A 212,349-nucleotide genomic window follows, 5' to 3' on the forward strand; every position below is an offset into this window, starting at 1 on the left:
AATGACGAAAGCAGGTATGCCTGAAAGTGTGCGTATTGCCTGAAAACACAACCCGCTACGGGGGAGACTTACCCGAAATCTGATTTATTCAACAAAGCCACTGCTGTTGCGTAATCGTAATATTGCTGTCGGTTATTATTCATGCTCGCTCACCGGGCACCCAGGAAAATAATACCGGCTATGTGACGAATATAACAATAACAGGTACCCGTATATGGAAAGGTCGCAACAATTATCCGCAGGTTATGTTGTTATCGATGCCAGAGAGAAAATAGGTTATGGTCTGGGTGATTTTGCTTCGAATCTCTCCTTTGGTTTCGTATCGTTATTTTTACTATTTTTCTATACCGATATTTATGGCCTTAGCGCCACCCAGGCGAGTATTATTTTTGTTATCGCCAGAGTAGTTGATGCACTATTTAATATAGTGGTGGGGTTTTGGGTAGACAAAACCCGCAGCCGCCATGGAAAACTGCGTGCCTGGTTGCGTTATGGCGCGATCCCGCTGGGTTTTTTAACGGTGCTGTGCTTTGTTGCCCCGGACGGTGATGCCAAATTCTATTATGCCTTAACCAGCTATACTCTTTATTGCCTGGCCTATACGGCGGTGAATACGCCTTATTCGGCAATGACCAATCGCCTTACCCAGCATGAGGGCTCCCGGGCGTCGCTGTCGGTATATCGCTTTGTATTGGCGGTGTTGGGCTATTTACTGGTGTCGACCACCGCCAGTTTGCTGATAGCCCCTTTCGATAATCCGCGCCACGGCTATATCTTTGCCGTCGGCTGTTTTTCCCTGCTGGCCACGCTATTATTTCTCGTGTGTTTTGCGATGACCCGTGAGCGGGTGGGTGATGAGCCAGATTGTCCTCCCCCGGGGATAAAAGCGATGTTAAAAGCGGTATCCGGGAATCCCCCTTTGCTTCACCTGTCGTTATTTACGATATTTTTCTATATTGCCTATACGCTGTGGATGGCCATTGCCGTCTATTTTATTAAATATATTATTGGCGATGAAAAATTTACCACGTCATTTTTTCTGATTCAGTCGGCGGCATATATTTTTGGCTCGGTTATTTCGGAAAAAGCAATTGCCGTGATGGGGAAAAAGCGCATGGCGCTACTGGCGCTGGCCATTGGTATCGCCGGTCTGCTGATGCAGTATTTCCTCGCCGATAATAACCTGTGGCTTATCATGACCGGGGTCTGCCTGTTCAGTATCACCCTCGGTATGGGGTTTGTTGCCATGTGGTCAATGATAGCGGACACCGTGGAATACGCGGAATGGCACCATGGCGTACGCAGTGAGGGCGCGATATATGGATTCTTTAATTTTGTCACCAAAATTGCCATGGCCATCGGCGGCGGGTGCGCGGGCTGGCTGCTTGATTTCTACCAGTATGACGCCGCCCGTATCAGCAGCGGGGCCATGAATGGGATCACGCTGATGATGACCCTGTTCCCGGCGGCGATGCTCGCCATCAGCGGCCTGTTTGTCTGGTATTACACCCTTGATGAGCGCCACTACCGGGATATTGTGCGCCGTATTGCCCAGCGTAAAAACGCCCCCTCTGAACCTGCCCAGGAGTACTGAAAAGATGACCACCAATTTTACCGGCCTGATTAGCGCGCTGAGTATAGCGGAGAAGGTTGAGTTGCTCAGCGGAAGTGGGTTATGGCGTACCGCGACCATTGCGCGGCTGGGGATCCCGGGCCTGGTCATGACCGACGGCACCTACGGTGTGCGCTACAGCCGCGCACAGATCGACGGTGACGAAAAGTGGAGCATGGATGATTTTCTGAATGTGGTGGGCCAGCACGCCGGGGAGGTCACTGGTGAAGAGGCTACCCGCGGCGGCAGCGAGGCGCTGTTCAGCCCGTCTCTACCGGCCACCTGCTTCCCGAACGGTTCGAGCCTGGCCTGCTGCTGGGACACGGAGCTGGTCTACCGCATGGGCGAGGCGCTGGGCCGTGAATGTCAGCATATGGGGGTGGGTGTTTTACTCGGCCCAGGGATCAATATCCGCCGTACGCCGCTGGCCGGCCGGGGGTATGAATATTATGCGGAAGATCCGGTGGTCAGCGGGGAGATTGCCGCGGCGTTGATCAATGGGCTACAGGACCAGGGGGTGGGCGCCTGCCTGAAACATTTTGCCGCCAATAACTCAGAATACCGGCGCACTGAAATGGACTCTGTTATTGCACCGCGCGCCCTGCACGAAATTTATCTCGCCGGGTTTTGGCGCGCCATCCGCAAATCAGCCCCCTGGACGCTGATGTCCTCTTATAACCGGCTTAACGGCGTTCAGACCTCGCAGGATCCCGGTTTGCTGACGGATATTCTGCGCAACCAATGGGGGTATGACGGGCTGGTGATGTCTGACTGGTACGGCATTAAGGATAGGCCCGCCTCGCTGCTGGCCGGCAATGATCTGGCCATGCCCGAGGAGCACACCGGGAAAGCGGCACTGCGGGATGCTATTGCGCGGGGAGAGGTCCCCGTTGAGGCCGTTGACCAGGCTTGCCTGCGGATGCTGAAGCTGGTTGATAAAGTCGAACGCCAGCGCAGGCCAGACACCCGGGCCGATTTTCAGGCGCACCACCGACTGGCCCAGACCCTGGCGGCAGAGTCGATTGTGCTGTTGAAAAATGACAGTGATGTGCTGCCACTGACCGCCGAAAAGGTGAAAACGATCGCCGTCTGCGGCAAACCGGCTCAGTATCCGGTTATTCAGGGCTCGGGATGTGCGACCACCGTCCCCTGGTTGCTCGACCGGCCCCTGGATGAAATAGTGGATGTTGCCGGTGAGGCATTCGAGATTCACTATGCGGTAGGGACGCCCCGGGATGATGCCGATGACGAGCAGGCGCTGGCCCAGGCGGTGGCGCAGGCCCGGACGGCGGACGTGGCGATTGTGTTTGTCAGCACCGCCGTGGGGGAGGATGGTGAAAATGGCGATCGTAAAGATCTTGATATCTTGCCCAGCCACCGGCGGCTGATCGACGCGGTGGCCGCGGTACAGCCGAAGGTGGTGGTGGTGCTGGCCAATAGCGATGCCGTTGTAATGCCGTGGCTGGGGAAATGCAGTGCGCTGCTGGAGACGTTTTTTGCCGGCCAGGGGATGGGGCGTGCCGTCGCGGAATTGCTGTTCGGGTTACGTAACCCCTGCGGGCGGTTGACGGTCACTGTTCCTAATACCCTTGAGGAGACTCCCGCCTGGCTAAATTACCCCGGGGAGGGGCTGCGCCACTATTATGGTGAAGGGCTGTTTGTCGGCTACCGCTACTATGATAAACGGCAGATAACGCCCCAGTTTCCGTTTGGTTTTGGGCTGAGCTATAGCCACTTCAGCTGGGGCGATCTGCAGGTTACCCCCCAGCAGGCGGATGCGCAGGGTCGGCTGGACATCAGCCTGACGGTGACTAATCAGGGGCCGATGGCGGGCAAAGAGATTGTCCAGCTGTACGTTACTCCGCCGTCCGGCGAGCTGATCCGCGAGGTGCAGGCGCTTAAAGCGTTTGCCTGCATCCGCCTGGCGCCAGGCGAGAGCGGAATGGTGACGCTCAGCATACCGGTCAGCGAGCTGGCCTGCTATCATCCGGCGCTTGAAGACTGGGTTGTCGAGCCGGGCATTTACCGGCTGCGGCTGGGGAAATCCTCGCGGGATAGTCAACTGGAGGCGGCGGTCAGCATTACCGCGGCGCCGCACTTTGTGCCGCTGCGTGATGATAATTCGCTCCAGCAGTTGATTCAGCAACCGGGGCCTTTTTCCCGGGTGGTGGCGCTGGTGGCCCGGCACAGCCAACTGCCCGAGGCGCAAATTCGCGCCAGGCTGCAGGCACTGGCACCGGATATGTTCTGCGGCCTGTATGTGGCGCTGACGGCGTTCCTCGGGCTGGAGATTGACCGCGGCGCGCTAAATGCGGCCCTGGCCGCCAGCCCGGAGGATCACCCCTGACAGGAGAAGCCGGTGTTTCCATTTGCCCTGACCCGCCAGCAACATTGCCCCTCACAGCCCTCCGGCCAGGGGGGCTGTGAACTGATAGCTTTTGATGCGGATAAACTTAATCTGTTTGCTGCCCAGGTGGCGTATTGTGAGCCGCACTGGCATCCGGCCCCGGAGCTTATCACGGTACTCAGCGGTGCGTTTTGGGTGGTGGCGGACCAGCAGGAATACCTGCTCACTGCCGGCGATAGGCTGTATCTCAGTGCCGAAACGGTACATACCCTCAGCGCCCGGCAGCCGGACAGCCGCCTGATAACTGTGCAGTTTTCCCCGGCGTTGTTTGATGCCCTGCATCCAGCACCACGGCTGGATTATTGCACTGCCGGGCGGCCGCTGGGCACCGGGGATGAACAGGTGGCCCGCTGTCTGGGGCAACTACTGGAGAGTGTCGTTGCGGGCAACGCGCCTTTTATGCGCATTGCGACAACTTATCTGCTGCTGAATGCGTTGCAACACGCCGGGAAAATGCTGCCACAGGCCGGGGTCAGCACCAGGGATATGGGGAAAATTAAGCGCGGCATTGGGTTTATCAATGGGCATTTTGACGGGCCGCTGACCCTGCAACAGGTGGCCGACCATGTCGGGATGAGCTACGGGGGATTCTCGCGGTTGTTTGCCCGTATCAGCCGGTGCACGTTCCGGGAATATCTGACAGTCGTGCGGCTCAATAAAGCACGGATGCTGCTGCGTGATACCCGGATCCCGATTACCGATATTGCGCTGATGAGCGGCTTCCGGCAGCATAAACTGCTGATTGCCGCTTTTAATAAACACCACGGGGTTACCCCTACCGGTTACCGTAAACAGGCATTGTCCCCCGCTGACCCTACCGCCCACGGCGGTGAGTGTGTGTATCTGGCGCTGAACGATAGCCTGCGCCAGGCACTGGCCAGCGGGCTGGCCCAGCGCCAGCAGCAGGATACTCAGTAATCAATCCCCAACTGGGCTTTTACCCCGGCCTCAAAGGCGTGTTTGACCGGGCGCAGTTCGCTAACGGTATCCGCCAGCGCCAGAATATCCCGATGGCAGCCTCGTCCGGTGATGATCACCGTCTGGGTTGCCGGGCGGTTTTGCAGGGTGCTGAGCACGTCATCCAGGGCCAGATAATCGTAAGCCACCATATAGGTCAGCTCATCAAGGATAACCATATCCAGCGACGGGTCCGCCAGCATGCGTTTGGCGTGTTGCCATACGGCCAGACAGGCGGCGGTATCGCTTTCCCGGTTCTGGGTTTCCCAGGTAAAACCGGTCGCCATCACCTGAAATTCGACCCCCAGCGGCTCCAGCAGGTTACGTTCGCCATTTGGCCAGGTGCCTTTAATAAACTGGATCGCGCCGACGTTTTTACCGTGGCCCACGGCCCGGGTCGCGGTACCGAAAGCGGCGGTGGTTTTCCCTTTGCCATTCCCGGTAAATACCATGATTATCCCGCGCTCCTGCTGTGCGGCGGCCACCCGGGAGTCGACTTTTTCTTTCACCCGCTGCTGGCGCTCGCGGTAACGTTGTTCACTCATTCGGCAATCCCTGGTTTACGGTTGGGTTGGGCATCAAAACTCATGCCGGTTTTACGGCGGCTGTCGTCGCCCATTAACCACAAGTAGAGCGGCATAATATCCTGTGGGGTCTTGAGCTTACGTGGATCTTCTGTGGGGAAGGCGCTGGCGCGCATGTCGGTACGGGTGCCGCCTGGGTTGATACAGTTAACCCGCAGGTTGTGCTGGCGGTACTCGTCGGCCAGCACTTGCATCATTCCTTCGGTGGCAAACTTGGATACCGCATAGGCCCCCCAGCCGGCGCGCCCCTGGCGGCCAACGCTGGAGCTGGTAAACACCAGGGAGCCGGCATCTGACAGCAGTAATAAAGGAAGCAATGCCTGGGTGAGCATAAAGGTGGCGTTGACATTGACCTGCATCACCGCCATCCAGCGCTGGGGATCCTGTTGGGCCATGGGCAAGATCTCGCCGAGGATGCCAGCATTATGCAGCACCCCGTCCAGACGCGGCACGAGCTGGCTAATTTGCCGGGCCAGCTGCTGGCAGCTTTCCGGGGTGGCGCTCAGTAAGTCAAGAATAAAGCAGTGGGGCTGTATTGGGCTAATCCGGGCAATTTGATCCGCCGTTGCCTGAAGTTTCTCCTCATTGCGCCCCAGCAGTACCAGACGGGCACCGTAGCGTGCGTAGGTCAGCGCGGCCTCGCGGCCGATACCGTCGCTGGCGCCGGTGACCAGGATAATCCGGTTTTGTAATAAATCGCGCTTTGGCTGATAGTGCATGTCAATTCCTCGCACTGGATGGACAACACCGCCTGTTAAAGACTCATCCATATAATATTCATGGTTATAACCGGAGATGTTTCAAATTCGTTTCAGGGTTTATGCCTGAAAGTGATGCTAATTTCAATCAGCCCAGGGATGACAATCTCCGCTACTCACATTTTGTAATGATTTCATCAGTATCCGGGTGGCGGTATCGCAACGGGCCGCAACGGCGGGGCAGGACGGCGCGGCGGCATTCGGGTACAATGACGCAACGTAAACTGGCTGAAAACGAGGCTATATCGTGGATGTGATTGCTGATTATGGATTATTCCTCGCCAAAATTGCCACGATAGTGGTGGCTATCGCGGTGCTGGCAGTAGTAATGGTGAATGTTGCACAGCGTAAAAAGGCCCAGCGCGGCGAACTGCGCGTAACGCGGCTGAGTGAGCAATATCAGGATGCCCAGGAAGAAATGCAGGTTGCGCTGCTCGATAGCCACCAGCAAAAACTCTGGCATAAAGGGCAGAAAAAGAAACAAAAGCTGGAAGCCAAACAGGCAAAAGCCCGGGCCCGGCGCGGCGAAACCTCCAGCTCGGTAAAACCGACCCTGTATGTGCTGGATTTCAAAGGCAGTATGGATGCCCATGAGGTCTCCTCATTACGTGAAGAGGTCACGGCGGTACTGGCGGTGGCCCGGGCGGGTGATGAGGTAGTACTGCGTCTGGAAAGCCCCGGTGGGGTGGTGCACGGATACGGGCTGGCGGCGTCCCAGCTCCAGCGTCTGCGCGAGCGGCAGATCCCGTTAACGGCGGTGGTGGATAAAGTCGCCGCCAGCGGCGGATATATGATGGCCTGCGTGGCGAATACCATTGTCGCGGCGCCGTTTTCTATTATTGGCTCTATCGGGGTCGTGGCGCAGTTTCCCAACTTTAACCGTCTGCTGAAAAACCACGATATTGACGTTGAGCTGCATACCGCCGGGCAGTACAAACGTACCCTGACCTTGTTTGGCGAGAACACCCCGGAAGGCCGTGAGAAATTCCGCGAGGATTTGAACCAGACCCATCTGTTGTTTAAGCAGTTTGTGCACCAGATGCGCCCGACGCTGGATATTGACAGTGTGGCAACGGGTGAACACTGGTATGGCACCCAGGCACTGGATAAAGGGCTGGTGGATGCGATTGGCACCAGTGATGACTGGCTGATCGAGCGGGTAGAGCGTTATGACGTGGTCGGCGTGCGTTACGTTCAGCGTAAGAAAATGGTCGATCGCTTTACCCAAAGCGCGGCACAAAGCGCGGATCGGTTGTTATTGCGCTGGTGGCAGCGGGGCCAGCAACATCCTTCTGCCTGAAGACAGGCGCTGAAAACAGGCCGGGTGACCGGCCTGTTTTTGCTGAGCACGGTGTGATTATCAATCAACCAGGTGGTATTTATCCGACAGGGTGCTCGCCAGGTATTTAAACATATTAAAGACTGCGGTGCTTTTCGGGGTCGGAAGACCTTGCTCATCAAGGTAATATTCGCCGCGGAACACTAACACATCGCCTTTTTGCACAACGTCAGTTGCCTCAATGCCGGCCATGGTATCTTCATGATCGCGAATCAGCTGGTTTGCTTCGATTAACAGGGTTTTACGGTCGATAGGTTGAGTCGGGGCTCTCATTGCTTTCTCCTTACAAACTGCGGGTAGTTTACTGCCGCCTTCCTGGATTGTGCAAATAATCCTGCGGATGACTGACGCCCGGAAGACGGGGCCCCGGGTGGCACGAATCACTATTGCATGCTAATTAAAGTTGCGTATCCGATTTTATCAGGTAGAGTGTGACGCTTTCGCAGATCTGGCAACAGAATTGCTTGACATTCAACCAAACATCGTCGTGCACATTGTTTTCCGGTGCAAAAATCCCTGTATTCTCAACGGGCTGGACCTCGCAGTTTCGGTGCGATGCAGAGAAAAGTGCTTGATATCTTCGGACGCTGCCGCAATATAAAAAACGGTTCGTCGCCAGTGGAAGGTGGAAGCGCGACGTATTCCTGGAAGAATTAAATAGGTAAAGGTGAATATGGGCAAAGCTCTCGTCATCGTTGAGTCCCCGGCAAAAGCCAAAACGATCAACAAGTATCTTGGCAACGATTACGTGGTCAAATCCAGTGTTGGTCATATTCGCGATCTGCCGACCAGTGGCTCAGCCCAAAAAAAGAGCGCTGACTCCGCCGCCAGCAAAACGGCCAAAAAGGGTAAGAAAGATGAGCGTACGGCGCTAGTTAACCGTATGGGCATTAACCCGTGGCACAACTGGGATGCGGACTATGAGATCCTGCCCGGTAAAGAGAAGGTGGTTTCGGAACTGAAATCCCTCGCCGAAAAGGCAGATCATATCTATCTCGCAACCGACCTTGACCGCGAAGGGGAAGCCATTGCCTGGCACCTGCGGGAAGTGATCGGCGGCGACGAGCAACGCTACAGCCGGGTGGTGTTTAATGAAATCACTAAAAACGCCATCCAACAGGCTTTTGAAAAACCGGGCGAACTGAATATCGACCGGGTAAATGCCCAGCAAGCGCGCCGTTTCATGGACCGCGTGGTGGGGTATATGGTCTCTCCACTGCTGTGGAAAAAGATAGCCCGCGGGTTGTCTGCGGGCCGCGTTCAGTCAGTGGCTGTGCGCCTGGTGGTAGAGCGCGAGCGCGAAATCAAAGCGTTTGTGCCGGAAGAGTTCTGGGAAATCGACGCCAATTTATCCACCCCGTCAGGCGATACGCTGCCGGTGGAAGTGTCGCATTACCTGGATAAACCGTTCCGCCCGACCAACCAGCAAGAGACCATGGCGGCAGTTAGCCTGCTGGAAAAAGCCAGTTATCACGTGGTTGAACGGGAAGATAAACCCACCAGCAGTAAGCCCGGTGCGCCGTTTATCACCTCCACGCTGCAACAGGCTGCCAGTACACGCCTCGGTTATGGCGTGAAGAAAACCATGATGCTGGCCCAGCGCCTGTATGAAGCGGGCTACATCACCTATATGCGTACTGACTCAACCAATTTGAGCCAGGATGCGGTGACCATGGCCCGGGACTATATCGGCGAGAATTTCGGTGAGAAATATCTGCCCGCTAAGGCCAACCAGTACGCCAATAAAGAGAACTCTCAGGAAGCGCACGAAGCTATTCGTCCGTCAGACGTTAGCGTACTGGCTGAGAGCCTCAAAGATATGGAAGCGGATGCCCAGAAGCTGTATCAGCTGGTGTGGCGTCAGTTTGTGGCGTGCCAGATGACCCCAGCGAAGTATGACTCCACCACGCTAACTGTGGGGGCAGGGGATTACCGCCTTAAAGCCCGGGGCCGTATTCTGCGCTTCGACGGCTGGACCAAAGTGATGCCCGCGCTGCGTAAAGGCGATGAAGACCGCACGCTGCCGGCGGTTAACCAGGGCGATACGCTGTCGCTTATCGATTTGCAACCCGCACAGCACTTTACTAAACCGCCTGCGCGTTTTAGCGAAGCGTCACTGGTTAAAGAGCTGGAAAAACGCGGTATTGGCCGTCCGTCTACCTATGCATCCATCATTTCCACTATTCAGGATCGTGGTTATGTGAAGGTCGAGAACCGCCGCTTCTATGCCGAAAAAATGGGTGAGATCGTCACCGACCGGCTGGAAGAAAACTTCCGTGAGTTAATGAATTATGACTTCACGGCCCAGATGGAAGATCGTCTGGACCTGGTGGCCAGCCACGAAGAAGAGTGGCGCCATGTGCTGGACAGCTTCTTTAGTAACTTCACCCAGCAGCTGGAGACGGCAGAAAAAGCCCCCGAAGATGGCGGGATGCGTACTAACCAGATGGTGCTGACCAGCATTGAATGCCCGACGTGCAGCCGTCAGATGGGCATCCGCACCGCCAGCACCGGGGTATTCCTCGGTTGTTCCGGTTATGCGTTACCGCCGAAAGAACGTTGTAAAACCACCATCAACCTGATCCCTGAGAACGAAGTTCTCAACGTGCTGGAAGGGGATGATGCGGAAACCAACGCCCTGCGGGCGAAGCGCCGTTGCCAGAAGTGCGGCACCGCAATGGACAGCTACCTTATCGATCCGAAGCGTAAAATTCACGTGTGCGGTAATAACCCCACCTGTGACGGTTACGAAATCGAAGAGGGCGAGTTCCGGATCAAGGGCTACGATGGTCCGATCGTGGAGTGCGAGAAATGCGGCGCTGAAATGCACCTGAAAATGGGGCGTTTTGGTAAATACATGGCTTGTACCAACGACGAGTGTAAAAACACCCGTAAGATCCTGCGTAACGGCGAAGTGGCGCCACCGAAAGAAGATCCGGTACCGCTGCCGGAGCTTTCGTGCGAGAAGTCCGACGCGTACTTTGTGCTGCGCGATGGCGCAGCGGGGATCTTCCTGGCGGCGAACACCTTCCCGAAATCCCGGGAAACCCGCGCGCCGCTGGTGGAAGAGTTATACCGCTTCCGCGATCGTCTGCCGGAAAAACTGCGTTATCTGGCGGATGCGCCTCAGCAGGACGGCAACGGTAACAAAACCGTGGTGCGTTTCAGCCGTAAAACCAAACAGCAGTACGTGTCGTCTGAGAAAGACGGCAAAGCCACTGGCTGGTCAGCGTTTTTCGTTGACGGTAAATGGGTGGAAACCAAAAAGTAGCCTGCCGGGCGGCTGACGCCGTAGCAACCTGCAGAGCAGTAAAACTAAGGGCCGGAAATCCGGCCCTTTTTTTATCTGAAGGGGCGTTATAATCTGTTACACCTGTCTATACACAGAAGATATAAGTGGTATAGTGTTTATGCCTTTTTGCTCAAATGTAACAACAAAGAGCATTTTTTCAGGCTTTGTTAACTCTGCTTATTTAACCCTGCTTATTTGACCCTAAGTGTGCAGCAGTGATCCCGGATGGTACCTCATGAAATTACAGCAGTTACGGTATATCGTTGAAGTGGTTAACCACAACCTGAATGTCTCTTCGACAGCCGAAGGGCTGTACACGTCCCAGCCCGGCATCAGTAAACAGGTGCGAATGCTGGAGGATGAGCTGGGCATTCAAATATTCTCCCGCAGCGGTAAACACCTGACCCAGGTCACCCCGGCGGGCCAGGAGATTATCCGTATTGCCCGTGAGGTACTGTCCAAAGTTGACGCCATTAAGTCCGTTGCCGGTGAGCACACCTGGCCGGATAAAGGCTCCCTGTATGTGGCGACCACGCATACCCAGACCCGCTATGCGCTGCCCGGGGTTATCAAAGGATTTATCGAACGCTATCCCCGGGTGTCACTGCATATGCACCAGGGATCGCCAACCCAGATTGCCGAGGCGGTGTCCAAAGGCAACGCGGATTTTGCCATCGCGACTGAGGCGCTGCATCTGTATGACGATCTGGTGATGCTGCCGTGCTACCACTGGAACCGGGCCATTGTGGTGACCCCGGACCACCCGCTGGCGTCAAAAAGCACGGTGGGGATCGAGGAGCTGGCCCAGTACCCCCTGGTCACCTATACCTTTGGGTTTACCGGCCGCTCTGAGCTGGACACCGCGTTTAACCGCGCCGGGCTGTCGCCGCGGATCGTGTTTACCGCCACCGATGCCGATGTGATTAAAACCTATGTCCGGCTGGGGTTAGGGGGGGGGGTTATCGCCAGCATGGCGGTGGACCCGGTGGCCGACCCTGATCTGGTGCGTATCGATGCCAATGAGATTTTCACCCACAGCACCACCAAGATTGGCTTTCGCCGCAGTACCTTCCTGCGCAGCTATATGTACGACTTTATTCAGCGCTTTGCGCCGCACCTTACCCGGGATGTGGTCGACACCGCCGTAGCGCTGCGCTCCAATGAAGATATTGAGGCAATGTTTAAAGATATTAAACTGCCGGAAAAATAATAGTCCAGGCGCCTGCATCACCCGGGGCGCTATTTTACCTTTCGTGCCCTTTTGCTATTCCTGCCGCGGGCGCTGAATCGTTTTCATTTTGTGACTGAGCGTTAAGTATTTTCTGAAAAGCAACGCTTATTATTTTATTTATGTTATGTTGATTGAAATGTAAATGTCGCGTTTTATACCAGTGATAACAGCCATAACACAACATCAGCGTTATTAATAATAAGTGCTATTCATGCCGGGGGAAGTTATGTATCAGGAGCGGCCTGAGGGAGTGTCACATGATAAAAAGCGGACATTTTCCCGGGTACGGTATTACACAATTTATACGCTATTCTGGATTGCCGTCGCCCTGCTGATTGCCATCTGGTGGGCCTGAACCACCCGCAGGGCCGCAATTCCGGCATCGTCAGCCACGCCCGCTGGCGCTGGCATATAAATAACCGCCCGGAAGGGTATCTTTTATTCCTGCCCTGATTATTGGCGTAATAGCCACCGCGACTAAGAATAATAATGATTCTTTCTGAATTGTTGTAACAGGAAAGTTTATCAGTCGCAGTAAATATCCGCAGTGATTTATTCATTCTCCGAAATCGTATTTTCTCCTGTCAGTGAAACGATTGCGCCGGCGGTTATTGTGCGTGAGTTATTGTCATTTTCGATTTCACCCAATGGCGGTTGTTATCATTACGTTAATGAATATTTATACTATCTTTAATAAAGGCCAGATGACGATGTGTGTTTGCGCGCGTTATCCGGCCCCATCATTAAGGAGGAGCTATGTCGTTGACTTTACATGACGCCAGCAAGGACACGTTAACCATTCACAATAAACGCTGGCATTACTACAGCTTACCCCGGGCGGCGAGCACCCTGGGGGATCTTTCCCGGCTACCTAAATCATTAAAAATCCTGATGGAGAACCTGTTGCGTTACCAGGATGGCGATGCGGTGACTGAACAGGATATCGAAGCCCTGGCGGGCTGGCTAAACAGTGCCCACGCCGATCGCGAGATTGCCTGGCGGCCCACCCGGGTGCTGATGCAGGATTTTACCGGGGTGCCGGCGGTGGTAGACCTCGCCGTGATGCGTGAAGCGGTAGAGCGCCTTGGCGGTGATGTCCAGAAGGTGAACCCGCTAAACCCGGTGGATCTGGTGATTGACCACTCGGTCACGGTGGACCACTTCGGCAATGATGAGGCGTTCGGTGAAAACGTGCGCCTGGAAATGGAACGTAACCACGAGCGCTATGTTTTTCTGCGCTGGGGGCAGCAGGCGTTTAACCGCTTTCGCGTGGTCCCGCCGGGCACCGGGATCTGTCACCAGGTAAACCTTGAATATCTGGGGAAAACGGTCTGGGGAGAGGAGCAAGGCGGCGACTGGTTTGCCTGGCCTGACAGCCTGGTCGGGACCGATTCACACACCACGATGATTAACGGCCTCGGGGTGCTGGGCTGGGGCGTGGGCGGCATCGAAGCCGAAGCCGCGATGCTTGGCCAGCCGGTATCAATGCTGATCCCGGATGTGGTCGGGTTTAAATTGACCGGCAAACTGCGCGAGGGGATCACCGCCACGGATCTGGTGCTTACGGTGACCCAGATGCTGCGTAAACACGGGGTGGTGGGCAAATTTGTTGAATTCTACGGCGACGGGCTGGACTCACTCCCCCTTGCCGACCGGGCAACCATTGCCAATATGTCGCCGGAATACGGTGCCACCTGTGGCTTCTTCCCGGTCGATCAGGTCACGCTGGATTATATGCGCCTCAGCGGGCGCAGCGATGAACAAATCGCGCTGGTGGAGGCTTACTGCAAAGCACAGGGCATGTGGCGTAACCCGGGCGATGAACCGGTGTTCACCAGCACGCTGGCCCTGGATATGGGCGCTGTGGAGGCCAGTCTGGCGGGCCCTAAGCGGCCGCAGGATCGGGTGGCCCTCGGGGATGTACCGGCGGCATTTACCGCCACTACTGAGCTGGAGCTCAACCACGCCCAAAAAGATCGCCGGGACGTCAGCTACAGCCATAACGGCGAGCGCCACGCGCTGCCAGATGGCGCAGTGGTGATTGCGGCGATCACCTCCTGTACCAATACCTCGAACCCCAGTGTACTGATGGCCGCGGGGCTACTGGCGCAAAAAGCCGTGGCTAAAGGCCTGCGGCCCAAACCCTGGGTGAAGGCCTCCCTGGCGCCGGGTTCCAAAGTGGTGTCAGACTACCTGGATAAAGCGGGGCTGATGCCTTCCCTTGATGCGCTGGGTTTTAACCTGGTGGGGTATGGCTGCACAACCTGTATCGGGAACTCCGGCCCGCTACCGGAGCCGATTGAAAACGCCATTCGTGAAGGGGATCTCACCGTCGGGGCCGTGCTGTCCGGTAACCGTAACTTTGAGGGCCGTATCCACCCGCTGGTGAAAACGAACTGGCTGGCTTCACCGCCGCTGGTGGTGGCCTATGCGCTGGCCGGGAACATGAAAGTGAATCTCGCCAGTGAACCGCTCGGAGAGGACCGCGACGGTAACCCGGTATGGTTAAAAGATATTTGGCCAGGCAGCGAAGAGATCGCCACTGCCGTGGCAAACGTCTCCACCACCATGTTTAAGAAAGAGTATGCGGCGGTGTTTTCCGGAACACCGGAATGGCAGGCGATTGACGTGGAGGCCTCCCAGACCTATGGCTGGCAGGCGGATTCGACCTATATTCGCAAGCCGCCGTTTTTTGACGATATGGAAAAAACACCGGCCCCGGTGGCCGATATCCACGGTGCGCGTATCCTGCTGATGCTGGGGGACTCGGTCACCACGGACCATATCTCACCGGCAGGCAATATCAAACCGGACAGCCCCGCCGGGCGTTATCTCCAGAATCACGGGGTAGCCCGTAATGAATTTAACTCCTATGGCTCCCGGCGCGGTAACCACGAGGTGATGATGCGCGGTACCTTTGCCAATATCCGCATCCGTAATGAAATGGTGCCCGGGGTAGAAGGGGGGATGACCCGCCAGCTACCGGGTGATGATGTGGTTGCGGTGTACGATGCGTCGGTGCGTTATCAGCAGCAGGGGACGCCGCTGGCGGTGATTGCCGGTAAAGAGTATGGCTCTGGCTCCAGCCGCGACTGGGCAGCCAAAGGGCCGCGTTTATTGGGGGTCAGGGTGGTGATCGCCGAGTCTTTTGAGCGTATTCACCGCTCCAACCTGATAGGTATGGGGATCCTGCCGCTGGAATTTCCTGCCGGGGTGACGCGTAAAACCCTTGGGCTTACCGGGGAGGAGGTGCTGGATATCAGCGGGCTGGACGCGGTAACCCCCGGGGCAACGGTGCCGGTGACCCTGACCTTCAGCGATGGCCGCCAGCAGCAACTGGATTGCCGCTGCCGGATAGACACCGGTAATGAGCAGATCTACTTCCGCCACGGCGGGATCCTGCAGTATGTGATCCGCAATATGCTGGATTAAGGCCAGCGGGGAGATAAAAAAGGGTCTGCATAATGCAGACCCTTGCTGTTCTCTTACCGGCGGGTTATTCGGACAACAAATGCCCCATTTTGGCGGCTTTGGTATCCAGATAGTGGGCATTTTTCGGGTTGCGGCCAACAATCAGTGACACGCGCTCGACAATGTTGATCCCGGCCTCCGTCAGGATCTCTACCTTCTTCGGATTATTGGTCAGCAAACGGACTGAATCGACGTCCAGCAGTTTGAACATATCTGCACACAGGGTGAAATCACGCTCATCGGCAGCAAACCCTAACTGGTGGTTCGCTTCCACGGTATCGTACCCTTGATCCTGTAGCGCATAGGCGCGAATCTTATTCAGCAGACCAATATTGCGGCCTTCCTGACGATGGTAAAGCAATATCCCGCGGCCCTCTTCGGCAATGTGTGCCAGCGCCGCTTCGAGCTGGAACCCACAATCGCAGCGCAGGCTGAATAATGCATCGCCGGTCAGACACTCAGAATGCACCCGGGCCAGCACAGGCTCCTTACCCGTAATATCACCAAACACCAGGGCCACATGATCCTGACCGGTTGCCAGTTCTTCAAAACCCACCATCAGGAAATCGCCCCAGGGGGTTGGCAGTTTGGCTTCTGCCACTCGTTTAAGCTGCATGTGAATCTCCAGATACTTACTTCCGCACTGGTTATATCCCAGTGGTTGTACGCCAGCAAACTGGCTTTATGTCAATTATCGGTTATTTTGCCACAATGCCCAGGCATCGCCTAATGGGCATTGTATGAAGGGCACATCACGGCCACTTGCCGGATAATGCCGCTTTTTTTGCCGGAGAAAAAACAACGCGATAATCAGGAATCTCTCCCGCCTTGTGCCCGTTTTCGGTTATCCTTGGCCGATACAAAACGGGAGTGTGCATGTTATCGATTGCGAAGCGGACCCTGATCGGTGCCGCCATTTTACTGGTGATGCCTGTCGGTGTACTGATATCAGGCTGGCGCTGGTCGCCGGACCACAATGCGTTGTTTTCACCCTGGCTGAAAGTGATGTATTGGGCCACCGAAACCGTGACTGAACCCTGGGGGATCATTACCCACCTGATGCTATGGGGATGGTTTCTGTGGTGCCTGCGTTTTCGCCTGCGGGCCGCGCTGACGCTGCTGTTAATCCTCGCGGCGGTGATCCTGGCCGGGCAGGGGGCAAAATCGTGGATCAAGAACCAGGTTCAGGCCCCGCGCCCCTATGTGATATGGCTGGAGAAAAACCATCATATCCCGGTCGCGCAATTTTACGGCTTAAAAAGCAAACAGCGCGGTGAGCTGGTCAACCAGCAGTTGGCCGATCAGCCCGCCATACCCGGCTGGTTACGCCACCACTGGGAACATGAAACCGGCTTTTCTTTCCCCTCGGGACACACCATGTTTGCCGCCACCTGGGCACTACTGGCCATTGGCTTACTGTGGCCCCGGCGCAGAACGGTAACGATTGTGCTGATCACGCTGTGGGCGATGATGGTGATGGGCAGCCGGCTGGTACTGGGAATGCACTGGCCGAGAGACTTAATTAGGGCTACCATCCTTTCCTGGGTATTAGTGACCCTGGGGTGTTGGCTGGCCCAGCGCCTGTGCGGCCCGCTGACCCCGCCGCCTCAGGAAGAGCAGGAAATAGCCGAACGCAGCGGTGAACCGCACAATTAGCTGCTTGCAAACAGTGTGAGCACCCCCATGTAGTGAGACAGGTAACTGTGGTTTGTTATTCCCCCTGTCAGCGGGAAATGCTAATTTATACAGTCTGAATGGCGTATGCGGACATTTTCTTCGCCTGTAACCACATCTACGGGAAGTAATGTGAAATATTTATTAATATTCTTACTTGTACTGGCGATTTTTGTTATTTCAGTCACCCTTGGTGCCCAGAATGATCAGGTAGTCAGTTTTAACTATTTACTGGCCCAGGGCGAGTACCGTGTTTCAACACTTCTGGCAACCTTGTTTGCCGCAGGTTTTGTGCTTGGTTGGTTGATTTGCGGCCTGTTCTGGCTGCGCACCCGCGTTGCGCTGGCCCGTACAGAACGGCGTGTCAAACGTCTTGAACAGCAACTGGTTCCTGAGCAGGCCTCTGCGCCCTCAGTACCGGCGGCCAGGGAATAACGTTTTATGCTGGAGTTGTTGTTCCTGCTGCTTCCTGTCGCTGCCGCTTACGGCTGGTACATGGGGCGCAGAAGTGCCAGTCAGGATAAACAGCAGGAAGCCAATCGCCTGTCCAGAGACTATGTCGCTGGGGTGAACTTCTTGTTGTCTAATCAGCAGGATAAAGCGGTTGATCTGTTCCTCGATATGCTCAAAGAGGACTCCGGCACCGTGGAGGCCCACCTCACCCTCGGTAACTTGTTCCGCTCCCGGGGCGAGGTCGACCGCGCCATTCGCATCCACCAAACGTTAATGGAAAGCGCCTCACTGACCTATGAACAGCGGTTGCTGGCGGTTCAGCAACTGGGGCGTGACTATATGGCCGCCGGGTTATACGACCGGGCGGAAAGCATGTTTATTCAGTTGGTGGACGAAACGGACTTCCGGCTCCCGGCCCTGCAACAATTGCTGCAAATTTATCAGTCAACCAGCGACTGGCAAAAAGCCATTGATGTGGCCGAACGGCTGGTCAAACTGGGTAAAGAGAAGCAGCGTATCGAAATTGCCCACTTCTACTGTGAGCTGGCGCTGCAAAGTATGGCCAGCGACGATAATGATCGCGCTATGGCACTGCTGAAAAAAGGCGCCGCGGCCGATCGCAACAGCGCCCGGGTCTCGATTATGATGGGCCGGATCTACATGCAAAAAGGGGAGTATGCCCGGGCGGTAGAATCCCTGGAAAAAGTCCTGGAGCAAGATCGGGAACTGGTTAATGAAACCCTGGAAATGGTCCACGACTGTTACCAGCACCTGGAACAACCCCAGGCCTGGGGCGATTTTCTTAACCGGGTCGGGGACAGCGGCGGCGCAATGGCGGAGCTGATGATGGCGGAGCTTATCGAGAAGCGCGAAGGCCAGGATGCGGCGCAAACCTATATCACCCGCGAGCTGCAGCGCCACCCGACGATGCGCGTTTTCCATCGTCTGATGGATTATCACCTGGTGGAAGCAGAACAAGGCCGCGCCAGAGACAGCCTGATGGTACTGCGCGATATGGTTGGTGAGCAGATCCGCTCCAAACCGCGCTATCGCTGCCATAAATGCGGGTTTACCGCCTTCACACTGTACTGGCATTGCCCGTCCTGCCGCTCCTGGTCCACCATCAAGCCGATCCGCGGTTTAGATGGCCAGTAACGGTGTATTTTTCTAAAAAAGGCGTTATTTAGTTACAACATACTTAAAAGGCCATCATCAGGCGGCGGCGGTGAGCCGCAGTGGCGGGGCAGCCATCACAGCAGCCTGTCAATTTGTGGGCGCTGCGGGTAGAATGCCAGCCGTTTAACGTTTTTGCGCCCCGGTGCCGCCAACCAGTCAAAGGAAGAGCCATGAATTTTGTTGCATCATCCCGTCCTGTTGTCACCCATTCCCCCATCGTTGTTGCGCTGGATTATGCCAGTAAAGACGACGCACTGGCGTTTGTTGATCGTATTGATCCGGCGGATTGCCGTCTGAAAGTCGGTAAAGAGATGTTCACCCTCTACGGTCCGCAACTGGTGAAGGATCTGCAGGATCGCGGCTTCGATATCTTCCTTGATCTTAAATTCCATGATATTCCCAACACGGTGGCGAAGGCCGTTGCGGCGGCGGCGGAGCTGGGGGTGTGGATGGTCAACGTCCACGCCAGCGGTGGAGCGCGCATGATGACCGCCGCCCGGGAGGCGCTGCAACCCTTCGCGGCAGATGCGCCGCTACTGATAGCGGTAACGGTATTAACCAGCATGGAATCCAGTGATTTACTGGATCTGGGGATCACCCTGTCACCGGCACAATACGCCGAGCATCTGGCCCGCCTGACCCAGCGCTGTGGTCTGGACGGGGTCGTGTGCTCTGCCCAGGAGGCATTAACGCTGAAAGCCGGGCTGGGCCAGGCGTTTAAACTGGTGACCCCGGGGATCCGCCCGGCGGGAAGCGATGCCGGCGATCAGCGGCGTATTATGACCCCGGAGCAGGCGCTGGCCGTCGGGGTGGACTATATGGTGATTGGCCGCCCGGTAACCCAGGCTGCCGATCCTGCGGCGGCGCTTCAGGCAATCCGCGCCAGCCTGAAAACGGAGGCGTGAGATGCGCGATACTGAAAACCGGCTGGTGTATTCCACGGAAACCGGGCGTATTGATAAGCCCGCAGAGAAACCGGTGCGCCCGAAGGGGGACGGTATTGTGCGTATCCAGCGCCAGACCAGCGGCCGCAAGGGCAAAGGCGTGTGTCTGATCACCGGCATTGATGCCGATGACGCCGCACTGGCGAAAATTACTGCCGATCTGAAAAAGAAATGCGGGTGTGGCGGGAGCCTGAAAGACGGCGTAATCGAAATCCAGGGTGATAAGCGCGATACCCTGAAAACCCTGCTGGAAGGACTCGGTTATAACGTGAAGCTGGCCGGGGGCTGAGTCACCGTTACGCGTTTCGCGCACATTAGATCTAACAGAAAAGGCCATGATTATATCATGGCCTTTTTTCGCTATATCATCGGTCTGTCGTGGCTGTGTGTGGCCGGGGTCAAAAGATACCGCCCCGGTCAGACATTATCGCGATGCCCACTAAGCGCGTTATTTACCGACCTGGTGACCAATGATACCGCCGACAGCGGCGCCGCCCAGGGTACCCAGGGTGCTACCGTCCGTCAGAACCGCCCCGCCGATGGCGCCGGCACCGGCACCGATTGCGGTGTTACGGTCGCGTTTTGACCAGTGGCCACAAGCAGACAGAGACATTGCCAGAGTGATTGCGAGCAGGCCAGCGGCCACTTTTTTGTTATTTAATTTCATTGCACTTTCTCCTGAATTAATGAATCACGGGGAGCATCTCTATGCCGGGTGTGAAACATCCCTCTGCGCTGGATCACCGTGAAACCCTACCGCGATAACCGGACATATCAGGTCACGTTGGTGACAGCCACTTCCTGTTATATCGCATGAGCATATATTAAATTGTAGTGAAAATTACCACAGGGAAATTATCTTAAATGGCTGATGGGAATGCTCTGAACTTGTGTAAAGAAATGCCGCCATCCGGGCCTGTTCAGGGGTGTTCCTGCCAGGCTGAAACGATGTCCACCCGCGGGTGACGGGCGCTTAGTTGCTGGCGGATGTCGTTACTTAAACCGCTGTCGGTAATGATGCGGGTTAACGCAGAATCCGGCCCCAGCGGGTAAGGGTGCTGGGCGCTGAATTTAGAACTGTCTGTTAACACAATGCCCTGGGTATCCTTTGCCAGCACCGCATTAACAACTTCTGCGCGCAGCATATCCCGGCCGGTAAATCCGGTAGAGGGCTGCCAGCCATCAATACCAATAAATGCCCTGGTAAAGTGAATTTGTTGTAAACACTGGCGGGTTAACGGGCCCACCATACTTTCACTTTTCTTCTGATAAATCCCGCCGGGCAGGATAACCTCGCAGTCGGTATCTTTCAGCAGATGGGCGATATAACAGCTTACCGTGATCAGGGTAATTTTCTTGTGTTCCGCCAGGGTACGGGCCAGCAGGGCATTACAACTGCCGTTTTCAATAAATACCGTTTCTCCGTCTTCCACCAGGCTGGCGGCATATTCTGCCAGGCGGCGTTTTAATGGATAGTTATCCATCATCCGGGTTTCGACATCATCGCTTTCCAGGGGCAGGGCATAACCGTGGACCCGGCGCAAAAAGTTTTGTTTTTCCAGCACGTTGAGATCCTGGCGAACCGTGACCTCAGAAACACCGGTCAGTTTGGCAAGCTCTGCCACGCTGATCCGGCCACGGTCACTTACCATCTGTAAAATAATCTGTTGTCTGGAATTCATATCAATCCGTTATCGGGCGGTGGTTTACCACCGCCCTGGGTCAGTTAAAGCGTATGTTCAGTTCGCGCAATAATATCATTCTGGGCGTCAGGCGATAAGGCAGTGAAGAAGGCAGAATAGCCCGCCACCCTGACCACCAGGTCCCGGTACTGATCCGGATGGCGCTGCGCGGCCAGCAACGTCTCCCGGGAGACGATGTTGTACTGGATGTGCCACCCGTGATGGATCTCAAAAAAGGTGCGCAGCATCGCCATCAGTTTCTGTTTATCCCGGGGATTATCGAGGGTTGCCGGGGTCAGCTTCTGGTTTAAGAGTACCCCACCAAGGATGTCACTGGTGGGAAGTTTACCAATCGAGTTAATCACCGCCGTTGGCCCCAGCCGGTCAGTACCGGAGGCTGGGCTTGCCCCTTCCGCCAGCGGGGTACCGGCCCGGCGGCCGTCCGGGGTGGCCATGGTGGCGGCACCAAAGGGCACATTTGCTGAAATAGACGACGTACCGGCATAGTAAGTGCCGCCAATCGGGCCGCGGCCAAACCGGGTATTATGGTACTGTTTGAGGGTATCAATATAGGTCTGGTAAGCCCGGGCGAGCAGCAGATCCACGCTATCGTCGTCATTGCCATATTTCGGGGCGCCGTTTATCAGGCGCTGGCGCAGTTGTTCCCCGGTCAGCCCGTCGAAGTCACTGGCCAGCGCCTCTGCCAGGGCCTGCTGGCTAATAATCCCCTGCTCGAAGACCAGTTTGCGTACCGCCGCCAGGCTGTTGCCGAGGTTGGCAATCCCCACCTGCAGGCCGGATACCCAGTCATATTTTGCGCCCCCCTGTTTGATGCTCTTACCGCGCTCAATACAGTCATCCACCAGTGCGGAGCACAGAATATCGTGGGCGTTCTCTTCCAGCACCGTATCCACCACACATTCAATTTCAATGGATTTACGGGCGTAGTAGCGGATCTGCGCATCCCAGGCCGCCATCACCTGGTCAAAGTCGCTAAAGTTACCGGCAGAGAGCGCGCCGGGCTGGGGTAAAAAGACCGTGCCGCTGGTGGCGTCCCGGCCGCCTTCCAGTGCCGCCAGCATCACCCGGGCAAAGTTAATAAAGCTCATCCCGGTGCAGCGATAGCCCCATTTACCGCCCACGGCGGTTTCAATACAGCCGATGGCGGCATAATCGTAAGCGTCCTCCCGGCTGACCCCCAGCTTGATAAATTCACCGATCACGATTTCATCGTTATTAAAGGCCGGCATCCCGAATCCGCAGCGGATCACCTGTACACAGGCATCAAGAAAATCATCACTCATCCCGGCGTGGTAACGCACGCTTAAATTTGGCTGGGTTGAGCGCAGGCGGCCGCAGGATTCCAGCACCGCCCAGGAGAGCGGGTTAACCGCATCCACCGGCACGCCGTTATGCAGCGTCTGGCCACCAATGGTGACGTTCTGGTAGAGCGGGCTACCGGCGGAGGCCTTGGAGTGTGAGCCGGAACGGATCTTGTTAACTTCCAGCAGTTTCAGCCAGCAGCTTTCCAGCAGCTCGATGGCCTGCTCCCGGGTGAGGTTCTGCTCCAGTTCGACATCACGGCGGTACCAGGGGTAGAGGTACTGGTCAAGGCGACCAAAGGAGACCGAATGGCCGTTGGATTCAATCTGTAGCACCAGTTGTATGAAGTAACTCAGTTGCAGCGCCTGCCAGAAGGTCACCGGTGGCTGGTGGGCAATATGCTCGCAGTTGGCGGCAATCGACAACAGCTCCGCGTGGCGCTCCGGGCGGGATTCAGCGCCAGCCATCTGCCTGGCCTGCGCCCCGTAACGCAGAATGTGCTCGCTGAGTGCCGCTAACGTGATATCAATCGCTTTCAGGAACTGTTCTTTGTGCAGATCGTCCCAGTCGGTCAGGTGCAGGCGCTCGCGGCGTTCGGCCACTTTGTGGCGCAGGCCATCCAGGCCTTTTTCCAGCAGCAGCGGAAAGTTCACCGCCAGGTGCGCATCACCAGACGTCATATTGCCTTCGGCTTTAATGATACCGCTGGCCAGCAGCGACTTTTGCTCGGTGGTGAACATACCGTAACAGCGATCCTGCACGGTCTGGCCCCGCCACCACGGACAGATCTGGTGGATCACGGTTTTATCTTCTGGCGTGACTGAGAACCCGGCCCCGGGGCGATCCCCGAGGGTGTCGATTTCATCTTCGATCCAGCTTACGGTGTATTCCGGGAACAGCGGCGCGCCGCGGACATGGCTGGCCTGGTTGCCGACGATCAGCTCATCGTGTTTGATCCAGATAGTGCGCTCGGCCAGATGGTGAGCCAGCGCCAGGGCCCGGCGCACCGGCAGGGGCTTATCCTGATGGGCCTGATAGATTGCGGTGTAATGGCGGGCGCGCTCAGTACAGACTGGGGGTTTGACAATATGGACCAGCGCCTGTTTATGGGCACGGATACGGTCGCTGAGGTGGGTCAGGTTCAGTTCGGTCATGATGTTATCCTCTAATCCAGGCGGTCATCCCTTTCTGTCCGGCATAGTGGCAGGCAAAGTCCAGCAGGTCTGGATCATCCAGCCCGGTGTCTGGCGCCAGATAGGGCATATCAAGCAGATGGTATTTATGGATACCCAATGTGTGGTAGGGCAGGAAATGGATCTCGCGGGCGCCGAGTTCATCGGCCGCGAAGTCGGTAATTTGACGCACCGCCTCGCGATCGGCGTTAAAGTGCGGGATCAGCGGCACCCGAATCACCATTGGGGTGCCCCGGGCCGCCAGGCGGCGGAAGTTATCCAGTACCCGGCGGGCACTGCCGTCCGTCCACTGCCTGAAACGGGCACTGTCGACATGTTTAAGATCCGCCAGCAGCAGATCCAGGTGCCCGAGGGACGGTTCAATGTATTTCCAGGGGACGTGCAGGCAGCTTTCGACAGCGGTATGAATACCGGCGGCTTTACTGCGGGCGAGCAGCGTCGCCGCCAGGGCCGGTTGCAGGAAGGGCTCCCCTCCGGAAAGCGTCACACCGCCCCCGCTGCGGTCATAGAACGGTTTATCCCGCAACACCGCCGCCATAATCTCATCAACCGTTTGGGGCTCGCCACACACCACCAGTGCCTGTGACGGGCAGCAGTGCTGTAAGTTATCCAGATCCTGCTCTGTAAGCCGGTGGCGATCGATAACCGGCTGGGGGCCATCCCGGCGAATGGCGTGGGGGCAAGCGCTGGCGCACAGCCGGCACTGATCCAGGCACAGGCGGGCATCAAACAGCACCTCCCGGCGGGGGCTGCGGCTTTCCGGGTTCTGGCACCAGCGGCAGCCGAGCGTGCAGCCTTTCAAAAAGACAACGCTGCGAATGCCCGGGCCATCATGGGTGGAGTAACGTTGTAAGTTAAACAGCATATACAGCCCCTTATAGTGCGACATTGCGCGATACTTTCTTTTTTCTTTCTTTTGAAGATTTAATAACTTTCGAATGAAAGTTTTATTGATGCGGGTCAAAAGAGATCGCCAGGGGCTGATTATGATAACGGTATTGTGATCGCCACCGTTATGGAGAGAGTGATGGAACTCTATTTAGATACTGCCGATGTCGCTGCTGTAAAACGCTTTGCCCGTATTCTTCCTCTTGAAGGGGTTACCACTAATCCGTCTATCGTGGCGCAGGCCGGGGTACCGCTCTGGGATTTGTTACCGGCCCTGCAGGATGCGTTAGGCGGGGAAGGGCGGCTGTTTGCCCAGGTACTGGCCCAGGAAGCCGATGAGATGGTCGCTCAGGCCCAGCAACTGGTGGCGCGGGTGCCCGGGCTGGTGGTCAAGGTGCCCACCACCGGAGAAGGGCTGGCGGCGATGAAAAAATTACGCGAGCTGCGCATCCCCACGCTGGGCACCGCCGTATATGGCGCTACCCAGGGGTTACTGGCTGCGCTGGCCGGGGCGGACTATGTGGCCCCGTATGTGAATCGCCTCGATGCCCAGGGCGGGGACGGTATTGCCGTGGTTAGGGACTTGCAGCAACTGCTTGCCTGCCATGCCCCCCAGGCAAAGGTCCTGGCCGCCAGCTTCCGTACGCCGCACCAGGTGCTGTCGTGTTTACTGGCGGGTTGTGCGTCAGTCACCTTGCCACTGGATGTGGCCGGGCAGCTATTGCACACCCCGGCGGTGTGCGCGGCGGTAGAGAAATTTTCAGCAGACTGGCAGGGCGCCTTTGGCCAGCCGGGGTTATAACCCGGCGGCCAGCGGGTCAGATTTCCCAGGGGGATTTGCCGCAGGTCCGGGGCGGCTGGTCCCCGTTGTTATCCAGCGCCTGTAATTCTGCTTTCAGAATTTCCAGATTATTGATGGCGGAGGCATAATCCCCCGCCACCAGAATATCCAGCACGGTATCAATCCGTTGTGTCAGTTGGGTAATATTAATATCCGTCATTATTATCGGTGGCTCCTGTTGGTGAACGCTGCCCCATAATGCAGAAATCCGGGCCAAAAGAGAATCGCCCGGGGGCGTTCTTTTAGCCAGATTTCGCATATCCTAATCTGCATTGCGCAGCATCAGGCCGGGTGCGCTAACCATTCCGCCAGCTGCGGGGCCGTCATCGGCCGGGCAAATAAAAACCCCTGGCGCAGTCTGATCCCGCAGGCAGTAATAAAGGCATCCTCTTCGGGGGTCTCGACACCTTCGGCAATAATCTCCATCTCTAGCGCGCTGGCAACGGCGATAATCGCCTTGATCAGGGACTGGGCCTGGGGGGTGCGATGGACATTCCGGACCATGCTCCGGTCAAGTTTGACCGCAGAAAAAGGAAAGCGGGTCAGCTGCGCCAGGGAAGAATAGCCGGTGCCGAAGTCGTCAAGGTGGATCCGCGCGCCCAGGTGGCTGAAGGCGCGCAGCATGGTCATGGCCTGGGCATGCAGCACGATCTCGGTTTTCAGGCTATCTTCCCGGGTATAAAAACGACGAATTGATACCCGGACACCGCCACGGTGGTGCAAAAATAGCCGGAAGGCATTTTTGCCGATCACGTCCTGTTCCCTGAGCCCGGTATAGCGTTCACACGCCGAATTAAAACGCTGAATATGGCCTTCGTGGTCGAGGATGATAATCACCGGTTCCCCGGCCGCTAGCGGCGGGTGTGTGGTTAACGAGGATGCGGTGGGTGCCCCCATAGTACGGCTCCTGCTCCGTGCGGTGAATGAGCGTAAATATCAGCATAGTTTAGCGCTGCCGGGGAATAGCACGGGAGGCGTAGCCGTATCGCTACTTTATATTGTGGCCCGCTACAGGGGGGAGAAACGCCACAAAAAGACCGGGTACGGAGAGGGGGATGTCGCCCTGAAGGATGAACGGACGGCACAGAAAACTGTGCCGTCGCGGGGCGCGGTTATGCCGGGCGGGCAATCACGCTACGGGTTTCCATACGGACTTCGGCAATCGTCACATCGATAACGTCCGTCACTTTATAGTGGGTTTCGCCTTTGATCTGCACGGTGCCATTTTCCTGGCTGATGGCCAGCTCATCGCGGACAGCGTGAATAAACGGTGCCGGGATAAACGCCACTGCGCCATTATCCACCAGACGGACACGCATACCGCCGCGGCTGACATCAATGATTTCAGCCGCAAAGCGGGTATCGGTACCGGCTTTGTCTTTCAGGAAACGGGCGTACAGCCAGTCACCGACATCACGCTCAGCCATCCGGTTCAGGCGGCGTCGTTCAGACATCTGCACCGTGATCTCAGCATCCGGCCGCGGGGCGGTTTCAGACTTGATGATAGCCTTTAGCAAGCGGTGGTTGATCATATCGCCATACTTACGGATCGGTGATGTCCAGGTTGCGTAGGCTTCCAGCCCCAGGCCAAAGTGCGGGCCCGGCTCGGTGCTGATTTCCGCAAAGGACTGGTAGCGGCGAATACGGCTGTCGAGGAAACCGGTCGGCTGGGCATCCAGTTCGCGGCGCAGCTTACAGAACCCGGGTAAGGTCAGCACATCCTGAGGATCAACCGTCATACCGTGGTTTTGCAGCATGGTGGTGAGCTGTTCAATATTGGCCGGATCGAAACCGGTATGGACGTTGTAGACGCCAAAACCGAGTTTTTCACGCAGCACGATAGCGGCACAGACGTTGGCGGCAATCATCGCCTCTTCAACAATCCGGTTGGCAATACGGCGCGGCTCGGCAACGATATCCAGCACTTCCCCTTTTTCACCCAGCACAAACCGGTAGTCCGGGCGGTCTTTGAACACCAGCGCATGGGTCTTGCGCCATGCGGCGCGGCGCTGGCAAAGGGTTTCCAGCAGGCGGATTTGACCGGCAATCGCGTCGTTTTCCGGGTGCCATTCGCCGGTGCCTTCCAGCCAGTCAGAGACATTGTCATAGGCCAGTTTGCCTTTGGACTGAATGGTCGCGGCGAAGAACTGCATATCATCGGCAATGCTGCCGTCTTCGCCCACCGTCATCCGGCAGGCCAGCACCGGGCGGGATTCCCCGGCGCGCAGTGAGCACAGGTCATCAGACAGCTCGCGCGGCAACATCGGAATATTAAAACCCGGCAGGTAGTTGGTGAAGGCGCGGATGCGGGCGGCATTATCCAGCTTGCTGCCCGGTGCAATCCAGGCGGTCGGATCGGCAATCGCCACCAGCAGGCGGATATCGCCGTTTTCAGCGCGCTCGGCATACAGCGCATCATCCATATCTTCGGTGCTGGCGCTGTCGATGGTTACAAAGCTGAGGTCGGTAAGGTCTTCACGTACCAGACCTTCGTCCATCATGTCGGTGGCCACGCCATTCGGCGCTTCGCGCTCCAGATTGTGGCGCGCCAGGGTTACCCACCAGGGGGCCAGATGGTCATCGCCACAGGTAATAAACTGGGTTAACTCGGCGTAGAAGCTGCGGTCACCTTTGAGCGGGTGGCGGCGCATTTCGGCTACGGCCCAGTCACCGTCAACAAAATCATGGTTAACGTCCCGGGCAGGGCGGCAGAACACGGCATCTTTGATAAGCGGATGATCCGGCACGATAGACAGACGGTCGTCTTTCTTGTGTACCCGGCCAACAAAGCGCGTCAGGAACGGCTCGACAAGCTCTTCCGGTTCCGCAGTTTCGCGATCCTTGTCGGTATGGATCACAGCAATAACACGATCACCGTGCATTACTTTTTTCATCTGCGGCGGCGGAATGAAGTAACTTTTCGTGGCATCGACTTCTAAAAAGCCAAACCCTTTTTCCGTGCCCTTAACCACCCCTTCTGCGCGGGGGGGCTGGGAGTGTAATTGCTGTTTTAGCTGCGCAAGCAGCGGGTTATCCTGAAGCATATTGTTGAGTTTTGTTAGCCAAAAGAGCGGCTGACAGTTTTACGCGATTCCGCACCACCCGGCAAGCGCTGTTTAGTATAAACCACCAGCGGCCCGGGCTAGAGTCGGCCATACAGGCTAATATTCAGGCGATTGACCCAGCCCTCGATCCCGAGGTGCGTCAGCAGAGCAAGGCTGTTATCTGCCGTTACCCCGTGTTCACGCAGCCCGGCAACATGGGCGGCACCAAAACGCGAGGGGGCACGAATCATCAACAGCAGTGGCTCAATAAGCCCGCGATATTCCGCCTGCCCGTGGCTCCAGGCGGTGATCGCCCGTTCACCGTTGCGTACTGAATCCACCAGGGTATTGTCCCGGGTCCACTGCTGGCTGGCGGCGGTAAAACAGGGAACGCTGCCGTTAACCCGGGCACTGAGCAGGCGCACCAGAATGGCGCTGCTGTGTGCGGGTACCGCTCGCTGTAACCGCGTCAGCAACCGCCAGCTATCAGGATCCCGCGCCAGCAGGGGGGCGAGGTGGTGCAGGGGGGTATCCGGGGTGGCGTCGGCCAGCAATTCACGGCTGGCAAAGGTTAATTGTTCCGGGGGCGGTGTTGTCAGGGAGAGCGCCAGGGCCGGGGCCGCGGTGCTGCTAAAGCTGTCTGGGGGCGCATCGGCCTGGATATCCATGCCGGGCAGCCAGCGTACCGGCAAGCCGTTAAAGGCGTGCAGCGCCGCAATCACCCGGGCCTGGAAGCCGATAAACCCAATCAGGTGTACAAACGTCACCACATCGTCTTCCGTGAGCCCCACCGCCAGTAGCTGCCGGGTGGCGGCGAGGTCAATACAGCCCGGGTTACCGGCCAACTGGCGGGCAAACTGGGTTATCTGGGTTAAGCGGTGGTTACTTTCCCGGGAAGAGTCTGGCCCCGGCTCCGGGGCCAGACGGGCGGAATAGTGGTTGCACAGGCGCTGGACGCCATAGACCTGGGCCACAGTCAGGGCGGTACTCAGCCTGTCATAACTGCTCAATGTCTGCCGGCGGTTAACGGCCACCCGCGGAGGGAGTAACTGCCCGGACAGTTGGCGGGCGGTGGCCAGCCAGGGATGATGAGCCGGGTGCAACGTGGTTGGCCACGGGCAGTCCAGTAAGAAGGCGTCTTCGACCTGTGCGGCCTCCGGGACCAGCGGATGCGCATCGGCCGGACTAGGGCGAGATTGCGTTTCGTGATACCAGTGGCTTTTGGCAGCAAGATGACGTTGTTCCATGGGCGTTCCTGGTCAGTAATACGCAGGGCGACGGGATAGCGCTGGGCGCACCGCAGACCTGCCTGGAGGCATTATCCTGGCGTAAGCGTGCTGTGAAGTGAAAGAATGGCGGGTGATAACAAATAGCGGAAAGCTATAACGGAGCGGGGTAGCGTTATCATTGACGAGAATCCAGGGCCGACAGGCGGCCCTGGGGGGGAAACTTATTTCAGTTCCAGTTCGTTCATTGCGGCGATGCTGAAGCCGCCATCAACGTGAACCACTTCACCGGAGATACCGGCAGAGAGGTTGGAGCACAGGAAGGCGGCAGAGTTACCGACATCTTCAATGGTCACGGTACGGCGAATCGGGGTAACCGCTTCGCAGTGGGCCAGCATTTTACGGAAATCTTTGATCCCGGAAGCCGCCAGGGTGCGGATCGGGCCGGCAGAAATGGCGTTAACACGCACACCTTCCGGGCCCATGGCGTTAGCCATATAGCGCACGTTAGCTTCCAGAGAGGCTTTCGCCAGACCCATCACGTTGTAGTTAGGGATAGCGCGCTCAGCACCCAGGTAGGACAGGGTCAGCAGCGCAGAGTCCGGGTTCAGCATGCTGCGGCAGGCTTTCGCCATCGCCACAAAGCTGTAAGAGCTGATATCGTGGGCTATCTTGAAGCCTTCACGGGTAACCGCGTTCACGTAATCACCGTCTAACTGGTCACCCGGTGCGAAACCGATGGAGTGAACGAAACCATCGAATTTTGGCCAGGATTTAGCCAGTTCAGTGAACAGCGCGTCGATGCTGGCGTCTTCGGCGACATCACACGGCAGAACGATTTTTGCACCCAGGGCAGCGGCGAACTCTTCTACACGGCCTTTCAGTTTTTCAGTCTGATAGGTTAAAGCCAGTTCAGCGCCTTCACGTTGCATCGCCTGCGCGATCCCGAAAGCGATGGAACGGTTGCTGGCAACCCCAGTAACCAGAATACGTTTACCGGTAAGAAAACCCATAATCTTGATCCTTATCGTTGGTTCTTACTGCGCCATTTATCGGGCCTGGCGCTACTACTGCGTAAGTGGTGTCATAAAACAGCCCGCGATTATATCCTACCGGGCCGGGCTGATGTCACGTTATTTTTCCACGTTCCGGGCCGCTGCTCAGCAGAATAAAACCCGGCATATGGCCGGGCCACCGTAAGCTATCATCATTAATATTATGGGTGTCATCCGCATGATTTCATTATTGTCGGACGCTTCCAGAGGAAGAAAAACAGAGAGGTACATCACCGCCGCAGGCGGGTGTACCCGCAGCGGCGCAGATGAAAGTAGCTTGTCCTTACATTATTGACAAGCGGCTAATCGGTGACCTGAACCACAAAATCACGTTAAGTTAATAAGATACACCGGCCAGCGGTGGGTTACCTATCCCGGCGCCAGGCATCGGCGGTCAGCGCCTCGCCAAAGTGGCTGGCAATCAGACGGCGGGTCAGGTCGTGGAGCGGGGAGGCCAGCACATCGGCGGTGCTGCCGCGTTCGACCACTTCCCCCTGATGCATCACCAGCACCTGGTCACTGATATGCTTCATCATGCCAATGTGCTGGGTCACGTAGATATAAGAGATCCCGCGCTGCTCCTGAAGCTCGAGCATCAGATTGATCAACTGGGAGCGCATCGACATATCCAGGGAGGCGAGGGCCTCATCCGCCACAATCACCTTGGGGCGCAAAATCAGCGCCCGGGCGAGTCCCAGACGCTGTTTCTGGCCCGGCGCCAGCATATGGGGATAGTAGCTGGCGTGGTCCGGCAACAGGCCAACCATGCGCAGGGTTTCAATAATCCGCTCCTGGCGGGCTTCCGGCGCTAAATCGGTATTCAGGCGCAGGGGGAAGTCCAGGATCTGCGAAATGCGCTGCCGGGGATTCAGGGAGGTGCTCGGGTCCTGAAAAATCATCCGGATTTGCTGGCTGCGAAAGGCGTAGTCCCCGTAGTGCAGGGGATTATCGTCGATCAATAGCTCACCGCTGGTGGGGGCGACAGTACCGGCCAGCATTTTGGCCAGGGTGGATTTCCCGGAGCCGTTCTCCCCGATAATGGCCAGGGTCTGGCGTTCACGCAGGGTGAAGCTGATATTTTTCACCGCGTCTACCGTCTGGCGATGGAACCAGCCAGTGCGGTAGCGGAAGGTTTTGCTCAGGTTGCGTACTTCAAGCAGGGTGTCGACCATCTTAGTCCCTCTCCATATTTAGCGGGAAATGGCAGGCAAAAAGATGATTTTTGGCGCCAGTCAAACGCGGGGTCTCGATGCATTTACGCTGGGCATATGGGCAGCGCGGGCCGAGGCGGCAGCCAATGGGCAACTGTTCGAGTAACGGTATCGCGCCTTGCAAAGTATTCAGGCGGCTTTTGTGGGGGATCGGGCTGCCAAAATCCGGGATCGCCCGGATCAGCGCCTGGGTATAAGGATGTTTCGGGGCGCTGATCAGCTCTTCACTCATGGCGCTTTCTACGGTCTGGCCGCAATACATCACATTAATACGATCCGCCCAGTGGGTCAGCATTTGCAGATCGTGGCTGATCAGCAAAATCGTGGTGTTGTTATTCTGGTTAAGCCGGGCCAGCAGGCGGAAAATCTGCGCCTGGGTGGTGGGTTCCATGGCATTCGTGGGTTCATCGGCAATCAGCAGGCGCGGCTGGTTCGCCAGCGCGATGGCGATCATCACCTTCTGGCATTCCCCTTCGGTTAACTGGTAGGGGAAACTGCGCATGGCATCTTTATGATCTTTGATACCCACCCGGTGCAACAGCTCAATCGCCCGGCGCTTGCGCCAGCCAACGCGCTGCCACCAGCGGCCTTTAAAGGTCCAGCCGGGGATATTTTGGGTGAGCTGCTTACCGATCCGCTCAGCGGGGTCGAGACAGGACTGGGGCTCCTGAAAGATCATCGACACGTTGTGGCCCATCAGGCGGCGGCGTTCCCGGTGGTTGAGGCGCAGCAGATCGATATCATCAAACCGCATCCGGTCGGCGGTGACCCGCCAGTTGTCTTTGCGCACCCCGCAAATCGCCTTGGCAATCAGGCTTTTCCCGGAGCCAGACTCACCCACCAGCCCGCGGATCTCCCCTTCGGTCAGCGTCATGCTGATCCGGTCCACGGCTTTAACCCAGCCGTCGCCGGTGCGAAATTCAATGGTGAGATTACGAATATCCAGTAACGCCATTACTGCACCCCTGCATCAATTGCTCTGCGGATCCCATCACCCAGTAGGTTAACCAGTAATACGCTGATCATAATGGCAGCACCGGGCAACATCACCGTCCAGGGGGCAACATAGATAAGCTCCAGCGCATCCCCGAGCATCGCGCCCCATTCCGGTGAAGGCAGCTGCGCGCCGAGGTCAAGAAAGCCCAGCGCCGCAATATCGAGGATCGCCATCGACAGCGCCCGGGTAATTTCCCCGCACAGGGTGGCGGCGGTATTGGGCAGCACCGCGAACCACAGAATATTGAGGGTGCTGGCGCCGTCCAGCCGGGCGGCAACGATATACTCTTTTTCCAGCTCGTCATGGACCATGGTGTAGACCGAACGCACCATGCGCGGTAGCAACGCCAGCCAGATAGCAAACATCGCGTGGCTGAGGTGCGGCCCGGCAAAGGCGACCACAATAATCGCCAGTAGCAGGGACGGGATCGACAGCAGGGTATCCAGAATATGGTTGAGCACCGCCGAGCGCAGCCCGTGGGTTGACCCGGCAAAAATCCCCAGCGCCAGACCACAAATCGTTGCCCCGAGGGTCACCACAAATGCGCCGCCAACGGTTGGCGCCGCGCCGCTCAGTAACCGGCTCAGTACGTCACGCCCCAGATCGTCAGTGCCGAGGAAGAAAGAGACCTCCCCGTAACGGGACCATGAAGGGGGCAGCAGCTGGTAACCCATAAACTGCTGGTCAATACCATAAGGGGAAAATACGCTGCCAAACAGGCACAGCAGCGCCAGCGCAGCGCAGCCATACAACCCGATCATCGCGCTGGTATCCCCGTAAAATTTGCGCCAGGTCGTCCTCAGCGTGCCGGGGGGGCGCTTTTCGCTGTAGACATTATCGTAGGGCATACCATTCCTTATTGCGTAGTGGGTTTGCCATGGCGCCGAAAATATCGGAAATCACGTTGACACAAATCACCAGCGAACCGATAACCATCACCCCGGCAGAAATCGCCGCGTAGTCCTGCTGGCGGATGGCGTTAATCAGCCAGCGGCCCAGGCCCGGCCAGCTAAACACCATTTCGGTGATCATCGCCAGGGTCAGCATGGTGGAGAACTGTAACCCCAGTTTGGGGATCACCGGCGGCAGGGCATTATGCAGCACATGGCGCTGTAAAATGGTGCGGCGGGAGACCCCGCGCGTGGCGGCGGCTTTGATGTAGTTTTGGTCAAACACCTCAATGGTGCTGATGCGCATCAGGCGGATAACTTCCGTGGTCGGCGCCACCGCCAGGGTCAGCACCGGCAACACCATATGGCGAATAGCGCTGTCGATCATCTCATGGCGCCAGGGAGAGTCCGAGAGCCAGGCATCGATCAGGGCAAACCCGGTCACGTTTTTTACCTCGTAAAGCAGATCAAAGCGCCCGGAAACCGGGAACCAGCCGAGCGTGAGCGAGAAAAACAGCGTCAGCAGCAGGGCCAGCCAGAAGACCGGAATCGAAAAGCCCAGCAGCGACAGGGCGCTGATCAGATTGTCCTGCCACTTGCCCTGGGTGATCCCCGCCAGCATCCCCAGCGGGATGCCGACAATCAGCGCCAGGGTAAATGCCAGCAGGCACAGCTCCATGGTGGCCGGAAACACTTCCCGCAACTGGGCGCTGATCGGCTGGCCATTAATACTGGAGACCCCGAAGTCCCAGTGCAGTACGCCTTCAAACCAGAATGCCCAGGCATTCCACAGGCTGGCCCCCTGGAGCGGGGCCCGGGGGGTAAAGTAACAGAGGCTAAACCCGACCAGGGTCAGGAACAGCAGGGTGACCACCAGCAATAACAGGCGGCGCAGGGTAAAAATAATCATGGTTTTTTCGCCTCATCCATTACCCGTTCAACCCCCGCAAAAGAGGCGTTGCCGAAGGGGCTGAGCACCAGGCCTTTGATGTCGTAACGATAGGCCAGTAAGCGCAGGGAGGACGCCAGCGGCAACACCGGTAGCTCCCGGGACAGAATGTTTTGCGCCTGGTCGTAGGCCTCCATCCGCGAGGCCAGCTGTTGCGAGGTGAGCGCCTTTTGCAGCACGTTATCAAATTCAGTATTGCACCAGTGGGCGTAGTTGGTCTGGGAATTGATTGCCGCGCAGCTCAGCAGTGGCCGGAAGAAGCTATCCGGGTCATTACTGTCTGTGGCCCAGCCGGTCAGGGTCAGATCGTGGTTCATCTCCATCAGTCTGGCCTCCTGGAAGCGGCCTTCCACCGGCACAATCACTACCCGCACCCCCACCTGGGCCAGATCCGCCTGCAGCAGCTCGGCGGTCTTCAGCGGGCTGGGGTTCCACGCCTGTGACGTGGTCGGCACCCAGAGGTGCAGGGTGAGATTTTTGATCCCCAAAGCCTGCAACTGCGCCCGGGATTTCTGCGGATTATACTCCGTCACCTGGGAGGCATTGTCATAGGCCCAGGAGGCGCGGGGCAGGATCGACGCCGCGGTTTCGGCGGTACCGTAATAGATAGATTGCATCAGGCGCTGGTTATTAATAGACAGCGCCAGGGCATGGCGCACCGCCGGATTATCAAGGGGTGGCTTATTGGTATTAAACGCCAGATAGGCGATGTTCATCCCCGGGCGCAGCGACAGGCGCAGGCGCGGGTCATCGCGCAAAATGGTTAGCTGGCTGGCGGCGGGCCAGGCCAGCACGTCACACTCACCGGTCAGCAATTTGGACAACCGGCCAGTACCGCCAGAGCCTAAATCCACCACCACCTGGGGCATCAGCGGCACACCGCGCCAGAAGTGCGGGTGGCGCGCCAGGCGGATGTACTGCCCGCCCCGGAAGTCACTCAACTGGAACGGCCCGGTCCCGACTGGCTGGCGATCAATCTGCTCCTGGTGCCCGGTTTTCTCCAGTTGCCCGGCATATTCTGCCGACAATACCGACGCATAATGGGTTGCCAGGTGCCACAGGAATGAGGCGTCCGGGCGGCTGAGGCGAAACTCGACAGTGTAACGATCCAGTTTACGTACGCTTTTTACGGTATCGCTAAATTGTAAGCTGTCAAAATAGGGGAAGTTGTCGCCGTTAACATCGTGCCAGGGATCATTGCGGTCAATGATGCGGTTAAAGCTGAATACCACGTCATCGGCATCCAGTGTCCGGCCAGGAGTAAACCACGGCGTGGTCTGGAAGGCCACGTCTTTGCGCAGGTAAAAACGGTAAGTGGCGCCGTTATCCAGCACCTCCCAGCGTTCCGCCAGCTCAGGCACCAGACGATAGGTGTACGGGTCCACATCCAGCAGACGATCATAGAGCTGTGCCGCCAGGGTATCGACCACCAAACCGCCACTGGCTTTCTGGGGGTTAAAGGTGTTTATCTGTCCATTGACACAATAGACAAACCCGCTTTGCCGGATATCCGCCTTTTGGGCCGGGGGCGAATCTGCGGCAGCAGCGGCGAAACTGCTGGCAAGCAATAACAGAAAAGGGAGCATTACGCGCATAAGTTTTTGACTTTTCTTAACCAATACACAGAGTGTATCGCACTCTGCCTGTGACCCCAAAATTCACTGTGGAATTGCTGGCTTTATCGGCGATTGCTGGTGAATTTATCGGCAAATGCCGCTGGCGCCGGGATTATTACGCCTCAGTATCATCGTCCTGGACCCGGATATGGTGTTTTTTTAGCATGGCGCGCAACTGATGATAGGTGATGCCCAGCAGTTCCGCGGCCCGGCGCTGGTGATATTTCGCGCTGATCAGGCTGGCTTCCACCAGCTGTTTTTCCTGATCGTTTTGCCAGCGGCGTAAATCCAGCGGCAGCGCAGGCAATGGCGTAGCGGTGGCCGGGGCCACGGACGGCGGTTTGCCGGCGGGGTTAAACGGGTCAAGGATAATCTGGTCGACCTCGCTCTCCCAGTTCCCGTGGCGGTAGACCGAACGCTCCACCACATTTTTCAGCTCGCGGATATTGCCGGGCCAGGGGTACTGGCGCAGGGTGTGCAGTGCCTCCGGGGTAAAACCCGGGAACAGCGGCATTTCCATCTCGCGGCTCATCTGAATGGCGAACTGCTCCGCCAGTAAAATAATATCGCCGGGACGTTCGCGCAGGGGAGGGAGCCGCACCACATCAAACGCCAGCCTGTCCAGCAGGTCTGCGCGGAACTTCTCCGCCGCGGCCAGGGCGGGCAGATCCGCATTGGTGGCGCACACCAGGCGCACGTTAACCTGGAGCGGCTGATTGCCGCCCACCCGCTCCAGCTCGCCATATTCAATCACCCGCAGCAGTTTCTCCTGGACCATCATGCTGGCGGTGGCCAGCTCATCAAGGAACAGGGTGCCGCCGTCGGCCCGCTCAAAGCGCCCCGGATGGCGTTTTTGCGCCCCGGTAAAGGCACCGGCTTCGTGACCAAACAGCTCTGAATCCAGCAGGTTCTCATTGAGGGCGGCGCAGTTTAGTGAGATAAACGGCCCCTGCCAGCGCCGGGATAAATAGTGCAGTCGGTTGGCTATCAGCTCTTTACCGGTCCCCCGTTCACCAATCACCAGCACCGGCTTATCCAGCGCCGCCAGCTGTGACACCTGTTCCAGAACTTCCAGGAAGGCGTTATCTTCGCCCATAAGATTATCTTTGAATTCTGACATGGTTAATTTCACTATGTGGTGGTGAATGTGACTACTTTACCGGTAAATGCTGGCCGGGTAAAATATTGTTATTGTTTTAAAATCAAATAGATAAAAAGTTGGCACGATTGTTGTATTAAAAAATCACCCGGTCCTGACGCAGGACGCACATCACCAACTTATTTATTGAGGATTATTGTTATGGGTATTTTTTCTCGTTTTGCCGACATCGTGAATGCCAACATCAACTCGCTGCTGGAAAAAGCCGAAGATCCGCAGAAGCTGGTACGGCTGATGATTCAGGAAATGGAAGATACACTGGTAGAAGTACGTTCTACCTCGGCGCGCGCGCTGGCAGAGAAGAAACAGTTAACCCGGCGCATTGATCAGGCTGCGCTTCAGCAGGCCGAATGGCAAGAGAAAGCCGAACTGGCCCTGCGTAAAGAGAAAGAGGATCTGGCTCGCTCGGCGCTGATTGAAAAGCAGAAAATGACTGATCTTATCGCGTCACTGGAAACGGAAGTCGCCAATGTGGATGAAACCCTGGAGCGGATGAAAAAAGAGATTGGCGAGCTGGAAAGCAAACTGATCGAAACCCGCGCCCGCCAGCAGGCCCTGGCACTGCGCCAGCAGGCTGCGGCCTCTTCACGGGATGTTCGTCGCCAGCTGGATAGCGGTAAACTGGATCAGGCGATGGCGCGTTTTGAATCTTTTGAACGCCGCATTGACCAGATGGAAGCCGAAGCCGAAAGCCATAGCTTTGGCAAACCGAAAAATCTGGAGCAGCAGTTCGCTGAACTGAAAGCCGATGACGAAATCAGTGCTCAACTGGCCGCGCTGAAAGCCAAAATGGATAGTGACGGCGAATAACAGGTTTGCGGCGCCAGGTTGCGCCGCAGTTTTAATGCAAAGGAGTACACATGAGCGCGCTTTTACTGGCTGTTCCGTTAACCATTTTTGTGCTGTTCGTTGCCCCCATCTGGCTGTGGCTGCATTACAGCAACCGGGCGGAACGGGGATCTCAACTTTCTCAGAATGAACGGGCACGGCTGGCGCAGTTAAGCGAAGAAGCACAAAAAATGCGCGAGCGCATTAATGCACTGGAACAAATTCTGGATGCCGGGCATCCGGGCTGGAGGAATCAATAATGGCGAACATTCTCGGCGATCGTAAAGTGTGGCGTATGCCCCAGCGCGGCATGGTGAAAGGGGTCTGTGCCGGTATCGCCCAGTACCTGGATGTGCCGGTGAAACTGGTGCGGCTGATTGTTATCTTATCCATGGTGTTTGGGCTGTTTTTCTTTACCATCGCCGCCTACATCATCCTGACGTTTGCGCTGGATCCGATGCCGGACGAGCTGGTAGACGGCGCATCTGAAGATTGCCACGGACGGATGAAAACCGTCGATGCTGTGCTGGCAGAGAGTGAACAAAAACTGCGCGCCATGGAGCGCTACGTCACGTCTGATGCTTTTACCGTGCGCAGCCGCTTTCGGCAGCTGTAAGCCTGGCTGTATTTATCCCGACTGAAAATAAGGGAACATTATGTCTGCAACAATACCGCCGCGTACCGGGCACAAACTCCAGAGCGGCATGAAACTGGCCGGGAAACTGGTGTTACTGACCGCGTTACGCTACGGCCCGGCCGGTGTGGCGGGATGGGCGGTAAAATCAGTGGCCCGTCGCCCGTTAAAATGGGCATTGACCGTGGCCCTGGAGCCTTTGCTGAGCCGGCTGGCGCAGCGTATCGCCCGGCGGTTTCGCTAAACGCGGGTGACCCGCAGGGGCGGTGAATTCCCCCTGTTCGGGCAAGAATAACAATGACACAGGAGTGTTATGAAGCGAATAAAGCATGAATTGCAGAGCCTGGTAAACCGTGGGGTGGACCGGCATCTGCGTTTGGCGGTCACCGGCCTGAGCCGCAGCGGCAAAACCGCGTTTATCACCGCGCTGGTTAATCAGCTGTTAAACGTACACAGCGGTGCCCGTTTACCGCTGCTGACGGCGGCCCGGGAGGAACGCCTGCTGGGGGTGAAACGCGTCCCGCAGCGGGATTTGGGGATCCCGCGCTTTACCTATGATGAAGGCATCGCCCAGTTATTCGGTACCCCGCCTGCCTGGCCAACCCCCACCCGGGGGGTGAGCGAAATGCGCCTCGCGCTGCGTTATCGCTCATCAGACTCGCTGCTGCGACATTTTAAAGATACCTCCACCCTGTACCTGGAAATCGTTGATTACCCGGGGGAATGGCTGCTGGACCTGCCGATGCTGGCCCAGGATTATATCAGCTGGTCCCGGCAGATGACCGGGCTATTACAGGGCCAGCGGGGGGAATGGTCCGCCACATGGCGCGAGCTGAGCGCCGGGCTGGACCCGTTTGCCCCGGCGGACGAAAACCGCCTGGCGGCCATTGCTCAGGCCTGGGCCGATTATTTGCACACCTGCAAGCAGCAGGGCATGCACTTTATTCAGCCGGGCCGTTTTGTGCTGCCGGGGGAACTGGCGGGGGCCCCGGTGCTGCAATTCTTCCCCTGGCCGGACGTTGACGCCACCGGCGAGTCAAAACTCGCCCGGGCAGATAAACACAGCAACATCGGGATGCTGCGCGATAGGTTTAGCTGGTATTGCGAGCATGTAGTGAAAGGATTTTACCGGGACCATTTCTTACGCTTCGACCGGCAAATTGTGCTGGTTGACTGCTTACAGCCCCTTAACAGCGGCCCACAAGCCTTTAACGATATGCGCCTGGCGCTGACGCAGCTGATGCAAAGTTTTCATTACGGCCAGCGCACGCTCTTTCGCCGGTTATTCTCCCCGGTGATTGATAAGCTGCTGTTTGCCGCCACCAAAGCCGATCACATTACCCTCGATCAACATGCCAATATGGTTTCACTGCTTCAGCAACTGGTCCAGGACGCCTGGCAGAATGCCGCCTTTGAAGGTATCACCATGGACTGTATGGGGCTGGCGTCGATTCAGGCCACCGAGAGTGGCCTGGTGGATGTGAACGGTGAAAAAATCCCCGCCCTGCGCGGTAACCGGCTGAGTGACGGGGAGCCGATGACTTTTTATCCCGGTGAGGTCCCCGGCCGGTTGCCGGCCAGCAGTTTCTGGGATGCCCAGGGGTTTCAGTTTGAGGCCTTCCGCCCCCGGGTGATGGATGTGGATAGGCCATTGCCCCACATCCGTATGGATGCCGCGATGGAATTTTTATTTGGAGATAAATTACGATGAGCGAACCGATAAAACCCCGTATCGACTTCGCCCAGCCGCTGGACGTCGATACCGCGCCGGCTTACCAGCCCGCCCGGGATCTGAGCCGCGACGATACCCTTTTTGAACCGGCCCCCCAGGCCGGGCTCAGTGAACGGGACGACGACAGCGCCGAGGTGGTCATTGAACGGGCCCTGCGACCAAAACGCAGCCTGTGGCGGCGCATGGTTGGTGCCGGGCTGGCGGTGTTCGGGGTGAGCGTGGTTGGTCAGGGAATACAGTGGGCCCATCACGCCTGGGTAACCCAGGACTGGGTCGCCATGGGGGGCTGTGCCGCCGGTGCGCTGATTATTGGTGCCGGGGTTGGCTCTGTGGCCACCGAGTGGCGGCGGTTATGGCGCCTGCGCCAGCGGGCCGAAGAGCGCGATCGCGGCCGCGAATTGCTGAGCAGCCACACCATTGGCCAGGGCAGGGTGTGGTGTGAAAAGCTGGCGGCCCAGGCCGGTCTTGATCAGGGCCACCCGGCGCTGCAGCGCTGGCATGCGGCGATTCATGAGACTCAAAACGACCGTGAAGTGGTCGAGCTATACGCCCGGCTGGTCCAGCCAGTGCTGGACAACCAGGCCCGCCGGGAGATTGGCCGCTCTGCCGCTGAATCCACCCTGATGATAGCCGTCAGCCCGCTGGCGCTAGTGGACATGGCGTTTATTGCCTGGCGCAACCTGCGACTGATTAACCGCATTGCCACCCTGTATGGCATTGAACTGGGCTACTACAGCCGCATCCGGCTATTCCGCCTGGTATTGCTCAATATCGCTTTTGCCGGCGCCAGCGAGCTGGTGCGCGAGGTGGGAATGGACTGGATGTCCCAGGACGTGGCGGCGAAAATATCTGCCCGGGCGGCTCAGGGCATTGGTGCAGGCTTGCTGACCGCGCGCCTGGGGATCAAAGCCATGGAGTTGTGCCGTCCGCTTCCCTGGCTGGACGATGACAAGCCGCGGCTGGGGGATTTTCGCACCCAGTTGCTGAGCCAGTTAAAAGAGACGCTGCAAAAAGGCAAAGGGGTGGCGAACCGTTAACCTCAGGGGGGAAATATGTCAACAAACTGACTATTTCCCCAGCAAACTGTCAATGATTGTTGACAGATCACTTCTGAAGCGCCGGGAAGTGGGGTATCATTCCCCCTCCGAAATGTTGCTTTTCTGTAAGTGAAGGTCACCGCCATGCGTCTGGAAGTCATCTGTGAGGACCGCCTTGGTCTGACCCGCGAATTACTCGATCTCCTGGTGTTGCGGGGGATCGATCTGCGCGGGATTGAAATTGATCCTGTTGGGCGAATTTATCTTAATTTTGCCTCCCTCGATTTTGGTATTTTCAGTAATCTGATGGCTGAGATCCGCCGCATTCCCGGCGTTGCGGATGTCCGCACCGTGCTCTGGATGCCTTCCGAACGTGAACACCGGGCGTTAAGTGCGCTGCTGCAGGCGCTGCCGGAACCGGTGTTTTCTATTGATATGAAAGGCCGGGTAGAGCTGGCGAACCAGGCGAGCTGCGCCTTGTTTGGTATGGACAGTGACAAGCTGCGCCACCACAGCGCCGCCGGGCTGATCGGCAGCTTCAATTTCAGCCGCTGGCTGGAGAGCGCCCACGAACTGCCCCACAGCGAACACGTGGTGATTAACAGCCACAATTTCCTGATGGAGATAACGCCGGTTCACCTGACCGATGAAGACAGCAGCAACGTGCTGGCCGGGGCAGTAGTGATGTTGCGTTCCACCGCCCGTATGGGCCAGCAGCTACAGGACCTGAGCGAGCGCGATCTCGGCGCCTTTGATCAGGTGGTGGCGGTAAGCCCGCGAATGCACCAGTTAGTGGAGCAGGCCCGTAAGCTGGCGCTGCTCAATGTTCCTTTGCTGATCACCGGTGAAACCGGGACCGGTAAAGATCTGCTGGCCCACGCCTGCCATCTGGCCAGCACCCGCTCCCGTAAGCCTTACCTGGCCCTGAACTGCGCGTCGATCCCGGAGAACGACGTGGAAAGTGAGCTGTTCGGCCACGCCCGGGAAGGGAAAAAGGGCTTTTTTGAACAGGCAAACGGTGGCTCGGTACTGCTGGATGAAATTGGCGAAATGTCCCCGGGGATGCAGACTAAACTGCTGCGCTTCCTCAATGACGGCACCTTCCGCCGGGTGGGGGAAGATCATGAGGTACACGTCGATGTGCGGGTGATCTGCGCGACCCAGAAGAACCTGATAGAGCTGGTGCAAAAAGGGCAGTTCCGGGAGGATCTGTACTACCGCCTCAATGTCCTGACACTCAATTTACCGCCGCTGCGGGAGCGTACTCAGGACATTATCCCGCTCACCGAGCTGTTTGTGGCCCGCTTTGCCGATGAACAAGGGGTGCCTTGCCCGAAACTGTCCCCGGAGCTGGGGAGTGTGCTGGGTCGCTATAGCTGGCCGGGGAACGTCCGCCAGCTGAAAAATACCCTGTACCGGGCGCTGACCCAACTGGAAGGGTATGAACTGCGGCCCCAGGATATTCTGCTGCCGGATTTTGATACCGCCACGTTGCCGGTCAGTGAAGATGCGATGGAAGGCTCCCTGGATGATATTACCCGGCGTTTTGAAAGCTCGGTGCTCACCCAGTTGTACCGCTCATATCCCAGTACCCGTAAGCTGGCAAAACGGCTGGGCGTCTCCCATACCGCCATTGCTAACAAACTGCGTGAGTATGGCCTGAGCCAGAAGAAAAGCGACAGTTAACCGGCCAATAAATAACATGCCCCCGCCATCCGGCGGGGGCTTTTTTTATGGCGGCGGGCGGGTTATTTCTGCGCTGCGGGTTTCCCGGCCTGGTTGAGGGTCGGGGTTTCGTTAAAGAAGTTCCACGGTTTTAGCAGGGCGTGTACCCACTCGGTCGGCATAATCGGCCACTCTTCGGCCCGGGCCACATGGGTGGTCCCGGTGGTTATCCATACCACGTTGTCACTGTTTTCCAGGGACTGGTTATCGCTGCTGAATGCCCCCAGCCCGGTATCGTGCGCCGAACGGTTAGGGTACTTGCCTTCCGGGTAACGCTCATCCGGGTTATAGCGGGTCACCCACAGTTGTTTATCCATAAAACTCAGGCGGTGATAAATCCACTCGTCCTTGCCAAAGTTGGCCCCTTTGGCCACCGGATGGGTTCCGCCGGCATAAGGGATAATTTGGTAAGAAACCGGGTTACCCATGCGGTTTTCTTTATTGGGGTTACTCAGCAGCCGGATGGTGCCCGGGTCAAACTTACTGGCCGCCTCTTGCTCGGTGTTAATATCATACTGGTTGATCTGCATGGTGCTGGTGCGCGGGCCGCCAGCGGTGTTGGGTTTGACGACCGGGTCCATGGCCACCAGGCTGTTATTCTCCCCGTCGACGTCTAAATCGAGGCGGAAGTTATAAATATGCTGGTGGGTGGTGCCGACAATATTATGGTCGATTAGCGTACCGTAACGGGTGTCGTCTTTGGCGCTGGGATCGTGCATGGTTTTGGCATTGACGCCTTTCACCGCTTCGATACCGGTGGCCCCGGCATCAATACCGATGGCGCCGTTATCGTGGAAGATCCAGTCAAAGATATAGTCATAGTTGCCTACCGTGCTTATCCAGCGCACCACCAGTTCACGGCGTTCGGTGCTGACATTCGGCTGGCCCATTTCCTGGTGTTTAAATTCCGGCCCGGCATAGCGCTCAAAAATAGCAATTGCCCGGGGAATAGTGGTGGGCTTACCGGTGTAGTCGGCAATGGTTTCATCCAGCAGCACCGCATTCTGCGGCGCGTCGGTCCCCCGGGCGATAGGTGAGGTCAGGGTCCCCATCCCGTAGTCGCCGGAGTCCAGATAGGCTTTGAAGTACCAGCCAACATCCGGGTCACCGTAAGGCACAATCATACCGCCGAGGGAGCCTTCATACATGATTTTGCGTTTGGTGCCATTGTCGTTCCAGGTCACGGTAGAGAGAATCGGCCCGACCCGGGAGTCCAGCCGCAGGTGAAAGTCCCAGTTTCCCCAGTGGATCATGTCACCGGTAATAGTGTAGTTTTTCCCTTCCGGCTCAATAATTTGCAGCGGTTTGATCGCCGGGGCCGTGCGGTCACGGCCATCATAAGGGCGCGGCGCCATCGGCACCGGTACCACGGCACCTTCTTCTATCTTGATGATTTTCTTCTGTTCCAGGTCGACCACCGCCACCAGGTTCTCAATCGGGTGCGCCCAGTAGTTGCCGTCACCGGTATCCAGATAGCTGACCACTTTCAGCAGGCGCTGATCCTGGCTCAGGCCGTCTTTTCCGTCAAAATAGCCGACTGTCAGCGGGGTGGTTATCACTTTTTTGGTATCGGTTATCCCGTGTTTTTTCAGGGCCGCCGCGAACTCGGCGCTGTTATTGATAATCTCCTGTACGCTGGCGAAGTCATCGATCAGCACCATCCCCTGGGCGTCTTTCCGGGGTGTCCAGGAGAGCACTTTCTTGTTTTGCAGGTCGACAACACTTTCCACCACGTGGATGCCGTCCAGCATTGTCACGCGGGCCTGGCGCGGGGCGCTCACCGGCTGGCCGCCAATAACAAAATTCCATACTTGATCTTTTGGCGGCTCGCGCAGGGAGATCTCGGTAAAACGCATGGCGGGTTTAAAATCCGGCGCCGATTTCACGGTTGCTACCGCCTCGGCAATTTCCTGAGCGGTAAGGGCGTTGAGCGGATGCGGTTTCTTCTCCACCTGGAAGGTCTGGTCAAGGCCAGACTGGAAGACCTCATTAATAAACCCATCGCCAATCCAGGCCTGGTTATGTTTCATCACCACCGGCACCTGCAGCTTCAGCGGCTTACCATTCACCATGGCGGTGGTGGCATTCGGTTTGACCTTCACATAAGCGCCATCTTTGCTGATGGTGTACATCCCGGCGTAACTGTCCCACTGAACGTCAGCGCCAAAATCCGCCAGGGTTTTGGCCATCGGTACCATATGGGCCTCGCCGCCGTGGGCCTGTGCCCCGGGCTGCCAGGCGGTGGATATCAGCGCCATGGCCAGGGCCAGTGCGGTTTTACGGGGGGAAAATAAACGCGTCATTGCCATCATTAACCTCTGCCGGAAACATTGTTGTTATGGGTGTTCAGCTATGGTTTCACCATAGCAACCGGGAACAGGGAACGGTTTGTCTGGCTCTGCCAGGTCGTTTGTCCACTGTGCCATCCGGATAAAACCGCGATCTGGCGCGGTCACTGGCCACAAAAAAACCGGGGCAGGCCCCGGTTTGCTGCTGTGCCGCTAAGCGTTCCCGATCAGTGAGCCGGGAAATCACCGTGCTGGCGGGCCACCAGGGTGAGGATCGAGTAGAGCGCCACCGTTTGCTGGTGCTGGTTAATGATGCCCACATCCCACTCCACCACGCCGACCGGGCGGTCCTCAGGACTTTTTTGTACCTTGGCGGTTTTACGTTTGCAGGTCAGGCGGACCTGGATGGTATCGCCAATCTTCACCGGTTCAATAAAGCGCAGGTTTTCCATACCGTAGTTGGCAATCACCGGGCCGACCCCGGCATCCACAAACAGCCCGGCGGCGGCAGAGACCACAAAATAGCCGTGGGCAACGCGCTCGCCGAACAGCGAATCGGCAGCGCCGATCACGTCGGTATGGGCATAGAAGTGGTCACCGCTCAGGGCGGCGAAGTTGACAATGTCCGCTTCGGTAATGGTTCTGCGCCGGGTGAGCAGGCTATCCCCGGTGTTGAGGGTTTCAAAATATTTGCGGAACGGGTGGACAACATCCTCGTTAACCCGGGCGCCGCGTACCCATTGCTGGCTGATGGCGGCCAGCATCGACGGGCTGCCCTGAATCGCGGTGCGCTGCATATAGTGCTTGATGGCGCGCAGGCCGCCCAGTTCCTCGCCACCCCCGGCCCGGCCTGGCCCGCCGTGCACCAGTAACGGCAGCGGTGAACCGTGGCCGGTGGATTCTGCGCCAGAGGCCTGGTTAAGAATCTGCACCCGGCCGTGGGCCCGGGCGGCCCCGACAATAAAGTGCCGGGCGGTTGCTTCACTGGCGGTGACCAGAGTGGCCACCAGGCTACCTTCCCCGGCTCTTGCCAGCGCCATGGCGTGATCGTGATCGCGATAAGGCATCAGGGTGGCCACCGGGCCAAACGCCTCCAGGGCATGTACCGCCGGGGTTTCGTCCGGCTGCGGGCACCAGAGCAGGGTCACCGGGAAGAAGGCGCCGGGCTGGTTGCTATCCGCCTTGCCCCCCAGCAGCACCTGGCAACCGGCATCCACCAGCGCGTTGACTTTCTGCTGCACATCGTCCCGCTGCTCCGTGCTGATCAGCGCCCCCATTTTGATCCCTTCCTGGGCCGGATCGCCCACTGCGACACTGCGCAGTCTGGCGATCAGCGCCTGTTCTACGTCGGTGACCCGGGCCGCCGGGACCATGATCCGGCGGATTGCGGTACATTTTTGGCCCGCTTTAGCGGTTATCTCCCGGGCCACTTCGCGAATAAACAGCGCGAACTCCGGCTGGTCGGTGGTCACATCCTCCGCCAGCACGCAGCAGTTTAACGAGTCCGCCTCCATGGTGAAGGGCACCGAGCGTTTCACCAGGTTAGGGTGGCATTTGAGTTTCTGGCCGGTAGCGGCGGACCCGGTAAAGGTCACCACATCTTGCTCATCAAGGTTATCCAGTAGATCCCCGGCGCCGCCGCAAATCAGGCTGATTGCGCCATCCGGCAGCAGGCCGCTGTCGACCATGGATTTAACCATTGCCTGGGTGAGCTGGGCACTGGCGGTGCCCGGTTTGACAATGGCGGCCATCCCCGCAAGCCAGGTGGGGGCCAGTTTTTCCAGCATTCCCCAGCACGGGAAATTGAACGCATTAATATGCACCGCCACGCCGGATTTAGCGGTCAGCACGTGGCGGGCGGCAAACTCCCCCTGTTTTGACAGCGGGATCAGTTCATCTTCTGGCCACAGGACATCATCCGGTAATTCGCGATTACCCAGCCCGGCGTAGGCGAACAGGGTGCCGATACCCCCTTCGATATCGACCCAGCTGTCTGCCCGGGTGGCACCGGTTTCGGCAGAAATCGCATAGAAGCTCTCTTTTTGCGCCAGCAGGTGTTTTGCCAGCGCTTTCAGCATGGCGGCGCGCTGGACAAATGTCATGGCACTCAGGGCGGTACTGCCGTGCTGCACCGCGTAGCGACGGGCTGCCGCCATATCCAGACCCTGGCTGGTGACCGCCCACAGCGGGGCGCCGCTGATGGCGTGCCGAATGAGCCGGCCTTCACCCTGGCCGGTCTGCCAGGTGCCTTGTAACAAACTGGGCAATATCTGCATTGTTTTCTTCTCCGCTAACCACTTCGCTGTAATGATTAATTGTTTAATTTTTGAATCACAAAATGCAAGATTAAATTTAATCATTTATTAACAATGTGATGCGGATAACTCGCCTTAATGTCATTAACTCATTGATTTAATACAACTCATAAGAATTTATCGTGATTTCCCTCACAAACGTTCAGGGGTGCCTTTGCTGTATTGGTTAACATTGATGTAACTTTTAATTCATAAAGTGATTCACTTTTATTTTAATTTTTCGCAAAACTGGAATCATAAAAGGTGATGTCGTGAGTGATGAACAGCAACGCCGCTTTGACCAGCGTATAGCCAGTGATACGGCTATTGAGCCCCAGGACTGGATGCCGGATGCCTATCGCAAGACCCTGATCCGTCAGATTGGCCAGCATGCCCACTCTGAAGTGGTTGGTATGTTGCCGGAAGGGAACTGGCTGACCCGCGCCCCGAGCCTGCGCCGTAAAGCCATTCTGCTGGCGAAAGTACAGGATGAAGCCGGCCACGGCCTCTACCTCTACAGTGCGGCAGAGACCCTGGGCTGCGCCCGGGAAGATCTCTACCAGAAGATGCTCGATAACCAGATGAAGTACTCCTCAATCTTCAACTATCCCACCCTGACCTGGGCCGATGTGCCGGTGATTGGCTGGCTGGTGGATGGCGCGGCCATTGTTAACCAGGTGGCCCTGTGCCGGACCTCCTACGGCCCTTACGCCCGGGCGATGGTGAAAATTTGCAAAGAAGAGAGTTTCCACCAGCGTCAGGGATATGAAGCCTGCACCGTGCTGGCTAACGGCAGCGAGGCCCAGCGCCAGATGTTGCAGGACGCCATCAACCGCTTCTGGTGGCCGGCGCTGATGATGTTTGGCCCCAGTGATGACCAGTCGCCGAACAGCGCCCGCAGCCTGGCGTGGAAAATCAAACTGCACTCTAACGATGAGCTGCGCCAGCGCTTTGTGGATAACACCGTACCGCAGGTTGAACTGCTGGGCATGACAGTACCGGACCCGGCGCTCCAGTTTGACGAGGCCACCGGTCATTACCGCTTCGGCGAGATCGACTGGCAGGAGTTCAACCAGGTGATCGCCGGGCAGGGGATCTGTAATGAAGAGCGTCTGGCGGCGAAGCGTCAGGCATGGGAAGCCGGTGCCTGGGTGCGGGAAGCCGCCCTGGCATGGTCGGCAAAACAAGCAGCGCCAGACGCGGCGTGAGGAGAACACCATGAGCAAAATTTACTGGCCGTTATATGAAGTGTTTGTGCGTAACAAACAGGGCTTATCCCACCGCCATGTGGGCAGCCTGCATGCCGCCGATGAACAAATGGCGCTGGAAAATGCCCGGGATGTCTACACCCGCCGCAGCGAAGGCTGCTCTATCTGGGTGGTGAAGGCCAGCGAGATAACCGCCTCCCAGCCGGAAGATCGCGGTGAATTTTTCGACCCGGCAGACACCAAAATCTACCGCCATCCGACCTTTTACACCCTGCCCGACGGCATTGAGCACATGTGAGGTTTCCCGTGACTGCATTAACCCCACTGGCGTTTTATACCCGCCACCTTGGCGATAACAGCCTGGTCCTGTCCCAGCGCCTGTGTGCCTGGTGCGGCTTTGCCCCGGAGCTGGAGATAGATCTGGCGCTGGCGAATATTGGCCTCGATTTACTCGGCCAGGCGCGCAATCTGCTGGCCTATTCCGCCAGCCTGACCGACAGCGCCCTGGATGAAGACGCCCTGGCCTATGGCCGTGATGAGCGGCAATTCACCAACTTACTGCTGGTGGAGCAGCCGAATGGCGACTTCAGTGACACCCTGATGCGCCAGTACCTGATGGATGCCTGGCACCTGCCGCTGTATCAAGGGCTGGTAGCGAGCAGCGACCCCGGTTTAGCCGCCATTGCCGCCAAAGCGGTGAAAGAGGTGCGCTACCACCTGCGGTTTAGCCGCGGCTGGCTGGTGCGTCTGGGGAACGGCACGGCGCTGTCGAACCAGAAAATGCAGCAGGCGCTGGACAGGTTATGGCGCTTTAGCGGTGAGATGTTTAGTAGCGCCCCCGAAGAGCAGGCGCTGGTGGACCAGGGCGTTATCCCGGCCACCCAACATATTGAGGCCCAGTGGCAGCAGGAAGTGCGCCAGGGCATCGCCGATGCCGGCCTGGTCCTGCCGGACAGCGCCCCGTATCGCACCGGCGGTAAGCAAGGGCTGCACACCGAACACCTTGGCCCGTTACTGGCAGAAATGCAGTACCTGCAGCGCGTTTACCCCGGTCAACAGTGGTAATGGCGGAGATCAGACAGTATGCACGCGACACCTGATAGCAACAGTGAGGCGCAACCGGTCACCCTGGTTGCCCCGGCAATCCGCCAGATTTGGCAAAGCCTGGCCACCATCAGTGATCCGGAGATCCCGGTCCTGACCATCACCGATCTTGGCATGGTGCGCAGTGTGCGCCAGCAGGACGACGGCTGGCACATTGGTTTCACGCCCACCTATTCAGGTTGTCCTGCCACTGAGTTTCTGATTGCGGCCATCCGGCAGACCCTGTCAGAGCAGGGGTTTGCCCCGGTACAGGTGGATATCCAGCTGCACCCGGCCTGGACCACGGACTGGATGACTGCCGATGCCCGGACCCGCCTGCGGGAGTACGGCATTAGCCCCCCTCAGGGGCACAGCTGTCACGCCATGCTCCCGGAGCAGGTCTGCTGCCCGCGCTGCGGTAGCCCGCACACTGGGCTTATCAGTGAATTTGGCTCCACGGCCTGTAAGGCGCTGTATCGCTGTAACAGCTGCCGTGAGCCTTTCGACTATTTCAAGTGTATTTGAGGTTGCCATGACAACGTTTCACACCCTGAAAGTGGCAAAAATTGAGCCGGAAACCCGGGACGCGGTAGCGATTACCTTTGCGGTACCCGCCGATTTAGCATCTGAATACCAGTTTGTACCGGGCCAGCACCTGACGCTGCGCGCCCGGGTTGGCGGTGAAGAGTTACGCCGCTGCTACTCCATTTGCCGTCCGTCTGCCCCTGGCGAAATCGCCGTGGCGGTCAAAGCCATTGAAGGCGGGCGTTTTTCCCGCTACGCGGTGGCGGATCTGCAACCGGGCATGGCGCTGGATGTCATGGTGCCCCAGGGGCAGTTTGGCTACCAGCCCCGCCCGGAAAACCACGGTCATTACCTGGCGGTGGCGGTGGGCTCCGGCATCACCCCGATGCTGGCGATTATCGCCACCACCCTGGCAACCGAAAGCGAGAGCTTCTTCACCCTGATCTACGGCAACCGCACCAGCGACAGCATGATGTTCCGCCAGGGGCTGGCGGATCTGAAAGACCGCTATGGTCAGCGCCTGCAACTGGTCTATCTGTTTAGCCAGCAGGCCCAGGACAGCGAGCTGCTCAGCGGCCGCCCTGATGGCGAGAAGCTGCGGGATCTGGGGCGCCAGTTGCTGGACTTCCCGGGGTTTGACCGCACCTTTATTTGTGGCCCACACACCATGATGGAAGAGGCCCGGGACACCCTCACCGGGCTGGGGGTGCCGGCTGAGCGCATCTTTATGGAGCATTTTGCCACTGCCGGTACCCCGGTACGCCAGCGCACCAGTACCCAGGCGGTAGGGCGCACGGTCACCCTGCGCCAGGATGGCCGTGACCGGCTGATCACCCTCAGCGCCGAAGACGACAGCATTCTCGATGCCGCATTGCGCCAGGGGAGTGAGCTGCCTTACGCCTGTAAAGGCGGGGTGTGCGCCACCTGTAAATGCCGGGTGCTGAAAGGCGAGGTAGAAATGGGGCTGAACTACAGCCTGGAGCCGGAGCAGATCGCCGCCGGATACGTGCTGAGCTGCCAGGCTCTGCCGAAAGGCGATGGCGTGGTACTGGATTTTGATGTCTAGGGGCAACGATGAGCGCATTGATTACTGAACAACAGGGCCGGGTCCTGACCCTGACATTACACCGTCCGGAGGCCCGCAACGCGCTGGATAACCGGCTGCTGACGGCGCTGGCGGATGCGCTGGACGCCGCCGCCGGGGACCCGGGTATCGGGGCGGTGATCATCACCGGCCAGCCGCGCTTTTTTGCCGCCGGTGCCGATTTACGGGAAATGGCCAGCCGCGGGCTGGCAGAAACACTCAATGATCCGCGCCCGGCCATCTGGCAGCGGATCGACAGTTTCCCTAAACCGCTGATTGCTGCGGTTAATGGCTATGCCCTGGGGGCGGGCTGTGAGCTGGTCCTGCTGTGCGATCTGGTGATCGCCGGTGATAACGCCAGCTTTGGTTTGCCGGAAATCACCCTCGGGCTGATGCCGGGGGCCGGGGGCACCCAGCGCTTGATCCGTACTGTGGGTAAAGCGCTGGCGTACCGGATGGTGCTGAGCGGTGACGCTATCTCTGCCCAGCGGGCCTTACAGGCCGGATTGGTGGCTGAGGTGCACCCCGCGGGGCTGACGCTGGAATACGCCCGTACCCTGGCGGCCCGGATTGCGGGCCATGCGCCGCTGGCGCTGCAGGCGGCGAAACAGGCCCTGCGCTACAGCCAGGAGAGCGGCGTTACCCAGGGGTTAAAACAGGAACGCACGCTGTTTACGCTGCTGGCCGCCACTGATGATCGCCGGGAAGGCATTGCTGCTTTCCTGGAAAAACGCCCGCCGACTTTTACAGGACGCTAAGTATGGAAAACCTGATTCTTTGTGATGTCCAGCAGGGGGTGATGACCCTGACGTTAAACCGTCCTGAGCGTCTCAATAGCTTTAACGATGCCATGCATCAGCAGCTGGCCCACTGCCTGACCCAGGCCGAGCGCGATGACAGCATCCGCTGTTTGCTTATCACCGGCGCCGGGCGCGGCTTCTGTGCCGGGCAGGATCTTAATGATCGTCATGTTGATCCCACCGGCGATGCCCCGGACCTCGGCTACTCGGTGGAGACGTTCTACAACCCGCTGGTGCGCCGCCTGGCGCGCTTACCAAAACCGGTAATTGCCGCCGTGAATGGCGTGGCGGCCGGTGCCGGGGCCACCCTGGCGCTGGGGTGCGATATCGTGATCGCCGCCCGCTCCGCCAGTTTTGTCATGGCGTTCAGTAAGCTGGGCCTGATACCGGACTGCGGCGGCACCTGGTTGCTGCCCCGGGTTGCCGGGCGGGCCCGGGCGCTGGGGCTGGCCCTGACCGGCGGCAAAATCAGCGCCGCCCAGGCCGCGGAGTGGGGGATGATTTGGCAACTGGCGGAGGATGCCAATCTCCAGGACACCAGTATCGCCCTGGCCCGGCAGTTTGCGACCCAGCCGACCTATGGCCTTGGCTTGATTAAACAGGCGCTGCTGGCGGCGGAGCATAACACCCTTGATCAGCAGCTCGATCTGGAGCGTGACTACCAGCGCCTGGCCGGGCGCAGCGCTGATTACCGGGAAGGGGTGGCCGCCTTCCTCGCCAAACGTCAACCGCAGTTCCAGGGGAAATAACATGCAGATCAGTGAACATACCCGGATTGCGGTAATCGGCAGCGGCACCATGGGGGCCGGTATCGCGCAACTGGCGGCCAGCGCCGGCCATCCGGTACAGCTTTATGATATCTCCCCGGCGGCCACGGCCCGCGGGCTGGAGAGCATTGCCCGCAGCTTACAGGGCCGGGTGGACAAAGGCCGACTGACGCCAGAAGCGTACCAGGCTACCCTCGGGCGGCTGCACGCCGCAGACCAGCTGACCGATCTGGCGGATGCCGATATCGTCATCGAAGCGGCGGCGGAAAAACTGGAGGTCAAACAACAGTTGTTCCGGGCCCTGGCGGAGATCTGCGCCCCGCAGACGCTGCTGACCACCAACACCTCGTCCATTTCTGTCACGGCCATTGCCAGCGGTATCGCCCATCCGGGGCGTATTGCCGGGCTGCACTTCTTTAACCCCGCCCCGGTGATGAAGCTGGTGGAAGTGGTAAAAGGGCTGGACAGCGACAGCCAGACCATCGAGAGCCTGTGCCAGCTGGCCGGGCGCTGGGGGAAAACGGCGGTGCGCTGCCAGTCCACCCCGGGGTTTATCGTTAACCGGGTTGCCCGGCCTTATTACGCCGAAGCCTGGCGAGCGCTGGAAGAACAGGTTGCCCCGGCGGCGGTGATTGATGCGGCACTACGCGATGGCGCCCGCTTCCCGATGGGGCCACTGGAGCTGACGGATTTGATTGGCCAGGACGTTAACTTTGCGGTGACCTGCTCGGTGTTCAACGCCTTTTGGCAGGAGCGCCGTTTTCTGCCCTCCCTGGTGCAGCAAGAACTGGTGCTGGCCGGTAAATGGGGCCGTAAAAGCCAGCAGGGGGTGTACCGCTGGCCCCGGCAGCACGATGAACTGCCGGTGGTGCGGGCACTGCCCCAGGAGGCCGCCGCCAGCCTGCAACGCCAGGGCGGGCCGGGAATGTGGCTCAACGGCATGGCCCGGTTAACCGCTCACCTGAGCCAGAGCGATCTGGTGGCCGATGTCCCGTTCCTTGAACTGGATGAGGTGCTGGTGATGGCCACCAATGGTGAAAGCGCCCAGCAGCTTGCGCGCCGTTATAACCGCCCGGTGGTGGTGCTGGATCTGGCCGACGACTATGTCAATACCCCGCTGGTGGTGATGGCGGCGGCGGCCACCAACCGCCCGGACCAGACCGCCAAAGCGATCCATTTTTTCCAGCAACAGGATAAACAGGTGCTGCTGGTGGCGGATTACCCCGGCCTGCTGGCCTGGCGCACGGTCGCCATGCTGGTGAATGAAGCCCTGGACGCGGTGCAGAAAGGGGTTGCCAGTGCCGACGATATTGATGTGGCGATGCGCCTCGGGGTGAATTATCCCCACGGCCCGCTGGCCTGGGGCGAGTCCCTGGGATGGCAGCGGGTGCTGACCGTGCTGGAAAACCTGCAAAAGCACTATGGGGAAGAGCGCTACCGGCCGAGTTCGCTACTGCGCGAACGCGCCCTGATGGAGAAGCACTATGAACAATAATCCCTGGGATAACGCCCGGCTGATGTATCAGCGGGACAACTGCGCCCGCGCCCTGGGGATAGAGCTCCAGGAAATGGGGGAGGGAAGCGCCACGGTCACCATGGTGGTGCGTGACGATATGCTCAACGGCCACCAGACCTGCCACGGTGGCCAGCTGTTCTCCCTGGCGGACACGGCCTTTGCCTACGCCTGTAATAGCCAGGGGCTGGCGGCGGTTGCCTCCGGGTGCAGCATTGATTTCCTGCGCCCGGCCACCGCCGGGGAGCAGCTCACCGCCCGGGCGGTGGTGCGCTCCCAGGGGAAGACCACCGGCGTGTATGACATTGAGATAACCAACCAGACAGGACGCTGTATCGCGCTGTTTCGCGGCCGTGCGCACCGGTTAGGCACCACCCTCAGCGGAGAGAAAATATGAGCCAGCAGCATAACGAGAATCAGGCCTACATTTGTGGCGGCGTCCGCACCCCTATTGGCCGCTACGGCGGCGCGTTGTCCGGTATTCGTGCCGACGATCTGGCGGCCATCCCGTTGCGGGAGCTGATCGCCCGTTACCCCCAACTGGACTGGGGGCGTATTGATGATGTGCTGCTGGGCTGCGCCAACCAGGCCGGGGAAGATAACCGCAACGTGGCGCGTATGGCGGCACTGCTGGCGGGCCTGCCGGTGTCGGTGCCCGGTACCACGGTAAACCGGCTGTGTGGCTCGGGGCTGGATGCCCTGGGGATGGCGGCCCGGGCTATCAAAGCCGGGGAAGCCCAGCTGATGGTGGCCGGTGGGGTGGAGTCCATGTCCCGGGCCCCCTTTGTAATGGGCAAAGCGGCCAGCCCGTTCCAGCGCCAGGCCGAGTTGTTTGATACCACCATCGGCTGGCGTTTTGTGAATCCGATCATGCAACAGCACTTCGGAACAGACAGCATGCCGGAAACCGCAGAGAATGTAGCAAAACTGTTAAATATAAGCCGGGACGATCAGGACCGTTTTGCTCTGCGCAGCCAGCAGCGGGCTGAACAGGCCCGCCAGCAAGGCATTTTGGCGCAGCAAATCGTGCCGGTATCGGTACCCGGCCGTAAAGGCTGTGTCACCGTGGTGCGCGAGGATGAACACCCGCGCCCGGAGACGACACTGGCGCAGCTGGCCGGGCTGAAGGCGCCTTTCCGGGCGGACGATGGCGCCAGTGGCGGGGTGGTGACAGCGGGTAATGCCTCCGGGGTGAATGACGGTGCCGCCGCCCTGCTGGTGGCCAGCGGCGAGGCGGTTGCACGCTATGGTCTGACCCCGCAAAGCCGCATTGTGGCCATGGCCACCGCCGGGGTTGAGCCGCGCTTAATGGGCCTGGGGCCGGTCCCCGCCACCCGCAAAGTGCTCGAACTGGCCGGGTTAAGTATCAACGATATGGACGTGATTGAATTAAATGAGGCGTTTGCTGCCCAGGCGCTGGGGGTGCTGCGCCAGCTGGGGCTGGCGGATGATGCCAGCCACGTAAACCCTAACGGGGGCGCGATTGCGCTTGGCCACCCGCTGGGCATGAGCGGTGCCCGTTTGGCGCTGGCGGCTACCCATGAATTACACCGCCGTAATGGCCGGTATGCCTTGTGCACCATGTGCATTGGTGTGGGTCAGGGCATTGCCATGATCCTGGAACGAGTGTGAGCTAAATAACCTGCGAGTACCTTACAATGACAATAAAGACAGCTCTGGAGCCAATCGAAACCGCATCGCTGGATGAACTGCGGGCCCTGCAAACCGCCCGGATGAAATGGACCCTCAAACACGCGTATGACAATGTGCCGATGTACCGGCGCAAATTTGACGCCGCCGGGGTACACCCGGATGACTTTAACGAATTGCGCGATATTCGCCGGTTCCCCTGCACCACAAAACAGGATCTGCGGGATAACTACCCGTTTGATACCTTTGCGGTACCGATGGAGCAGGTGGTGCGTATTCACGCCTCATCCGGCACCACCGGTAAGCCCACCGTGGTGGGTTATACCCAGAATGATATTGATACCTGGGCCAATATTGTCGCCCGCTCCCTGCGTGCCGCCGGGGGAACCCCGAAAGACAAGATCCACGTGGCCTATGGCTACGGGCTGTTTACCGGCGGGCTGGGCGCCCATTATGGGGCGGAACGCCTTGGGGCGACCGTGATCCCGATGTCCGGCGGCCAGACCGAAAAACAGGCCCAGTTGATCCGTGATTTTCGCCCGGACATGATAATGGTGACGCCATCGTATTGCCTGAACCTGATAGAAGAGCTGGAACGCCAGATGGGCGGGGATGCCAGCCAGTGTTCGCTGCGGGTGGGCGTGTTCGGTGCCGAGCCCTGGACGGCCGCCATGCGCACGGAAATTGAACGCCGCCTCGGCATTCGGGCGCTGGATATTTATGGGCTGTCAGAGGTGATGGGCCCCGGCGTGGCCATGGAGTGCCTGGAAACCGCCGACGGCCCCACCATCTGGGAAGATCACTTCTACCCGGAGATTGTTAACCCGAACAGCGGCGATGTGCTGGAAGACGGCGAATACGGCGAGCTGCTGTTTACCACGCTGACCAAAGAAGCGCTGCCGGTGATCCGCTACCGCACCCGGGATTTGACCCGCCTGCTGCCGGGCACCGCCCGCACCATGCGGCGTATGGATCACATTACCGGCCGCTCTGACGATATGCTGATCATTCGCGGGGTTAACGTCTTCCCGTCCCAGTTGGAAGAAGAGATCTGTAAAAACGAGCATTTATCGCCGCATTACCAGCTGGAGGTGAACCGCGACGGGCACCTCGACTGCCTGGCGGTAAAAGTTGAGCTTAAAGAGAGCAGCCTGGCCCTCTCCCATGAGGAGCGTTGCCAGGTTTGCCACCACCTGCGCCACCGCATCAAATCGATGGTAGGGATCAGCACCGATGTCACCATCGTCAACTGCGGCTCGATCCCCCGTTCCGAGGGGAAAGCCTGTCGGGTTATCGATAAGCGGGCACTGGTCAGCTCTTGATCTGCCTTGCCGTGACCAATGCCAGCCCCTGGGCTGGCATTTTGCATTATGGGGTGGGGGAAGCGCTGATATGAGCAGGCAGGCCCTATAAAAATGTGATACAACCAGTAACGCGCGACGCAAACGATAACTCACAACATTACTCTGACAGCATGGTATAAGGGTCAACTGCACATGATCCCATTAATTTCTCAGGCGCCAGGCCTGTTACAGCTGGTGCTCGATTATTTGAAAGCACTTGAGCAACATGGATTTACCGGCGATATCGCCACCAACTATGCCGATCGGCTGACGGCGGCCACGGACAACAGTATCTATCAGTTGCTCCCTGATGCGGTGATTTTCCCCCGCTCAACCGCCGATGTGGCGCTGATTGCCCGGGTGGCGGAGGAAGAACGCTTCCAGTCCACCACCTTTACCCCCCGGGGGGGCGGCACCGGCACTAATGGCCAGTCCCTGAACCGCGGGATCGTGGTGGATATGTCCCGCCATATGAACCGTATTCTGGAAATTAACCCGCAACAGGGCTGGGTACGGGTGGAGGCCGGGGTCATTAAGGACCAGCTAAACCAGTATCTTAAGCCGTTTGGCTACTTCTTCGCCCCGGAACTGTCGACCAGTAACCGCGCCACCCTTGGCGGGATGATCAATACCGACGCGTCCGGCCAGGGCTCTTTGGTGTATGGCAAAACCTCCGATCACGTCATGGGGGTGCGCGCCATTTTGCTCGGGGGGGATATCCTCGATACCCGGCCAATGCCTACCGCCCTGGCACAAGAGATTGCCCGCAACGATACCCGCATCGGGCGTACTTATCGCACGGTGCTGGAGCGCTGCCGCCAACAGCGCCAGCTGATCCTCGACGGCTTCCCGGCACTGAACCGCTTCCTGACCGGTTATGATCTGCGCCATGTGTTTAATGACGATCTCAGCCAGTTTGATTTAACCCGTATTCTGACCGGCTCGGAAGGGACCCTGGCGTTTATTACCGAGGCCCAGCTCGATATCACCCCGCTACCAAAGGTGCGGCGGCTGGTGAATATTAAATATGACTCGTTTGACTCCGCACTGCGCAATGCGCCGTTTATGGTGCAGGCCAAAGCGCTCTCGGTGGAGACTGTGGATTCAACAGTGCTCAATCTGGCCCGGGAAGATATTGTCTGGCATTCGGTGCAGGAACTGATCACCGACGTGCCGGACAACATGATGCTCGGGCTGAATATTGTTGAGTTCGCCGGTGACGATGAAGCCGCCATTGATAGCCAGGTAGACGCCCTGTGCCAGCAGCTGGACGGGCTGATGGACCGCCAGCAGGGGGGCGTGATTGGCTGGCAGGTATGCCGGGAACTGGCCGGCATTGAGCGTATCTACGGAATGCGTAAAAAGGCGGTGGGGCTGCTGGGGAATGCCAAAGGGCAGGCCAAACCGATCCCGTTCGTGGAGGATACCTGCGTGCCGCCGGAACACCTGGCGGACTACATTACCGAATTTCGCGCGCTGCTGGACAGCCACGGCCTGAACTATGGGATGTTCGGCCACGTGGACGCCGGGGTACTGCACGTGCGCCCGGCGCTGGATATGACCGACATCCATCAGGAACGGCTGATGAAGCAGATCTCGGATGAGGTGGTCGCGCTGACCGCGAAATACGGCGGCCTGCTGTGGGGTGAGCACGGTAAAGGGTTCCGGGCCGAATACAGCCCGGCCTTTTTTGGTGAGGTGCTGTACCACGAACTGCGGCTGATCAAAGCCGCCTTTGACCCGGACAATCGGCTTAATCCGGGGAAAATCTGTGCCCCCGCCGATGGGGACGCGCCGATGATGCAAGTGGACGCCGTGAAGCGCGGTACCTTTGACCGCCAGATCCCGCTGGCGGTGCGTACCTCCTGGCGCGGGGCCATGGAGTGTAACGGCAACGGGCTCTGTTTTAACTTCGATGTGAAAAGCCCGATGTGCCCGTCGATGAAGATCTCCGCGAACCGTATTCACTCCCCCAAAGGCCGGGCGACCCTGGTGCGGGAGTGGCTGCGGCTGTTGTCAGATCGCGGGGTGGACCCGCTGCACCTGGAGCAGGCCCTGCCGGAGCAGCGCGCCAGCCTGCGCGCCCTGATTGAGCGCACCCGCAATAGCTGGCACGCCCGCAAAGGAGAGTATGATTTCTCCCACGAGGTGAAAGAGGCGATGTCCGGCTGCCTGGCATGTAAAGCCTGTTCCACCCAGTGCCCTATCAAGATAGACGTACCGGAATTTCGCTCGCGCTTTTTGCAGCTCTATCACACCCGTTACCTGCGCCCGCTGCGCGACCATCTGGTGGCCAGCGTGGAAAACTATGCGCCCCTGATGGCCCGGGCACCCAGGACCTTTAACTTCTTTTTAAGCCAGCCGCTGGTGCGCCGTTTGTCTGCCCGGCATATTGGCATGGTGGATTTGCCGCTGCTGTCCACCCCCTCTCTGCAACAGCAGCTGGTGGGGCACCGCAGCGCCAATATGACGCTTGACGATCTGGAAGCCCTCAGCGATGAGCAAAAAAGCCAGACCGTCCTGATTGTTCAGGACCCCTTCACCAGTTATTACGATGCGCAAGTGGTGGCGGACTTTGTGCGTCTGGTGGACAAGCTGGGTTACCGCCCGGTATTGCTGCCGTTTTCGCCCAACGGTAAAGCCCAGCATATTAAAGGCTTTTTAACCCGCTTTGCCCGCACGGCGCGTAAAACGGCGGATTTGCTCAACCGGGTTGCCCGGCTGGGGATGCCGATGGTGGGGGTCGATCCGGCCCTGGTGCTGTGCTACCGGGATGAATACCGGCACGCGCTGGGGGAGGCGCGCGGTGATTTTACGGTCCAGCTGGTGCATGAATGGCTACCCCAGGCGCTGAGCGCGGTTGAGGCACCGCCGGTGGGCGGTGAGGCCTGGTATCTGTTTGGGCACTGTACTGAGGTAACCGCACTGCCCGGGGCACCGGGCCAGTGGCAGCAGATTTTTGCCCGGGTTGGCGCCCGGTTGGAGAATGTGAATGTCGGCTGTTGCGGCATGGCGGGGACCTATGGCCATGAAGTAAAAAATCACGCCAATTCACTGGGCATTTATGCGCTTTCCTGGCACCAGGCCATTGCCCAGTTGCCCCGTAACCGCTGCCTGGCGACAGGTTATTCCTGCCGTAGCCAGGTGAAACGTATTGAGGGCAATGGTGTCCGCCATCCGTTACAGGCCATTTTGGAGATGATGTCATGATTTGGCGACGAGCCGCCACCCTGGCGGCATTAAACGAAAACAGTCAGGGCAATATGGTGGCGTATCTGGGGATCCGCTATGTCCACCTCGGGGATGACACCCTGGAAGCCACCATGCCGGTTGATCACCGCACCCGTCAGCCATTTGGTTTGCTACACGGTGGGGCATCCGTGGTACTGGCTGAAACCCTTGGTTCGGTGGCCGGGTGGCTGTGTACCGAAGGGGAGCAGCAGGTGGTGGGGCTGGAGGTCAATGCTAACCATGTTCGTTCAGCCCGGGAAGGGGAAGTCCGCGGGGTGTGCCGGGCGCTGCATGTTGGCCGCCGTCACCAGGTGTGGCAGATTGATATCAGCGACAGCCAGGGGCGGCTGTGTTGCACTGCACGCCTGACCACCGCCGTTCTGTAACGTCTGGCGGGAATCACAACAACGCCACCCAAACGGGTGGCGTTTTTGATCGCACTCTCAGGCGGCGTGGCCGGGTTGCGGAGGGAGACTGCCCGGGCTTTTGCGATACATCCCCGGCGGCAGATGAAAGGTTTTGGTAAAAATACGGGTAAATGACTGCTGGGACTCAAAACCATAGCGGCTACAGATCTGGTATACCGTTTCCGTGGTGGTACAGAGATCCCGGGCCGCCAGGCGAAGTTTACGCTCCCGGATATAGCGGGCCAGATTATGGCCGGTATGGTTCAGGAACATACGTTGCAGGTGCCATTTTGAGTAACCTGCATAACGGGCAATATCATCAATCCGCAGGGGTTTATCCAGATTGTTGTCGATCCAGACTAGCAAATCTTCAATGACCTGTGCAGGGATATCCATGGGCTTTCCTCATTGCCTGTATGCCAAAGCGTGCGCTGTTACTCACAAACATGATGTAATTGTGTGACTAATTAATCAGATTGCTTATAATGAGTGAGTGAGCACTCATTATAGAGGGTGCTGCTTTTCCGTCAAGACATGGTGCGGAGAAAAGATCGTTGCAGTCCATTATCTGGCATGGTTCAATCCCGGCGTTTTGACAGGAGGAAGATAGCGCGTGGCACGTCCGAAAAGTGATAATAAAAGACTCGCATTGCTGAATGCCGCAACCACGGCCGTGGGGCTGGCGGGGATTGGGGCCTCTACCGCGGTAATCGCCCGCCAGGCCGGTGTCGCGGAAGGGACGCTATTTCGCTATTTCACCAACAAAGACGCGCTGCTCAATGCGCTGTTTCTGCACCTTAAACAAAGCCTCGGTGAGGCGATGATGGTGGGGTTCGACCCTTCTCTGGATCAAAAGTCCTGCACCCGGCATATCTGGAACCGTTTTGTTGACTGGGGACTGGCGAATCCGGATGCGCATCTGGCTATGCGCCAGTTGGCGGTAAGCGATAAGATCACGCCAGAAACCTTCGATAAAGTTGAAGCCCTGTACCCTGAGCTGCATAAACTGGCCCAGCACTGCCTGCGCCGGGAGTTTTTGGATCACGACAGCCGGCTGTTTGCCGATGCGCTTTTTTTCCGTTTAGCGGAAACCACCATGGAGTTTGCCGGCAGAAAGCCTGAGCAGGCCGATACCTGGATTTGCGCCGGGTTTGAGGCGATGTGGCGGGCGCTGTCGCTGGAAGAGCAGTGACAAAAACCGTAACCACCGTAATCCCGCTAACTGCATATTCCCCCAGTGATGACCACGAAGCCCTATCCCCGGAAGGCCCGGGGCAGGGCCGCTATCTTGCGAGAGTGGCAGTCAGCCCAGCCACTTGCGTACCGCGCGCCGCAGATCGACCGCAATGCGCTGTGGGGAGCCAATCAGCGTTTTTTTGGTATCAATCAGGGTGACATTGCCCGCGGCAGACAGGGTGTGCAGGCCGGTGGTAAAGGGCGCGTTGCTGGCCGGGGCAGTTAACCGGCACCCGGCGGTAAGTACGGGGTTCGCCAGGCTGGCCGGGGACATTTCCAGTAACTGCAAGGCGCCACCGTATGTCTGGCTGCAATCCTGGGTTGGCAGAATCAATTTCCCTTCCTGTAAGAACGGTGTTCCCCCCATACGCGCTCCGCGTTTATCCTGACGGATGGGCTGTGGAGAGACATTCTCCCAGCGGCCGGTGAGGGTGTCGGCCCGGGCCAGCATCAGGGCGCTGGTGCGGGCTTCCCGGGGGGCGGGCGGGGTATAAAATATCCACCAGCAGCCGTCCGCGAAAAACGGCGACGGATCGATCCCGGCACAAGGGAAAGAGAACTCCGGTACTTTCTCCCACTGCCAGGGGAAATCCGTTGCCCGGTACAGCGTCAGTGTCCCGGATTTATAGCCTTCCGGTAGCATCCATATTTCACCGTCCGCTTCGAAGACGCAGGGGTAGGACAGGTGCCAGGGCTCCGCCAGTACCGTGCGTTTTTCAATGACCGTGAAATTGGCATCCAGCACGAAAACCATGATATCGCCGCGCCGGGTGCGGTAGTCATATGCTTCAGCAAAAACATAAAGATAACCGTTATGCCAGAGGCCAAAAGGGTCCGCTAAAAAACATAACGTGCGGTCCGCCTCAATCCATGTAATCGGGAGGTTATCGAACCCGCCCGCGGAGGCAACCTGCTGAATCGGGGCCTGAACAATGCCAATACGCCAAAGTTCAGTAACAAACATATCCATTGATTTGTGACTCTATTGAGATGAAGTTTGGTAATGCAGTTTATCGTTTAGTCTATCAAGCACCAGGGTTGCGGAACGGGTATAGCGCTCGGGGCTGAAGGTGCTCAGTACGTAGCGGCGCGCCTGCTGGCCAAACTGCTGTAGCTCTGCCGGATTGGCGAAAATCCGTTCCAGGGTGGACGCCAGCGCCTGTGAAAGTTCCCCTTCCAGTACGTAACCGGTCTCGCCGTTTTTTACCGCGTCGCGCAGCTCGCCAACCGGGGTGGCAATCACCGGCAGGGCCGCGTTCATTGCTTCATGAACCGCAATGCACATCCCTTCATAGCGCGATGTCTGAATATAGACGTGTTGCCGGGTCAGGAAGTCTGCCACCTCCGGGGAGAAGCCCGGCAGGCTGACGACGTCGCTCAGGCCGTGTTGATCGATTTTATCCTGTAAGGCCTGGCGCTCAGGCCCATCCCCGAGGATGGTCAGCCGGATACGGGAGGCAAATTGCGGGTGACTGTTGAGAAACAGGGCCAGGGCATCGATCAGTCCGGCATAATTTTTCACCTCATGCAGGCGGCCCACGCTGGCCAATTGCAACACCGATTTACCGTCCCAGCCGGTGGCCTGGGGGGCATGGGGATTAGACTGGAAGAACGGCCAGGCCATGACCTGCTCGGGGGGGATGTGCATTTCATCACGCAGAAAGCGCACCACGGTTTGGGAGTCCCCAATCCACAGGCGCGACATGCCCCGCATGCGGTAGGTATAGCGGCGCACGCTGGCGCTGTGTTTAAAACTGACCACCGGGATGCCGGTAAGCCGTCCCGCCCACTGGCCGATGCGGGTACCCCAGCTTAACGATGTCCAGATGACATCCGGACGATCGGCCCGCACCCTTATCATATAAGCGCCTAAAATTACCGGCAGTGAACGCCGTTTATTGGCCAACAGCCGCCAGGTCATACCGGCTTCGGTTAATCGTACTGCCGCCCCCATATCCCGGGGCTCGCAGGCAATAATGCTCACCTCGTGGCCGAGGTTTTGCAGCGTTCTGACAATATCCGGAATGGCGAACTCAGCGCCGCCAGTTTCCAGACTAGTAACGAGATAATGAATCTTCATGATATGCGGATATCCTTTCTGACCCAACCCGGAAGGGGGCCGTGCCTCATTAACGCGCAACCGCTTAGCGCATAGTCGGAGCATCACCGGGCCGCAGACAGACAGTGAATCTGTGTTGTATTACGGCCTCACCCCTCCCGGCGGGAAAATATGAACCGGGAAAAAGTATAATAGTATTTCACAGCGTTATTTAGCCACCTTATCCTTCAACAAAACCGCAATCTATGGCCAGACATTTGGCAAGAAGTATGATCTGGCCAAAAGAGATCGCAATGCGGACAATTTCATCGCCAAAACCACCGATATCGCAGCACCACCACCGCCGCCGCAAGCGCCTTCCGGCGCAGGCCATCACATAAATAGGTATTTCCTATGCAGGTTTAAATGTGGGTATTAATGCGCAAATCAGCATTAATTAGTTTTTATTTTTCATATTGTTACATTTTGCCTCCGCGCTAAAGCAGCCCCCTGTGCAGGGTCTATGATTAATAAAACAGCCATCGGGATAAAAGCCCTGCTCTGGCGGGGTTGTACTGATTATCATTATCGTTAACATGGCAGGCGTTTAGCGTGCTGAATAACAGGAGGTGGCGATGACGACACACACTGAAGTTTTTGAACCTGCCGACTATCGCTGGCGTGGGCTGACCATGACCCCGGCAGCGGCGGCGCATATTCGGGCACTGGCCGCTAAAGCCCCCGGGGTGCAGGGGATCCGTTTAGGGGTTAAGCAAAGCGGTTGTGCCGGGTTTGGCTATGTGCTGGAAGAGGTTACCGAACCGGCCGCCGGCGATTTGCTGTTTGAGCAGCAGGGCGCCCGGCTATGGGTCCCCCTGAAGGCGATGCCCCTGATCGACGGTACTGAGGTGGATTATGTCCGGGAAGGACTGAACCAGATTTTTAAATTTAACAACCCTAAAGCCCAGAACGCCTGCGGGTGTGGTGAGAGCTTTGGGGTCTAGCTGGTGGTGGTGTTATGTCGAGAAACAGTGAAGCAAGTGATGATGTCAAGGTCTGGAGCGGAGAGCAACGTAACTACAAAGAAGGCTTTTTCACCCAGTTGCCGACTGACGAGCTGGCCCGCGGGCTGAGCGAAGAGGTGGTGCGGGCCATTTCCGCCAAACGCAACGAGCCGGACTGGATGCTGGAGTTCCGCCTCAGCGCCTACCGCGCCTGGCTGGAGATGGAAGAGCCCCACTGGCTGAAGGCCAACTATGACGCACTGGATTATCAGAACTTCAGCTATTACTCCGCGCCGTCCTGCGGGCACTGCGATGATAACTGCGCCTCTGCCCCCGGCGCGGTACAACAGGCCACGGACAGCCCCTATCTGACCCAGGAAGTGGAGGCGGCCTTCGCCCAGCTCGGTGTTCCGGTGCGGGAAGGCAAAGAGGTGGCGGTCGATGCCATCTTTGACTCGGTCTCCGTGGCGACCACTTACCGCCATCGCCTGGCAGAGCAGGGCATTATCTTCTGCTCCTTCGGTGAGGCGATTCAGGAACACCCAGAGCTGGTGAAAGCGTACCTCGGAACAGTGGTACCGGCGAACGATAACTTCTTTGCCGCCCTGAATGCGGCGGTGGCGTCCGACGGTACGTTTATTTATATCCCCAAAGGGGTGCGCTGCCCGATGGAGCTGTTGACCTATTTTCGGATTAACGCCGAGAAAACCGGCCAGTTTGAACGCACCATCCTGGTGGCCGACGAAGGCAGCTATGTGAGCTATATCGAGGGCTGCTCTGCGCCGGTGCGCGACAGTTACCAACTGCACGCGGCGGTGGTCGAGGTGATTATCCTGCGTGACGCCGAGGTGAAGTATTCTACTGTCCAGAACTGGTTCCCCGGGGACAGCAACCGGGGCGGCATCCTGAATTTTGTGACCAAACGCGCCCTGTGTGCCGGTGATAACAGCAAAATGTCCTGGACCCAGTCCGAAACGGGCTCCGCCATTACCTGGAAATACCCCAGTTGTATCCTGCGCGGGGATAACGCCATCGGTGAGTTTTATTCAGTGGCGCTGACCAGCGGTAACCAGCAGGCGGATACCGGCACCAAAATGATCCATATCGGCAAGAACACCCGCTCTACCATCATCTCTAAAGGTATCTCCGCGGGCCGGAGCCAGAACAGCTATCGCGGGCTGGTCAAGATTATGCCCACCGCCACCAACGCGAGGAATTTCACCCAGTGTGATTCGATGCTGATCGGGCCGGATTGCGGAGCGCACACCTTCCCTTACGTGGAGTGCCGTAATAACTCAGCCCAGCTGGAGCATGAGGCGACCACCTCACGGATTGGTGAGGACCAGTTATTTTACTGCCTGCAGCGCGGGATCAGCGAAGAAGACGCCATCTCGATGATTGTTAACGGCTTCTGTAAGGATGTTTTCTCTGAGTTGCCACTGGAATTTGCGGTAGAAGCACAAAAACTGCTGGCCATTAGCCTTGAGCACAGCGTGGGTTAACGCGCCAGGATAAGGAATTATTATGTTAAGTATCAAATCATTACAGGTAAGTGTTGAAGATAACGCCATCTTGCGCGGTGTCGATCTGGAGATTAAACCCGGTGAAGTGCATGCCATCATGGGGCCGAATGGCTCCGGCAAGAGCACCCTGTCTGCCACCCTGGCCGGGCGGGAGGACTACGAGGTCACCGGCGGGTCGGTCACCTTTAAAGGCAAGGACTTGCTCGCTCTCTCCCCGGAGGAGCGCGCCGGTGAAGGTATCTTTATGGCGTTCCAGTACCCGGTGGAGATCCCCGGGGTCAGCAACCAGTTTTTCCTGCAAACCGCCCTCAATGCGGTGCGGGAATACCGCGGCCAGCCAACCCTGGACCGGTTTGATTTTCAGGATGCCATCGACGACAAAATTAAATTACTCCATATGCCGGAAGACTTGCTGAGCCGCTCGGTGAATGTCGGCTTCTCCGGTGGGGAGAAAAAGCGCAACGACATTTTGCAAATGGCGGTTCTGGAGCCAGAGCTGTGCATTCTGGATGAGTCAGATTCCGGGCTGGATATCGACGCCCTGAAAATCGTCTCACAGGGGGTGAATGCGCTGCGCGATGGCAAGCGGGCATTTATTATTGTGACCCACTACCAGCGCATCCTCGACTATATCCGCCCGGATTATGTCCACGTACTGTTCCAGGGTCGCATTGTGAAATCCGGGGACTTTAGCCTGGTGAAACAACTGGAGGAGCAAGGCTATGGCTGGCTTACTGAACAGCAACAGCAGTAGTGCGCTGCAACAGTGGCACCGACTGTTTGAGGCCCGGGGACTGGGCCAGAGTAAATATGCCTCCGGGCACCTGCAGCAGATGCTGCGCCTGGGGTTACCGGGGCGTAAACACGAAAACTGGAAATATACCGGGCTGGATGGGTTACTGAACCACGCGTTTATTTTACCCGCACCGGCCGACGTCAGCGCCAGCCAGTGTCGCGATCTGGCCCTGACCCTTGACGCGGTGCGGCTGGTCTTTGTGGACGGGGTGTTTAATCCGCTACTCAGCGATGATCTGCCGGACAGCGGCTATCACATCAAGGTCGATAACCAGCGGGAGACGCTGCCCTCTGCAGTGCAGCCGGAGGTGTTTTTACACCTGACTGAGAGCCTGTCCGTCAGCGTTACCCATATTGTGGTGGCGGCCAACACCCGGCCTGCGCGCCCGCTGGTGCTGATGCATATCAGCAGCGGGGATGATCCCGAGGGCAGCCTTAATACCGTGCATTACCGCCACCACCTTGAGCTGCAATCCGGGGCCAGCGCCACGGTGATTGAACATTTTGTCAGCCTTGACAGCGGGGCGCACTTTACCGGTGGCCGCCTGACCATGCAGGTTGGTGCCAATGCCCGGCTGGAGCATTACAAACTGGCATTTGAAAATAGCGCCAGCTACCACTTTGCCCATAACGACATCCGGGCAGAGCAGGACGCGGTGGTCCACAGCAGCAGCTTCCTGCTCGGGGCAGGCTTGTTACGCCATCACACCAGCACCGAACTGAATGGCGAGAATATCACTCTGCGCCTGAATAGCCTGGCGCTGCCGGTGGCAAATGAAGTCTGCGATACCCGCACCTGGCTGGCCCACAATCGCGGCTACTGCAACAGCCGGCAGTTACATAAAACCATTGTCCGGGATAAAGGCCGGGCGGTATTTAACGGGCTTATCAACGTGGCGCCCCACGCCATTAAAACCGATGGCCAGATGACCAATAACAATCTGTTGATCGGGCGGCTGGCGGAGGTGGACACCAAGCCACAGCTGGAGATCTATGCGGATGATGTCAAGTGCAGCCACGGGGCGACCATCGGACGGCTGGATGACGAACAGTTATTTTACCTGCGCTCCCGGGGGATCAGCGAAGACTCTGCCCGCCAGGTGATCCTGCACGCGTTTGCCGCCGAACTGAGCGAAGCAATAAGCGACCCGGACCTTAAGCGCCAGGTGCTGGATAGGATCACTGTCCGTTTTGGCGGAGGCAATTATGACACTGTCTCCTGAGGTGATCCGCCAGCAGTTTCCTATCCTGAGCCGGGAGGTCAACGGCCAGCGGCTGGTTTATCTGGACAGCGCCGCCAGCGCCCAGCGCCCTGATGTGGTGATCGACGCCGAAGCGGATTTCTACCGCCAGGGTTATGCCGCCGTCCACCGCGGCATCCACACCCTCAGTGCTGAGGCTACCGGCCAGATGGAGGCGGTGCGGGAACAGGTAGCGAGCTTTATCCATGCCGCAGAGGCGGAAGAAGTGGTCTTTGTGCGCGGCACCACAGAGGCTATCAATCTGGTGGCCAACAGCTGGGGCCAGGACAATATCGGCCCGGGGGATAACATTGTTATCAGCCTGATGGAGCACCACGCCAATATTGTGCCCTGGCAGCTCCTGTGCCAGCGCCGCGGGGCCGAGCTGCGGGTGATTAATTTGCTGCCCGATGGCAGCCTGGACATGGCGCACTTCCACGGTTTACTGGATCAGCGCACCCGGTTACTGGCGGTGGCGCAGGTGTCCAATGTGCAGGGGATAGCCAACCCGGTCACTGAGATGGCCGCTGCGGCACACCGGGTAGGGGCGCTGGTGCTGGTGGACGGGGCCCAGGCCATTATGCATACCCCGGTGGACGTGCAGGCCCTGGGCTGTGACTTTTATGCGTTTTCGGGCCATAAAATGTATGCCCCCACCGGGATTGGTATCCTGTGGGCCAGCAAAGCGCTGCTTGACGCGATGCCCCCCTGGCAGGGCGGCGGTTCGATGATTGCCAGCGTCAGTCTGACGGAGAGCACCACCTGGGCGGCAGCCCCCTGGCGTTTTGAAGCCGGCACCCCGCATACCGCCGGGATCATTGGCCTCGGGGCGGCGATTCGCTGGCTGACGGATCTGGGTATGGCCGCCATTGAACAGCGGGAACATGCGCTGATGGCTTACGCGGTCGACGCGCTGAAGGCGGTGCCGGATCTTATCGTTTACGGGCCGCCACAGCGTACCGGGGTGATTGCCTTCAACCTTGGCCAGCACCATGCTTACGATGTGGGCAGTTTTCTCGACAATTACGGTATTGCTATCCGTACCGGACATCACTGCGCCATGCCGCTGATGGCGTTCTGGGGCGTACCGGCCATGTGCCGGGCATCACTGGCGGTTTACAATACGGAAGAAGAAGTGGATAAACTGGTAGCGGGTTTACAGCGAATACACCGGCTACTGGCCTGAGGGGAGTGATCATGGCGTTGTTGCCAGATAAAGACAAACTGGTGCGTAACTTTGCCCGCTGCGCCAACCAGGAAGAGAAGTATTTATATATCATTGAGCTGGGCCAGCGGCTGCCGCCGCTGGATGACCATCAACATACCCCGGCGCACCTGATTCAGGGCTGCCAGAGCCAGGTGTGGATCACCGTTAACCGGGGGGATGACGGTATCATCCAGTTACGGGGTGATAGCGATGCCGCGCTGGTGAAGGGCTTGATTGCCGTGGTGTTTATTCTCTACCGCCAGATGACGGCGGCGGATATCCAGGCGTTCGATATTCGGCCATGGTTTGAAAAGTTACAGTTAACTCAGCATCTTACCCCGTCCCGCACCCAGGGGCTTGAGGCGATGATCCGCGCCATCCGCACCAAAGCAGCCAATCTTAGCTAAACTTACAACACGGCTTACATCCTGTTCTGCGAGGTATTCATTTACCTCGCCGGTTTTTTCAGCATTCCGGTGCGGTCTGCCGGTGATACAGGAATCAAAACTATGAAAAGCGCGTCTGTTGTAACCCTTAGCCTGCTCTGCACGCTTGTCGCGCCTCAGGCTGCCCTTGCCGTTGACTATCCGCTACCGCCTGCGGGGAGTCGATTAATTGGACAAAACCAGATATATGTCGTGCCGAATGACAAAAAAAATCTTGAATATATAGCCGAGAAATTTGATACCGGGATTTTATTATTGCTGGAGGCAAACTACACAGTCGATCCGTTTTTACCGAAAGTTGGCACAGAATTGACCATTCCTTCCCAAATGCTGCTCCCGGATGCCCCCCGGGAAGGCATTGTTATTAACCTTGCGGAGCTCAGGCTTTATTATTATCCACCGGGCCAGAACCGCGTAGAAGTTTACCCCCTGGGAATTGGCCAACTGGGGCGGGAAACACCGGAAATGGTAACGCGTATTATCCAAAAAATTCCTAATCCCACCTGGACACCTACCGCAAATATACGCGCCCGATCGGCGGCCCAGGGAATAAAATTACCGGCGGTTGTCCCTGCCGGGCCGAATAATCCGCTGGGGCTATTTGCGCTGCGCCTTGAGAAGGGCGGCGGTGAATACCTGATCCACGGGACCAACAGCCGTACCAGTATTGGCCAGCGGGTGAGCTCTGGCTGTATGCGAATGCGGGCCCAGGACATCAAAGCATTATTCAGCCAGGTGGCGTGGGGCACCCGGGTACAAATCATCAACGAACCTATCAAATACAGCATAGAGCCGAACGGTAAGCGCTATATCGAAGTTCACCAACCGCTGTCGCGTAACGACTGGGAGAACCCGCAAACGGTCCCGATTGCCATCACTAAACCGATGGGCACGTTTATTGATAGTCCGTTGAGCGATCAGTTAGCTATCGACAAAGCCATTACCCGGCGGGCGGGTTACCCGGTACAGGTTAATCCAGGGCTCTCTGCGGCCCCTGGAGGGCAGGGAAGTGCCAGACCGCCGCAAAGTACACAGTCAGTGAATAAAACCGGCCAGAATGGCGCAGGGCTCTCTGCATTAACGGAGCCAGCCAGTGGTTTGAGGGGAAATAATCGCAGTTAGGGTGGAGAGCAGGCAAAAAAAATGGCGCACAATGTGCGCCATTTTGTCATCATGGTAACTAAATACTTATTTACGGTATTTAGTAGCCATGTTGTCCAGACGCTGGTTAGCACGAGCAGCGTCGTCTTTAGCAGCCTGAACGTCAGAACGCATTGCGTTCACGTCGTTGCTCAGCTGGTCAACTTTAGCGTTCAGAGTCTGAACGTCAGAAGACAGCTGATCGATTTTAGCGTTGCTGGAGCAACCAGCCAGCAGAGTAGAACCCAGGATTACCGCGCCCAGTACCAGTTTAGTGCGATTCATTATAAATACCCTCTAGATTGAGTTAATCTCCATGTAGCGTTACAAGTATTACACAAACTTTTTTATGTTGAGAATATTTTTTTTAATTATGGGCCACTTATTTTGATCGTTCGCTCAAAGATTCATCTGTTTCACACTGATTGATAAAAAAACATGTAAAAACATCTGCGTTCCATCGGATTTATCTTACGAGAACGGCGATTAAATAGTGTCAATCGATTGGATTTTTTTATTATCCCGGGCTACCGAAAAATAAAAAAAGCCTCTATTGGCTAAGGTGAGCCACTTAACAAGGCAACGATTATTTTTAAGGAAAACGTGCGATAGCATTTTTTTATGCTGGTATTGCGGGAAAATTCGGCAATTCCCCCTCGGCACCATCAAAAAAAGGCCCGCGCTAAGCACGGGCCTTTTTACTACTGCAACCGCGGCGGCCCACAGACCCATTATTGATCAGTGGGACCCCATCCGGCGCCAGAGACGCAAAATGTATTGCGCTGGCTAATTACAGTACGTGTACGGACGCGGTATTGGTGGTGCCGCTCGGTACCAGTGCGCCAGATACCATAACAACCACGTCGCCTTTCTGCGCCAGGCCGCTCTGCAGGGCCAGTTCTTTACCCAGACGGTAGAAGTCATCAGTTGAGCTGATAACGTCAACCTGCTGGGCGATAACACCTTTGCTCAGCACCAGCTGATGTGCGGTCTTCTCGTTAGTGGTCAGCGCCAGGATAGTGGCATCCGGGAAGTATTTACGAACGGATTTCGCCGATTTACCGCCGCTGGTGGCGACTACGATCAGCGGCGCAGCCAGTTTTTCAGCGGTTTCTACGGCACCACGGCACACGGCTTCAGTGATACGCAGCTTGCGGGTGTCGTGGTTGTCGTCCAGACGGCTGTGCATCACGCGGTCAGTACGTTCACAGATGGTCGCCATGATGGTGACTGCTTCCAGCGGGTATTTCCCTTTGGCAGACTCACCAGACAGCATGACCGCATCGGTACCGTCGAGGATGGCGTTCGCAACGTCACCGGCTTCCGCACGGGTCGGACGCGGGTTTTTGATCATGGAATCCAGCATCTGGGTTGCGGTGATGACCACTTTGCGTGCTTTAACGCATTTTTCGATCATCATTTTTTGGGCGAAGATAACTTCTTCAACCGGGATTTCAACACCCAGGTCACCACGGGCAACCATGATACCGTCAGACGCTTCCAGGATTTCGTCGAAGTTGTTCAGGCCTTCCTGGTTTTCGATTTTGGAGATGATCTGGATGTTTTCACCACCGTGGGCCACCAGGTGCTCACGGATTTCAACCACGTCAGAACGTTTACGGATAAAGGATGCCGCAACGAAATCCACACCCTGTTCGCAACCGAAGATCAGGTCCTGTTTGTCTTTTTCAGCCAGTGCCGGCAGCGCGATGGAAACACCCGGCAGGTTAACACCTTTGTTTTCGCCCAGGTCGCCGTTGTTCAGCACTTTACAGATAACTTTATTACCTTCGATGGCGGTCACTTCCATACCGATCAGACCATCGTCAACCAGTACGGTGTTGCCAACGGACAGGTCAGTGGTCAGCCCTTCGTAGGTAACGGCAACGATTTCACTGTTACCCACCACGGATTTATCGGTGGTGAAGGTGAAGGTCTGGCCCGCTTTCAGGGACACGTCATTACCGCCTTCCAGTTTAATGGTGCGGATTTCCGGGCCTTTAGTATCTAGCAGGATCGCCGCCTGTTTGCCGGTTTTCGCCATAATGTTGCGCAGGTTCTGGATGCGCTGACCGTGTTCGGCATAATCACCGTGGGAGAAGTTCAGACGCATTACGTTCATGCCCGCATCGAGCATTTTGGACAGCATCTCTTCAGATTCAGTTTTCGGGCCGATAGTACAAACGATTTTGGTCTTTTTCATGACAGTCTTAGTCTTAAGTTGAGAAGGATTCAGATACATTTTCTCTGAGGGCGATGGGGCTACCCGCAGAGTGCAATAGCGTAGCGTGAAAGCGGTTGATCACACGCCTAAGGATAGGTGACAGAAAAAAAGCGTGCAGAATAAAGTGTGCTTGCGGCTCAGCTGGCCTGGACAGGGCAGATTCATGAGAGTGAATGCGTCGAATCAAGATGCTGAAACCATTCAATTAGAAACAGGCCGCTATTATAGGCCATATTTATCTCTGATTGAAAATAAAAACGGTGTTTCAGAAGCATTTTGGGCAACTTTAGTTCAAATTGTAATTTTGATGTAAATAGGAATTTAAGTGAATCCCCCATCAGGCTGCCGATCAGGCCTCACAGTTTGAGTAAAACTAAGACAATTACCGGATTATTTACACAATAATAACCAGCCACAGACAACTTTGCAGGCAATTTGCCATGCTGTGGGCGTAAAGGACGCCACAAGCGTGGCACAGGGTACTCAGGAGGAGTTTATGGTTAGATCAACGCATTGTCCGCGGGTCAGGCAATCGGTCCGCTGGGAGGGCGCCCAGGCGACCCAGAATCTTCATGAGGCTGATTCACGCCGGGTCTGGTCCGCGACCCGCAGTGACTGCGCCAGTAAAAAACGCTGGAAATGGGCGCCGCGTCCCACGGCGACCCTCTGTGAATAAGCCGTTTCTCCGTATCGCCGCCCCGGTGCGGCGATCTTCTTTTAGCCCGTATTCCGCAGGCTTGCGGGAGAATATCCCGGGCCATTCGCCATGAATTGCACTATGCTCTCCATACCGGCCAGCAGACGCCGGAAACAATAATATGCTGTGTCAGCATGTCGTGGAGAAAGTGATGGACGAGAAAACATTACGCGAGGCGGGCTACCGTCAGTATCGCGGGAGCGAGATTGATGTGTGGTTTAATCTGAATATTTGCCAGCACTCCGGTAACTGTGTGCGTGGCGACAGTCGGCTGTTTAAACTGCAACGTCAGCCGTGGATCATGCCAGACAACGTCGATAAGGCCACGGTCATCCGCGTGATTGATACCTGCCCCAGCGGGGCACTGAAGTACTGTGTGAAATAAACCGGCAGCGCATGGAGGAGAGCGAGTGGAAATTCTCGAAGGTAATACCTGCTTTTATGTCAACGATGCCCAGGGGAAACGGGTGGCTGAGATTGTGTTTGTGCCCACCGGGGATAACCTCTGCATCATCGAGCATACCGACGTCGATCCGGCCCTTAAAGGGCAGGGGGTAGGGAAAAAACTGGTGGCAAAAGTGGTGGAGCGTATGCGCCGTGAGCACCGTAAAATCATCCCGCTGTGCCCGTTTGCGAAACACGAGTTTGACACCACCCCGGAATATAACGATATCCGCGCCTGAGTTCAGCGTGGCAGCCCTGACGGGGTTGCCACTTTCACCGTGACCTTTCTTGAATTGCCTTAACTAAACTGACACTATATTGCAACATTTGGCGTTATCTATTTGCCAGGCCGGGCAACAGAGAGTGTGTGATGGGCTTGCTTATCAAGGCGATTATTGGCGCCGTCGTCGTGGTGTTAATGGGTATTTTATCAAAAACCCGTCATTATTATTTGGCAGGCCTGGTGCCGCTGTTTCCCACCTTCGCGCTGATCGCGCACTATATTGTTGCCAGCGAGCGGGGCATTGAGGCGCTGCGCACCACGATAATCTTCGGCCTCTGGGCCATTATCCCCTATATTATCTACCTCAGCACCCTGTGGTACTTCAGCGGATTTATGCGGGTTCCGCTGGCGTTACTCTCGGCGGTGCTCTGCTGGTGCCTGGCGGCACTGGTGCTGACCATGTGCTGGGCGCGCTGGCACAACTGATTGTTACATAAGGCTTATATATTATTGATACCGCGATATGATTTTATATTCGCTTTGGCTATTTTTTGTTCAGAACGAACGCGCTATAATGTTCTGAAACGAACAACTGATAGAGGATCATTATGAACACTGAGCTAGACCCGGCAACACTCGCCCTTGAGTATATGCGTCGGGAAGCAGAAGAACTCACTCCGGCCCAATTTCTGATTCGTCTGCGCCAGCTACAGCTGGAGTTTGCGGATTTGCTGGAATTGACCCATGTGGAGCTTCGTGAAGAGATCTCTTTTGCCAGCGAATACGGCGTTCATTGATCCCCTCTCGCTTTACGCATCTCTGATGTACGCCGGGCAGCGCAACGGCACAGATAATAAGCGGTCACTTCAGGTGGCCGTTTTTTTATGGGCGCAGTATGCGTGGTGAAACAGCGGCTACAGGCGGGGATAATCGGCAGGTGTCATTAGCAGGACAATCATAGCAACAGAATGCCGCCGTGCGCGGCATTCAGCGTTCACAATCAGTGGAACCCAAGACGAATCAGCTCTACGGGTTCAATACGATCGGCAAGGCCGTCCACTTCAACGGTTTTTTCACGACGCAGGTGGATGGTATCCAGGCCCTGGCCGTAAATCGCTTTAATGACGCCGGTTTTGCCGGTGCCGTTAACCATGACGCGGCTGCCGGTGGTGATTGGATTGTGGTTACGATCATAAGTCATCATTGTGTTTCTCCTCTGAAATTGATGAGTTCTTCAGACACCCATTATTCTAGAAGGCGCGATGAGCAATATGTTAACCCAGATCAAAACTGACTTAATTGTGTGACATATATCACCGGCGATTATCCTCGCCGGGGCGGGGCGCTATAATAGTAAACAGCAATCAACCAACCCAGGAGGTGTTATGGCTGTTGGATGGGCAGGTGATGGTGCTGAGCAGGATCAAATTAACAGCACCATAGAGGACGGTATCGCCAGGGCTCGCAGCGCGCTCCCCGCCGGGGAGAGTCTTATGGAATGTGAAGTTTGTGGTGAAGTTATCCCTGAGGGACGGCGCAAGGCCATCCCCGGCGTGCGGCGCTGCGTACGCTGCCAGTCCCAGGCAGATCAGCACGCGGCGGCATTTTCCGGGTACAACCGGCGCGGATCAAAGGACAGCCAGCTGCGTTAGCCGCTTACCCCCTGCGGGCAATGATAAAGAGCCGCGGAAAGCGCATCAACCGCTGGCCATCGCGGCGCGGGGGATATGCCTGCGACAATTGGCTGGCGTAGTTATCGAGAAACTGCGCCTGTTGCCCGGCATTCAGCGGCGCCAGCCAGGGGCGCAGCCCGGTACTGCTCAGCCAGTCGATAATTGCCGCCACAGACGGCATCACATGATAGTAAGTGGTGCGCCACAGATCGACCCGGCAACCGCTGTCGCAGAGCAAATCATAATAGTGTTCCGCCGGTAACAATGCTTCCCGTCCGGCGGGGGGAAATCCCAGCGCCCGGGCGGTGGCGCGCATCAGCGCGTGGGTCGGCTCCGCCATATTGTCCGGCATTTGTACCGCCAGACAGCCGCCATGATCCAGCTGTGCCGCCAGATGAGGAAACAGCCGGGGATGATCGCCCAGCCACTGCAGCGATGCATTGGCAAAAATCAGCTGCTGGGGGGTATCGGGCTGCCAGTGGGCAATATCCGCCGCGATAAAGCGACATTCAGGGAGGGCGCTGCGGGCCTGTGCCAGCATAGCTGGCGAATTATCAACCCCGGTAATCTGGGCCTGCGGCCAGCGCTGGTATAACAAGGCGCTGCTATTGCCCGGGCCACAGCCTAAATCGCTTATCTGCTGTGGGGCTTCAAGATCCAGTTGCGCCAGTAACTCCCTGGCCGGGCGCGTGCGTTCACTGCTAAAGCGTAAATAACGTTCCGGTTCCCAGTCTTGCATGGCGACGCCTCCGCGGGTGATGGGTGGTGCTGCCGGGGGTGTTCAGGTTCGGCGAGCGTTTTTGCGTAATTGTTTGTCCTGATACAGGCACAAGTCGGCTTCGTGACAGGCATGTTCGAGGGTATCATCATCCTGCATCTGATAGCTGCCCGAAGAAAATTTCACCCACTGGTGGCTGTCCGTCTGCCGTAACCGTTCAATGATCCGCTGCATCAGGGCGGCGATATTCTCGTCAGTATAGTTGACCAGAATCAGGCAAAACTCATCGCCGCCGAGCCGTACCGCATAGTCACTTTTCCTGATCGATAACAGGATCGCTGCCGCCAGCAGGGTGATCGCGGTATCCCCGGCTTTGTGTCCCCGGGTATCGTTAATCTGCTTAAGCCCGTCGAGGTCGATAGCGATAAAGGTAATACCTATCTGCCGCTTCACCAGATGGTTTAACCGGTTTTCCAGATCCGCCGACAGCACCTTACGGTTATAGAGCCCGGTCATACTGTCGGTGATATTTTCCTTGCTGAGCAGCAGATGACGGCGAAAGTGGTTACGCACCAGATAAAGCAGCAATAGCGTGCCGATAATATAGGGTAAAAGCAGCTGATAACTGGTGAGGATAAAGTAGCTGAAGTCCACCGACAGCAGAACGTTGATATCCGGTGAGAGGGACTGCCGGTATTCCACATAGCTGAACAGCCGGTGCTCGGGCTGTTTTACCTGAATGGCCAGCCGGTTGGTCTGGTCGTTAATGGTCAAGGCCAGATAACGCCATAGCCGGGGCCTGTCCAGGGTGTAGAACATGCGGTTAAGGGTCGACTTATCAAAATCCACCACCACGACACCGCGTAAAACGCCCCCGGAGAATACCGGGGTCAGCAGGGAAATAACCGGCTGACGTGTATTATGATCCTGGTAAATATTGGTTGTGACAGTATCGCTGCTGGCCAGGGCGCGTAATGCGGCCGGGGACATATGAAAGGGGTTCTCCTCGAGCAATTTCCAGGCGCTGAACTGAAAGTCATCCACATCCAGCCGGTGGTAGAAATAGACATACTGGTAAGTGAAATCAATATAGTAATTATGTTTATGCCCGGCAATCAGCCGCTGTGCATCCAGCCCGTAGGGGTGCCGCTGCTCCGCGACTTCGGCATCGTATTTCTGCATAATCGGGATATCCTGAACCCAGCTGGCAACATCGTGATTCAGGGATTGTAAGCTGCCGTGGAGAATATTATTCCCGGCGCCGGCGTGCAGGTTTATTCCCCGAACCTCACCTTTGGCCTCGATTTGCGCGCTGAGTTTACTGCGCTGGGCGGCGCTTAGCGGGGCATTAAGCCGCTGTTCAGAAAAGGCGTGCATCAGCGTCATGGATTGATTCTGGTTGATAAACTTCTCATACAGAATGGACGTGGCGCCGTTTTCCACAATATACGCCATATATTTTTTCATGGCGTCGTGCTCCTGAAACAGAAAATGGAGCAAAAACGAAGAGGTCAGCAGCACTACACCACAGGAAATGAGTCGCTGGTTTATTTTATATTTTGACGCGATAGCCACCTGGCACTCCCGGGGAACAAGACACAGCAGATGCTGTGAGGGAAATTGTAATATAAATTACCCCGGCGCGATGCCGGGAGTGCATCATGGGCTGTTGAATGGTTGAAAAAACATCAGCAGACGGCGGAGGTATTAATTATCGGGGGTTGAACTGCGGTTGATGCTCAGGGCGATAGGATGCTAGAAAACGCTGCACATCAGGACGATATAGCATCATCTGCAGCCATAATGATAGCCAACGCAATCCATGCAATTCACCGCCAGTCCTCATACTGGCGTTTTTTTTTGTCTGTTTTTTATCTTTAGCTGGCGGCGGTCCGCAACATCTGTCATCTCTTCCCCCGTTACCCAGCACCGCCCCGATAGGGACGGCGCTGGAAAAATGATCCCGACAGGATGGCGGTCACTGCCGCCGGGCCGCGCGATCAGAAGTAATATTGATAGCTTACCCCCACCACCCGGCCTTCCCGGACAGTGCCGACGTGGGCATCTTTCCCGGTTCCGCCATAGGCCGCGTCCAGAGCGGGGTAATAAAAGCCGTACACCGGGCTGCGATTATTCAACAGGTTCGTGGACCACAGGTAGATATCCCCATAGCGGCTTTTCAGGCCAATTTTGGCATTCATTAAATGGGTTTCACCCAGTTTAAAATTGTTGCCGACGTCGGCTTCCCGCTGGCTGCTGTAGCGATAATTCAGGCTGCTGTTAAACACCACCGGTAGCGCACCGAGCTGTAACGGATGGGAATAGTCCGCAGCCAGGGTCGCCCCCCAGCGCGGCACGTCCGGGATCCGGTTGCCTTTGTGGCCGCCGGATTGACTGTCCTGGGGGAGGTGGGTCACGGTGGCGAGGGTGTAATCCATGCCGGTACGTAACATAAAGTCGCTATTTGGCCGCCAGGTGGCAGACAGCTCAGCGCCTTTACTCTCGGTATTAAAGTTTTCGATAACTGTAGCAAAACTGCTGCTCGGATCGATTAACGCATAGAAGTGGTCATTGTGCGTGCGGTTATAAAACAGCGCCTGGTTAAGCTCCAGATGCAGGGTGGGGATCAGCGCCTTCGCGCCAAGCTCATAACTGTCGACGGTGGCTTTTTTATAGGGGGTAGCGGGCTGGCCGCTGGCGATACTGGTGTCCCAGTCGCTAAAGCCGCCGGACTTATGTCCACGGGAATACATCCCGTACACACTCCAGTCGTCGGTCAGGGTGTAGTTTAGCCCGATTCGGCCCGTGAAATAGCTTTCCGAAAGCGACTGTTTATCACTGTAAGCGGTATCGCCGGGATTGGCGTAGCCGGGATTGGCCTGCCAGTGATCCCGGTAGCGATGCTTTTCCCAGGTATGGCGCAGCCCGGTGGTCAGGTTGAGGCGCGCCGTGAGCGGCAGGGTGGTTTCACCGAACAGCGCGATACTGTCATTAGTAAATCGCCGGTGGATATGGGCATCCAGCGGATCGTTTTCCCAGCCGGGGGCGTCGTTCCAGCCGCCGGTGTAGTTATGTGTGCGCCCGGAATAGAGGTAATTTATCCCGGTGACCCAGAACAGCGGGCTATTCTCCGTGGAGCCGAGGCGCAATTCCTGGAAAAATTGCTTTTGCCGGTTGCTGAAGGTTCGCCAGGAATCATAGTCCGTACCGTAGAGTTGCTGGCTTATCCGGTAATCATTAAACGGCCCCGAGGAGCGGTGGAAATAGTGCCCCCAGCCGGTAACGTTGGTCAGCTGGAGCTGATCCCAACTGTGCTGCCAGTTAAATGTCAGGGTGGTATCGTTGCCGCGATCATTCATTACGCCTTTCGGCAGGCTGATTTTGTCATGGCCGTCCAGCAGGGTCATGCCCACCGCATTGTGGCGCTGGCGCTGATGATCGACGGTAAACAGCAGGTTGTCGCGCTCATCTGGTTGCCAACTCAGGCTACCCCGGCCGCTCAGATCCTGAGGGTGGCTCAGGGGTTTATCACCATCCTGCTGATTTTTTAAGGCGGCGTTTTTGCGGTCATACTGCAACGCAATCCGGCTACTCAGGGTATCGGTCAGCGGGGTATTGAGCATCAGCTCCCCCAGATGATGGTGGCGGGTTCCCCATTCGCCGCCGAGGTATCCCTCAAAAATATCCGTTGGCCGGTTAGAGGTCATGTTAATGACTCCTGCCTCGCTATTGCGGCCAAACAGCGTCCCCTGGGGGCCTTTTAAAATATCGATCTGGCTGATATCCAGCAGGCGGCTACTGAGGTTTCCCTGGGGGACCGGCACACCGTTAAGCATTGTTACTACCGACGTATCATCACTACTGACCTGGTTTAGGGAGCCCACCCCGCGGATTTTCAGTGATGACTCCGGGTTTTGACCATCGCTGTTCAGTGCCAGGCCAGGGGTCATCCAGAATAAACTTTGCGCGTCTTTTATCTGCTGCTGCTGCAGATCTTCATCGCTGAAGTGGTTCACGGTAAAGGGGATTTTACGGTTTTCCTCCGGGACAAAGCGCGCGTTCACGGTAGCGTCCACGGTCATTACATCGGCGGTGGTGTCGGCAGAGGGGGGGGACTGTTCCCCCGCCGCCGCTGCGGCGAGCGGCGAGCCTGCCAGTACCCCACAGCCGACAATCGGCCAGAAACAAATTCTCATCGTTGCCATTCTCCCTGGTAATTGCGATCAGTAATTGAGTGATGTTATAACATTGCATTACAAAAGTGGCAGCGATTATTTCGCGACGCTGAACGGCAGTTGCGCCAGGGTGGGTAGCAGATATGCACCGCGGATTACCAGTGAAGAGGAGATAACTTTTGTCAATGGACGATCAAAAAACAGGGGGGGATCGCTATCCGGCGACGCCAATCCAGCGGGCTTATTTCGTGGGGCGCCAGACGGCACTACCGATGGGCGGTATCGAGTGCGTTGCCTGCCTGACATTCTCCGGCAAAACGCTCGATATCCCGCGGTTACGCGCCGCGCTGGCGGCGGTAGCATTACAACCGGCATTGCGGATGCAATTTGCCAGTGCAACTCAGCTGGTTGAGGCCGCGCCGCAGCCGCCGGTGTTACATATTCACCACCAGCACAGCGCGCAGCGGGCGGATCACCTCGCCAGGATGAACGCCCATATGCTGGCCCACAGCGTGGACTTATCGGCAGGAAAACGCTGGGGGGCGGAACTCACCTGCTGGGACGACGGCACCACAACACTGCATCTGGCCGTCTCGCTGGCGGCGGTGGATTTACAGGGGTTATCCGGGCTAATGCAACTCGTGGGCCGCCACTACCGCAATGAACCCGGGCCTGATCCTGTGCCGGTAGCGCTGCATTTTGAGCAGGTTGCGGCGGAACGGGTGCGGGCTGAACAAAAACGCCAGCGCCACCCCGGGAAACAGCAACGTCTGGCACAGGGGCGGATGACGTCGCTGCCGCCACCCCCGGCGCTGCCTTTGGTTAATTTTCACCCGCAGGAAGCCGGTGCGCCGGACTACCGGACCGTGGTACGGCGCTCACGGATTTATCCCCCCCAACAGTGGGCGGCGGTCCAGCAATTCGCGGCCCGCCACGGGGTGGCTGCATCGGCACTGCTGCTGGCCCTCTATGCCAGGGCGTTACGCCTGTGCAGCACCCAGGCTGAGTTTGCCATCACGGTGACCCAGCTTCCGGCAAGCGCAGGTGCTGTCCGGCTGGCGGAGCGCACCGTCACTTATGCCCACCGCGCGCGCGCCAGCGCCACCCTTGATGGGCTATTGCGCGATACCCATGATGATCTCCACTACCGCCTGCTGCGCGGGGTCGACAGTGAAACGGAACTGCGAGAAGCCCGGGGGAATGCCGAATGCCCCCATCCGGGCCTGTTGCCGTACATTTTTACCTGCGCCCTGCAGCAGCCGGTATTTGACCCGCAAATCACCGACACATTTGGCCAGGGGGCGCTCCAGGGGTAAACCCCCCAGGCGGTTATTGATTGCCAGGTGTTCAGGCTTGACGAGGCGCGCATTGAAGTGGCGTTTGATGTCCGCCGGGCGGCGATCCCCGCCGCCGTTGACGGGGCTGTTTTTGCGCTGCTAACCGAGTCCATTGACCTTATTATTGCCGGGCAGCCGGTGGCGAATACGCTGCCGCTGGCCGACCAGCACTGGCGCACGCAGATCAACAGCACCCCGCCGGCCAGTGAGCCCGGGATGTTATTCAGCCGCTTCCGCCAGCAGGTGAATCAACGTCCCCAGGCGCTGGCCCTGATAGGCTCCGCCACCGGGGATGACCCGGACCCGCTGCTCGCTGGCCACACCCGCGACCAGTGCTGGAGCTATCAGCAACTGGATCTGCTGGCGCGCCGCCTGGCGGCCCGGCTTGTACCGCACAGCCAGCCCGGCGATATCATCGGCATCCGGCTGGCTAAAGGCCCGGCCCAGATTGTGGCGGTCCTGGCGGTACTTTATGCCGGTTGCTGTTATTTGCCCGTTGGCAATGATATGCCCCCGGCGCGTTTGGCGCTGATCCGCCAGCGATCCCGGATGGGGTATCTGATAACCGGGCAAGACGTTAGCCGTCTTGAGCAGACCCCGCCACTGGCGGCCTTGCGTAGTGCGCCGAACAGCACCACCCCGGAGGGGACGCCAGATTCACTGGCCTACGTTATTTTTACCTCCGGCTCCACCGGCGAGCCGAAAGGGGTCGCAGTCAGCCACCGGGCAGCCGCCAATACCATTAATGATGTCAACGCCCGTCATCAGGTGCACGATGGTGATGTGCTGCTGGCGGTCTCCTCCCTTGATTTTGACCTCAGCGTATACGATATTTTCGGCCCCCTGAGTGCGGGCGGCACCATTGTCACCCTCGGTGAAGCGGCCCGTCGGGACGCGTTTTACTGGGCGGAGCGGGTGAATGAATACCGGATCACCCTGTGGAACTCGGTTCCCGCGCTGGCCAATATGCTGCTGGCAACAGAGGTGCCGCTGGCCTCACTGCGCGCCTGCTTGTGCTCCGGGGACTGGATACCGCGCAACATGTTTCAACAGCTCCGGCAGCGCGCCCCCCAGGCCATATTAGTAGCCATGGGGGGCAGTACCGAGGCGGCCATCTGGTCCAATGAATATGTGATTCGCGACGAGCAAGACCTGCCCCCGGCATGGCCTTCGGTACCTTATTGGTTGCCGCTCAGCGGCCAGCAATATCGGGTAGTTCGCGAAGCGGCAGATGGACAGTTTATTGACTGCCCTGACGGGGTACAAGGGGAGCTGTGGATCGGCGGAGCCGGACTGGCGGAGGGCTACCTCGGGGATGCGGCCCGCACCGGTGCACGGTTTATTCAGGCCGAAGGGCAGCGCTGGTACCGCACCGGTGACCTCGGCTACTGGTGGGACGGGCTGCTGTTCTTTGTTGGCCGCCAGGATAGCCAGGTGAAAATTCAGGGCCACCGCATTGAATGCGGCGAAATCGAACAGTTGCTGACCGGCATGGCGGAAATCAGCCTCGCGGTGGTGGTGCCTATCCGGGCGCAGCGTGCCCTGGGCGCGTTGGTGGTTTGTCGCCCCGGGGCGGTAACGGAGGAACAGCTGCGCCAGCGGCTGGCCGGGGCGCTCCCTTATTATATGGTACCGTCGCTGATCCGGCTGGTCGGGCAACTGCCGCTGACCCACAATGGCAAGCTGGATCGCCAGTGGGCCAGCCGCCAGTTTGACGGGCCTACCGCGCCAGCAGAGGCCGGGGCACAGGCGGCTATTTTCCCCCTTTGCCAGCAGATCTGGTGCCAGGTACTGCAGCGTGACAGCATTGAGGCCGGGGATAACTTCTTTGCCCTCGGCGGCGACAGCATCGCGGTTACCCGGGTTTGCGCGCTGCTGCATGAACACGGGGTGGCGTGCGGGGTGGATACCCTGTTTGCGGCCCCGGAGCTGGCGCAGTTTGCCCGGCGCTGCCCGGCACCGGCGGCGCCCCCGGCATCCCGGCCCGCGCGCCATGATCCCCGGCAGCCATTCCCGCTGACCGCGCTACAACGTGCCTATGTGCTCGGCGCGGAGGGGATCCTCGGGGTCCGCCGCTGCGATACGGTGTTTGCCGTGATTATCCGTAACCCGCAGGGGTACCCTCTGAGCCAGTGGCAGCAGGCGCTGGACACGCTGATCGCCGAAACCCCCGGGCTGCGGCTGTTAACCTCGGATACCGGGCAGCAGGTGGCGGAGGCCGCACCGGTGGCGGTGAACCACCTTGCGGACCATCAGTCACTGGCCGATTACTTGTCCAGTGCCCCGCTGGACGCCCGGCAGAGCCCGCCATTTTTACTGGCGGGCAGCGGTACGCATCCCCGGGATATTGGCCTGATAAGTAACTATCTCACCCTCGATGCCCTGAGCCTGAGCCGGGTTCTGCTGGCCCTGATCCGCCGGGTGAGTCATCCCCCGTCGGCGCTACCGTTCACGCCGGATCTGGCCCCCTTTGCCGACTACGCCCGGCGCCCGGTGGCGCCCCGGCAGGCACTTTCTCCCGGGGAAATGGCGGCCTGGCAGCCCCCGGATCTTCGCGCCATCATCGGCGGGGACAGCCGGGAAGGCAATCGGGAATATAGCCACGTTATGGCCCTGGATTGTCGGCTGTCTGCGGCGCAGCGCCGGGGGCTTGAAACCCTGGCCTGCCAGCAGCAGGTCACGCTGACTGCCCTGGTGTTCCACGCCTATGGCCAGGCGCTGGCGCAACTGGTTGGCCAGGCGCAGGTCGCCGTGGTGGTACCGGTATGCTGGCGTCCCGCCGGTGAAGAGGCGGCCCTTGGCCAATTCACTCAACTGCGCCTCTGCCGCCACCGGGCAGACGACAGCCTGGGGGAGAGCGCCCGGGCACTGGCTGAAGCGGTGGCGGGCCAGACACCGGGGGAGAGCGATATCGCCGCCCGGGGGCGCGCGGCCTATCCGTTTGTGTTTACCAGCACTGCCGGGGTGGCCGAGGTCGCCGCCCTGTATCAGGGGGAGACCCGGGTGGTGTGGTCCCATACCCGTACCCCTGGCGTGATCATTGACTGCCAGTTGCTGCCGGATGACGACGGGCTGGAGATCCGCTGGGATTATGCGGCCGGGGCCGTGGATCACAAATTATTGCTGGCGGCCCACCGGCATTTTACTGCCGGGATAGCGGCCCTGTGCGGCAGTGAGGTGCGGCCCGTTCAGGTGGCCAGTGGGCAGGAGACCCTCAGCGGCCACCAGCTGGCCGAACGGGCCATCGCCGCCGCATTACCGCACCTTGATACCGATACGCCGCTGGCGCACTTCTGGCGGTCCCGGGTATCTGCGTCGCCGCTGGACACATGGCGGCAAGAGGGCGCGTTTCTGGTGGAGTGTGTTAATGGCCAGCGCCCGCCGCGGGATCTGTTGTCCCACCCCCAGTTAGCCCCGGAACAGTTGCTGCTGGCCTCCTTCAGGCAGCTGAAGGTGTTTGATACGCTGCTTGCTGCACTGGGTGAAGAGGCACAGCGGCGCGGAGTTACCACATTACAGGTGCGGGTGCTGGGGGCCGGGAGCGGCGCATTTAGCCAGGCGCTGCAACACACGGCGGCGGAAAATAACCTTAGCCTGCGGATTACCGGGCAGGAAAATGATGATGCCCTCAACCGGCTTGCCCGGCGCGATCCGCATCACCCAGCGGCGGCAGATACCGGCCAACCGGATGTGGTGATCGCGCCCGCCACGCTCCACCGGGATCTGGATTTGCTTCGCCAGCTGTCGCAGTTACGCGCCGGACCGCCGGGGCGATTGCCGCTGGCGGTTCATGTGCTGGAAGTCACGGCGCCAGACGCGGCGTCACTGGTGGCGGCCATTCTCGATCCTTCCCTGACGGACCCTGACACCTCCCCACTGCGCCCGGCGGCGGAGTGGGGCAGGCAACTGGAACACTGCGGCGCCGTGTTGCTGGCGGAACAGCATCTGGCGGCCAATCTGGTCTGGCTGCAGGCCCGCTTACCCACCGGCACCGGGGCAGTTGCTTCTGAGCCGCCCCCCGTCGGGGAAGGGGACGATACCGACACGCGAGTGGCCCGCAGTTGGGGGGAAGTGTTATCGCACCCGGCGCCATTCTTGCCCACCGATGATTTCTTCGCCCTCGGCGGTGATTCACTGCGCGCCACCCGGATCGTGACGGATTTGCGCCGCCAGGGTTACCCCGGACTGCGGCTGGCGGATCTGTTTAACTGCCCGGTCTTCGGTGAGTTTGTCTCCCGGGTCCGGGCGCGACAGGCTGCTGGCCGCCAGGGAACCCCGCTGGAGCCGGGTGCCCCGTTACCGGCAGTGGTTACTGAGACCGGCACAACCCGCTTCCCGCTCACCGCACTGCAAAAAGCGTATCTGGCCGGGCGTTCAGCGGACCAGTTGCTGGGCGGGGTGGCATCACATTGCTATTTTGAGTTCAGCGCCGCCGCGCCAGAGGGGATTGATCTGGCGCGCTGGCAGGAGGCGGTTAGCCAGGTGGTCGCACGCCATGACGCGCTACGCGCCCGGGTAGTCTGGATTGACGGCCAGCCCTGGGGGCAGGTGGAAGCGCTCTCTGGCCAGGGCGCCCCGGCGGCGCGGGTGCAGATAACGCCCCACGTACGTAGCATGACCGAGGCCGAAACCCCGGACCCGCGCCGGGATTTCCCGCTGCGGATCCGGGTGTCGCCACAGGGAGACAGGATCGGTATCGGTATGGATAACCTGATGCTGGACGGTATGTCGATGCTGCTGGTCCTCCGGGAGCTGGGCACGCGCTATCAGGGTGGGGCGACCGGCCAGGAATCGGCATTGTCATGGGCGCACTACCGGCAGGCCGCGGTGCCCCACCGGCCATTCGACGCGTCGATGTTAAGGTCGATGCCACCGGCCCCCAGACTGCCCTACCGACAGCCCCTGACGCAGGTGCAGGCGATGTATTTCTCCCGCGGCGGCGCCAGTATTGCCGCCAGCGACTGGCAGGCGATTTGCGGTCGCGCCGCCCAGGAGCGGCTCACCCCGGCGGCGCTTATCCTTGCGGCCTATGCCCTTGAACTGCGGGGGCTGGCGGCGGATCCCCGTTTTAGCATCAATGTCACCACCTTTGATCGCGACAGCACCATCCCCAAAATAGCGTCAGCGGTGGGCGACTTTACCCGCCTCGGGCTGGTGGCGTTTGGCGACGAGAGCGCAACCCCCACAGCAGACGCCTTATTAACCACCGCCAGGGAAGCCCATCACGGGTTACTGGCCCTGCACGACACTCCCGAACAGGTGAGCACCTTAGCCATCGCCCAGCAGGTGGTGCGCCGCAGCGGCGATCCGGCGGCCGGGCTGTTTCCGGTGGTATTTACCTGTGGTCTGGGGCTGGCACCGGCCACGGCCCGATCCGACGATTTCGGTTTTGGCCAGCTCACTCGCGCCCGCTCACAAACCCCTCAGGTCACCATGGACTGCCAGGTTCACGACGATCCCCGGGGGCTGCATATCACCATTGATTATGTGGCGGCGCTGCTCCCGGCGGCGCTGGTCAATACGCTGGCGGAAGGGATTGTCCGGCGGCTGGCAGCGTTAATTACGCGCGACACCGCGGACCAGAGTAACGCACTGGCGGCGAAAATTGCCGCCATCTGGCGGCAGTACCTGCCTATTGAGCCGCACCAGCCGCTGGATAACTTTTTCCAGTGTGGCGGGGACTCGTTACTGGCCACGCGCTGCATTCGCACCTTACAAACCGCGATCCATCCGGCTATTTCACTGCGTTTGTTGCTGACTTCCCCGGGATTTGACGATTTTTGCCGTCAGGTTGAGCAGCTTACTCTCCCCAGCCACCCGGGGGATCACCGCGCAGACGGCGACACAGCAGATTTTGAAGAGGGCACATTATGAACGCGGTAAAGCAGTTGCTTGCGCAGTTGCAGGCACACCATATTGAACTGTGGGAAAGCGACGGTGCGCTGCGTTTTCGCGCTCCGGAGGGGGCATTTACCCCGGCGTTACGCGAACAAGTCCGTGCGCAAAAAACCGCCATTCTGGCGGCGCTGCGGGCCCAGCAGCACCTCCGGCATGATCCCGATCAGCGTTATGCCCCTTTCCCGCTAACCGCCGTGCAGTCCGCCTATTTACTGGGCCGCACCCGGGCATGGCAGGATGGCGGCACCGGCTGTCATGGTTACGCGGAACTTATCATCAGTGAGCCCGAACCGCGCACCGCAGATGAGTACCAGCAGGCATGGCAGAAAATGGTGGCCTGCCATGACATGCTGAAAGTCCGGGCGTCGCCAGAGGGCTGGCAGTGTATCGATCCCCAGGTCGCGGTGCCGCTGGCGATAACCGTAGCCACCAGCGCCGCGCAGCATGACAAGGCCCAGCAGGTTATCCGCCAGCGATTAAAACACCAGCAGTACGATCCCCAACAGCCGCCACTGCTGACGGCGCATCTGGTGCTGGGGCCACAAGGGACGACACTGCACCTGTCGGTGGATCTGATCATGACTGATTTTGTCGGCATTAATGTGATGGTCACGGACTTTTTACAGGCGCTGCGCCAGCCGGAGCAGGCGCTACAGCCCCCGACCCTGTCATTTCGCGACTATGTGCTGCATATCCGCCAGCAGCAGGAGAGTGCCGCCGGGCTACGGACTACTGGCAGCAGCAGGTAGCCGCCTTCCCGGCACCGATGCGCCTCGGGGAGCCCCTGCACGCCGGGGAGCAGGCGGTGGCTTACCGGCGGCGCAGTTTTCAACTGGCGCCCGCACAGTGGGCGCAATTTCGGGGCCTTGCCCGCCAGCATGGGGTGACCCCCACCGCGGTTGCCCTGGCTATTCTTGGCGGTATCGCCCGGCGTTACGGGGGGCAGCAACATTCCCGCATTACGCTCACGGTGCTGGATCGTCAGGCGCTCACCGGTGACGTGATGCGCATTATTGGCGACTTTACCTCCACGCTATTGCTCGCCCTGGACAGCGCTACGGCGCAATCTGTCGTGGCCGCTGCCGGGGCGGCCCAGCAGCAAGTATTCAGCGCGCTTGATCATCAGGCATTGTCCGGGATTGAGGTTCTGCGCCTGTTGCCCGGGGAACAGCGGGCCACCCCGATTGTGCTGACATCGACCCTGGGGATGCCGGCGACGCCCGGTGACGGGGTGGTTAACCAGCTACAGCAGGGGCTAAGCCAGACCCCCCAGGTGCTGCTGGATATCCAGCTCTCTGAAAGCGCAGGCGCAATGGCGGTGGTCTGGGACAGCCGGGATGGGAGTTACCCGGAGCCGGTACTGTCGGCGGCATTCCACGACTTTTGTACTGCACTGACGGCGCTCTCCGGCGATCCTGCCCGCTGGCAGCAGGCGGCATTACGCCCCGCGCCGCTGGCGATCAGTGCGCCGCAACTGGCGCATACCGCCGGAGGGGGCAATATCTGTGCGCCGTTCTGCCAGCTGGCCCGGCAGGCGCCGCATAACATTGCCCTGATCCACGGCGAGCTACAGCTAACCCGGGGGGCGTTGCTCAGCCACGCCGGGCACTGGCGGGATACTTTACTGGCGATGGGTGCCAGGCCTGGGGATGCGGTGGCCATCTCCCTGCCGCCGGGGGTGGCCCAGGTGTCGGCCCAGTTAGGGGCGCTGCTGGCCGGCTGTGCGTTTGTACCGCTGGATCCTGAGTGGCCCGCGGCGCGCCAGCAGGCGATCCTCACCACCCTGGCGCAGGCGCGCCCTGGGCACCAGGTGCATCTGATAACCCCGCAGTCCGTTGATTTACGCTACGGCGCCCAGCCCGGTAACGCCGCTGGCGCCGTCACGGCATCCCTGGCCGGGGAGAACGACTGCGCCTATATCATTTTTACCTCCGGTTCAACCGGCACCCCGAAAGGGGTGCCAATCACCCACGGCCAGGCGCTCACCACCCTTAATGCGATGCAGCAGATGCTCGGGCTGCACGACGGCGACCGGGTGCTGGGGGTGTCGCGGCCCTCATTTGATCTGGCGATTTTTAACCTCTTCGGGTTGCTCAACGCCGGAGGGGTATTGGTGATCCCCCGGGCGGGAACGATGCCCGATGCGGATGCCTGGTGGCTGGATATTATCCAGCACCGGGTCACCCTCTGGAACTCAGTCCCCGCCCAGTTGCAATTGTTGCTGGACTCCCCCCCCCAGCAGGGACGACATCGCCCGGTGCGTCTGGCGGGTGGCGCTGCTCTCCGGGGACTGGGTACCCGCCGGCCAGCCGGCACAGTTGCATCAGTTGCGCCCGGACTGTCGCGTTATTGCCCTCGGTGGCGCCACAGAGGCCGCTATCTGGTCCTGCTTCCATGAGGTTCCCGCCGGTAGCCACTATGACGGCTCAATCCCCTACGGGCGCCCATTACCGGGCCAGCAGATGTGGGTGGTGAATGACGACCTGGAACCGGCAGTAACCGGGCAAATTGGCCAGATTGTGATTGGCGGGGCAGCGGTCAGCGCGGGTTATCTGGGGGCGGATAACGCGGCATTTATTACCCTCTCTGACGGGATCACCCCGGGGTTTATAACCGGCGATCTGGGGCGCTATCTGGCTAATGGGGAGATTGAATTCCTCGGGCGGCGCGACAGCCAGATTAAGCGCCACGGGTACCGTATTGAACCCGGGGAAATCACCGCGCTGCTGCGTGAGCACCCCAACGTGGGGGATGCCGCCGTGGTGATGGCCCCCCGCCAGCAACTGGTTGCCGTGGTTACCCCGGGGGGCGCCAGCACTGCCTGCCGGGAAGCAGACAAACAGGCGGCGGAGGCGGTGGAGCACCAGCATCTCCAGTGGCTGTCCCGGCTGGATGCACCGCGCTTCACGGCGCTGATGGCGCGTATGGAGCTGGCCGCCCTGGTGGCGATGCAGGATCTGCGCCAGCGCCAAGTGGCGGTGCACGCTGACTATTTGCCGCTGATGGCCCGCTGGGACCGGATGTTACAGCGTAAAGCGCCGCTGCTGGCGCCATTTAACGGCGATATTTCATTTTCCCTGGCTGAAAGGCTGTGGCAACAGGCCCGGGATCTGGCCCGGGAGATGGACTACGGCGACGGGCAACTGGACTATATCGCCCGCTGCCTGCAACAGCTGGAGCAGGTGGCCGCCGGGGAGGTCGACCCCCTGGCATTGCTGTTCCCGGAAGGGCGTACCGACGTTGCCCTGGCGTCCTACGGGGAGAATTTTATTAACCGCTACCTGAATCAGCTGATCGTTGCCGGGGTGGATGCCCGGGCCCGCCAGGCCGCAGCACAGCAGCGGCCATTGCGTATCCTGGAGATAGGGGCTGGGGTGGGGGGCACCACCGGGCCAGTGCTCGACTGTCTGCGGGGGTATCAGCAGCATCAGGGGCTACGCGTTGACTATTGCTTTACCGATGTGTCGCGTTTTTTCCTCGATGAAGCCGCCAGCCGCTGGCCGGATATTACCACCCGGCGCTGTGATATTAACCAGGACTTCGCCGCCCAGGGGTTCGCTCCTGGCCAGTGGGATATTGTGCTGTGCGCCAATGTGCTGCATAACGCCCGCCATATTCCCCGGGCGCTGGCCCGGATACACCCACTGCTGGCCCCCGGCGGGGATCTGGCGATTATTGATGCTGTCCGCCCCAGCGCGCCGCTGATGATAACCATGGAGTTTAAAGAGGGGCTGAGTGATTTCCAGGACCAGCGGGCAGAGGACGGTGAGGCATTCTATCCCCGGGAGTGCTGGCAGCAGGCGCTGGCCGCGTCCCCGTTCCGGCACAGCATCATGCTCCCCGGCGTAACGGATGGCGCGCACCCGGCGGCGCTTGCTATCAGTAATATTCACCAGTCGGTTATCTGGGCCAGCGCGGGTTACAGTACCCCCCGGCCGGACACCGCGCAGTTGCACGACACCTTACGCCAGCGCCTGCCGGGCTATATGTTGCCGGACCGTATCCTGGTGCTGGACACGCTCCCGTTAACAGCCAATGGCAAGGTTGACCATAAAACCCTGCTGGCCACTCTGCCGGCGGTTACCCAGGGTGCAGAGACGGAGGAGGCTATCTCCGGGGAGGCAACAGACAGCATCGCCGCCACGGTACCGTCGCTGGATGCCAGTCAGCGGGCGGTGGCGGTTATCTGGGCCGGGGTGCTCGGCATTACCGACCCGGATAGCCTGCACCCGGGGTCCGATTTCTTCACTGCCGGGGGGGATTCACTGCTGCTGGCAAAATGTGTCGGCGCCCTGCGGCGCGGGATCCCCGGCGCTGCGGCTATCTCCTGGGATGATTTACTGCGCCAAATGGTGGCGGACCCCCGGCTGGAAAACTGCGCCCGCCTGGTGTGGCACCCCCAGGCGGCAGAGTGCGACAGTCTGGCCCCGCCTGCGGACAGCGGTGGCGGGCTGCAAACCCTGTTACCGGCGGCCTCTGCCACGGCAACGGAACGCCACGGGGAGGCACTGTGCTTGATCCATGACGGGTCCGGCGGGCTGGCCCCGTACCACGCGCTGATAGCGGCGCTGGCGGGGCTTGATGAACGGCCCGAGGTGATTGGCATCAGCCGTTCGCCGGGGGATCAGTACCTGACCCTGGCGCCAGAGACGCTATTCGACGCCCTGGCGGATCGCTACGTTCAGGCCCTGGGCGCGCGCCCGTTACGGCGGGTATACCTGTTCGGCTATTGCATGGGCGGGCTGCTGGCGGCGGCGATGGCGGAAAAACTCACCGCCGCCGGTATTGACGTCCGGCAATTGATTGTGGTCAGCGCTTACCGGCTGCCGTTCACCATGGAGGATGACCTGCTGCTGGACTACTCCCTTGCCCGGTTGCTCAACCAGGAGCCGGCCGACATCGGCCTGGATTTGCCTGAACAGCCACTGGGGGCGTTGATAACCCTGGCCCGGGAGACCTGGCAGCAGCATATTCCCCAGGGGGCGGTAGCGGCACTGGCCCCGCAGTTCCCGGCCATTGCCACCGCGTTGTCCCAGGCCCCGGCAGAGTGCCAGCAGCGGCTGGCGCGTCTGGCGGCCTGTGCCGGGTTGGATCCCGCGACCCTGTCGGCCCTGCGGGCGGTGTATGTTGCCAGCCTCAGGGCGACAGGGGCCTTTAACCGACCGGGCTATCTTGGGGATATTACCTTCCTGCGCCAGCGCGGAGATATTCATTTCCTGCCCACCCTGAAAGAGGACATGACCCGTTTCTGGCGCGACTACTGCCTGGGGACGCTGACCATTACCGATATTGCCGGTAATCACTTTGATTGCCTGGAAGGGGACGGCGCCCGGTCGGTTGCTGCGTTGCTGCGGGGGATCTGGGCATGAGTGAGATTATCATGGTGACCGGGGCCAGCGGCGCGGTAGGCAGCGCCTGCGTTGAGGCGCTTCTGGCCCAGGGGGCGCAGGTGTTAGCCACCGGCCGCAGTCTTACGCGCCTGGCGGAGCGCCTTGGCCATTTGCCCCGGGCGCGCTTGCGCCTGGCGGCGCTGGATCTTACTGACCCCGCCTCCTGGCCAGAGATAGCACAGCGGTGCCGCCGGATTATTCAGTGTGCCGGGCCGTCATACCGGCTGACCGGCCCGCTGCTTACCGGTTTACTGTCCCGGGGGGGGACCACGGGAATTTATGTGGATGCCGGCGGTGACGGCGAAACGATTAGCCGCTGGCACCGGCCGCTGGCGGAGGCGGGCTGGCAGGGGATCTTCGGTGCGGGCGTGCAGCCGGGATTAGTGGGTGTGGCCATCCGCGCCCTGTGCGCCGCTTTTCCCCACACCACTGGCTTGCGGGCCGAAACATTTACCGGCGGCCACCAGCCTCTGACCCTGGCCGGGCTGGAGGAGTATTTGCAGGCGGTACACCGGCGGACCGGCTACCCGGGCATGAGCTTTCGAAATGGGGTATGGGAACGGGTAAACCGGCTCCCACCGCTGCCGGACTGCTTTCCGGCAACCGCACAGTGCCATCCCTATACCGACGAAGAGGCCGCCTGTGCCGCTGAGGATTTAGCGCTCTTTGAACTGCGTGGTTTTACGGTCAGCGGTGCCGCGGCTATCACCCGGCTACTGAATGAGGCAATGGTCACCGGGGGCTATCCTGCCGCGCTCTACCCCCGGCCGACGGCCGCAGCAGCGATGCACGCGGAATACTTTTTCCTCCACGCCACGGTCAGGGAGAGCCTTGCCCCCGGCCAGCAGGCCCATTCACTGCTGTCCTGCACGGACAGCTACCGGCTTACGGGGGCAGTGGCCGCCTGGGCAGCACTTAACAGCGGGCCGCGCCAGCCCGGGGCCGGGTGGTTCTCGCGCCTTCCCGGTGTGGCCGCACTCTGGCAGCAGTGGCGCACTGACCCACCGCCGGGGGTGAATATTAGCTGGCATGCGCCCCCCGGGCAGACCCGCTGTGAAGAGGGAACGCTATGAGCGGAGAACAGCCAACAACCGGCGCGGGGATCTGGGTTATCGGGGCCACTTTCGGGGCGCAGTATGCCCGGGCGCTGCAGAACTCGGGGCTGCGGGCCATTATTGGCCAGGGCGGGGCGCGCGGTCGCCAGCTGGCTACCGGGCTGGGTTGCGACTATTACACCGGTGTCACGCAGGCGCTGTCAGCCCCCCATCCCGCCTGTGCGGTGGTGGCGGTGCGATCCGCCGTGGTGGGGGGCGAGGGGGATGAGATTGCCCGGCAGTTACTGTGCGCCGGGATACCGGTCCTGCAGGGGTTGCCACTCCATCCTCAGGCCATGGCAGATACCTTGCGTATTGCCCGCCAGCAGGGCACCGGGTTTGCGGTGACGCCGTTTTATGATCAACTGCCCAGGGTGCGCCGCTTTCTGCGCGCGGCCCGCTGGCTATCGCGTTATACCACGCTGCGCTCGGTGGAGATGCGCGTCACGGTGCAGACCCTGCACTGTGCGCTGATGGTGCTGTCCGGGCTGCTCGGAGTACCCTCCACGGCGGTCACCACCACCCCGCTGGCGGCCAGGGGAAAAGTGTTGGTCAGCTGCCTGTGGCAGGGGGTGCCGGTGGACATTATCTTGATGAACCGCTTTGATTTCGCCGACCCGGACGCCCACGCACAGCCGCTGATGCAGATAACCGTGGTCAGCGATAACGGGGAGCTGACGCTGTATTCGCCCTTTGGCCCGCTGATCAGGGAGTACCCGATACCCGCAGAAGCCTCCATGACCGCGGCACCGCTGCTGGTAACCGGCCAGCGCGATAATCGGATCACCGCAGGCCAGCTCCATGACGCCATGGGGCGGGGGATACGCACTGCGCTGGCCCAGGCCATGGCGCAGCCCATGCCCTCTGCGGCTACATTGCAGCGCCAGTTGGCGGTACTCCGGCTGTGGCGCGCCGTTTCTGATGCGGCCGGGCATCCCTTGCACTATCGCCCGGGTGAGGCTGACAGCGCCGGGTTACCCGGGGGGGCCGCGTGCAGGCGATAACACCGCTGAATACCCGGGAATGTGCCACTGACCAGACCCTCCCGGTACTGGTTATCTTCCCCCATGCCGGTGGCAGCCCGCGTTTCTATAGCCACTGGTGCCAGAAATTACCCGACGCCAGGCTATGGGGCATGACCTATCCGGGGCGGGATGGCCGCAGCGCTGAAAAACCGGCCCCCAGTATTCAGCAACTGGCAGCGGCGTGCGCCAGCCAGCTGGCGGTGCGCTTAGCGGCACTGCCCCCGGTGCCGGTGATGCTGTTTGGCCACTCCATGGGGGCCTGGGTGGCCTGGGAGTGTGCCCGCCTGCTGGAGCAGCGTCTCCCGGCGCAGCGGCTGGTGACGGTGGTCTCCGGGCAAAACCCGCCGGACCAGTCACCGGGATCGCGGCTGCATCTGGCGCAGGACGCGGCACTGATTGCCGATATTAATCGTCAGCACCCCGCCAGCCGTGCCCTGTGGGAGATAGCGGAACTGCGCCAGCTGTTTTTACCGCTAGTGCGCGAGGACTACCGGCTGCTGGAGACGTATCGCGCACAGCCAGGAACGGTGCGCCGGCTACATGTGGTGTATGGCCGTGATGATGGCGAAATCGACCCCACCCGGATAGCGAACTGGCAGCACTGGGGGCGCGAACGCTGCCGGTACCGGGCGTTTCCCGGCGGCCATTTTTATCTGGCGGCGCCGGATACCACCTTACCGCGTTATTTAAGTGAGTTATTTCATGGTGAAGTTTAACAATCATCCCCTGCTTACTGTGGCCAGACCGGTGCTTTTGCCGCTGCTGGTGGCCATTGTGATTCAGATTGTCGCAAGCCTCATGGGGTGGATCGGGTATCAGGCACTTATTGATATCACTCAGGGGCTGGCGCAGCACCGGGCCGCACAGCAGGTCTATCAGGCCCTGGGGTGGCTGGCGGTGGGCCTGGCGGGGCAATCGGGGCTGGGGGCCGTGGCGCTGGCCATTAGCCATTTTGCCGATGCCCGCCTGCAGCGTGATTTACGGCTACAACTGGCGGATAAACTCGGGCGTTTGCCGGGGCAGTGGTTCAGTGAACACCCCTCCGGCCACACCCGTCAGGTGATCCAGGAGGATGTCGAGGCCCTCCACCAACTGGTTGCCCACAACCTGGTGGAGGGGGTGGCGTTTATTATGACCCCACTGGTTGGCCTGAGCTTTTGCTTCACGCTGAACTGGCGGCTGGGGCTGGCGGCCTGTGTGCCGCTGGCGCTCTATTTTGCGCTGTTTGCGGTGCTTTCCCGGGGAAATATGGGGGCGATTATGCAGCAAATATCCCGGCACCTGGCGGCGATAAGCGGCGTGATTGTTGACTACGTGCGCGGGGTGGCGGTGCTGAAAGTTTTTGGCCGGGCCGGTGAAGGCTACCGGCGCTTTAGCGACGCAACCCGCCAGTTTCATCATGATTTTAGTCACCTGGTCCGGCCGGCAATGCGCGCGCAATCCGTGGCGGTTATGGTGATAACGCCCCCGGCGGTTGCCCTGGTGGTGGTGATTATCGGGATGGCGGGCATAGCCCAGGGGACGATCAGCGCCCCGGCGTTGCTGGTGGCCTGCCTGGTGGCGATGCTGCTACCGGCGGCGGTGATGACCGTGACCCAGGCGGGCCAGTTGCACAGCGCGGCGGTGGTGGCGGCCCGCCAGATTCTCGATCTGCTTAACCAGGCTGAGCTGCCCGCCAGCCGACAGCCGGTGAATATTACGGCCAGTGAGATAACCCTGTGTGATGTCAGCGTTATCTACGGCGGCCGCCGTGCCCTGAACGGGATTAATCTCAGGTTGCCCGCCGGGAGCTTTACCGCCCTGGTGGGGCCATCCGGGGCCGGGAAAACAACCCTGGCCCGGCTACTGGCGCGCCAGATGGATACCACCTGCGGGCAGGTTTGCATTGGGGGGCATGATATTCGCCATATCCCGTTCCGCCAGCTGTATCAACTGGTTGGCGTGCTGGAGCAGACCCCCCGGCTACCGGCTATCTCCCTGGCGCAGAATATTGCCCTGGGAAAGGAGAATGTCCCGCTCAGCGCCATCCGTAATGCCGCCAAAGCCGCCCAGATAGATGAACGCATTATGGCGCTGCCCGGGGGCTATAACGCGATACCCGGCATTGATGTACAGCTGTCCGGCGGCGAGATCCAGCGGGTGGCCATTGCCCGGCTTATCCTCGCTGACCGGCCCATCGTTATCATGGATGAGGCGACCTCCGCCATTGATGCCGGGGCGCAAGCGCTGATCTGCCAGGCGATTGCCAATTTGACCCACCAGCGCACCACGCTGGCCATTGCTCACCGGCTGGAGACTATCCAGCATGCGGATCAGATAGTGGTGCTGGATAACGGCCAGATAAGCGAACAGGGCAGCCATGAACAACTGCTGCAACAACAGCGGCTCTACGCCAGGCTATGGCGTCAGTTTTCCGCCTCAGCTTCCCCGGAGGGGGTGTGATGATCCGTTTATTGCTTGGCCTCAGCCGCCCCGGTGATCGCGCCGGATTTTGGCTGTTTATCGGTTGTGTGGTGCTGGTGGGCATTTTCCAGGGGCTGGTTATCGGGTGTTTCCTGGCGGTGATTTATAGCCTGTTCCGGGGGGACATCCCCGGGGCGATGAGCGGGTGCCTCTGGCTATTGGCCGGTGTGTTGGTGAATGGCGGCCTGCAGGCGTTCGTGACGCTGCGCGGGTTTAGCGAGGCGATGCGGGTAATGGCGGCCATGCATCAAAAGCTGGGTGATAAATTAGTGACGTTGTCACCTTTATGGTTTGATGCCACGGCCAGCAGCGTTGCCAGCGGGGTGGCGGTGCGGGGAACGCTCTTTGTGGCCCGGGCGATGATGGATCTGCTGGTGCCGCTAATCATAAACCTCACCACCCCGCTGACCCTGGCGCTGATGTGCCTGGGGCTGGACTGGCGGCTGGGGGGGATTTTACTGGCCGGGGTGCCTTTTATCTGGCTGGCGGCCCGCTGGGGGGGCAGCGTAACCTTAAGGGGCAAGTGCGGGTGCATCAGGCGGCCAGGGAAACGGACACCCGTCTGCTGGAGTTTATTGATAACCAGATGGCGCTGCGCCAGGCCGGGCTAAGCGGCCCGGGGGGGCAGGGGTATGCGCCACTGACCAACGCGATTAACCGTCAATGGCGGGCTGGTGTCAGGGCGTTGTGGTCCTCGGTTCTGGGGCTGGTTACGCAGTCACTGGCGGTACAGCTGATCTTTGGCCTGGCTATCTGGCTGGCGGTGTGGCTGGCGCTCAGCGGCCAATGCGACCCGGTATGGGCGGTAGTATTGATTGGTCTGGCGGCCCAGTTTAGCGGGCCGCTCAAGATCCTGTCAGAACTGGAAACGGCCTTTAAACGCGCCCGGATTGAGCTCCAGGAGGTCAGCCAACTGCTGGCGCTCCCCGGTCTGGCGGAGCCAGCGGCACCTGAGGCGTTGTCCGGGCGCGTTGATGTGGCGTTTGAGCAAGTATCGTTCCGCTATCCCTCCACGCCACCTCCCACCGGGGCGGGGGGCGCGGCCTGGTTATTTGATCGGCTGGATCTGCATATCCCCCAGGGATCGTTAACGGCGCTGGTGGGGCCATCCGGTTGCGGGAAGACCACCCTGACGCGGCTGATGGCGCGTTTCTGTGAGCCACAGCAGGGGCGGATTACCCTCGGCGGAGTCGATATTCGCCAGTTGCGCTATCAGGATCTGATGAGCGCGCTGTCGCTGGTGTTCCAGGATGTTTGCCTGTTCGACGATACCCTGGAGGCCAATATCCGCATCGGAAACCCGGCAGCCAGCCAGCAGCAACTACTGGAGGTGGCGGCCCTGGCCCGGGTAACGGACATTGTGGCGCGCTTGCCCGGTGGCTGGCAAAGCCCGGTTGGGGAGGGCGGGCGGCTGCTTTCCGGCGGGGAGCGCCAGCGGGTTTCGGTCGCCAGAGCGTTGTTAAAAGGCGCGCCGCTGCTGTTGCTGGATGAGGCGACCGCCGCCCAGGACCCGCTGACGGCGATGGCGATAACCCAGGCGATCAGCGCCCTGAAAGGGCAGGTCACCATCATTGTCATTGCCCACCAACTGGCCACCATCCGCAGTGCGGATCGGATTGTCTTTCTTGATAACGGCCGGGTATGTGAACAGGGCACTCATGCTGCGCTTATTGCCCGCAATGGCCGCTATGCCCACTTTTGGCACAGTCGCGGCCGTTACCACCACCCTTTTCGTAAAAATGGAGATATGACGTGCGGATAATCAACCCCAGAGAACTGATTACCTTAGGTATTTTTTCGGTGATCATGGTGGCGATCACCATGGTGATCAATATGCTCGCTGTGTTCACCCCGCTGCTGATCCCGATAACCAAATCCCTGTCCGGGATAGTGGCGGCAATCCCTTTTGTGCTCTACGTCAGCCGGGTGAATCAAGCCGGGCCCATCGCGTTAATGGCGGTGATCATCGGGCTGGTGATGGTGCTGGCCGGGGACTATATCCTCACCCTGGCCTCGGCCCTGATTGCTGGGGTGATAAGTGATCTGCTTTGTAGCGCGGCGCGCCGCCGGGGGAGCCCGCTACTGGTAGTGCTCGGTTACGGGGTGTTTAATCTCTGGTCCGCGGGGGGACTGTTACCGCTGATCTTTATGCGCCAGGAGATTGCACAGCAGGTTGCCCAGCAACTGGGGGACCAGTATGCCGGGGTATTTACCGCGCTGTTTACTGTACCGGTGGTGTGCTGGACGCTAGTGGGTATTTTTATCAGTGGCCTGGCGGGTGCGGGCATCGGGGTGCGGATACTGCATCAGCATTTTGTGAGGGCCGGACTTGTCCAGAAATAACGCGCAACCGGTGCCGCTATTACCGCCGCCGGCCCGGGTGGATGTGCGCACCAATATGCTGATGCTGTTGTTGGTCAATACCCTGGTGCTGACCGGGCGCGGCGGGGCGTTTCAGCTGGCGGCGATCGCCGTGGTAACCGGGTTGCTGCTGCTCAGCCAGCGCGGGTGGGCGGCGGTGGCATTATCCGGCGGTATGGCCGGGCTGGCCTTCGTGAGTGAGTGGCTCGCGCACGCCGGTGCCGGGATAGCCCTGGCGGCAATCCTCTATGCCCGGCCCTATATTATTGCCGGGTTTATGGGGTACTACTTTATCAGCGTGACCACCCCCGCCATGTTGATCGCCGGGATGTACCGGCTGCGCTTCCCCCGGGCGATAGTTATCCCCCTGGCGGTGATGGTGCGTTTTTTTCCGGTACTGCGGGAAGAGCAGCGGGCTATCCGCAACGGGATGCGTTTGCGGGGATTACCGGGGCCGGGGGGCTGGGCGCTTCATCCGTGGCGTACCCTGGTCTATTTATTGATCCCCCTGACCGGCGCCCTGCTGCGCACCGGTGAAGCGCTGTCTGCCTCGGCGCTCAGCCGGGGACTGGGGGCGATTCCCCGGCCCACCACCATCCAGCCCTTACGGCCCGGGCTGGTGGATGCGCTGCTGGTGGTGGTGTGCCTCGGGCTGGTGATGCTGTTCATCCGGGGAGGGCGCTAATGGACGCGATTGTGCTTGACCAGGTGAGTGTACATTTCCCCGCCAGCGCGACACCGGCCCTTGCGGGCGTGGATCTTCGGGTGCGGCGGGGAGAGTGCCTGCTGTTGACTGGCCGCTGCGGCTGCGGGAAGTCCACCCTGTTGCGGCTGGTTAACGGGGTTATCCCCCATGTGCAACCCGCGGATTGTCGCGGCACCGTGCTGGTTAACGGCATCACCCCGGCGGATCATCCTCTGGAAATCACCGGTCGCAGGGTTTCCACGGTGTATCAGAACCCGCGCCAGCAGTTTTTTTGTGCCGATCCCCTGGCCGAACTGGCTTTTGGCAGCGAGAACGCCGGGGATGATCCCGGGCACATTATGGCAAGGGCGATAACCGTTGCCCGGGCGCTGGGGATTGCGCACCTGCTGGCGCGCAATATGTTTACCCTCTCCGGGGGGGAGTTGCAGCGCATTGCCATTGCCGCCGCCATGATGGATAGCCCAGCCATTCTGTTACTGGACGAACCGGCATCCAGCCTGGACGCCGGGAATATTGCCAGCCTCGCCGGGCTGTTACGGGATCTGCGCGATGCCGGGATGACTATTCTGATTGCCGAGCACCGGCTGGGGTATCTGCGGGATATCGTCAGCCGGGTCATCCGGCTGGAGCAGGGGCGGATCGTGGAGGATCTGCCCGCCGGGCACTTTTGGTTGCGCGATGATGCTACCCGTATCGCTCAGGGGCTGCGGACACTCAGTGCCCCGCTGAGCACACTGCCGCCTGCTCCCCCTCAGGGGGATGACGGCATTCTCTACCGCCACCGGCAGTGGGGAACTCTGCATTTTCCCCGGTCTGCGGTCACGGTACTGGCCGGGGCCAGCGGGGCGGGGAAAAGCACCCTGGCGCGTGAAATAGCTGGCCTGGTGTCCTGCCGGGAGCCGATTCTCGTAGACGGTAAGCCGCTTTCTGCCCGCCAGCGTTTGCGGCGCAGTTTTTTGGTGTTGCAGGACGTTAACCGCCAGCTCTTTGCCGCCAGCGTGGCACAAGAATTACAGATAGGCGCAGGGAGTGACGCGGCAACGCGGCAGCGGGTTGTTAGCCAACTGGCGCTGGAGCCCCTGCTGGACAGGCACCCCCAGGCGCTGTCCGGTGGGCAGCAGCAGCGGGTTGCCGTGGCGCTGGCGCTGATAGCACAGCGCGATTTGCTGATCTTCGATGAACCAACCTCCGGGCTGGACTATGCCGGGTTATGCCTGGTGGCGGAACAGCTGGCCTCTCTGGCATCCCGGGGGGCGGTGGTGGTGTTAATTACCCACGATCCCGAGCTGATTGCGCATTGCGCACACTTCCAGCTCACGCTCCCCCATAACACACTGCCACCATAAGGAATGACTGATGAAAAGCCTGACCGACGATGAGCGCGGCTACCTGATTTCCGCCGAATACTACGATGTGATGTCGGAACAGCACTGGTCGGCGCGGTGTAAGGATCTTAGCGATATTTTACAAACGGTGTGCGGGCCGGTGGCAACCATTGTCGATGTTGGCAGCGGCACCGGTAACGGACTGGCATTACTTAACCGGCAATTTCCCCAGGCCGCTATTCATGCCGTCGAGCCTGCCGCCGCGATGCGTATCGCGTTAATGACCCGGGTACTGCATGACAGCCGGCTGCGTGAACGGGTCAGTATTTATCCCGGCACATTTGAGCAATTACAGGAGGTGGACAATATTGATTTGATCCTGGTGTCGGGCTGTATTGGCTTTTTTACCCAGGCCCAGCGCGGCCGGCTCTGGAAAAGCGCGGCCCGGCAGCTCGCCCCCGGCGGCGTCATCCTGGTGGATACCATGCCGCTCACGGTACCGCATCAGGTTGCCCGTAGCCGGGTTGCCTGCACCACTCTGGGCTGCCAGCGCTATGAGGTCTTCCTCCAGGGGGAGGCGGTGGAAAACAGTGATCTGATGCGCTGGGAGATGCAGTTTATTCAATACCAGGGGGAGCGGTTACTGCGTTGTAATACCGTGGTGCGTGACTGGCATACTTTTGGCCCCGGGCGCATCCTGGCGGAGGCGGCCCAGGCCGGGTTAAGCGGGCTGGTACAGGCCGACAGCGCAATACCCACGGTGGTACTGCGGCGGCGCGAGAGCAGCCAGCCCGGCTAATATTCCCCGGAGGCGGGTATCAGGTGCCGATGATGCCGCCATCGGCCCGGGTAATCACCACCGTGGCGGAACGCGGGCGTCCGTCGGGATGGTTATCCGGCCAGTTGGACACTGCCCGCGGGTTGGCGGGGTCGGTAATGCCGTCGCCGGGCTCCCCGGGGTGCTGGATATTAATAAACAACGTGCGGTTATCCGGGGTAAAGGCGATACCGGTGATTTCACAGCCCCGTGGGCCACAAAGAAAGCGCCGGAAGGTGTTGCTGCCCGGTACCGTGGCGAGCATCTGATTATTGCCCATCCCCTGATACGCTTTCTGGTTAATGGTACTGGACGAGACATCGGTCTGGACCCACAGCACGCCGCGATGATCAAAGGCCAGCCCGTCAGGGCTGCCAAATTCTGCCCCCTGCATTGAGCCCTGGGCCGCGCTGTCGCGATTATCCGTGCGGCCTGCCAGGGCCAGAATATCCCAGCGAAAGCGGGTCGCGGCGGGGTCGGCCTGCGCTTCATCCCAGTGGATAATGTGGCCAAACTGGTTGTTGGCCCGGGGGTTGGCGGCATCAACCGGCGCCGCCCCGGGTTTACCGCGATCGCTGTTATTGGTGAGGGTGCAATAGAGGCTGCCGGGGTGATGTGGGTCCACGGCTATCCACTCCGGGCGATCCATTTTGGTGGCACCGACCACATCCGCCGCCAGCCGGGTTTTTATCAGCAGGTCGCCCTGATTTTCGAAGCCGTTGCCCGCGTCAAGCCCGTTCTCGCCAAAGACCAGCGGGAGCCAGTCGCCGCTGCCGTCATCATTGAATCTGGCCACATACAGGGTGCCGGAAGTCAGCAGTTGCATGTTCGCCTGGCGGTCGTCCGGCTGGTAGCGGTTATCGGAGACAAATTTGTAGATATATTCGAATTTCTGGTCATCCCCCATATAGATAGCGATACGCTGATCGGCGGTGACGGTGACCGCCGCGCCTTCATGTTTAAACCGCCCCAGCGCGGTATGTTTACGCGGCGTGGAGGCCGGATCATAGGGATCGATTTCCACCACCCAGCCAAAACGGTTGGGCTCGTTGGGGGTGCTGTCGACACTGAACCGCGCATCCACCTCATTCCAGCGGTAGGAGGTGTCGTGGCCGCTGATGCCGTAGCGTTTTTCCAGCGGGGTCAGCGCCGCATGTTTGACAAATATATCTGACCAGTTCTCCTCACAGGTGAGGTACGTCCCCCAGGGGGTATAGCCATTAGCGCAGTTTTGCATGGTGCCGAGCACCCGTTCACCGCCAGGATCGGCCGCGGTTTGCATCAGCGGCTGGTGGCGGGCAGGCCCGGTGAGCTGCATCGCGGTATTTACCGTAATGCGGCGGGCATAAGACGACGGCCGCACCACCTGCCACTCCCCGTCCTGTTTTTGCACCTCGATCACCGAAACGCCCATGGCGTTCTGCCCTTTACGGGCTTTGTCGGGGCTCCAGTTCGCGGTGCCATCCCGGAACAGCATGCCGTTATCAATATATTCATGGTTAAGCACCAGCAGGCCGTGGTCGGCGTTATCCTGGTGATGGGGAAGGCTGAACCAGGCCATACCATCGTGGTGCATGCCGGCCTGGGCGGCTTGCTCTTCGGTACTGTTACTGGCATCAGGGCGGAATGCTGGCTGGTTACCCGCCAGGCCGACCGGGTCCCCCCAGCGGTAGAAGGGGCGGGCAATATATCCTTCAGGAACGGTAACGCTATCCGCGGTTGAAACCGGAATGCTGGCAAAGCCCAGGGAGGCCGCCGGTGAGGAGAGCCCGGTGCGCACCGCGTCAGCCACGGCGCGCCGGGGGGTGAGCAATAGCGGCAGGGAGGCGGTGGCCCCCGCGATGGCGACGCCCTGGAGGAAACGACGCCGGGAGAGGTAAGCTTCCGCGATGCCGGAAAAGGCGGGATTTGCGCTGTGATTACTGATGTCGTTACGGTGTGCTTGTTTAAAAAAGGCTTTTAGTGGTCTGCTCATGGTTACGTCCCGGTATGTGCCAGAGAATGTGTCACGCTGACCAGCAGAATAATAAACAATTGTTACAAATTGATAACGGCGTAGTCGTGGGGCTGAGCAGGACGTCGCCCGGGGACGCGCACAGTGAATAACCTGCCGGGAGACGTCTTCGCCGTCGCCCGCCGGAGGCGGCAATATTTAATTATTTAACCGAGTTATTAGCGGTAATAGGGCAAGAATAAACGAATAATACGACAATAATTAAGGTTATCTTGCCCCGCCATTATTATCTTCTCCGCCTGGGGTGTACGGCGGGAATAGCGCCGGGGAGGTCGCGCCTGCTCATCACTTATTGTGATCGGTGTCACTTATGGTGGCGGGTTCACTATTCCCTGTTGTGGTGATGGCTGATTAATTAATAATCAATTATAGCGGGTAACTGGCGGGCGGGGTGGGCATGATGACGGCCCTGCGCCACCGGGCCGGGAAGAAGGCGGATAACGCAGGGACTGGGCCAGGATGGCAGGACATCAGGCTTGCGGTGATAGCTGCTGCGGGAGCGGATCTGGCCACCGCTCCCGGAATGTCTCGCGGGTGATTATTATTTCCCGTGTTGATTATTGGCCTGGCGGAAAATAGTTGTACAGGAAAATGAAATTAAAATGATGTGAATTTTTTACAGTAAAATTGTTTTATTTTTATTTAAAAATAACAACCCATTTTGTTAATCTCCATAAGTTATTTACTGGCGTAGGTATTATTAATTTTCGCTAATATGTTTTAGTGGGTAAATCAATTTGAGCATTATTATATCACAGGTGATTATCTTTTTATGGCGTCATAATCTGTTGTTTAATTAACGCTGCGATAGTTTCTAAATGCAAAACTAAAATAATATTTAATATTATTTTTGATTTTGTAACATCTTGTTGGACAATTTCCTTTAACGCATAGGGTATTAGAATTATCTTATTATTTACAGTAAGTTACTATTCTATTTGCTGTTAACGTATTCTGTGTAGCCAAAAATCAGCGGGTGAGCATGGTGAACGGGCAGGTGATGTTGTATACGGAATCAGCCCTGGTACTCACTCAGTTATTACACTTATTCATTAAATTATATTGACTATTTATGACGGCTAAAAATAACCCGCGCTTTTTTTCGATCTTTGATGAAAGAGATCAGCCCAAAAATGAACACGCCGGATAAGGCGATGGCCAAAACCAATAGGATGAGGTCAGACATATGCGTACCTTTTTGTAGTGAACGGCTTACGGGAGGTATAAATTAATTGCCCGCAAACCCGGGTTAGTAAATGAATTTAACTGGAATCCAGGAAAATTCCTATACGACAGAGTATTGATTTTTTCTAAAAAAGATAAAATAGTTCGCAATTGCGGAAGTCTGGTTTTTTATCCTGCATTACGAGTTTTAGTTGTTGCTTTTTAATGGATTGCTGGTTAAAAACATGTGATTTATCCAGCTAATGTGGAAGTATAGCAAAGCATACTTATGCACTGTATATAATAAGTGCTTTATCCTGCCGGATTCCCCGGTTTGGCAGAAAATGACTATCTGGTGCGGGCGATACCCTGTTTTTCTTATCTGGCGTCATCGCTGGCGTCATCCGTTCTCCTCACTATTCTCTACGACTATTCGCGGTTATCTGGTACTTACGTTGTATACCTTTTTTCCCCCCGGGGGCGCCACCCCTGGCCGGTCTTTCAGGAGTTCTCTTACTCCGTTCCCTGCTTACCGGTAGGCCAGATCTGGACAGTATTTGTTACCTTTGCTGGCCTGAAGCGTGGCGCCGGGTGTGCTAACCTGGTAACGAATAATTATTCTGTGAGGTGTGACGTGTCGCAACAATTGTACGTGGATACGGCTGCTCAACTGGTGAGTGGCCTGAAGAATTTGTCGGCGATTCTCGATAAGGCCGAAGCCTGGGCCAGCGAGAAAGGCATTGAACAGCAGGTGTTGCTGCAAACCCGGCTGTTGGCGGATATGTTCCCGCTGGTACGCCAGATCCAGATGACCAGTGATATCTCAAAAGGCGCCGTTGCCCGTCTGGCGGGCGTTGATGTACCGTCAATGGCTGATGATGAAGCCAGCTTTGCCGACTTGCGCCAGCGGCTAGCCGCTACGGTGGCGTTTATCGACAGCATTGCGCCTGCCCAGTACACCGGGGATGACGAACTGCCGGTGATAATCAACGCCCGCACCCGGGAGCTGCGTTTTACGGCGAAAAGCTACGTCTACCGTTTTGTGGTGCCTAACTTTTACTTCCATATGACCACCGCGTACGACATCCTGCGCCAGCAGGGGGTGCCGGTCGGCAAGCTGGACTTCCTCGGCACTCTCTAGCCCGCCGGCCAGTTACGCCCGCTTAGCGCAGTTGATAATGGTTATTCGGGCGTAATTTCACCGGTTTGTTGTCGTCCTCATCCATTTCCCGCAAATCGATCTCCAGATTGGTACACATCGCCGTCAGGGCGAGGTCGTTATCTTCCATACCAAAAGGAGCTTCCAGCTCTTCCGCCAGGGCATCCAGGGCGATAAAGGTGTAGGAGACAAACACCGAAATCAGCGGCGTCATATACAGCAGGTCGTTCACCAGGGCGAAAGGCAGCAGCACGCAGAAGGTGTATACCGTGCGGTGCAGAATCAGTGAATAGGCAAAAGGCAGTGGCGTATTGGCGATCCGTTCACAGCCCGCCTGGATCCCGGCCAGCTCGGTAAGATGACGTTCGAACTGGGTATATAAAATATCCGACAGCGCCCCGCAGCGGTGCTGTTCTGCCAGCCACTGGCCCATCAGCATTAACACCCCATTACACGGGTTCTGGTAGCCGGCCATTTGCTGGCGTAGCGGCTCCGGCAAAGGCGCCAGGGCGCTGTCGATGGGCTGCTGGCGCAGAATCAGGCGCAGGGCATTGGCCCAGATAATCTGGAAATCAATCATCTGGCGAATCTGGCGCGGGCGATCGGTCAGCACGGTTTTCAGCCCCCGGGTCAGGGAACGGTTACTGATCAGCAAGGCTCCCCACAGGTGGCGGGCTTCGTTAAAGCGGGCATAACAGGCATTGTTACGAAAACCGAGGGAGATAGCGATGGCAACACCGAGGATGCTGAACGGGGCAACCGACAGCCTGATACCGAGGGTTTCATACCAGGGCAGCATAAAGATCACCGCCACAGAGAGCAGCAGGTTAAGAAACAGACGCGAGGCAATTTTAGATAACACTGAGCCGTGCCAGACGAATAAGCGGCTAAACCAGTGCTGGTGGGGGCGAATAATCATGAACACACAGACAACATCAAAGGGAGTGGCATTAAACGCCTGTCCTGGCAATGCGTCAACCCTGTAAATAGTAGTGTTATTTGCCGGAGGGAGCCCGGCGTGTCAATGCACGTAATTAAGGCACCGCGCACCAGCGGGGCACATCGTCCCCGCGCCCGGATCGGCGGACGGGCTATCCACAGGGCGTAAAATCACGCTAACTGGCTGGAAATAGACATAAATCACTATATGGCACTGAACTTGCATTCCTGATCCCGCGGGCCAGACGGCGAACTTCTATCGGGGCTCACCCCGAAACGGCCCGGCAATGACCACGTTGATATTGACTATTCCGCCATTAATCAGGAGTGATTTATGCGTCGTTTTTCTGTTATCAAAGCCGCTGCGCTGTCCACTTGCACCCTGGCGCTGGGGCTGGCTTTCAGTGCCCGGGCCGCAGATACCATCAAAGTCGGCATTATGCATTCCCTGTCCGGCACCATGGCCATCTCTGAAACCCCGCTAAAAAATGTCGCGCTGATGACCATTGATGAGATTAACGCCAAAGGGGGCGTGTTGGGTAAGAAGCTGGAGCCGGTGGTGGTTGATCCGGCCTCTAACTGGCCGCTGTTTGCGGAAAAAGCCCGCCAGTTGCTGACCCAGGATCACGTGGCCGTGGTGTTTGGCTGCTGGACCTCGGTATCCCGTAAATCGGTACTGCCGGTGTTTGAAGAACTCAATGGCCTGCTGTTCTACCCGGTGCAGTATGAAGGGGAGGAGATGTCCCCCAATGTGTTTTACACCGGGGCTGCCCCCAACCAGCAGGCGATCCCCGCCGTTGAGTATCTGATGAGCGAAGACGGCGGCAGCGCGACGCGCTTTTACTTACTGGGCACCGATTATGTCTACCCCCGCACCACCAATAAAATCCTGCGCGCGTTTTTACACAGCAAAGGTATCCCGGATAAAGACATTGAGGAGCACTACACCCCCTTTGGCTACAGCGATTACCAGACCATTGTTGCCAGCATCAAACAGTTTGCCGCCGGGGGGAAAACCGCGGTCATCTCCACCATTAATGGTGACTCTAACGTACCGTTCTATAAAGAGCTGGCCAACCAGGGGGTAAAAGCCACCGATATCCCGGTGGTGGCGTTCTCGGTGGGGGAAGAGGAGCTGCGCGGCATTGATACCAAACCGCTGGTCGGCAACCTGGCGGCGTGGAACTACTTTGAATCCCTGGATAACCCCGCCAATAAAGCCTTTGTTACCCAGTGGAAAAATTACGCCAGGGCGCACAAGTTAGCTAATGCGGATACCGTGGTGACCAATGATCCGATGGAGGCCACCTACGTGGGGATCCATATGTGGGCCCAGGCGGTGGAAAAGGCCGGTACCACGGACGTCGACAAGGTGCGGGCCGCCATGGCTAACCAACAGTTTGCCGCCCCGTCGGGATATACCCTGACCATGGACGCCACCAACCACCATCTGCACAAACCGGTGATGATAGGCGAGATAGAAAGCGACGGCCAGTTCAATGTGGTATGGCAGACCGATAACACCGTGCGCGCCCAGCCCTGGAGCCCGTTTATCCCCGGAAATGATAAAAAACCGGACCAGCCGGTAAAAACCGTTAGCCAATGATCCTGTTCCCCTATGGTAACCGGCCCCACGGCAGGGGCCGGGTGGAGAGGTAATGATGACGCCTGTATTACTCGCCCGCTGGGCATTACTCACCCGCTGGATTGCGCTGCTGTGTTGCCTGTGTCCGCTGCTTGCCCGGGCGGCGGCAACGGATGCGGATACCTTTGTGGCGGCCAGCCGTAGCCAGCAGGCTACGCTCCTCCAGCAGTGGGCCACTGCGCCGGATGCAACGCGCTTGCCGTTGCTGACTGCGCTATCAGACGAGAACGTGGCCATTGATGCCCGCCATCACGCATTTAGCGTGGCGGAAGGGGTACCCCACGCGTTAGGGGCCGGGGGCACGCCCCAGGGGGATTTGCACAGCCTGCGGCTGACCAACCGGTTACGTACTCTGGTGGCCACCGCGCTGGCCTGCCACCAACTCGGCAGCGCAGATGTCAGCGAGCGCCGCCAGGGGGCAGCGGCGCTGATGCGGGATGCCCAGGCCGATCAACTGCCGTTATTACAGTCCCGCCTGGGGCAGGAGACGGATCCGCAGGTCCGCACCCGCCTTAGCCGGGCGCTGGCGCGGCTTAATGTGCATAACCCGGATGAACAGGTGCGCCTGCGGGCTGTCGACACCCTGGGCAGCGCGGCAGATCCTGAGGCCGTGGGGCTACTGATGCCGCTTACCCAGCCCGCCAGTGAACCTTCAGCGGCAGTGCGGGAGGCCGCCAGCGCGAGCCTGAAGGCAATCAAATACCGCCTGCTGGCGGGGGATCTGGCCGGCCAGGTATTTATGGGGTTATCTCTCGGTTCGGTACTGTTACTGGCGGCCCTCGGGCTGGCAATTACCTACGGCTTGCTGGGGGTTATCAATATGGCCCACGGCGAAATGCTGATGCTGGGCGCTTACGCCACCTGGCTGGTACAGAACCTGTTCCAGCAGTTTGCCCCGCACTATCTGGCCTGGTACCCGCTGCTGGCGCTGCCGGTGGCATTTTTGCTTACCGCGATGATCGGTATGGCGCTGGAGCGTACCGTGATCCGTCATCTGTATGGTCGCCCGCTGGAGACACTGCTCGCCACCTGGGGGATCAGCCTGATTCTTATCCAGGGGGTGCGGATGCTGTTTGGCCCCCAGAATCTGGAGGTGGCTAACCCGGCCTGGCTGTCTGGCGGCTGGCAAGTGTTGCCCAACCTGATGCTGCCCTGGAACCGGATTGTGGTACTGGGCTTTGTGCTGGTGGTACTGGGCTTTACCTGGCTGCTACTCAACAAAACCCGCCTCGGGCTGAATATTCGCGCGGTGACGCAAAACCGGGCTATGGCTGCCAGTTGCGGGGTGCCCACCGGGCAGGTGGATATGCTCGCCTTCGGGCTTGGTTCCGGTATTGCCGGGCTGGGGGGGGTGGCCCTGTCCCAGATGGGCAATGTCGGCCCGGAGCTGGGCCAGGGGTATATCATTGATTCCTTCCTCGTGGTGGTGCTGGGGGGCGTAGGCCAGCTGGCGGGCTGTGTGGCCGCGGCGTTTGGGCTGGGGATGTTTAATAAGATCCTCGAACCGTGGATCGGCGCGGTACCCGGCAAGATCCTGATCCTCGGTCTGATTATTCTGCTGATCCAGAAGCGGCCCCAGGGGCTGTTTGCGCTGAAAGGGAGGGTGACCGAATGAGCCAGCCAGTAACGATTGCTTTTGTCCGCCGGGCGCCGGGGGCCGCGACGCTGCTCACCGGGATAGTGGTGCTGGGGCTGTTAATCATGCCGTTCCTGGCACTGCTACCGGCCAGCCATCCGCTAAGTATTTCCACCTACACACTGACGCTGGTCGGCAAAATTCTCTGCTATGCCATTGTGGCCATTGCGCTGGATCTGGTGTGGGGCTATGCCGGGATGCTCTCCCTCGGTCACGGCCTGTTTTTTGCCCTCGGGGGGTATGCCATGGGAATGTACCTGATGCGCCAGGCCGCTGGTGATGCGCTGCCGGGATTTATGTCGTTCCTCTCCTGGGATGCGCTCCCCTGGTTTTGGTGGGGGACCCAGCACTTTGCCTGGGCAATGGCGCTGGTTATCCTGGTGCCGGGGCTGCTGGCCCTGGTCTTTGGCTATTTTGCCTTCCGCTCGAAAATTAAAGGGGTCTATTTTTCCATTATGACCCAGGCCCTGACTTATGCGGGGATGCTGCTGTTTTTCCGCAACGAAACCGGGTTCGGCGGCAATAACGGGTTCACCGGGTTTACAACCCTGCTGGGGATGCCTATCACCGCCACCTCAACCCGTATTGCGCTGTTTCTGGCCACGGTGGTGGTGTTACTGGGCAGCCTGGCGCTGGGGCTGATGCTGGCGCGATCCCGCTTCGGGCGCATTCTGACCGCTGTACGGGACGCCGAAGGGCGGCTGATGTTTTGTGGTTATGATCCCCGGGGATTCAAATTGCTGGTCTGGACGTTATCGGCGGTGCTGTGTGGTATTGCCGGTGCGCTGTATGTGCCCCAGGTGGGGATTATCAACCCCGGGGAAATGTCGCCGACCAACTCGATTGAAGCGGCTATCTGGGTGGCATTTGGTGGCCGGGGAACCTTAGTGGGCCCGGTGCTGGGGGCGGTAATGGTCAACGGGGCAAAAAGCGTTTTTACCGTAGCGGTGCCGGAGTACTGGCAGTTGTTCCTCGGGCTGATTTTTATTGGGGTGACCCTGTTTTTACCCAGGGGCGTCATGGGATTACTGCGTAAGGAGGATCGCGGATGAGCAGCCAGCCGTTATATACCCGGCAATATCCTGGGGATCGTTACCGGGAGCAAACGGATCCTATCCTGCAACTGGACAATATTAACGTCAGTTTTGACGGTTTCCGGGCGCTGCGCGATTTGTCGCTGCGCATTGGTGTTGGCGAGCTGCGCTGCATTATCGGCCCGAACGGGGCCGGGAAAACCACGCTGATGGATGTGATAACCGGCAAGACCCGGCCCGATAGCGGACACGCCTGGTACGACCAGCACTGTGATCTGACCGCGCTTGATCCTATTACTATCGCCCGGCAGGGCATTGGCCGCAAATTCCAGAAACCGACGGTCTTTGAGGCCCTGACCGTGTTTGACAATATGGAGATTGCCCTCAAGGGCAATAAATCGGTGTGGGCCACCCTCGGGGCGAAGCTGACCGGTGAGCAGCGGGACAAAATTGATGAGCTATTGCAGATCCTGCGACTGGGGGCGGCACGGCACCGGCGGGCCGGGGCGTTATCCCACGGGCAAAAGCAGTTTCTGGAAATCGGCATGTTGCTGGCCCAGGAACCGCATTTGTTACTGCTCGACGAGCCCGCCGCCGGGATGACCGATGCGGAAACCGAATACAGCGCCGAGCTGTTCCGCGCCCTGGCGGGCAAGCACTCGCTGATGGTGGTGGAGCACGATATGGGCTTTGTGGAGACCATTGCCGATAGCGTCACGGTGTTGCATCAGGGCCAGGTTCTGGCAGAGGGCGCATTACGCGAGGTACAGGCGAATGAGCAGGTGATTGAAGTCTATCTCGGACGTTAAGGAGCGATAGCGGATGCTACAAGTCACAGAACTGAACCAGTTTTACGGCGGCAGCCATATTTTACGCGGGGTCTCTTTTGCGGCCCCTATCGGCGAGGTTACCTGCCTGCTGGGGCGTAACGGGGTCGGCAAAACCACCTTACTGAACTGCCTGATGGGGCTGGTACCCGCCAAAAGCGGCACCATTAGCTGGCACAGCGGTAGCGGGCAGCCAGCCCGCAATATTACCCGTCTTAAACCCTACCAGCGGGTGCGTGCCGGTATGGCCTATGTCCCACAGGGGCGGGATATTTTCCCACGCTTAACGGTGGAGGAGAACGTACTGATCGGCATGGCGCGCTTCCCGGCCAGGGAGGCGCGTCAGGTTGCCGATGAGATCTGGCAACTGTTCCCGGTACTGAAAACCATGCGCCAGCGGCGCGGGGGCGATCTCTCCGGCGGCCAACAGCAACAGCTGGCCATTGGCCGGGCGCTGGCGGCCAGGCCACAGTTACTTATCCTTGATGAACCTACGGAGGGGATCCAGCCTTCGGTTATCAAAGAGATAGGCACGGTGATCCGTCGCCTGGCCTGCCGGGGTGATATGGCCATCTTACTGGTCGAGCAATTTTATGACTTTGCCGCCGAACTGGCAGACAACTATCTGGTGATGTCCCGGGGGACGATTATCCAGCGCGGTGCGGGCCACGCCATGGCACAGGACGGAGTTCGCCAGTTGGTGGCCATTTGATATGCCTGTCAGGCCGCCAGCCCCGGGGGCTGGCGGCTGCCCTGAAGCATACAGACCCATGCCAGCATTACCAGTATCATCAGGGTCAGAAACAGGCCATAGCCCGGCAGCCAGGTGAGCAAATAACCGGTCAGCAGCGGGTTAAGGGCACTGCCGAGCATCCCCAGGTTCTGGGCTGAGAAATAGCTCGCCTTCATACCGGGGGGCGCAATGTTATCCAGCAACATATATTCCCCCGGGATGTAGATAAGCTCCCCGAGGGTGAAGATAATCGCCGCGACCCCCCACAGCCACAGCCGGGTGCCGCTAACCATAAACCCCGCCAGACCGACGATAAAAAACAGGGTTCCCAGCCCCATAAAGCGGCGCAGGTTATCATTACGCAATATTTTACCCACCGGGTACTGGAGCAGTACCACCACCGCAGCGTTGACCGGTAGCACCACGGCGATAATCTGGCTGGCGAACTGGACATCGTAGAACGTAATCGCATATTGCGAGAGGCAGGCGGTAAAGGCGCCAAAAGCAATTTGGCCGAGGAACATCGAGGCGGTAAACCAGCGCAGTGGCCGATCGCGCAGTAAACTCCCCAGCCGGAATGGCGCGGCGCGGGATGCGGTCGTTACCGGGCGGGTGGGGGCCACCCACCGGCTTATCATCAGCAGCGGGCCGATGGCGGTCATCGCCGATACCCAGAATGGCAGATTGAGGCTGTGCATCACCAGCAGGGTGCCCAGCGGTGGGCCGAGGGTCCAGCCGATGTTCACAAAGGTGTAATTGAGGGAGAATATTTTGGGCCGTTGATACACCGCCAGCGTGTCGGAGAAGTAGCTTTTCAGCACGGTGGAAAACACGCCGTAGGCGCAGTTAATTACTGAAAACCATACCACCACCAGATCAACCCGCTGGCTGAGCGGGATCAAAATAAACCCCAGCAGGAAAGCGGCAACCGACAACAGCATATAGCGCTTTTTATCGAATTTATCCGCCACCACACCGAATAACAGACTGAAGACCACGCCGATCACCAGGGCGACCGTCATCGCAATGCCGACCTGATGGACACTCAGGTTGTAATGACGGGTCAGGTAAATGGTCATAAAGGGCAGGGTGATCCCCCGGCCAATGGTGAGAAACAATGAGCAGATCAACAGTACCGGGATGGCCCGGGGGAACAGTTTCAGCATAGTGATTTTTAGACCGACGCCAATCGTGGTAAGGTGCTTTTTATATTAACTTTTTATTAACAATAAAAACAAAATCTGTGCAGTAATGGCAATATATCACAGGGAAGCGTAAGTTACTTTCGGGATGGCTTGTTAAATTAATGATAATAACGGGGCGAAAATGACGCGGAAAGACGCGCTGCTGGCGCTGCTGGTAGTGGTGGTGTGGGGCATCAACTTTGTGGTGATTAAAATCGGGCTGCACCAGATGCCGCCGCTGCTGCTGGCGGGGCTGCGTTTTTTACTGGTGGCATTCCCGGCGCTGTTGTTTATCCGCCCGCCGAAAGTGCCGTTTCGCCTGCTGGCGGGTTATGGCCTGACCATCAGCTTTGGCCAGTTTGCGTTTTTGTTTAGCGCCATCAAATGCGGTATGCCGGCGGGGCTGGCGTCTCTGGTGCTCCAGGCGCAGGCCTTTTTTACTATTGTGCTGGGGGCGTTTATGTTTAACGAGCGCTTACAGCTTAAGCAAGGGGTCGGCATTGCGCTGGCTATTCTCGGCCTGCTGGTGCTGATTGATGCCAGCCTCGTTGGGGATCATGTTTCCCTGACCGGGTTCCTGCTCACCCTGGGCGGCGCCCTGTGCTGGGCCAGCGGTAACATCTTCAATAAGAAAATTATGCAGCTATCGCCGCAGCCGGATGTGATGTCACTGGTGGTGTGGAGTGCGCTGATCCCGATTGTGCCATTCTTTGCCGCCAGCGCGTTACTGGATGGCCCGGCGCAGATGCTGAGCAGCCTGCGTGAGATTGACAGAATCACGATTCTGGCGCTGTGTTATCTGGCGTTTATCTCGACGATTCTGGGATACGGGATTTGGGGGACGTTACTGGGGCGCTATGAAACCTGGCGTGTGGCGCCGCTGTCGCTGTTAGTGCCGGTATTTGGGATGACCAGCGCGATGCTTATCCTGGATGAGTCGCTATCGTTGATGCAGTGCGGCGGGGCATTATTGATTATGGCGGGGCTGTATATCAATGTGTTTGGCTTTCGGCGCTGGGTGTCGGCCCGCCGGGCCCGGACTTGATCATCCCATGATAAAACGGCCCGTTAAGCGGGCCGTAGGCGTTATCTACCGGATGCTATTGTTGGTGGCGCTATTTTTGGTGGTAATAGGGCACACCAAGGGCATCAGATTTATCCGCTGTATTTGTCTGGGTCTGGTTGTTGTCACTGGCGCACCAACTGCCGGTGGAGGGCAACATCATGCCGCCGTGATCAGGGACTTGCCAGGTTAATCCTTCAGGCTGTTCCGCCATGACCTGAGTGGACGCCAGAGCGAGTACCGCTGTGATGGCGCAGATCAGACGCTTCATGTAAACCTCGTTAATTCTTCATTATGACTGCTGGCCAGTTTATCGGGCCAGAACCCCCGCACCACTTAGTGGTTGAGAGGATGTAAAAACTTCGTTTCACCACGCATATTGGTGATGCGATACTTATGGGGCGGAACTGAGAAATAGTTTTTGAATGTACGGGTTAGTGTCTGCTGGGACTCAAACCCATAGCGTTCTGCCAGATAAAGGATCGGCTCATTGCTGTCTTTCAGCTTCATGGCAATTTCGGTCAGCTTGCGGTTGCGAATATACTGACCCAGAGAATGTCCTGTCTCTTTTTTAAACATCCGTTGCAAGTGCCACTTAGAGTAGCCGGAACGCTGGGATACCACATCAAGGGAGAGTGGTGATTCCAGGTTGTCCTCTATCCAGTCTAAAATGCAATGTACCGTTACGGCATCATTATTACGTCTGGACATCGTCTCACCTCTCTATCGTGTCTCTTCGGCAATCACCTTTTTCATCAGGTATTCGAGTGTTGTCACTTCTTGTGCCGTTAGATTTTTGGTCAATTCCTGGTGAAGATCCTGCCCTACTAAACTGCGGCATTTCTCACACATCGCGTTACCCTGCGGTGTGAGGCGAAGTAAAACACCTCGTTTATCTGTGGGGTTAGGCAATCGCTCCAGCCAGCCTTTGTCGGCCAGGCGATTAAGCATTCGGGTTAATGCCCCCAAATCCACTGACAGAATCCTACTCAGTTCCCGTGGGGAAACTGGCTCTTCACACTGAATCGCACATAACACCCGAAACTGCGACGCCGTAATATCCAGCGGCGACAGGTAATTGCTCAATAAATGATCTTTTTTCTGGTTGACCAATACAATCAGACGACCGAGCGGGACCATTTCGTTGAACAGATCACAGGTGCGTTTCAATGTGTTTGCCCAGGCAATTAGATAATCACGCGAGATGTTATTGTTGTGTTAAGTATAAGTCAACATGATTATTGAAGGGGATCACACTTTTTGTTCATCGGTGATGGGAACAAAAATAGCGCCCGAAAAATAACGATATGGATAACAATTAATTATAATAATGCGCTGTTGTCAGTCGGGTCCGGCAGCTTTCATTCGAAAGTAAATGGCTTGTCAAAACATCAAAAAAATTAATCTATTGGTTGTTGCGCGTTGGTTGTTCGTTGGTTTCGAATGTGTTATTCAGCGTGTGGTATTGCCGGTGGAATAGGATGAAGTATAGCGGATAGGCGCTGCGGCGGGTGATATTACGCCAGGCATAGCCTGGCGTAATACGGTTAATTGGTCTGGGGCTGCTCTGGGGCAGGCACCGGCCAGCGGCGAAAAACCACCACCGACCAGATCAATGCCGCGATGGCCGGGATGGCGCCCATATAGCCAATCCAGCTCATCGAGAGGTGCAGGCTTATCTGGTTGCCCAACAGGGCACCGGCCCCGATACCAATATTAAAAATACCGGAGAACAACGACATCGCGACATCGGTGGCATCCGGCGCCAGGGAGAGTACTTTCACCTGCATGCCGAGGCCAATTATCATCATCGCCATGCCCCAGAACAGGCTAAGGATCATCATATTGGTGACACTGTCACTTGAGAGCAACAGCAGTAACAGACAGGCCGCCAGCAGTGCGATAGCGCTACTTACCAGGCCGGAGGCGTGCAGATTACCCAGCTTACTGAAAATCAGGCTACCAATAATTCCCGCCCCGCCAAGTACCAGCAGCAATAGGGTGGCGGTGCTGGCGCTTTGTCCCGCGACATTAATCACAAAGGGTTCGATATAGCTGTATGCCGTGTAGTGTGCGGTAACCACCACCACAGTCAGAATATAAATGCTGACCAGCGCCGGGCGGCGGAACAGAATAGGCAGGCTTTTCAGTGAGCCAGAGTGTTCACTGGGCAGTGGCGGCAGCAGTTTAATCACGCATAACAGGGTCAGGAAGGCGACAATCCCGATCAGCAAGAAGGTGTCCCGCCAGCCGAAATACTGGCCGATCATCCGGCCCAGCGGCAGGCCGAGCACCATCGCCAGGGCCGTACCGGTGGCTATCAGGCTCAGGGCCTGGGCGCGTTTCCCGTGCGGGGCCATGCGTATAGCCAGGGAGGCGGTAATCGACCAGAAAATCGCGTGGGAAAAAGCAATGCCGATGCGGCTGATTATCAGTACCACAAAGTTCCACGCCAGCCAGGAGAGCACGTGGCTGGCAATAAACAGGATGAAAATCGCAATCAGCAACCGCCGGCGCTCCACCTGGTTAGTGAGCAACATAAACGGTAATGAGGTCAGGGCGACCACCCAGGCATAGATGGTCAGCATAATACCGGCCTGGGCGGTCTCCATCTGGAAACTGCTGGCGATATCCGACAGTAAACCAACCGGAACAAACTCGGTGGTGTTAAAAATAAAAGCGGCCACGGCCAGGGTGACAACCCGTAGCCAGGCAATATTTCGGGGAACCGGGGCAGAGGATGCCGGATTAACATTCGGAGCCATAAACAGTGCGCGTCCTGGGGAAAGATATCAGCGGCGATCTTAAAGCCTGGCCCGGCAGGACACAAATTAAATTGTGATGAACCTCTCATTTTTGACCGGGCCAGCCCCCGCGATAGGCCGGTAACAGGTCAATAAAAGCATCCAGTTGTGGGGTCCGCGCCCCGCGCCGCCAGACCAGCCACGTGGTTAACCAGCGCCAGGGCTCCGCCAGGGGCCAGGCGCTTATCTGATGACTGCCGGGCATACTCTCCAGCATACTGCGCGGCATCATCGCCAGCCCGGCCCCGGCAATCACGCAGGCCAGCATCCCGTGGTAGGACTCCATTTCATGGATTTTGCCGGGCATCGCCTGGTCGGCCAAAAACCAGCCCTCAAAATGGCGGCGATAAGAGCAGTTGGCGCGAAAGGCGTACAGACTGGCCCCGCTGACATCCCGGGCCCGGGTAATGGGTTGATGGGAAATGGGGGCGATTATCATCATTTCCTCGTCGAAAACCGGCACCCCCTCCAGCACCGGATGCAGCACCGGGCCGTCAACAAACGCCGCTGACAGGGTGCCTTCCAGGATGCCATCCAGCATGGTCCCGGAGGCGCCGGTAGATAAATCCAGCTGGATGCCGTCATAGCGCTGGTTGAATGCCGCCAGAATTGAGGGGATGCGCACGGCGGCGGTGCTTTCCAGCGCCCCCAGGGCCAGGGTGCCCCGGGTCTCATCCCCGGAGATAACCCGCCGGGCCTCATCTACCAGCCCGAGGATCTGGCGGCTGTAGATCAAAAAGTTATGGCCATCCGGTGATAACCGCAGGCGCTGATTTTCCCGGATAAACAAATCCTTGCCCAGCTCCTCTTCCAGCTGGCGAATGCGGGTGGTCAGGTTTGACGGCACCCGGTGAACCTGGCGGGCGGCGGCGCTGATGCTGCCGGTCTCTGCCACCGCAGTGAACATTTCCAGTTGGGTCAGATCCATAGTGTTCTCATTTTGTGAATAGAATACTTAATATTATTCAGTTTTCATGAAAATAACACGGCGCTATGGTGAATGCACTACTCACCCTGCGCAGGAATCAATCATGACCTGGACACCTGAAACCCATGCTATTTCTATCAGCCCCATCGACGGTACCGTTATGGCGGCGTATCCCTGGCTGTCACCCGCGGAGGTGGATGCCGCACTCGCCCGTAATCACCAGGCGTGGCTCGCCTGGCGCGCGCTGACGGTGGCCCAGCGGGCGGCGCGGCTGGTGGCCCTGGGTGAGCAACTGGAACAACATAAAGAGCAAATTGCCCAATTGATGACCCGCGAAATGGGCAAACCCATTCGCCAGGCCCGGGCAGAGGTCGATAAAAGCGCCGGGCTGTGCCGCTGGTATGCCGAGCAGGGCCCGGCGATGCTGGCCGGGCAGCCAACCCAGGTGCCGGACAATAAAGCGACCATTGAATTTCGCCCCCTGGGGCCGATTCTGGCGGTGATGCCGTGGAACTTCCCGCTGTGGCAAGTGCTGCGCGGGGCGGTTCCCATGCTGCTGGCCGGTAACAGCTATGTGCTGAAACATGCCCCGAATGTGATGGGCAGCGCGCAATTAATTGAAGAGCTGGCCCGGGCGGCGGGTTTCCCTGCCGGGCTGCTGGTGTCGGTTAATGCCACGGTAGACGGGGTCAGCCAGATGATTAACGATCCCCGCATTGCGGCCATTGCGGTAACCGGCAGCGTACGCGCCGGGGCGGCTATAGGCGCACAGGCCGGTGCCGCACTGAAAAAATGTGTCCTCGAACTGGGGGGATCGGATGCGTTTATCGTCCTCAATGATGCCGATCTCGATGATGCGGTGCAGGCCGCGGTGGCGGGGCGCTTCCAGAATACCGGGCAGGTCTGTGCCGCGGCCAAGCGGTTTATTGTCGAGGCGGGGATAGCCGAGGACTTTACCGCGCGTTTTGTGGCGGCCACTCAGGCCCTGAAATGCGGTGATCCGCGTGACGAAGAGAACACCCTTGGGCCGATGGCCCGGGCCGATTTGCGTGACGAATTACACGGCCAGGTGCAGGCCACCCTGGCGGAAGGGGCTACCCTGCTGCTGGGCGGTGAAAAAATCGCCGGGGCCGGTAACTACTATGCGCCGACGGTATTGAGCAATGTCACCCCGGCGATGACTGCCTTTCGCGAGGAGCTGTTTGGCCCGGTGGCGGCCATTTGTGTGGCCGATAACGCCCAGCACGCCCTTGAGATAGCCAACCACAGTGATTTCGGGCTCTCGGCGACGATTTACAGCGCCAATGAAGCACAGGCGCTGGAGATGGCGGCACGGATGGAGTGTGGCGGTGTGTTTATCAATGGCTATAGCGCCAGCGATCCGCGCGTTGCCTTTGGCGGGGTGAAGAAAAGTGGCTTTGGCCGCGAACTGTCCCACTTTGGGTTGTATGAGTTTTGTAACATTCAGACCGTATGGCGGGACCGGCACTAATGCGGGTTACCTGAGCCGCCTGCGCTGGTATACTGCGCCCCGCAACAGGCGCAGATACAAGGAATTCGCAGCGTGGCACAGGCACTGACAGACGCATTACTGGCAACGATTCTGGAGCGGGTTCGCCCGCTCACCACTCAGGGGAAAGTGGCGGACTATATTCCCGCCCTGGCGGCGGTTCCGGCCGGGAAGCTCGGCATTGCCATCAGTACCGTGGACGGCCAGCATTTCCAGGCCGGGGACGCCTGCGAACGTTTTACTATTCAGTCGATTTCCAAAGTGCTGAGCCTGGTACTGGCGATGGGGCTCTATGAGGAGCATGACATCTGGCAGCGGGTGGGCAAAGATCCCTCCGGGCAGCCGTTTAACTCGCTGTTACAGCTGGAGCTGGAGAAAGGCAAGCCGCGTAATCCGTTTATTAACGCCGGAGCACTGGTGGTGTGCGATATGCTGCAAAGCCGGCTCAGCGCCCCGCGCCAGCGGATGCTGGAAGTGGTGCGCGCCCTGGCGGAGGCGCCGGATCTGCATTACAACACCCGGGTGGCCCGTTCGGAGTTTGACCACGCGGATCGTAATGCCGCCATTGCCTACCTGATGCGTTCATTTGGTAATTTCCACAATGACGTTATCCCGGTGCTGAATAACTACTTTCATTACTGCGCACTGGAGATGAACTGCGCCGAGCTGGCGCGGTGTTTCTTATTCCTTGCCAATCAGGGCAAGGCCGTCCACCAGCCCACCGGCCTGATCACCCCGCAGCACACCCGGCAGATCAACGCCCTGATGGCAACCAGCGGGATGTATCAAAGCTCCGGTGAATTTGCCTGGCGGGTAGGGATGCCGGGTAAATCCGGGGTGGGGGGCGGTATTATTGCCATCGTCCCCCATGAGATGAGCATCGCGGTGTGGAGCCCGGGGCTGGATGAGGCCGGTAACTCGCTGGCGGGCATCGCCGCTCTTGAAATTCTCGCCCAGGAGATGGGGCGCTCTATTTTCTAAACTGATCCCCGCGCCAGGCGGCGCTACCGGGGGTATACTGGTTTGTGACACCGTCACTAAGAGGAGCTGGGCCCGCGATAGGCGGGCCAGAATAGACCACTATGTCACCAAACACCGATCAGCTATTCCGCCGCCTGCAACAATCCCGCTTTCGCAGCCGTTTTCATCTTGGCAGCAAAGAGCGCCAGTATTGCCTGGATAAAGGCGCGGAGACGGTACAGCGCCATGCGGCGGATTTTATCGCCCTGCGCCTGGCCCCGGCGGCCCCGGCGAACGACGGTAAACAAACCCCGATGCGCGGCCATCCGGTATTTATTGCCCAGCACGCGACGGCCACCTGCTGCCGGGGCTGTCTGGCTAAGTGGCACGGTATCCCGGCGGGGGCGGAGCTGAGCGATCAGCAGCAGCAATATGTGGTGGCGGTGATCTTCCGCTGGCTGGTTCAGGAGATGAATAATTAGCCTTTCCACCTGGCTGTTGATTATTTGTTGCAGATAGCCCGGGGCAGCAATGGCCCTGTTGCAGCGCGGTGTATTTGGCAGATTTTATGATTTCCCTTAACTGTATTTTACGCCGGGGAATCACCATGTCATTGATTGAAAACCGCCATCCAGCCATTCATCAGGCGTCGGCAAACCAGGTTATTGCTGCGCTGGTCAGCGGCGGGCTGCGCCCGGGGTCAATATGGCAACGGCGCGGTTACCGGATGAAATACCTCTGCCGTACGCTGCTGTTCTGGCCCTCCACCCATTACCTGATGTCTGCCATTGCCACCCAGCCCTGGTTTCCCGATGTGTTGCGCGCCCAGTCGAGCCTGCCGGGGAAAATTCATCGCCAGTATCTGCACCTGGGCCTCGGCCCGATGGCCCGGGCCCAGGCTATCGTGCAGCATTATCAGTGGGCTACCGGTATCTGCCGCCCGGCCTTTGGCCAGGCGCTGATGGCCGCCACGCCGCAGATGCTGGTCAGCGTGAGTGGGAAAAACGACGCCCGCTTGCAGGTTTTTGCCTCTGGGGCCACCGGCGCCCAGCGTGAGGGGGAGAGTACCCTGTGGTGCTACTGTGATGATGTCCTGCTGGCTACCCTGACCTTCAGCGTGGTGGATGAGCAGGGGCAGTGGGTGGTGAAGATTGGCGGCTTACAAGGGGCGAAAAAAACTGTCCCCCATGAGGCGATTAAACAGGCTACCCGGGCCTGCTACGGCCTGTTCCCGAAGCGGGTGTTGATTGAGGTGCTGGGGATCCTGGCCCAGCAAGAGGGCATCGCGCGGATCTATGCGGTTAGCGACAGCGGCCATATCTTCCGCGCCCTGCGTTATCGCTTCAGCAAGGGGCGGAAATTTTTCGCCAGTTATAACGAGTTCTGGGCGTCAATTAATGGGGTACCGGTGCACCGCTATTACTATCAGCTGCCGCTAAGTCAGCCCCGCAAGGCCATCGACGATATTGCCAGTAAGAAACGCGCCGAGTACCGCAACCGCTACCAATTGCTGGATGCGCTGGCCGGCCAGTTGCGCCCCTGAGATCGATAAAAAAAGCCTATGATGTCCGGGCTACCGGGCCTGGTAAGATACCGTTTTCACTCTGACGGTAGCGCCGATGGTCACTATCACCTCCCTGCATCATGACGATATTTTGTTGCGGCTCCATAGCCTGAATGCCTTATTGATTGATTGTGTTGAAGGCGGCGCGTCGGTGAGTTTTGTCTTGCCGATGGGCGAAGATAAAGCCCGTGTTTTCTGGGAAGGGGTCGCGGCCAGTGTCGCCCGGGACGGGCGCCAGCTGCTGGTGGCGCTGGATGATCAGCAGCACATTATAGGGTGTGTGATACTGGTGACCGATCTGCCGGAGAACCAGCCCCACCGGGCTGAGGTGGCCAAGTTACTGGTTCATTCCCGGGCGCGGCGCGGCGGCATTGCCCGGGCGCTGATGGCCCGGCTGGAGCAGGAGGCCAGGGCTCAGGGGCGCTGGCTGCTGGTGCTGGACACCGCCAGCGGCAGCGGGGCCGAGCAGTTTTACCGGCGCTGTGGCTGGCAGCAGGCGGGGGTTATCCCGGATTATGCACTAATGCCGGATGGCGCCCGCTGCAGCACTACGTTGTTCTGGAAGCATCTGGCTGCTGGTTCACCACCAGGGCGGTAATCATCGCCTGTTTAGCGGTATCGAGATGATAGTGTAACAGGCTGACAGCCTGTTCACGCTGCCCGGCCAGCATGGCGTTGAGGATCATCATATGTTGATCCACCGAGACGATATTGCGCTGTTGCAGATCCCGCTCATCCCACTGGTAGTGAAAATGAAAGATAACCGAAATGATCTCGAGGGACTGGTTGAAAAACAGGTTCTGCGCCGCCGAGAGCAGCAGGGCGTGGAACCCCTGGTCCAGCTCGGAAAATAGCCGGTAGTCGCTGCCAATGCTGTTGCGCAACTGACGGTGACGGGCCAGCAGATCCCGGGCCTGTAGCCAGCGGGGATCGTCAGCCCCCAGGGCCATAAACTTGCCCAGGGCGTGGGTTTCCAGCAGCGCCCGCAGTTCAAATAGCTGTTCCGCCCACTGCCGGTCAAAGGTTTTCATCCGCCAGCTCCCGCGCTGCTCATGTTCAATCAACGCATAGCGGCTGAACCTGAGCAAAAACTCACGCACGATCTGGGGCGTGGCTCCGGTTTCCCTGGCCAGCGCCAGTTCGGTAAAGCGCGCCCCCGGGCGCAGTACCCGCTGATTGATCATCCGGTAAAACGCCTGCTCGACGTGCTGATATTGCGCGTCATCGGGCAGGGTCTGAATACGGGCTTCTGTGCTGGCCGAAGGAATGCGGCGGATCAGAAATTGCCGCCCCTGCTGGCTCAGGATTTGCTCGGCCACCAGATGGGTAAGAATGTGGCGCACGGTGGTGCGGCTGATATTGAAAGCTTCAGCAAGGGCGTGCTGCGACGGCAGCGGCGAGGTCAGATGTCCGCGGGCAATGCTGTCGAGAAACTGGTTAATGACGCTGTGGCGCAAGTGTTGGGGTCTGCTCATGGGGCCAGTGTGCGCGGTTATGGCATTAAAAACCAGTTAAGTACCAATTTATTTGGCACTGTTCACAGTCCAGGCCACTGAAGCTGCGCGCCGGTGCAGGTTTCGGCGATAACCCCCGCAATCACTATGGCAACCGCTGCGGGAGTGTACCCCCGCGCCCATTTCAAAGGACTCCCCCCTGTGAAACAGCTTAATCGTAACGACTTCCCCGGCGCCCAGTACCCGGAGCGTATTATTCAGTTTGGCGAAGGCAATTTCTTGCGGGCGTTTGTTGACTGGCAAATCGACCTGCTCAATGAACACACCAATCTGAATGCCGGGATCACCATTGTTCGCCCCATCGACACCGATTTTCCGCCCTCCCTGAATACCCAGGACGGACTGTATACCACCATCATTCGCGGGCTTAACGATAGCGGCGAGGCGGTGAGCGAATCCCGGTTGATCCGCTCGGTTAACCGCGAGATCAACATTTATCAGCAGTACGATGAATACCTCCGGCTGGCCCACAATCCGGCGTTGCAGTTTGTCTTCTCGAACACCACCGAAGCCGGTATTGCTTACCACGCCGGTGACCAGTTCGATGATGCGCCGGCGGTGAGTTATCCGGCAAAACTGACCCGTCTGCTGTTCGAGCGTTTCAGCCACTTTGCGGGTGCCGCCGACAAAGGGTTGTTTATTATCCCCTGTGAGCTAATCGATTATAACGGTGAGGCGCTGCGTGAGCTGGTGGTGCGTTATGCCCAGGAGTGGGCATTGCCGGACGCTTTCAGCCGCTGGCTGAATGAGGCCAACACATTCTGTTCGACGCTGGTGGATCGTATTGTCACCGGCTATCCCCGTGAAGAAGCCGCAGCCCTGGAGCAAACCCTCGGTTACCGCGATAGTTTCCTGGATAGCGCCGAGCACTTTTACCTGTTTGTTATCCAGGGGCCAGCGTCCCTGGCCCAGGCGCTGCGCCTCGACCAGTTGCCGCTGAACGTGATGATTGTTGACGATATCAAACCCTATAAGGCGCGCAAGGTGGCCATTCTTAACGGTGCCCATACCGCGCTGGTGCCGGTGGCGTTCCTCGCCGGGCTGGATACCGTGGGGGAGGCGATGAACGACAGTCAAATTTGTGCGTTTGTGGAACAGGCGATTGCCCGGGAGATTATCCCGGTGCTGGATCTGCCCCAGGATGAGCTTATCTCTTTTGCCAGGGCGGTGACCGGGCGTTTTCGCAATCCCTATATTCGCCACCAGTTACTGTCGATTGCCCTGAACGGGATGACCAAATACCGCACCCGTATTTTGCCCCAGTTGCTGACCTATCAGCAGCAAAACGGCACGTTACCGGCGCGGCTGACATTTGCGCTGGCGGCGCTGATCGCGTTTTATCGCGGCACGCGCAGCGGGGAAGCTTATCCATTGCAGGATGATGCTCACTGGCTGGAACGTTATTCCCAGTTGTGGGGCCGCTACGATAATAGCCAGTTAACCTTGCCTGCGCTGGTGACCAGTGTGTTGTCTGACAGCAGCCACTGGGGGCAGGATTTGACCGGTGTTGCGGGACTGGTGGAAGCGGTTGCCGGGGATTTGGCGGCCATTTTGACTCAGGGAATGCGGGCGGCGGTAACCCCGCTCTGCTAAGCGCCTTCGCACCGTATTATCACGCCTGCGCCCGGCCGCCGCCGGGCGCTATCGGGCTTACCAGCGGGCGCCGTTATGGACCGTGCCCCACTAGGGGGTAATGCCATCCTCAAACTGATACACCAGGGCCAGCACCAGATTGACGTTATAGCGGGTAACGTCTTCATGGCGGCTGACAAAGCGGGAGTGGGTTTCTACCAGATTAAAGTTCTGATAGCGCTCAAAGAGCGGCAAATAGGGCTGAATATCAGTGGTGTACTGCTCATCCTCCGGGGAGGTGAACAGATAGATGTTGCGCGACAGTTGCCGATCGGCGGTGATTTTTTGTGGTAGCAGGGCGTCCAGCCGGGCGATATTTTGCTCATCCATACTGCCCATCATCACCCGGCCGGTCTCCTGCCACTTGCTGTTTGCCAGATAACTGCCGATATGCAGCTGGGGAACGCAGGCAATAACGTTGAGAATATTGTGCTTAACCGCAAACCACAGTGCCGCACTACCGCCCTTGGAGGCGCCGATTATCGAGGTGCGGCCAGGGTTAACGGTGGTGATGATATGGTCAATAAGCGCACTGACCCCCGCTTCAATAGCGAAGTCCATCCCCTGACACAGGTAATACGCCGGCAGGCGATTAAAATCGTCCTTTATCCATAAAATTGCCGAATGGCAATGGTGCAGGGTGGTAGTAAAGTCATACGCTGTCGGGTCTGGACTATTAAACCCGGACATCACTATCAGCAAATGTTTACAGTCAAAACGCGCCTTCTGAAAACGGTACTGGATCTGTAATGTCGGCCCTACATCAAATTGTAAATCTTCCATATTCTCCCGCTGGGGCGATAGTTAGAGGCGCTAAGCATAGTCCGGGAGTTATCGGCGGGTAAAGATGAAATCTGTGTGACAGGGCGTTAATGAGACGCCGGCAGGCAGAAAAGCGCGCCGGGCGTGGTCAGTGCCCCGGTTAACGTATTCCTTTTCGCGATGTTTTTAGTGCGGTGGATCGGGGGACGAAGAGGGAAATAAGGCATCCCAGGCTGGTAACGTAAACTGCAGAACAATCAGAACGTAAATGGCTTTCAAAACATGACTGGCAATTATAAGTTCATTTTCCGGCTGGTTGTGAGTAGCGAGCGAACGATGCAGAGCAATATCAGGCAAATAAATGGTCGCTGGGACCTCGGTTACGCGATGGATAAGCATATCGTCAGCAGTATTTACATTGGCGATAATGAATATGGACACCCACAGTTTGAGACAAACCGAACCCCGGCAGGAGAGGCACTGTACCGGCTGAAATACCGCGCGGATTGGGAACAAATAGCACCACTAGCCCATTATCTGAAACAACATGCTATTCCTCTTTTTCATCACATTGGTTTCATTGTTCCCATGCCGGCATCCACTCCCCGTGAACGTCAGCCGGTCACTGAAATAGCCAGAGCGTTGGGGAGTCTCGCCAATATTCCCTGCTTTGATAATCTGCTGGTGAAAGCGCCGGGAGACGTATCACTGAAAAACCTTAACACCAGGGAAGAGAAGATGGCTGCCATCGAGAATGCATTTTCAGTTAATCCGGTTATCGCCAATGATGGGCGCTGGAATGTATTGCTGATTGATGACCTCTATCATACAGGCACAACGGCAGAAGCTGCATGTATGGCACTCCGGCGTTATACTAAAGTGGATAATATTTATGTTGCTGCATTAACCTGGAAACCATCATGACGACTGTGTTTGTTGCTGGCTCAATAACCATCAAGAAACTTGATCCGCTGATTATCGCGCGTTTGAAAAAGATCGTCGATCGGCATTTCAGTGTGGTGGTCGGGGATGCAAACGGCGTGGATTCGTCCGTACAGCATGCCTTACTGGAGATGGGCTGTGATTCGACAACCGTGTTCAGTAGCTCACCAAAACCCCGTAACAATCTGGGGGCCTGGCCTGTTAGTGTGGTAAAAACCGGGCATCCTCGTGGTACCCGCGCCTTTTATACCGCCAAAGATATTCAAATGGCTGAACAGGCTGACTACGGCCTGATGGTCTGGGATGCGAAAAGCACAGGTACCCTCAATAACGTTATTGAGCTGCTTCAGCGTAAAAAAAACTCGGTGGTGTTCATCAATAAGTCGAAGGTGTTTATGGTTATCAAATCACCGGATGACCTGGATAAGCTGATAACCTGTATGGCTCCTGCGGATTACACCAAAGCAGATGAAAAAATAAAGCTGTCTGAGAAGCTCCAGCAGCTTAAACATCAGCAGATGAACATGTTTGCCTGACATAGGCGCTGGCACTAGTTTCCTGCCAGCGGTAAATGTAGCCTCTCCCTGGTATTGCCGTTCCACGCTCATGCGGGTTGCGAAAATGAGACCGGCCTCTGGTCTGGCTGAATGTGTATCACACAATTAATTTATAGCGCGCGAAGGAAAGCTTTTTACTTCTTGTTATCACGCGTTTTATAGGCGTTGTGCCGGGTGAATATAGCACGAACTGAGGATCAGATGCGGCAGGTATCACCCCAGACCACTGTCAGTCATTTTACGATCAATGGGGTAAATGTTATTGTCTTGCAAAAAAAATTAAGGCATGCTGACAAACACGTAACAAGCCGTTATGCGCACTTTGCGCCGGACCTTAGGGGTAACCGCTTGTTATGTCACGCCCTGAAAGCCTGTCAGGCAAAAAAAGACCGAATACGATTCCTGTATTCGGTCCAGGGAAATGGCTCTTGGGAGAGAGCCGTGCGCTAAAAGTTGGCATTAATGCAGGCTAAGTCGCCCTGCCATTTAAGAATAGATGAGCATTTCAGCTTTTCCAGTCCGCGGCTATCGTCGGGTCAGAAATACTGAAAAAAATGCCCTGTTTGAAATGCAAAAACCGTAATGGCCCTCACAGGCGATTACGGTTTTTTTATAGAAATGATAGCGTTAGTTACACAATGTTTTTGCGCGCTCAATAAATGGCGCCAGGCTCATTTTATGGCCGGGATGCTGCGGATCGTCTGCCAGGATCACCGCAATCGGCTGGGCGCGTGTTTTACCGCTATCCACCTGCTTCTGGGCTTCCTCATTCAGCGGGTATTGCACCAGGGTGCTGGGGTTAATGACATACAGCGCTTGATCCTGGCCACAGGTCAGCATGACCTCTTCACGGCTAAATGCCCATTTATCTTTGCCGACTTCAAACCGGCTGACGGTGATAATCTGTGGGGCGGCCAGGGCGGCGGTGGAACTGCAAAGTAACAACAACCCGGCGAACAATCTTTTCATTTTTCATCCTGAATAACTGGTTAGTACGGATCTCATCAGTACGGATCTAACGTGGCGAACAAACTGACCAGCGCCAGCACCGCAACGGACAGCGCGATTTCGGCGCCGGTCAGCATCACAAACAGTCGCGATGCCGCATTGTGCTTACTGGCAAAACGCGGCACCAGAATATAGCGGTTAATCAGCGCCAGTGTCACCATCACCATCACCAACGCGACTTTTACCAGCAGCAGCGTCCGGTAGCGGGTGGGGGACGGCCAGTGAAAACCGGTGATCAGCAACAGGTTGATGATACCGGTGGCGATGACTAGCGCAACCGCAAGGTGCCCATAACGTGAAAAGCGCATCATGGCGACCGTGGCCGGTTGATGCCAACGGGCCCGGGTGGCCAGCGCCATACAAACTAACAGCGGAATAAGCCCCCCAAACCACCATCCGGCAGCCAGTAAATGAAGGGCGTAGCTTACCTGGCTGGCAACCCCGGCAACCCCCTCACTGACGGCGGCATGGCCGGTACGTCCCAGTAAGGCCACCTGGCCCAGCGCCAGGATCAACAGCAGGGCGCTTAACCCGCGCGGTTTGATCAGGGCGATAGCCAGCGCCACGCTGGCAAAAATAATCTGCCATAACCATACCGCGCCAAAATGGGACTGTAGCAGGCGCAGCCAAATGGCCGGGGAGAATACATCCGGCCAGCCATCCCCCATCATCCCACCCTGAACTGCCCACAGTAGCAGCGCACTCAGCGCGCAGAGCGCCGCCCCGGGGAACCATACCGGGGAGAGGCGCTTCATCACCACCGTGCGTAAAGCAGACGGCGCCAGTAGCGCCCCGCAAATAGCGCAGCCCAGCATCAGGAGCAGGGCAGTAAAGTGGCAAAAGCGCAGGATGATAAAGCTCGTGGCCAGCATCAGGGTTATTTCATGGTAAAGCGGTAGCTGCCGCGCGTTTTATGCCCGTCTACCGACACCACCTGCCAGTCGACCTGGTACTCGCCAGCGGCCAGGGGGCTGTCAACGCTGACGATGGCAACCTGTTGCTGGCCAGCAAGGGTATGCAGCTGGCCGGTTTTTACCGGGTGGCGTTTGGCGTCGGTCAGGGTGATTTTGCTGAACCCCGGCTCAATACCTTCTGAGAAGGTCAGCCTGATCTCCTGGGGAGCAGCGGCCAGTACGGCTTGCTGGGCGGGGAGCTGTTGTTGCAGATGGGCGTGGGCTAAGACCTGGGGGGGAGAAGCATGCCGTTGCCAGCAATAAGGCAAGCGAGCCCGCCGTTGCTGTTAACAAATTACGTGCCATCTTTCCATTCCTTTTGATTATGCATTAACATAATAATAACTCTGGCAACCGTATGGCGTCGATACCTGTTGTTATCTATTTGGCGAGGGCCGCCAGGGATCGCGGTGAATAGCACCAAATGACGCCAGAGAAGTCGTAAAATTGTTCTAAATTTTTACCTGTGTAATGATTTTTTATTGAAAAGGTAACCTTATGAAAAAATAACAGCAACAGCACTCTGTGGCTTCTTTATCTCTGTGGTCCCGTTTGCGATGGCCGCCAATCCGGTGACCGATCATTCCCAAGTGAATAGCACGACGCTTCAGCAGGTGGCAAAAGATCAGTACCATGATAAGAACCATATGATTGACGATTGTCGCATTCCGTATGACAAACAGACCCCGGAAGCGCGCGAGCACTGTAAATCTCAGAATCAGATCAACAGCATTACGCAAGATAATCAGAAAATCATGCAGCACACGGGTGATGACGATAACGTTAAGACCCAGGATATTAATAATTCCCCGCGCAAAACGATAAGCCCTGCCGACAATGACAAATTGTTAGAAGGTGGCGGTACCCGCGACCAGATTGACGGCAATACCCGCAACTAATTATTCACCTCCTGTCCGCGGGCAGGAGGTGTCCTTTCTTTGGGTCTCCCCATTTTCTGCGCTTCCCGCATTATTAAGGAGTTGTCTGGTTGCGCCCCGCTGTGTAAGGCGTACTGTTCTGTGCCAGTTATCACTGAATATGAAGTGGAGAAAATCATGGGATTACTTGATCAGATCGGCGGCATGCTTGGTCAGAGCGGTGTGCTCGGCCAGCAAGGCAATGGCCAGTTATTACAGAGCGTTATGGCCTGGATTGAAAGCCAGGGTGGTATTACGGCACTGATTGAAAAATTTCATCAGGGTGGCCTGGGAGAGATAGCCCAGTCCTGGATTGCCGACGGTGAAAACCATCCGGTGTCCGGTGAGCAGATGTCCAGTGTACTGGGCAACGGTGAAATGGAGAATCTGGCCTCTTCCTTAGGGGTTGCCCCGGAACAGGCATCTGCGCTGCTGGCGCAAGTTCTGCCAGGCCTTATCGACACCCTGTCCCCGGGTGGCAATGTAGCTGAGCATGGCTCTCTGCTGGAGAGCGGCTTAGCGTTGCTGGAAGGCAAACTGTTAGGATAATCCGTTGCGGGCCCCTTACGGGCCCGCTGTGAAATAACGCAATATTCCGGAGCAACTATGAAGCCCGTCATACCTGTTATTTGCCTTACGCTGCTTACCGGATGCAGCTCGTTATCTTACCTGCGTGGGCAGGAGCCCGTACTGGATGGCTCCAGTAGTAAATCCCCGGCAGAGCTGGCCCAGTGCGTTCACGATCAGTGGACACATCATGGTTTTACCACTGAATTAGTGACGGCGGGAGCCGGGCGCAGTGTCCTGGTCCCCCGCACATTCGGTGGCTACCGGGTAGTACTGGACGCCACGCCAACGTCCCAGGGGAGTGACTTTTCCCTCTATGAACGCCTTCCCCATGTGACCTCCGTCGCTTTTGAAAATGGTGTCGCCTTCTGTAAATAATGGTTGGCTCCCGTCACCGGTTATTCTCCTGATCCTGTCAGCGCAGGCTCCGCGTCGTTATTATTATGATACGGGCCGCGACAGGATTATTTTTTCTGGTTACTCATATCATTGCGAATTTGCGCATGGCTGATCAGCGCGAAAATAAAGGTGCCGCCGCAAATATTGCCCGCCAGGGTGGGCAGAGCGAAAGGCCATAAAAATTCGCTCCAGTGAATATTCCCCGTCACCATTAAATAAAATATCTCGATGCTGCCGACGATAATATGCGTGGTATTGGTAACGGCAATAAGCCAGGTCATTAAAATAATCACGACAATTTTCAGGGAACCAGCGGTTGGCATCATCCAGACCATGGTGGCAATCAGCCAGCCAGAAATCACTGCACCGGCAAACATTTCTTGTGGCGTTTTGTGCATCACCTCGCTACCGAAGGCAACAAAAGCGGCCCGGGTGGGCTCGTCAAATACCGGCATATAGGCAAACGCGGTTGCCGCCAGAGCCGTTCCGGCCAGGTTACCGAGCAGTACCACCCCCCATAACCGCAGTAATAGCCAGACATTTTGCAGGGATGGATGCTGCATGGCGGGGAGCACCGCCGTCACGGTATTTTCGGTAAAAAGCTGCTGGCGGGCCATAATGACAATAATAAATCCCACGGTATAGCCGAGGTTCTCCAGTAAAAACGCCCCGGGAACGTGGTCAAGGTGGACACTGAGAATACCTTTTGCCAGTAGGGAGGCCCCCATGGATAACCCGGCCGCCAGCGCTGACCAGAGCAGGGCCATGGCATCCCGTTCCAGCTCTTTTTCCCCCTCAAGGCGAATGTGCTCGTGGATGGCCATCGCCCGGGAGGGCAGCCGTTGTTCATTGAGCTCAATGGTTTTGTTCTGTTCTTTTTCCGGGCTTTCTACGGTCTGGCTGCTGTTCTTATTCATCACGGGCTCCCGCATATGTGCACTGTACCCCTGTAAGCGTAGCGCGTTACGCCACCGGTGACAGCGATAAGGCAACAGATCGCGGGGAAGCGCTCCCACCGATCAGCATCCTCCGAAATTCAGCCCTGTTCTGCGATAGTGATAGACTCATATTCTGGAAATGTAAGAGTATAGAGCGAATAAATCTGCATACATGGAGTTCTCAGAATGAAAACTATGATGACCGGCCTGTGTGGGCTGTTACTGGTATCTAGCGCAGCAATGGCGGCCGATCAGGCTGAACCGTTAAGTAAAGTGGCGCCTTATCCGGCGGCGGAAAAGGGCATGGTGCGCCAGGTGATTTATCTGCCTCAGCAGCCCGATGAGTCGTTACTGAAGGTGGAACTGATACCCGGGAAAACCCTCGACGTGGACTGCAACCGCCATATGCTGGGCGGCCAGCTGGAGGAGAAAGATCTTCAGGGCTGGGGATATACCTACTATCAGCTGAGCCAGGTTTCTGCACCGGCCTCCACCATGATGGCCTGCCGGGATAAAACCACCAGCCGTAAATTTGTGGCGGTAAATGTCAACGGTAAAGGGCTGATCCGCTATAACAGCAAACTGCCGGTGGTGGTCTACACCCCGGAAAATGTTGAGCTGAAATATCGCGTCTGGCGGGCAGATGAAGCCTTACAGGACGCTGTGAAGAAATAATGCCGTCTGGCGGCGGGCCCGGCGGGATATTGTGTAAGGGATCACGGCATCAGTAATTTACGCACTTTTTGTCGGGGATTATCTTTGCATTTCGCCGCTGGATATGAATAATACGTCCTCGCGGCACAGCGGTATCCGCGGTGCCCACATTATCCGCCGGTAGCTCATCAGGGAAGAGCAGTAGTTTATGCTACAGGTGCGGGGTTGAAGTCCTCGTCGGCGGTCCAAATAAAAAAAGCAGGTCACGTCAGTGAACCTGCTTTTTTGCTTTATGGCGGTTGTGCCCCGGAGCACATGGGGACCCGGAGCTTCAGGGAGATTAGTGCAGCTCTACCGCGTAGTCATCCACCGGGGTGATTTTCTTGATAAGCTTATTATCAAACAAAAATGTCTCATAGGCCTGGTAACGGGGGCGGTCCAGTTTGGCCGGGTCGGTCGCAAACAGCGGAATACTGGCCTGCCACGCCTGGCGATTCAGCGCGGTGTTGAGCTCCGGGTGGGCTTTGGCAAACGCCAGCCAGGTTTCCTGCGGGTGGGCGTGTAAATAATCGCCGCCTTGTTTCAGCGCCGCGAGGAATTTTTTGATTTTTGGCGCCGACACATTGTCGCGGTTAGCCACGATAATTAACTCGTCATAGGCCGGTACCCCGTAATCCTCGACGTTAAACACCACCGGGTCTTTGCCCTGGAGTTTTAGCTCCTGAACTTCAATATTGCGATAGCCGCCAATAACCGCATCCACTTGCCCGGCCAGTAAGGCACTGGTGAGCTGGAAATTGACATTAAACAGCGTCATCTCTTCGGGCTGAATATGCTGGTTTCTGGCCATGGTCGCCAGGGTAGCCTGCTCAATACCGCTCACCGAGTAGCCAATACGTTTGCCTTTCAAATCCGCCGGTGACTTAATATTTTTGTCCAGCGCGATAACCGTGTTAAGCGGCGAGTTAATCAGCGTGCCAACCCGCACCAGGGGCAGCCCCTGGTCAGCAAAGAAATGCAATTGCGGCTGGTAGGTGATGGCCAGATCCGCTTGTTTTGCCGCAACCAGCCGGGGCGGGATTGCCGGATCCGACGGCGGGATAATCCGCACATTCAGCCCCTGCTGTTTAAAGGCGCCAATCTGTTCCGCCACCATGATAGGCGCATGGTCGGGGTTAATATACCAGTCGAGCACCAGGGTCAGATCCTCAGCCGCGCAGGCCTGGTGGATGGCGGTCATACTGAACAGCAGGCCGCACAGGAGCCGTTTAATCATCGTTGTTTCCTTATATTGATACCATCAATCACGTTTCTGGCTGCCAGGCGATCAGGCGGCGCATCAGGGCATCCACCGCCGTCCAGAGCAGGACGGTCATCAGCACCAGAATAAATAACGCCGCGAAGCAGACATCGGTCTGCATTCGGGCATTGGCGTTGAGCATCACGTAGCCCAGCCCCTCGGCAGAGCCGACCCATTCGCCGATAATCGCCCCAATAGGGGCCACCGCCGCCGCCATACGCAGGCCGGAGGCAAAGGCCGGTAGCGCCGCCATCAGGCGCACATGGCGCAGCAGCGCCCAGCGTGAGGCGCCCATGGTGCGGGCGAGGTTGAGATAGTCGTTATTAACCCGGCGCAACCCGTCAAAAAAGGCGGACACCATCGGGAAGAAGATAACCAGTACCGCCATGGTGACTTTGGCACTCATACCAAAGCCGAACCACAGCACCAGCAGGGGCGCCAGGGCGAACACCGGGATTGCCTGGCTGGTGAGCACCAGCGGCATCACCCAGCGCTGTAAACGGGGGGAGAACATCATACACAGCGCCAGCGCGGCCCCGAGTATCACCCCCAGCCCCAGGCCACACAGCACCTCGGTGGCGGTGATTAGCCCATGCCAGGCCAGATAATCTTTGCCCTGCCACAGGGCCTGGAGCACCGCCCCCGGGGTGGGGAGCAAAAATGCCGGGACACCGCTCAGGGTGAGGAGCCACCACAGTAATACCAAGCCACCGAACACCGTCAGCCCACGGCCACAGCGCACCAGGCGCCCTTCTGAAGCAAATGTCATTGTGCCCCCATCAGTTGCAGCATCAGCGTGGCCTGGGTTTTCAGCAGGATGGGATCGTCAGGGGCCCGCGGGGTGTTACCGCTGATCAGATGGCTATCGTCAAGGCCACCGGGCCAGCGGGAGAGCACCAGCAGATGGTTGCTCAGGCGGCAGGCTTCCATGGTGTCGTGGGTAATCAGTAACACGGTATTCCCGGACAGCAATTCTGCCGCCAGATCCTGGATGGCGGTACGGGTGATGGCATCCAGCGCAGAAAAAGGCTCATCCATCAGCACGATTGGCTTACGTTCGTAGAGGGTACGGGCAATGGCCGCCCGCTGGCGCATCCCGCCGGACAAGGTAGCGGGCATGGCCTGGCCATAGCCCGCCAGCCCGACCCGCTCCAGCAGGTGCTCCGCCCAGGGGCTATCAACCGGCTGGCCCCGTAACCGGGCGCCCAGCGCAATGTTGTCGGCGATGGTCAGCCACGGATAAAGCAGATCTTTTTGGCCCATCCAGGCGATACGCCCGGCAAGGGAGGCGCCGTCACTGCCGCTGACGCTGCCCGCAGAAGGCGGTATAAGCCCGGCGATAATCTGTAACAGGCTGGTTTTTCCCGTCCCGCTGACCCCTAATAACGCCGCGAAGGTGCCCCCGGCAATGGTGAAGTTCAGCCCCTCAAAAATGGGTTTATCGCCAAAGCGCAGGCCGAGGTTGTCGACCTGGATCCCCGGCGGTGTCTCCAGGGCCGGGGATGTCGTGCATTGTGTCATGGCCGGGCATCCACCGCGTTCAGCCCCATCTGCCAGAACGCCGACTCCAGCCGGGTGGCGGTGGTGAAAATGGTCGCCAGTTCACTAAGGCGGCCCTGGGCACCGCGCTGCTGGCCGACCGTGTTGAGTAAATTGATGGCGGCGCGCACCCCGGCCAGATACTCGCTGTCGCCGTAGTTACGGATCCAGGAGCCGTAGGGGTTACCGTCCAGCCGGGTAGTGGGATCGCGCAACAGCCCGAGGCCAATTTCGGCATACCCGGCCACACAGGGCAGCAGGGCCGAGAGTAAATCCAGCGCATCCCCCCGGTGGCCGATATCCAGCACGTAGCGGGTATAGTTCATGGTTTGTGGGGCTTCTGGCTGGGCGATGATATCCGCCTCTTGCAGTCCCCAGCCCGCACAGTAGGCGGTATGCAGCGGCAACTCGGCAACAATCGCGTTCAGGGAGGCGGTCGCGGCCCGCATTTCCGGCAGGGTATCGAGCTTACTGACCAGCAAACCATAGGCCCGGGCGAAGTGGATCAAAAACAGATAATCCTGAACCAGATACTGGCGAAAGGCGGCTTGCGGCAGGGTTCCGCGGCCGAGCTGACACACAAAGGGATGTGAGATGTAATCCTGCCAGTGGCTACCGGCCTGCTGGCGGAGCTGCCCGTACAGGCCATTTTCAAACAGCGTGGTATTCATGGGACCTCCTGAGTCGTTGGAGATCCGGGTGCGCAGAGGTATGAACAGACAATGACCTGATGTGTTATTGCCCACCGTCCCCTCGCTGGCATGACCCAGATCAGGTTCAAAGGGTTCGGTTTTCACCATCTCAGCCCTGGCGGGCGCCCCTCGGAGTTGCTTGTTATACGTCATTTGCATTTTGATTACAATTGCCGGTGCCGGGCGGGGGAAAGGGCGGCGCCCCGGTGAGGGATTACCGGGGCCGGGCGATAAGTAACAGAAACACCGGCACCCCCAGCAGGGCGGTTAAGATCCCCACCGGTAGCTCCCGGGGGGCCAGCAGGGTGCGGGCCAGGGTGTCCGCCATCACGGCGACAATCGCGCCGCATACCATGGCCACCGGCAGCAACTGCTGGTGGCGGCGCCCGGCGAGGATCCGGGCGATATGCGGCACCGTGAGGCCAATAAACCCAATGGCGCCGCAGCAGGCAACAATCACCGCAGTCAGCAGGGTGGTCAGGCTGTATAACCGCAGAGTGGTGCGGCCCACATTGACGCCAACCGAGCTGGCGGTTATCGCACCGAAGGAGAGCACATCCAGGGCCCGGGCCTGCCACCAGATCAGCAAAAAAATCGTCACCACCACCAGCGCGCAGAGCTGAACCTGGAACCAGTCGGCCTGGGTGAACGATCCCAGCAGCCAGAACATCACCCCGCGGCTGGTATCGGCATCGGTCTTCCAGAAGGTGATCAGAGATGTCAGCGCCGAGAGCAACTGCGTCACCGCCACCCCGGTCAGCACCAGCCGCCCGGATTGCCCGGCCAGGGCGTGGCGGGCAAGTAACAGGACCAGGGCGAAGGCCAGCGCCGTACCGCTAAACGCCCCCAGCGGGATGGTGGCCCAGCCGATGCTCCACCCTGCGGCAATCACCAGTACCGCCCCGGCCCCGGCACCGGAGGATATCCCCAGAATCCACGGGTCCGCCAGCGGGTTACGGGTCAGGGCCTGTAATACGGTACCGCTGACGGCCAGCGCCCCGCCCGCCAGGGCCGCCAGTAGTGTTCTGGGTAGCCGTAATGACCAGATAACCCGCTGTGGCAGGGTACTGTCGGTGGTGCTGTGCCAGTTCCCGGCCAGCAGGGCACCGAGGGTTTCCGGCAGTGAAAACGCCACCGGGCCAAGGGCCACCGCGGCGCACATCGCCGCCAGCAACCCCACCACCAGGCCCGCCAGCACCACCCCGGGGGATGGCCGCCGGAGGCTACTTCCAGCCAGCGACAGCATAATCGTCGAGGAACTGCCAGAGGGTGCCGGTCTCGGAAAACCCGGCCTGGTCGAGCAGGGCAAGCTGGACAGCAATACTGGTGGGGAACGGGGCCGGGCGGCCTGAAAAGCGTTGCTCCCGCGCTTGCTGAAGCGCCTTAAGCGGCGGCCAGCGCAGGGCCTGAGTAAACCACGCATCCCAGTCCAGGGCGCCCTGGGCGAACGCCTGTTGCTGGGTGTGGTGATCGTGCTGCTCCGCCAGCGCCTTCTGGCGCGGATGGCGGGAGGTAAAGCGCTGGTGGTCCGCATTGATTAGCACCCCGCCGTCGTCCAGCAAGCCCGCAAGGGTGCGGTAAAGCACCACTTGCTGCTCAGGCAACAGCCAGTGGATGGCGGTGCTGGAAACCACCGCCTGGGGCGCCCCGGGAATGGCGGCGGACCAGTCCGGGGCGGCGATGTCCGCGTGAATAAACTGAATACGCTCGCGGTATTCCACCAGGGCGTGGCGGGCAAGGGTCAGCAGCAGCGGGTCAAGATCCACCGCGGTGATCCTCGCGTTAGGGAAGCGCTCCAGCAGCCGCAGGCTAAAGGATCCCGGGCCACAGCCGAGATCCAGTACGTGGAAACCGTCGCCATACAGCATGGCCAGAACATCAAGCACCGCAGTAAACCGCGCCTCCCGGTGGGCGATATAAGCGCTTTGCTGGGCGTCCCAGTCAGCCAGCAGTTCACGAGCCGGAAAAGTCATTGTTAGTTATCCTCAGTGTGCAGTGTGTCAAGTTGGGTAATCAGCCGCCCGAGGGCGAGTACCGTGCGGACCGAAGGGTCCATGTCATAGCCAGGTAAGATGATGTAGCGCCGCTGGCGGACCGCCTGCATACCGGCGGTTAACGGATTACGCTCCAGAAAGGCGATTTTGTCTGCGGCGCTGTCCCCGGGAGCGCCACGGCGCAGATCCCCCAGCACCAGCACATCAGGCTGCCGGGCGGCGATAACCTCCCAGGAGACGGCAGGCCAGCGCTCGCGGATGGCGGCGAAAATATTGCTGCTGCCCACGGTACGGGTCAGCAGGGCCGGGGCGCCGTAGCCTCCTGCTACATAGGGGATATTCAGGCCAGAATACCACCACATCATGCGCAGGGCCGGGAGGTGCTGCGCCGCCCGGCGGCTGGCAGTAAGCTGTTTTTCCAGCCCGGTAATAACCTGCTCTGCCCGGGGGCTGGCGTGATAAATCGCCGCCACATGGCGAAATTCGCTGAAGATATCGTCATAGGTGAGTGGCCGCGCGGACTGGCTCTGCTGCCCCTGGCAGTCGCTGGCCGCCAGCCAGGTGGCAATTCCCCAGCGGGCCAGGCGGCGGCGATCGGGGGTTTCCGGGCTGTTAAACCAGTAATAGCTGGCGGAGTAGATAAAATCGGGCCGCGCCGCCAGTAGCGCCTCCCCGGACCAGGGGGCCGGATCATAACGGGCTGTGAGCCGGGCCGCGGAGGTCCAGGGGGAGGGGGCGGTATCCTGGTCGGGGCGGTAACCCACCACCGCCATAATGGCAGGCCCGGCCCCGAGGGCCAGCAGATTTTCCAGGGCGGAGTGGGTGTACACCAGCGTCCGTTGCGGCACCTTGTCAAAGAGCCATTGCTGCCCGCAATTGGTCAGTGTCAGTGCGCGGGCGGGTGACGCTGCCACCAGCCCGATGTACAGCAGTAGCCGGAGGCCGCGCATCAGAACCGCATATTGACGAAGGCTTCCCAGGTGCGCCCGGGTGCAATCAGGGCCTGGGTGGCATAGGTACGCTGCCAGGCATAGGTTTTATCAGTCAGATTACGCACCCGGCTACCGACGGTAACCCCCGGGAGAATCTGGTAATCCACGCTGGCGTCAACGGTGGTATAGCTGGCCATTTTGACGGTATTGGCATCATTGTTATAGCTGCTGCCGACATAGTGCATCTGGGTGCCGAGGCCGAGCTTCGGGGTTGCCATATAGCGGGCAGACAGGTTCGCGGTCCATCGGGGGACGTAGCGCGGTGTATTGCCGGACAAATCCTGCCCCCCCTGGCGGTAGCTGTTGAAACGGGCGTGGGTATAAGCGAGGTTACCGGCCAGCGTCAGGCTATCCAGCGGGCGTAATGCGCCGCTCAGCTCCACCCCGCGAGAGGTTTGCTTACCGACCGCGTTCCAGCGCCCGGCCTGCAATTCATCCTGCTGGTAGAGGTGTTTCTTTTCTAGCTGGTAGACCGCCAGTTTAAGATCGCCGCGGTTGCCCGGCAGGCTGGCTTTCACCCCGCTTTCGTATTGCTGTACTGCGGTCAGGGGCAGGGAGGTTTGGGCCGGACCAATAAAGAAAATATCCTCTCCGGGCTCTTTGCCGGTACTGTAGTTGGCATAGAGCGTCAGATTATCGGTTACATCCCAGCTGGGGCCGATCCCCACGCTAACAAAATGATAGCGCTGGCTGATGCGCTGATTCAGTTGCTGGAAATTCCAGTGCATATCAACCGCGGAATAACGCAACTGGCCCAGCAGCCCCAGGGTATCTGTCAGGCCGAGCCGGTCCTCAAGGAACAGGGCGTACTGGTTTTGGGTAATATGGCGCACGGCGGAACGGCGCGGGGCATTACCGCTGCTGAACGGGCGGCGCGGCGGATTAACCACCGGTATGCTGTCCTCACCGGCAAACCCGTTAGAAAAGTAGGAAAACTGGCGTTTGCTGATATCGGCCCCGGCCATGAGCTGGTTATCCATCCGGCCCAGGGTGCCGTTGACATTCAGGGTGACGCGATCGCCGGTCAGCTTGTCATCGTGGGCCAGATCCCCGAACGAGTCCCGGGTCAGTTCTCCGGGGCGGGTTGCCGACGGGTAGTAGCGCTCCGCGTTATGCCATTCGCGAAAGCCGGTGTAGTAATAAAACTTGTTTTCTACGGATAACTGCGGGGTGGCGAACCAGGATTGGGTGGCCTGGAATGAGGTGGCCCGGCTGCGTATCCAGGCCTTATCAAGGTTGTTGTAGTTAGTGTAACGCTGGTGTGTGGCGAGCTTGCCGTTGATAAACGGGGTACCAAAGTAAGGATTATGGGTGTCTTCCAGCATCCGATCGAGGGCAAAGGTCAGCTGGGTGTTATCGGTAGGGGTCAGCAGCAGGGAGCCGGTGACCCGCAGTGGACGCTGGCGTACATCATGTACCTGGCTCCCGGTGCTGGAGGTACTGATATCAATGCGCCCGGCAGCCAGATGGTCCACCAGCGCGCCCCCCGCGCCGAAATGCGCCCGGTGGCTGGCAAAACTTGACCAGCCATAATCCAGTTCGAGAGGTTGTGGCCGGAATGAGGCTTTACGCGAAATCAGGTTAATGCTGCCCCCCGCCGGGCTCAGCCCGTTGAGTACCGATCCGGTGCCGTACAGCACATCAATACTTTCATAATGCACCGGGTCCCCGCCCTGAAGGGTACTGCCGGGGGTAAGGACACCATCATAGAGCCACGCCACCGGCGTGAAACCGCGCAGCGACACGCTATTCGACAGGGTGGGTGAGGTGGTGCCGGACAAGCCTGGCAGCGTCTCAACAATGTCTGTCAGGGTACGATTGCCGCTGGTGGTGATGGTCTGCTGGCTAATGGTTTCGGTATGGCGCGGAACCTGGCGATCGCTTACCGCCAGCCGGGAGGCGCTGCCCGGGGAGAGCTGCGCTGTCGCCGGGGCCTGTGGCGAGTTGTCGGTGACGATCAGCGTATCGGCGGCGCCTGCGGCAAGCGGTGAGGCCAGGCTGGTCGCGATGACGATAACAGGTAAGGACCCGCGGGCAGAGGGCATAATTAACGAAAAAGCAGTGGTCATTGGTTCAACATCTCGAATTGTTTTGTAATGTTATAACATAACAATACTCATTAATAAAACCATATGAAAACGTCGAATTACACCACCGGGGTATTTCCCGGTGGCGGAGCGGGCATTGTGATAGTGACCGGGGATTTTCCCTACCGCGCTGTACCTGGCAAAAAGACGTCGTATGATAGGTAAACGGTATCGCAACGGCAGGTTGTGATAATAATCGGTGCGGGGAGGTTATCCGCGCGCTATGGCGTCAGGAGTCGCATTTATGCAGATCAGTGCCCCGCAACTGGAAACCCCCCGTTTGTTATTGCGCGCTTTCCGGCTCAGTGATTTTGAGGCGCTGGCCGCCACCTGGCAGGACCCGGAGATGGTGCGCCATATTGGCAATGGTGAGCCCCAGAGCCGGGAGATGAGCTGGGGGCGTCTGTTGCGTTATGTGGGGCACTGGCAATTACTGGGCTATGGTTACTGGGCCTGTATTGAAAAGGCCAGCGGCACCTTTATTGGCAGCATCGGCATCCAGCAGGCGCAACGCCTGTGTACTCCGGCGCTTACGCTGCCCGAAGCCGGATGGAGCCTGCGCCCGTTTGCTCAGGGGAAAGGCTATGCCCGGGAAGGGCTCAGCGCGGTACTGGCGTGGGCTGATCAGGCACTGGCCAGCGATATATGCTGCATTATTGGCCCGGACAATCAGCCCTCGATCCGGCTGGCTCTGGCCCAGGGATTTCAGCCCGGCGGTAGCGTGCGCTACCACGATAACGCGGTGGCGCTGTACATCCGCCGCCAGCAATCACCGGGCCTGTGAAGACCAGGAGGAGGGATGTACCAGCTACTGGAAGCATTACACTGGCGTCATGTGTATCTGGTGGGCGATCTTCATGGCTGCCTGCCGATGCTGGCACTGGCGCTGCGCCAGCACCGTTTTGATCCCTGGCAGGATTTATTGATTGCCGTGGGGGATCTGATTGACCGGGGGCCAGACAGCGCGGGTTGCCTGGGATTACTGCAAAAGCCCTGGTTTCGCAGCGTACGCGGTAATCATGAACAGATGGCGATTGAGGCGCTGACCGCGCAGGGCCAGCTGTGGCAATATAACGGCGGCGAATGGTTTTATCAGTTGCCTCAGGCACAACAGTGCCGGGTGGCGAGAGAGCTTGAAGCCTGCGCGTTGTTGCCGCTGGTGATTGAATTTCATACCGGCAGTGCGGTACATGTGATTGCCCACGCGGATTACCCCGCCGCCCACTATCAGCGTGATCAACCCCTCGATCAACAGGAGGTGCTCTGGAGCCGGAGCCGGTTACAGGCGCACCTGCGTGGCCACGGCCAGGCTATTTCAGGGGCCGATGCGTTCTGGTTTGGCCATACGCCACTGCGCCAGCCGCAGCAATTTCATAACCAGCACTATATTGATACCGGCGCGGTGTTCGGGAACACGCTCACCCTGATAAAACTGTGCTGATCACAAATCGCGATATTCGCTGGCGGGCCGCCAGTAGTCCCCGGCCACCTCTACCGTGGGGTAGCAGCCACCATTGCGGATGCGCTGGTCCGCCATTGAGGCCAGGCAGCGAGTTTCCGTAGGGTAGTTATCTATCGCCAGGTTCTGGCACCCGGCATCCAGCCAGCAGACAAACAAAACCAGTGTATACATAACCTATCCATGTTTGTGCGAAGAAATAACGGGTCTGGTTGAGTATAGCCAATGGCGGGAACAAATAACCCGTCTGGCGACGGGTTAGCAAGTTATGCCAGGCGCATAACCCAGGCATCGGATTGACGATCGTAACGTTGGCGGTAGAGTACGGAGTGTTCGCCGTCCAGCACGGCGGGAATGCTTGTCTCATCATCCCATGCATCAAGCTGCATACACAGGTCCGGGTCTGACTTGCAGGGAATGCTTAACGTTCGCTCTCCGCTATGTTCCCCTTTTAATTCGGCATCATCGATTTCGAAGATGCCGATCCGCAGATTCGTTTTCACCATAAATGCTCTCCAGTGGGTATCTTGTGTGGTACGACCAGTAGGGCGCACAATGTTAAGCCTGGACGTAAAACACAAAACTGCCAACCTAAAAGCATTTATTTTTTGGGTGAATTAATGATCGGCGGCGAACAGTTTGCCATCGCGCACCAGCTCACGCGGGTAGCTGTTTTTCAGCCGGGAGCCCACTTTTTTAGCCAGCCCAATGGGTTGCTGCTGAAAAGTCACCACTACCTCGTCATGTTGCGGGGCGGTATCCGGGTAAATATCCCGGCCGCGGTACCACTCCTCCGCCTGTGCCGGGGTGAGCGCAAACGCATTGTCACCGTCGCCCCGGGCCAGGGCTATTACCGCTTCATGTTGCCAGCGGTAGCCTTTGTTGTGCTGTTCAGCCAGTTTGACCCCAATGCGTGAGAAACGCACCTTACCGAATAATGGCCCGGCTGCCTCGGGGAATAGCCACAGTTCTTTGTCCCGGCGCCACAGGCGGGCGTTGTCCCCCCAGGTCAAGCCGACCCTGGCTGCCTGTCCTGCCAGGTCACTGCTTTCCCTGGCGGATAACGGCGTAAACGGGAAGTTTCCGGCCTTAAAGCGCGGGGCGGGCAGCGGCGGTACGGCGGCAGTTTTGCGCAACCGGGCCACAAAGAACCCTTCGCAGTCATAAATCTGCGGGAAGACATGTAAAAAACCGTCCGGGGTCAGGGCATCGCTGGCCCCGGGGAACAGGCCGGTTAACGGCACAATCTCTACTGCGCCGGGGTATTGCGCCAGCAGCCAGTGGCAAATCTGCTGGTTTTCCTGCTGATTCAGGGTGCAGGTGGAGTACACCAGGGTGCCGCCGGGTTTCAGGGCATGGAAGGCGCTGTCGATCAGTTCCCGCTGGGTGTCGGCAATTTGCTGGTTACTTTCCGGGGACCAGTTGCGTAAGGCATCGGGATCTTTACGCACCACGCCCTCACCGGAGCAAGGGGCATCCAGCAGGATGGCGTCAAAGGTTTCCGGCAACGCGGCGCCAAATACCCGGCCATCAAAATGGGTCAGGGCCACGTTAGCAATACCACAGCGGCTGATATTGGCGTGCAGCACTTTCACCCGGCTGGCAGCGTATTCGTTGGCGAGGATCATTCCCCGGTTCTCCATCCGGGCCGCGAGCTGGGTGGTTTTTGACCCCGGGGCGGCGGCCATATCCATGATCCGTTCCGGCGCCGGGATGCCGTCAAACAAGGCGCTGACCGGCAGCATGGAGCTGGCTTCCTGGATGTAATACAGGCCGCTCAGGTGTTCCGCGTAGCTCCCCAGCGGCAGGCCGTTGTCATCATCCCCGGTGGTGACCCAAAAACCCTCCGGGCACCAGGGAATAGGGGCCAGTTGCCAGCCCAGCGGCGCCACCAGCGTGAGGAAGTCGGCCACACTGATCTTCAGGGTGTTGACCCGCAGGCTGCGCCGTAACGGGCGCTGGCAGGCAGCAATAAAACTCGCCATTGAGAGTGATTCCGGCATGGCATCACGGATAACGGCTAAAAAGGTATCGGGCAACCAGGCTGCTGAGGATATGGACACTGTGGGTTCCGCAACTGAAAAAGAGGGGGCGTAGTCTAGCATAAAAGCTCCCGGCAGCCACCGGGAGCCTGTCAGCTTAGCGGGGGATAGCCGTTCCCCATTTGCGCCATTCTGCCGGTTCACTTTCCAGTAACAGGAAATGTTTTCCCGGCTGGGCTTTTGGCGGCAGTGGGGTGGCCGGTGGGGTGGCAAAGGCTATCCCGCCGCGGATGAACTGGTTAAAGGTGCCGGTTTTCACCACGCCACCGGTGAGGCCGAAGTCCAGACTGTAGCCGGATGCCAGCCAGAATACCGAGCTGTCACGCACCAGGTCCTGGTAACGCTTGCTGATGCGCAACTGGACCATCACCCGGTCAGAGAGCGAGCCGAGGTACATGCCGGTCACGGTGCCCACTTCCATGCCGCGGAACAGCACCGGGGTGCCAATATTCAGCGAACCGGCATCCGGGACCTCCACCACAATGCTCAGGCCGTCCAGATAACGGGAGTCGGTAATCGTGGCTTCCTGCAGTTCGAAGTCGCGTTTCTCTGGCCCGGCCCCTGGCTCTACGTTGATATAGGGCTGAAGCAGGGTGTCGAGGTGTTCAACCCCGGAGGCAGAGATTTGCGGCGACACCACCGAGAAGCGGGTGCCCCGGCGGGCAAAGGTCGACACATATTCCGGGTACAGCACCACCTGGGCCTGCACTTCGTTACGGTCGGTAAGCAGTTTCAGTGACTCTACCTGGCCAATATCAATCCCCAGATAGCGGATAGGCATCCCGGCGGCCACTTTCCCGGCATCGAACATATGCAGGATCACGTGGCTGCCAACGGCCCGGGCCGAGGTTTCCGACGCGTACAGCATCCGTTTATCGCCCTGTCCCTGGTTACCGGCACCGGGCAGATTATCAAAGCTGATGGCGCCCTTAATGGCCCGGGCGAGCGGGGAAGCCTGGACCGTGAGGCCGCTACCGTTAAGCTGTACCCTGGCGCCGCCTTCGGCCCAGAAAACGCTGTCCCGGGTGAGCAGGTTGCGGTACTCCGGTTTAATGTGGATATCGATATCAAAGGCGTTGGCCCGGGGGCGAACGGCAATAATTTCACCCACCTGGAATTTGCGGTACAGCACCACCGAACCGGCCTGGACATCCGGCAGAGTCTTCGCCGTCAGGGTCAGAGTGCTGGTGGGCAGATCGCCGGTGTTGTTTTCCAGTGCGTTATCGAGGTTGCCATACAGCGGATAGCTGGCTTTAGGGTTGCCTTTGCTGCCCGGGAGCAGGCGAATGCCGCCATTGACCCATTCACTGGCGCTGGCCCCCTGGAATTCAACGCCATCGAGGCCCATTTTGACGTCGATACGGCTATTAACGATAAATTTGCTGTCCCCGTGTACTGTCTCCCGGTAGTGCGGGTCGATGGCAACACTGAATGTGACGCCATCACTGGTCAGGGTGCGATCCAGTACCTGGCCAATACGTACCCCGTGCAGCAGGATCGGCTGGCCACCGTCAATACCGAAGCTTTCCGGGGCGCTGAGTTTCAGGGTCAGCACGCCCGGCTCCTGGAGCGGGGTTTTGTCTGCCGCCACCACGGTAAAGTGGTCACGGGGGTTCCCTTCGCCGGGCACCAGTTCAAAGGTGGTGCCGGTCAGCAGGGCGCTGATCGAAGGATCGCTGAGGGAGATTTTCGGTTTACGCAGTTCAATCCGGGTGCCGTCCCGCATCAGGCTGACCACCGACGGGTCAACCGCCATCTGGCCGGTAACACCGCCGCCGTCATTCAGGCTCAGTTTGGTCAGGCTCCCCACTTGTAATCCCTGGTACATCAGCGGGGTTGAGTTTGCCGTTAGCCCTTCGCCAGAGGGGAGGTCAAGGCCTATCAGTACCCCGCGGCGGCTGTGGGCCAGATCTTCATACAGGTGGTATTCATCATTGGCTTTGGCCGGTGTTGACGTGTCTGGTGAGTCAAAGGCAATGGCGCCATTGACCAGAGCGGCAAGGCTTTCCAGCTGGATTTGGGCGCCGCTGAGGCTAATATTGCTCTTCACCCCGGAGACGTTCCAGAACCGGCTGTCCTTTTTAACCAGCCCGGCAAAGCGCCGCTCAATCAGTACATCAATCGTCACCCCCCGGGAGCTGGGGTTGATGGCGTAGTCATACACCCGGCCCACCGGGATTTTACGGAAATAGACTAACGAGCCTACATTCAGCGAGCCGAGATCCGGGGAATCCAGTTGCACCATCAAATCGCCGTTATTGAGTCGGTATTTGGGTTGGGTATCCAGCGCCGTAAAGTGTTTTTGTGGGGTGCCCTTGCCCGGCATCATGCCGATATAGTTGCCGCCCACCAGAGCATCAAGCCCGGAAACCCCCGCCAGGGAAGCCTTTGGGGTGACCAGCCAGAATTGCGTTTCACCACGCAGCGCGTCTTCCATATCGTTACTGATATTGGCGGTGACCTCGATAACATGGCGCGTTTGGTTAACCTTAACCCCCTGCACGGTGCCGACTTCCACCCCCTGATAACGTACCGGGGTACGGCCGGCGACAATACCGTCCGCAGAGGTAAAGTCGATGGTGACTGCGGTGCCGCGATCCTCATAGGTTGTCCAGGCCAGCCAGGCCGCCATCAATAGCGCGATGACTGGCAAGATCCAGAACGGGGAGATACGGCGCTTGGTTTTTACGTGTGCCTCAGTCGGTGAAGCGGGCATTTGCTGACTCATGTGCATCCCAAAGTAAGCGGCTATCCAGCCATTGCACGGCAAGAATAGTGAAAATCACTGCGGATCCGAACCAGAACGCAGCGGGTCCCATCGTAAACGCTAATAATTGATCGCGATTTATTAATGACATAGTAAGCGAAATCACAAACATATCCAGCATTGACCAGCGGCCAATCCAGGTAATGAAGCGCAATAACAATATTCGGGTCTTCAACCCCTGCTGGCAGCGGAAATGAATACTCAGCAGCAGGGTGACCAGCACCAGGATTTTAAAAAACGGCACCAGAATACTGGCCACGAAGACAATACCCGCCACCGCCATATTGCCCTGGGCCAGCGAAATAATACCGGACATGATGGTGTCCTCCTGGCGGGCGCCATTGACATACACCACCGAGATGGGCAGCAAATTCGCGGGGATTAAAAACACGATGGAACAAATCACCGCCGCCCAGGTTTTTTGCAGGCTGTTTCTACGCCGCGGCCGTAGCGGGCTATGGCAACGATGGCAGCGGCCCCGGGCGTCGGGCAGGCCGGTAAACTGGCAGCCGATACAAACCCGCAGCATACTGGTGTTGTAGCGGGCGCTGGGCTGCGGATAAAAACGCTGCCACAACTCTTCGGTATTCAGATGGATCAAGGTCATGATGCTGAGCAATGTCAGGGAGACAAACGCAAACAGGCCGGTACCGGGCTGAATATAGGCATAGTCCTGTACTTTAATCGATGCCACGACAATACCTATCATATAGATGTCCAGCATCACCCACTCTTTCAGGCGATCGAGCATCAGCAGAACCGGGCGTAAATTCATACCGAGGATGTTCCCGAACCACAGATAGCCAATGGCCACTACCAGGGTTATCGGCGCACCAACGGAACAAAACAGCACCATGGCGGCGGGGATGACATTCCCCTGGCGGGCCATCTGCCAGATGCCCTGGAACAGGGTCGCGTCGCTGTGGGCCCCCAACAGCCAGACCCGCAGCAGCGGCTCGCTCCAGGCGAAGGGCATCAGCAGTAGCATGGTCAGTGCCATAGCCGCCTGACGGCTCAGGGACCAGTCTCTGCCATTGTGTACTTTGGCATGGCAGCGCGGGCACCAGGCATCCTGGGTACACTTCACCACGGGTAACAGGTAGAGTGCATCACAGGATGGGCAGCGCTGATAACGTGGCTGGGGAAGGGCCATGCCAATTTTTTCCAGCCTGAGCGGTTTTCCGCCAGTAAGCGATGTTGGTTTCAATGCCATAACGTCACGGGATCCGCATCAATTGTAACTGAATAGTATCTCATTCTTGATTAGTCTTGAGCATACCTGCAAAAATTGCTTATTTTAATAGGCTTGCAGTTTCGGTAAGACAACAGAAGTGAACAATAAATGAGCAAAAATGAATTTTATATCGATTTGAATCGCGATTTCGGTGCGTTAATGGCAGGTGAAACGAGTTTTCTGGCGGTGCTGGCAAATACCAGCGCGCTGTTATTTGAACGCCTTGATGGCGTAAACTGGGCCGGTTTCTATTTGCAGGAAGGCGAGACCCTGGTACTTGGCCCCTTCCAGGGGAAAATTGCCTGTGTGCGGATCCCGGTTGGCCGTGGCGTATGCGGTACTGCGGTAGCCAGCGGCGAGACCCAGCGCGTTGATGATGTTCACGCCTTTGATGGTCATATCGCGTGCGATGCGGCCAGCAATGCCGAAATCGTCTTTCCGCTGCGGGTTAATCAGCGTGTCATCGGGGTGCTGGATATTGACAGCACGGAGACAGGCCGCTTTGATGAAGAAGATGAAAAGGGCCTGTCTGAACTGGTATTACAGCTGGAAAATGTGCTTGCCCAGAGCGATTTTAAAAAATTCTTTGCGTCTGACGCAGGATAAACAACGGATAACGTAGCATTTGCCGATGGCGTCATTATAATGGCGCCTGTTCATGCTTGCTGCTTGTTGGCAACCCCGTTGTAATCAGGAAATTTCATGGAAAATCAACCTAAGTTGAATAGCAGTAAAGAAGTTATCGCCTTTCTGGCAGAACGTTTCCCTCAGTGCTTTAGCGCAGAAGGCGAAGCTCGCCCCCTGAAAATCGGCATTTTTCAGGATTTAGTTGCTCGCGTTGAGGGGGAACTGAGCCTCAGTAAAACCCAGTTACGTTCTGCTTTGCGTCTTTATACCTCCAGCTGGCGCTATCTGTACGGCGTGAAAGCCGGTGCAACCCGTGTCGATCTGGATGGCAACCCGTGCGGTGTGCTGGATGAGCAACACGTTGAACACGCGCGTAAGCAGCTGGAAGAAGCGAAAGCCCGGGTTCAGGCCCAGCGCGCTGAGCAGCAGGCGAAGAAACGTGAAGCCGCCGCCCAGAATGGTGGCGCTGAAGAGGCTCCCCGTCGCGAGCGCAAACCGCGTCCTGCGGCACCGCGTCGCAAAGAGGGCGGTGAATCTCGCCAGCCACGTGCCGCTAAGCCCGCCGCGAAAGCAGCACGTCCTGCCCGCGAAGAGCGCCATACCCCTGTGACTGATACTTCCGTACTGACCGTTGGTCAGGCGCTGAAAGTGAAAGCAGGGAATAACGCGATGGATGCAACCGTGCAGGAAGTTACCAAAGATGGCGTCCGTGTACAGCTGGCTTCTGGTATGTCGATGATTGTACGCGCAGAACATCTGGTGTTCTGAAACGGAGGTCAACCAGGGCATGAACAAACTTGTTAAGCTGACCGCTATCGCCAGCCTTTTATCGCTGGCCGGTAGCGCGTTGGCTGTTGAAAATAATATTACCAGCGCTGACCAGCTCCCTATCCTTAAAGAAGAGCCGCAACACGCTACGGTAAGTGAGCGCGTAACCTCCCGGTTTACCCGTTCTCACTATCGCCAGTTCGATCTCGATCAGACATTTTCAGCCAAAATCTTTGATCGCTATCTTAACCTGCTGGATTACAGCCATAACGTGCTGTTAGCCAGCGATATCGCCCAGTTTGCCGCCCAGAAAGGCACCCTTGGGGACGAATTCCGCTCGGGGAAACTGGATGTCTTCTATAACCTCTATAATCTGGCGCAAAAACGCCGGTTTGAGCGTTATCAGTATGCCCTGAAAGTGCTGGAAAGGCCGATGACCTTCACCGGCAATGACACCTTTAATCTGGATCGCAGTAAGGCGCCGTGGCCTACCAGCGATGCAGAATTAAACCAGCTGTGGGACAGCAAAGTTAAATATGACGAGCTCAGCCTGAAGCTGACCGGCAAGACGGATGCGGAAATCCGTGAAACGCTGACCAAGCGCTATAAATTTGCCATTCGCCGTTTAGCCCAGACCAACAGTGAAGATGTCTTCTCGCTGGCGATGACGGCCTTCGCCCACGAAATAGATCCCCATACCAATTACCTCTCTCCGCGTAACACCGAGCAGTTTAATACTGAAATGAGCCTGTCTCTGGAAGGTATCGGTGCGGTGCTGCAGATGGATGACGACTATACGCTGATCAACTCCCTGGTGGCCGGTGGCCCCGCGGCGAAAAGCAAGGCTATTAGCGTGGGCGATCGGATTATCGGCGTCGGCCAGCCGGGCCAGCAGATGCAGGATGTGATTGGCTGGCGTCTGGATGATGTGGTGGCGCTTATCAAAGGGCCGAAGGGCAGTAAAGTACGCCTTGAAGTACAGCCCGCCAGTAAGGGCAGTAAATCCCGGATTGTCACGCTGACCCGTGAACGCATTCGTCTGGAAGATCGGGCAGTGAAAATGTCCGTGAAGACCATCGGCAAAGAAAAAGTCGGTGTGCTGGATATTCCGGGCTTCTATGTGGGGCTGACGGACGATGTCAAAGTGCAACTGCAAAAACTGGAGAAGCAAAATGTCTCCAGCGTGGTTATCGATCTGCGGACTAACGGCGGCGGCGCGCTGACCGAAGCGGTATCACTGTCCGGGTTGTTTATCCCCAGTGGTCCGGTGGTCCAGGTACGCGACAACAACGGGAAAGTCCGTGAAGACAGCGATACCGACGGTGTGGTCTATTATAAGGGCCCGCTGGTGGTGCTGGTTGACCGTTTCAGTGCCTCCGCATCGGAAATTTTTGCTGCCGCAATGCAGGATTATGGCCGCGCGCTGATCGTCGGTGAACCGACCTTCGGGAAAGGCACGGTGCAGCAGTATCGCTCCCTGAACCGCATCTACGACCAGATGCTGCGCCCGGAATGGCCTGCGCTGGGCTCAGTGCAGTACACCATTCAGAAGTTCTACCGTATTAACGGCGGCAGCACGCAGCGTAAAGGGGTTACCCCGGATCTGATGATGCCTACCGGTAATGAAGTAACGGAGACCGGTGAGAAATTTGAAGATAATGCGCTGCCCTGGGACAGTATCAATGCGGCAACCTATACCGTATCGGGTGATCTGAAACCGTTCGACGCTGAATTGCTGAAATTGCACCAGGCGCGGATTGCTAAAGATCCTGAGTTCCAGTACATCATGCAGGATATTGCCAAGTTTGATGCGATGAAAGATCGGCGCAATATCGTCTCGCTCAACTATGCCCAGCGTGAGAAAGAGAACCAGGAAGATGACGCCACCCGTTTAGCCCGGATTAACGATCGCTATAAACGGGCCGGGAAGCCACCGCTGAAGAAACTGGATGATCTGCCGAAAGATTACCAGGAGCCAGATCCGTATCTGGATGAGACGGTGCACATCGCCCTTGATCTTGCTCATATGGAGAAGGGCCAGCCGGCAGTTTCCCCGACACCGGTTAAATAACGTAACCTGGCTATATAAAGTCACTGGTTAAATAAAGTAACAATGGGCACAAGAAATTGTGCCCGTTTTTTTTACCTGCCTTGATATCCCGTCAGCCAAATACTACAAAATGTAAAGTTGTGTCTTTTTAGATACCTGGCGTGTCCGGCCCCTTGAAAAAGCCGCCCGTCACTCTAGGATGTGTGGCGTACGACATAAATTGTTAAACCGAGGTAAAAAGAAAATTATGATGCGAATCGGGCTTTTCCTGCTGACCAACCTTGCGGTGATGGTCGTTTTCGGGCTGGTGCTAAGCCTGACAGGTATTCAGTCGAGCAGTGTTCAGGGGCTGCTGATTATGGCCCTGTTATTTGGTTTTGGTGGTTCAGTGGTGTCCCTGCTGATGTCCAAATGGATGGCGCTGAAATCCGTGGGAGGGGAAGTTATCGAACAGCCCCGTAACGCCACGGAAAACTGGCTGATGGAGACAGTGGCGCGTCAGTCCCGCCAGGCCGGGATCGCCATGCCGCAGGTCGCGATTTATCACGCACCGGATATTAATGCCTTTGCGACCGGCGCACGCCGTGATGCCTCGCTGGTGGCGGTGAGTACCGGGCTGTTACAGAACATGAGCCAGGATGAGGCTGAGGCGGTGATCGCCCACGAAATCAGCCACATCGCCAACGGTGATATGGTGACCATGACCCTGATCCAGGGGGTGGTGAACACCTTCGTTATCTTTATTTCCCGTATTATTGCCCAGCTTGCCGCTGGTTTTCTGTCCGGTAATCGCGATGAAGGGGAAGAGAGCAACGGTAACCCGCTGATCTACTTTGCAGTGGCGACGGTGCTGGAGCTGGTATTTGGTATCCTGGCGAGCATTATCACCATGTGGTTCTCCCGCCATCGCGAATTTTATGCCGATGCCGGGTCCGCCAAACTGGTCGGGCGTGAAAAGATGATTGCCGCCCTGCAGCGCCTGAAAACCAGCTATGAGCCCCAGGAGGCCAGCAGCATGATGGCGTTTTGCATTAATGGTAAGTCCAAGTCCCTGAGTGAGTTATTTATGACCCACCCGCCGCTGGACAAACGCATTGAAGCACTGCGCAGTGGTCAGTATCTGAAATAGTGGCTCACCTGCGCTGTGAAGCCCCCGGCCCCGGGGGCTTTTTTATGGGCGGTATGGCCGTTTATTTGCTCACCACCGGGCGGGTCGCGGTCCTTAACCCGCTGACAATCACCGCCGCCACGGCAAACCCTCCCGCCAGCAACAGGCAATAATGGCTGCCCCGGGTGGTGAACAGGTTAAATAACAACGCCACCAGCGCTGCCCCTGAACTCTGGCCGAGCAGACGGGCAGTGCCCAGCATTCCGCTGGCGCCACCGCTGCGATTGCGCGGGGCGCTGGACACAATGGTGTGGTTGTTCGGTGACTGGAACAGGCCGAATCCGGCACCGCACAGCGCCATCCGCCAGATAATATCGGTGTCTGTGGGGGCGGCGGGTAGCAGCGCCAGGGCGAACAGCCCCGTTGCCATGATGGCCATCCCCGCGGACCCCAGCAGGCCGCCGTGGATCCGGCCAATCAGCATTCCGGCTACCGGGGCCATGACCATCGTCGCCAGCGGCCACGGGGTTAATAGCAGACCGGTGGCCACCTCACTGCGCCCCAGCGCCTCCTGCAAATAGAACGGCAGCGCCACCAGGGCCAGCATTTGCGCCGTGAACGAGCAAATAGAGGTACACATCGAGAGCGCAAAAATCGGAATGCGCAGTAAGTCTACCGGCAGTAACGGCACCGGCATTTTGAGCTGGCGGCGCACAAACAGCGTGCCGATGATCGCCAGGGCAATCAGCTCCGCCCCCACCACCGTGATGGACTGCCCCTGGGCAAAGCTGCTGAGCGCCGTGACCAGCAGCCCAAAGGTCAGGGCGTTCATGATTGCGCTGGGAACATCAAAGCGTGGTTTTATCCCGTTATTGGGGTTATCTGGCAGATATTTTATTGCCAGCAGGAGCGCCAGGATCCCCACCGGGATATTAATTAAAAACAGCCATTTCCAGGAGGCGACCGACAATATTCCGGCGGCAAGGGTTGGCCCCGCGGCGGAGGAGACCGCCACCACAAAGGAGTTGATACCGATCCCTTTACCGAGATGGCGCTGGGGGTAGATCAACCGGATCAGGGCCGTGTTGACACTCATCAGCGCCGCGCCCCCCAACCCCTGGAGCACGCGGGCCACGGTCAGCATCTCCAGAGAGGTAGAAAGCGCGCAGAACAGAGAGGTACAGGTGAATAGCACCAGGCCATATTGATACACCCGCCGGTAGCCAATCATGTCACCGATAAACGAGAGTGACAGTAGCGACGTGACAATAGCAATTTGATAGGCATTAACGATCCAGATGGAGCGTGCGGCGCTGGCCTGAAGATCGACCGCGATAGTCGGCAGCGCCACGTTGGCGATGGCGCCATCGAGAACCGATATCGTCAGGCCGAGGATCACTGTCAGTATGGCGAAATAGCGCTGGGGAACAGGGAGCCCGTCGGGACATTCTCGAGTCATGGTGGGTGTTGGTTTCACAGTTACATTTACCTGGTAATATTTTATTTCGTTCCAGTCCGCCAGATGTCGCAGAATTGTAACGAAAATAAAGAGACTGATTGCGAATAACGCAGTTTGCCATTTATACTAAAAACCAGTTCTGATTTTTATAAAACAATGCGATTGAGGTGATAAATGGCTGTCGCGGATTTGGATAAACAACCGGATTCGGTTTCGTCTGTCCTGAAGGTATTTGGCATCCTGCAGGCACTCGGGGATGAACGCGAAATCGGTATCACCGAATTATCACAACGCGTAATGATGTCTAAGAGTACAGTGTACCGCTTTCTTCAGACAATGAAATCATTAGGTTATGTGGCCCAGGAAGGGGAATCAGAAAAATATTCTCTGACGCTCAAACTGTTTGAGCTTGGGGCGAGGGCGCTGCAAAACGTTGATTTAATTCGTAGTGCCGATATTCAAATGCGTGAAATCTCCCGCCAGACCAGGGAAACCATCCATCTGGGGGCGCTGGATGAAGACAGTATCGTCTACATCCATAAAATTGACTCTATGTACAACCTGCGAATGTACTCCCGTATCGGGCGTCGTAACCCGCTGCACAGCACGGCCATTGGTAAAGTGCTGCTGGCGTGGCGCGATCCGGAAGAGGCGAAAGAGATTATCTCCCATATCGATTTTACCTGCAGTACGCCGCGCACCATAAAAAATGGCGTGGAGCTGGAAGGCGTACTGGAACAGGTGCGTCAACAAGGGTATGGCGAAGATAATGAAGAGCAGGAAGAAGGTCTGCGCTGTATTGCGGTGCCGGTATTCGATCGCTTCGGCGTGGTGATTGCCGGGCTGAGTATCTCTTTCCCGACCCTGCGCTTCTCTGAAGAACATCTCGATGAGTATGTGGCCATGCTGCACAGCGCAGCGCGCGCCATTTCAGCGCAAATGGGTTACCACGACTATCCGTTCTGAGGCTGTATTCCGGTGGTCTGAATAGCGTCTAAAAAAACGCCGCACGACAGTGCGGCGTTTTTGTGTCAACATTAGCCCTTATCAATAACGTCGCCGGTTTTGCGCAACAGCGGGCAATCCGTCAAACCGATGATACCGCTTTGCGTGTGCAAATATTGCACACTCATGGTGTCCCTGGCTGTCATATACTTACACTGCAGGCCAAAACCGGCGGCGTTTTGGGTACTGCCAATCAATACACCGTAGCCACTCAGTAACAACCCTACCCACAGCAGGGCGATGAGCATAGCAAGCCGAATGATAATTCGCATAGTAACTCCCTGATTATTCCTATTCTTCTCCAGGCAGTGTGACGATAATGTTAATTCCCGACAATGCGATGAGTCCTGGAATCGGCCAACTTCCTAAACAGTAACGCTTGGTTTAACTGGCTGGTGCTAGGCTTCGGCGCATCCAGATGAATACGATGGAGTAAAGAGTGAGAAGGTTCTGGTGGGTAATTGTGCTGGTGGTAGTCGTGGTGTGCTTGTTGCTCTGGATGCAAACGCTAAATCTCTTCTGTGACCAGGACGTGCAGTTTTATAGTGGTGTCTGCTGGCTTAATCAGTTTATCCCCTGGTAACCCCGCGTGTTGCGCACACTGCTGGTGAATCACGGCTGTGCTATTTTTAACCGTATCGTAAATGCAGATGCTTTTCAGAGAAAATCCCACGGGTATTTTCACCAGGGCTGGTGGTAGAATAGGGCCAGTTTTTCAAGGTGGTTATTATGAACGACGTTACTCCTGGTCTTATTAGTTTATCAGCGTTAATTATTCCATTTATTGTTCTAATTGTTGGGTTAATCGCCTGGTTCTTTGTTAACCGTATTAGTGTTCGTGCTAATACCCAGATTGCGCTGCTGGAAGCGCTGCTGGATCAACAAAAGCGCCAGACTGCTTTATTACGCCGTCTTTGTGAGGCAAATGCACCACAGGAAGAAAAATCACACGCACCTCAGGCGGCACAAGCGCCGGATGACGAGGAAGATTCAAGCCTGGTTCGGTTGGTTGCTGAGCGCTAAGCGGCGACTGAGGTTGTTAGATGATAGTGCGGTATAACCCCTGGTCTGGACAACGAACGTGGTTGCCACAAACGTCGTCTTCTTGTCCGGCAGGTATGGCATATCCGCCGGGGGAGATAACGCGCTGCTGGCGACAACAGCGCCGGGCCTGCAGTTTACCTGCACTTATATACGGTGTGCCCCCGGCGGTTTACCCGCGCAGGGGGCCGCCTGTCTGCATTAATCGTGGTTATATCGCTGACTCCCCCCTGGCCCGGTGTCGCGTTTTATCGCTCTCCCGTGCTCCCTTACGCGCCGATATGTTGCATTCAGTGGCACTTTCCGCCGCCCAGGACCAGACCATGCGGCGGACGATGCACTGGATATACCGGCAAGTCACCCGGCGGATGCGGTGCGGTAGCCCAGGAGGTTAGCAGAATATTTTATTACACCCCGGACAGGCCAATTTATCCCTTGTTATCGCAATAGGGATATTTAAGCTATCTGTGCCTATTTATATAAGTTGCTGAGGTATCAAGTTATCGCATAGTACATTTGACTGATGATGCGTTACTGTTATTAAAGATTAGTTAATAGTAGTCATGAATTTTTCTGATTAATCTTTCTTACCCATCCATCGGAATAATGTCGAAGGATTGGCATGATTTAATTTGCGCAACATGCTTAGCACTTTTCCTCATATCTACAGACAGATACCGGGTTGGCTATATTCTATTCAAATAAAATTTATCGCTGCGCTGGACTGACAGTGAATTTTGGGCTACTTTAAAAAAGTTCTCTGATTTCCGTATGTTAGAAGGTGACTTATAACATTTTGATTGATCACGGAATCACAGAAAACTGTATCAGATTACAGCTATCGGTATCGGTATGTTATAATCTGTGCGACAGATCGAATCACACTTAAAAATGGCTTGCCATTATTTTAATTGTATGTGATAACACATTGGGTTAAACGAGGTACAGTTCTGTCTATGTGTGGCATTTTCAGTAAAGAAGTTCAGAGTAAACACGTTGTCGTTGAATACCGCTTCTCTGCCGAACCTTATATTAGTGCCTCAAGCAGTAATGTCTCTGTTTTATCTAAGTTATGCCTGCGGGCAAAGAATACACTCTAAGGAATTTTCAAGATGGCAAAGATCAAAGGTCAAGTTAAGTGGTTCAACGAATCTAAAGGTTTTGGTTTCATTACTCCGGCTGACGGCAGCAAAGACGTGTTCGTACACTTCTCCGCTATCCAGGGTAACGGCTTCAAAACTCTGGCTGAAGGCCAGAACGTTGAATTCGAAATCCAGGACGGCCAGAAAGGTCCGGCTGCTGTTAACGTAACAGCTATCTGATTTCGATCAGCGCCTGGTGCTGCCATCGCGCACACCTTCGGCACATAAAAGCCTCGCCAACGTGCGGGGCTTTTTAATGGCTGCGATCCCCCTTTTCGGGCCTGAAATAACCCTGTGATTACAGGGCGATGCTGCGTTTTTATTCGCCTTATTTCAAAGTGCAACAAAAACCCCCGTTATGACGTCTCTTGTTGCAATCACGGGAAAGTATTAGCACTGTTCCCGCTCCTTCCTGAGCCGCCATCGGGTTTAATCACCGCAATCAATCATTCAGCGGGTATATGAGATATTGTGAACAGGAAAAAAGGGGAACCGGCGCAGAATAACTTTGTCCAGTGGCGCTTTGGTCTGCTGTGCGTGGCTATCTCTCTCAGTCTGGCGTTTCTGCTGGGACGAGTAGGGTGGCTGCAGGTTGTTCATCCGGACCGGCTGGTCAAAGAAGAGGATATGCGCTCGCTGCGCGACCTGCCGATCGATGTTCCCCGGGGGATGATTGAGGATCGCAATGGTGAACCGCTGGCGGTGAGTGTGCCGGTGGACGCGATTTGGGTGGACCCCAAAATCCTGCGCGAAAAGGGCGGTATATCGATTACCCCACGCTGGCAGGCTCTGGCCAATATACTGCATATGCCCCTTGACGATATTATGAATAAAGTGGCCCGTAACCAGAATGGCCGCTTTATCTACCTTGCCCGTCAGCTGGATCCTGAAAGTGCTGAATATATCGAGCGCCTGAACCTGCCTGGGGTTAATCTTAATAAAGAATCCCGGCGGTTTTATCCGGCGGGACGGGTTGCCGCCAATCTGATTGGTTTCACCAATATTGATGACCAGGGGATTGAGGGGATTGAAAAGAGCTTTAATGCCCAGTTGACCGGTAAACCCGGTGAGCGTGAAGTGCGCCGGGATCGCTTCGGGCGGGTGATTGAAAATATCACCGAGCAACCGGCTAATCCGGCCCACAACATAATGCTCAGTATTGATAAGCGGCTACAGACGGTGACTGAGGATGCCCTGAGTAATGCGGTGAGCTGGAATAAAGCCGAGTCCGGGGCGGCGGTATTGCTGGATGTGAATACCGGTGAAGTGCTGGCGATGGCCAGTTACCCCACGTATAACCCGAATAACCGCGCCGGGGCGCAGCTGAATGATTTCCGCAACCGCGCCATCAGCGATACTTTTGAGCCCGGCTCGACGGTAAAACCAATGGTTATCATGACCGCGCTCAAACAGGGCATTGTCAGGCCGGATGCGGTGCTGGATACCCGTCCCTATTTGATTGACGGCCATCAAATTCACGATGTGGGCTATTACCCGGAGCTGACCCTCACCGGGATCCTGCAAAAATCCAGTGATACCGGCGTGTCGCGCCTCTCCCTGGCGATGCCGATACAGGAGCTTATCAATACCTATCAGGGCTTTGGCTTTGGCGTGCGCACCGATACCGGGCTTACCGGGGAAAGTAGCGGCCAGCTGCCGCACCGCCAATACTGGAGTGAGCTGGATCGGGCCACCTTTTCCTTCGGCTATGGGCTAATGGTCACCCCGCTGCAACTGGCCCATGTCTATGCCACTATCGGCAGTTTTGGTATTGCCCGTCCGCTGTCGATAACCCGGGTGGATCCGCCGGTTGAAGGGAAGCGCGTCATGTCTGAAGACATTGTCCACGAAGTGGAACATATGATGGAGAGCGTGGCGTTACCGGGCGGCGGGGGAACCCGGGCGGCAGTGAAAAACTACCGCGTCGCGGTGAAAACCGGGACTGCGAAGAAGATTGGCGATGATGGCCATTATGTGGATAAATACATCGCCTACACCGCCGGTGTGGCGCCCGCCAGCCGTCCGCGTTTTGCCCTGGCGGTGGTGATTAACGACCCGGAAAATGGCAAATACTATGGCGGGGCCGTTTCTGCCCCGGTGTTCAGCCAGATTATGGGTGACGTGCTGCGGCTGGAAAATGTCCAGCCGGATGGGCTGGCTGCCGGCGCCGACAACCTGGTGGTGCTGCATAATAGCGATCCGGCGCACCCGATGTTGTAAGCCGTTTCGTCTGCGGGCAATTGGCGGTACACTGGCGGCTTTTCTGCATTCGGAGTTGTCATGTCTTATCTTTGCCCGCTATGCCACGGCCCGCTTCAGGCTGTGGCGCACCATTATGCCTGCCCGACCGGGCACCAGTTTGACCGGGCAAAAGAAGGCTACGTCAACCTGTTGCCGGTACAGCATAAACGCTCAAAAGATCCCGGCGACAGCCCCGAGATGATGGCCGCCCGGCGTGCATTTCTTGATGCCGGTTACTATCAGCCGCTGCGCGATCGGGTGGTTAATACGCTGGCGGCGGCACTGGCGTCCCTGCCCGGAGATGTGCTGGATATTGGCTGTGGGGAAGGGTACTACACCCATCAGTTTGCCCCGCTTGCGGCCCGGCACGGCGCGGAGTGCTACGGGCTGGATGTCTCAAAAACGGCGATCCGCTACGCGGCGAAACGTTACCGGGACAGCCAGTTCTGTGTCGCCTCCAGCCACCGTCTGCCGTTTGCCGATGGCGCCTTTGCGGCGGTGGTCCGCATCTATGCCCCCTGTAAAGCCCCGGAGCTGTCCCGGGTGCTGGTGCCGGGTGGGGTGGTGATTACTGTCACGCCTGGCCCACGTCATCTGGTGCAATTTAAAGGGCTGATTTACCCCCAGGTGAAGCTGCATGATGCTCAGCCTGAAGTGCTGGAGGGATTCACCCTGGCCGGGGAGCAGGCGCTGAGCTACCCAATGACGTTACCCGGTAACCAGGCAGTCGCCCTGTTGCAGATGACCCCGTTTGCCTGGCGGGCACAGCCGGAGGTATGGCAACAGCTGGCGGCGGAGCGCGCGTTTGATTGTGAAGCGGATTTTATTATTCGGCTCTGGAGAAGGGACAATCAGGCATCCGGCGAATAAGGCCGTTTTTCAACTGCGGTGGCGATGAATAGCGGTTCGCCACCGCAGAGGGATCTCTTGAGGACGGGGACGTCAGTGATTAACCGTCTCTGTGATTAACCGTAGTAATGGCCGTAGAGAATTTCGCAGCCGATGGCGATTAGCACCAGGCCACCGAGGATCTCCGCCCGTTTACCAAGCAGCGGGCCAATAAAGCGGCCGATCATCATCCCCAGTGTGGTCATGGTAAAGGTTGCGCAGCCGATAGCCAGCGCGGTAAACCAGATATTGACGTTCAGGAACGCCAGACCAACCCCGACAGCCATGGCATCAAGGCTGGTCGCAATTGCGGTGGTGGCCAGCAGCCAGAACCCGTGGCGCTGGGCTGGGGGCGCATCGTCGTCGGTATGGCCTCTTACCCCTTCAACCAGCATTCTCGCCCCGAGGAAGACCAGCAGTCCAAAGGCTATCCAGTGGTTCCACTCCATCACCAGCTTACTGGCCAGCATACCCATAACCCAGCCTACCAGTGGCGTAATGGCTTCGATACAGCCAAAAATCAGCCCGGTGCGTAATGCTTCGGAGAATTTAGGTTTGTGGAGGGCGGCCCCTTTACTGATGGAGACGGCAAATGCGTCCATCGACATACCGAGGGCCAGAAGAATAGTTGCGGATACGTTCATCGATAATACCAGACCGGGAATTCCATTAAACACATACACCGTTCCCAGTATCTACAGTGCATATGCCAATGGTCTCGCATGACTGAAAACGGTGTTCAGTCCGTATGTGCCACGCTTTTCAGCGAGTATGTTGACACATACATTTCCGCTCCAGCGGAAATTAGCTACTCCCCAACGACGGAATAGACTTTATCATGGTTTATAAGCCCACGACAATATTTTATAAATAACATTATTTATCGCTAATGAGAATTATTGTCGTTTTTAGGGTTATTTCCCAATAATTAACATGACCGGCACATTAATAACGTAAATATAGCAAAGGCTATTAATATGCCGATGTTAATTACAGGAATATAGCCTGTGGTATATTTTAACTTATTGAGTTGCAACAAGAAGTTTGTAAATGTTCTCAAGATCGTCAATATTTCTGACCCGGATGAGCACGCGCCGTTGCTCCAGCTGTATCACCAGTACGCCGTCTTCGGAGAGGTTCATCTCTTTAATTCGGTCATAAGATACCCAGGCGCCGGCGAAAAATAACCCACTGGCCTTGAATAACACCTTCGGTTGGCGTATCCAGCCAATATATATGGCTATTGCAATCAGAGTGCATAATAACCATGTGGTTAATATTGCACCGTGGCCGGTGATGTTGTTGTACAGCACAATACCCACCAGAAAGATAAAAATCGCGCTATCAATGGGGCTACGGCGCAGCAGAGGCACCCGCAGCAGGGTAGCGCCCTGACGTTTATCGAGGATTATCTCGTCATAAATGGCCCAGCCCAGCAACAACACGATGAACAGCACCAGGATACCATCAGTCAGCGTCATGAATTCTCCAGATAAAAAAACCGGGGGCAAAAGGCCCCCGGTTGTCACACTCAGATTACAGGCCCAGCAGGCCGATAGCATAACCCACGATACCGATGACGAAGAAGCCAACGATGATCCACAGGGCATTCACTTTCTTACGCAGTAACCACATGCAGGCAAAGGTCAGCAGCAGCGGTACCAGGCCCGGCATCAACTGGTCGAGGATGGTCTGCACCGTGGTGACTTTTTCAGCACCGGTCTGGTCAGTGATCCGCGACACCACTAGCGGAATGTTAACGTGGGTCCACTTGTTAACCAGGGCCCCCATAACAAAGAGGCCGAGAATAGACGCCCCTTCCGTCAGTTTCTGCAGGAAGCCACCGCCCATATCCTTAACGATATCCACCCCTTTACGGTAGCCGTATGCCACACCGTAGTAACGGGTCAGCAGGCGCACCAGGTTGAACAGGATAAAGAACAGCAGCGGGCCCAGCAGGCTACCGCTCATGGCAATCCCGGCACCCAGCGCCGCAAATACCGGGCGTACCGTCCCCCAGAAGATAGGGTCGCCAACGCCGGCCAGCGGTCCCATCAGACCGACTTTGATACCGTTGATGGCACCGTCGTCGATCTCCGCGCCATTGGCACGCTGCTCTTCCATCGCCAGGGTAACCCCGAGCACCGGTGCCGCAACGTAGGGATGGGTGTTAAAGAACTCCAGGTGACGTTTGATAGCCTGGCGGCGCGCGTCGTTATTTTCCGGATACAGACGGCGAATTGCCGGTACCATTGAGAAGCAGAAGCCCAGCGCCTGCATACGTTCAAAGTTCCATGAACCCTGAAACAGGTTAGAGCGGATAAATACCCCGCGAATATCGGCGGGCGTGAGTTTCTTTTCCGTTTGAGTAGTGGTATCAACCATTTCGCTCACCTATTAATCCAGTTCGTTATCGAGGTCGTTAGCAACAGCTGCCTGTGCAGGGGCTGACGCGGAACGGTTGTATTTCGGGCTCAGCTGAATGTACAGCACCGCCATCACCGCACCGATAACACCCAGGGCAACCAGGTTGAATTCGGTAAAGGCCGCAGTAACAAAACCCAGGTAGAAGAACGGCATCAGATAGCCGGCACGCATCATGTTGATGACCATTGCGTAACCGACGACCACGATCATGCCGCCCGCGATATTCAGGCCGGTAGTGATCACTTCCGGAATCGCATTCAGCATGCTCTGAACTTCGTTAGTCCCTACGGAGATAGCCACGATAACCGCCGGGATAGCAATACGCATCGCCTGCAGGAACAGTGAGCTGACATGCAGCCAGGAGAGGGCTGTCAGGTTACCTTTTTCTGCTGCGCTATCTGCCGCATGCTGGAAACCAACGGTGATAGTACGCACAACGATAGTCAGTACCTGGCCGGCTGCCGCCAGCGGGATTGCCAGGGCAATACCTGCACCGATGCTCTGATGGCCGGCAATAACCAGAATGGTAGAAATAATAGACGCCAGTGCGGCATCGGGCGCTACCGCGGCACCGATGTTCATCCAGCCCAGGGCTATCATTTCCAGAGTACCACCGATAATAATACCGGTTTTCATATCACCGAGAACGGCACCAATCAACGTACAGGCGATCAGGGGGCGGTGGAACTGGAACTCATCAAGTACCGATTCCATACCGGCAATACAGGCCACAATGAACACCAGCACAATTTGAAGAGTGGTTATCTCCATTGTACTTCTCCTATAAACAATTCCAGATTATGTGTGATTATCTGAGTCAGTGATAAATACGGCCCGGCCTTATTTATTCACTTTGCTAATCAAGTCCATCATTTTTAATTTTGTATCGGTGGAAACTTTCCGCACTTCCAGTTCGATACCGTGTTCATTCAGCCAGGTGAAGGCATCAATGTCTTTCTGATCCACGGACACTGCGTTATTTACCTGGGTTTTACCCTGACGGAATGCCATACCACCGATATTCACCGAGGTAATTTTCACGCCGCCTTCCACCAGACGTTCAACGTCTGTCGGATTGGTGAACAGCAACATCACACGTTCACCGGCATATTTCGGGTTGTTATAAACGCGGATCATTTTTGCGACATCAACCACGTGCGCTGTCACGCCCGGCGGCGCGACCTGGGTAAGCAGGGTTTTACGCACCGTGTCCGCCGCCACTTCATCGCTGACCACGATAATGCGGCGTACGTTGGTTTCTTTGGTCCAGCGGGTCGCTACCTGACCATGGATCAAACGGTCATCGATACGCGCCAGGCCGATCACCATATAGTCGCCAGCGCCCATTGGCCGGGCAGGTGCCGCGGCTTTAGGGGCGGCAACCGGGGCCGGTTTTTCAGCAGGTTGGGCCTTCAGGGCTTTGACCCCTTCGCGGCCGGTTTCAACCGCCAGGCTGACTAATTCATCAAAGCTGGGGTCATCATCACGCGCCATAAAGGTTTCCACCAGCATGGGGATGTTAACGCCCGCAACCACTTCATAGTGCTCTTTGTCCACCACAATACGGCTGGCGGCGTTAAACGGACTACCGCCCCAGGTATCAACCAGAAACAGCACACCTTTGCTGGTATCCAGTTTTGCTAACTGCGCGGTATATTTTTCGATCAGGGTTTCAGCATTCTCCCCTGGGACGAAGTCTATCCAGCCGACGTTCTCTTGCTCGCCTAACAGCATTTCGGCTGTTTTCAGAAGCTGTTCAGCTGCCCAACCGTGTGTGCCTATGACAATAGCAATAGTCACTTGCTACCTCCTGTTTGCCATTAACACACCTCTAATGAAGTGTGCGTATAGTGAATCAGCCACCAAAGGGACTTGAATCGATTCAAATAACAATAAATAGAATTATTCCTATAATCCGGCATTTATTTTAGATACCGAAAAAATAATTTTTGTGATGCGCTTCCGTAATTTAGCGATCCAGCCGGAAGAATTTTACAGGAATGAGAGATGTAAATAGCTTGTTTTGCAAAAACGCGTAAATCTTTGCCTAACTGAAAAACTCTCTGCTAATGTAACGCCGTGTTTCTTAATCAGGAGTAAAGGGTACTTTCCCAGTCTATGGACCGTCACCGATGGCTTTCCACATATTTGCCTCTTTCCGGGGCCACCGTTTTACCAGGCGATACCCGCCGCTACGTCTTCACATCAATACACGCTGATACCCCGCAGAAGCAGGGGCGTCACTATTGTGTCCTGAACCGGAGTGTGTCATGGAATTTTTAATGGACCCGACAGTCTGGGCCGGCCTGCTGACGCTGGTGGTGCTGGAGATTGTGCTGGGTATTGATAACCTGGTTTTTATTGCCATTCTGGCAGACAAACTTCCCCCCCGGCAGCGGGATAAAGCGCGGATCATCGGCCTGAGTCTGGCACTGATCATGCGCCTGGGGCTGTTATCGTTAATTTCCTGGATGGTCACCCTGACACAACCGCTGTTCAGTGTGGCGAGCTTTACCTTCTCGGGCCGTGACCTGATCATGCTGCTGGGGGGGCTGTTCTTGTTGTTTAAAGCCACCACCGAGTTACATGAACGGCTGGAAAACCGCCAGCATGAAGGGGTCCACGGTAAGGGGTACGCCAGCTTTTGGGTTGTGGTGCTGCAAATCGTGGTCCTGGATGCGGTGTTCTCGCTGGATGCGGTGATCACCGCGGTGGGGATGGTGAATGATCTGGCTATCATGATGGTGGCGGTGGTTATCGCCATGGCCGTGATGCTGCTGGCGTCAAAACCGCTGACCCGGTTTGTGAACCAGCACCCTACGGTGGTGGTGCTGTGCCTGAGCTTCCTGCTGATGATTGGTCTGAGCCTGGTGGCCGAAGGGTTTGGCTTCCATATTCCGAAAGGCTACCTGTATGCGGCGATTGGGTTCTCGATTCTGATTGAGCTGTTTAACCAGATAGCCCGCCATAATTTTATTAAGCACCAGTCGATCCTGCCGCTGCGCGCCCGTACGGCGGCAGCGGTGCTGAATTTGATGCAGGGGAAACGTAAAACGGCACCCTGCGCGAGCACCACAGCTGAGCCCGCATCCCTGGTTCAGGTCTCCGGCGAGGCGTTCGTGGAAGAAGAACGCTATATGATAAATGGGGTGCTGACCCTGGCGGAGCGTTCGCTGCGCAGCATTATGACCCCCCGGGGGGAGATAAGCTGGGTGGATGCCAGCCGCAGCGATACCGACATCCGCACCCAGTTACTCTCATCGCCACACAGCCTGTTCCCGGTCTGCCGGGGGGAGCTGGATGAGCTGATTGGTGTGGTCCGGGCCAAAGAGTTGCTGGTGGCGCTGGATCAGGGAGTGGATGTGGCGGCGATGGCGGCAATGACCCCGGCCATTGTGGTGCCGGAAACACTCGACCCGATTAACCTGCTTAGCGTGCTGCGCCGGGCAAAAGGGAGTTTTGTTATCGTCAATAACGAGTTCGGGGTGGTGCAGGGGCTGGTCACGCCGCTGGACGTGCTGGAGGCGATCGCCGGTGAATTTCCCGATGCCGATGAAACCCCGGAGATCATTGCCGATGGCGCTAGCTGGCTGGTGAAAGGGTCTACTGACCTGCACGCCCTGCAACAGCGGATTGGGGGTGTCTCGTTAACCGGGGATGGTGATGTCGCTACCGTGGCCGGGATGGTGATTGCTGCCAATGGTCATATTCCGCGCCAGGGGGATATTATCGATGTTGGGTCGCTGCATATTGAAGTACTGGAAGCCAATGACTACCGCGTCGATTTAGTCCGTATCACTAAAGATCCGGCGGCGGACAGCCACGACGACGAGCGCTAATCCGGCTGAGCGGGCGGATCATCCGGTTCGCCCGCACGGGGGCCGCTAATAATTTCGCGCTGTAAAATGGTGATCCCGGTGCCGCAGCGCGTCATCACACCGCGTAACAGCATAAAAAATGCCAGGCAGTGCCTGGCATGTTGGTCATTCAGGTGGCGGTGATTAGTCACACTGCACTTTGATAGCCAGGCCACCGCGGGAGGTTTCCCGGTACTTGGCGTTCATGTCTTTGCCGGTTTCGTACATTGTCTCGATAACTTTATCCAGCGATACCCGCGGTTCACTGGTCCGGCGCATGGCCATACGCGCGGCGTTAATCGCCTTTACCGAGGCGATAGCGTTACGTTCAATGCAGGGCACCTGTACCTGCCCGGCAACCGGGTCACAGGTTAATCCCAGGTTATGCTCCATACCGATTTCTGCCGCGACACAGACCTGTTCCGGGCTGGCGCCCAGCAGCTCCGCAAGGCCCGCCGCCGCCATCGAACAGGCAACACCCACTTCCCCCTGGCAGCCCACTTCGGCCCCGGAGATTGACGCATTCATCTTATACAGCGTGCCAATTGCCCCGCAGGCGAGGAAATAGCGGATATAAATATCCGGGCTGACAGATTCAATAAAATGGTCGTAGTAAGCCAGCACCGCCGGCACAATCCCGCAGGCCCCGTTTGTCGGGGCGGTGACCACCCGGCCACCGGCGGCGTTCTCTTCGTTTACCGCCAGGGCAAACATGTTCACCCAATCCACGACATTCATTGGATCCCGGGAGAGCTTATCGCTGGACACCAGCAGACGACGCAGGGCTGAGGCCCGGCGCGGTACCCGCAGTGGCCCGGGCAGTACCCCTTCGGTATTCATGCCGCGATCAATACAGGCGCGCATGGTATTCCATACCCGCTCAAAATAGTCAGCTATCTCTTTCTGGCTGTGCAGCGCCAGCTCATTTTGCATCACCAGCCCCGAGAACGAATGGCCGCTGGCTTTACAGTGCGCCAGCAGATCAAGGGCAGAATGATAGGGGTAAGGCACATCCAGTACCGTGTCGCTCTCTTTACCAAAGTGTTCTTCATCAACGATAAAACCACCGCCAATGGAGTAATAGGTTTTGGCATAGATCAGCGTATCGCCATCCCAGGCGTGGATCTGCATCCCGTTTTCGTGCAGCGGCAAATTGGTATTGTGGAAACACATGCCGCCGTCTGCCGGGAAGTCCACTTCATGGCGACCATTGGCCAGTAACAGTCGGCCGCGGGTTTGTACGTCGCGAATAAACCCCGGGATCGCATCAATATCAACGTTATCTGGCTGGTTGCCCGCCAGGCCCATAATAATGGCAATATCCGTATGGTGCCCTTTACCGGTGAGGGACAGGGAGCCGTAGACATCTACCACCACCCGGGTAACTGAATCGAGCAATCCCTTTTCCACCAGATCATCGACGAACTGTTTCCCCGCTTTCATCGGGCCGACGGTATGGGAACTGGACGGTCCGATACCGACTTTGAACATGTCGAATATGCTAATCACGTTAAAACTCCTGGCAGGCTGATGATTATTCAAAAAAATCGCCGCTAGTGTATGAGGAACCGCATCAGAAGTAGCGAATTATTCACATGAATTAAACTAATGCGTATCCACTGTATAACTAATGCTCTGCGTTATAATTCCCGCATTTTTCGCCTGTCTGGCAAAATAATCAGGAAGTGAACACTAGTATAGTCAGATGTCCTGACCAATTTGCAGCGCCAGCTCACGAATAATGCCCGCGGTCATACCCCAGACAAAATAGTGCTGATACCAGGAGAGCCACACCCGGTGTTCATCCCCCCGGCGCCAGATATCAAGGGGATGGTAGCGGCCAAGGCGCAGCGCCTCGCGAAGCGGCATTTCAAACACGTCGGCAACTTCATCTTCACTGGCGTGATAATGCAGATCCGCAGGAATAATCCCCACCACCGGGGTCACCCGGAACCCGGTGACGCTGTCCACCGGGGGCAGCACGCCGATAACCTCAACACATTCCGGGGGAATGGCGACCTCTTCCTGGGCTTCACGCAGGGCGGCGGCAATCAGGGAGGCGTCGGTGCTGTCCATGGCGCCCCCGGGGAAGGCCACCTGCCCGGCGTGTTTACGCAGCCGGTTCGAGCGCTGGGTCAGCAACAGGCCGGGCACCGGGCGGCGCACGATCGGCACCAGAACGGCGGCTTCACGCTGGTTAACTGCCGCGGCGGGCAGTGCCGGGCGCAGCATCTGGAAACGGGACAAAAAGCTATCGAGTGTCAGTATCGGGTTATCCATCGATAATCTCAGAGCAACGGTAAGATACGATTAACTTTATCAAAGGTTTCCTGATATTCAGCAGATTCCTCGCTGTCGGCAACAATCCCGCCACCGGCGGAACAGTAGAGGTAGCCTTGCTCTGCGGTCAGGGTGCGAATGGTAATACTGGTGTCCATATTGCCACAGGCGCTCAGATACCCGATGCTGCCGCACCAGGCATTACGCCGCTGAGGCTCCAGGGTATCGATAATCTCCATGGCGCGGACCTTAGGGGCTCCGGTGATCGATCCGCCAGGGAAGCTGGCGCGCAGCAGATCGGTTGCCCGTAAGGTCGCCGGTAACCGGGCAGTGATGGTGCTCACCAGATGGTGCACCGCCGGGAAGGCTTCCACCACAAACAGCTCGGGAACGCGGACGCTCCCCGGTACGGCCACCCGGCCAATATCGTTACGCAGCAGATCGACAATCATCAAATTTTCGGCGCGATCTTTCGGTGAGGCCGCCAGTTTGCGCGCCTGGTCGGCATCCCGGGCGGGATCATCGGCAATACGCGGCAGGGTGCCTTTAATTGGCCGGGTCTGGATTTGGCCATCAGTCAGCTGGATAAAACGCTCCGGGGAAAGGCTCAACAGGGCGCTGTTGTCCAGACGCACAAAGGCGCTAAACGGCGCCCGGTTTGCGGTATTGAGCTGGCAGAATGCCTGCCACTCATCCCCCTGGTAGGGGGCCTGGAAACGCTGGGCGAGGTTAACCTGGTAACAGTCACCGCTGCGTAGCCACTGCTGAATCTGGCGAAACCGCGCCCCGTATTGTTCACGATCCATATTGGCCTGCCAGGGGCCGGTCAGCGCAAAAGGCGCCCGGACGGGGGCGCGCTGCTGTTCCAGCCAGGCCAGGCGCTGCGCTACATCACCCCAACTGAGCAGGGTCACCCGCTGGTGCAGGTGATCCACCACCAGGGCCCAGTCATAGAGGCCGATGGCCATATCCGGGGTGGTAAGATCCGCCACTGCCTGGTGCGGCAAGCGCTCAAAGCGGCGGCCGAGATCATAACCGAACAGCCCGAGGGCGCCGCCGAGAAAAGGCAGATCCGCATGAGGGGCGGGATCAACACCGAGTGCGTCCAGCGCCTGCTGCACCAGGGCCAGCGGATCGTCACAAGACGTTTCGCGCTGGTGGCGGCTGACAATCTCGGTAGTGTCGCCCCGGGTGGTCAGCGTGGTGACGGGATCGGCAACGATAATATCAAACCGGTTGTGGGGATGATCGGCGTTCCCGGAGTGCAGCAGCATGGCCCAGGGCTGGTGGCTGAGTGGGGCAAACCAGCGGCTGGCGGCATCCTGGTGCCAGGGAAGGGTGACCATTGCGGGGATCTTACGGGGCATAACCAATTCCTGAAACGGTAACAAAAGCGATGTTCGCTGGCTCACAGGCCGCGGGCGTGAAATAATAGCGCCAGTAATGTAACAGGAGTCGACAATGTTTGCAGGTTTACCTGTATTAAGCCATGAGCAGCAGCAACAGGCCGTAGAGCGCATTCATGACCTGATGTCCCAGGGCATGACCAGCGGCGAAGCCATTGCCACTGTGGCAGCGGAAATCCGCGCGACCCATACCGGTGAGCGGATGGTTGCCCGCTTCGAGGATGATGACGAAGACGCGCACCAGGACGGTGAAGAGTACGACGGTTACGGCGACGACGAGGACGACGCGTAACCGAGTCGGGCGCACAACGGCGCCCGATTATCGTTTATAGTGCAGCAAATTGCGGTAATTACAGTGCGGCAATAATTTTAATCTCTACCCGGTAACGGGGGTTCATTAACCCCGCCTGCACGGTACAGCGTACCGGCGCATGACCGGCCACCACCCACGCATCCCACGCCCGGTTCATCTGCGCAAAATCGGCTTTATTGGTCAGAAAAATCGTCGCGTCCAGAATCCGCGATTTATCGCTGCCCTGTTCCGCCAGCATGGCATCAATTTGCGCCAGCGTATTGGCGGTCTGCTCATAGGCATCGGCATCGAGATTTTCCGGAACGCCAGTGTAATACAGGGTCTGATTATGGATCACCGCGTCTGACCAGCGGGCTTCCGGTTTGATACGTAAAATGGTCATTTTTTCTCCCTTATGATAAGACCTCAACGCCAAAAGACTGCCATATTGCGGCAGGCGCGTCACCTCTTCGCTGGCGAAAGGGCGGTCACCCTGACATAATCACTGGCAATTTAACCAGGGGGTAGTGTGACAGACGATTTTGCAGCAGAAGGGCAACTGGCTCAGGCCATCCCCGGTTTCCGGCCCCGGGAACCTCAGCGCCAGATGGCCGAGGCGGTCACCCGCGTACTGGCCGAGGGGCGTTCACTGGTGGTCGAAGCAGGAACCGGTACCGGTAAAACCTACGCGTATCTGGCACCCGCCCTGCGATCCGGTAAAAAAGTGATAATCTCCACCGGCTCGAAAGCGTTGCAGGATCAGTTATACAGCCGGGATTTGCCCACGGTGGCGAAAGCTCTCGGGTATAAAGGGGTACTGGCGCTGCTGAAAGGCCGCTCAAACTACCTGTGCCTGGAGCGGCTGGAGCAGCAAACCATGGCCGGGGGAGATTTGCCGGTACAAACCCTGACAGATCTGATGCAACTGCGGCGCTGGGCCAGCGAAACGGCTGACGGCGACACCAGTGGCTGTGTCAGCGTGGCAGAAGATGCCCCGGTGTGGCCGCTGGTGACCAGCACCAATGATAACTGCCTCGGCAGTGATTGCCCGCAATATAAAGACTGTTACGTGGTCAAGGCCCGTAAGGAAGCCATGGATGCCGATGTGGTGGTGGTTAACCATCATCTGTTCCTCGCCGATATGGTGGTTAAAGAGAGTGGGTTTGCGGAGCTTATCCCGGAATCCGAAGTCACCATTTTCGATGAAGCCCACCAGATCCCGGATATTGCCAGCCAGTATTTTGGCCAGTCCCTGTCCAGCCGCCAGCTGATTGACCTGGCCAAAGACATCACCATTGCTTACCGCACCAAGCTTAAAGACACCCTGCAATTGCAAAAATGCGCGGACCGTCTTGCCCAGTGCGCCCAGGATTTCCGCCTGCAACTGGGGGAGCCTGGCTACCGGGGGAACCTGCGTGACCTGCTGGCGGACAGTAATATTCAGCGGGCGTTGCTGCTGCTGGATGACGCCCTCGAACTCTGTTACGACGTGGCGAAGCTCTCCCTCGGGCGTTCAGCGCTGCTCGATGCGGCTTTTGAGCGGGCAACCCTCTACCGGGGCCGCCTGAAACGACTAAAAGAGATCAACCAGCCTGGTTACAGCTACTGGTACGAATGCACCTCCCGGCACTTCACCCTGGCGCTAACCCCACTCACCGTGGCGGAAAAATTCCAGCAGCTGATTAAAGAGCGCGCCGGAAGCTGGGTGTTTACCTCGGCGACGCTGTCAGTTAATGACGACTTGCAGCACTTTACCCACCGCCTCGGCATTGATGACGCAAAAACCATGCTGTTACCCAGCCCGTTTGACTATGCCCATCAAGCGCTATTGTGCGTGCCCCGGGGCCTGCCATTGCCTAACCAGCCCGGCGGCGCCCGCCATCTGGCGCAGATGCTGATCCCGCTTATCGAGGCCAATAACGGGCGCTGTTTTATGCTGTGCACCTCCCACGCCATGATGCGCGATCTGGCGGCGGAATTTCGCGCCCGGCTGACATTACCGGTGTTGCTCCAGGGGGAGACCGGCAAAGGACAGTTACTGCGCCAGTTTGTTGAGGCGGGAAACGCCCTGCTGGTGGCCACCAGCAGTTTCTGGGAAGGGGTCGATGTGCGGGGGGATACGCTCTCGCTGGTTATCATTGATAAGCTGCCGTTTACCTCGCCGGACGATCCGCTGCTCAAGGCCCGGATGGAAGATTGCCGGATCCGCGGGGGGGACCCGTTTGATGAGGTCCAGCTACCGGATGCGGTGATCACCTTAAAACAGGGGGTAGGGCGGTTGATCCGCGATGTGGATGATCGCGGGGTGCTGGTTATCTGCGATAACCGGCTGGTGATGCGCCCTTATGGGGCGGTGTTCCTCAATAGCTTGCCTCCGGCCCCGCGCACCCGGGATCTGCGGCGGGCGGCGGAATTTTTAGCAGCGCCGCAGGCAGAGTAACCCCTTACCCGTCATACTTATTCTCAGGGGGCGCCTTGCCGGGCGGCGAATTCTTTATGGTCCAGGGCGCACTGTGGTATGATGCGCGCCGGTTTGACTCCTGGAGACCCATCGAGGTTGATGTAACCCATGCAAATTCTGGCCATTGATACAGCCACTGAAGCCTGTTCTGTTGCGCTCTGGCAAGACGGCACCTCTTATAGCCACTTTGAGCTTTGCCCCCGCGAACACACCCAACGTATTCTGCCCATGGTGCGAGATATTCTGAACCAGGGCGCGATTTCTCTGTCTGAGGTTGACGCCCTGGCCTTTGGGCGCGGCCCCGGCAGTTTCACCGGGGTACGTATCGGTATCGGTATTGCTCAGGGGCTGGCCCTCGGGGCGGATCTGCCCATGATTGGGGTATCAACCCTGGCCACCATGGCCCAGGGGGCATTTCGTAAAACCGGCGCCACCCGGGTGCTGGCCGCGATTGATGCCCGGATGGGGGAAGTGTACTGGGCCGAATACCAGCGCGATGATCAGGGGAACTGGCACGGTGAAGCCACCGAGGCGGTGCTAAAACCTGAAGCGGTTAACGCCCGGTTAACACAGCTTGACGGCCACTGGGCTACTGTTGGTACAGGATGGCAGGCATGGCCAGAGATGGCCGCCGGCTGCGGTCTCACGTTAACCGACGGTGAGATCCAGCTACCTGATGCTCAGGACATGTTACCGCTGGCCACCGCGAAGCTGGCGCGTAACGAGACGGTTGCAGTAGATAAGGCTGAGCCTGTCTATCTGCGCAATGAAGTTGCATGGAAAAAACTGCCTGGCAGAGCCTGACCCTCAACGGGCCCAGCATGCCGGGTTAAGGAGTCAGAAATGGCGGGTCTTACAGTAGCAGTAGTGAAATCCCGTTTTTTGCTGGCCGCGCTGGTGAGCATAGTGCTCAGCGGGTGCGTAACAGTGCCGGATGCCATCAAAGGTACCAGTCCGACCCCTCAGGACGATCTGGTTCGGGTGATGAACGCGCCGCAGCTGTATGTCGGGCAGGAAGCGCGCTTTGGCGGCAAAGTGGTTGATATTCGCCCTGAACAGGGCAAAACCCGGCTGGAAATTGCCACGGTACCGCTGGACGACGGCGCGCGGCCGATTCTCGGGGCATCGTCCCGGGGCCGTATTTATGCGGATATCAATGGGTTCCTTGATCCGGTAGATTTTCGGGGCCAACTGGTGACAGTCGTAGGGCCGATAACCGGCGTAGAGGATGGGAAAGTGGGCTCGGCCACCTATAAGTATATGGTGATGCAGGCCACCGGCTATAAACGCTGGCGTGTCGTACAGCAGGTGGTGATGCCGCCGCAGCCGGACCCCTGGATGTGGGGCCCACGCCCCTGGGGCTATCGCTATGGCCCTGGTCCCTGGGGATGGTACTCACCGGGCCCCGCCCAGGTTCAATCAGTCGTAACCGAATAACGTATTGATTTAAAAATTATTATAAACAGCGGCCGGTCCGCTGTTTATTTATTTTCAGGACCAAAGAAAAAATAATTAGTGATGCGCTTCTCAACCTTCAATCAGGCTAATTAATAAACTGGTACGCTGAGTTAATATAATGTTAACAACATGTGTATTTGTTTGGGGTTGAGATGACGACGAATAATAAATACAGAGGTGAATCCTTGAAGAAGGTTTGGCTTAATCGCTACCCGGCAGATGTTCCCAGTGATATTGACCCCGATCGTTACCCCTCGTTGATCGCCTTATTTGAACAGGCCGTTCAGCGCTATGCTGATCAGCCCGCCTTCATTAACATGGGCGAGGTAATGACATTCCGTAAGCTGGAGGAGCGCAGCCGCGCGTTTGCCGCCTGGCTGCAACAGGGCCTGGGCCTGCAAAAGGGCGATCGGGTGGCGTTAATGATGCCGAACCTGCTGCAATATCCGGTGGCGCTGTTTGGCATCCTGCGGGCCGGTATGATTGTGGTGAACGTTAATCCGCTCTACACCCCCCGGGAGCTGGAGCATCAGCTTAATGACAGCGGTGCCAGCGCCATTGTGATTGTCTCTAACTTTGCCCATACCCTGGAGAAAGTGGTCAGCAATACCACGGTTAAACACGTGATCCTGACCCGCATGGGGGACCAGCTCTCCACTGCCAGGGGGACGATGGTGAATTTCGTCGTCAAATACATTAAGCGCCTGGTTCCCAAATACCATTTACCGGATGCGATATCTTTCCGCGGTGCGCTTCAGCAGGGTTACCGGATGCAGTACATCAAACCGGAGCTGCTGGGGGATGATGTGGCCTTCCTGCAATATACCGGGGGCACCACCGGGGTGGCGAAAGGGGCGATGCTCACCCACCGTAATATGCTGGCCAACCTTGAGCAGGTGAAAGCCACCTACGGGCCGCTGTTGTTTTCCGGCACAGAGCACGTGGTTACGGCGCTGCCGCTGTACCATATTTTTGCCCTGACCATGAACTGCCTGCTGTTTATTGAGCTGGGCGGCCAGAACTTGCTGATCACCAACCCCCGGGATATCCCAGGCCTGGTGAAGGAACTGGCCAAATATCCATTTACCGCCATGACCGGGGTGAACACCTTATTTAATGCCCTGCTGAATAACAGCGAATTTCGCAAACTGGACTTCTCAAAACTGCATCTGGCGGCCGGGGGCGGTATGCCGGTACAGCAGGTGGTGGCCGAGCGCTGGGAGAAGCTCACCGGGCAGTTTTTACTGGAAGGTTATGGGCTCACCGAGTGCTCACCGCTGGTGAGCGTCAACCCCCACGATATTACCTACCACAGCGGTAGCATTGGTTTGCCGGTGCCCTCCACCGAGGTCAAACTGGTGGACGACGACGATAACGAAGTCGCGCCTGGGGAGCCTGGGGAGTTGTGTGCCCGCGGCCCGCAGGTGATGCTGGGGTACTGGCAGCGCCCGGACGCCACTGACGAGATAATTAAAGACGGCTGGCTGCACACCGGGGATATTGCCACGGTAGATGGCGAAGGGTTCTTGCGGATTGTTGATCGCAAAAAAGACATGATTCTGGTGTCGGGGTTTAATGTCTACCCCAATGAAATCGAAGACGTGGTAATGCAGCATGACGGTGTGGCCGAGGTTGCCGCCGTGGGGGTACCCAGCGGGGCCAGTGGCGAAAGTGTCAAAATTTTTGTGGTGCGTAAAGACCCCTCCCTGTCTGAGGAGGCGCTGACGGCGTTCTGCCGCCGCCATCTGACCGGCTACAAAGTGCCAAAATTGATTGAATTTCGTACGGAATTGCCCAAATCGAACGTCGGTAAGATTTTACGACGAGAACTGCGTGACGAAGCGCACAAGACAGGCAACAATAAGGGCTGAGCAGTAGCACAGCCCCTAAGCGCTGGCCAGCCCGGCGCTTTTTTTTGGGCGCAAACTGAAGAGAGTATATGTTGAATTACCAGATGATCACCACGAATGAGGCGCTGGCGGCGGTATGCCAGGCGGCGCGTCAATTTCCGGTACTGACCCTGGACACTGAGTTTGTCCGCACCCGCACTTACTACCCGCAACTGGGGCTGATCCAGCTGTATGACAGCGAGCAGATCTCGCTTATCGATCCGCTGACCATCACTGACTGGTCGCCGTTTCAGGCCCTGCTGGCGGATACCCGGGTAACGAAAATCCTGCATGCCGGCAGTGAAGATCTGGAAGTGTTCGCCAACAGCTTTGGCATGATGCCGGATCCGATGATCGACACCCAGGTGCTGGCGGCATTCTGTGGCCGTCCGCTGTCCTGTGGCTTTGCTACCCTGGTGGAGGCTTACTGTGGGGTAGTGCTGGATAAAAGCGAATCCCGCACTGACTGGCTGGCCCGCCCGCTGACCGAGCGCCAGTGCGAATATGCTGCCGGGGACGTGTACTGGCTGTTACCCATTGCCCGCAAATTGATTGATGAAACCCAAACCGGGGGCTGGATGGCAGCCGCTGAAGACGAGTGCCGCCTGATGATGGCCCGCCGCAGTGACATCCTCGATCCGCAAGACGCCTGGCGTGAGATAGGCAATGCCTGGCAATTGCGTACCCGGCAGCTTGGCTGCCTGAAGCTGCTGGCCTCCTGGCGGCTGCGTAAAGCCCGGGAGCGCGATATGGCGGTGAACTTTATTGTCCGCGAAGAGCATCTGTGGCAGGTGGCCCGCTATATGCCGGGTTCTCTGGGGGAACTGAGCAGCCTCGGGCTGGCCGGTAATGAGATTCGCTTCCACGGTAAAACGCTGCTGGCGCTGGTGGCACAGGCCAACGAGCTACCGGAAGACGCGCTGCCGGAACCGCTGGCCAACCTGGTAGACATGCCCGGTTACCGTAAGGCATTTAAGGCGATTAAAGCCCTGGTAGTGCAGGTATCAGAGCAGAAAGGCGTCAGTGCCGAACTGCTGGCGTCACGCCGCCAGATCAATCAGCTGCTGAACTGGCACTGGAAGCTCAAACCCCAGTCGATGATGCCGGAGCTAATTAGCGGCTGGCGTAATAACCTGCTGGGTGAGCAATTAATTACCCTGTTGCAGGAATACTAATTGGTAATTTTCCGATTACTATAGGGTATTATTCCCTGAAGTGTATTAATTAACGATATACAATAAGACAATTCCATAATTAAACTTATTGTAAAAAAAAAGCCCCCGAATAATCGGGGGCTTTTTTAATGGCGCTTATTTTGATTCTTCGGCTTCTGGTAATGTGACGTTCAATTCCAGTATCGAGATATCGTCGCCTTTTTGATCCAACTGTACTGTCACCATCTCAGGATCGATCTGTACATATTTACAGATCACTTCCAGAATGTCGCGCTTCAGCTGAGGCAGATAGTGGGGTTCTGCATCGCTGCGGCGACGTTCAGCAACAATAATTTGTAATCTCTCTTTTGCGATATTCGCAGTGCTCTTTTTTCGTGACAGAAAAAAGTCAAGTAATGCCATAACTTATCCTCCGAACAGGCGTTTGAGGAAACTTTTCTTCTCTTCTTCGATAAAGCGGAAGGGACGTTCTTCTCCCAGCAGACGCTCGACGGTGTCGGAGTACGCCTTACCTGCATCTGATTCATGATCAAGAATAACCGGTTCACCCTGGTTCGATGCCCGCAGCACGGACTGATCTTCCGGGATCACGCCAACCAGCGGGATACGCAGAATTTCCAGCACATCTTCCATGCTCAGCATATCCCCTTTGCTGACGCGGCCGGGGTTATAACGGGTTAACAGCAGGTGTTCTTTAATCGCGTCCTGGCCGTTCTCGGCGCGGCGAGACTTCGAGGATAAGATCCCCAAAATACGGTCAGAGTCACGAACAGAAGAGACTTCCGGGTTGGTGGTAATCACCGCTTCGTCGGCAAAGTAGAGCGCCATCAGCGCACCGGTTTCGATACCGGCCGGGGAGTCACAGATAATGAAGTCGAACTTCATCTCTGCCAGCTCATCGAGCACTTTTTCAACCCCTTCACGGGTCAGCGCGTCTTTGTCACGGGTCTGAGACGCTGGCAGAATGTACAGATTTTCCGTACGTTTATCTTTAATCAGTGCCTGATTCAGTGTGGCATCGCCCTGAATGACGTTAACGAAGTCATAAACGACGCGGCGTTCGCAACCCATTATCAAATCCAGGTTACGCAAGCCGATATCGAAATCGATAACGACGGTTTTTTTCCCCTTCTGGGCCAAACCCGTAGCGATGGCCGCGCTGGACGTCGTCTTGCCCACGCCCCCTTTACCAGATGTAACAACAATAATGCGTGCCATAAGGAATTCCTTGTTAAAAGGGCTTATTAATCTAATGGTTGTACTGACAAGACACCGTCGGTGAGACACAACCGCGTCGCCTTGCCAGAAAAATCGGCCGGGATTTGTTCACTCAGCCAGTAAACCCCGGCGATGGAAACCAGTTCCGCCCCCAGGTGGGTACAAAATATTTGTGCGTCCCGGTTACCGGCGGCACCCGCGAGGGCACGCCCACGCATCATGCCGTAGATATGGATATTGCCATCAGCAATAAGTTCGGCACCTGCGCTAACATGGCTGGTGACGATTAAATCACTGCCAGGGGCGTAGATACGCTGCCCGGAACGCACCGGAGTATTAATTATACGGGTCTGCGCAGCGGCCACAGGAACTGGCTCTGGCGGAATGACCTTTTGTTCTACCGGCTCAGGCCGCTCAGGCTCTGCCCGGATGGCTTTTTCTTTACCTTCGGTAAGTAGCGGAATACCACTGCGCCCGATTTGTGTTTTAAGCGTAGCGTCTTTACAGCCACTGACACCCATAATACGTAAACCGGTTGCCTGCATGGCGCTCAGTATTTCTGGCCAGTTAAACGGCCCTTCCAGTGCTGAAATATTCACCACCACAGGGGCATTTTTCAAAAATGCCGGGGCCTGAGCTATTTTGTCTTCCAGCGCCTGCCGAATAACCTCTGGTTGTGCATTATGTAAATGAACCACTGATAAGGTGAAGCTACTGCCTTTTAGCTCGATTGGCGTGTTTGACATCCTGGCCTTACTCAATACAGTTTAATCCCGATATTCCGGGAACATATTCCGAAGTATAGAAGGCATGTTATAGTCACAGTTATATTCAGGCAATAACCATCCCGCGAAATCAGAGTAAAAACATGTTTTGTGTGATCTACAGAAGCAGTAAACGTGACCAAACTTATCTCTACGTCGAAAAAAAAGACGATTTTTCCCGTGTCCCTGAGGAACTGCTCAATAGTTTCGGCCGGCCGGTGCTGGCGATGATATTCCCCCTCGATGGCAGTAAGCGTCTGGCCAATGCCGATATCAGCGTAGTGAAAAAAGCGCTGGAGGAGCAAGGATATTATCTGCAGTTGCCGCCACCGCCAGAAAGTTTGTTAAAAATGCACATCGAACAACACAAACAGAAATAATTTACCCCGGCGGCCGTCAGGTCGCCGGGTTTCATCCCTGCCTATTGCGGGCTATCTTTTGCCCCGGGTCGATTGACTTTCCCGCCATACCTTGCAAATAGTAACAACCAGATTACATCCATCTATCAACCGCAAGGGGTCGTCTATGTACCAACATCGTCACTGGCAGGGGGCATTACTGGATTGCCAGACCGGGAAAGTGGTCTGTGTGGGCAGCAACTACGCACAACACATTAAAGAGATGGGCAGTGCCACCCCGCAGGAGCCGGTACTGTTCATTAAGCCGGAAACCGCGCTCTGCGATCTGCGCCAGCCGCTGGTACTGCCGGAAGGGCTGGGGGCGGTACACCATGAAGTGGAACTGGCTATTCTGATTGGCAATACCCTGAAACAGGCCAGTGAGGCCCATGTTGCCAGCGCCATTGCCGGTTACGGGGTGGCGATTGATTTAACCCTGCGTGAGCTACAGGGCACCCTGAAAAAGGCCGGCGCCCCCTGGGAAAAGGCCAAAGGCTTTGATAACGCCTGCCCGATATCCGGGTTTATTCCGGTAAAAGAATACACGGCGGACCCGCAAGACTCGCGGCTAACATTAACCGTCAATGGTGAGATCCGCCAGGATGGCACCACCGCAGATATGATCCATAAGATCCTGCCGTTGATCAGCTATATGAGCCGCTTTTTCACACTGCGCGCCGGTGACGTGATCCTCACCGGCACCCCGGAAGGGGTCGGGCCCCTGGTCAGTGGCGATGATGTTGCGGTTTCCCTGAACGGGCAGAGCATCACCACCCGGGTATTGTGAGCGAATGCCGCCAGAGAATGGCGGCAATGTTTGCATCCAGGGGGGACAAGTTTATAGAATAGCCGCTGACTTCTCAGACCTGATGAATACATGACCGAACAACCATTCTGGCAGACCCTCACCCTGGAACAAATGAGTGATGAACAGTGGGAATCACTTTGCGACGGGTGCGGGCAGTGCTGCCTGCATAAACTGATGGACGAAGACACGGATGAAATTTATTTCACCAACGTGGCCTGTCGCCAGTTAAACATTAAAACCTGCCAGTGCCGTAATTATGCCCGGCGTTTTGACTATGAGCCGGACTGCATCAAACTGACGCGGGAAAATTTGCTGACGTTTGAATGGCTACCGTCCACTTGCGCCTACCGGTTACTGGCTGACGGTGAAGATCTGCCGCGCTGGCACCCGCTGCGTACCGGATCTAAATCTGCCATGCACGCTGAGCGTATCTCGGTGCGTCATATCGCGGTGAGAGAATCTGAAGTGAATAACTGGCAGGATCATATCCTCAACCTGCCGGACGGCCACGAAATCTGCTAATCCTTATCCCTCGTCAGCGGTTCGCTGCTGGCCCTGCCTGACCGCCATAAAAAAATCCCCCTGCCGGAGAGTGCAGGGGGAAATGGGATCAAACAGCACAATGATCGGGTGTTATTTATCAGGCGTTATTTATCAGACCTAATAACAACACAGTTTTATTCATCATACAAATGAATTTACAGACCTGAATATACCCGTGCGGGCTGCGCGCTGTTTGTTGTTTCGTGGCATCTCACCCGCCCGCAGGCGGGTGATCAGAATTAACGGCCGAACAAGTCCCGGCGTTTCGGTTTGCAGAACTGGGCGATAATCACCACCAGCGCCACCACCAGATAAGCCGCGAAGATACCCACCAGCCACTGAGGCATTTCAAGGGTCAAAAATTCCCACTGGCGTACGGAGCAGTCACCGGTGGCGGCAAAAATTTGCGGGACCCAGCTATCAAGGGGCAGCCATGAGGGAAAGTCCGGCCGGAACGGGCAGACGTCAAACGGGGAGGGGTGGAGCTGCAACATAGTATGGTGCCAGGCAATTTCCAGCCCGCGCCATGCGCTATAAATCCACAGCGCCAGGGCAGCAAAACGCAGTGGCGTCGCCGGCGCAATGGCGCCAAGAATACCGGCCCCCATGATGCCGAACAGCGCGGCGCGTTCGTAAATACACAGAACACAAGGCTGTAGCAGCATGACATGCTGAAACCACAACGCAACCAGTTCCAGCGCAAAAGCGGTAAGTGCCAGCAGCAGCCAGGCGCCGCGGCGGCGTGAGCATTGATTCAGATATCGCAACATAGAAAGTGTCCCTGCAAAGATGCGCTAAGGCGGCAGTGTAAACCAAATGCGTTGCGCCGCCACCTGATTCGCGCAAAATTTTCGCTAATTGCCTGATTGTCATACGGGATCACGTACTTCATCCCGTATGACCGCTACCGGCCCTGGTACTACTTAGTGATCCCGTCAATCGGATGATTGATCAGCCAGCCGAGCTTATCCATCCATTCGGTGGCGGGCATCAGCGTGACTTCTACACAGAACAGCCCCACCAGAGTCAGCACAATGGTATACGGCAGCGCCATCCACACCATGCGCCCATAGGACAGGCGAATCAACGGCGCCAGTGCTGAGGTGAGCAGGAACAGGAATGCCGCCTGACCATTAGGGGTGGCAACGGAAGGCAGGTTGGTCCCGGTATTGGTGGCCACTGCCAGCATTTCGTACTGCCCAAGGGTGATGGTGCCTTGCTCCAGCGCGTGGCGCGCTTCGTTAATGTATATCGTACCGACAAACACATTATCTGAAATCGAGGACAGCAGCCCGTTGCACAGATAGAACAACGACAGTTGCGCGTGTGGTGCGGCATTGAGCACAAAGTGGATCAGCGGAGAGAACAGCTGTTGATCGACAATCACCGCCACAATGGAAAAGAACACCGCCAGCAAGGCGGTAAAAGGCAGCGCTTCGGTGAAGGCTTTACCGATGGTGTGCTCGTCCGTCACCCCACACAGCGAGGTAGCAAAGATAATGATAGTCAGGCCAATCAGCCCAGCTTCCGCCAGGTGCATCGCCAGCGCGATAATCAGCCAGACCGCAATCACCCCCTGGACCGCCAGCTTGAGGTTATCCTGGCGGGTACGCTTAGCGCTGCTGCGCTGATCATAACGCCGCAAAATCACCCGTACCCGGTTGGGCAGGGTTGCGCCGTAGCCAAATGCTTTGGTGCGCTCCAGCAACACACAGGTGATAAGCCCGCAAATAAACACCGGCACGGTGACCGGCATCATACGCAGAAAAAACTCCCCGAAGTGCCAGCCGGATGCTTTGGCGATAATCAGGTTTTGCGGCTCTCCGACCATGGTCATCACACCACCCAGCGCGGTCCCGACACCGGCGTGCATCATCAGGCTGCGTAAAAAGGCCCGGAACTGTTCAAGGATTTCTTTATTATTACGGCGAATATGGCTGTCATCGAGGATATCTTCGTCGGCGGGATCGTCCGGGTTCGATACCACCTTGTGATAAATCCCGTAAAAGCCCAGCGCTACACTGATAACCACCGCGACCACGGTCAGGGCATCAAGAAAGGCCGATAAAAACGCCGCCGCCAGGCAAAAAGAGAGCGACAGTAACGCTTTAGAGCGGATCCCCAGAAGCAATTTGGTGAAGATAAACAGCAGCAGCTGTTTCATAAAGAAGATACCGGCCACCATAAACATCAGTAGCAGCAGCACTTCAAGGTTGCTGGCGAGTTCTGCGCGGATATGCTCCGCCGAGGTCATGCCAATAAAGACCGCTTCAACGGCCAGCAGCCCGCCGGGGAGCAATGGGTAACAGGTTAACGCCATGGCGAGGGTAAAAATAAACTCCGCTACCAGTACCCAGCCCGCCAGGAAGGGGCTGACGAAATAAAAAATCAGCGGGTTTACTATCAGGAAAATAATCAGCGTCAGCTTATACCAGTCCGGCGACTGTCCGAGAAAGTTCCGGTACAGCGCGCGGCTTATTGAAATATCCATGTATGTTTACTTCTTTCGTCACAAGTTGTTAATCCAGCCCGACATCGCAGGATACGGGAGCGGAAAGGGTTAGGCAAGTGGTGGAAAATCAACCGCTCGTGGTGCCAGGGTGGCGAAAACCCAATGGCGATCTCGTTTTTGCCCGTGCTGATGCTATCTGCCTCTGAAGCATATCTGGTATGATGAGTGAATTTTTCAAAACGTCAGTTTATGGAAGCAGTCTATGGTCATTAAGGCGCAAAGCCCTGCGGGTTTCGCGGAAGAGTATATTATTGAAAGCATCTGGAATAATCGTTTCGCCCCTGGAACGATCCTGCCAGCAGAACGTGAACTTTCAGAATTGATCGGTGTAACGCGCACCACGCTGCGTGAAGTCTTGCAGCGCCTCGCCCGCGACGGCTGGTTAACCATTCAGCACGGTAAGCCGACCAAAGTGAATAACTTTTGGGAAACCTCCGGGCTTAATATTCTTGAGACGCTGGCGCGTCTCGACCATGACAGTGTGCCGCAGCTGATTGATAATCTGCTGTCCGTGCGCACCAACATTGCCACTATTTTTATCCGCACCGCGTTCCGCCAGCACCCTGACAAAGCCGCGGAAGTGCTGGCGGTGGCCAGTGAAGTCGAAGACCACGCAGATGCCTTTGCGGAGCTGGACTACAATATTTTTCGCGGTCTGGCGTTTGCGTCCGGTAACCCTATTTATGGCTTGATCCTTAACGGGATGAAGGGGCTGTACACCCGCATCGGGCGCAACTATTTTGCCAATCCCGAGGCGCGCAGCCTGGCGCTGGGGTTCTACCACCGGCTGGCGAAGTTATGCCAGGAAGGGTTATACGATCAGGTCTATGACGTGGTCCGCTGCTATGGCCGCGACAGCGGTGATATCTGGCACCGGATGCAAAAGACCCTCACCGGGGAGCTGGCGCCGCGCCAGGTCTGATACCCGGACGGCACAATCAGTATCAGCAAAACGGCCCCGAAAGGGGCCGTTTGCGTAATGGCGGGCACCACTGTATTACAGGTTATTCATCCGCGGCGGGCAGCGCTCCAGCAACTCCACGCTGCCATCTTCGTTTTGCTGCTCAAGGATAACATCAAAGCCCCACAGCCGGTGGACATGTTTCAGCACCTCCCGGCGGCCTTTATCCAGCGGTGCGCGGTTATGGGGGATATAGCGCAGGGTCAGCCCGCGGTCGCCGCGTAAATTGACATTCCAGACCTGAATATTCGGCTCCAGATTGCTCAGATTATACTGGGCGGACAGCTGATTGCGGATCTCGCGGTAACCGTCTTCGTTATGAATCGCGGAAATCTCCAGATAGTTATGGCGATCGTCATCCAGCACGGTAAAAAAGCGGAAATCACGCATTAATTTGGGCGACAAGAACTGGCTGATAAAGCTTTCGTCTTTAAAATCGCGCATTGCGAAGTGCAGCGTCTCCAGCCAGTCTTTTCCGGCAATATCCGGGAACCAGTAGCGATCCTCCTCGGTGGGGGTCTGGCAAATGCGCTTGATGTCCTGGAACATGGCAAATCCGAGGGCGTACGGGTTTATCCCGCTATACCAGGGGCTGTTATAGGGGGGCTGGTACACCACATTGGTGTGGCTGTGCAGGAACTCCAGCATAAACCGGTCGGTGACTTTGCCCTCGTCATACAGGTGGTTGAGAATGGTGTAGTGCCAGAATGTGGCCCAGCCCTCGTTCATGACCTGGGTCTGCTTCTGGGGGTAGAAATATTGGCTTACCTTACGCACAATTCGCAGGATCTCACGCTGCCACGGCTCCAGCAGCGGGGCGTTTTTCTCCATAAAATAGAGCAAGTTTTCCTGGGGCTCAGAGGGGAAGCGGTGCGCCACTTCCGCCAGTTTCTCCTCCTCACGGCGCGGCAGGGTGCGCCACAGCATATTCACCTGGCTTTGCAGATACTCCTCGCGGCTTTTCTGGCGCGCAGTCTCCTCCTGGAGGGAGATTTTTTGTGGCCGTTTGTAGCGGTCCACCCCGTAATTCATCAGGGCGTGGCAGGAGTCCAGCAGGCGTTCGACCTCATCAACCCCATAGCGCTCTTCACAGTCGGTAATATACTTGCGGGCAAACAGCAGATAATCGACGATGGAGCTGGCGTCAGTCCAGCTACGGAACAGGTAGTTATTTTTAAAAAACGAGTTATGCCCATAGCAGGCGTGGGCCATGACCAGCGCCTGCATAGTGATGGTGTTCTCTTCCATCAGGTAGGCAATACAGGGGTTGGAATTGATGACAATCTCATAGGCCAGGCCCTGCTGGCCGTGTTTGTACATCCGCTCGGTTTCGATAAATTTTTTACCGAACGACCAGTGAGGGTAATTGATTGGCATCCCAACGCTGGAGTAGGCGTCCATCATCTGCTCAGAGGTGATCACCTCAATTTGATGCGGATAGGTATCCAGCCGGTAGAGCCTGGCAACCCGGTCAATTTCTGCCAGATAGGTATCCAGCAAGTCGAACGTCCAGTCAGGTCCATCACTCAGACGTTTACTCTCCCTGATCACGGAATCAGTTTCGGTAGCCATCAGCGCGCCCTCATTGTTGTTGGCCCTCTCTTTATGGAAAGCCTCATACCAAGCATAGAACAGCTGTTATAAATCATGCCGTTTAGCAAAAAAATTTCCCCGGAGTTAGCTGCGCAAAATGATGGATTAATCACGGATTATCACTATTTTTCACTGGCAGTTAATCAGGCAAAGCACAAGGTGCTGTTTTCCCCGATATCCTGCAATAACAGCGTTTTGTGAAAGCTATCACCATAATAAACTCGTATGTTGAATAATATTTTCGTCTGAGTTATCAATTTGTAATCAGATGATTATTCTTTTGCTTAACCGGAGTGCGGCTATGCGAGTGGTGGTCTTAGGAAGTGGGGTAGTAGGGGTAACCAGTGCCTGGTATTTACGTCAGGCGGGTCACGATGTCACGGTAATCGAACGGGAAGCGGGGCCGGCGCTGGAGACCAGCGCCGCCAATGCCGGGCAAATTTCACCGGGCTATGCCGCCCCCTGGGCTGCGCCGGGCATCCCGCTGAAAGCCATCAAATGGATGTTCCAGCGCCATGCTCCGCTGGCGATAAGCCTTGACGGCAGTGGCTTCCAGCTGCGCTGGATGTGGCAGATGCTGCGTAACTGCGATACCCGGCATTATCAGGAAAACAAAAGCCGCATGGTGCGGCTGGCGGAGTACAGCCGCGACTGCCTGAAAACCTTACGGGATACTACCGGCATCCACTACGAAGGTCGCCAGGGCGGTACGCTCCAGCTATTTCGCACCGCCCAGCAGTTTGAAAACGCCTACCGGGATATCGAGGTCTTAAAAGAGGCCGGGGTGCCGTACCAGTTGCTGGCGTCTGGCGAGCTGGGCCAGGTTGAACCCGCCCTGGCCGGAGTGGCCCATAAACTGACCGGGGGCCTGCGGCTGCCCAATGATGAAACCGGAGATTGCCAGCTGTTTACCCGCAACCTGGCCCACCTGGCGGAGCAGGCCGGGGTCACCTTCCGGTTTAACACCGCGGTGAGCGAGCTTATCCATGATGGACGCCAGATTAACGGCGTGCGCTGCGGCGGGGAAGTGATCCGCGGGGATGCCTATGTGATGGCCTTTGGCTCCTGGTCCACCGGGTTGCTGAAAGGGCTGGTCAGCATCCCGGTCTATCCGCTAAAAGGCTACTCCCTGACTATCCCCATCACCGATCCTGACGGCGCGCCGGTCTCTACCGTACTGGATGAAACCTACAAAATTGCCATTACCCGCTTTGATCAGCGCATCCGGGTGGGCGGCATGGCTGAGATAGTCGGGTTTAATCGCGAGCTGCCGGCTAAACGGCGGGCCACCCTCGAAATGGTGGTACGCGATCTCTATCCCCGCGGGGGAGAGATAAGCCAGGCTACCTTCTGGACCGGTTTAAGACCGATGACCCCGGACGGCACCCCGATAGTGGGCCGCACCCCGCTGAGCAACCTGTGGCTCAATACCGGACACGGCACGCTGGGCTGGACCATGGCCTGTGGCTCTGGCCAGTTGCTCAGCGATTTAGTCTCCGGCACGACACCGGCGATCCCCTGCGATGATCTGGCGGTCGCCCGCTATCAGCCTGGTTTTTCGGCGGATCATTCCCATCGTTTACACAGTGCCCATGGCTGAGTGGAGAGCATCACCATTATGACAAGACCCGCAAAAGTCGAACTGGATCTGGGCGCATTACGTAATAATCTCCAGGTGGTACGCAAAGCCGCCCCCGCCGCCCGGGTGTGGTCGGTGGTTAAGGCCAACGCCTACGGTCACGGGCTGGCCCATGTCTGGTCCACCATGCGCGCGACTGACGGGTTCGCGATGCTCAATATTGAAGAGGCTATCCTGCTGCGCGAGGCGGGCTGGAAAGGCCCAGTCCTGATGCTGGAAGGGTTTTTCAGTGCCGATGAGCTGCCGCTGTTCGATCAATACCGGCTGACCACCAGCGTGCACAGCAACTGGCAGCTCAAAGCCCTGGCGGAGGCCAGGCTCAAGGCGCCGCTGGATATTTACCTGAAAATCAACAGTGGTATGAACCGGCTGGGGTTTGCGCCGTCGCGGGTGGCGGTGATTTACCAGCAACTGCGGCGTATTAGCAATGTCGGGGAGATTACCCTGATGGCCCACTTTGCCGATGCGGATAAGCCTGACGGCGTCGATCAGGCGATGACCCGCATTGAGCTGGCTGCCGGGGAGATTGACGCCCCGCGCTCGCTGGCTAACTCGGCGGCCACCCTGTGGCACCCCCACACCCAGCACCAGTGGGTGCGCCCGGGGATCATCCTGTACGGTGCGTCCCCCAGCGGTAACTGGCAGGATATTGCCAACACCGGCCTGAAACCGGTGATGACCTTTAATAGCGCCATTATCGGGGTACAAAACCTGATGCCGGGTGAGCGGGTGGGCTATGGCAGCCGTTTTCAGGCCCCCCGGGAGATGCGGATTGGCATTGTGGCGGCGGGCTATGCGGACGGCTACCCCCGCTGCGCACCGGACAGCACACCGGTGGCGGTCGAAGGGGTGATGAGCGGCACTGTCGGGATGGTGTCGATGGATATGCTGGCGGTGGATCTCACCCCGTGCCCCCAGGCGGGCATTGGTAGCCCGGTAGAGCTGTGGGGGAATCTCGTTAAAATTGATGCGGTGGCCCAGGCGGCCGGAACGGTAGGCTATGAGCTGATGTGCGCCAAGGCGCCCCGGGTACCGGTGGTGGTAAAACATTAGCAAAACCGCAGAGCAAAACGGCAGCGTCCAGAGGGGCGCTGGCGCGGGAAGGGATCAGATATCCTCGCTTTCCGCTACCCGGACCCCGACTTTACGCACCAGATTGTCTTCTTTCTCGGCCACGGTCCACACCATCCCCTCGAAGATTAACTGGTCACCAACCACCGGGGTCCCCCCCAGTTTCTCCATCAGCATTTCACCCAGGGTGTGCGGCAGGTTCTGGTGGCTGCTGAGATCCAGCCCGTAAATCACGGCCAGATCGCTGAGCTGGGCATCCGCTTCGAGAATAAAATCACCAAAGAAACGGTGGTCGAGCGCCACCGGCGGTGTCTGGCTGAACAGCTTGCCCAGTACCGGCAGATCCCGCTCATGGCCAATAACACAAAGCACATCGTTTTCGCGCAGCCGGGTACTGCCGCTGGGGTGCAGGAGCTCATTTCCGCGAAACAGCGCGGCGATACGGGTCTGGGCGGGCATTTGCAGGTCGCGCAACGCGGCGCCCACACACCATTTATCCGCACTGAGCTGGTAGACAAACTGCTCCCAGTTCCCTTTGCTGTTAACGTCGATTCCCACCCGGGAAATCGGGTGGCCAATGGGGGGAATAATGACTTTTGCCCGGCCCGCCGCCCAGCCCAGAGAGGTGCCCTGTAATAACAGTGACACCAGGACCACAAAAAACGCCACGTTAAAGAACAGGCGGGCGTTCTCCAGCCCGGCCATCATCGGGAACACTGCGAGGATAATCGGCACCGCGCCACGTAACCCCACCCAACTGATAAAAATACGCTCGCGGGAGGTGAAATTACGAAAGGGCAACAGACCGATCAGCACGGAAACCGGGCGGGCAAAGAAAATCATCCACAGCGACAGCAGCAGCGCCGGAACGGCAATCGGTAACAGATCCGAGGGGTTAACCAACAGGCCAAGCACCAGGAACATGCCGATCTGCGCCATCCAGGCCAGCCCGTCAAAGGTTTGTAAGATGCCGTGGCGGTTACGCACCGGGCGGTTACCCAGCAGAAAACCACACAGGTAAACCGCCAGAATACCGCTGCCGTCCAGGGCGGTGGTCACCGCAAAGACTAAAATCCCGCCGCTCAGGGCCAGCAAGGGATACAGCCCGGGGGGCAGGCTAATGCGGTTAACCATCTGCTGAATAAGCCAGCCCCCGGCCAGCCCCAGCACGATACCGAGGCCAAACTGGCGCACGATATCCCCGAGGAACGACCAGCTCAGCGAGGTTTCGTGATGCTGGATCATGGCAATCAGGGTAATGGTTAAAAAGACCGCCATCGGATCATTACTACCGGATTCGATCTCGAGGGTTGAGCTGACGCGCTCATTCAGCCCTTTACCACCCAGCAGCGAGAACACCGCAGCGGCATCCGTTGAACCGACAATCGCGCCAATCAGCATGCCTTCAATCAGATCGAGATGAAACAGCCAGGCCGCGGCCATACCGGTCAGGCCTGAGGTAATCAGCACCCCGAGCGTCGCCAGCGAAAGCGCCGGGCCGAGGGCGACCTTAAAGGAGCTTGCCTGGGTACGCATCCCGCCATCCAGCAGAATAACCGCCAGTGCCAGGTTACTGATCAGATAGGCGAAGGGATAGTTATCAAACGGGATCCCGCCAATACCATCGACCCCGGCCAGCATGCCGATGGCCAGAAAGATAAAAAGAATGGGAATACCAAGCCGGGAAGAAAAAGAACTGAGCAAAATACTAAATGTGACCAGTACAGAACCCAAAATAAATAAACTAATGATCGTCCCGGTATCCAACTTGATTTGTCTCCTGCTAAAGATGGCTCATTCGCGAAAGCCACCGCCGGCCTCCTGCCAGCGGTGAAGGGTATCTATTACACGCCATTACGCCGCAACAATCGGATGGCCAGATACCGTCAGGCTGGCAAGGTTGCCGTCGTGGTGTATAACCGCACGGGCCCCCATTGGCAACGTCAGGGTGTCGGGTTCATGGCCGAATGGTAATCCACTGATAACAGGGATATCCAGGCGCGCGCTTACTGTCTCACACATGACAGTAAAATTGTAGCCGTCATCGTAATCAGAAAGGGTATTACCGCTAAAACTACCTAAAATAATCGCCCGCTGACGGCGCAGGACACCGGCATAATGTAATTGCAGTAGTAAACGCTCAATCCGGAACGGATGTTCGTTAATATCCTCGATAACCAGAATACCGCCGTCGATATTCGGGAACCACGGGGTACCGAGCAGCGACACCAGCATAGCGAGGTTACCGCCCCACAAGGTGCCGCTGGCCTCCAGGGGCTGGCCGGCCGCGGGCCAACTGAAACTGAACTCCGGCTCATGAATGGCGCGCCAGAAGTGCCAGAGGGTAAAATCGCTGAGCTGTTCTGCGCCAAAATTGGCCGACAGCATCGGGCCGCTCCAGGTGATGGTCCCGGTGGTGGCGAGCAAGGCACACTGGATGGCGGTAAAGTCACTGTGGCCGCAGATAACCAGCGGGTGGCGGGCAACCCGCCCGGCGATGGCGGCATAATCAATGCTGTCCAGCAACCGGCTGGCGCCGTAGCCGCCGCGTACCGCCAGGGCAATATCAACGCTGTCTGGCAACTGGGCGAGGTGGTTAATATCTGCCAGTCGCTGGCTATCGTTACCGGCGAAACGCTGAAAACGACGCGCGACGACCTCCTGATTAAACACCTCGTGGCCGGCAGCGGTTAAGCGCGCAATACCGCGCGCGGCGGCGGCCTGCTGCACACAATAACCGGAGGGGGCAATCAGATGAATGGAAGACATGGATAATTCCTGCTGACTTACAAAAAGAATTAGTTATCATGCCGGTTACATTTACAGTTGTCATCCATCATTATGGAGGCCGTGGGTTTTGGGGAAGGTACAGGTTGTGAAATTCAGATGGTTTATCATTCTGGCATTATTTCTGGCGGGCTGTGCAGGGAAACATGATTATCGCGAGCCTGCCTGGGATCCGACAAAACCCACTCAGCGCGCCATGCGCTGGATGCCGATAAGCCAGCAAGCGGGGCAGGCGTGGGGGGTAAGCCCACGGTTAATCACGGCAATTATTGCTGTGGAATCAGGCGGTAACCCAACGATTGTCAGTAAATCCAACGCCATTGGGCTGATGCAGATCAAAGCCTCCACCGCCGGGAAAGATGTCTGGCGTCATATGGGATGGCGCGGCCAGCCCAGCGACAGCGAACTGAAAAATCCTGAACGCAATATCTCCACCGGCACGGCGTATCTGAGTATCCTTGAGCACGGGATCCTGGCCGGTATTAATGATCCGCAAACCATGCAATATGCGCTTATTGTTTCTTATGCCAATGGCGCCGGGGCGCTGTTGCGTACGTTCTCGTCGAATCGCCAAAGCGCTATTGAAAAAATAAATGATATGTCGCCGGATGAATTCCGGGAATATATTGTCAATAATCATCCTGCGCCCCAGGCGCCGCGTTATCTGTGGAAAGTAACCCAGGCGATGGATGCTATCTAATTTACCGTGCTATTTCGCCGCGTAGTGGGTCAGGAAAGTCGTTATCCCGCGGGCTGCTTTCCTGACCGGTAATCGTTTATTCCGCTGCGGTATTTTCTGTGGCGATACCCGGCTCAGGCTGTGCAAAAAAAACACGTAACGGTCAGAAAATCCTTAAAATAACTATTGTCATGATCCTCAAACGGGATAGATCACATTTTTGGCGTATAGTACCTATACTTAAGCCACTGCTGGATGTTTGTTGACGTCACGGGCTATTGCCCGGTGTTTTTGTGGCTGGATATAAATAAGAGGTGTTATAAATGGGTATTATCTCCTGGATCATCTTTGGTCTTATTGCGGGTATTCTTGCTAAATGGATTATGCCTGGTAAAGACGGCGGTGGCTTCTTTATGACCATTGTCCTCGGTATTGTCGGGGCGCTGGTCGGCGGCTGGTTGTCCAAAGTCCTTGGTCTGGGTGACGGGATCAGCGGATTTAACATGCACAGCTTTATTGCGGCGGTTATTGGTGCCATCGTGGTGCTGTTTATCTTCCGTATGGTTCGCAAATAATCACCAAACAGGTTGCTGAAAAACGGCCCCGCGGGGCCGTTTTTTTATGCCTGTTATTTGTGTGCCGGGGTTGCCGCCGGTAACGATGCCGGCGCATTGTCACAGGTTTTATCACTGCCACACAGCATATCCAGCATTTTCAGCGCCACGCCGTTACTCCAGCCAAAGCCATCCTGCAACGGATACTCCCCGCCGCCTCCGCCGGTTCCGGTACCAGAGACGTCATACTTTTCAACCAGTTTCTGTTGCTGGTTAAAGGTATGCTGCACGTTGGTCAGGAACCGCAGCGCCACCTCGCTGGCCAGGGGCTGCTGCTGATAATTTACCAGCCCCTGCACGGCCACCCACTGTAACGGCGCCCAGCCATTTGGCGCATCCCACTGCTGGCCGCTGTGTACCAGCGTGGTTGCCAGCCCGCCGGGTTGCAGCAGGTGGTTTTTCACGGCCTGGCCCATTTTTGCCGCCCGATCGCTGGATGCCGCCTTCACATACAGCGGGAAAAGGGCCGCGGCGGTGAGCTGCGCCCGAACCTGATGTTTTTTCAGATCGTAATCGGCGTACCAGCCTTTACTGTCATTCCACAGATATTTTTCCATGGCGTGCTGGCGGGCACTGGCCAGCTCATCGTAGTGCCGGGCGGCGGCGGTATCCCCGGTGGCTTTACTGGCGGCGGACAGGGTTTTCTCCAACTGGAACAACAGCGCATTCAGATCCACCGGCACAATGGTGGTGGTGCGGATGGTATTGAGTTTTTTAGCATCGTCCATCCAGCGGGAGCTGAAATCCCATCCCGAAGCCGCCGCGGACCGTAAGTCGCGGTAGATATCCGTTGCCGGGCGGGCGGGATCGCTTTTGGCGGTATTGATATCCTGAAGCCAGGACTCGGGGCGCGGGGTGTTTTTGTCATCCCAGTAGCGGTTGAGGATCGCGCCATCCTGCATTTTTACCACCCGGGCACCGGCCTCACCGGGTTTCAGATTATCGCTACCGGCCATCCAGTATTGGTATTCCTTTTCCAGTTGTGGGCGGTAGTGGCCGAGGGTTTTTTCATCCCCCTGGGCGAGCAGCTCGACCATTAAGGCGAAAAACGGCGGCTGGGAGCGGCTCAGATAATAGCTGCGGTTGCCGTTGGGGATATGGCCCCACTGGTCAATTTCACTGGCGAAGTTATTGACCATATTGCGCACGCTATCCATATGGCCGCTTTCGGCCAGCCCCAGCATCGTGAAATAGCTGTCCCAGTAGTACACCTCGCGAAAGCGCCCGCCGGGCACCACATAGGGGTTGGGCAGCGGAAGCAGGGAGCTCCAGGCCTCTGCCTGTGGGGTTGCGCGGGTCAATACCGGCCAGAGGTTATCAATATGCTTGCGCAGGGTTTCCCCCTTTGGCGGCACATATTTGGCGCCTTCTTTGGGCAGCGTGAAGTTCACCTCCACAAAGTGTTTCAGATCGAACCCGGATTGATTGCGCTGCATACGGTAGTCCGCGAGGATCATCAATGGATCACTGCGCGGTACCGCATCAACAAAGGTTTTCTGGTCCGGGAACAGTTGCGCAGACTGCACGGCGGTAAACAGCGGGCCAAATAGCTCGTCAGGGGACTGGGGCCACGCCTGTGGCTGAGTAATCGCGATTTCATCCGCGGCATACGCAGCCGGATACAGGGGGCTGATAACCAGCCCGACCAGGGCCAGGCGCAGGGCTGTGGCTATTATCGCCGGGCGTTTTTTTGTTATGGTGACGGTCATGACACATTCTCCCTTCTCAAGCCCAGATGCTGGACTTCAATAAAATCATGTGGAAAACATAGTCCAGGTTGGGCCATTTGGCCTGAGGGGCATCACCGTTTTGGTAAAAATGCGCGACCGGGCACGCAATATATCGGCCATCAGAACACCCTGGCGGGAGATCCTAAAGCGGGATTTGGCTGGCGCAGCATGTGGTGTTGATCAGTATGACGGTAGCGCCAGCCTACGGGTTAGTTGTGCGGTATAAGCCGGGGCATTAGTGTTTGAGATGTTCAATTTCATCACTGGACAGGCCGGTCACGGCCTTGATTTGTTCAAGGTTATACCCCTGAGCCAGCATATTGAGTGCGGCTTCTGCGAGACCTTCCTTAATGCCTTCCTTAATACCTTCTTTAATGCCTTCCTTGATGCCCTCTTTACGGCCTTTTAATTCCAGTTGCTCGGCGATAGTCATGAGTTTGCTCCTGTAGGCAGGCAATCGTTGAGCCAGCGCGTGGACAAATGCGGATGCATCGGGTGTTTTTCCAGCGATGACTACGTAGTTTATCAGCGAAATCAGTTGTTGTCCTGTCAGGGGCGCCACCAGTAAAACGGCACTGATTTTATCCAGCAGCAGGGCGAGATCGCGCTGGTGGATATGTTTTTGGATCAATGTCAGGGCGGCCATATGGCGATGGTCCATGATGGTGTCGTCCGGTATTACCGTAACATCGACCAGTGAAAAGGCGTTGCTGTACAGCGAGCGTGCTAATGCCGGATTGGCAAAGCCGTGCAGCCAGTTGGTTGAATAAGGGTAAGGGCTGCGTTTGCCGGTATAAAACAGGATAGGGATCACTAGCGGTATATGTCGATGCCCGGCTTCCAGGTGGCGCTGCATGATCGCGACGGCATAACGCATCAGGCGAAATGCCATCTGGCGATCGGGGGTTGACTGGTGCTCAACTAAAATATGGATATAACCGTCGCCGTCGCGGGTCTTAAGACTATAGAGCACATCGCTATAAAACGGACGCAAGTTATCTTCAATAAAACTTCCGGCAGCCAGCGCCAGCGTATTGAGATCACAGATATCCCGTAACGCCGGGGGCAGATGCAATGCCATAAAATCCCGCGCGGTCTCCGGGTGGCTGAGAAATTGCCGGAAGAGCGCATCATGGGGGGTAGGCGTGGTGGTGCCACGCGACTGCTGATTGTGGTGGTGTTGCGTCTCATCGCCGGGCATATTCCCTCCGTTGCCCGACATCGAAAAGCGGGCGCGGCAGCAGCATAGCCTATCGGGCTATACCAGGCTGATGAGGATCCGTGAAATAGACTGAAGTTCAGCCCCGGCGCTGTGCCGGCACTAGAGCAACAGCGCCAGGTCCATGGCGGCTTTCTGCAAATGAGGCAGGAAGCGTTCCCGCAGCTCGCTGACACTGTACTGTGAGGCGTTAACCCCGATATTCATCGCCGCCACTACGCCACGGGTACGTGCGGAATGAATCGGCACCGCCATTGAGCGCAGGCCCATCTCCAGTTGCTGATCGTTAATCGCATATCCCTGGGCGCGGACATTGTCCAGCTGGGCCCGGAGCTGTTCGGTGGTGGTGACGGTGTTTTCGGTAAAAGGCTCAAGCACGGTGCGCTGCAAGTAGGCATCCAGCGCCGGGGGGTTAAGATCACTGAGCAGTACCCAGCCCATGGAGGTGGCATAAGCCGGCAGGCGGCTGCCGCGGCCGAGATCGACTTTCATTATCCGTTTCACTGAGGCCCGGGCGATATAGAGAATATTGTCGCCATCGAGGATCGCCACAGAGCAGGACTCATTCAATTGCTTGCTCAGGTAGTCCATCGCGTTTTGGGCAGCGCGCGCAAGTTCAGAAGAGTTCAGATAAGCAAAGCCAATGGTCAGCACCCGGGGCAGCAGGCTGAAGTGGCGGCCATCCGGGGCGTGGACAAACCCCAGCGCATTCAGGGTATACAGGCAGCGGCGCACCGCCGCCCGGGGAATGCCGGTACTGTGGCTTATCTGGGCGATGGTCATGGTGTGGCGCAGCGGCGTGAACGCCTGTAAAACCTCCAGCCCCCGCGCCAGAGAGGCCATAAAATTGGGATCGCCTTTGTAGCTGTCGGCCTGCGGGCCGCTTATCTCGTGTAAGCGTTTCAGTTCTTCGTTAACACTTGCCGGTTCCTGAATCGTATAAATACCTTTTTTATTAACGCCTTATATTTTCATCCCACAAAATGACCCGCGTCGCGGGCCAAAATGCCATTTTTTAACACTCATCACAAATTGATTACAAAATTGTCTCAATGTCCGATAATCGCACGTGTGTTTGATATTCGCCCTTGAGAGTCAGTCTGCACTCTTCTAGTGTATTTGCACAAGAGGTCGTTGTGATGATGTCAGGGGGAGTGATGATTAATAAACAGCGCGAATCGCTGGATGCCGCCGTTGCCGATATACCGGACGGCGCGGTGATCATGGTGGGGGGCTTTGGCCCGGCGGGCCAGCCTTCAGAACTGCTGGATGCGCTAATCGCCCGCAAACTGAAAGGGTTAACCCTGATCAGCAATAACGCCGGTAATGGCGATTATGGTCTTGCGGCACTGCTGAAAGCCGGATGCGTACGCAAAGTGGTGTGCTCGTTCCCGCGCCAGGTGGACTCCTGGGTATTTGATGAGCTGTACCGCAAAGGGGACGTTGAGCTTGAGCTGGTTCCCCAGGGGAATCTGGCCGCGCGTATTCAGGCGGGTGGGGCGGGATTAGGGGCGATTTTCACCCCCACCGGCTACGGTACCTTGCTGGCCGAAGGCAAAGAAATCCGGGAAATTAACGGCAAACACTACGTACTGGAAATGCCGTTGCACGCCGATTACGCCCTGATCAAAGCCTTACGCGGCGATCGCTGGGGTAATCTGGTGTATGACAAAACCGGGCGTAATTTTGGGCCGATCATGGCCACCGCGGCCCGCTGCACCATTGCCCAGGTTAGCGAGATGGTGCCACTTGGGGAGCTGGATCCTGAAACGGTGGTCACACCGGGGATCTTTGTTCAGCGTCTGGTGGAAGTCACCCCCACGCGTTTACCGCTGTCTGCCTGAGGAAGCATCATGAACGTATTAACACATCAGGAACTGGCCGAGCGTATTGCCCGGGACATCCCCGAAGGGGCTTATGTCAATCTGGGGATAGGCTTACCCACCCAGATAGCGAACTATTTACCCGCCGACCGCGAGATTTTTCTCCACAGTGAAAACGGCATTCTCGGTATGGGGCCCGCCCCTGAAGCCGGGCGCGAAGATCCCGAGCTGATCAACGCCGGGAAACAACCGGTCACCTTGCTGCCCGGCGGCTGCTATTTTCACCACGGGGACTCTTTCGCCATGATGCGCGGCGGCCACCTGGATATCTGCGTGCTGGGGGCTTATCAGGTTTCTGAACGCGGGGATCTGGCCAACTGGAGCACCGGCGCACCGGGGGCAATCCCGGCGGTGGGCGGGGCGATGGATTTGGCCATCGGTGCCCGTCAGGTGTTTGTGATGACCGAACATCTGACCAAAAAAGGCCAGTGCAAAATTGTTAAGCACTGCAATTATCCATTAACCGGGATTGGCTGCATCAGCCGTATCTATAGCGATATGGCGGTGATGGATGTGACCGACCGCGGGCTGGTGGTGCGGGAAATTTTTGGTGATGTGACCCCGGAATATCTCCGGGAAGTGACCCCGGTGGCACTGACTTTTGAACTGGAGATGGCTAACGATGCCTCATGCCTTTCTGTGTGATGCCAGACGAACCCCGATAGGCCGTCTGAACGGCAGTTTATCCACGGTACGCGCCGACGATTTAGCCGCGTTACCGCTGCGCTGCCTGCTGGCCCGCTACCCACATCTGGATCTGGCCGCCATTGATGATGTTATCTACGGCTGCGCGAACCAGGCCGGGGAAGATAACCGCAACGTGGCGCGCATGGCGCTGCTGCTAGCCGGGCTGCCGGTGTCGGTACCCGGCACCACCATCAACCGCCTGTGCGGCTCCAGCCTGGACGCGGTGATCACCGCCAGCCGGGCAATTAAAAGCGGCGAAAGCGAGCTGATGATCGCCGCCGGGGTAGAAAGCATGACCCGGGCACCGTTTGTGATGGGCAAGGCACAAAGCGCCTGGAGCCGCCAGATGCAACTAGAAGACACCACCATGGGCTGGCGGTTTATCAACCCGCAAATGCGGGCGCTGTATGGGGTGGAAACCATGCCCCAGACCGCGGAAAACCTGGCCCAGAAATACCAGATTAGCCGGGAAGATCAGGACGCCTTTGCCCTGCGCAGCCAGCAGCGCACCGCCCAGGCCTGGGAGGCGGGTTTCTATGCGCCGCAGATCACGCCGGTCACCCTGGCCGGCGGGCGTAACCAGCCAGACCGCCTATTTGATAAAGACGAACATCCCCGGGCGACCACCGCAGAAGCGCTGGCCAAACTCAAACCGGTGGTGACCCCCCAGGGATCGATTACCGCAGGTAACGCCTCCGGCCTGAATGATGGCGCCTGCGCCCTGTTACTGGCCAGTGAAAATGCGCTTTCACGCCATGATTTACAGCCGATGGCGCGGATTGTTGGCGGGGCGGTGTCAGGGCTGGAGCCCACCGTCATGGGTTACGGCCCGGTGGGGGCCGTTGAGAAGGTGCTGCACCAGACCGGGCTCACCCTTGGCCAGATGGATGTTATCGAACTGAACGAAGCGTTCGCCGCCCAGGCCCTGAGCGTTACCCGGGCGCTGGGGCTGGCGGATGATGCCGCCCATGTGAACCCCAACGGCGGCGCCATCGCCCTTGGCCACCCGCTGGGGGCTTCCGGCGGCCGGCTGGTGATGAACGCGGCCTGGCAGTTGCGCCAGCAGCAGGGGCGTTACGCCCTGTGCACCATGTGCATCGGGGTGGGTCAGGGTATTGCGCTGATCATTGAGCGGGTATAAGGAGTTGCGCATGGTGGAATATATCGTTGATGGCCAGCCGGGGGCACCGGTACTGGTGTTGTCCAATTCCCTGGGCACCACCTGGTCGATGTGGAACCCGCTGATCCCGGCCCTGAGCCGCCATTTTCAGGTGCTGCGGTATAACACCCGCGGCCACGGGGGCTCCGCCTTGCCCGATACCGCGCTGACCCTCGGCCAACTGGGGCAGGATGTGGTGGATCTGCTGGATCACCTGGATATCGGCCAGGCCTGCTTTTGCGGTATTTCACTGGGTGGGCTGACCGGTATGTGGCTCAACCAGCACGCCGGGGCGCGGTTTCACGGCCTGGCGGTGGCTAACACCGCCGCCCGGATTGGCAACGAAGAGGCCTGGCGCACCCGGGCTGAACAGGTGCGCCACAGCGGGATGGCGGCCATCGTGGCGGGGACACCGGCCCGCTGGTTTACTGACCGGTTTATCCAGCAGTATCCGGAGGCGGTGACCGCGCTGCTGACCACCCTGGGCCAGAGCGATCCGGCAGGCTATGCCGCTTGTTGTGACGTGCTGGCCCGTGCGGATTTACGCCCCACGGCGGCGCTGATGACCCGGCCGATGCTGGCCATTGCCGGTGAGCAGGACCCGGTGACCACCGTTGCCGACGCGCAGTGGCTGGTGGAACAGACCCCGGATACCCGGCAGATATCCCTGCCGGCATCGCATTTATCCAGCGTGGAGTGCCCGGCAGCGTTTGCCCAGGCCCTGCTGGCATTTTTCACACAACAGGGCGTTATCGATGCTTAATATTGAAACTATTCGCTGCTGGCTGGTGGATATTCCCACCATCCGCCCGCACAAACTGTCGATGGCGACCATGGGGTGCCAAACCCTGACCATCATTGAAATGACCTGTAATGGCGGGGTTTCTGGCTGGGGAGAGGCGACCACCATCGGGGGGTTAAGTTATGGCCCGGAAAGCCCGGAAGGGATCCGCTCTGCCATTGACACTTACCTTGCCCCGCTGATTTGCGGCAAAACCTTTAGCGGGGTTGAAGCGCTCAGCAAGACCATGAATGCCAGCGTTAAGGGCAATACGTTTGCCAAATCGGCGCTGGAGACGGCATTCCTTGATGCCCAGGGCAAAGTGCTGGGGGTGCCGGTCAGCACCTTACTGGGGGGCGCGATCAACCCGCGTTTACCGGTGCTCTGGACCCTGGCCAGCGGCAATACCGCCAACGATATTGATGAAGGCAAACGCCTGCTGGCCGAAGGCCGCCATAACACCTTTAAACTGAAAATCGGTGCCGGTGAACTGGCGGATGATGTCCGCCACGCCATTGCCATTAAGCAGGCGCTGGGGGAGCAGGTCAGTGTCCGGGTCGATATCAACCAGGCCTGGGATATGACCGCCGCCGTTAAAGGTATTCGCGAGTTACAGGCCGGTGGCATTGATCTGATTGAGCAACCGCTGCCGTTATGGAACCACCGGGATCTGATTGCCCTCAGCCAGCGCTTTGATGTGCCGATGCTGGCCGATGAAAGCATCGCCACGCTGCAAGACAGTGTCGCGCTGGTGAACGGCGGCTTTACCGGTGCCTGGGCACTGAAAATCGCCAAAGCCGGTGGCCCGGCCCAGGTGCTGAAGCTAGCCCATGTGGCCCAGGGGGCGGGGATCAGCCTGTATGGCGGCACCATGCTGGAAGGCAGCCTCGGGACGGTGGCCTCGCTTCACGCCTGGTCCACCCTCAGCATGCGGTGGGGGACCGAGATGTTTGGCCCGCTGTTGCTAAAAGATGACATTATCGCCAGCCCACTGACCTTTAGCGACGGCGGTGTCGCGCTGCCAGATGGCCCGGGGCTGGGGATTGAGATTGACCACGATAAATTAAATTATTACGCCCGGTAGTGAGGATGACATTATGTTATTTAAAGTCGATATGACGGTAAATATTCCGCTGGATTACCCGGAAGAGCAGGCCGCCGCCCTGAAAGCAAAAGAGAAAGCCTATTCTCAGCAATTACAGCGTGACGGTAAATGGCGCCATATTTGGCGAGTGGCCGGGCTGTATGCCAACGTCAGCATCTTTGATGTTGCCGATAACGAAGAATTACATAATATTTTAATGGCTTTGCCATTATATCCATTTATGGATATTTCTGTAACACCATTATGCCGGCATCCGTCATCAGTAAAAGATGATGATCGGTAATAGATAAAAACTGAAAGCATTACAATACATAATTAACTCTACAAGAGGACATTTCTATGTCTGTAAATAAAAATATTGTAAGTGAGCTGAATGCATTGCTGACCATCAGTAGCGGCCTGAATGACGATGGCGGTAATACCCGGTTTAAAAATATCATGCTGAAAGTGATGCGCGATATCTGCGACACCATTGATCAGTTTGATGTGACGGATGAAGAGTTCTGGCAGGCAATTAATTATATTAATTTGTTGGGTGAGCGCAAAGAAACCGCCTTGCTGGCCGCTGGTTTGGGCATTGAACATTATCTGGATCTGCGCGCCGATGCGATTGATGCCCAGGCAGGTAATGCCCAGGGGACACCGCGCACTATCGAAGGCCCGCTGTATGTGGCTAATGCCCCCCTGAGCCAGCACAGCGCCCGGATGGATGACGGCAGCGACAACGGTGAAATCATGTGGCTGCACGGCCAGGTTACGGATATTGACGGCAACCCGGTGGCCGATGCCATTGTCGATGTCTGGCATGCCAATACCCTGGGTAACTACTCGTTCTTTGATAAATCCCAGAGCGAATATAATTTACGCCGCCGGATTAAAACCGGGGCGGATGGCCGCTATGCGGTACGCAGTATTATTCCGTCAGGCTATGGCTGCCCGCCGGATGGCCCAACCCAGGCATTGCTGAATCAATTAGGTCGCCACGGGAACCGCCCGGCCCATATTCACTTTTTTATCTCCGCACCTGGTTTTAAACATTTAACCACCCAGATAAACCTTAATGGTGATAAATATCTGTGGGACGATTTTGCGTTTGCAACCCGTGATGGATTAATTGCCGACCCGGTTAAAGTGACCGATCCGCAAATTGCCAGTCAGCGGGATATTAATCAGCCGCATACCGAAGTGAATTTTAATTTCACTCTGTGCCGCGCCAGCGATAATCAACAAGAGTTACGCAGCAATCGCCCGCGCGCACTGCAAGCCTGATTAATTATTTATTGTTAAGCCGTTTATTGCTGAGGTCATCTATGAACATGACATTCTCGTCGTCTGCCTCTGCGCTGAAAAAGAAAGTAGAGCAAGCGCTGATCATTGATAAAGACGCTGGAATATACCAGTGCAACCGGGGGATTTTTACCGATCCTGAATTATTCGAACTGGAAATGAAGCACCTGTTCGAGGGGAATTGGGTATATCTGGCCCACGAGAGCCAGATCCCGGAACCGGGTGACTATTACACCATTACCGTCGGGCGCCAGCCGGTCATGATCACCCGGGATAAAGATAACCAACTGCACGCGCTGATCAACAGCTGCTCCCACCGCGGGGCGATGTTAGCCAGCCGTAAGGCGGGGAATAAAAGCTCATTTACCTGCCCGTTTCACGGATGGACCTTCAGCAATAACGGTAAATTACTGAAAGCGAAAGATGAGAAAACCGGCGGATATCCGCCGTGCTTTAAAAAAGACGGCTCTCACGATCTTAAGGCCATGCCGCAGTTCACCTGCTATAAAGGCTTCCTGTTCGGCAGCCTGCGCGCCGACGTGCAGCCCCTCGAAGAGTACCTGGGGGACACGCTGCGGGTGCTGGATCTGATTGTCGATCAGGCTCCGGAAGGGCTGGAAGTGCTGGCCGGCGCCTCCAGCTATACCTTTGAAGGCAACTGGAAACTGGGGATGGAAAATGGCGCCGACGGCTACCACGTGAGCGTGGTGCACTGGAACTACGCCTCTACCATGTCCCGCCGCAACTATGAGGCCAATGCCACCCATGCGGTGGACGCTAACGGCTGGTCGAAAAGTAACGGTGGGGTATATGGTTTTGAAAACGGCCATATGCTGCTCTGGACCCAGGCGCTGAACCCGGAAGTTCGCCCGGTATACCGCCACCGGGAGCGGCTGATCGCCCAGTTTGGCGAACAGCGGGCGGACCTGATGGTCAACCAGACCCGCAATCTGTGCCTCTATCCCAACGTCTACATTATGGATCAGTTCTCCACCCAGATCCGCGTGGTGCGGCCGCTGGCGGTGGACAAAACGGAAGTGACCATTTTCTGTTTTGCACCCCGGGGTGAAAGCGCCGAAGAGCGCACTTTACGTATCCGCCAGTATGAGGACTTTTTCAACGTCAGCGGGATGGGCACGCCAGACGATCTGGAAGAGTTCCGCGCCTGCCAGCAGGGCTATATGGCCGGCAACTTACCGTGGAGTGACATGAGCCGCGGGGCGACCCGCTGGGTAGAAGGGGCCGACGAAAACGCCGCTATGATGGAGATCCGCCCGCAACTGAGCGGCCCGCGCTCCGAAGATGAGGCGCTTTACGTTACCCATCACCACCACTGGCAGCAGGCGATGTTAAACGCCATCGGGGAGGAGCAGCAATGAGCCAGTTACTGCAAGAGGTTGCTCAGTTTCTCTACCGGGAAGCCCGCCTGCTGGACGATCGGGACTGGGACAACTGGCTAACCTGTTACCACCCGGAGGTGGTTTACTGGATGCCGGCCTGGACGGATTATGACCAGCTCACCACCGATCCCCAGCGGGAAATTTCGCTGATTTATTACGGCTGCCGGGATGGCCTCGAAGACCGGGTATACCGGATCAAAACAGAGCGTTCGGCGGCCAGTACCCCGGAGCCCCGCACCACCCATATGCTGAGCAATATCGAAATACTTGCCCAGCACGGTGAGACGGTCTCCGTGCGTTATAACTGGTGTACATACAGCCATCGTTACCAGAAAACCGATCAGTTTTTCGGCCATACCACCCTGACATTACAGCAGGGGGATAACGGGTTTGTTATCAGTAAAAAAGTGGTGCAGCTGAACAACGACTATATCAATCAGGTGATTGATATTTATCATATTTAGAGGTGACTATGGCGTACAACGTAGCGCTTAATTTTGAGGATGGCGTCACGCGTTTCATCCTGTGTAATGAAAATGAGAAGGTGCTGGATGCGGCCTACCGGCAGAAAATTAACCTGCCAATGGATTGCTCTGATGGGGTATGCGGCACCTGTAAATGCCACTGTGAATCCGGTGATTATGACCTCGGCGATGAGTATATCGAGGAGGCGCTCTCCGAACAGGAGCAGGCGAAGGGCATGGTCCTGACCTGCCAGATGGTGCCGGAATCGGATTGCGTTATCCAGATCCCGATGGCCTCCACCCTGTGCAAAACCGGGGATCAGCAGTTTGCGGCCACCATTGAGCGGGTGGAGGCCCTGGCGGACAGCGCCATTGAGCTGGTACTGAACCTGACTGCGGCGCCGGGAATCGCTTTTTTACCCGGCCAGTATATTAATATCCAGGTCCCGGGCAGTGATGCCTGGCGGGCCTATTCATTCAGCTCCGTGCCCGGCAGCCCCCGGCTGAGCTTCCTGTTGCGCAATGTGCCGGATGGCAAGATGAGCGGCTATCTTACTAGCCAGGCGCAGCCGGGAGAGCCCCTTAAACTGGCGGGCCCGCTGGGCAGCTTTTATTTGCGTCCGGTACAGCGCCCCATCGTGATGCTGGCCGGGGGAACCGGGCTGGCACCGTTCCTCTCGATGCTGGAGCAACTGGCTGTCAGTGGTTGTGCGCATCCGGTACACCTGCTGTATGGCGTGAACCGCGATGAAGATCGGGTGAAACTGGCGCAACTGGACGATCTGGTCACCCGCCTGCCGGGGTTCAGTTATCAGGTCTGTGTGGCGGACCCGCACACCGCCACCGGCTGCCAGGGGTATGTCACGGATCACTTGCTCAGCGAGCAATTACACCACGGTGAGGTCGACATTTACCTGTGCGGGCCGCCGCCGATGGTTGAGGCGGTTATGTCCTGGCTGGAAGTGGCGCGCATTGAACCGGCCCACTTTTATTATGAAAAATTTGCCCCCCAGCGCTGAGGTAAAACATGCAGCAACGTCGTTTTGAAGATCGGGTGATGGTGATCACCGGGGCCGCTCAGGGTATCGGTAAAGCCGTGGCGGAGCGGGCTGCTGCCGAGGGCGCTACGCTGGTATTGATTGATCGCGCCCACTGGCTGGACGAGGTGGCCACCAGTCTGCGCCAGCAGGGGGCTGATGTCCTCGCCCTGAATGCGGATCTTGAACAGTGGGGGGATACCGAGGCCGCATTTGCGGAAGCCCACAACCGCTACGGGCGCATCGATATTCTGGTCAATAATGTCGGTGGCACCATCTGGGCGCGGCCTTATGCGGACTACCAGCCCCACCAGGTGGAGGCGGAGATTCGCCGCTCGCTGTTCCCGACATTATGGGGATGCCGGGCGGTGCTGCCCTATATGCTGGAACGCCGCCAGGGGGTGATTGTTAATGTCTCCTCCGTGGCGACCCGCGGGGTTAACCGGGTGCCTTACTCGGCGGCAAAAGGCGGGGTCAATGCCCTGACTCAATCTCTGGCGTTTGAATATGCTGAGTCCGGTATCCGCATTAATGCCACCGCGCCGGGTGGCACAGATGCCGCACCGCGTCTGACCCCGCGCAATACCGAAGTCCCCAGCCCGCAGGAGCAGCAGTGGTACCAGCAGGTGGTAGACCAGACCTGCGCCACCAGCCTGATGCACCGCTATGGCTCAGTGGCAGAACAGGCGGCGGCGATTTTGTTCCTCGCCAGCGATGACGCCAGTTATATTAACGGCACCGTGCTGCCGGTTGCCGGTGGGGATTTGGGGTAATTTTTGCCACCAGACAGCTCCGTAAATGGGGCTGTTTAACTATTCTTATCCATCCGTAGTTTTTCCTATGCGTTACTTGCCACGCATGGCTTCTTTATGTGCCCATTCACCTTTTTGTTGAGTGCATTTTGGAAGGTGCGAACAAGTTCCTGATATGAGATCATCATATTCATCCGGAGCGCATCCCAGAGGGACATCATGAGCCATCAACTCACCTTCGCCGATAGTG

The 212,349-nt window shown here is 57.6% G+C and carries 198 protein-coding genes, 1 tRNA gene, 3 pseudogenes and 2 riboswitches; of the genes and pseudogenes, 121 read left to right on the forward strand and 81 right to left on the reverse strand.

Annotated features, from left to right (window positions below; translation table 11 throughout):
- Positions 1 to 214 precede the first annotated feature (214 nt).
- The 3 genes from F9C28_RS01225 to F9C28_RS01235 are packed head-to-tail and all read left to right on the forward strand — an operon-like array spanning position 215 to position 4,937.
- Positions 215 to 1,594, forward strand: coding sequence for an MFS transporter (locus F9C28_RS01225; RefSeq protein ID WP_199013285.1), 1,380 nt, complete (start codon positions 215 to 217; stop codon positions 1,592 to 1,594).
- Positions 1,595 to 1,598: 4 nt separating this feature from the next.
- Entirely contained in the window at positions 1,599 to 3,959 is a 2,361-nt protein-coding gene (locus tag F9C28_RS01230; RefSeq protein WP_199013286.1) for a beta-glucosidase family protein, read from the forward strand.
- A 12-nt stretch (positions 3,960 to 3,971) separates the two neighbouring features.
- Positions 3,972 to 4,937 (forward strand): AraC family transcriptional regulator, encoded by a 966-nt coding sequence (locus F9C28_RS01235; protein WP_199013287.1) that lies wholly within the window; start codon positions 3,972 to 3,974, stop codon positions 4,935 to 4,937.
- Here the strand turns inward: F9C28_RS01235 and cobO are convergent.
- Positions 4,931 to 5,521 (reverse strand): cob(I)yrinic acid a,c-diamide adenosyltransferase, encoded by a 591-nt coding sequence (cobO, locus tag F9C28_RS01240; protein ID WP_199013288.1) that lies wholly within the window; start codon positions 5,519 to 5,521, stop codon positions 4,931 to 4,933. The two genes, F9C28_RS01235 and cobO, sit on opposite strands and share 7 nt — an antisense overlap.
- The gene (locus tag F9C28_RS01245) at positions 5,518 to 6,279 is read right to left on the reverse strand and encodes a YciK family oxidoreductase (protein WP_199013289.1); all 762 of its coding nucleotides are present in this window, start codon (positions 6,277 to 6,279) and stop codon (positions 5,518 to 5,520) included. The genes cobO and F9C28_RS01245 overlap by 4 nt, the downstream gene beginning before the upstream one ends.
- A gap of 286 nt (positions 6,280 to 6,565) precedes the next feature.
- Here F9C28_RS01245 and sohB point away from each other — a divergent pair, with 286 nt between their 5' ends.
- Positions 6,566 to 7,618 (forward strand): protease SohB, encoded by a 1,053-nt coding sequence (gene sohB, locus F9C28_RS01250; RefSeq protein ID WP_199013290.1) that lies wholly within the window; start codon positions 6,566 to 6,568, stop codon positions 7,616 to 7,618.
- Between the two features lie 60 nt (positions 7,619 to 7,678).
- On the opposite strand, the gene F9C28_RS01255 is transcribed toward sohB, so the two are convergent.
- On the reverse strand, positions 7,679 to 7,930 hold the full coding sequence (locus F9C28_RS01255) for a YciN family protein (protein WP_199013291.1): 252 nt from the start codon (positions 7,928 to 7,930) through the stop codon (positions 7,679 to 7,681).
- Between the two features lie 400 nt (positions 7,931 to 8,330).
- Between F9C28_RS01255 and topA the strand changes: the two genes are divergently transcribed.
- The 3 genes from topA to acnA all read left to right on the forward strand — a co-directional run bounded on the left by topA (position 8,331) and on the right by acnA (position 15,612).
- On the forward strand, positions 8,331 to 10,928 hold the full coding sequence (gene topA, locus F9C28_RS01260) for a type I DNA topoisomerase (protein WP_199013292.1): 2,598 nt from the start codon (positions 8,331 to 8,333) through the stop codon (positions 10,926 to 10,928).
- Between the two features lie 256 nt (positions 10,929 to 11,184).
- The gene (cysB, locus tag F9C28_RS01265; RefSeq protein ID WP_199013293.1) at positions 11,185 to 12,159 is read left to right on the forward strand and encodes an HTH-type transcriptional regulator CysB; all 975 of its coding nucleotides are present in this window, start codon (positions 11,185 to 11,187) and stop codon (positions 12,157 to 12,159) included.
- A 777-nt stretch (positions 12,160 to 12,936) separates the two neighbouring features.
- Positions 12,937 to 15,612: an aconitate hydratase AcnA gene (gene acnA, locus F9C28_RS01270; protein ID WP_199013294.1), complete on the forward strand. Its 2,676-nt coding sequence runs from the start codon at positions 12,937 to 12,939 to the stop codon at positions 15,610 to 15,612.
- A 64-nt stretch (positions 15,613 to 15,676) separates the two neighbouring features.
- On the opposite strand, the gene ribA is transcribed toward acnA, so the two are convergent.
- On the reverse strand, positions 15,677 to 16,267 hold the full coding sequence (gene ribA / locus F9C28_RS01275; RefSeq protein WP_199013295.1) for a GTP cyclohydrolase II: 591 nt from the start codon (positions 16,265 to 16,267) through the stop codon (positions 15,677 to 15,679).
- A gap of 260 nt (positions 16,268 to 16,527) precedes the next feature.
- On the opposite strand from ribA, the gene pgpB reads away from it, so the two are divergent.
- The 5 genes from pgpB to yciH all read left to right on the forward strand — a co-directional run bounded on the left by pgpB (position 16,528) and on the right by yciH (position 20,187).
- Positions 16,528 to 17,307, forward strand: coding sequence for a phosphatidylglycerophosphatase B (pgpB, locus tag F9C28_RS01280; protein ID WP_199013296.1), 780 nt, complete (start codon positions 16,528 to 16,530; stop codon positions 17,305 to 17,307).
- Between the two features lie 150 nt (positions 17,308 to 17,457).
- The gene (locus F9C28_RS01285) at positions 17,458 to 17,760 is read left to right on the forward strand and encodes a LapA family protein (RefSeq protein ID WP_199013297.1); all 303 of its coding nucleotides are present in this window, start codon (positions 17,458 to 17,460) and stop codon (positions 17,758 to 17,760) included.
- Between the two features lie 6 nt (positions 17,761 to 17,766).
- The gene (gene lapB, locus F9C28_RS01290) at positions 17,767 to 18,933 is read left to right on the forward strand and encodes a lipopolysaccharide assembly protein LapB (protein ID WP_199013298.1); all 1,167 of its coding nucleotides are present in this window, start codon (positions 17,767 to 17,769) and stop codon (positions 18,931 to 18,933) included.
- A gap of 191 nt (positions 18,934 to 19,124) precedes the next feature.
- Positions 19,125 to 19,859 carry an orotidine-5'-phosphate decarboxylase gene (gene pyrF / locus F9C28_RS01295; RefSeq protein ID WP_199013299.1) on the forward strand — a complete coding sequence of 245 codons (735 nt, stop codon included), beginning with the start codon at positions 19,125 to 19,127 and terminating at the stop codon, positions 19,857 to 19,859.
- Position 19,860: 1 nt separating this feature from the next.
- Positions 19,861 to 20,187, forward strand: coding sequence for a stress response translation initiation inhibitor YciH (gene yciH, locus F9C28_RS01300; RefSeq protein WP_199013300.1), 327 nt, complete (start codon positions 19,861 to 19,863; stop codon positions 20,185 to 20,187).
- A gap of 159 nt (positions 20,188 to 20,346) precedes the next feature.
- Here yciH and osmB read toward each other — a convergent pair whose 3' ends face one another.
- From osmB to F9C28_RS01320, 4 genes are all read right to left on the reverse strand, one after another.
- Complete coding sequence (gene osmB / locus F9C28_RS01305; RefSeq protein WP_199013301.1) at positions 20,347 to 20,565, reverse strand: osmotically-inducible lipoprotein OsmB; 219 nt, start codon at positions 20,563 to 20,565, stop codon at positions 20,347 to 20,349.
- A 253-nt stretch (positions 20,566 to 20,818) separates the two neighbouring features.
- The gene (gene yciT, locus F9C28_RS01310; protein WP_199013302.1) at positions 20,819 to 21,580 is read right to left on the reverse strand and encodes a DNA-binding transcriptional regulator YciT; all 762 of its coding nucleotides are present in this window, start codon (positions 21,578 to 21,580) and stop codon (positions 20,819 to 20,821) included.
- A 44-nt stretch (positions 21,581 to 21,624) separates the two neighbouring features.
- On the reverse strand, positions 21,625 to 24,057 hold the full coding sequence (locus F9C28_RS01315) for a formate C-acetyltransferase/glycerol dehydratase family glycyl radical enzyme (protein ID WP_199013303.1): 2,433 nt from the start codon (positions 24,055 to 24,057) through the stop codon (positions 21,625 to 21,627).
- 4 nt (positions 24,058 to 24,061) lie between these two features.
- Positions 24,062 to 24,961: a glycyl-radical enzyme activating protein gene (locus F9C28_RS01320; protein WP_199013469.1), complete on the reverse strand. Its 900-nt coding sequence runs from the start codon at positions 24,959 to 24,961 to the stop codon at positions 24,062 to 24,064.
- Between the two features lie 162 nt (positions 24,962 to 25,123).
- On the opposite strand from F9C28_RS01320, the gene fsa reads away from it, so the two are divergent.
- Positions 25,124 to 25,786, forward strand: a complete 663-nt coding sequence (fsa, locus tag F9C28_RS01325; protein WP_199013304.1) for a fructose-6-phosphate aldolase — start codon at positions 25,124 to 25,126, stop codon at positions 25,784 to 25,786.
- 16 nt (positions 25,787 to 25,802) lie between these two features.
- Here the strand turns inward: fsa and yciZ are convergent, their stop codons facing one another.
- The 12 genes and pseudogenes from yciZ to pspF form a co-directional block, all read right to left on the reverse strand.
- Positions 25,803 to 25,985 carry a protein YciZ/DeoL gene (gene yciZ, locus F9C28_RS01330; protein WP_199013305.1) on the reverse strand — a complete coding sequence of 61 codons (183 nt, stop codon included), beginning with the start codon at positions 25,983 to 25,985 and terminating at the stop codon, positions 25,803 to 25,805.
- Between the two features lie 122 nt (positions 25,986 to 26,107).
- Positions 26,108 to 26,458 (reverse strand): annotated as a pseudogene (locus tag F9C28_RS20025) (EAL domain-containing protein); the annotation flags it as partial.
- 15 nt (positions 26,459 to 26,473) lie between these two features.
- Positions 26,474 to 26,722: pseudogene (locus tag F9C28_RS20030) on the reverse strand (PAS domain-containing protein); the annotation flags it as partial.
- 215 nt (positions 26,723 to 26,937) lie between these two features.
- The gene (locus tag F9C28_RS01340) at positions 26,938 to 28,869 is read right to left on the reverse strand and encodes an exoribonuclease II (protein ID WP_199013307.1); all 1,932 of its coding nucleotides are present in this window, start codon (positions 28,867 to 28,869) and stop codon (positions 26,938 to 26,940) included.
- A 98-nt stretch (positions 28,870 to 28,967) separates the two neighbouring features.
- Positions 28,968 to 30,116 (reverse strand): carboxymuconolactone decarboxylase family protein, encoded by a 1,149-nt coding sequence (locus F9C28_RS01345; protein ID WP_199013308.1) that lies wholly within the window; start codon positions 30,114 to 30,116, stop codon positions 28,968 to 28,970.
- Positions 30,117 to 30,319: 203 nt separating this feature from the next.
- Complete coding sequence (gene fabI / locus F9C28_RS01350) at positions 30,320 to 31,108, reverse strand: enoyl-ACP reductase FabI (protein ID WP_199013309.1); 789 nt, start codon at positions 31,106 to 31,108, stop codon at positions 30,320 to 30,322.
- Positions 31,109 to 31,515: 407 nt separating this feature from the next.
- The gene (gene sapF / locus F9C28_RS01355) at positions 31,516 to 32,322 is read right to left on the reverse strand and encodes a putrescine export ABC transporter ATP-binding protein SapF (protein WP_199013310.1); all 807 of its coding nucleotides are present in this window, start codon (positions 32,320 to 32,322) and stop codon (positions 31,516 to 31,518) included.
- A 1-nt stretch (position 32,323) separates the two neighbouring features.
- Positions 32,324 to 33,316, reverse strand: coding sequence for a putrescine export ABC transporter ATP-binding protein SapD (gene sapD / locus F9C28_RS01360; protein ID WP_199013311.1), 993 nt, complete (start codon positions 33,314 to 33,316; stop codon positions 32,324 to 32,326).
- Positions 33,316 to 34,206, reverse strand: a complete 891-nt coding sequence (gene sapC, locus F9C28_RS01365) for a putrescine export ABC transporter permease SapC (protein WP_199013312.1) — start codon at positions 34,204 to 34,206, stop codon at positions 33,316 to 33,318. Before sapC ends, sapD begins: the two co-directional genes overlap by 1 nt.
- Positions 34,193 to 35,158, reverse strand: coding sequence for a putrescine export ABC transporter permease SapB (sapB, locus tag F9C28_RS01370; protein ID WP_199013313.1), 966 nt, complete (start codon positions 35,156 to 35,158; stop codon positions 34,193 to 34,195). Before sapB ends, sapC begins: the two co-directional genes overlap by 14 nt.
- Entirely contained in the window at positions 35,155 to 36,792 is a 1,638-nt protein-coding gene (sapA, locus tag F9C28_RS01375) for an ABC transporter substrate-binding protein SapA (protein ID WP_199013314.1), read from the reverse strand. The genes sapB and sapA overlap by 4 nt, the downstream gene beginning before the upstream one ends.
- Before the next feature lie 136 nt (positions 36,793 to 36,928).
- Positions 36,929 to 37,933 (reverse strand): phage shock protein operon transcriptional activator, encoded by a 1,005-nt coding sequence (gene pspF / locus F9C28_RS01380; protein ID WP_199013315.1) that lies wholly within the window; start codon positions 37,931 to 37,933, stop codon positions 36,929 to 36,931.
- A gap of 180 nt (positions 37,934 to 38,113) precedes the next feature.
- On the opposite strand from pspF, the gene pspA reads away from it, so the two are divergent.
- From pspA to tyrR, 7 genes are all read left to right on the forward strand, one after another.
- A complete protein-coding gene (gene pspA / locus F9C28_RS01385) occupies positions 38,114 to 38,782 on the forward strand; it encodes a phage shock protein PspA (protein ID WP_199013316.1) in 669 nt (222 codons plus the stop codon).
- A 50-nt stretch (positions 38,783 to 38,832) separates the two neighbouring features.
- Positions 38,833 to 39,060 (forward strand): envelope stress response membrane protein PspB, encoded by a 228-nt coding sequence (gene pspB, locus F9C28_RS01390; protein WP_199013317.1) that lies wholly within the window; start codon positions 38,833 to 38,835, stop codon positions 39,058 to 39,060.
- A complete protein-coding gene (gene pspC / locus F9C28_RS01395) occupies positions 39,060 to 39,416 on the forward strand; it encodes an envelope stress response membrane protein PspC (RefSeq protein ID WP_199013318.1) in 357 nt (118 codons plus the stop codon). Before pspB ends, pspC begins: the two co-directional genes overlap by 1 nt.
- Before the next feature lie 40 nt (positions 39,417 to 39,456).
- Positions 39,457 to 39,678 carry a phage shock protein PspD gene (gene pspD, locus F9C28_RS01400; protein WP_199013319.1) on the forward strand — a complete coding sequence of 74 codons (222 nt, stop codon included), beginning with the start codon at positions 39,457 to 39,459 and terminating at the stop codon, positions 39,676 to 39,678.
- Between the two features lie 69 nt (positions 39,679 to 39,747).
- Positions 39,748 to 41,145, forward strand: coding sequence for a YcjX family GTP-binding protein (locus F9C28_RS01405; RefSeq protein WP_199013320.1), 1,398 nt, complete (start codon positions 39,748 to 39,750; stop codon positions 41,143 to 41,145).
- Entirely contained in the window at positions 41,142 to 42,203 is a 1,062-nt protein-coding gene (locus tag F9C28_RS01410) for a TIGR01620 family protein (protein WP_199013321.1), read from the forward strand. The genes F9C28_RS01405 and F9C28_RS01410 overlap by 4 nt, the downstream gene beginning before the upstream one ends.
- A gap of 144 nt (positions 42,204 to 42,347) precedes the next feature.
- Entirely contained in the window at positions 42,348 to 43,889 is a 1,542-nt protein-coding gene (gene tyrR / locus F9C28_RS01415; protein WP_199013322.1) for a transcriptional regulator TyrR, read from the forward strand.
- Between the two features lie 62 nt (positions 43,890 to 43,951).
- On the opposite strand, the gene tynA is transcribed toward tyrR, so the two are convergent.
- Positions 43,952 to 46,237, reverse strand: coding sequence for a primary-amine oxidase (tynA, locus tag F9C28_RS01420; protein ID WP_199013470.1), 2,286 nt, complete (start codon positions 46,235 to 46,237; stop codon positions 43,952 to 43,954).
- Between the two features lie 206 nt (positions 46,238 to 46,443).
- Complete coding sequence (gene paaZ / locus F9C28_RS01425; protein ID WP_199013323.1) at positions 46,444 to 48,492, reverse strand: phenylacetic acid degradation bifunctional protein PaaZ; 2,049 nt, start codon at positions 48,490 to 48,492, stop codon at positions 46,444 to 46,446.
- A gap of 290 nt (positions 48,493 to 48,782) precedes the next feature.
- Between paaZ and paaA the strand changes: the two genes are divergently transcribed.
- The 13 genes from paaA to menI all read left to right on the forward strand — a co-directional run bounded on the left by paaA (position 48,783) and on the right by menI (position 62,100).
- Positions 48,783 to 49,718 carry a 1,2-phenylacetyl-CoA epoxidase subunit PaaA gene (paaA, locus tag F9C28_RS01430; RefSeq protein WP_199013324.1) on the forward strand — a complete coding sequence of 312 codons (936 nt, stop codon included), beginning with the start codon at positions 48,783 to 48,785 and terminating at the stop codon, positions 49,716 to 49,718.
- A 10-nt stretch (positions 49,719 to 49,728) separates the two neighbouring features.
- A complete protein-coding gene (paaB, locus tag F9C28_RS01435; RefSeq protein ID WP_199013325.1) occupies positions 49,729 to 50,016 on the forward strand; it encodes a 1,2-phenylacetyl-CoA epoxidase subunit PaaB in 288 nt (95 codons plus the stop codon).
- Positions 50,017 to 50,024: 8 nt separating this feature from the next.
- Positions 50,025 to 50,783: a 1,2-phenylacetyl-CoA epoxidase subunit PaaC gene (paaC, locus tag F9C28_RS01440; RefSeq protein WP_199013326.1), complete on the forward strand. Its 759-nt coding sequence runs from the start codon at positions 50,025 to 50,027 to the stop codon at positions 50,781 to 50,783.
- An 18-nt stretch (positions 50,784 to 50,801) separates the two neighbouring features.
- Complete coding sequence (gene paaD / locus F9C28_RS01445; protein WP_199013327.1) at positions 50,802 to 51,326, forward strand: 1,2-phenylacetyl-CoA epoxidase subunit PaaD; 525 nt, start codon at positions 50,802 to 50,804, stop codon at positions 51,324 to 51,326.
- A gap of 7 nt (positions 51,327 to 51,333) precedes the next feature.
- Complete coding sequence (paaE, locus tag F9C28_RS01450) at positions 51,334 to 52,392, forward strand: 1,2-phenylacetyl-CoA epoxidase subunit PaaE (RefSeq protein WP_199013328.1); 1,059 nt, start codon at positions 51,334 to 51,336, stop codon at positions 52,390 to 52,392.
- An 8-nt stretch (positions 52,393 to 52,400) separates the two neighbouring features.
- Positions 52,401 to 53,168, forward strand: a complete 768-nt coding sequence (gene paaF / locus F9C28_RS01455) for a 2,3-dehydroadipyl-CoA hydratase PaaF (RefSeq protein ID WP_199013329.1) — start codon at positions 52,401 to 52,403, stop codon at positions 53,166 to 53,168.
- Positions 53,169 to 53,170: 2 nt separating this feature from the next.
- Positions 53,171 to 53,959: a 2-(1,2-epoxy-1,2-dihydrophenyl)acetyl-CoA isomerase PaaG gene (gene paaG / locus F9C28_RS01460; protein ID WP_199013330.1), complete on the forward strand. Its 789-nt coding sequence runs from the start codon at positions 53,171 to 53,173 to the stop codon at positions 53,957 to 53,959.
- Position 53,960: 1 nt separating this feature from the next.
- Positions 53,961 to 55,472, forward strand: coding sequence for a 3-hydroxyacyl-CoA dehydrogenase PaaH (gene paaH, locus F9C28_RS01465; protein ID WP_199013331.1), 1,512 nt, complete (start codon positions 53,961 to 53,963; stop codon positions 55,470 to 55,472).
- The gene (gene paaI / locus F9C28_RS01470; RefSeq protein ID WP_199013332.1) at positions 55,462 to 55,887 is read left to right on the forward strand and encodes a hydroxyphenylacetyl-CoA thioesterase PaaI; all 426 of its coding nucleotides are present in this window, start codon (positions 55,462 to 55,464) and stop codon (positions 55,885 to 55,887) included. The genes paaH and paaI overlap by 11 nt, the downstream gene beginning before the upstream one ends.
- A complete protein-coding gene (gene pcaF, locus F9C28_RS01475; RefSeq protein WP_199013333.1) occupies positions 55,884 to 57,122 on the forward strand; it encodes a 3-oxoadipyl-CoA thiolase in 1,239 nt (412 codons plus the stop codon). The genes paaI and pcaF (F9C28_RS01475) overlap by 4 nt, the downstream gene beginning before the upstream one ends.
- A 26-nt stretch (positions 57,123 to 57,148) precedes the next feature.
- Positions 57,149 to 58,462, forward strand: coding sequence for a phenylacetate--CoA ligase PaaK (gene paaK / locus F9C28_RS01480; RefSeq protein WP_199013334.1), 1,314 nt, complete (start codon positions 57,149 to 57,151; stop codon positions 58,460 to 58,462).
- Between the two features lie 174 nt (positions 58,463 to 58,636).
- Positions 58,637 to 61,693, forward strand: a complete 3,057-nt coding sequence (gene ydiJ, locus F9C28_RS01485) for a D-2-hydroxyglutarate dehydrogenase YdiJ (RefSeq protein ID WP_199013335.1) — start codon at positions 58,637 to 58,639, stop codon at positions 61,691 to 61,693.
- Positions 61,690 to 62,100 carry a 1,4-dihydroxy-2-naphthoyl-CoA hydrolase gene (gene menI, locus F9C28_RS01490; protein WP_199013336.1) on the forward strand — a complete coding sequence of 137 codons (411 nt, stop codon included), beginning with the start codon at positions 61,690 to 61,692 and terminating at the stop codon, positions 62,098 to 62,100. Before ydiJ ends, menI begins: the two co-directional genes overlap by 4 nt.
- A gap of 57 nt (positions 62,101 to 62,157) precedes the next feature.
- Here menI and F9C28_RS01495 read toward each other — a convergent pair whose 3' ends face one another.
- Positions 62,158 to 62,517: a helix-turn-helix domain-containing protein gene (locus tag F9C28_RS01495; protein ID WP_199013337.1), complete on the reverse strand. Its 360-nt coding sequence runs from the start codon at positions 62,515 to 62,517 to the stop codon at positions 62,158 to 62,160.
- 217 nt (positions 62,518 to 62,734) lie between these two features.
- Between F9C28_RS01495 and F9C28_RS01500 the strand changes: the two genes are divergently transcribed.
- On the forward strand, positions 62,735 to 63,313 hold the full coding sequence (locus tag F9C28_RS01500; RefSeq protein WP_199013338.1) for a TetR/AcrR family transcriptional regulator: 579 nt from the start codon (positions 62,735 to 62,737) through the stop codon (positions 63,311 to 63,313).
- A gap of 111 nt (positions 63,314 to 63,424) precedes the next feature.
- On the opposite strand, the gene F9C28_RS01505 is transcribed toward F9C28_RS01500, so the two are convergent.
- Entirely contained in the window at positions 63,425 to 64,327 is a 903-nt protein-coding gene (locus F9C28_RS01505) for a glucosamine inositolphosphorylceramide transferase family protein (RefSeq protein ID WP_199013339.1), read from the reverse strand.
- Between the two features lie 12 nt (positions 64,328 to 64,339).
- Positions 64,340 to 65,437 carry a glycosyltransferase family 4 protein gene (locus F9C28_RS01510; protein WP_199013340.1) on the reverse strand — a complete coding sequence of 366 codons (1,098 nt, stop codon included), beginning with the start codon at positions 65,435 to 65,437 and terminating at the stop codon, positions 64,340 to 64,342.
- A gap of 593 nt (positions 65,438 to 66,030) precedes the next feature.
- Here F9C28_RS01510 and sufA point away from each other — a divergent pair.
- The 7 genes from sufA (at position 66,031) to ldtE (ending at position 72,733) form a co-directional block, all read left to right on the forward strand.
- The gene (sufA, locus tag F9C28_RS01515) at positions 66,031 to 66,399 is read left to right on the forward strand and encodes a Fe-S cluster assembly scaffold SufA (RefSeq protein WP_199013341.1); all 369 of its coding nucleotides are present in this window, start codon (positions 66,031 to 66,033) and stop codon (positions 66,397 to 66,399) included.
- Positions 66,400 to 66,413: 14 nt separating this feature from the next.
- Complete coding sequence (gene sufB / locus F9C28_RS01520) at positions 66,414 to 67,901, forward strand: Fe-S cluster assembly protein SufB (RefSeq protein ID WP_199013342.1); 1,488 nt, start codon at positions 66,414 to 66,416, stop codon at positions 67,899 to 67,901.
- Between the two features lie 22 nt (positions 67,902 to 67,923).
- Positions 67,924 to 68,676: a Fe-S cluster assembly ATPase SufC gene (gene sufC, locus F9C28_RS01525; RefSeq protein WP_199013343.1), complete on the forward strand. Its 753-nt coding sequence runs from the start codon at positions 67,924 to 67,926 to the stop codon at positions 68,674 to 68,676.
- Entirely contained in the window at positions 68,645 to 69,940 is a 1,296-nt protein-coding gene (sufD, locus tag F9C28_RS01530) for a Fe-S cluster assembly protein SufD (RefSeq protein ID WP_199013344.1), read from the forward strand. Before sufC ends, sufD begins: the two co-directional genes overlap by 32 nt.
- A complete protein-coding gene (gene sufS, locus F9C28_RS01535) occupies positions 69,924 to 71,144 on the forward strand; it encodes a cysteine desulfurase SufS (protein WP_199013345.1) in 1,221 nt (406 codons plus the stop codon). The genes sufD and sufS overlap by 17 nt, the downstream gene beginning before the upstream one ends.
- Before the next feature lie 11 nt (positions 71,145 to 71,155).
- Positions 71,156 to 71,572, forward strand: coding sequence for a cysteine desulfuration protein SufE (gene sufE / locus F9C28_RS01540; protein ID WP_199013346.1), 417 nt, complete (start codon positions 71,156 to 71,158; stop codon positions 71,570 to 71,572).
- 102 nt (positions 71,573 to 71,674) lie between these two features.
- A complete protein-coding gene (ldtE, locus tag F9C28_RS01545; protein WP_199013347.1) occupies positions 71,675 to 72,733 on the forward strand; it encodes a L,D-transpeptidase LdtE in 1,059 nt (352 codons plus the stop codon).
- A gap of 66 nt (positions 72,734 to 72,799) precedes the next feature.
- On the opposite strand, the gene lpp is transcribed toward ldtE, so the two are convergent.
- Together lpp and pykF are read right to left on the reverse strand one after the other, a co-directional pair.
- Complete coding sequence (gene lpp / locus F9C28_RS01550) at positions 72,800 to 73,036, reverse strand: murein lipoprotein Lpp (RefSeq protein WP_002443218.1); 237 nt, start codon at positions 73,034 to 73,036, stop codon at positions 72,800 to 72,802.
- 505 nt (positions 73,037 to 73,541) lie between these two features.
- Positions 73,542 to 74,954 carry a pyruvate kinase PykF gene (gene pykF, locus F9C28_RS01555; RefSeq protein WP_199013348.1) on the reverse strand — a complete coding sequence of 471 codons (1,413 nt, stop codon included), beginning with the start codon at positions 74,952 to 74,954 and terminating at the stop codon, positions 73,542 to 73,544.
- A gap of 184 nt (positions 74,955 to 75,138) precedes the next feature.
- Between pykF and F9C28_RS01560 the strand changes: the two genes are divergently transcribed.
- From F9C28_RS01560 to F9C28_RS01585, 6 genes are all read left to right on the forward strand, one after another.
- Positions 75,139 to 75,288 (forward strand): hypothetical protein, encoded by a 150-nt coding sequence (locus F9C28_RS01560; RefSeq protein ID WP_199013349.1) that lies wholly within the window; start codon positions 75,139 to 75,141, stop codon positions 75,286 to 75,288.
- Between the two features lie 183 nt (positions 75,289 to 75,471).
- A complete protein-coding gene (locus F9C28_RS01565) occupies positions 75,472 to 75,651 on the forward strand; it encodes a hypothetical protein (protein WP_199013350.1) in 180 nt (59 codons plus the stop codon).
- Between the two features lie 172 nt (positions 75,652 to 75,823).
- Positions 75,824 to 76,057, forward strand: a complete 234-nt coding sequence (locus F9C28_RS01570) for a (4Fe-4S)-binding protein (RefSeq protein ID WP_199013471.1) — start codon at positions 75,824 to 75,826, stop codon at positions 76,055 to 76,057.
- A gap of 25 nt (positions 76,058 to 76,082) precedes the next feature.
- Entirely contained in the window at positions 76,083 to 76,355 is a 273-nt protein-coding gene (locus F9C28_RS01575; protein ID WP_199013351.1) for a GNAT family N-acetyltransferase, read from the forward strand.
- Between the two features lie 131 nt (positions 76,356 to 76,486).
- Positions 76,487 to 76,825 carry a GlpM family protein gene (locus tag F9C28_RS01580; protein WP_199013352.1) on the forward strand — a complete coding sequence of 113 codons (339 nt, stop codon included), beginning with the start codon at positions 76,487 to 76,489 and terminating at the stop codon, positions 76,823 to 76,825.
- 122 nt (positions 76,826 to 76,947) lie between these two features.
- Positions 76,948 to 77,136: a YdiH family protein gene (locus tag F9C28_RS01585; protein WP_199013353.1), complete on the forward strand. Its 189-nt coding sequence runs from the start codon at positions 76,948 to 76,950 to the stop codon at positions 77,134 to 77,136.
- Positions 77,137 to 77,339: 203 nt separating this feature from the next.
- Here the strand turns inward: F9C28_RS01585 and ydfZ are convergent, their stop codons facing one another.
- Entirely contained in the window at positions 77,340 to 77,543 is a 204-nt protein-coding gene (ydfZ, locus tag F9C28_RS01590) for a putative selenium delivery protein YdfZ (RefSeq protein ID WP_199013354.1), read from the reverse strand.
- A gap of 181 nt (positions 77,544 to 77,724) precedes the next feature.
- On the opposite strand from ydfZ, the gene F9C28_RS01595 reads away from it, so the two are divergent.
- A complete protein-coding gene (locus tag F9C28_RS01595; RefSeq protein WP_199013355.1) occupies positions 77,725 to 77,991 on the forward strand; it encodes a DksA/TraR family C4-type zinc finger protein in 267 nt (88 codons plus the stop codon).
- 4 nt (positions 77,992 to 77,995) lie between these two features.
- Here F9C28_RS01595 and tam read toward each other — a convergent pair whose 3' ends face one another.
- From tam to F9C28_RS01610, 3 genes are all read right to left on the reverse strand, one after another.
- Positions 77,996 to 78,751, reverse strand: coding sequence for a trans-aconitate 2-methyltransferase (gene tam / locus F9C28_RS01600; RefSeq protein ID WP_199013356.1), 756 nt, complete (start codon positions 78,749 to 78,751; stop codon positions 77,996 to 77,998).
- A gap of 42 nt (positions 78,752 to 78,793) precedes the next feature.
- Entirely contained in the window at positions 78,794 to 80,305 is a 1,512-nt protein-coding gene (gene dgcJ / locus F9C28_RS01605) for a diguanylate cyclase DgcJ (RefSeq protein WP_199013357.1), read from the reverse strand.
- A 425-nt stretch (positions 80,306 to 80,730) separates the two neighbouring features.
- On the reverse strand, positions 80,731 to 82,926 hold the full coding sequence (locus F9C28_RS01610) for a TonB-dependent receptor (protein ID WP_199013358.1): 2,196 nt from the start codon (positions 82,924 to 82,926) through the stop codon (positions 80,731 to 80,733).
- A gap of 164 nt (positions 82,927 to 83,090) precedes the next feature.
- Here F9C28_RS01610 and F9C28_RS01615 point away from each other — a divergent pair, with 164 nt between their 5' ends.
- From F9C28_RS01615 to F9C28_RS01685, 14 genes and pseudogenes are all read left to right on the forward strand, one after another.
- The gene (locus F9C28_RS01615; protein WP_199013359.1) at positions 83,091 to 84,221 is read left to right on the forward strand and encodes a condensation domain-containing protein; all 1,131 of its coding nucleotides are present in this window, start codon (positions 83,091 to 83,093) and stop codon (positions 84,219 to 84,221) included.
- A gap of 27 nt (positions 84,222 to 84,248) precedes the next feature.
- Positions 84,249 to 90,116: an amino acid adenylation domain-containing protein gene (locus F9C28_RS01620; protein ID WP_199013360.1), complete on the forward strand. Its 5,868-nt coding sequence runs from the start codon at positions 84,249 to 84,251 to the stop codon at positions 90,114 to 90,116.
- A gap of 14 nt (positions 90,117 to 90,130) precedes the next feature.
- Positions 90,131 to 92,379: pseudogene (locus F9C28_RS20310) on the forward strand (TubC N-terminal docking domain-related protein); the annotation flags it as partial.
- A gap of 31 nt (positions 92,380 to 92,410) precedes the next feature.
- Positions 92,411 to 95,509, forward strand: coding sequence for a methyltransferase (locus F9C28_RS20315; protein ID WP_199013362.1), 3,099 nt, complete (start codon positions 92,411 to 92,413; stop codon positions 95,507 to 95,509).
- The gene (locus F9C28_RS01640) at positions 95,506 to 96,603 is read left to right on the forward strand and encodes an NAD-dependent epimerase/dehydratase family protein (RefSeq protein WP_199013363.1); all 1,098 of its coding nucleotides are present in this window, start codon (positions 95,506 to 95,508) and stop codon (positions 96,601 to 96,603) included. Before F9C28_RS20315 ends, F9C28_RS01640 begins: the two co-directional genes overlap by 4 nt.
- Positions 96,600 to 97,628 carry a Gfo/Idh/MocA family oxidoreductase gene (locus F9C28_RS01645; protein WP_199013364.1) on the forward strand — a complete coding sequence of 343 codons (1,029 nt, stop codon included), beginning with the start codon at positions 96,600 to 96,602 and terminating at the stop codon, positions 97,626 to 97,628. The genes F9C28_RS01640 and F9C28_RS01645 overlap by 4 nt, the downstream gene beginning before the upstream one ends.
- Complete coding sequence (locus tag F9C28_RS01650; RefSeq protein ID WP_199013365.1) at positions 97,616 to 98,365, forward strand: thioesterase II family protein; 750 nt, start codon at positions 97,616 to 97,618, stop codon at positions 98,363 to 98,365. Before F9C28_RS01645 ends, F9C28_RS01650 begins: the two co-directional genes overlap by 13 nt.
- Positions 98,352 to 100,091, forward strand: a complete 1,740-nt coding sequence (locus tag F9C28_RS01655; protein WP_199013366.1) for an ABC transporter ATP-binding protein — start codon at positions 98,352 to 98,354, stop codon at positions 100,089 to 100,091. The genes F9C28_RS01650 and F9C28_RS01655 overlap by 14 nt, the downstream gene beginning before the upstream one ends.
- Complete coding sequence (locus F9C28_RS01660) at positions 100,091 to 100,723, forward strand: ABC transporter ATP-binding protein (protein WP_199013367.1); 633 nt, start codon at positions 100,091 to 100,093, stop codon at positions 100,721 to 100,723. Before F9C28_RS01655 ends, F9C28_RS01660 begins: the two co-directional genes overlap by 1 nt.
- Positions 100,636 to 101,874: an ABC transporter ATP-binding protein gene (locus F9C28_RS01665; protein WP_199013368.1), complete on the forward strand. Its 1,239-nt coding sequence runs from the start codon at positions 100,636 to 100,638 to the stop codon at positions 101,872 to 101,874. The genes F9C28_RS01660 and F9C28_RS01665 overlap by 88 nt, the downstream gene beginning before the upstream one ends.
- Entirely contained in the window at positions 101,865 to 102,455 is a 591-nt protein-coding gene (locus F9C28_RS01670; RefSeq protein ID WP_199013369.1) for an MptD family putative ECF transporter S component, read from the forward strand. The genes F9C28_RS01665 and F9C28_RS01670 overlap by 10 nt, the downstream gene beginning before the upstream one ends.
- Positions 102,442 to 103,158, forward strand: a complete 717-nt coding sequence (locus F9C28_RS01675) for an energy-coupling factor transporter transmembrane component T (RefSeq protein ID WP_199013370.1) — start codon at positions 102,442 to 102,444, stop codon at positions 103,156 to 103,158. Before F9C28_RS01670 ends, F9C28_RS01675 begins: the two co-directional genes overlap by 14 nt.
- Entirely contained in the window at positions 103,158 to 104,525 is a 1,368-nt protein-coding gene (locus tag F9C28_RS01680; protein WP_199013371.1) for an ABC transporter ATP-binding protein, read from the forward strand. The genes F9C28_RS01675 and F9C28_RS01680 overlap by 1 nt, the downstream gene beginning before the upstream one ends.
- Before the next feature lie 10 nt (positions 104,526 to 104,535).
- A complete protein-coding gene (locus F9C28_RS01685; RefSeq protein WP_199013372.1) occupies positions 104,536 to 105,303 on the forward strand; it encodes a class I SAM-dependent methyltransferase in 768 nt (255 codons plus the stop codon).
- 19 nt (positions 105,304 to 105,322) lie between these two features.
- On the opposite strand, the gene F9C28_RS01690 is transcribed toward F9C28_RS01685, so the two are convergent.
- On the reverse strand, positions 105,323 to 107,296 hold the full coding sequence (locus F9C28_RS01690; protein WP_199013373.1) for a PhoX family protein: 1,974 nt from the start codon (positions 107,294 to 107,296) through the stop codon (positions 105,323 to 105,325).
- A 1,105-nt stretch (positions 107,297 to 108,401) separates the two neighbouring features.
- Positions 108,402 to 108,521 (reverse strand): small membrane protein, encoded by a 120-nt coding sequence (locus tag F9C28_RS20440; RefSeq protein WP_199013374.1) that lies wholly within the window; start codon positions 108,519 to 108,521, stop codon positions 108,402 to 108,404.
- A 312-nt stretch (positions 108,522 to 108,833) separates the two neighbouring features.
- On the opposite strand from F9C28_RS20440, the gene F9C28_RS20045 reads away from it, so the two are divergent.
- Positions 108,834 to 109,640 carry a DUF1993 domain-containing protein gene (locus F9C28_RS20045; protein WP_233148844.1) on the forward strand — a complete coding sequence of 269 codons (807 nt, stop codon included), beginning with the start codon at positions 108,834 to 108,836 and terminating at the stop codon, positions 109,638 to 109,640.
- A gap of 22 nt (positions 109,641 to 109,662) precedes the next feature.
- Here F9C28_RS20045 and F9C28_RS01705 read toward each other — a convergent pair whose 3' ends face one another.
- On the reverse strand, positions 109,663 to 110,577 hold the full coding sequence (locus F9C28_RS01705; RefSeq protein WP_199013473.1) for a bestrophin family protein: 915 nt from the start codon (positions 110,575 to 110,577) through the stop codon (positions 109,663 to 109,665).
- Between the two features lie 354 nt (positions 110,578 to 110,931).
- On the opposite strand from F9C28_RS01705, the gene urtA reads away from it, so the two are divergent.
- The 5 genes from urtA to urtE are packed head-to-tail and all read left to right on the forward strand — an operon-like array spanning position 110,932 to position 116,451.
- Entirely contained in the window at positions 110,932 to 112,203 is a 1,272-nt protein-coding gene (urtA, locus tag F9C28_RS01710) for an urea ABC transporter substrate-binding protein (RefSeq protein ID WP_199013375.1), read from the forward strand.
- 55 nt (positions 112,204 to 112,258) lie between these two features.
- Positions 112,259 to 113,857, forward strand: coding sequence for an urea ABC transporter permease subunit UrtB (gene urtB / locus F9C28_RS01715; protein ID WP_199013474.1), 1,599 nt, complete (start codon positions 112,259 to 112,261; stop codon positions 113,855 to 113,857).
- Positions 113,854 to 114,930 (forward strand): urea ABC transporter permease subunit UrtC, encoded by a 1,077-nt coding sequence (urtC, locus tag F9C28_RS01720; protein WP_199013376.1) that lies wholly within the window; start codon positions 113,854 to 113,856, stop codon positions 114,928 to 114,930. Before urtB ends, urtC begins: the two co-directional genes overlap by 4 nt.
- Positions 114,927 to 115,721 (forward strand): urea ABC transporter ATP-binding protein UrtD, encoded by a 795-nt coding sequence (gene urtD, locus F9C28_RS01725; protein ID WP_199013377.1) that lies wholly within the window; start codon positions 114,927 to 114,929, stop codon positions 115,719 to 115,721. The genes urtC and urtD overlap by 4 nt, the downstream gene beginning before the upstream one ends.
- 13 nt (positions 115,722 to 115,734) lie before the next feature.
- Positions 115,735 to 116,451 carry an urea ABC transporter ATP-binding subunit UrtE gene (gene urtE / locus F9C28_RS01730; protein WP_199013378.1) on the forward strand — a complete coding sequence of 239 codons (717 nt, stop codon included), beginning with the start codon at positions 115,735 to 115,737 and terminating at the stop codon, positions 116,449 to 116,451.
- Positions 116,452 to 116,459: 8 nt separating this feature from the next.
- Here urtE and F9C28_RS01735 read toward each other — a convergent pair whose 3' ends face one another.
- Positions 116,460 to 117,638, reverse strand: a complete 1,179-nt coding sequence (locus F9C28_RS01735) for an MFS transporter (RefSeq protein WP_199013379.1) — start codon at positions 117,636 to 117,638, stop codon at positions 116,460 to 116,462.
- 160 nt (positions 117,639 to 117,798) lie between these two features.
- Between F9C28_RS01735 and eamA the strand changes: the two genes are divergently transcribed.
- A complete protein-coding gene (eamA, locus tag F9C28_RS01740) occupies positions 117,799 to 118,701 on the forward strand; it encodes an O-acetylserine/cysteine exporter (protein WP_199013380.1) in 903 nt (300 codons plus the stop codon).
- Between the two features lie 70 nt (positions 118,702 to 118,771).
- Here the strand turns inward: eamA and marB are convergent, their stop codons facing one another.
- The 5 genes from marB to ptrR form a co-directional block, all read right to left on the reverse strand.
- The gene (gene marB, locus F9C28_RS01745; protein ID WP_199013381.1) at positions 118,772 to 118,990 is read right to left on the reverse strand and encodes a multiple antibiotic resistance regulatory protein MarB; all 219 of its coding nucleotides are present in this window, start codon (positions 118,988 to 118,990) and stop codon (positions 118,772 to 118,774) included.
- A 65-nt stretch (positions 118,991 to 119,055) separates the two neighbouring features.
- Positions 119,056 to 119,430, reverse strand: coding sequence for an MDR efflux pump AcrAB transcriptional activator MarA (gene marA / locus F9C28_RS01750; protein WP_199013382.1), 375 nt, complete (start codon positions 119,428 to 119,430; stop codon positions 119,056 to 119,058).
- A 12-nt stretch (positions 119,431 to 119,442) separates the two neighbouring features.
- On the reverse strand, positions 119,443 to 119,889 hold the full coding sequence (marR, locus tag F9C28_RS01755; protein ID WP_199013383.1) for a multiple antibiotic resistance transcriptional regulator MarR: 447 nt from the start codon (positions 119,887 to 119,889) through the stop codon (positions 119,443 to 119,445).
- A 377-nt stretch (positions 119,890 to 120,266) separates the two neighbouring features.
- On the reverse strand, positions 120,267 to 121,484 hold the full coding sequence (locus F9C28_RS01760) for a sugar transporter (protein ID WP_199013384.1): 1,218 nt from the start codon (positions 121,482 to 121,484) through the stop codon (positions 120,267 to 120,269).
- 85 nt (positions 121,485 to 121,569) lie between these two features.
- On the reverse strand, positions 121,570 to 122,451 hold the full coding sequence (gene ptrR / locus F9C28_RS01765; RefSeq protein ID WP_199013385.1) for a putrescine utilization regulator PtrR: 882 nt from the start codon (positions 122,449 to 122,451) through the stop codon (positions 121,570 to 121,572).
- 103 nt (positions 122,452 to 122,554) lie between these two features.
- Here ptrR and F9C28_RS01770 point away from each other — a divergent pair, with 103 nt between their 5' ends.
- The 5 genes from F9C28_RS01770 (at position 122,555) to F9C28_RS01790 (ending at position 127,083) form a co-directional block, all read left to right on the forward strand.
- A complete protein-coding gene (locus F9C28_RS01770) occupies positions 122,555 to 123,943 on the forward strand; it encodes an aldehyde dehydrogenase family protein (protein WP_199013386.1) in 1,389 nt (462 codons plus the stop codon).
- 72 nt (positions 123,944 to 124,015) lie between these two features.
- Complete coding sequence (gene glsB, locus F9C28_RS01775) at positions 124,016 to 124,942, forward strand: glutaminase B (RefSeq protein WP_199013387.1); 927 nt, start codon at positions 124,016 to 124,018, stop codon at positions 124,940 to 124,942.
- A gap of 101 nt (positions 124,943 to 125,043) precedes the next feature.
- Complete coding sequence (locus tag F9C28_RS01780; RefSeq protein ID WP_199013388.1) at positions 125,044 to 125,403, forward strand: DUF4186 domain-containing protein; 360 nt, start codon at positions 125,044 to 125,046, stop codon at positions 125,401 to 125,403.
- Between the two features lie 125 nt (positions 125,404 to 125,528).
- Positions 125,529 to 126,464 carry a VirK/YbjX family protein gene (locus F9C28_RS01785; protein WP_199013389.1) on the forward strand — a complete coding sequence of 312 codons (936 nt, stop codon included), beginning with the start codon at positions 125,529 to 125,531 and terminating at the stop codon, positions 126,462 to 126,464.
- A 76-nt stretch (positions 126,465 to 126,540) separates the two neighbouring features.
- Positions 126,541 to 127,083: a GNAT family N-acetyltransferase gene (locus F9C28_RS01790; protein WP_199013390.1), complete on the forward strand. Its 543-nt coding sequence runs from the start codon at positions 126,541 to 126,543 to the stop codon at positions 127,081 to 127,083.
- Here F9C28_RS01790 and F9C28_RS01795 read toward each other — a convergent pair.
- The gene (locus tag F9C28_RS01795) at positions 127,034 to 127,960 is read right to left on the reverse strand and encodes a GntR family transcriptional regulator (protein WP_199013391.1); all 927 of its coding nucleotides are present in this window, start codon (positions 127,958 to 127,960) and stop codon (positions 127,034 to 127,036) included. The two genes, F9C28_RS01790 and F9C28_RS01795, sit on opposite strands and share 50 nt — an antisense overlap.
- A 180-nt stretch (positions 127,961 to 128,140) precedes the next feature.
- On the opposite strand from F9C28_RS01795, the gene F9C28_RS01800 reads away from it, so the two are divergent.
- Positions 128,141 to 129,592 (forward strand): tagaturonate reductase, encoded by a 1,452-nt coding sequence (locus tag F9C28_RS01800; protein ID WP_199013392.1) that lies wholly within the window; start codon positions 128,141 to 128,143, stop codon positions 129,590 to 129,592.
- Between the two features lie 90 nt (positions 129,593 to 129,682).
- Here F9C28_RS01800 and F9C28_RS01805 read toward each other — a convergent pair whose 3' ends face one another.
- On the reverse strand, positions 129,683 to 130,414 hold the full coding sequence (locus F9C28_RS01805) for a hypothetical protein (RefSeq protein WP_199013393.1): 732 nt from the start codon (positions 130,412 to 130,414) through the stop codon (positions 129,683 to 129,685).
- A gap of 315 nt (positions 130,415 to 130,729) precedes the next feature.
- On the opposite strand from F9C28_RS01805, the gene F9C28_RS01810 reads away from it, so the two are divergent.
- Both F9C28_RS01810 and F9C28_RS01815 read left to right on the forward strand, forming a co-directional pair.
- Positions 130,730 to 131,317 carry a ComF family protein gene (locus F9C28_RS01810; protein WP_199013394.1) on the forward strand — a complete coding sequence of 196 codons (588 nt, stop codon included), beginning with the start codon at positions 130,730 to 130,732 and terminating at the stop codon, positions 131,315 to 131,317.
- On the forward strand, positions 131,314 to 131,871 hold the full coding sequence (locus F9C28_RS01815; protein WP_199013395.1) for a hypothetical protein: 558 nt from the start codon (positions 131,314 to 131,316) through the stop codon (positions 131,869 to 131,871). Before F9C28_RS01810 ends, F9C28_RS01815 begins: the two co-directional genes overlap by 4 nt.
- Positions 131,872 to 132,519: 648 nt before the next feature.
- Here F9C28_RS01815 and F9C28_RS01820 read toward each other — a convergent pair.
- From F9C28_RS01820 to copC, 3 genes are read right to left on the reverse strand one after another with little or no spacing between them, the layout of a single operon-like run.
- Positions 132,520 to 132,861, reverse strand: a complete 342-nt coding sequence (locus F9C28_RS01820; RefSeq protein WP_199013396.1) for a YebY family protein — start codon at positions 132,859 to 132,861, stop codon at positions 132,520 to 132,522.
- 35 nt (positions 132,862 to 132,896) lie between these two features.
- The gene (gene copD / locus F9C28_RS01825) at positions 132,897 to 133,775 is read right to left on the reverse strand and encodes a copper homeostasis membrane protein CopD (protein WP_199013475.1); all 879 of its coding nucleotides are present in this window, start codon (positions 133,773 to 133,775) and stop codon (positions 132,897 to 132,899) included.
- Positions 133,776 to 133,777: 2 nt separating this feature from the next.
- A complete protein-coding gene (gene copC, locus F9C28_RS01830; RefSeq protein ID WP_233148847.1) occupies positions 133,778 to 134,122 on the reverse strand; it encodes a copper homeostasis periplasmic binding protein CopC in 345 nt (114 codons plus the stop codon).
- Positions 134,123 to 134,410: 288 nt separating this feature from the next.
- Here copC and F9C28_RS01835 point away from each other — a divergent pair, with 288 nt between their 5' ends.
- From F9C28_RS01835 to F9C28_RS01845, 3 genes are all read left to right on the forward strand, one after another.
- Positions 134,411 to 134,752 carry a hypothetical protein gene (locus tag F9C28_RS01835; protein ID WP_233148848.1) on the forward strand — a complete coding sequence of 114 codons (342 nt, stop codon included), beginning with the start codon at positions 134,411 to 134,413 and terminating at the stop codon, positions 134,750 to 134,752.
- 156 nt (positions 134,753 to 134,908) lie between these two features.
- Positions 134,909 to 135,319: a YidB family protein gene (locus tag F9C28_RS01840; RefSeq protein WP_199013398.1), complete on the forward strand. Its 411-nt coding sequence runs from the start codon at positions 134,909 to 134,911 to the stop codon at positions 135,317 to 135,319.
- 57 nt (positions 135,320 to 135,376) lie between these two features.
- The gene (locus F9C28_RS01845; RefSeq protein WP_199013399.1) at positions 135,377 to 135,715 is read left to right on the forward strand and encodes a hypothetical protein; all 339 of its coding nucleotides are present in this window, start codon (positions 135,377 to 135,379) and stop codon (positions 135,713 to 135,715) included.
- 86 nt (positions 135,716 to 135,801) lie between these two features.
- Here the strand turns inward: F9C28_RS01845 and F9C28_RS01850 are convergent, their stop codons facing one another.
- Entirely contained in the window at positions 135,802 to 136,653 is an 852-nt protein-coding gene (locus F9C28_RS01850) for a formate/nitrite transporter family protein (protein WP_408641427.1), read from the reverse strand.
- A gap of 207 nt (positions 136,654 to 136,860) precedes the next feature.
- Between F9C28_RS01850 and eco the strand changes: the two genes are divergently transcribed.
- Positions 136,861 to 137,349: a serine protease inhibitor ecotin gene (gene eco / locus F9C28_RS01855; RefSeq protein WP_199013401.1), complete on the forward strand. Its 489-nt coding sequence runs from the start codon at positions 136,861 to 136,863 to the stop codon at positions 137,347 to 137,349.
- 153 nt (positions 137,350 to 137,502) lie between these two features.
- Positions 137,503 to 137,576 (forward strand) — tRNA-OTHER (locus F9C28_RS01860).
- A 92-nt stretch (positions 137,577 to 137,668) separates the two neighbouring features.
- Here F9C28_RS01860 and F9C28_RS01865 read toward each other — a convergent pair.
- From F9C28_RS01865 to F9C28_RS01900, 8 genes are all read right to left on the reverse strand, one after another.
- Complete coding sequence (locus tag F9C28_RS01865) at positions 137,669 to 138,604, reverse strand: ABC transporter substrate-binding protein (protein WP_199013402.1); 936 nt, start codon at positions 138,602 to 138,604, stop codon at positions 137,669 to 137,671.
- Positions 138,605 to 138,632: 28 nt separating this feature from the next.
- Complete coding sequence (locus F9C28_RS01870) at positions 138,633 to 139,397, reverse strand: ABC transporter permease (protein WP_199013403.1); 765 nt, start codon at positions 139,395 to 139,397, stop codon at positions 138,633 to 138,635.
- Complete coding sequence (locus tag F9C28_RS01875; RefSeq protein WP_199013404.1) at positions 139,394 to 140,149, reverse strand: ABC transporter ATP-binding protein; 756 nt, start codon at positions 140,147 to 140,149, stop codon at positions 139,394 to 139,396. Before F9C28_RS01875 ends, F9C28_RS01870 begins: the two co-directional genes overlap by 4 nt.
- The gene (gene tenA / locus F9C28_RS01880) at positions 140,146 to 140,838 is read right to left on the reverse strand and encodes a thiaminase II (protein ID WP_199013405.1); all 693 of its coding nucleotides are present in this window, start codon (positions 140,836 to 140,838) and stop codon (positions 140,146 to 140,148) included. The genes F9C28_RS01875 and tenA overlap by 4 nt, the downstream gene beginning before the upstream one ends.
- A 60-nt stretch (positions 140,839 to 140,898) precedes the next feature.
- A riboswitch (TPP riboswitch) is annotated at positions 140,899 to 140,999 on the reverse strand.
- Positions 141,000 to 141,073: 74 nt separating this feature from the next.
- Entirely contained in the window at positions 141,074 to 142,105 is a 1,032-nt protein-coding gene (locus F9C28_RS01885) for a FecCD family ABC transporter permease (RefSeq protein WP_199013406.1), read from the reverse strand.
- A complete protein-coding gene (locus tag F9C28_RS01890) occupies positions 142,083 to 142,832 on the reverse strand; it encodes a methyltransferase domain-containing protein (protein WP_199013407.1) in 750 nt (249 codons plus the stop codon). Before F9C28_RS01890 ends, F9C28_RS01885 begins: the two co-directional genes overlap by 23 nt.
- Before the next feature lie 2 nt (positions 142,833 to 142,834).
- Positions 142,835 to 143,803, reverse strand: a complete 969-nt coding sequence (locus tag F9C28_RS01895) for an ABC transporter substrate-binding protein (protein WP_199013408.1) — start codon at positions 143,801 to 143,803, stop codon at positions 142,835 to 142,837.
- The gene (locus tag F9C28_RS01900) at positions 143,803 to 145,914 is read right to left on the reverse strand and encodes a TonB-dependent siderophore receptor (RefSeq protein WP_233148849.1); all 2,112 of its coding nucleotides are present in this window, start codon (positions 145,912 to 145,914) and stop codon (positions 143,803 to 143,805) included. The genes F9C28_RS01895 and F9C28_RS01900 overlap by 1 nt, the downstream gene beginning before the upstream one ends.
- A gap of 262 nt (positions 145,915 to 146,176) precedes the next feature.
- Here F9C28_RS01900 and F9C28_RS01905 point away from each other — a divergent pair, with 262 nt between their 5' ends.
- Together F9C28_RS01905 and F9C28_RS01910 are read left to right on the forward strand one after the other, a co-directional pair.
- Positions 146,177 to 146,716, forward strand: a complete 540-nt coding sequence (locus tag F9C28_RS01905; protein ID WP_199013409.1) for a GNAT family N-acetyltransferase — start codon at positions 146,177 to 146,179, stop codon at positions 146,714 to 146,716.
- A 15-nt stretch (positions 146,717 to 146,731) separates the two neighbouring features.
- A complete protein-coding gene (locus tag F9C28_RS01910) occupies positions 146,732 to 147,373 on the forward strand; it encodes a metallophosphoesterase (RefSeq protein WP_199013410.1) in 642 nt (213 codons plus the stop codon).
- On the opposite strand, the gene F9C28_RS01915 is transcribed toward F9C28_RS01910, so the two are convergent.
- The 5 genes from F9C28_RS01915 to yebS all read right to left on the reverse strand — a co-directional run bounded on the left by F9C28_RS01915 (position 147,374) and on the right by yebS (position 153,413).
- Positions 147,374 to 147,565 (reverse strand): YdfD/YebW family protein, encoded by a 192-nt coding sequence (locus tag F9C28_RS01915; RefSeq protein WP_199013411.1) that lies wholly within the window; start codon positions 147,563 to 147,565, stop codon positions 147,374 to 147,376.
- Between the two features lie 92 nt (positions 147,566 to 147,657).
- Complete coding sequence (locus tag F9C28_RS01920) at positions 147,658 to 147,897, reverse strand: YebV family protein (RefSeq protein WP_199013412.1); 240 nt, start codon at positions 147,895 to 147,897, stop codon at positions 147,658 to 147,660.
- Positions 147,898 to 148,008: 111 nt separating this feature from the next.
- Positions 148,009 to 149,454, reverse strand: coding sequence for a 16S rRNA (cytosine(1407)-C(5))-methyltransferase RsmF (rsmF, locus tag F9C28_RS01925; RefSeq protein WP_408641429.1), 1,446 nt, complete (start codon positions 149,452 to 149,454; stop codon positions 148,009 to 148,011).
- 76 nt (positions 149,455 to 149,530) lie between these two features.
- Complete coding sequence (locus tag F9C28_RS01930) at positions 149,531 to 152,161, reverse strand: PqiB family protein (protein ID WP_199013414.1); 2,631 nt, start codon at positions 152,159 to 152,161, stop codon at positions 149,531 to 149,533.
- Positions 152,130 to 153,413: a membrane integrity lipid transport subunit YebS gene (gene yebS / locus F9C28_RS01935; protein ID WP_199013415.1), complete on the reverse strand. Its 1,284-nt coding sequence runs from the start codon at positions 153,411 to 153,413 to the stop codon at positions 152,130 to 152,132. The genes F9C28_RS01930 and yebS overlap by 32 nt, the downstream gene beginning before the upstream one ends.
- Before the next feature lie 129 nt (positions 153,414 to 153,542).
- Between yebS and F9C28_RS01940 the strand changes: the two genes are divergently transcribed.
- From F9C28_RS01940 to htpX, 4 genes are all read left to right on the forward strand, one after another.
- Entirely contained in the window at positions 153,543 to 154,040 is a 498-nt protein-coding gene (locus F9C28_RS01940) for a GAF domain-containing protein (protein ID WP_199013416.1), read from the forward strand.
- Between the two features lie 96 nt (positions 154,041 to 154,136).
- Positions 154,137 to 154,829, forward strand: a complete 693-nt coding sequence (gene proQ / locus F9C28_RS01945; RefSeq protein ID WP_199013417.1) for an RNA chaperone ProQ — start codon at positions 154,137 to 154,139, stop codon at positions 154,827 to 154,829.
- 19 nt (positions 154,830 to 154,848) lie between these two features.
- Positions 154,849 to 156,900 (forward strand): carboxy terminal-processing peptidase, encoded by a 2,052-nt coding sequence (prc, locus tag F9C28_RS01950; RefSeq protein WP_199013418.1) that lies wholly within the window; start codon positions 154,849 to 154,851, stop codon positions 156,898 to 156,900.
- Between the two features lie 226 nt (positions 156,901 to 157,126).
- Positions 157,127 to 158,008 carry a protease HtpX gene (gene htpX, locus F9C28_RS01955; protein WP_199013419.1) on the forward strand — a complete coding sequence of 294 codons (882 nt, stop codon included), beginning with the start codon at positions 157,127 to 157,129 and terminating at the stop codon, positions 158,006 to 158,008.
- Between the two features lie 61 nt (positions 158,009 to 158,069).
- Here the strand turns inward: htpX and F9C28_RS01960 are convergent, their stop codons facing one another.
- Positions 158,070 to 159,446 (reverse strand): MFS transporter, encoded by a 1,377-nt coding sequence (locus tag F9C28_RS01960; RefSeq protein ID WP_199013420.1) that lies wholly within the window; start codon positions 159,444 to 159,446, stop codon positions 158,070 to 158,072.
- Positions 159,447 to 159,620: 174 nt separating this feature from the next.
- On the opposite strand from F9C28_RS01960, the gene kdgR reads away from it, so the two are divergent.
- Positions 159,621 to 160,412 (forward strand): DNA-binding transcriptional regulator KdgR, encoded by a 792-nt coding sequence (gene kdgR / locus F9C28_RS01965; RefSeq protein WP_199013421.1) that lies wholly within the window; start codon positions 159,621 to 159,623, stop codon positions 160,410 to 160,412.
- Positions 160,413 to 160,483: 71 nt separating this feature from the next.
- Here the strand turns inward: kdgR and F9C28_RS01970 are convergent, their stop codons facing one another.
- On the reverse strand, positions 160,484 to 160,723 hold the full coding sequence (locus tag F9C28_RS01970) for a YobH family protein (protein WP_199013422.1): 240 nt from the start codon (positions 160,721 to 160,723) through the stop codon (positions 160,484 to 160,486).
- Between the two features lie 167 nt (positions 160,724 to 160,890).
- Between F9C28_RS01970 and mgrB the strand changes: the two genes are divergently transcribed.
- The 6 genes from mgrB (at position 160,891) to rlmA (ending at position 165,745) form a co-directional block, all read left to right on the forward strand.
- A complete protein-coding gene (gene mgrB, locus F9C28_RS01975; RefSeq protein WP_199013423.1) occupies positions 160,891 to 161,034 on the forward strand; it encodes a PhoP/PhoQ regulator MgrB in 144 nt (47 codons plus the stop codon).
- Positions 161,035 to 161,180: 146 nt separating this feature from the next.
- The gene (locus F9C28_RS01980; protein ID WP_199013424.1) at positions 161,181 to 161,474 is read left to right on the forward strand and encodes a YebO family protein; all 294 of its coding nucleotides are present in this window, start codon (positions 161,181 to 161,183) and stop codon (positions 161,472 to 161,474) included.
- A gap of 974 nt (positions 161,475 to 162,448) precedes the next feature.
- The gene (locus tag F9C28_RS01985; RefSeq protein ID WP_002445069.1) at positions 162,449 to 162,592 is read left to right on the forward strand and encodes a DUF2627 domain-containing protein; all 144 of its coding nucleotides are present in this window, start codon (positions 162,449 to 162,451) and stop codon (positions 162,590 to 162,592) included.
- A 12-nt stretch (positions 162,593 to 162,604) separates the two neighbouring features.
- Positions 162,605 to 162,814: a transcription antiterminator/RNA stability regulator CspE gene (gene cspE / locus F9C28_RS01990; RefSeq protein ID WP_001062678.1), complete on the forward strand. Its 210-nt coding sequence runs from the start codon at positions 162,605 to 162,607 to the stop codon at positions 162,812 to 162,814.
- A gap of 291 nt (positions 162,815 to 163,105) precedes the next feature.
- Positions 163,106 to 164,854, forward strand: coding sequence for a peptidoglycan glycosyltransferase FtsI (gene ftsI / locus F9C28_RS01995; RefSeq protein ID WP_199013425.1), 1,749 nt, complete (start codon positions 163,106 to 163,108; stop codon positions 164,852 to 164,854).
- Between the two features lie 60 nt (positions 164,855 to 164,914).
- Positions 164,915 to 165,745 (forward strand): 23S rRNA (guanine(745)-N(1))-methyltransferase, encoded by an 831-nt coding sequence (gene rlmA, locus F9C28_RS02000; protein ID WP_199013426.1) that lies wholly within the window; start codon positions 164,915 to 164,917, stop codon positions 165,743 to 165,745.
- Positions 165,746 to 165,840: 95 nt separating this feature from the next.
- Here rlmA and mntP read toward each other — a convergent pair whose 3' ends face one another.
- From mntP to manX, 5 genes are all read right to left on the reverse strand, one after another.
- Positions 165,841 to 166,407 carry a manganese efflux pump MntP gene (gene mntP / locus F9C28_RS02005; protein ID WP_199013427.1) on the reverse strand — a complete coding sequence of 189 codons (567 nt, stop codon included), beginning with the start codon at positions 166,405 to 166,407 and terminating at the stop codon, positions 165,841 to 165,843.
- 10 nt (positions 166,408 to 166,417) lie between these two features.
- Positions 166,418 to 166,592, reverse strand: a riboswitch (yybP-ykoY riboswitch).
- 193 nt (positions 166,593 to 166,785) lie between these two features.
- Positions 166,786 to 167,244 carry a DUF986 family protein gene (locus F9C28_RS02010; protein ID WP_199013428.1) on the reverse strand — a complete coding sequence of 153 codons (459 nt, stop codon included), beginning with the start codon at positions 167,242 to 167,244 and terminating at the stop codon, positions 166,786 to 166,788.
- 55 nt (positions 167,245 to 167,299) lie between these two features.
- Entirely contained in the window at positions 167,300 to 168,148 is an 849-nt protein-coding gene (locus tag F9C28_RS02015) for a PTS mannose transporter subunit IID (protein ID WP_199013477.1), read from the reverse strand.
- 12 nt (positions 168,149 to 168,160) lie between these two features.
- Positions 168,161 to 168,961 carry a PTS mannose/fructose/sorbose transporter subunit IIC gene (locus tag F9C28_RS02020; RefSeq protein ID WP_199013429.1) on the reverse strand — a complete coding sequence of 267 codons (801 nt, stop codon included), beginning with the start codon at positions 168,959 to 168,961 and terminating at the stop codon, positions 168,161 to 168,163.
- A 69-nt stretch (positions 168,962 to 169,030) separates the two neighbouring features.
- Positions 169,031 to 169,990, reverse strand: coding sequence for a PTS mannose transporter subunit IIAB (manX, locus tag F9C28_RS02025; RefSeq protein WP_199013430.1), 960 nt, complete (start codon positions 169,988 to 169,990; stop codon positions 169,031 to 169,033).
- Between the two features lie 470 nt (positions 169,991 to 170,460).
- Between manX and yoaE the strand changes: the two genes are divergently transcribed.
- On the forward strand, positions 170,461 to 172,029 hold the full coding sequence (gene yoaE / locus F9C28_RS02030) for a CNNM family cation transport protein YoaE (RefSeq protein WP_199013431.1): 1,569 nt from the start codon (positions 170,461 to 170,463) through the stop codon (positions 172,027 to 172,029).
- Between the two features lie 162 nt (positions 172,030 to 172,191).
- Here yoaE and sdaA read toward each other — a convergent pair whose 3' ends face one another.
- The 3 genes from sdaA to pabB form a co-directional block, all read right to left on the reverse strand.
- Positions 172,192 to 173,556 (reverse strand): L-serine ammonia-lyase, encoded by a 1,365-nt coding sequence (gene sdaA / locus F9C28_RS02035; protein WP_199013432.1) that lies wholly within the window; start codon positions 173,554 to 173,556, stop codon positions 172,192 to 172,194.
- Between the two features lie 192 nt (positions 173,557 to 173,748).
- Positions 173,749 to 174,327, reverse strand: coding sequence for a CoA pyrophosphatase (locus F9C28_RS02040; protein ID WP_199013433.1), 579 nt, complete (start codon positions 174,325 to 174,327; stop codon positions 173,749 to 173,751).
- An 8-nt stretch (positions 174,328 to 174,335) separates the two neighbouring features.
- A complete protein-coding gene (gene pabB / locus F9C28_RS02045; protein ID WP_199013434.1) occupies positions 174,336 to 175,694 on the reverse strand; it encodes an aminodeoxychorismate synthase component 1 in 1,359 nt (452 codons plus the stop codon).
- Between the two features lie 94 nt (positions 175,695 to 175,788).
- Between pabB and F9C28_RS02050 the strand changes: the two genes are divergently transcribed.
- Positions 175,789 to 176,025, forward strand: coding sequence for a YoaH family protein (locus F9C28_RS02050; RefSeq protein ID WP_199013435.1), 237 nt, complete (start codon positions 175,789 to 175,791; stop codon positions 176,023 to 176,025).
- 58 nt (positions 176,026 to 176,083) lie between these two features.
- Here F9C28_RS02050 and F9C28_RS02055 read toward each other — a convergent pair whose 3' ends face one another.
- Positions 176,084 to 176,428: a RidA family protein gene (locus tag F9C28_RS02055; RefSeq protein WP_199013436.1), complete on the reverse strand. Its 345-nt coding sequence runs from the start codon at positions 176,426 to 176,428 to the stop codon at positions 176,084 to 176,086.
- A gap of 126 nt (positions 176,429 to 176,554) precedes the next feature.
- Here F9C28_RS02055 and F9C28_RS02060 point away from each other — a divergent pair, with 126 nt between their 5' ends.
- The 5 genes from F9C28_RS02060 (at position 176,555) to rnd (ending at position 183,008) form a co-directional block, all read left to right on the forward strand.
- Complete coding sequence (locus F9C28_RS02060; RefSeq protein WP_199013437.1) at positions 176,555 to 178,465, forward strand: ATP-dependent DNA helicase; 1,911 nt, start codon at positions 176,555 to 176,557, stop codon at positions 178,463 to 178,465.
- A 129-nt stretch (positions 178,466 to 178,594) separates the two neighbouring features.
- The gene (gene tsaB / locus F9C28_RS02065; RefSeq protein WP_199013438.1) at positions 178,595 to 179,290 is read left to right on the forward strand and encodes a tRNA (adenosine(37)-N6)-threonylcarbamoyltransferase complex dimerization subunit type 1 TsaB; all 696 of its coding nucleotides are present in this window, start codon (positions 178,595 to 178,597) and stop codon (positions 179,288 to 179,290) included.
- A gap of 39 nt (positions 179,291 to 179,329) precedes the next feature.
- Positions 179,330 to 179,923: a Slp/YeaY family lipoprotein gene (locus F9C28_RS02070; protein WP_199013439.1), complete on the forward strand. Its 594-nt coding sequence runs from the start codon at positions 179,330 to 179,332 to the stop codon at positions 179,921 to 179,923.
- Between the two features lie 206 nt (positions 179,924 to 180,129).
- Positions 180,130 to 181,815, forward strand: a complete 1,686-nt coding sequence (fadD, locus tag F9C28_RS02075) for a long-chain-fatty-acid--CoA ligase FadD (RefSeq protein WP_199013440.1) — start codon at positions 180,130 to 180,132, stop codon at positions 181,813 to 181,815.
- Between the two features lie 71 nt (positions 181,816 to 181,886).
- On the forward strand, positions 181,887 to 183,008 hold the full coding sequence (rnd, locus tag F9C28_RS02080) for a ribonuclease D (RefSeq protein ID WP_199013478.1): 1,122 nt from the start codon (positions 181,887 to 181,889) through the stop codon (positions 183,006 to 183,008).
- Between the two features lie 135 nt (positions 183,009 to 183,143).
- Here rnd and minE read toward each other — a convergent pair whose 3' ends face one another.
- Genes minE through minC form a run of 3 tightly spaced genes read right to left on the reverse strand, consistent with a single transcriptional unit; the run spans position 183,144 to position 184,972 of the window.
- Positions 183,144 to 183,410: a cell division topological specificity factor MinE gene (gene minE, locus F9C28_RS02085; RefSeq protein WP_199013441.1), complete on the reverse strand. Its 267-nt coding sequence runs from the start codon at positions 183,408 to 183,410 to the stop codon at positions 183,144 to 183,146.
- A 3-nt stretch (positions 183,411 to 183,413) separates the two neighbouring features.
- Entirely contained in the window at positions 183,414 to 184,226 is an 813-nt protein-coding gene (minD, locus tag F9C28_RS02090) for a septum site-determining protein MinD (protein ID WP_199013442.1), read from the reverse strand.
- A gap of 26 nt (positions 184,227 to 184,252) precedes the next feature.
- Positions 184,253 to 184,972 (reverse strand): septum site-determining protein MinC, encoded by a 720-nt coding sequence (minC, locus tag F9C28_RS02095; protein ID WP_199013443.1) that lies wholly within the window; start codon positions 184,970 to 184,972, stop codon positions 184,253 to 184,255.
- A 122-nt stretch (positions 184,973 to 185,094) separates the two neighbouring features.
- Between minC and F9C28_RS02100 the strand changes: the two genes are divergently transcribed.
- The 3 genes from F9C28_RS02100 to F9C28_RS02110 all read left to right on the forward strand — a co-directional run bounded on the left by F9C28_RS02100 (position 185,095) and on the right by F9C28_RS02110 (position 186,718).
- Positions 185,095 to 185,370, forward strand: a complete 276-nt coding sequence (locus tag F9C28_RS02100) for a YcgL domain-containing protein (protein ID WP_199013444.1) — start codon at positions 185,095 to 185,097, stop codon at positions 185,368 to 185,370.
- A 145-nt stretch (positions 185,371 to 185,515) separates the two neighbouring features.
- Positions 185,516 to 186,175 carry a fumarylacetoacetate hydrolase family protein gene (locus tag F9C28_RS02105; protein WP_199013445.1) on the forward strand — a complete coding sequence of 220 codons (660 nt, stop codon included), beginning with the start codon at positions 185,516 to 185,518 and terminating at the stop codon, positions 186,173 to 186,175.
- A gap of 90 nt (positions 186,176 to 186,265) precedes the next feature.
- Positions 186,266 to 186,718, forward strand: coding sequence for a YcgN family cysteine cluster protein (locus F9C28_RS02110; RefSeq protein ID WP_199013446.1), 453 nt, complete (start codon positions 186,266 to 186,268; stop codon positions 186,716 to 186,718).
- Between the two features lie 260 nt (positions 186,719 to 186,978).
- Here F9C28_RS02110 and dsbB read toward each other — a convergent pair whose 3' ends face one another.
- Complete coding sequence (gene dsbB / locus F9C28_RS02115) at positions 186,979 to 187,509, reverse strand: disulfide bond formation protein DsbB (RefSeq protein ID WP_199013447.1); 531 nt, start codon at positions 187,507 to 187,509, stop codon at positions 186,979 to 186,981.
- A gap of 149 nt (positions 187,510 to 187,658) precedes the next feature.
- Entirely contained in the window at positions 187,659 to 189,230 is a 1,572-nt protein-coding gene (gene nhaB, locus F9C28_RS02120; protein WP_199013448.1) for a Na(+)/H(+) antiporter NhaB, read from the reverse strand.
- A 223-nt stretch (positions 189,231 to 189,453) separates the two neighbouring features.
- On the opposite strand from nhaB, the gene fadR reads away from it, so the two are divergent.
- Positions 189,454 to 190,173: a fatty acid metabolism transcriptional regulator FadR gene (gene fadR, locus F9C28_RS02125; RefSeq protein WP_199013449.1), complete on the forward strand. Its 720-nt coding sequence runs from the start codon at positions 189,454 to 189,456 to the stop codon at positions 190,171 to 190,173.
- A gap of 75 nt (positions 190,174 to 190,248) precedes the next feature.
- On the opposite strand, the gene F9C28_RS02130 is transcribed toward fadR, so the two are convergent.
- On the reverse strand, positions 190,249 to 191,784 hold the full coding sequence (locus tag F9C28_RS02130; RefSeq protein ID WP_199013450.1) for a SpoVR family protein: 1,536 nt from the start codon (positions 191,782 to 191,784) through the stop codon (positions 190,249 to 190,251).
- 322 nt (positions 191,785 to 192,106) lie between these two features.
- Here F9C28_RS02130 and F9C28_RS02135 point away from each other — a divergent pair, with 322 nt between their 5' ends.
- Both F9C28_RS02135 and dadX read left to right on the forward strand, forming a co-directional pair.
- On the forward strand, positions 192,107 to 193,405 hold the full coding sequence (locus F9C28_RS02135) for a D-amino acid dehydrogenase (RefSeq protein ID WP_199013451.1): 1,299 nt from the start codon (positions 192,107 to 192,109) through the stop codon (positions 193,403 to 193,405).
- Between the two features lie 18 nt (positions 193,406 to 193,423).
- Positions 193,424 to 194,497, forward strand: a complete 1,074-nt coding sequence (gene dadX, locus F9C28_RS02140) for a catabolic alanine racemase DadX (RefSeq protein WP_199013452.1) — start codon at positions 193,424 to 193,426, stop codon at positions 194,495 to 194,497.
- Between the two features lie 54 nt (positions 194,498 to 194,551).
- Here dadX and F9C28_RS02145 read toward each other — a convergent pair whose 3' ends face one another.
- Together F9C28_RS02145 and ldcA are read right to left on the reverse strand one after the other, a co-directional pair.
- Complete coding sequence (locus F9C28_RS02145) at positions 194,552 to 196,282, reverse strand: potassium/proton antiporter (RefSeq protein ID WP_199013453.1); 1,731 nt, start codon at positions 196,280 to 196,282, stop codon at positions 194,552 to 194,554.
- 87 nt (positions 196,283 to 196,369) lie between these two features.
- Positions 196,370 to 197,284, reverse strand: a complete 915-nt coding sequence (ldcA, locus tag F9C28_RS02150) for a muramoyltetrapeptide carboxypeptidase (RefSeq protein WP_199013454.1) — start codon at positions 197,282 to 197,284, stop codon at positions 196,370 to 196,372.
- A gap of 106 nt (positions 197,285 to 197,390) precedes the next feature.
- Between ldcA and emtA the strand changes: the two genes are divergently transcribed.
- Both emtA and F9C28_RS02160 read left to right on the forward strand, forming a co-directional pair.
- The gene (emtA, locus tag F9C28_RS02155; protein ID WP_199013455.1) at positions 197,391 to 198,002 is read left to right on the forward strand and encodes a membrane-bound lytic murein transglycosylase EmtA; all 612 of its coding nucleotides are present in this window, start codon (positions 197,391 to 197,393) and stop codon (positions 198,000 to 198,002) included.
- A gap of 302 nt (positions 198,003 to 198,304) precedes the next feature.
- Complete coding sequence (locus F9C28_RS02160) at positions 198,305 to 198,556, forward strand: GlsB/YeaQ/YmgE family stress response membrane protein (RefSeq protein WP_199013456.1); 252 nt, start codon at positions 198,305 to 198,307, stop codon at positions 198,554 to 198,556.
- Between the two features lie 53 nt (positions 198,557 to 198,609).
- Here F9C28_RS02160 and treA read toward each other — a convergent pair whose 3' ends face one another.
- The 3 genes from treA to F9C28_RS02175 form a co-directional block, all read right to left on the reverse strand.
- Positions 198,610 to 200,304, reverse strand: coding sequence for an alpha,alpha-trehalase TreA (gene treA, locus F9C28_RS02165; protein WP_199013457.1), 1,695 nt, complete (start codon positions 200,302 to 200,304; stop codon positions 198,610 to 198,612).
- 256 nt (positions 200,305 to 200,560) lie between these two features.
- Complete coding sequence (locus F9C28_RS02170) at positions 200,561 to 201,526, reverse strand: Rpn family recombination-promoting nuclease/putative transposase (RefSeq protein ID WP_199013458.1); 966 nt, start codon at positions 201,524 to 201,526, stop codon at positions 200,561 to 200,563.
- A 120-nt stretch (positions 201,527 to 201,646) separates the two neighbouring features.
- A complete protein-coding gene (locus F9C28_RS02175; RefSeq protein ID WP_408641430.1) occupies positions 201,647 to 202,387 on the reverse strand; it encodes an IclR family transcriptional regulator domain-containing protein in 741 nt (246 codons plus the stop codon).
- A 314-nt stretch (positions 202,388 to 202,701) separates the two neighbouring features.
- Between F9C28_RS02175 and F9C28_RS02180 the strand changes: the two genes are divergently transcribed.
- The 11 genes from F9C28_RS02180 to benD are packed head-to-tail and all read left to right on the forward strand — an operon-like array spanning position 202,702 to position 212,120.
- A complete protein-coding gene (locus tag F9C28_RS02180) occupies positions 202,702 to 203,388 on the forward strand; it encodes a 3-oxoacid CoA-transferase subunit A (RefSeq protein WP_199013459.1) in 687 nt (228 codons plus the stop codon).
- A 9-nt stretch (positions 203,389 to 203,397) separates the two neighbouring features.
- On the forward strand, positions 203,398 to 204,072 hold the full coding sequence (locus F9C28_RS02185) for a 3-oxoacid CoA-transferase subunit B (RefSeq protein ID WP_199013460.1): 675 nt from the start codon (positions 203,398 to 203,400) through the stop codon (positions 204,070 to 204,072).
- Positions 204,050 to 205,255 carry a 3-oxoadipyl-CoA thiolase gene (gene pcaF / locus F9C28_RS02190; RefSeq protein WP_199013461.1) on the forward strand — a complete coding sequence of 402 codons (1,206 nt, stop codon included), beginning with the start codon at positions 204,050 to 204,052 and terminating at the stop codon, positions 205,253 to 205,255. The genes F9C28_RS02185 and pcaF (F9C28_RS02190) overlap by 23 nt, the downstream gene beginning before the upstream one ends.
- Before the next feature lie 10 nt (positions 205,256 to 205,265).
- Positions 205,266 to 206,036, forward strand: a complete 771-nt coding sequence (pcaD, locus tag F9C28_RS02195; RefSeq protein WP_199013462.1) for a 3-oxoadipate enol-lactonase — start codon at positions 205,266 to 205,268, stop codon at positions 206,034 to 206,036.
- Positions 206,029 to 207,138, forward strand: a complete 1,110-nt coding sequence (locus F9C28_RS02200; RefSeq protein ID WP_199013463.1) for a muconate cycloisomerase family protein — start codon at positions 206,029 to 206,031, stop codon at positions 207,136 to 207,138. The genes pcaD and F9C28_RS02200 overlap by 8 nt, the downstream gene beginning before the upstream one ends.
- A gap of 13 nt (positions 207,139 to 207,151) precedes the next feature.
- The gene (catC, locus tag F9C28_RS02205) at positions 207,152 to 207,442 is read left to right on the forward strand and encodes a muconolactone Delta-isomerase (protein ID WP_199013464.1); all 291 of its coding nucleotides are present in this window, start codon (positions 207,152 to 207,154) and stop codon (positions 207,440 to 207,442) included.
- 56 nt (positions 207,443 to 207,498) lie between these two features.
- Positions 207,499 to 208,428: a catechol 1,2-dioxygenase gene (gene catA, locus F9C28_RS02210; protein ID WP_199013465.1), complete on the forward strand. Its 930-nt coding sequence runs from the start codon at positions 207,499 to 207,501 to the stop codon at positions 208,426 to 208,428.
- Positions 208,429 to 208,475: 47 nt separating this feature from the next.
- Positions 208,476 to 209,825 carry a Rieske 2Fe-2S domain-containing protein gene (locus F9C28_RS02215; RefSeq protein ID WP_199013480.1) on the forward strand — a complete coding sequence of 450 codons (1,350 nt, stop codon included), beginning with the start codon at positions 208,476 to 208,478 and terminating at the stop codon, positions 209,823 to 209,825.
- Positions 209,822 to 210,310: a benzoate 1,2-dioxygenase small subunit gene (benB, locus tag F9C28_RS02220; RefSeq protein WP_199013466.1), complete on the forward strand. Its 489-nt coding sequence runs from the start codon at positions 209,822 to 209,824 to the stop codon at positions 210,308 to 210,310. The genes F9C28_RS02215 and benB overlap by 4 nt, the downstream gene beginning before the upstream one ends.
- A gap of 8 nt (positions 210,311 to 210,318) precedes the next feature.
- On the forward strand, positions 210,319 to 211,329 hold the full coding sequence (gene benC, locus F9C28_RS02225) for a benzoate 1,2-dioxygenase electron transfer component BenC (RefSeq protein ID WP_199013467.1): 1,011 nt from the start codon (positions 210,319 to 210,321) through the stop codon (positions 211,327 to 211,329).
- Between the two features lie 8 nt (positions 211,330 to 211,337).
- The gene (gene benD, locus F9C28_RS02230; RefSeq protein WP_199013468.1) at positions 211,338 to 212,120 is read left to right on the forward strand and encodes a benzoate diol dehydrogenase BenD; all 783 of its coding nucleotides are present in this window, start codon (positions 211,338 to 211,340) and stop codon (positions 212,118 to 212,120) included.
- The last annotated feature ends 229 nt before the right edge of the window (positions 212,121 to 212,349 follow it).

Origin of the sequence: Shimwellia pseudoproteus (genome assembly GCF_016415625.1) — a bacterium.
Taxonomy (GTDB): domain Bacteria; phylum Pseudomonadota; class Gammaproteobacteria; order Enterobacterales; family Enterobacteriaceae; genus Shimwellia; species Shimwellia pseudoproteus.

Bases quoted from the DNA above. Each gene is read 5' to 3' on its own strand.
- F9C28_RS01225 (WP_199013285.1), top strand. From the start codon at position 215: ATGGAAAGGTCGCAACAATTATCCGCAGGTTATGTTGTTATCGATGCC.
- F9C28_RS01230 (WP_199013286.1), top strand. From the start codon at position 1,599: ATGACCACCAATTTTACCGGCCTGATTAGCGCGCTGAGTATAGCGGAG.
- cobO (WP_199013288.1), bottom strand. From the start codon at position 5,521: ATGAGTGAACAACGTTACCGCGAGCGCCAGCAGCGGGTGAAAGAAAAA.
- F9C28_RS01245 (WP_199013289.1), bottom strand. From the start codon at position 6,279: ATGCACTATCAGCCAAAGCGCGATTTATTACAAAACCGGATTATCCTG.
- F9C28_RS01255 (WP_199013291.1), bottom strand. From the start codon at position 7,930: ATGAGAGCCCCGACTCAACCTATCGACCGTAAAACCCTGTTAATCGAA.
- topA (WP_199013292.1), top strand. From the start codon at position 8,331: ATGGGCAAAGCTCTCGTCATCGTTGAGTCCCCGGCAAAAGCCAAAACG.
- cysB (WP_199013293.1), top strand. From the start codon at position 11,185: ATGAAATTACAGCAGTTACGGTATATCGTTGAAGTGGTTAACCACAAC.
- acnA (WP_199013294.1), top strand. From the start codon at position 12,937: ATGTCGTTGACTTTACATGACGCCAGCAAGGACACGTTAACCATTCAC.
- ribA (WP_199013295.1), bottom strand. From the start codon at position 16,267: ATGCAGCTTAAACGAGTGGCAGAAGCCAAACTGCCAACCCCCTGGGGC.
- pgpB (WP_199013296.1), top strand. From the start codon at position 16,528: ATGTTATCGATTGCGAAGCGGACCCTGATCGGTGCCGCCATTTTACTG.
- lapB (WP_199013298.1), top strand. From the start codon at position 17,767: ATGCTGGAGTTGTTGTTCCTGCTGCTTCCTGTCGCTGCCGCTTACGGC.
- pyrF (WP_199013299.1), top strand. From the start codon at position 19,125: ATGAATTTTGTTGCATCATCCCGTCCTGTTGTCACCCATTCCCCCATC.
- yciH (WP_199013300.1), top strand. From the start codon at position 19,861: ATGCGCGATACTGAAAACCGGCTGGTGTATTCCACGGAAACCGGGCGT.
- osmB (WP_199013301.1), bottom strand. From the start codon at position 20,565: ATGAAATTAAATAACAAAAAAGTGGCCGCTGGCCTGCTCGCAATCACT.
- yciT (WP_199013302.1), bottom strand. From the start codon at position 21,580: ATGAATTCCAGACAACAGATTATTTTACAGATGGTAAGTGACCGTGGC.
- F9C28_RS01315 (WP_199013303.1), bottom strand. From the start codon at position 24,057: ATGACCGAACTGAACCTGACCCACCTCAGCGACCGTATCCGTGCCCAT.
- F9C28_RS01320 (WP_199013469.1), bottom strand. From the start codon at position 24,961: ATGCTGTTTAACTTACAACGTTACTCCACCCATGATGGCCCGGGCATT.
- fsa (WP_199013304.1), top strand. From the start codon at position 25,124: ATGGAACTCTATTTAGATACTGCCGATGTCGCTGCTGTAAAACGCTTT.
- yciZ (WP_199013305.1), bottom strand. From the start codon at position 25,985: ATGACGGATATTAATATTACCCAACTGACACAACGGATTGATACCGTG.
- F9C28_RS01340 (WP_199013307.1), bottom strand. From the start codon at position 28,869: ATGCTTCAGGATAACCCGCTGCTTGCGCAGCTAAAACAGCAATTACAC.
- F9C28_RS01345 (WP_199013308.1), bottom strand. From the start codon at position 30,116: ATGGAACAACGTCATCTTGCTGCCAAAAGCCACTGGTATCACGAAACG.
- fabI (WP_199013309.1), bottom strand. From the start codon at position 31,108: ATGGGTTTTCTTACCGGTAAACGTATTCTGGTTACTGGGGTTGCCAGC.
- sapF (WP_199013310.1), bottom strand. From the start codon at position 32,322: ATGGTCGACACCCTGCTTGAAGTACGCAACCTGAGCAAAACCTTCCGC.
- sapD (WP_199013311.1), bottom strand. From the start codon at position 33,316: ATGGCGTTACTGGATATTCGTAATCTCACCATTGAATTTCGCACCGGC.
- sapC (WP_199013312.1), bottom strand. From the start codon at position 34,206: ATGCCCTACGATAATGTCTACAGCGAAAAGCGCCCCCCCGGCACGCTG.
- sapB (WP_199013313.1), bottom strand. From the start codon at position 35,158: ATGATTATTTTTACCCTGCGCCGCCTGTTATTGCTGGTGGTCACCCTG.
- sapA (WP_199013314.1), bottom strand. From the start codon at position 36,792: ATGCGCGTAATGCTCCCTTTTCTGTTATTGCTTGCCAGCAGTTTCGCC.
- pspF (WP_199013315.1), bottom strand. From the start codon at position 37,933: ATGTCAGAATTCAAAGATAATCTTATGGGCGAAGATAACGCCTTCCTG.
- pspA (WP_199013316.1), top strand. From the start codon at position 38,114: ATGGGTATTTTTTCTCGTTTTGCCGACATCGTGAATGCCAACATCAAC.
- pspB (WP_199013317.1), top strand. From the start codon at position 38,833: ATGAGCGCGCTTTTACTGGCTGTTCCGTTAACCATTTTTGTGCTGTTC.
- pspC (WP_199013318.1), top strand. From the start codon at position 39,060: ATGGCGAACATTCTCGGCGATCGTAAAGTGTGGCGTATGCCCCAGCGC.
- pspD (WP_199013319.1), top strand. From the start codon at position 39,457: ATGTCTGCAACAATACCGCCGCGTACCGGGCACAAACTCCAGAGCGGC.
- F9C28_RS01405 (WP_199013320.1), top strand. From the start codon at position 39,748: ATGAAGCGAATAAAGCATGAATTGCAGAGCCTGGTAAACCGTGGGGTG.
- F9C28_RS01410 (WP_199013321.1), top strand. From the start codon at position 41,142: ATGAGCGAACCGATAAAACCCCGTATCGACTTCGCCCAGCCGCTGGAC.
- tyrR (WP_199013322.1), top strand. From the start codon at position 42,348: ATGCGTCTGGAAGTCATCTGTGAGGACCGCCTTGGTCTGACCCGCGAA.
- tynA (WP_199013470.1), bottom strand. From the start codon at position 46,237: ATGGCAATGACGCGTTTATTTTCCCCCCGTAAAACCGCACTGGCCCTG.
- paaZ (WP_199013323.1), bottom strand. From the start codon at position 48,492: ATGCAGATATTGCCCAGTTTGTTACAAGGCACCTGGCAGACCGGCCAG.
- paaB (WP_199013325.1), top strand. From the start codon at position 49,729: ATGAGCAAAATTTACTGGCCGTTATATGAAGTGTTTGTGCGTAACAAA.
- paaD (WP_199013327.1), top strand. From the start codon at position 50,802: ATGCACGCGACACCTGATAGCAACAGTGAGGCGCAACCGGTCACCCTG.
- paaE (WP_199013328.1), top strand. From the start codon at position 51,334: ATGACAACGTTTCACACCCTGAAAGTGGCAAAAATTGAGCCGGAAACC.
- paaF (WP_199013329.1), top strand. From the start codon at position 52,401: ATGAGCGCATTGATTACTGAACAACAGGGCCGGGTCCTGACCCTGACA.
- paaG (WP_199013330.1), top strand. From the start codon at position 53,171: ATGGAAAACCTGATTCTTTGTGATGTCCAGCAGGGGGTGATGACCCTG.
- paaH (WP_199013331.1), top strand. From the start codon at position 53,961: ATGCAGATCAGTGAACATACCCGGATTGCGGTAATCGGCAGCGGCACC.
- paaI (WP_199013332.1), top strand. From the start codon at position 55,462: ATGAACAATAATCCCTGGGATAACGCCCGGCTGATGTATCAGCGGGAC.
- pcaF (WP_199013333.1), top strand. From the start codon at position 55,884: ATGAGCCAGCAGCATAACGAGAATCAGGCCTACATTTGTGGCGGCGTC.
- paaK (WP_199013334.1), top strand. From the start codon at position 57,149: ATGACAATAAAGACAGCTCTGGAGCCAATCGAAACCGCATCGCTGGAT.
- ydiJ (WP_199013335.1), top strand. From the start codon at position 58,637: ATGATCCCATTAATTTCTCAGGCGCCAGGCCTGTTACAGCTGGTGCTC.
- menI (WP_199013336.1), top strand. From the start codon at position 61,690: ATGATTTGGCGACGAGCCGCCACCCTGGCGGCATTAAACGAAAACAGT.
- F9C28_RS01495 (WP_199013337.1), bottom strand. From the start codon at position 62,517: ATGGATATCCCTGCACAGGTCATTGAAGATTTGCTAGTCTGGATCGAC.
- F9C28_RS01505 (WP_199013339.1), bottom strand. From the start codon at position 64,327: ATGGATATGTTTGTTACTGAACTTTGGCGTATTGGCATTGTTCAGGCC.
- F9C28_RS01510 (WP_199013340.1), bottom strand. From the start codon at position 65,437: ATGAAGATTCATTATCTCGTTACTAGTCTGGAAACTGGCGGCGCTGAG.
- sufA (WP_199013341.1), top strand. From the start codon at position 66,031: ATGACGACACACACTGAAGTTTTTGAACCTGCCGACTATCGCTGGCGT.
- sufB (WP_199013342.1), top strand. From the start codon at position 66,414: ATGTCGAGAAACAGTGAAGCAAGTGATGATGTCAAGGTCTGGAGCGGA.
- sufC (WP_199013343.1), top strand. From the start codon at position 67,924: ATGTTAAGTATCAAATCATTACAGGTAAGTGTTGAAGATAACGCCATC.
- sufD (WP_199013344.1), top strand. From the start codon at position 68,645: ATGGCTGGCTTACTGAACAGCAACAGCAGTAGTGCGCTGCAACAGTGG.
- sufS (WP_199013345.1), top strand. From the start codon at position 69,924: ATGACACTGTCTCCTGAGGTGATCCGCCAGCAGTTTCCTATCCTGAGC.
- sufE (WP_199013346.1), top strand. From the start codon at position 71,156: ATGGCGTTGTTGCCAGATAAAGACAAACTGGTGCGTAACTTTGCCCGC.
- ldtE (WP_199013347.1), top strand. From the start codon at position 71,675: ATGAAAAGCGCGTCTGTTGTAACCCTTAGCCTGCTCTGCACGCTTGTC.
- lpp (WP_002443218.1), bottom strand. From the start codon at position 73,036: ATGAATCGCACTAAACTGGTACTGGGCGCGGTAATCCTGGGTTCTACT.
- pykF (WP_199013348.1), bottom strand. From the start codon at position 74,954: ATGAAAAAGACCAAAATCGTTTGTACTATCGGCCCGAAAACTGAATCT.
- F9C28_RS01560 (WP_199013349.1), top strand. From the start codon at position 75,139: ATGAGAGTGAATGCGTCGAATCAAGATGCTGAAACCATTCAATTAGAA.
- F9C28_RS01565 (WP_199013350.1), top strand. From the start codon at position 75,472: ATGGTTAGATCAACGCATTGTCCGCGGGTCAGGCAATCGGTCCGCTGG.
- F9C28_RS01570 (WP_199013471.1), top strand. From the start codon at position 75,824: ATGGACGAGAAAACATTACGCGAGGCGGGCTACCGTCAGTATCGCGGG.
- F9C28_RS01580 (WP_199013352.1), top strand. From the start codon at position 76,487: ATGGGCTTGCTTATCAAGGCGATTATTGGCGCCGTCGTCGTGGTGTTA.
- F9C28_RS01585 (WP_199013353.1), top strand. From the start codon at position 76,948: ATGAACACTGAGCTAGACCCGGCAACACTCGCCCTTGAGTATATGCGT.
- ydfZ (WP_199013354.1), bottom strand. From the start codon at position 77,543: ATGATGACTTATGATCGTAACCACAATCCAATCACCACCGGCAGCCGC.
- F9C28_RS01595 (WP_199013355.1), top strand. From the start codon at position 77,725: ATGGCTGTTGGATGGGCAGGTGATGGTGCTGAGCAGGATCAAATTAAC.
- tam (WP_199013356.1), bottom strand. From the start codon at position 78,751: ATGCAAGACTGGGAACCGGAACGTTATTTACGCTTTAGCAGTGAACGC.
- F9C28_RS01610 (WP_199013358.1), bottom strand. From the start codon at position 82,926: ATGAGAATTTGTTTCTGGCCGATTGTCGGCTGTGGGGTACTGGCAGGC.
- F9C28_RS01615 (WP_199013359.1), top strand. From the start codon at position 83,091: ATGGACGATCAAAAAACAGGGGGGGATCGCTATCCGGCGACGCCAATC.
- F9C28_RS01640 (WP_199013363.1), top strand. From the start codon at position 95,506: ATGAGTGAGATTATCATGGTGACCGGGGCCAGCGGCGCGGTAGGCAGC.
- F9C28_RS01645 (WP_199013364.1), top strand. From the start codon at position 96,600: ATGAGCGGAGAACAGCCAACAACCGGCGCGGGGATCTGGGTTATCGGG.
- F9C28_RS01655 (WP_199013366.1), top strand. From the start codon at position 98,352: ATGGTGAAGTTTAACAATCATCCCCTGCTTACTGTGGCCAGACCGGTG.
- F9C28_RS01660 (WP_199013367.1), top strand. From the start codon at position 100,091: ATGATCCGTTTATTGCTTGGCCTCAGCCGCCCCGGTGATCGCGCCGGA.
- F9C28_RS01680 (WP_199013371.1), top strand. From the start codon at position 103,158: ATGGACGCGATTGTGCTTGACCAGGTGAGTGTACATTTCCCCGCCAGC.
- F9C28_RS01685 (WP_199013372.1), top strand. From the start codon at position 104,536: ATGAAAAGCCTGACCGACGATGAGCGCGGCTACCTGATTTCCGCCGAA.
- F9C28_RS01690 (WP_199013373.1), bottom strand. From the start codon at position 107,296: ATGAGCAGACCACTAAAAGCCTTTTTTAAACAAGCACACCGTAACGAC.
- F9C28_RS20440 (WP_199013374.1), bottom strand. From the start codon at position 108,521: ATGTCTGACCTCATCCTATTGGTTTTGGCCATCGCCTTATCCGGCGTG.
- F9C28_RS01705 (WP_199013473.1), bottom strand. From the start codon at position 110,577: ATGATTATTCGCCCCCACCAGCACTGGTTTAGCCGCTTATTCGTCTGG.
- urtA (WP_199013375.1), top strand. From the start codon at position 110,932: ATGCGTCGTTTTTCTGTTATCAAAGCCGCTGCGCTGTCCACTTGCACC.
- urtB (WP_199013474.1), top strand. From the start codon at position 112,259: ATGACGCCTGTATTACTCGCCCGCTGGGCATTACTCACCCGCTGGATT.
- urtC (WP_199013376.1), top strand. From the start codon at position 113,854: ATGAGCCAGCCAGTAACGATTGCTTTTGTCCGCCGGGCGCCGGGGGCC.
- urtD (WP_199013377.1), top strand. From the start codon at position 114,927: ATGAGCAGCCAGCCGTTATATACCCGGCAATATCCTGGGGATCGTTAC.
- urtE (WP_199013378.1), top strand. From the start codon at position 115,735: ATGCTACAAGTCACAGAACTGAACCAGTTTTACGGCGGCAGCCATATT.
- F9C28_RS01735 (WP_199013379.1), bottom strand. From the start codon at position 117,638: ATGCTGAAACTGTTCCCCCGGGCCATCCCGGTACTGTTGATCTGCTCA.
- eamA (WP_199013380.1), top strand. From the start codon at position 117,799: ATGACGCGGAAAGACGCGCTGCTGGCGCTGCTGGTAGTGGTGGTGTGG.
- marB (WP_199013381.1), bottom strand. From the start codon at position 118,990: ATGAAGCGTCTGATCTGCGCCATCACAGCGGTACTCGCTCTGGCGTCC.
- marA (WP_199013382.1), bottom strand. From the start codon at position 119,430: ATGTCCAGACGTAATAATGATGCCGTAACGGTACATTGCATTTTAGAC.
- F9C28_RS01760 (WP_199013384.1), bottom strand. From the start codon at position 121,484: ATGGCTCCGAATGTTAATCCGGCATCCTCTGCCCCGGTTCCCCGAAAT.
- ptrR (WP_199013385.1), bottom strand. From the start codon at position 122,451: ATGGATCTGACCCAACTGGAAATGTTCACTGCGGTGGCAGAGACCGGC.
- F9C28_RS01770 (WP_199013386.1), top strand. From the start codon at position 122,555: ATGACCTGGACACCTGAAACCCATGCTATTTCTATCAGCCCCATCGAC.
- F9C28_RS01780 (WP_199013388.1), top strand. From the start codon at position 125,044: ATGTCACCAAACACCGATCAGCTATTCCGCCGCCTGCAACAATCCCGC.
- F9C28_RS01785 (WP_199013389.1), top strand. From the start codon at position 125,529: ATGTCATTGATTGAAAACCGCCATCCAGCCATTCATCAGGCGTCGGCA.
- F9C28_RS01790 (WP_199013390.1), top strand. From the start codon at position 126,541: ATGGTCACTATCACCTCCCTGCATCATGACGATATTTTGTTGCGGCTC.
- F9C28_RS01795 (WP_199013391.1), bottom strand. From the start codon at position 127,960: ATGAGCAGACCCCAACACTTGCGCCACAGCGTCATTAACCAGTTTCTC.
- F9C28_RS01805 (WP_199013393.1), bottom strand. From the start codon at position 130,414: ATGGAAGATTTACAATTTGATGTAGGGCCGACATTACAGATCCAGTAC.
- F9C28_RS01810 (WP_199013394.1), top strand. From the start codon at position 130,730: ATGCAGAGCAATATCAGGCAAATAAATGGTCGCTGGGACCTCGGTTAC.
- F9C28_RS01815 (WP_199013395.1), top strand. From the start codon at position 131,314: ATGACGACTGTGTTTGTTGCTGGCTCAATAACCATCAAGAAACTTGAT.
- F9C28_RS01820 (WP_199013396.1), bottom strand. From the start codon at position 132,861: ATGAAAAGATTGTTCGCCGGGTTGTTGTTACTTTGCAGTTCCACCGCC.
- F9C28_RS01835 (WP_233148848.1), top strand. From the start codon at position 134,411: ATGGCCGCCAATCCGGTGACCGATCATTCCCAAGTGAATAGCACGACG.
- F9C28_RS01840 (WP_199013398.1), top strand. From the start codon at position 134,909: ATGGGATTACTTGATCAGATCGGCGGCATGCTTGGTCAGAGCGGTGTG.
- F9C28_RS01845 (WP_199013399.1), top strand. From the start codon at position 135,377: ATGAAGCCCGTCATACCTGTTATTTGCCTTACGCTGCTTACCGGATGC.
- F9C28_RS01850 (WP_408641427.1), bottom strand. From the start codon at position 136,653: ATGAATAAGAACAGCAGCCAGACCGTAGAAAGCCCGGAAAAAGAACAG.
- eco (WP_199013401.1), top strand. From the start codon at position 136,861: ATGAAAACTATGATGACCGGCCTGTGTGGGCTGTTACTGGTATCTAGC.
- F9C28_RS01865 (WP_199013402.1), bottom strand. From the start codon at position 138,604: ATGATTAAACGGCTCCTGTGCGGCCTGCTGTTCAGTATGACCGCCATC.
- F9C28_RS01870 (WP_199013403.1), bottom strand. From the start codon at position 139,397: ATGACATTTGCTTCAGAAGGGCGCCTGGTGCGCTGTGGCCGTGGGCTG.
- F9C28_RS01875 (WP_199013404.1), bottom strand. From the start codon at position 140,149: ATGACACAATGCACGACATCCCCGGCCCTGGAGACACCGCCGGGGATC.
- tenA (WP_199013405.1), bottom strand. From the start codon at position 140,838: ATGAATACCACGCTGTTTGAAAATGGCCTGTACGGGCAGCTCCGCCAG.
- F9C28_RS01885 (WP_199013406.1), bottom strand. From the start codon at position 142,105: ATGCTGTCGCTGGCTGGAAGTAGCCTCCGGCGGCCATCCCCCGGGGTG.
- F9C28_RS01890 (WP_199013407.1), bottom strand. From the start codon at position 142,832: ATGACTTTTCCGGCTCGTGAACTGCTGGCTGACTGGGACGCCCAGCAA.
- F9C28_RS01895 (WP_199013408.1), bottom strand. From the start codon at position 143,803: ATGCGCGGCCTCCGGCTACTGCTGTACATCGGGCTGGTGGCAGCGTCA.
- F9C28_RS01900 (WP_233148849.1), bottom strand. From the start codon at position 145,914: ATGACCACTGCTTTTTCGTTAATTATGCCCTCTGCCCGCGGGTCCTTA.
- F9C28_RS01905 (WP_199013409.1), top strand. From the start codon at position 146,177: ATGCAGATCAGTGCCCCGCAACTGGAAACCCCCCGTTTGTTATTGCGC.
- F9C28_RS01910 (WP_199013410.1), top strand. From the start codon at position 146,732: ATGTACCAGCTACTGGAAGCATTACACTGGCGTCATGTGTATCTGGTG.
- F9C28_RS01915 (WP_199013411.1), bottom strand. From the start codon at position 147,565: ATGTATACACTGGTTTTGTTTGTCTGCTGGCTGGATGCCGGGTGCCAG.
- F9C28_RS01920 (WP_199013412.1), bottom strand. From the start codon at position 147,897: ATGGTGAAAACGAATCTGCGGATCGGCATCTTCGAAATCGATGATGCC.
- F9C28_RS01930 (WP_199013414.1), bottom strand. From the start codon at position 152,161: ATGAGTCAGCAAATGCCCGCTTCACCGACTGAGGCACACGTAAAAACC.
- yebS (WP_199013415.1), bottom strand. From the start codon at position 153,413: ATGGCATTGAAACCAACATCGCTTACTGGCGGAAAACCGCTCAGGCTG.
- F9C28_RS01940 (WP_199013416.1), top strand. From the start codon at position 153,543: ATGAGCAAAAATGAATTTTATATCGATTTGAATCGCGATTTCGGTGCG.
- proQ (WP_199013417.1), top strand. From the start codon at position 154,137: ATGGAAAATCAACCTAAGTTGAATAGCAGTAAAGAAGTTATCGCCTTT.
- prc (WP_199013418.1), top strand. From the start codon at position 154,849: ATGAACAAACTTGTTAAGCTGACCGCTATCGCCAGCCTTTTATCGCTG.
- htpX (WP_199013419.1), top strand. From the start codon at position 157,127: ATGATGCGAATCGGGCTTTTCCTGCTGACCAACCTTGCGGTGATGGTC.
- F9C28_RS01960 (WP_199013420.1), bottom strand. From the start codon at position 159,446: ATGACTCGAGAATGTCCCGACGGGCTCCCTGTTCCCCAGCGCTATTTC.
- kdgR (WP_199013421.1), top strand. From the start codon at position 159,621: ATGGCTGTCGCGGATTTGGATAAACAACCGGATTCGGTTTCGTCTGTC.
- F9C28_RS01970 (WP_199013422.1), bottom strand. From the start codon at position 160,723: ATGCGAATTATCATTCGGCTTGCTATGCTCATCGCCCTGCTGTGGGTA.
- F9C28_RS01980 (WP_199013424.1), top strand. From the start codon at position 161,181: ATGAACGACGTTACTCCTGGTCTTATTAGTTTATCAGCGTTAATTATT.
- F9C28_RS01985 (WP_002445069.1), top strand. From the start codon at position 162,449: ATGTGTGGCATTTTCAGTAAAGAAGTTCAGAGTAAACACGTTGTCGTT.
- cspE (WP_001062678.1), top strand. From the start codon at position 162,605: ATGGCAAAGATCAAAGGTCAAGTTAAGTGGTTCAACGAATCTAAAGGT.
- rlmA (WP_199013426.1), top strand. From the start codon at position 164,915: ATGTCTTATCTTTGCCCGCTATGCCACGGCCCGCTTCAGGCTGTGGCG.
- mntP (WP_199013427.1), bottom strand. From the start codon at position 166,407: ATGAACGTATCCGCAACTATTCTTCTGGCCCTCGGTATGTCGATGGAC.
- F9C28_RS02010 (WP_199013428.1), bottom strand. From the start codon at position 167,244: ATGACGCTGACTGATGGTATCCTGGTGCTGTTCATCGTGTTGTTGCTG.
- F9C28_RS02015 (WP_199013477.1), bottom strand. From the start codon at position 168,148: ATGGTTGATACCACTACTCAAACGGAAAAGAAACTCACGCCCGCCGAT.
- F9C28_RS02020 (WP_199013429.1), bottom strand. From the start codon at position 168,961: ATGGAGATAACCACTCTTCAAATTGTGCTGGTGTTCATTGTGGCCTGT.
- yoaE (WP_199013431.1), top strand. From the start codon at position 170,461: ATGGAATTTTTAATGGACCCGACAGTCTGGGCCGGCCTGCTGACGCTG.
- F9C28_RS02040 (WP_199013433.1), bottom strand. From the start codon at position 174,327: ATGGATAACCCGATACTGACACTCGATAGCTTTTTGTCCCGTTTCCAG.
- pabB (WP_199013434.1), bottom strand. From the start codon at position 175,694: ATGCCCCGTAAGATCCCCGCAATGGTCACCCTTCCCTGGCACCAGGAT.
- F9C28_RS02050 (WP_199013435.1), top strand. From the start codon at position 175,789: ATGTTTGCAGGTTTACCTGTATTAAGCCATGAGCAGCAGCAACAGGCC.
- F9C28_RS02055 (WP_199013436.1), bottom strand. From the start codon at position 176,428: ATGACCATTTTACGTATCAAACCGGAAGCCCGCTGGTCAGACGCGGTG.
- tsaB (WP_199013438.1), top strand. From the start codon at position 178,595: ATGCAAATTCTGGCCATTGATACAGCCACTGAAGCCTGTTCTGTTGCG.
- F9C28_RS02070 (WP_199013439.1), top strand. From the start codon at position 179,330: ATGGCGGGTCTTACAGTAGCAGTAGTGAAATCCCGTTTTTTGCTGGCC.
- minE (WP_199013441.1), bottom strand. From the start codon at position 183,410: ATGGCATTACTTGACTTTTTTCTGTCACGAAAAAAGAGCACTGCGAAT.
- minD (WP_199013442.1), bottom strand. From the start codon at position 184,226: ATGGCACGCATTATTGTTGTTACATCTGGTAAAGGGGGCGTGGGCAAG.
- minC (WP_199013443.1), bottom strand. From the start codon at position 184,972: ATGTCAAACACGCCAATCGAGCTAAAAGGCAGTAGCTTCACCTTATCA.
- F9C28_RS02100 (WP_199013444.1), top strand. From the start codon at position 185,095: ATGTTTTGTGTGATCTACAGAAGCAGTAAACGTGACCAAACTTATCTC.
- F9C28_RS02105 (WP_199013445.1), top strand. From the start codon at position 185,516: ATGTACCAACATCGTCACTGGCAGGGGGCATTACTGGATTGCCAGACC.
- F9C28_RS02110 (WP_199013446.1), top strand. From the start codon at position 186,266: ATGACCGAACAACCATTCTGGCAGACCCTCACCCTGGAACAAATGAGT.
- dsbB (WP_199013447.1), bottom strand. From the start codon at position 187,509: ATGTTGCGATATCTGAATCAATGCTCACGCCGCCGCGGCGCCTGGCTG.
- nhaB (WP_199013448.1), bottom strand. From the start codon at position 189,230: ATGGATATTTCAATAAGCCGCGCGCTGTACCGGAACTTTCTCGGACAG.
- fadR (WP_199013449.1), top strand. From the start codon at position 189,454: ATGGTCATTAAGGCGCAAAGCCCTGCGGGTTTCGCGGAAGAGTATATT.
- F9C28_RS02130 (WP_199013450.1), bottom strand. From the start codon at position 191,784: ATGGCTACCGAAACTGATTCCGTGATCAGGGAGAGTAAACGTCTGAGT.
- F9C28_RS02135 (WP_199013451.1), top strand. From the start codon at position 192,107: ATGCGAGTGGTGGTCTTAGGAAGTGGGGTAGTAGGGGTAACCAGTGCC.
- dadX (WP_199013452.1), top strand. From the start codon at position 193,424: ATGACAAGACCCGCAAAAGTCGAACTGGATCTGGGCGCATTACGTAAT.
- ldcA (WP_199013454.1), bottom strand. From the start codon at position 197,284: ATGTCTTCCATTCATCTGATTGCCCCCTCCGGTTATTGTGTGCAGCAG.
- F9C28_RS02160 (WP_199013456.1), top strand. From the start codon at position 198,305: ATGGGTATTATCTCCTGGATCATCTTTGGTCTTATTGCGGGTATTCTT.
- treA (WP_199013457.1), bottom strand. From the start codon at position 200,304: ATGACCGTCACCATAACAAAAAAACGCCCGGCGATAATAGCCACAGCC.
- F9C28_RS02170 (WP_199013458.1), bottom strand. From the start codon at position 201,526: ATGCCCGGCGATGAGACGCAACACCACCACAATCAGCAGTCGCGTGGC.
- F9C28_RS02175 (WP_408641430.1), bottom strand. From the start codon at position 202,387: ATGGCCTCTCTGGCGCGGGGGCTGGAGGTTTTACAGGCGTTCACGCCG.
- F9C28_RS02180 (WP_199013459.1), top strand. From the start codon at position 202,702: ATGATTAATAAACAGCGCGAATCGCTGGATGCCGCCGTTGCCGATATA.
- F9C28_RS02185 (WP_199013460.1), top strand. From the start codon at position 203,398: ATGAACGTATTAACACATCAGGAACTGGCCGAGCGTATTGCCCGGGAC.
- pcaF (WP_199013461.1), top strand. From the start codon at position 204,050: ATGCCTCATGCCTTTCTGTGTGATGCCAGACGAACCCCGATAGGCCGT.
- pcaD (WP_199013462.1), top strand. From the start codon at position 205,266: ATGGTGGAATATATCGTTGATGGCCAGCCGGGGGCACCGGTACTGGTG.
- F9C28_RS02200 (WP_199013463.1), top strand. From the start codon at position 206,029: ATGCTTAATATTGAAACTATTCGCTGCTGGCTGGTGGATATTCCCACC.
- catC (WP_199013464.1), top strand. From the start codon at position 207,152: ATGTTATTTAAAGTCGATATGACGGTAAATATTCCGCTGGATTACCCG.
- catA (WP_199013465.1), top strand. From the start codon at position 207,499: ATGTCTGTAAATAAAAATATTGTAAGTGAGCTGAATGCATTGCTGACC.
- F9C28_RS02215 (WP_199013480.1), top strand. From the start codon at position 208,476: ATGACATTCTCGTCGTCTGCCTCTGCGCTGAAAAAGAAAGTAGAGCAA.
- benB (WP_199013466.1), top strand. From the start codon at position 209,822: ATGAGCCAGTTACTGCAAGAGGTTGCTCAGTTTCTCTACCGGGAAGCC.
- benC (WP_199013467.1), top strand. From the start codon at position 210,319: ATGGCGTACAACGTAGCGCTTAATTTTGAGGATGGCGTCACGCGTTTC.
- benD (WP_199013468.1), top strand. From the start codon at position 211,338: ATGCAGCAACGTCGTTTTGAAGATCGGGTGATGGTGATCACCGGGGCC.